Origin of the sequence: Natranaerovirga pectinivora (assembly GCF_004342165.1) — a bacterium.
Lineage (GTDB): Bacteria > Bacillota > Clostridia > Lachnospirales > DSM-24629 > Natranaerovirga > Natranaerovirga pectinivora.
In genome coordinates, this window is the sequence record NZ_SMAL01000005.1 from 1 (window position 1) to 204,166 (window position 204,166).

Here is a 204,166-nt window from a genome sequence, read left to right on the forward strand (position 1 = left end):
AAAATGCGTATTATATTATAGAATACAAAAATAGCTCTAAAGCCAAGAATGGAGGGGAATTGAAACCAATCCCCCCCAACTATTGACAAAGAGCCAAAAAAATCCCCCAAACGAGTTTGAGGGAAAGTATAACATACTTGCATATTTACTTAAAAACCTTCAAACCCTTTGATATCAACCTATTTCTTTTCTATCAACACGCACGTCTCAACGTGTGTGTTGACAAGAAGGTGATTATAATACGCAGAATATAGGGGTTTTGCGTACTATTACACTTTCTTAGAGAACTATTGCATCTTAGTATCTCTATCTAATCTTACTCAGGTGCTTTTGCTTGATAAATATTAAATCTGAACAAACTAAAAAAGTTACCTTAATCGTCCTATCCTTACCGGTATACTTATGGACATTTTATTCATAAACTTCATACGCATCTCGTATACTAGCCACATAATCTTTAAAAAATACATTCAGAAATTCTATATCAAACTTCCTATAATCCCATTCTACTTCCTTATCTCTTACATCATCATAGACCTTTGGTAAAACCCCTGTTGAATTAACCTCATCTATCATTTCAAGCAGTTCATAAGGAGAAACATCTTCAATAATTCCTTTACCCTTCCCATCAGTTACATATGGGTAATGAGTGCCACTTCCTCGTTTCATTTCTGTTATCACTATTAATTCAATAGAGAATTCCCAACCAGCACCGTAGTCATATTCCATAGTCAAGAGATCTCCAACCATAAGTTTCAATGCAGAAAGTTTGGTTTTTATAGGGTCAATAATTGGCTTATCAATAAAATCAAGTTCTTCAATCATTATTTCATATCTGTTACCGCCAAATCTAATACAAAACAGATGACTAGCTGTACTCTCAAATGCAGCCAACACAGAATATCCCAGTTTAGCAACGTTTGAAACAGAGGTTATTTCAATATCTCTCCAAATAATATCCTCAAGGTTTTTTAGTCTTACTTTAAATTTATATACATCAGCCATTTATCATTTTCCTCCTGACTTATTGAAATGATCCATTCAAAATAGACCAATCTTCTTGTTAACGCTATAATTCGTGACCAATGCTCATTGTTCTCTGTACTTCTGGATATAGGTGACAAGGGGACGGGGTTTTTGTCACATCCTTTATGTATAAATTCCACGTCCCATTGACTCTCTTAATCCTTCTCTTCATAGTCCGTCTTATAATCTTCCTTACTGAGGGAGTTCATAGCAGTAAGCAGATATATCCTTGATATCATAGCCATAACAACTCCTATAAATCCTGTTCCTTGGTGATTGATTGTTAAGGATATTGATAGCAGTACCATAGTTATTCCAGTTAGGATTATATAGGTCCTATCCTTACCGGTATACTTATTTGCAATCTCCTGTTGGTCCATTGCATTGAAATTATGAACTGATCCCTCCAGAATTTTGTGAAATACCACAAGCTCTATGGCTATTACAAACAGAGGGTAGAACAGCATAGGAAGGAAACTTTCAACATTACCACTTCCTAAAAGGGACAGGATTCCTCCCCCAAGACTTGCGACAACAAGTATCATGGCGCTTATCTTAGGTCTGGAGAAGTCTCCCCCAGAAGTTTTTTCTTCAAGTTCTGAAATGCCTGTTAGTACAACGATCCAGCCTACGAAAGCAGGAAGTATGGTTAATATTCCGATGGTTATGTTGAAGGTTGCAATAAAGATGCCCCAGAATATTCTCTTGTAGCCCACTGTCATCTAAATCGCCTCCCTTGCTTTGATGTATCTGTACAGGCCCATAAAGCTATAGTTGTGGTATAAGCTTTTTATATTGTAGACTCTCTCATAATAATGTATGCCATCATCATCAGTAATTGTCAACTTTGGATGTATATCAAATAGCGTGTATTGACTAACTATATCATCCCCAATGCCTACCTTTGTTGTCACATCCAAAAAGTTTCCTTTCTGTAATGTCATTCCCAATGAATCCTCAGGATTGCTACCGTTTATCTTCCACTGAACCCTATCTTTAAATTTTTCCATAAGAGGGCTATCAATAGCTGTAATTGTTAGATCTCCAAGAATTCTGTAGCTTGTTTTTCCAGTTCCGTTATTGGATCCTGATGAAGAAACATGCTCAAGGGGACTTTTTCCGAACCTGTGCTCGTAAAGATGGATTTCTCCAATATCAACTGTCATTTCACTGGAGTCGCTAAACAGAATCCTGGCTTGTGTAAGAACTATTCCGTCCAGGTCTTTTTCTTTCGGTAAATCAATGATCTTGCAGTTCACACTTCTTACGTTGTATCGACCGTAGATGTCACCGGGTGTTTTGTTCTGTTCGGAGCCCCAATTGAATGGATGGCTATATCCATACTCCGATGCCTGGATTGTAATCTCAGGGTACTCGGGAAACGCGATATCGATTACGACACTGTTGTCATAAGCATTAGTGATATAACCCAAGTTAAAGGAAATATCCTGATAATGCTCCCTGTCCACATAGACTCTCTGATCATAGTAATGTTGAAAGAATACAGGTTCATCCAACTTAAGGTAGAATACTAGACTATAGCCTGCTACTACAAGAACGGCAATCAGAGTTAGTATCCCCTTAAAAATTCTATTATTTATTTCCATATACCATCCCCCCTGAAGTATACCTCCCAGTACCTTTTTAAATACTTCTCTCTTATATTTATCTTGCTTTTTTACAACGCTCCATTAACTAAAGCTAGATGCTCTAAACCATAAGCCTTTCTTCTCTAATAAAACTCATCTTTTTTATATTTTTTCAACTCTATTTTTTTAAGCCTCTTAGCTTCTTTTTCCTTTTTAAGGTTTTCCCAATACTGTCTTTTCTTACTCATTTATAGTCCCTCCATATTCCCTTTATAATCCAATTATACCACAATTATCTATAACTTTATAAAAAAATACGAGTACGGTTTAGTCGTATCACAAACAATTGTTTTCTATACAATTTCACCCTTGGCATTCCAAGGGATAGACGTGAACAATCGCCCTTACAGTCAATGTGTGTTGTATCAATACCCCGTCCCCTTGTCACGTTTTAAATACCTCTTTATACTTAGTCTAATAAATTAACAAAATTCTTCATTAGAGCATTATACTCTTCAACATTTTTAAACCTTAAAAAGAATTCAATATCACTTTTGAATATTGAATTACCATCGAAATATGTTTTTCTTTTGCCTTTAACCATAAAAGAAAGTGAAGGATATACTATTCCGTGTTTAATAATTATTTCATTTTTATTCTTTTGAAAAATGATTTTCCCCGCACCCAATGACTTAAATTCAAGTTCTTTAAGGGTATATACCTTAGTTTCAAAAAGAGGTGGAACAAAGCATTCAAAGTTCATATTATAGTCAGAATCCATCAACGCATCTTCGGAAATTCGTTTTATGCCACTCCCTAAAAACTCAGATACAATTAAATCTCATTCTAATCGGTGTTTCTCAAAAGCTCATTTTGCGTAAAAGTAGACCTCCCGGGGGGTCAAAAAACCCACAAACTCTAGTCTGTGGGAACATAGAAAACACGCTTACATTTTTATGTAAACATTATGTTATATTATGGACCCTTACTGTAGGCCCACCATATCGTACTTCAGTATAGCTCGTATGAATATCAGCTAAATAAACCGGAACATTAACTGTAGACGTGTCTAGCTCTACATCGTCATCGACCAAATTCAGATTACCAGATATATATATCTCTAGAGCATACTTCTCACATTGTTCTCTATTTAAATTTATTCCTTTTCCACGAATATTCAGAATATATCCATCCGTAACAGAGCAAACAATTACTTCTCCACATGTCTCATTCTGAAAAAATGTAAAACTCACAATTTCATAAACGCCAATATCGCCTCTTGTTCTTCTTCCGATAATTCTCATAATTTTTTCTTGTATGATGTATTTAGTATCAAATACATCAATACGCTCCTTTCTTTTTAAGTTTGTTATAATCAATAGTAACACTGTGGACTTTATATAATTTTCTATAGCTTTCAATATTTGGAGGAGTGTATTGCCACAATTTTATCTGAATCATTTATAGTTGGATAAGTCTTTGAACTTTCATGTCACGAAAGCTTATTAGGACTTCCATAACGGTTTCCTCTTCCAACATATAAACTCAATCCTTTAAGGCAGAAAACACATATAAACCAAAATAAACCTATTTTACGGATTAAGCCGCCTCTTCTATAAAACTTTCAATCAACCTATTCACCACCATTATAAAGTTAACTCCTCTGTATTTTTTAACATCTGGTGAAACACTACCACTTTATAATATTAATATACTTTGCAAATATTATCAATAAATGATTATTTTATATTGTTATATGTTTTATAATCATCTGAATTCATAGTAGTCAGACTTTTATTCTTTATAAAAGTACGACCCCCTAAAACAAAAATCCCTCAAACCGTAGTCTGAGGGAACATATTTAATACCTATTCAATTACCTAAAACCCCATACCCCTTGATTCCAACCTATTCCTTCTCTATCAAGACGCACGTCTCAACGTGTGCTTTGGCTATAAAGTGATACTGATGCGCAGAAAAGAGGGGTTTTGCGTAGCTGTCCCCCCTTTTAAGTGTCAAATAAGGAAAACAAAAAATGTTTTTTATGCGTGATTTCACTTTAAACATTTCTCTTCACCATTCTCTAATATACTATAATATTTCCCTGTAACGTTATCAATCTTTAGAATTGGTATTCTATGACTTACCTCAATATCTCCATCAATGTAAAAGTGACTAGCATTATCAAAGAAGATATCATGAAAGTCTTTATTTCCTGCAATAGTAGCTGTTGAAATGTGACCTGCAATAATATCTTTATAGAACTTTCCGGTTGTAGCAGGAAATTTCCATAAAAAAGTTTCATCTGACGTACCAATCTTCCATAACTCTCCTGCTTCTTCATCCACTCCAGCATGTACAAAAATTCTATCTTTTGTTTCATAATAACAAGGCAATTGATTCAACCATTTTAAGAGAGTGGGGTGGTTATATTTAATTGATTCTTTGACTTTCCTACTTATTCCAATCTTATCACGCTTAAACATCATTTTTTTAACTTCATCTAATTGCTCTTTAGTTAAAAACGTTTTTGAAGTTTTAAGGTTTTTATCTTCTGACAACCAATCATTTCTGCCATTTTTCACAAACTCTATAAACATACCTTCATGATTACCTTTCAAAACAATTATATTTTTAGGATATTCCTTTTGTAAATTCATAATTCTATATAGCACTTTATAACTATCTGGTCCTAGATCTATATAATCGCCAAGCAAAATTAATTGATTATCTCCTGAAAGGTCTACTTTTTTTAATGCGTCTTCAAATTCATCTATAAAGCCGTGAATATCACTTATTACATAAGTAAATGCCATTTTATACAACACCTTCATTCTTTTTATCTTCATCGTTATTTGTGGCTACTGTTAAAAAAATGCATCAGTACTACTAGGTTATTTGATTTGTTGCTCTAATAATTTATACCAACTTATATCTTCTCCTAACGATAATAAATAATAAAGTTTCAAGGTGCTTCTTCATGTCTTTAACTTCCTGATATGTAACAGTTATGCTTTTGCTATATTTCCATTTTTTTTCTTCTTAAACTCTCCACATCTCTAAGAGTTAACTGCGTAGTAGGCTTCATATTAAACACCTCTTTCAGTTAAAATCTTATAAATCTTAATTAATTTGTCATCTGTACTGAGCTTCTTAAACTGTTCAAGATTCATATCTGGTACAGTTGCAATCGTATTAGGAACATTTTCTTCTGCTACTGCTGCTGTGCTCCCTGTTGTCATCTTAAAAAGCTGCTTACCTGAAAGATATTTATCTAAACAAGTCTCTTCTACTAAATATGAGCTCAAAATTCTAAGCGCCTTTGTTGGCATTGGAAGTTCAGCTTGGCTTTCAAGTTGAATTACTAAAGTCATATCATCCGGCGAAAAGCAATAGTCAACAATCTGCTTTGGATTTTTAGCAATTAAAGATTTAGTATTGTAAATTGTGACTCCTTCCTTTATTGCTTTCTTTGCTTTTTCGTCAAACTTTGCACCTGTATTCACAAACTGTGCACTAATTGTATAGTTGTTCTTCATCATTAATTCCTCCTTGGATATTAGATTATTAAATGAAACCATTTTAATCCGGAATTCAAATGGCATTCATCTGGTATTATAATATCATATACATATCCAGAAGTCAACAGGTAATCAAAGTTTTTCTTTATTTTTCTATTATCCCAGCACTTTCCTTATTAATTGTTGAAAGAAATTATATAAACCACCGTAATTTCTCACTCCAGCCTCCCTTAGGAAGTTAGAAAGGAACAAAGCCTTTCGGAAATGAAGGTGCTGCAGATGCAGTCACACATGAATGACAATAGCCAGTTTGATACTACTACTGAAGATGAATTAATCGATGTGCTTATCGCAATCCGTGTTGTAGCAAAAAGACTGGCAAACAAGCTCAGATAACAAATTGAGAAAAGGAGGAAAATCCAAGTGAGTAAGATGAGTGAATTATTAATGGTAATCGACGAGATGATTAATTGCGGAGAAGGAATGATCAAATCTGCTAAGCAACTAAAGGATATATTTTCTACAGAAGACCTTCCCGAATCAAAAGCTGTAGCCATAACTAAAACAAAAGCACTTCCTGTAATAGAGAAACAGTCTGAAATGAAGACTTACACTAAGGAGGAAGCACGCAGTATCTTATCTGTAAAATCTGCAAGTGGTTATGGTAAAGAAGTAAAATCCTTACTTTCAAAGTATGGAGCTGATAAGTTAAGTGCCTTAAAATCAGAAAATTATGCAGCTGTTGTAGCTGAAGGGGAGGTAATAGGAAATGGCTAAACATGCTTTCTTATCTGCTTCCGCTAGTCACAGATGACTTAACTGCCCGACTAGCGAAAAGTTATGTGAAGCACTTCCAGATCATAAGGTACCGAATGTCACGAATTTTCTCCCCCTTTGCATATTTAGGTTCCTTTTTTACAGTAACAGCATGTAAATTTAATTATTCATATATTTATGAGCTGTTGTTTTGTTTATTAATAACAATCTTTTTATTTAATTAAATTATACCAATAATTGTTTTATAATTCTATAAAAAAACAAAAAATCCGACCAAAGTTTTTTACACTTCGATCGGATTTTAAATAATTAATATTATTAAATTTTACATTCAACTTCTATACCATCAAACATACTAAACTCAATAGTTTTATTTTCAAAAACAACAATCTTCTCAACCATCTTTTCAAATAATGCTAAATCGAAATTCTCTAGCCGATTTGCTTTTTCAATAACCTTTATAAACTGCTTAGCCTTATACTTCTTTAGCAAATCATCACTATCCAAATGTTCTTCCCACTTCTTTCTAAAATAATCTTTAATCTCTAACATTATATTAAATGTATTTATAAACGCTTCATACAAAACCTTATCGTTTATAGTTCCCAATTTCATAATATAAATGTATTAATTATTTACTTTTAACTTTACTTATACTATTATTAACATAAAAGTACTGTTGGGGTGTTAGGGGTGTTAGTATGCCTTTTTTAATGAACAAAAATAGAATTGCATTGTGTTTTTCATTTAACAAATATGGTTCAATTGATTTCATTGAAATTAATAACAAAGATCTGTTACCAGAAATGCTTAAAGACGGTAATATTGTGTATCTACACAAATGGTTAAGGTCTAGATGTATAGATTTATCACGACGAAATGCTAGGATATTATTAGAACAACTAAAAATCAATAACAATTCAATTGACCCCGTTATGTATAATAAAGGAACCTCTTTAATCGATACTTTCTGGATTAAATATAATGAATCAGAAGCATTTAATGATAATAATTTATATATAAAAGCTTTTGATACTAAAATTTTTGATATAGCTCTTAATGGCGCTTTACAGAGCCTCCCTTTGGGTATTAATACAGAACTTACTAATATTGGTTCGTTCAATAAAGCTTGGAGTAAAAAGGGTAACAACTGGTGGTTATATAAATTAGGTTCAAAAAAACATATATACGCAGAACTGTTTACTTATTATTTAGGAAAATCGTTAGGTATGAATATGGCAGTATATAAACCACTTAGCGATCAAAACTTAATTACCTCTTTGAACTTTACTGATGAGTCAATTAGTCTAGAACATTATTTTTCATTCAAATATGCATTTAATGATACGTCTTACAATGAATCTACAGTTTATCATAATATGAAGTCTATCGGGCTACATCATTCTTACCTAGATATATTATTACTTGATGGTATTGTATGTAATCCTGATAGACATGAATTTAATCTTGGAGTCCTAAAAAATACAAACACAGGTAATTTAGTATCGTTAGCACCAAATTATGATAATAATCTAGCTTTAGGTGCTGAAAGTAACTTAACTCTTTATTTGTTAAGAGAATACTTAGATACATTTGGTCTTCCAGAACATCAAATTAAATACATTAATACTCTATCACAAGATTTGATGCTTTCTATAGATACTCAAGTAAAAACAGAAACTGGGTTTACTGATTTAGACACAACTGATATTTTTAATTACTTTAATCAAGTAATCATTGCATTAAAGTCTTATCAATCTTGCTAAAACCTACATAAGTATGAAAACAAATACTTGTCATCTATAAATAGATACTAATGTTAATTAATTATTTTACAAAGTATTGATTATCACATTGTGTTAAATAGAAATGATATCGTTATATAAAACATAATGTTTTTCATCTTGAAAATTTTTATCTATATGAAAATGTCCTGAATACCAATACTTATAATTCACATTATTTTCTATGTATTGTAGAAATTCTTCTGTAACACTTTCCTCGCAAACCTCATCTCTTAATCCATTTAGATAGTTCTCTCTAAACCCCTTGCTTACCGTATGAGTAATAACGTAATCAATAATGTTATCCTCTCTCTGCAGGTTTTCTTTTGCTTCTTTTATTTCTTCTATTGAAGCTTCTTCACTTGCCCACCATGATATATTTTCTCTTCTATCTTTTTTGTCCGTTGATAATGCACCACCAAAAGCAAAAAACTTTTTGCCTTCAATTGTAAATATTTGTCCACGCATTAAATGATAAACCGAAGGTCTAATTTTATGAACTTTTCCACCTTTCCATTGCTCAATTGGGTATTCATTTAACAAATTATGATTCTCATGGTTTCCATCTATAAATAAAGTTGTATAGTTTTTATTATTATGCCAATCTAACCAAAAACGATCCTTTTGTTCACCAAACCACACTCCCCCAAAGTCACCACATATTATTAGATAATCTTTCTTCGTAAGTTCCTTTTGTAATGAAAACCTTTTAGTAGTTAATTTTCCTACATCAATACTCCCGTGTATATCTCCCGTAATCAATATCACTGTTCTCACCTTCTTCTAATTATATTAATAATGCCTTAGTAAAATAGAATAAAACTATAGTACTAAGACATTATTAAAATTCTTGTTAAATACCTTTTTTTATATAATTTAAATTATATCATTATTTTTTATTTATAGAGATTAAAATTCTTTTTCACTGCAAATATAATAACTTGATTATCGATAATGTCAATGACTCTTCCTGGACCAACAACCAAAAACTCATCCTTACCTATTTTATCCAGGATTCCTATTGGGATATTTTTTTTAATATTGGTTTGAAGCTTATCTAATATTATACTATTGTTTGTTTGTTGATTAAAGTAAGTAAACTCAAAATAATTTTTATCATCTGATATTCCATACCCTGTTTGATACCCATTAATTTCTTTCTCATAATTGCTATGTTTATGATCAACTATTGTGTATATTATTGTTTTTTCATTTGCAGATGAGTGCAAACCTCTATGAATAGAATGAATCCTATTTTTTTGCTCTACACTAATCGAAACACCTTGTAATACTTCAAATAATTCTTCTACTTTTATAAATGCTGTTTTATCATTTTCTCCTAATAAATCTACTTCACTTCTTGTATATCTGTCGATAATACGATCAATTTCTTCGCTGCTAAGTTCTTTTTGTTTAAAACCAATTACTTCTAATAGTCTCTCATTTTTAATAATATTCTTTTCCATATTAATACCTTCCTTTTCTTTTTTTAAGTTAATTGTAAATTTGATAATACAGTTTTTAATAATGATCATCCTTTCTTTAATGTAATCTCATTTTTAAATAATGCTCTTGTTATATTTAATGTACTTTTATCCTTTACAGTCCTTATCACTTTTTTCAAAGTACACCCTTAAAATTTTTAAAGTACTAAGGATAATTTTAAAAAGTACATCTATTAATAAAAAAGTATATAAATTGCTTCTAGTACTAAATGATCTTTTTAGGCATACACCATTTTTATCAATGCATAAAAAAAAGACTTAAACATTATTAAAGTTTAGTCTTCTTTATAGTTCATTACAAATTTCTTTATATCTACTTTGGTCGCTCTTCCTTTTAGAATATGATTATTTTCTTTTACTTGTACTACGTTTATGAAATATTGATTTTTAAAGGTATTAAATTCTTCTTTTTCAATGTAAACATTGTGTTTATCATATGTAGAATATACTTGAAATTGCATAACACCATTATCATCAATATTAAAGTAGTACTTCTTTTCATATTTTGATTCTATATCTTCTATAATACTATCTAATTCCAATGAAGAGTCATATTTCTCTATAGCTTCAACAATACTAAAGAGGGGTTTTTCAATATATTCTGTACCACTATAATTTATTTCATAAAATATGCTTTTTCCATATCTATCAAATCCTATAATATCAACAAAACTACTATAAATGCTTTCTTTAATATATCTATACCTTTCATTAGTTAAATCATAATATAATTTGTAGTTATTAATTATTCCATCTGCTTCTTTAGTATGAACTTTTACCATTTCATTATACTCATTTATTCTATATACTTCTGTGTAGTCAGAAAAGGAATTGCCATACCCGTAAGTTACTATTAGTTCGGGCACGCCATTAAAATCTAAATCTATTAATCTAGCCTGACTTACGTTGGTATTTTTCCATTCATATACTAAATGATTGATATAAAGTTCCCGCCAATCTTTATTTTCTTTTAATATAATCATCCCCAAAAATAAAAACAATAAACTAAGTGTTATCCCCAAACTCATAATGGAACCTTTATTTCTCATACGATCTCCTAAAAAATTATCTAACCTAAGTTTTTTCAAATTAACTACTTAAAAACTCTTTAATTTTTTGTTCTAATGCATTGCATGAATCGATCAACTCTTTTTTAAAATTATTATATAATTTATCATCTGTACTTTCTGGAACATCTAACTTTAGAACCTTCAATGGAGTCTTTCTAATATCGCTATTTAATTTCCATTTAGATTCTTCTATACTTTCATTATCGTTGTTAGGACAAATTATTCCTGCTGCACTTGCGTCTTTTAAATGCACATAATTAATAATTTGTCTAATTGCTTCTGAATCATAATTACCTTTATTCCATCTAGTACTATATTTTGCATCAAAAATATACTTTTTGTCATTACATTCAACAAAAAAATCTATATAGTTTGGTAATATTTGCATACCATTTTCTTTCTTTAAAACATAAATCTTTTTTTGCTCTTTTGTATTAATTTTAGTTTTAGAAAACACTTCATTATACAAGAACTTTTCCCACAAATCAGGAACATACACTAAGATACCACTAACTTGATCTGTCTCATTCCCATAAACTGATAGCCCATTTCTTTTAATAATATCTAATGATATCTTTCTTAATTCTTCATATTCTTTATAATAAGGGTGATTAACCTTCTTATTCACCTCAGGATTATTAATCAAATTCATGGTTGAAGAGTATGATGGGGTATTTTCATTGATTACTCTAATTGCATCTTTTATTGTTACATCTCTTTCATATATAGATTTCCAAATTTGAGAATTCTGTGCATTTATGTAATTATGAGCTTTTAATACTAACCACATAATAGGGTTGTCATAACTATACTCTCTTTTATTATAAGCAACTTTTCCCATAAATGGTGTATTCACTTTCATATGTCTTGAAAAATCAATATTTCCTTTTAAATTATACTCATTATATCTTTTTGTTTGATATGTTTTTAAAAGACCTTTTCTATATGCTGATTTTAAATATGTAGCATAAATGTGCATTAATAATATATCTAAAATATTATTATCTTCCTTTGGAACTGATGGAGATTTTTGTATTCCACCTGAAAAATAACTTTCTAACATGGCTTGTAAAAAATTGTATTTATTCTCTTTATCAAATCTTGTACCAATTTCAATCAGTAATGTATTTTGATTTTCATCTCTTAATTTCATTACGCCTATAAAATTTCTAACCCAGAAAATACTATCACTTTCAAATTCAACAAGTTTTTCGCTTTTTTTATTTTTATCTACCTCAATAGCTTTATCATTATCTATCCAAACCAAATTGTAATCTTTTTTTAATGATTCGATATTATATAATGATAAATTTCTTATAAAATTTATATTCTCTTTAGATATTTTTTGAGAATACCCTATGTGCTTATCCTCTGAAATATTAAACGTATCCTCATTTTCATCTCTATGAATAACATATCTTGTATTTTCTTTCAACTTTATACTTAGCATTCTTATTTATCTTCCTTAATTAAGATATTCTTGCATTTTTCAACAAATTCCTCAGACTTTCCTGGATAACCTTTTACATATTCTGTTAATATTTGTTTAATATAATAATCCCATAGTTTTTGATAATTATTGCCACACTTATTAAATTTCCCAAAATAAGAAGGACCAATATGAAAATGTTCATTAAGACCGAAATCTTTCCCGTATTCAGTAATGCAATTATTAAGTTTTTTTGCTCTTTCTACTAAATCGTTTAATTTACTATTGTCACAACTCTTACTTAACATACTTTTTAAAACCGTTTCCATTACATCATTTGCCTTTATCTCATACCAAGCAAACCTTCTTCTCATAGCAAAATCAAAAACCTCTACACTTCTATCAATATCATTCATTGTTGCTATTATGTAAACATTCTCTGGTATTTTAAAAGTATCTTTGGAATATTGAAGATTAACACCTATAAATTGTTCTTTTTCTCTTTCCTTATCGAATTTTTCTCTGTAATCTGGCTCCAAAGCAAACATTAATTCCCCAAAAACTTTTGATATTTCCGCTCTATTGATTTCATCTATAATGAAAACGTACTTATTATTTTGATCATCTTTTGCATTGTTACAGAACTCTTTAAAAACTCCATCAATTAATTTAAATTTCAATTGATCACTTGATTGTTCTTCCTGTACTGGCTTATACCCTTCAACAAAATCTGTGTAATCATAAGATGGATGAAATTGAACTAACTTGATTTGTTTTTCAGGATCATTTTCTCCAATTAATTCAATTGCAACTTCTTTAGCAGTGTAAGTTTTGCCTGTTCCTGGTGCTCCATTTAGTATTAATTGTTTATCTAACTCTATTATTTCAATTAAATAATTCATCATATAACTACAATTAGGTTTTTTTTCTAATTTATTATTTTTTTTGTCCTCAAATGTAAAATTATCAAACCCTATTTTATTTATTTTTTTATTATTAATAAATAATTTTGTTATATCATCATTTGAATTTTTAGATCCAACCTGTGTGTATATCTTAAACTCTATACCATTAAAAACGAGCTTATTCTTATCATTACCATAGCATTTACTTTCATAATCTTTATCATTTTTAAATCTTTCACTTGAATGTATTTCCTCTATTGTAGAAAATTCACCATTTTTTTTATCTTTCAAGCCTTCTATGTTCCATATTTCCTCGAACATCTCTTTTAATTGTTCATAATTATTAACTTCATCTTTTTTTTCTTTATCGTTTATATATAGAGATACAACTTTAAAACATAATGCTCTTTTACTATCAGAACTTTCTTCTTTACCTTTATAAGTAAAATACACTTTATCAGCCATTAAATTCTCTCCTCATCATTCTTTAGACACAAACCACTAAATATTTACTTTATTGTATTTTTTTATTATAGTATAAATCTACTTATTATGCTATAATTTTTTGAAATTATTAACACTATATTTCTTTATATTTCTGTAATAATAATTCTTTCTAAATATTAACTAATTAATTATTAATAGTCTAATAAAAATATTTTTTTACATTTCTTTCTCCTTTAATATTCAGTTTTTGATGCCTTTATTATCCATACCTAGCTTTGACTATCTATAATAGCGTTTGCTATAGGTTATCTTATCTATTCGATTTTAATTACAAGACCAACTTGATTAGTTTATCCTACCTTATTTTTATATCACATTCTATTTCCATACCATCTATCAAAGATAGCATTATTTTTCCTCCATCAAATACAACCATCTTCTCAATAAATATATTAAACAAATCTGTATTAAACTTCTCTATCGACTCTACTTTTTCAATAACCTTTATAAACTGTTTTGCCTTATACTTCTTTAGCAAATCATCACTATCCAAATGCTCTTCCCACTTCTTTATAAAATAATCTTTATTCTCTAACATCATATTAAATGTATTTATAAATACTTCATACAAAACCTTATCGTCTATATGTTTATTCTCACAAATCTTTTTGCCCTTAATCTCATACTTCCTATTACATCTCCAAATATATCGCCTTAGCCTTTCATCTGTTGAGTTCCATACTTTTCTCCCAAAGATACTACCACAGCATCCACAAATAACTTTTCCCGAAAAAGGGTTCTCCTTACAAGAATAATCTATCTTGGTTAATCCGTACCTTTCTACATAGTTTTTTCTTCTCTCCATCTCTAGCTGTACTGCTTCCCACATTTCTTTATCTATAATGGCTGGATGGCTTTCTTCTACATAATACATTGGTACTTCACCTTTATTTTCTACCCTTTTCTTTGTAAGAAAATCTACTGTATAGGTTTTTTGAAGAATGGCATCTCCTTTATACTTTTCATTGGTTAACATTTTTCTTATACTGCTAACATACCATTTAGTTGTTCCATTCCAGTTTTGTATTCTTTCCTCTTCCAATTCTTTGGCTATTCTATTGGCACCTTTTCCATTTAGGAAATCTTTATAAATTCGTTTAACTATTTTAGCTTGTTTTTCATTAATAACAAGGTTTCCATCTTCATCTTTATCATACCCTAAGAATTTTTTATGGTTTACAATAACTTTACCTTGTTCAAACTTTCTCCTTATGCCCCAAGTGGAGTTTTCACTAATACTTCTTGACTCATCTTGGGCTAGTGAACTTAAGATGGTTAGTAGTACCTCACCTTTTGAATCTAGTGTATTGATGTTTTCCTTTTCAAATAATACCCCAATGCCCAGTTCCTTAAGTGTTCTTACATAATTTAGTGTATCTAAGGTATTCCTTGCAAATCTTGATATAGACTTTGTAATGATCATATCTATTTTTCCAGCCTTACAATCCCCTATCATCCTATTAAACTGTTCTCTCTTTTTTGTATTAGTGCCTGATATCCCTTCATCTGCATAAATACCAGCCAGTTCATAATCAGGGTGATTGTCTATATAGTTAGTGTAGTATGCTACCTGCGCCTCATAACTTGATAATTGTTCTAGTTGGTCTGTTGATACCCTGCAATAAGCTGCCATTCTCTTTTTCAATGGTTCTAGTTTCTCTGCTGTACTTTGATTGGTTGTTCTTGCTGGTATAACGGTAACTTTTTTTGCCATTCTTAATAACCTCCTCAACAATGGTTTCTTCTTTTATCTTAAGCCTGTTAACCTCTTCATCTTTAATAACCGTTCCATCACAGGCATTTTTTCCATTTTTGATATAATTCCTACATTGCCACACAATCTTTTTACTTGGTAGATTACTGTTCCAAGTTCTTCTTTGTAAGGTTGCCCCGCACTTGCTACAATATAACATTCCTGTAAGGGGATACCTTTTTAGATATTTCTTTGTATCCCTTTCAATGCTTTTTTCATTTGCTCTTCTTTCTATTTCTTCTTGTACCTTACCCCATATTTCTTTTGATACTATGGCAGGATGGTTATCTTCTATATAATAGCTTTCTAACTGACCTTTATTAAGATACGTTTTTTTCTTCTTATGCTTCGGCACATAATACTTTTGAAGTAAGGCGTCCCCTTTGTATTTTTCATTCTTAAGGATGTATAAGACTGTGTTTTCATACCACCTTGCCCCTGAAACTGTAGGTATACCCTCTGCATTTAATCCTTTGGCTATGGTAAATACCCCTTTGCCACTTAGGTACTCTGTGAAAATCCTTTGAATCACTTTTGCTTCTGCTTCATTAATTATCAGATTACCTTTTTTATCCTTATCATAACCAAGGAATCTATTTGTATTAATTATCAGTTCTCCATTTTGGAACTTCTTTTTAGCGCTCCATCTAAGATTTTCACTGACATTTCTACTTTCTTCTTCTGCAAAAGAAGAGAGGACCGTAAGCATAAACTCACCGTCCTCTGATAATGTATTGATATTCTCTTTTTCAAATCTTACTTCTATGCCTAAATCTTTTAATTCTCTTACCAGTTGTAACATCACTACTGTATTTCTAGCAAATCTTGAAATAGACTTTGTAATGATTACATCTATTTTTTTCTCTCTACAAAGGTCTAGCATTCTTTTAAATTCTGGTCTCTTCTCTGTTGTTCCAGTTATACCCTTATCTGCAAAGATACCGACAAACTCATACTTTGGGTTAGAGGTGATAATCCTTTCATAGTAAGTGATTTGATTTTCTAATGACTCACCTTGCTTAGTGTTATCTGTTGATACTCTTGCATAAGCACAGACTTTTAGTTTTTTATTTTCTACCTTTTTAGTTGGTTCAATAATTCGTACACGCATTGCCTTGCCCCCTTTCTATCATTTGGTTAGTACCATTAATCACTCTATTTTTGATAGAAGTCAAGTTTATCGGGGGTATTACTAACATTACCATTCTTTGATTGTTACTTGAATAGCGATATCATGTTCTGAATCATAAGGGTTACAAAAACGTATTCTAAAGCTTGTAGGTGCTTCCAAGCCATCAAAGGATGTTTTAATATGTTCCTTTTTTGAAGTGTTAATCCGTCCAGTTGGATCGTATATATCCTTTAACTCTTTTCTAAGCAATCTACATAGTTTTGGTGCATCTGTTATAAATTCCAACTGGAAAAGTTCTAAGTTCTTTACTTTATCATTACTAAAGATTACCTTTTTATCTTGTACATTTATCTCATAGGCCATATGATACCTCCTCTCCAACTATTTCTTTTACGCCTTGTAATGAGTACCTAGTTCTTATATCATCAAGCATTGCTTTAATACTAAGCAAATCATATTTTAAATCTTGATGTCTTTCAACAATCTCAAGCCTATCTTTTGTTCTCCAAACATAAATATCTACCTTTGAATAAGTGGTTCTTCCTCCTGATATTTCAATATCATATTCTCCCATATCTAAGTACACACAATCCTCTAAATCAATCTGCTTAATACAATAAGGTTGTCCTAGATAGTTTAACAATTGCTGCTTTCCTTTTGATAATTTCACCATTAATTCCCCCTAATCTCTAAATAACGGTTGCCATTCATCTGTAAATTTATAGCCTTTAATAACTCTTTGTTTTGTTTTTCCGTCTACTGTTCCTGTTTTACTCATTAGATTTTTACTTCTAAGTTCTGCATAAAAGTTCCCTCTGTTCTCACAACCATATCCACAAGCTCTACACCAATGTTCATAAACATTATAGGCACTACTGGCAGTGATATTTTCATTAGCTTCTTCTAAGCATTCAGTTACAAACTTTCCAAGTTTATCACTTTCTGATCTATACTCTGCTGTGGCATCAATGATTGCATTGGTAGGCGCTAGCCCGTCTATATAAAAGGCTTTTAGGCCTTCAAGACACCAATTCAATATGCCACTTAGATTTTCATTTTCTCTTAACCTATTTTTTAAGGTCTTATCTTGCTCCTTCTCTGAAAAATGCCTATCAAAGGTTATGACATTTATTCTTCCACTAGAAAACAGAGTATCGTCTTGGATAATAGGTAGATAGTTTGTATTCATAAATAGCTTGAATACCGGAATAAATTCAAACTCCCTTTCGTGTAAGTGCCTTGCTACAATACTATCTCTACCAAGTAAGGTTTTAAGCAGGGCAGCATCAAAGATCATTTTCTTAGGTGGCTCTGAGACATTTAAAAACCTTGCCCCAGAAAGTCTTGCTATATCACCACTGGCTTGTCTACTATCCACATTATGCTTTTGTGCAAGACTCTCTGGTTTCATTTGTAAGGCATAACCCCCACTGCCTCCTAATAAATGCATTATGGTTTCGACTAAGGTGCTCTTTCCATTCCTAGTTTGAGAACCGTAAAGAATAAAGCAAGTTTCTAGGGAAGTATCAGCTGTAAGACTATAGCCAATAGCCTTTTTAAGATATTCTATTTTAGCTTTATCTCCTAGCATAACTTCATTTATAAACCTATCCCAAAGTTCACTTTTTGCAGTAGGTTGATATTCTACATTTGTTATTCTACTCAGTAAGTCCTTTGAATGGTGTTCTCTAAATTCTAAGGTTTTAAGGTTCAGTGTACCATTTTGGCAGTTAAGAAGATCCGTATTCTTATCCAAGTCTTCATTGGATATATTATACTTATCTCTAGCATCCTTAAGCATTGTATCTCTAGCTGTTCTAGAGCCTAGCTTCATAATATGCTTTTGGTAAGCTGTCTTTTGACTTTCATTTTCAATGGATATGCTAAAGACCAATAGTTCATCCTTTAGCTGTTTTGCCAGTCTAGATACCATCATAGCACCTGTATCTCTTTGCCACAGCTTACCGTTATAAATATACCAATCATTTACCGTTGTATTAAACCTTGCTACATCTTTATAAATGTCTGCAAATAAATCTCCGTTTCCCCTATCGTCATAGCTGTATTTTATATGTGGTTGTAATTCTATAAGCCTTTCTTGTATATTTACAGTAGCTTTTGAATTCTGTACAATCCCATAGTCTTTCTTCTTCATCCACTTTTGATGATCTATTGCAGCTGTGGTTATTGGCATAGCTGCTTTTGCTGTTCTTAGAAGATAATCTTTTCTATCTAGCTTTTTTAAATGGCTCTTATCTTTTTGCTTTGTATATGGAGATGCCATAAAATATTTAATAGCTAGGTCCACATCTGCATTACACCAGTAAAGAAGTTTACCCATAAGGGCTAAATCATCTGCACTTTCATCCTTATTTGGTCTTGTCCCATACCAATAGGCATTAAAGACAGAATCAAGATTTAAAGCTTGTTTAATAGAAGTTTCCATTGGAATTACTGTGGGAGTACATATATCTACATCTCTAGGAGCAGAGATATTATATTTATTAATAATCTTTTTTAGTGCTTCACTTCTTTCATTGACTTGATTGTAATCCCCATAAACATTACCTGTTAAAACAAAGTATCTGCTCTTATTATAAATCTCTATTTCAGGGTGCTTGTATTTTGGATTGCCCTCTTTATCTAACTTTTGCTTGCCAGTTGTAGCATCTATATCTGGACGCATAATACCATTAGGTTTCATTTTCCTCTTATTAAAGGGCAACTTTACATCTTCTGCTTTTATAATGGTGTGAAGTCCCATACCACTCATAGAAATTTCAGTATAGCTATTTAATGTAGCAATAATTTCTTTTGCTTCTTCTGACACCTGACCATTTTTGCTATCAATACAAGTATCTATATCTACGCCCACATATCCTTCTCCTAGTACAAATCCAATACCCACTACACCAAATTTACTAACACCAGACTTTGCTTCTTCATAACTAGCCCAGGTATTACTATCTGTGACTTTAGCGTATTTTCCTGTTAATGGATTAATGGGCCTTTTAAATTCATCGTGACATACGAATCTTTTCTCTTTTTTTAATATTTCTGGTATATTCAGTTTCATCACCTCCTAGCACTTTAAGGCTGTATACCCTCTAGCTCCTATTTTCATTCTCTAAATCTTCTATGATTGATTTTATCTTTTCTTTTTCTTCACTTGATAACTCGTAACGCAGCATTCTACTAAAGCTACTATCTGTTATTCTAAGTCTTTCTGCTATCTTCCACAGTTTTACACCTTTCTCTTTTGCTACCTTTTTAATATCTTGGTTCATTGGTTTTCCCCTTTCATTAATAAAATTGTTGTTGTAGTTTTAAAAGATATCACTTATAATTGATTTATATTAATAATATCAATTATAATTATTATAACATTTTTCATTTTTTAGTTGAGCATAGCAACAAAAAATTATTTTAATTGATGTATTTACAATTTATAAATTAAAATTGATAAAGGAGTGTTCATTTTTATGTATAACAGAACGCATTGTGCTGAGATTTTAGGAGATCTACGAGATGAATTTAAATTAAAGTATGGAAAGAAACCTACCTTCAAAGAACTATCTAAGAACATTAAAGAGAAAACCGGTGTATACATTTCAGATACTTCTTTATGTGATTATGAGAATATAGATAAAGAAAAAGATATGAGTGTTAAAAACATGGTGGCACTAGCAGATTACTATGGTGTGTCTTATGATTATTTGCTTGGAAACAGTTCTTCTAGAGAGAGGGAAAACATTAATATTAATAAGAAATATGGATTATCTGATAGAGCACTTTTTACAATAGAAGTTATGAATAATACCCCTAAGAAAGAATTTGAAATGAGTTTAATCGATGCTTTAAATAGTCTTCTAGAGAGTGATGAATTCGGATGGTTAATAGATACCTTAGCAAAATGCTCCTATTCTAAAGAGATTATGGAAAAAGGATTGGCATCAAATGAAAATGCAATGAAGGAGGTTCGTTCTACTTTAACAGAAGAACAAATTAGATTATGTAAAGAGGGTAAAATGATACTGGTTCAGCCTATGAATTATTATGATGTTTTAGTGTCCACTCTTCAAAAAACCATAGTGGACATTGCTAATGGTATTTCAGAAAATTAATTTATTACACAAGCAGCTTTCAAAAATATTCTTAGGCGAAATAATAAAAAGGTACGATTACGCAAAATATTCTATTTGAATTGCGTAATTGTACCTTTTTTGTTTTTAGGAATTAGGTGGAAAATAGAAAAACTTCCTTTGTTTTTGATAAGGCTACTACCACTTCATTATTCACAATTTCTTAAAGTGGCTTAAACTCTAGCTTTTATAAGAAATGTTTCAAATGTTTCTTTTCTCTGGGTCTTATATATATAATTTTATACTTTTTTGCTCCCAGGAAAAAGAAACAAATGAAACATTTGTGTAATTTCTAAGGTTAGGGGGGTCTAAATCTGTACCCCCTTTGTCTACAGGACCGACGCCCCCAATTACACGAATTTTCGCAGAATTACGTAAGGGGGGTAGTAGGAATTCCTAGTATAAAAGAGTTGAAGCTAGTAGTTTGGGGGTTTGTGGGCAATTTAGTATTGCGTAATGGTTTATAGTTAGTTTTTTTAAAATTGTATTTATTTCTTTCTTTTATCTTGGGCCTCATCTTGGGCCTTATCCTGGGCCTTATTTTAATTTTCTTTTTATAAATTCAACTGGCCAGCCTAAAGCATCGCCAATAGCTCCACCTACCAAACAACCTTAAAAATACTCACTTTTTCTTTTCATAATGTCCCCTTTTTACTAATAGGCTTAGTTGCTAAATACAATTTGGGTTATATATTCTTGAAGTTTTGTCTTGTCATTTTTACGCAAACCCATCATTTGTGCCAATTCTACCATGTGTAAAGGTTGTAACATAACTTCAGCCAGCTTGTCTCCTGTTGCAGGATTATTGATATTAATCTTTTGGAGTTTTGCTCCCGAGGTCATAGAAGGATAAATAATCTTTGCAGTGCTGTTTCCAATACCACTTACTGCATAAATTGATAACTGATATAGCATTTCTCTCGGTAGCTTTGTTTCCCACAAGTCTCTATATTTTGCATCAAGCAAACGAATGACTTTAACACCGTTCATAACAGCAAAATCTGGTCTAGGTTTAGGGGCATACCTTCTCTGGGGATTAAATCCTGGGGTATATGCAAACATTTCTTGAAGGGTGAACTCATCACGAATTGTAAATCCAAGTAAATACTCTCCCATTAGCTTTGAAAGTAAGGATTGAAAAAACATATTCATATCAAAGAAAAATCCATTCAATTTCATATACGCTCTTCCATCCTCAAGTTGAATTCCTTGTGATTCATAGAGTATGTTGATTAGTTCTAATGCAGAATTATATCGGTCACTCAAGCGATCTACGCTTTTTAAAGTTTTAAGCAAAATCCCTCTATTGAGATCAATCTGCTTAACATTATCCTCTAATGTTTTACACAATCTACTCAATTGAATTCTCAGACTCAAATCTTCTGTTAAGTAAATAGCTAATTGCAAACCTGCTAAAAGGACTCTGTTGAACAAATTATCTTCACTTCTATCATAATAACTGCATGGCAATGTAGCAGAGGGTATGTGATTTCTAGTAGCCAGTTTTCCAATGTTAATTCTTCCTTTTGGTGTTCCTAAGTCCTCTTCTTGCCTTACATATTTTTTATTGAGCCCTCTGTATATTAGATCTTCAGCTTCTGCGTACAGCTGATAAATTAATAAATCTTGAAAAGGAAAAGAATCCACATCGTAAATAGCTTCATCAAAAATATTTAAGTCTCTAAGTCCGTAAGCATACTTTAGTAACTTGTAGAGTGGCATTCCCTCAATTTTGGGTCGAATATTAATTTGTATATCCCCAATTTTAATTTTACCAACATATGAATTTGAAGAAATCTTAATCCCTTCTTTGAGCTCAATTATATTCAATATTCCTTTTTCATTTAAAACAGAAACTATTTGTCTTGATGCCTCATCTTCCAGAAAATACTGATATAAAGAGCTTCCCTTAACAGGTAGTAATTCATCCCACTCTCTAATATTGATTGTTAAACCACTCATGATTTTTGTTCTCCAATGATATCTTCACTTTCAAGAAGTTGCTCTTCTTCAAGATCCTCCACCTGAACAGAGGATGATGTTGCAATCTCTGGATTTGGCTCAAGAAGTGCAGGTATCAAATCCGCCTTATTCACTGATTTAAACAAATCTTGATTTATTTCTTGTCTATTTGTATCAACAAAACTACTACCAATTATCTTTGATATTGTCATATAATCGCCATAGCAATATTCTTCAATTAATGGAATAACATCTTCCTGAACAATTTTTCTGAATTTGTCAAAGTCCTTAATTGCCACTCCCTTCTCCATAAAATAGGAATGTCCAATTTGGAGATTTCGAGCATCACGACCTACAAATTCAACAATTCTTTTATTTAACTCTTTTAGCCACAGGCCCACAGGCAAATCTTCTATTGTAATTCCAGTGAATATACTATAATCAGGCATTAGTTCGATAAAGCCAAATCGGCGTCGAAGCGCTATATCAAGTAAAGCAATAGATCTATCTGCAGTATTCATAGTTCCTATAATATATAAATTATCCGGAACACTAAATGAATCTCCCGATAAAGGTAGAATCGTTTCTTTCCCTCTTTTGCCTGCCTCTATTAGCATTATTAATTCTCCAAAGATCCTTGATATGTCACCTCTGTTAATCTCATCGATGATTAGATAGTAATTTTTTTCAGAGTTTGATTTCGCATCTTCGCACAACTTTTTAAAGATACCTGATTTCAAACTAAATACCGTCTGATCATTTATAATAGTTGGTTTAATTCCTTCTATAAAATCTTCATATCCGTATGATGGATGAAAGCAACAAAATCTGACTATATGGTTTGAATCATTGTTGGCTACCATATTAAACTTTTCTTCAATTGTGAGATCTTCATAAGTTTTCCTAAATGCTTTTCTCGAAGCTAATTCAAGACATGCTTTTTCAGCCCAGTATGTTTTTCCAGTACCTGGAGGTCCATATAGTATAATCTGTTTCTTCCGATTGAGAGTACTCTCAATTTGTGCAATTAATCCATTTAGACTATCTAATGTCTTTTGAGGCGACTTCACAGCTTCTACATTATCACTAGCTGGTAAGTCTATAAGTGCTTCAATCGCAATTAAATTATCTAGGTCTTTATATTGATTTACTGTTGTTCTTATTCCTTCAGCTGGATTTGGTAATTTCGTGTTCTCAAGTTGCTGCCATTTTACATTTATAATATGTGGAAAATCAAGTCCTTTTCGATATTCATATTCACCTATAACCCTACCAACACCTAATGCTTTATGCCCATCTGACGCTATCACTATATCATTTGGCTTTATATCTCTAAAAAAATAGTGCACTTGTGATGCTGCTCTGCCAATAGCTGAAGGTGTATTAGGATTTGTGTCTGAAAGTACTTTTTTAATATGATCCTTTGCTTCTTTTGAGCTTAAATTATCCAGCTGATGTAGATCTCCAAGATTGGGCCATCCGATGGACATATATCCACCTTCAAGCATTTCTGACCAATAACTTTTTTTCCCATCTGAAGTACCAATTCGCCAATAGTTATGAACTGACCCAAATATCTCAAAAAGAACTTCTGTAAAATTATTAATAGGTATACCAGCCTTCATTGATTGACGCAAAAATTGACCTGCTAATGCATATCTTCCGTCTGACTTTATTGGTTTCTCACGCATTTTTATTAAATAGAAGTTTTGATAATCAACTGAATGAAAATCATCTAGTTTATCAGGAAACATCATATGAAAATACTTATGCACCCAACCTAAATTTCCATAATTCTCAAGCTGTGTATCAATATCCGATTGCAATTTAAGATATGTTGAATCTTCAAAGTCATTCTTCATTCCTGAGAGTAAATCACAACCTTTTACTAGTAAGTCACGTTTTTCACGCACCATCTCAATGGCTTCATTTATACTTAATTCTCTACTGTCTTTCGGAGTTCCAGTTATCCATTTACCATCTTCTTTGCGCTTGTATATTCCGAATTTAAAAGCACTTCCACCACCTATACCACCAAATCGATTCGTCTGGAGCTCATCGTCATTTTTAAATTCTAACCAGTATACAAGGCTTCCCCTGTTCCCATGATTAAACATTGTTTCTAACAACAATTCTCCGTCAAGACTCTTTAACCTATCAGGATTAAAATTCTTTTGAAAAATTTCATAACTCTCTTTAAGCTTATCTGGGCCCATAATTTTATTTTCACTAAGAAGTTTCTTATATTTTTCAGTTACTAAAGTCAACAGATCCATCTTTTTCCTCCTCATAATCATTAAATACTTTAATTAATTGTTACAAATCTACCCTCATAAATTAAAATCCAATCTAAATATCGCTGTTTCTCCAGTTGCATGATATAAGCTTGGCATTTAAAATTTGTTAACTTTTTTCAATTTTATTTCATTTATATGTGCTTGTTTAAGCTTATCATCTGCCAGACAATACTTGCCTAGCTTCTCATATATACCATCAATCTGTTCTTCATTTAACACTTTTAGTGATTCTAACAAATCTTTCTTAATGTGCTTCAATAAACTATTTCTCTTAATGACTTTGACATTCTTAGATGTTACTTTAATATTCTTAAGTGTACATCTTTCGCTGAATATGATATAGGATTTATATAAGTCCGCATTATCATTTCCCACTACAGATTTCAAAGCACTGATATGTCCTTTGTTCTGCTATATAGGATTAAAAAATTTATTTTTCTGTCTATTTTGGAGCGTTTGAGTCCAGTTCTTTTGCATTTCATCTCCAAAGATCCATCCACTATAATTTTTTGATTCAAAGACATAAATTCCAGTTTCAGATATCATAATCAAATCTATTTCGGTAGTAGATCCATTTTCCTTTGGTATATATAGGTTAGTCATTAATTTAGGCTCGCCTTCTAATTTTTCAAGGTATGAAAATATTAAAAACTCTCCGTAATTACCTTTATCAAATACTGTTCTAAAAAAACTATTGCCACTAGCAACTTTATAATTTGAACCCTTATACTTAATATGAATAGCATACATAGGAACCAATATCATACCTACTAATAAACTAAACATAAAAAAATAAAATAAATCTAACATTGCAATTATCCCCCTTAAATAATAATTAAGATTAATTACATTGTACTTAATTAAGTGATCTAATACAATAAAAGACTTAAAATTTTGTTATTAACTTGTGTTAAATCTCACCTTGAGATTAATTTTATAAAACATCACTTCTGATAAAACTGTAACCGAGCATATATTTTCTTGAGTTTTCTTTTTAATTTTAATACACATTTAATGAATTAATTACCTTTAAGAAATAAATAATTTATAAGATTATGTATAAATGTACCACCATTTGGAGTAGGTATTACTATAATTACTAGCTGAAATTAAGATTATAAATAAAAAGGCCAAATTCAATGAAGAACTTGGCTTATTTGCTCAACTAAGAAAAATATTTAAACTGTATTTATTCTTCTTTTCTCTAAAATTTATAATCTCGATTTAGACGCTAAACTTGTTTTATTCTGAAATCCACACTTATTTTTTATATATTTTTCTTTGCTGATATGATTTATAAAGTGATCTGATATATAGTTTTCATTACATTGGTATGAGCGGCTTGACCACCATATGAAATTACACCATTCTCAAACGTTCTTCTGTCATATCTTTACCCTTATTCAGCTTGACCACCATATGAAATTACACCATTCTCAAACTATACCCCTAAAGATAAATAAGCTATAATTGCTTGACCACCATATGAAATTACACCATTCTCAAACTAGCACAAATAGTTATTGCAGCACGACCAGGCTTGACCACCATATGAAATTACACCATTCTCAAACGTTTCGTTATCTTTTCTTACTGATGGATTCGCTTGACCACCATATGAAATTACACCATTCTCAAACTCTGGTTTATGAATATCATATCCAAAAGGGGCTTGACCACCATATGAAATTACACCATTCTCAAACGACAAGTGTTTCTCCATTCTTCTATCTTTGCTTGACCACCATATGAAATTACACCATTCTCAAACAAACCAGATCTCAACAATCTGGATTCGTAGGCTTGACCACCATATGAAATTACACCATTCTCAAACGATTAACATATAGTTATAGATTGTGTCAAGAGCTTGACCACCATATGAAATTACACCATTCTCAAACCTGAAAGTGACGATAATGAAAGTACATTTTGCTTGACCACCATATGAAATTACACCATTCTCAAACGAGAGTGAATCAGTGGTGGAAATAGAGATTGCTTGACCACCATATGAAATTACACCATTCTCAAACGCTTGTTGCTCTGCTAAAAGCTCAGCAAACGCTTGACCACCATATGAAATTACACCATTCTCAAACAGTAGGTGATGTGATGGCGAAGGGATTAAAGCTTGACCACCATATGAAATTACACCATTCTCAAACTGAGTTATTGTGTCGATATTTGTTATTATAGCTTGACCACCATATGAAATTACACCATTCTCAAACGATGCAACTAACTTCAAAGAGGGCATAACCGCTTGACCACCATATGAAATTACACCATTCTCAAACACATCCATATCTTTCTCGGTGTCATAACTAGCTTGACCACCATATGAAATTACACCATTCTCAAACCTTCAATGCTTAGTTCCTTTAACAAACAATGCTTGACCACCATATGAAATTACACCATTCTCAAACAATATTAGTTTTTACTAATCCATCTGTATAGCTTGACCACCATATGAAATTACACCATTCTCAAACTGATCTTAAAAATTATATTAAAAATATGAAGCTTGACCACCATATGAAATTACACCATTCTCAAACTTCATAATCTTCTTGCAAGAAATCGTTCCAGCTTGACCACCATATGAAATTACACCATTCTCAAACCAACCACAGCCGGTCTATATATGGTCTACTGCTTGACCACCATATGAAATTACACCATTCTCAAACATATTTGAGTGGCATACTAGGTTTTTAGCAGCTTGACCACCATATGAAATTACACCATTCTCAAACGGTAAGGTACAAGAAAGTTATATATATTCCGCTTGACCACCATATGAAATTACACCATTCTCAAACATTAGAATTATATAGAATTTATAATCCTAAGCTTGACCACCATATGAAATTACACCATTCTCAAACCACTTTTTCTACACTATAATCTATTCCTTTGCTTGACCACCATATGAAATTACACCATTCTCAAACCTCTAACATCTTCTTCCCCAATATGAGAAAGCTTGACCACCATATGAAATTACACCATTCTCAAACCTACACATAATTTATTATCAAACTTACCAGGCTTGACCACCATATGAAATTACACCATTCTCAAACGATGAAATTTACAGATTAGTCAATTTATCAAGCTTGACCACCATATGAAATTACACCATTCTCAAACAATGAGGACAAAGTTAATAAAAACGATGTAAGCTTGACCACCATATGAAATTACACCATTCTCAAACCATTACATTATTTACTATATCTATCTCTTCGCTTGACCACCATATGAAATTACACCATTCTCAAACTGCATATAACAATGAAACATTAAATTCAAAGCTTGACCACCATATGAAATTACACCATTCTCAAACAATAAAGGTAGTGATCTTATAGTATCAGTAGCTTGACCACCATATGAAATTACACCATTCTCAAACGGTAGACCATACATATATAGGCTGCGGTTGGCTTGACCACCATATGAAATTACACCATTCTCAAACATGGATTAGAAGATTATGCCTGGTTTTTAAGCTTGACCACCATATGAAATTACACCATTCTCAAACCTTCATCATTAGGATATATTAGATTATAAGCTTGACCACCATATGAAATTACACCATTCTCAAACATAAACATACGTATTTTTTTAAAGAAAATCGCTTGACCACCATATGAAATTACACCATTCTCAAACACTATATGAGATTGAAAAGATTATTTCCAAGCTTGACCACCATATGAAATTACACCATTCTCAAACGTAAGTATTAATTTAGACGAAAGTACTTATGCTTGACCACCATATGAAATTACACCATTCTCAAACAACATTAACAGTTCCAAATGTATTGGCTGAGCTTGACCACCATATGAAATTACACCATTCTCAAACCGAGTTCCCCCTGGCTGAACTGAAAATTTAGCTTGACCACCATATGAAATTACACCATTCTCAAACCTCAAATGTTAGCGCCACCACAACGCCGTAATTTCATATAGTGGTATTATTATACTATATTTCACATAAATCTTCATCAATTATATAGGAAATTTCTCTGCAATCTATTGATTCCATTAATTTACTTTGTATTATTACAAATCTAGTTTTGTTAAGTAGAAGCTTATTATAGATTTGAATAACTTCATCATCCGCAAAAAACTCTCTTAAGTTAACAAATACAAATATCTTTGTATCCATAAATTTTTCTGATATAGTAATATACTCTAATAACCTTTCCGTGATATTCTTACTACTATCATCAATTTCAATAGATACTCCCTTAAAAATATCAACTGGATCAATATTGTCAATCTGAACCAAGTCAAGTTCCTCATCAAAAAGTAGCTCCTGAACATATTCTGTAATACACTCTGATATCCTGCAGTAACTATCATACTCTTCCAAAGACTTGCTTTTTAGAAGATTATATAACTTGTTTAATATTTTTTTATCATTCAGATTAATATTGATGTAATCATTAACAATATCAACGTGCTTTGAAAATTTTATCTCCTGATTATTATCTGAAAAAACCAAATCACCAGAATTACCTGCAATTTGCTCATATATATCTAAAACAACATTTCTATACATTGGCTTGTTCTCAATTACTATAACAGGAATTATATTTTCATCAAATTCAATTTGCCTAGCCCAATTTATACTAACTAGTTTTATAATACCACCAGCCTCTCATCCGTACTAAGTACCGTTGATTGTATTTCTCCAACCACAATTTCTATTTTTGAATATTGCTTTTCAGTGATTGCTAACATTTGTACTAATCCTACTTCTGGTTTATTTTTCCTCACATTCTCCATGATATTTCTACATACGGTCTGATTTAATGCCAATTTTGTATAAACAGATTCTTGCATCATCATAAAACCATTTTTAATTAAGAATTTACGAAATTGTGTATAAGCTCTAATTTCACTTGAACTTCCAACTGGAAGATCATATAATACCATAACCCTCATAAATCTATAACTCATTTCGGTAAAACCTGATCAAGGCAATATCATTATAGTTAAGGGCATCGAATATGCTTTTTGTGTATTGAGATATAGTATTTGCAACATTACTCCTTGCTTTATCAATAATAATACTCTTATTCAAAACATTAACTAGTTCCAATTTCTCTGATAATTCAAATTTGTTCAAATCCATATCTACCACCTTTCTATCAATTAGTATTCTAAAGGGTTCCATTAAATCAGATGCCAGATTAAATTGATTAAACATATTGTTATGAAATAGTCCTAGTTGTGTCATATATCCATTTGCTACTATTTCTCGTGCGAACGCAGAAAGTATAATACTATATCCATAATTCAATGCAGCATTTGTTGTATTCTCATCCGCCCTAGTGAACTTTTTACCAAATAAGGCATTAAAGTATACTTTTGCAGCATGCCCTTCCCTGTTGGTCTTATCATTCGTTTCAATATGCTCTACATACTCTTCTAGCAACAAATATTCCTCAAGTCCTCTTTCTCTAAGATGTTCTGATTGTTTTTTTACTTTTTCCCTGACAATTTGTGTCCAAACTTCCGATTTAATATCTATACTCCACTCTATTTGATTTCGATATTTCACACTAGTATCATGTGAGCCATAGTATGATACCAGCTCAGATGATGGGTTTCTTTTTTCATTGCAAAATATTACTTTTACCTTTTTCTTTGTTAATTCTGAGAGCAAAGCAACAGTTATAGAAACAGCTGTAGATTCAATAATGACCATATATATTTCATTTATAAATATTCTTGTTATTTCGTGGTCATTTCTTACTGTCATATAATTCATTTTGAAATCTAGCTTTGCTCTATTTGAAATAACAATTGTTCGCCAGCTCATAATTGAGAAAGCAGGTCTAAACTATTTTCAAATAGACCGGTAATGGATTGATTAATAAGTTTAAACTCCTTTACATCAGCTAGATTAAATCCTAGCTTTCTTCTTCCAATCCCAAATCCAAGAGGCTTAAAGTCATATGTTGAAGTTTTATTGGTTAACAAATTTAGTAGATTAAGCAACATCTTGATCTGTTCTTCAACTACAAGGTCGCAAAATTTATTTCGCATTTTAGCATCATTAAATACATCATATTTATTATTTGTTGATTGAACATAGATATTTGAATTTAATTTATTAACCAATGCATCATATAATTTATAATTATTTTCTTTCGTAATATCATCTGAGAATTTTTCAGCTTTAAGATCTTTATTTTCTTTTTGATTGTTTATAAATTTAAAGATTTCCTTTATATATCTTTCCTCATCTTCACCTAAAAGTAATTGGATTGCATTATCTGCACAAAAGTTTTCTCCTGTCCTTCCACCTACATAGTAATAAAATCCATTATATTTAATTAAAGAACCTATTCGCAGCTTAACATTAATGATTTTGAAGTTTTCAATTGTTTCACCTGATTTAGTAGGAACCTGACTGAAAATATATTCTGTAAATCCTTCTACCGATTTCACATTATTTGCCAAGTACACAGGAACTCCTGTAAGTCTACTAATACTTTTCCTTGCTCCTTTTTTATTTATAATATCACAGGAATATGGAATTAGGTAGGCTATCTTTATGGATGTATAACCCCCATATTTTGTCACATCAGCTAGTCGCAGATCCCCTGTCTTACTTCCCATATAAGAATGTGCTTTGGAATCTCCCTTTTTATGCAAAGTCAAATCAAATAATTGTCCCTTTTGCTCAGTAGGTCTTCTTGTTACTCGTACATCATTACTTTTCATTTGATAATCAACCATTTTCTTACTGTCACCATTTCTGCCATCCCATGCAATGTAACCATCTCTCTTTATTAAGAAATCATACATTCTGCTAAGATTGTATTCTCTGAATCCTGCTTCTTTAACAAAATTAGCTGGTGATCGAGTAAATTTAGTATCAAATACATTTCCTACAACTATATTTAAATAGGCATCTTTGGCATGATGAAGATCATTTATATCTCTTACTTTTATAAATTTCATATCATTTCTAAAAGCAGATACATTTTCTGCTTTAACATATATAATATGCGAATCCAAATATAACCTTTGCATTATTTCTGCAACAGCCTTTGTTGACTGACTTGTTTCTATAAGTTGCCTAGCTATAAAATCTGCAAGCTCATTTGTTCCAAACTCTTCTTTTCTTACTAATCGTTCATATTTTCTGGTTGATATGAAACCTTTTTGATATAAGTAATCCCAAGTCTTTTTCATTTTAGCTTGAATTGCAGGATTTATTGGATAGTTATCACTTTTTTCATTATTAATCACTCTCTTTACAAGTACTAGATTATCGAAGCTATCATCCTTTGTTTTTGATCTTGGATAAATATGATCTATGTCATAGTCCTCACCAGACATCAACTTATCAAGATTAATTTTCTCACCTGTATATAAACATTTACCCATTTGAAGATAATATAAATATAGTTTTTTACTTCTCAATTGACCATCACTCCGACCTTGTATTTCTTTCGGCCAATCTATTACTTCATCTTTACATGATGAATATAGCTCTAATAATTTTTTCTTTCTTGTATCTGTGCGCTTCTTATTAGCTTTATTGCTTCTAACTGTTTCTATGAATATTTTTTCAGGCTCTCTACTCATTATTTTTTTGATTTCTTCCATAATGAGAATTGACTGCCAAATCATTCTTTTTACTCCAGGTGAAACATAAAGTTCATCAAGCATTTCATGTGATATTTCTTCATTAGGATTTATTAATAAATCATTTATTTCCTTTATTTGTTTGATATAGTCATATTTATTACTTAATAATTGCATTAGATTATTTGTCGTGTTTCTCATAGCGTTAATAACATTTCCAACTTCACCAGTTGAGTAATCTGTAAACTCATCACATATAATTTCTGTAAGAAATTCTTTAGATAATCTTCCCCATTCCTTATATCTTAGCTTGCATATTTTATTAATCTGTGAGGAAGTCAGTTTGTCAGCATAGTTATCTTTTATCCTTTTTTTAATGGAATTGTGTTCGTTAGCATATAAAGTTATCCATTTAATAATATCTTCAACCATTTCATAGTTAAATTTTTCACCCAAAACAGATTTAAAATCTCTATATGATTTTAAATCTGCCTTAACTTCATCATCTATTCCTGTAATTGTTGCATTACCTTCGCACTCGCCTTCACATTTCAAAAATTCAAGAATTTTTTTTACTGTTACTTTTCCTTTTTTATCTGTATCCTTAAATAGACTATCAATCATTTTATTTCTTGTAGATACAGAAACCTTCTCTCCATTGCAGCGAATATTATTAAGTTCATTAAGCAAAGTATATTCGCTATAAAGCAAAGAACTCTTTGGAATTACATCTTTTCCCCTAAGATATGTACATTTGTTAGTCATCTTCCTTATAAAATTATCATGACTTGCCTCTAAATCAATTATATCATCAAAATTCCAAGGTGTAATTTTTTCATCACTATTTTTTACAGCCCATGCAAATCCATTTTTCTTTCCTGCATGATACGTGTTTATTGGCCCAACATAATACGGAATTCTAAATGTCATAATCTTCATAATTTTATCCTTTACACTTAACTTTCCATCTGTTTGATTTAAAAAATCTAAATAACCTGATGCATTATCTAAAATAAGTTTTAATTCTTCTTGATGTATTTGGTATGGAATTACTCCATTTTCTTTCACTCTCTGTAAAGGCAAGTATTTATCCAAACTAATTTCTTCAAGAATATATTCTTTTACTGGACTATCTTCTACTTTTTCTAATAGGGCTTTTAATGTTTTATAAAAGTCTTCACGACTACATTTTTTATCTCCATCCCCTATATAATTCTTATAATTTGTACTATTTGAATCTTTTTCTGAAAATAATCTTTTATATTCCTCTTGTGAATAAGCTTTTATTATTTTCTTTAGTGTGGTAAGTTCTTCTTTATGTTTTTGATATAATTCCACTTTTGATTCAGAAAGACTAAGCTCTGCTTTCTTTATGCCATTTAATAATACAGTGTCATATATTTTTTTAAGATTGTCTATAAGCACGATTCTATCTTCTAATACTTCTTCATATAAGTGTCTAACTTCATCATAGACTTTATCACTAAAAGAAATTTTAACAACATCATTTTCAAGTTCTTTATATTCAGGATTTCCAAATACCTTCTCTAAAGATTCTTTTGTACCTATTGCGAGTCCAAATATACTTTCTAGCTGTTTTGATTTTCCAAATAGATATTTTAACTTCTTTTTCTTATCCGTCTTTGTTAATCTTTCATTTAAGATAACATCCTTAATTTTACTTACTAGTTCCACTGTTACCTCAATTCCATTTGTATCGACATCATTATTATCAAAAACTTCATGTATACTTTCGTCTAAAGATGATGATGTATCAAACTTATCTCCTTGATATAGGAAATGACCTCTATTCTTTAGAATATGGTGGATAGCTAAATATATAAGACGAATATCATACTCTTTTTCCCCTTTTATCAACGCTGCTCTTAAATGAAATATTGTTGGGAATTCACTATAATAGTCTTTATCGTTATATTTATCTCCAATAAATAGCGTATGTTTTTCAACAACAGTCTTATCTTCCATATAAAATTTACTGTCTTCCAATCTTTGATAAAACCCTGGATCCACTTTGCAAATTTCTTCTGCCATTAACTCTTGAAACAAGTCTATTCTTGCATTTCTACGTTGCAACCTTCTTCTAGATGTTCTGCTCACCCTTCTGCTTTCAGCAGTCTCAGCCTCATCAAATAGCCTTACACCCCACATTTTATGACCATTACATTTATATAATTTATACTTATCATCTGTAACAGCCCAGCCTACTGAATTAGTTCCAATATCAAGTCCAACATAGTATCTCTCGTTTTTTTTCATCTTGACAAACTCCCCATCTTAGGTTATTATTACTTTATCTCAAAGGTTGACCACCATATGAGATTACACCATAAGTTCAAATAAAAATTTATTCAAATCGCCTCAAGGCCGCCCGATGTAGGGCATTTTTTTTACATTTTTTTATCACTCACAACCTTATTTTAAGTTTTTTTCATTTAGATAGTAGTTATTACCTAATTTCTGATTATACAATATAGCGATAGTTATATAAATTACTCCCATAACTCACATATAATTTTAATTAAGTGAAGTTTTTTTATTAAATATGTATACATTAAAAACTTAGATAATTCTATTGTAACAAATACTAGCAAATAAACAAGCAATTCTTTCTATTTTTATTATACAATCAATTAAATATAATTATATGTTATAACGATAATAATAGGAAAACAACCAAGATTTATCTTAGCTGTTTTCCTATTATTATTTTCATAGATTTCTTTTATATATCTACTAGCTTTTTGACCCCTTATTGCGTGATAGTAACTTTCACCTCTTTAAAGAACAATTTCACGAGAATTACCTAGTTTCATTTTTATTTTTATTTAAAATTTATAAAAATTATATTATTTAATTAGCATATCTTGCAGTATTTCTAAGTGTTATACTTTCTTAAGGTCTTAAACTTTCCAATATATGTATATACTTTTTATTGTTAAACCAGCAACACGCTGTTTTAACGTGCAAGTCCAGGGAAATATAATTTTTTTACTTACTCAATTCTGCCTAAAACTTACTACCCCCGGGGGTCTAACTTCATCAACTCTCCCATCATTTATTTAGGGTTGGGTGAATACCCTGTTCCCTTGTCACTAAGTTCTTTTTTATTGTTAATTTAATCACCTCTAATTTTTTTATACACCTCTGATAATTTTCCAACCACCTCACCTGTATTAACATTAACAAGCTCATTACCTATTTCCGTATATTCATTTGATTGATATTTTCTAGGTAACAATTTTATATTATCAACTAATTTTATAAAACACCAATGATATTTATTATTTTCTGTGGGATAGTCTGTAATCAATCGCAAAACACCGTATCTACATAAGTTTAATAAAAATTCACCTATAACATCCGTTAAGTCTGGAATACCCTCAAATTCTTTTTTATCTAAATATGTTAAATAAGTATTTATAGGTATCGTAACAAAATCCTTTTTTAGCCAACTTACTACTCCTTTAACCAGTATATAATCTGACTTCTGTCTCTTTATATACTTATTAATAAAGTTCGAAAATATATATGTTTGCCATATTCGTCTATCACAATTAAATACAATTTCCCCTTGTATTTTATAGTTAAGATAAGTAGGAATTTCATTAACTGTTAAATTAAGGTACTCATTAGCCTTCTTCCACAAGTGGGTATGTAATAATTTTTCTTCTCTTCCATACATTCTGGGGTTTTTTTCACGAAGTTCACTAATCAACTGACGTGTTTTTTCTTTTTGTTCTTCAATCCATTTGGCTTTTAATTCTTCTCTTAATTTCTGGTTCCGCATATTCTCTTTTTCCTCTATCAAGTACTCATCTTCTAACTCTATCTCTTTCTCTAAAACTTTCCTATTATAAATCCATCTTTTATAATCAGTAACATTTTCGATTATGATTGTTTCAATTCTTGAACGATCAAATTCCTTATTGAAGAAGAACCTTGATAGATCTATTTCAATAGTGGAGATATCTAGTCTTTCAATTTTTTTATGCTTTTCTAAGTCAATGCCATGTGTTACTTTAATTTCAACAAATAACTGAATATCCCCTTTAATTAGTATTATATCAGGGATAATGTCTTCTACTGTTTCTTCTAATAACACATGATCAAAATAAAAATAGATTGGTTTACTAATAGTACAAACCTTCGTTTTAAATGAAGCAATAACTTCAGGAATTTTTATGTAATTATATTTTGTTAATACTTCCTTTGCAAATAAATGTAAAGCAGATTCAAGAGAAAAATTACAGTCACAGTTATTGCTATGAGCAAAACACCAACTACGAACTTCTCCTAATCTTGCAATTAATATATCCCCACAACTTGGGCATGTACAATTACAATCCAAACCCCTTTGTTTAACTTCAGATATATGAATTAAACTTCCATTTCTTAGACCAAATGGATTCAGTATATCCATATTTACCCCTCTTTATAATTATTCTAATATAATTTTATAATAATCTAAAAAAATTTACTTCGTAATTAATATCATTTTTAAGGACTAAAAACATTTATCAAGATATGCTCCTTTTTTTGATAGATGTTGTTTATAATATTTAATTTTTATACTTGAGTTACTTCTTAGCCTTAGCTTTCTTAATTTCATATTCCATTATTCTTCCATACTTTTGTATCTTTTGAGCAAATTTAAGTTCATAGTTATAACACTCATATTCATCTTGATCAACTATACAGAAATATAGGATTTCTTGATGAATAACAATTAGCTGACTTACCGCACTGATGTCTCCTCGCACTAATGCTTGTTCTAAATAATCAATCGCATCATCATAATTACCCTTTTGAGCTTCTTCCATTGCCCAATATCTAAATGCTTCAACTGGAACATCTTCATTAGTATCATCTATTTCTATGTCATCTTCATTACGTCTGATATACTCATCAATAATGTTTTCGTTCTGCTGACGCACTTCTGTAAGAATACTGTCCATTTTAGACTCAAGTTGTGCAAAATAGTCCCTATCAATTTGTTCTTCTGTCTTATCAGCCAAATTTCCATGTAAAAGCTCATCAACTGTTATACTGAGTATTTCTGCTAAGTCAGAAAGTTTGTAAAGATCGGGAAGACTACTTCCACATTCCCATTTTGTTACTGCCTGTCTTGACACACCACACTTCTCAGCCAATGCCTCCTGTGTAATATTTTGGACCTTCCTTAATGTTGCTAAATTTCTAGAAAAATTCATTTTCATTTCATTACCTCCTGGTTAATTATTTGATAATATAATCATATATCTAATCTCCCTACTTAACCATTAACCAGGAAGAACATTCTGCTACACTTAGTTGCAAAAAAGTAAATTATTATTATTGTTAATACTTGTATTGATTTACCTTTTAATAAGAGCTGTATATCTTATTTCCCCTTACTAATATATCCCACTTTAATAGTATTACAATCTTAGAATATTTTCAATATTAGTTGATTATAATATCTTTAACATATTTTTTCTATGTATATTTGATTCTGCGTAATAGTTAGACCCCCGGGGGGTCAAAAAAATTCCCCAAACCGAAGTCTGAGGAAACATATATACGTTATCCATTTTTATTAAAAACCTTAAAACCCTTTGATATCAACCTATTTCTTCTCTATCAACACAACTGTCTCAACGTGTGTTGAGTGTTTGTCACAGATACTGTGCCCGAGGGGAATTTTAGGGCTTAAGATATGCGGGAACATATCTATAAGTTAACTACGTATTAGTTTCCACAAATTGTATCTTCATCCCATTTGGATCCTCGATAAAAAAATATTTAACCGATGGCTTGGGTTGAATAATATCTGATAGAATGGTAACATTCTGTTTTTTTACAAATTCATACACTTCTTCAACAGAATTCACAGTAAATCCCCAAGATATATCTGACCCAATGTTGATGATTTTTTTATTGCTATCCTGTATGAGTTCTATTTGCGCTTCATCATCTCCCATAAAAACAATGTTAAGATTAGGAGCAGGACTTAAACGGCTTTTTATTGGTATCCCTACAATCTCCTGATAAAATTGAACTGATTCTTCTATATCCTTAACAAATAATGTACTAAAAGAAAATTTCATGATATTCCTCCTAAATGAATTCTATTTTGATCCCTTTGATATTATCCGCTATTTAAAGTTTAGCCATTTCCTCACATTTATCGTTTTCGTCATCGTTTTCCATGATTCTATCAAGTAGCATTGTAATCATTTTAGGTAAAAATAATGAAATGGGAAATGCTGATTTCTTATTTTGCATTACTGATATTCCCAAGAATAATTTTTAATCCATTCAAAATTTGATAATATTCTTCTTCTGAAAGATTCTTTTTATATATTTCACTTAGTTCATCGAATATATCTTTTATACGTGGAGCGATTTCTTCGCCTTTTTCAGTTAAGTAAATTTGATAACAACGCTTATCTTCAAGACTTTTTTCTTTAATCACATAGCCACTTTTGACTAAACTATTCACTGCCTTTGTAACAGTAGACTTTCCAACATTTAGCAAGTCACACATCTCCGTTTGACTTATCCCTTGCTTTTTAATAATAACGTATAAAAAATCATGTTGACCACTTCTAATACCATAGTTTTCAAGTTTTTTATTTATAATACTTTGCGTACTACGGTAGATTGCTGCCGCATATCTACCAACAGATTCTTGCTTCACACTATCACCTCTTGAAATTGGTTTCTTTTGCAACCATTTTTAGTATAGCAAAAACTAGTTTGCTTTGCAACTAATTTTTATGCTCCCTAAACAATCTACTATCACTTGGTTTTTATTATATATCTCACAGCATATATTTGGAAAAAAGATATACATCTATCCTGTCTCCACAACCTAAACTTTACTTAATCTGTCAACTCAACCCCATCCAATTTGGGGCTCATTTTTTTCTCGACTTATACCCCCGATATGTTTCTATGAATACATATCGAGGGTATAAGTCGATAGACAAAATTACTTTTCTATTTTAGAAGCTTATAAACCTAGAATTTGCAAGGTCTTCTGGACTTTACCTTTTAGACATCAACGCTACACTCTCTACATGTGTTTCGGCATTGAATTGATAATACTACGCAAAGATATTATTTATAATAACCTATATCTTTTTAAAGCCATAGTGTTGATTAAATAAAACAATATCACGAAGAAAATTTGCATACTTATATAAAATAATATATCCCCTATTCCTTTACCGTAGAGTAATACCTGCTTAATTGCACTACAGCCATAATATATTGGAGTAATATAAGCTAACTTACCAAGATTATAGGGAATTGTGTCAATGGGTATTAGTCCAGAAAGGAAAACCTGCGGTAATATTACTACGGGAACAAATTGTATGATTTGAAATTCATTATTAGCGAATATTGATGCAAAAGCACCTATGGAAACAGCTGCTATTGCTAATAATATCATGATGATTGAGGTCAATGCTACAGACCCATTAAATTCTATCTTTAATACGTATTTTACGAACAGGGTAATCATTACACTCTGAAGGGCTGCAAAAATTCCAAACCCTATAGTATATCCGCCAATAACCTCTCTTCGTTTAATTGAGGTAATCATCAGCCTCTCTAGCGTACCTGTAGTTCTTTCTCTTACAAAGGATATTCCTGCTATTAGGAAAACAAAGAAGAATGAAAGTATTCCTAAAAAAATGTAGCCCATGCTATTGAAGCTTGATAAGCCTACTTTTCCTACAATAAACCCCACCTCCATTGGTGCCTTAGATTCTAAGCCTCCTAATGCCTCAGTAGTTACATTAACTACAAGCTCAGTTTTAACGCTACTGGGCTCATACATGAGAATTTGAATCCCCTCCTTATCTATTGTAAGTATAGCGTCTGCATTACCTTTTTTTAAAAATTCTTCCTTATTGATGTTTTCACCTATCACAGCAATATTGGTATCCTTCCCACTTAGCGCCTCAATTATTGCTGCTGGCCCTTCTACTATAGCTATTTTAGGGGTATAGCTAGTATCCCCTAATAATAGATTTATTAAGGTCAATATCATAAGGGGAGCAAAGAGCATTAGAGCTAAGGAGCGTTTATCATTTTTTACTTGCTTTATAATCCTTTTGATAAGACTAAACATAATTAAACACCTCCATTAGCCGTAAAGAATAATTCTTCAATTGAGCCAGATTGTGTTCTTGCAGCTAAGTCCTTCACTGCTCCATAAGCAATTAAGATACCGTTATATATAATGGCTGCATGTTCACACTTCTCCACCTCATCCATTACATGTGTTGAAACTATAATAGTTTTCCCATTTTCCTTTAACCTGTTAAACTCCTGCCATATTGATTTCCTCAATACAGGATCAATCCCTACTGTTGGCTCATCTAATATCAAAATATCAGGATCATGTAGGAGGGCTATAGCTAAGGATAGTCTTTTTTTCATACCTCCAGAGTAGTTATCAACGATCTTAGCTGCATCGTCCTCTAAATTAACTAGCTTTAATATCTCTTTTATTGAATTATGGAGTCCCTCACCCTTAAGCCCCATGAGACCACCAAAAAATCTCAAATTATCAAGACCCGATATATCGTTATATAATGCTTCATTCTGAGGCATAAAGCCAATATCCTTAAGAATTTCTAAATTAGGCATTTTATTACCTCTTATGTAGATTTCACCTTCGTCTCCATTTATAGCACCAATTATCAACCTAATCAATGTAGTTTTTCCAGCGCCACTGGGTCCCAATAGACAAATAAGATCTCCTTTTTCAACCCTTAAATTTATATTATTCAAAATCTGCTTTTTCCCAAAGGCCTTAGATATATTACGTATCTCTATCATTTATTTCAGCCCTTTCAGCTTACTTATTAAACTTCATACATATTATTATATATGTTTAAATATTAATTAGAACTAACTCTTTTCACAAAACCTATACCTTAACGCAAAAATCCCCCAAACTTATTAGTCTGAGGGAATATAAAACACACTTTAATACTTACCTAAAATCCTTCAAAGCCTTTGATACCCAGTCTATTTCTTCTCTATCAACACAACCGTTTCAACATGTGTGTTGGTTATAAGGTGATACTAATACGCATATTATGGAGTTTTGCATATTATTGTCCCCCTTTACTTAATATATTTATAGATAATAAGCGGCTATAATTATTACTTTTAGCCACTTAACTTAATATAAAGTAGCAAGTAGAAAAAGGCTTTGCACCAGCAAATTTCATTTGCTAATGACAAACTATTTCATCCATATATTACAGCTGGATAGTTTAGAATACCATGTATAATCTCAAATAATGTATCCGCATTATCACAATTTCCAACATCAACTGAAATTACTCCCTTCTCAGTAACTATATATGCATAGTGGTGATTACTATCCTCATTATATTGTAAATAAGCATCCATAACTCCATTATTCACGTTTATCAACTCATCAATTTTAGTATAGCTTCGTTTGAAACCATCCAACAATCTTTTATTAAGAAACTCTTTGACCTCTGCCTCTGTCAAATGATAATCTTTAATTCTATATTGAACTTGCATATCTTCTTCTTGATAAATAAAAATCATTGACTCTGAAGTAACATATTCTGTATCATAGATTTTATGTTCAACAGAAACTTCAAATCCTTCTGGTACTTTAACAGTATAGAAAAAATTAGAATTATGGACCATCTTTGTATTTTCTTTAAAATTTGTTATACAAGGATAATCAACCCAAATTTTAGGTTTTGTTAAATTATATATTTCTTCTTCTGTTTCGTCTAACTCAGTCTCTAAAGCTGCTTTAATATCCATCGCACCTTCAATAGTAGACCAACTAAAAGTGCTACTTCCATTATCTCCACTATACACAGCGATTTTTCCATATAGGTTATTATATTCATATCCTATATAATAGCCATTTCCACTAAACATGTTAAAATTAGGTGTCTTTGCAGGTTTAAGTACTTTAACTATTCCTTTTTGCAATCCAATTCCCATACCGTAGGCTTGACCTGAAACAATATAATAATCCCTATCCTCAAGTAAAATCTCACCAGTAATTAAATAAGAAGTTATACCACCCGCATTTTTATTAATCATATAATTTACATTAGCATGTGCTTCTTCTATCTCACTTTCTAAGAGTGTTTTCTGTTCATTCAACTCTAAAACACGCTGATTAATTGAATTTTGGTCGATTTCATAAGGAATATCAACCCATATTCTATCTATGTATGGTATTTCTTCTGGGCTTCTATAATGAACTCCTCCATTGCTATCCACCATGACTGTTTGAGCATTATTGTCCCAACCTACTTTAGCACCTAAAGCTTCTAATACGGCCCTTATTGGCAAATAAGTCTTTGAATCAATAATAACAGCTGCAGTATCATTTAAGACAACATTTCCATTTACTGTAATATAATTTTTATCAACAGGAACTTCAATGTATGTTTTTCCTTTACTTACACTAGCTGTTTTTGTTTCTTGATTCCAATCTACTGTAGCACCTATTGCTTCCATTGAAATTCGTAAAGGTACTTGTGTTCGACCGTTTATATCAACAAATGGAATTCCTGTTTTACTTGTAAAGTTTACTTCAGCGCCATCAATATTCACTTTAACATTACCTGATGAAGCGCTTATGTTAGGCATGTACGAAATTAATAATACAGTTAAAATAGCAATCATCTTAAAAATTATTCTTCTCATTTTTTATTCTCCCCTTAATTTATGTGAAATGTATTTATTGAAGATTTTTTTCTTCTTATTACTCAATAACTATAGTTAGTTCTTTATTTTTTCTACCTCAGAAATATCTACCCAAGTATTTGTATACATTGTAATACCTGCAGCCATAGAAGCAACATTGATTTGATATTCATCATAAATTTCTTCTCCTAATACATCCGTTATTAATTGCCAATATACTTTAGCTTGTCCATTTGATACATCTGTTACCGTCCCATAAAAATAGCAAAAATACCCTCGCATCCTAACTACATCATTTATATTTAAAAGTTGTGTGTTTGTATCGTTATATAAATAATCGTTTATACTTATCCCTTTATATAAGTTGCCCTCTGCATCATAAATATCTCCATAGTAATAACTATATACATCTGCTAGACCTTGCGAACCAAATGGTACAATAATGTTTCCATCATTTGTTATGACAAATTCATATTGGCCTTCAATATCATTAATTATAATTGAGCCATCAATAAAATCTGCTATCGCAAGACCGCCCATTGCATACCCATTATTAACTGCTCCAATAATTACTTCAAGATCATAATTAAAATCTAAATCTAAGACAGCAATTTCAACTGCATCAAATAGTGCATACCCATTTTCATCATAAAGATTTAGTGGAAAGAACTCTTCAACATAACCAATGTTGGTTGCCCCATCAATAAAAGTAATCCAAAAAGTATATTGTTCAAAATAAACCTCTACTATGTCATCTACGCCATCCCCATTAAAATCATACGTAAACTGCTCAATATTTCCAAATTCATACCGCCTCAATTCTGTTTGTAATGAAATTGTTAAAATATTACTTTTAGGTACATCACCCTCAGGCAAATCTTCTTCATATTCATCTTCGTTTGATGCATCTGAATTACCCGAATGTACATCATCGATTTTTAATACTTTAGACTCCGTAATTACTTCTTTTTCATCTTTAACATTTTCTCTTAAAAATCGAAAGAATTCAACAGTTTCAAGGTTATTTGCGGGTATATCATTATATACTAACGTATAAAATTCGTATTCTCCTTCTCCAATACTTTTATATTGGAGAGTAGCAACTACGTCTACACCTTTAAAATTTAAAACTCCTGAAATTGTAACGTACTTCTTGCCATCTTTTGCAGGATCATAGAGCTCATAAGTAGGTGATGATAAACTACTATCAATTAATTTTCCTAATGTATACCCACTTTCTTCATCGACTAACGACTTAATTTCTTTTACTTCTTGAGAATTTATTGTATTTAATATTGCACTTTTAGCATCCTGTTGGTTTATTTGTGAACATGCCGAAAAAGCCATTAATACAAGTAAGAATAAAACAATTAATAATTTCTTCATAAAATCCTCCTATCTTATTTTAATTTTAAAATTAACTTTTCAAATTTAATTCATTAAAATTATACTAAGTTGTTGTACTTAATTTCTTTAGTAACCCTTTCTACTGTTATTAATATCCTTGTTTTACTTTTTTTGAACCTTCTCAAAATGATTGTTTTGCGAAGTGTTCCCAAAACATCGCTTTTGCGACGTCCACACAAACATCCCTTTTTCGAACAAGTAAAAAAATACCTTTATGATTGTAGAATCATTAAATCAATTTTTTCATTTTTTCTTATCTCTTAGCAAAATGTTATTTACTAATTCAATAGAAGCGCAACATTTTTTACAAATCTCATTATGTCGTTTAAAATCGTCTAATTCTGTTTTTCTATTATTAACTTGCACTTCCATTTTTTTTAACTCTGATACCATCTTAGTTTCTAGCTCTTTTCTAAAGGTATCAAATAGCCCCTCTATTTTTTTTGTACCAACTTCCTCCGAAATCTTACTTTGCTGTTTTTTATCATATATAGCAATTAATAAAACAATGACTGAAGAAATACTAGTAAATACTTCAACAATGATTTTTATAGTGTAAGGTAAAAATGTAGTGAAATAGATATAGCTACTCTTTTCATAAGAGTAGAAACTATCTAAAACCTCACTAAGATTAATAGTATAATTTTTTAAAACTTCATTTCCAACTAGAAAAACCACTGCTAATATCAACAAACTCATGGATATATCAACCCCTAGATCCACATCTTCATACGTTAGATTTCTTTTCTTATTAGCTCTGACACTAATTGGGATCCTTATTAATGTTGATATTGAAATACAGATTATGGCAATCCAATATGTACCTATTTTAATCTTATTTTCAAGTTCTTGATATGTCAAGTCTGAGTAGTCAAAATATAAGTGAAAGTTCTTTAGCTTGATAATTTCATCTAAAAAAGTAATTTCTTGTTCTCCTAAGTGTTCCTTTATATTAACTATAAATTTTTCATCCCCTGGAGAATATTGCTTAAGTTCAAGACTACTTTTAATATTATCAAGACTAGCAGTATCATAAATTCCAATTTCCGAAAAGTAATTATAATCATTTATCAGCACTTTATTTAAAACACTACTTAAATATGTTAAATCACTTTTATGTTGAAAAAAGAGAAAACTAATAAACAAAATAGAAGCTAAAAAGCTAATAGCTATTCCGATAAAAAAGCCCTGTCTTAGATCTCTTATTGTAACAAATTTTTCGTTAGTTATTATCACAAACATCCCCCTTTTACTAATTCAAACTATAAAAATTGCCTATCGCTTAATAGTTCGCAAAATATCGCTTTAACGAATACTTCATAAAATAACTCTTTTGCGTAAAGTTGTACCCACTTGAATTCTTGTTTTTCTTGGACAGTTAAAAATTTTATTGATTAAAGTAGCTCTTATTAAAAACTTCACTGAGTACACTCTTCATAGCCCTATCAAGTTTTACCATATTATCTGTCATAAACCCAATCATTCTATCCCAGTTCTCTTCATCAAATAAATTAACATCATTTAAATAATAAGCAATTCTACTTGCCTTTTTTTCATCTAGCCTTTGCCAGTCTAGTTCATCTCCAAATGAACATTCTATCTTTTTTTTATAAGTAATTACTTTGTCAAAGATTTGTTTATTTTCTTCCTGAGTCAATTTACTTATCAATAAATTAACTCGTGCATAATTTGATGTTACTACAAATTCATATGCTAATCCACTATAGCCACATCCACAGCTTATCCAATTTTCTTTTGACGGACTGATATTTTTAAATAGATCAGACTTCTCATTCATAACATTTAATAACTGATTCCAAAATTTTAATCTAACCGTATGTCTGTTTTGTTTTTTTTCTTTGTTTACTAACTCTTCTTGTTTCTTATTTGCTATTTTAATTAAATAGTCTTCTGCATCTTTGATTGGAATTATTTGCTCTGTATCAATGAGTACCTGATTTCTTAATTCATAAGGTGTCACCTTGATGCACTTAATTTTGACATTATGCTCTAATAACCACATCACCGTAGATGTGACTTCTTTTCTAAAGTTGGCTGCTATTAAAATTATTCTCTGATCCTCACTGTTAATTTCAACTTCGCTAAAATCCTCTACTCCTAAAAATTCAGAAAGAACTTTCTCCGCAAGTTCACAACTTCCTTGCAACTCCAAATATTTCTGAAAAATATCCTTTATATCTGCTTTAGATAGTCCTGAGCAATAAGATGCATATTTAAGAGCTTGCCATACTACATCACGTCCACTATCATCTAGCTTATTCTCTATTATAACTAGGTTCCCATTTTCATCAACAGCCAGTAGATCCAATCTTTCCTTTGTATCATCAAACCCACTAAATTCTTTTTGAATAATCAATAGCCTTTCGCCAAGCATATCTGTATTTTTACAAATCCATTCTTGAAGATGCTTTCTCTCCTTAAAATCAAGCTCTTGGAATGTTTTCTTATTTATTGAAATCGCTTCATTCTTCTCTTTATCTATTAAAAACATTTTACACCTAGCCTTTCTTGCCATTGTATTAACTCATCAATGTATAGTAAGTTATTCCATTTTTCGATTATAACACATACCAAAGATTCCTCATTGCCACCTATTTAATTCTTTTCTTTCTACTATCCACTGGAGAAAAAATGTCTTCTTCTTTCCATCCAGCTTCAATCCTATAACGTAACGCTTTTGGTGAAATACCTATTTCATCTGCCCACTGTGATAGTGTCTGTGTTCTCCCTCTCATAGTTACCCTTCTATTCACTCTTGTATTATTTCCTTGTACTTTTGTAGATACCCATCTGCAATTAGAGGGCTCATAATTTCCATTTACATCAATGCGATCAAGCGTTAGTTTTTCTTGGTAACCATTCTTTGTAGCCCACTCCATAAAACTTTCAAATTTTAGCCACTTTTCATAAATAGTAATACCTCGTTGACCATAATTATGATAGTCTTTACTGTTAGAATTTAGACATCTTGCCTTCATTGAATCCCAAATATTATACAACCTACTTCCTGTCATTCTATGAGTAGATAATTCATATTTGTTTCTTCTAATTATTATTTCACTCGGTAAACAACCACAGCTTTTTACTTTGCCATTTTTCAATCTATTACCATATACAATAATTTCTTTTCCACAATCACACTTACAAATCCATTTGGCAATATTTTCATCTCTTTTTATAACTGTTAATTTTTCAAATCGTTTACCCGTATAATCAACTTTTCTCGCATCATCGTATTTCTTGCATCCGCAGCTGCTAGTATTGCCAGATTTTAACGCCCTTGCAGAAACATAAACAATCTTGTCACAATCACATTTACACTGCCAAAGATACCTACCATCTGTTTTTTTATCAGTTTTTCTTATAACTGTCAGTTTACCATATAGTTTACCTGTTATGTCATCTACAATAGACCTTTTGTATTTTAGGCAACCGCAACTCTTGGTACTACCGCTTTTAACATCACATGCTCGATAATAAACTGTATTGCCACAATCGCATTTAAACTCCCATAGATAACTTTTTCCCTTTTTCTTAACTGTTTTCCCTATAACAACTAAATTATTATATTTATCCCCATATTTCATATATATCCCTCGCCATTAACTAAATCACTTTTTTATTAAATAAAGTTTATAAGAGTCTTTTCCTAAAAAAATACAATGAAAGCTTTCTGTTCATAGCCGATTATTTGTATGGTTTTTACAATTAATAGGTCCTCAACAGAGTTTAAAAATATAGACAATTTTTTATCTTAATTAAATTATACCAATAATTATTTTATAATTCTATATAAAAACAAAAAATCCGACCAAAGTTATTTACACTTTAATCGGATTTTAAAATAATTAACTCTATATTAAATTTTACATTCAACGTCTATACCATCAAACATACTAAACTTAATTGTTTTATTTTCAAAAACAATTATCTTCTCAACCATCTTTTCAAATAATGCTAAATCAAAATTCTCTAGTGGCCTAGCTTTCTCTAAGACCTTTATAAACTGTTTTCCCTTATACTTCTTTAGCAAATCATCACATTCCAAATACTCTTTCCACTTCTGTTTAAAATAATCTTTATTCTCTAACATCATATTAAATGTATTTATAAACGCTTCATACAAAACCTTATCATCTATGTGCTTATTATCACAAATCTTTTTACCCTTTACCTCATACTTTCTATTACATCTCCAAATATATCGCCTTAGTCTTTCATCTGTTGAGTTCCAAACTTTCCTTCCAAAAACACTACCGCAGCATCCACAAATAACTTTTCCGGCAAAGGGGTTCTCTTTACAAGAATAATCTATCTTGGTTAGTCCATACCTTTCTACATAGTTTTTTCTTCTCTTCATCTCTAGCTGTACTGCTTCCCACATTTCTTTATCTATAATAGCTGGATGGCTTTCTTCTACATAATACATTGGTACTTCACCTTTATTTTCTACCCTTTTCTTTGTAAGAAAATCAACTGTATAGGTCTTTTGAAGAATGGCATCTCCTTTGTACTTTTCATTGGTTAGCATTTTTCTAATACTACTTACATACCATTTGGTTGTTCCATTCCAGTTTGGCACTCCCTCTTCTTCCAATTCTTTGGCTATTCTATTGGCACCTTTTCCATTTAGGAAATCTTTATAAATTCTTCTAACTATCTTGGCCTGTTTTTCATTTATAACAAGGTTTCCCTCTTCATCTTTATCATATCCTAAGAATTTTTTATGGTTTAAAATAACTTTCCCTTGTTCAAATTTCCTCCTTATGCCCCAAGTGGAGTTCTCACTGATACTTCTTGATTCATCTTGGGCCAGTGAACTTAAAATGGTAAGTAGTACTTCACCTTTTGAATCTAGTGTATTGATATTTTCCTTTTCAAATAATACCCCAATGCCCAGTTCCTTAAGTTTTCTTACATAATTTAGTGTATCTAATGTATTCCTTGCAAATCTTGAAATTGACTTTGTAATGATCATATCTATTTTTCCAGCCTTACAGTCCCCTATCATCCTATTAAACTGTTCTCTCTTTTTTGTATTAGTACCTGATATCCCTTCATCTGCATATATTCCAGCCAGTTCATAATCAGAGTGATTGTCTATATAGTTGGTGTAGTATGCTACCTGTGCTTCATAACTTGATAATTGTTCTAGTTGGTCTGTTGATACCCTGCAATAAGCTGCCATTCTCTTTTTCATTGGTTCTAATTTCTCTGCTGTACTTTGATTGGTTGTTCTTGCTGGTATAACGGTAACTTTTTTTGCCATTTTTAATAACCTCCTCAACAATGGTTTCTTCTTTTATCTTAAGCCTGCTTACAAACTCATCATCTATCTTTGTTCCTCGGCAGGCATTTTTTCCATTTTTGATATAATTACTACATTGCCACACAATCTTTTTACTTGGTAGATTGCTGTTCCAGGTTCTTCTTTGTAAGGTTGCCCCGCACTTGCTACAATATAACATTCCTGTAAGGGGATACCTTTTTAGGTATTTCTTTGTATCTCGCTCAATGCTTTTTTCATTTGCTCTTCTTTCTAGTTCTTCTTGTACCTTATGCCACATTTCTTTTGATACTATGGCAGGATGGTTATCTTCTATATAATAGCTTTCTAACCGACCTTTATTAAGGTACGTTTTTTTCTTCTTATGCTCAGGCACATAGTACTTTTGGAGTAAGGCATCTCCTTTGTATTTTTCATTCTTAAGGATATATAAGACTGTGTTTTCATACCATCTTGCCCCTGAAACTGTAGGTATGCCCTCTGCATTTAATCCTTTGGCTATGGTAAAGACCCCTTTACCACTTAGATACTCTGTAAAAATCCTTTGAATCACTTTGGCTTCTGCTTCATTAATTACCAGATTACCTTTTTCATCCTTATCATATCCAAGAAATCTATTTGTATTAATTATTAGTTCTCCCTTTTGAAACTTTTTCTTAGCACTCCATCTAAGGTTCTCACTGACATTTCTACTTTCTTCTTCTGCAAAAGAAGAGAGGACCGTAAGCATAAACTCACCGTCCTCTGATAATGTATTGATATTCTCTTTTTCAAATCTTACTTCTATCCCTAAGTCTTTTAATTCTCGTACCAGTTGTAGCATCACTACTGTATTTCTAGCAAATCTTGAAATAGATTTTGTAATGATTACATCTATCTTGTTCTCCCTACAAAGGTCTAGCATTCTTTTAAATTCTGGTCTGTTCTCTGTTGTTCCTGTTATACCCTTATCTGCAAAGATACCGACAAACACATACTCTGGGTTTGAAGTGATAAGCCTTTCATAGTAAGTGATTTGATTTTCTAAAGACTCACCTTGCTTAGTATTATCTGTTGATACCCTTGCATAAGCACAGACTCTTAGTTTTTTATTTTCTACCTTTTTAGTTGGTTCAATAATTCTTACACGCATTACCTTGCCCCCTTTCTATCATTTGGTTAGTACCATTAATCACTCTGTTTTTGATAGAAGTCAAGTTATATGTGCTACTTATGAAACTCTAGAATAGTGGCGTCAAAGCCCGCTTTTCTAAGGTTCTCTACTTGCTTATTTGCATTTTCTTTCACTAAAAAAGAACCTGCCATTACTCTATAAAAAGTTTGTTTGCCTTCTACAGTAGATGGTGATTCTTCTATATTAGATGGTACTTCATCAATCCCTAGTTGTTCTAAGATGGCTTTTGTAATACCTTTAATGATCTCGTTTCTTTTTGAATCAAATAATTTATTGTCTTTTGTACTGTCAATAAAACCTATTTCTATTAATACTGCTGGTGCTTTGGTTTCTTTTAATACGTGAAAGGTTGCTGTTTTTACGCCTCTATCTCTAAAACCTACTTTAACCAGAGCCATTTGAATTTTTTCACCTAAGCTTCTAGAGTTTGTCGTTGTATTAGTGTATATATAGGTTTCAGCACCATTGGCTATTTCAGGTACAAAAGCATTTCGATGAAAGGAAATAAAGTAATCATAGTCTTTTATATTGGCAAAGGCACTTCTTTGGTTTAGATTCATAGTCACATCACTGGTTCTTGTCTCATCTATTTCAATACCATATTGCCTTAATGCTTTTGCTACTTCTAAGCCAATAGACAAATTATCATCTGATTCTTTTCTTCCTTTATAAACTGCCCCTGGATCTCTTCCACCGTGTCCATAGTCAAAACATAATCGATACATTTTACTCATCCTCCTTCTTTAGTTCCTGAAACACTACTTTTAGTTTCTTAGGCACTGGCAAACCTACCTTTGTAGCATTTTCTAAAATACTTATGCCTTCATTAGATAAGTAGAAAAAAATAACAGCGGTGCGAATGGCACTGCCGTCTTTTATAATCTGGGAATCTATGATGAATCCAACCCCTACAAAGATAAATATAAGTACTTTTTTACATATCCCTCTAAAACCTATCTCACTGGATACCTTTTTCTCTAATATGGCTACCATTACCCCAGTGATATAATCAATCACTACAAATGTTATTAGTGCATACACCAACCCGTCCACTCCTCCTAAAAACCAACCTATACTAGCCCCTAAGACTGTAAATATAAATTGCAATGTGTTAATAATCTCTTTCATCTAAAAACCTCCTTAATATCTGTCGTTTAAATAATCTATTAAATCTATCTCAAACATATATTGTACCTTCATTGTATTGGCATCTGTTTTCTCTACAGGACTTGCAAGTTTTGTATGAGCCCCACAGGGTTTCGATAAGGCACTATAATGAAACCCTATCGTAGCAGTAGAACTATGAGTATATCGGTACATATATACCCACTTATCTGTGTTAATAAGATTATAAAATGGTCCAGTATCTACAATAGGCCTATAAGGCTCTACTATATTCCCCTCAGGGGTTATGACTTGAACAAAGCTGCTTCCTCCATTGACCCCATTGTATCTTAAGTAAATTCTAGTTTTAGTTCTATGAACAAAACCATTTAAGTGACATCTTCTTTCTATATTGCCACTATTCATACCGTTTTGCATAAACCACATAGATGTGCCTATTCTAGGTTTTACATCTACTTCACTGTGTACCGTGCCATCTAAGTTTAATCGAATCAATCTATTATTATAGATGATTTCATTGGTTGTTTGATCTGTTCTTGAATGGTTCCCATACAACTCAATAGGCTCTCCCCAAAAGGCTGGTACTAGGAATACATTTCGATAATTAAAGTTTGTGCTATATTCATCTTGGAATTCTGTGGCCATATTTTCAATGGTAGCATTACTAAGTAACACACCTACACTGCTCCATTTATATAGGGTTAATCTATTGCTACTTCTATAAAAGCCTACAATATAATCTATCTCTCCATTATCTTTAAGAACTGGTACTGCCCCTGAAATCATATGCCAAGGAAGAGGTTCTCCTAATTCATCTAATAAAGCAATGCCTTTGCTAAAATCTAAAAAACCTGTACTAAGCATATTGATGTCAAAAGGAAATATGATTTGATGGCCTTTTAAATGCTCTGGGAATTGAACAAAACTAGAGTTTGTAGCATTCGTATCTGAACCACTAAACAATACATAGCCTTTATGATAATCTGTAAAGATAACTCTAGTCATATTGTTGAAAACGTGGAGTATGCCCCAATAAATTGCTTTTATCTCATCCACTGTTGAAGTGTTGGTGGCATTTAAATATCCAGTAGCAGCTGTTCTAGATTTACCACATACCGGGGGTCCCATATAGTGATCGTGTAAACCATTTAAGCTATCACTCCAAAAAATGCTCTCAAAGGTCCCATTAGCAGCGTGAGTTGGAAAGTCAAATACATAATTCACTCTTACTTTGTTGTTTCTGATTTCCATACTTGTTTCTGATAAGTTAATTGTCCCCCTTTGAGGATCTACACCTGAATATGTTGAGCCTCTTTGAGCGTACCCAATTATGTTTCCAACCACTCTTTCTGTATTGGGAGATTCTGGTTTGGTTGAGTCTGTTAGGTATATATGGCTAAATAAGGTAGTGGTGTTATGATGATTTGTATTTCCTATCCCTAAGACATCTCCTGAGAAATACCTTAAGAAAATGTCTTTAAATATAAGATCTGGAATAATATTTTCTGTATAAGCTTCCTTTACTTTTTCTTTTGTCTTAGCATTAAAAAGTTCTATAAGGACTTTTCCTTTTATGCCTTTAGCTTCTTTGGTTTTTACTTCTTTATGAACTTCTCCTGTTATTAAATCTTTGTTATAACTAATGACTTCTTTTATTGCCATAAAAAAAGAACCCCCTTTCTTAAACCACTTTAGTGATAGGTTCTACATAATTAATTCTAATACTTATAAACTTACATTCATCTGTTGCCCCTACTTTATAAAATCGATAGGCCATATATAATGAATCTCCTTTTTGAAATAAAGCTTCATAGGCTTCCTTTTGTATCATTTGAAAATCGCTACTTCTTAAACCTTTAATAGCAAAATCCAACTCATTGCTTATATCTACAACTTCCCACTGTTCTAACTCTTGATCGTATACATACCAAGTTTCTTTGTCTTTGCTTAAGGCATAGTGTATTGTACTATTGTTACTGACAGTATCTTCAATCATAATGGACTCAATCTTTTCTTCTAAGGTTCTGCCTACATTTTCCCATACTACTTTAGGTAAACTGCTTACCATTTCTTTTAGTTTTAATCGGTAATTACTAGGGTTTTCTACTGCCTTTCCTTCATCTGTATAAAAATGTATTCTTGGCTGACTATCTACTAAACCTTCTTTCCTTGGAACAATTTCTTCCATTCCATAGTGTAGGAATACTTCTTCTGATAAATCATTCGCTGTTAAGGTTTTTGCCTCGTCATTTATTACAGGCATATACTTTTCTTGGGTTTCAGACCAAACTTTAAGAACATTTTCATCTTCTATAAAATATCTTTTCTCCCCTTCATTAATGAACAAATTGTCTATATAGGCCCTATCATCTCCACGACTTACTGAGCCATCTTTTACATAACGCCACCTAAAGGTATATGCTCTTCTAGGCAGATTTTCAGAGAACTTTGTCCAAGTATTCGATGTGCCTGAAGCTCTTATTTTGATTTCGCCATCTATATAAAACTCAAAAAAATCATAACCACCTTCAGAACTCACATACCAATAAAACTCAATATAGTCTGTATGGATGGTTAAGTAGGCATTGGTTTCTTGGCTATGACCAATACTTCTACTCCCATAAGAGAAACTGCCTTGATACGCTCTTTGTGTTGTTCTTAACCAATCTCCTGTAAAGTTATATATTAATTCTGGACTCTCAAAAGTTTCTATTTTCCCCACCGCCATCACCCCTTACTCTATTAATTCTACTGTATAACTTAATAACCCTTTATACTGTGTTGGATCAGAAAACTCTACCGAATAATAAGCACCATTCCCAAGAGGTACACCACTTTCTCCTACTGTAATAGGTTTTATTTCTTGTATTGTGATGTATTGAATGACCTGCCAGGTGTTGTTTATAAAGGTAAATTCATAAAACCAATATAACCACTCATCTTTAATCAAGTTTAAGTAAAAATTCTCATTTGCTCTTTGACTGATGCCTACTGTCTCCATTAGGATTGCACTGTTTGTTGCTATAGTGGTACCTTCTTTTATTAAAGCTTCTTCATAGGTAACCCTTTGAATTGAATTGGTTTTTTCATCTTCTATGGTACTTATAGTAATCTCCGTCTTAAGATTTTCTAGAGTGTTCCTTAGTTTGTTTAAATAGTAACTGTATAGTATGCCTTGAATAACTTCTGCCCTTGGCAAACTTGGGCTTAAGCCACTTTCTAAGAACCTACCTTCAATAAATACTTGTAAATTATTTTTATCTATTACAAAGACACCATTAGATGTTTTCATCTCTATCACAAATACATGTTGGCCTGCTGTAATTTGGGGCATTGGTAAGGTTAAACTGATAATATTCTCTCCTGTTGCTAGCTTTTGACTTGGCTGAAATTCATAGTAAGTGCCATCTAATAAAAACCTTAGATACAAGGTCAAATCTGTAGACGCAGATCCATTTATAATGATATTACAAGTAAGATTTGTATCTGCTACTGCTGATATACCAACTATGATGGCTTCATAAAATAGTGTAGAGGTTATATTTATAGAAGTAGGATTCTTCTTTAGAATCACTGCATTTTGTACCCCTTCTATTTTGTTTTCTAGCCTTTCTAGCATACTTGAAAAGTCTAATCGATTGATTATGGTATTTAAGGGATTACCTAGTTCAATTTTTGTATTTATGGGATTTAGTAAATCTGTAGTCTTTTTTATGACTCTTAGTTCTGATGCGATTCCTAGCTTTTCGTGTTCTACTTTTACCCTATCTCCTAAGTTCATCTGAAATAATGTTTCATAGTTCTTGTATTCATTGGTTTTACTAAGATCTAAAAAATTTACTGCAACATTTATAAATGGATTTGATGCTTTTTTGATGTAGTCCTTGGCTAGATTTCTTAAGGTATCTATGTCCTTACAGCCATTAAATTCTACTTTTCTTGTTATAGGGTAAGGCAGGATATTAGCAATATTCCCTTCAGCTTCAATGAATCTTTCTTGTAAAATTAAATTATTGTCTCCTATTGGATATATTCTTGTAGCAAATTCACTTGTATCTACTATAGCTCTTAGCCCTTTGATGTTCTTGCCATACTTAACCACTGTGTTTTTTTCTTCACCACGTTTTTCTATGATGGTGACTTTGAAATTGTCACGAAGCAACTCTCCACCGTATATTTCTAATAACTTAAATAACCCTTCAAGACCGTTTACATTTTTCATTTTTACAGGATATATATTTCGCTCTGGTCCATTCATTTCAAATATGCCTTGAGCTTCTGGTGGAATGGTTCCTTCTATTGCTTCTTTCATATTGGCGTTAAGTAGGTTGACTGCTTCTATATAATAAAAAGCAAGGTCATAGAATATATGCCTTGCCCATACCTTAATTTTTCTTATAAGTTCTTGTTCTCTTTCTACTTTATAAATTCTAAATAACTGACCACCCGCTTTTATGATATTAAACTCTATTAAATGTTTTGCCTTATTGGTATCAGTAGGATATTCAAGATACAAACTGTATTCTCCATTAAGTTCTTCTGTGATCTCTGCTTTAATACATTCATTAAGAACCCCTAAACCATTGTTATTAAAATTGTATTTATTGGTTTTCTTATCATAAACCGTTATCATTATAACCACCGCCAGTTAGGTAGTATTTCTATTTTATCCACATTTCCTGTGTAGCTTATGGTGTTTTGTCCACTTTTTAAGATAGGAAACTTCCCATTCATCTTGGTATCTAAACTGTTATGATTGTTGTCATAACAGGCTTCTATTTCAGAGTTTAATATGATTCTATTTGTGACCTCTGTTAGCTGTATTTCAGTATTATTGATATTTAGGTTGATATTGCCATTCCCGTATACTGTTAATAGTGGGAGACTTTCAAAGCTACCAGGATTATATAGAGTGGTTCCACTTTCTACTATAATTAAGGGATTATTTTGTACTGCATATTTAAAGGGTCTACAATTAAAGACGATAGGAAACTTAGACGCATATTTAAAGACCTGTGTAAAATCAATGGCATTTACCACTTGAGCCATATATTTTTTATCTGGTTGGAAACTAAAGATTAAATCACTTTCTCCAGTATTAAATAGCCAAGCCTTAACATCATCTATTTTCCTTATAAGATTTTCTTTTGATTTTATACTACACTCTACTAAAAGGGTTATATCTTCATAGGTTTTTTCATCGTATCTAAAACTTGAACTTTGTCCAGGTATATCTATATAAGTTACTCTTCTACTTGGTGATGGAAGAAGAGGTCTTTTTGCCATAGAAATACCAAAGTCTAAATAACTGTCTTTATTACCAAATTTAAAGCTAAGCATTAAGCACCACTCCTTCCTAATGTTATTCTTTGTCTGTAAAATTCTAATTCATATGCCAGTTGCTCTATGTCTTTATCGGTGTTATTAATAAAGTTTTCTATATGAAGATTAATACCACTTGAATTGCCTATGCCACCACTGACTTTTTGTATTGCCTTTGCCATTAACTCGTCTAGTCTGTCTATAGGTACAACGGCTTCTGTTCCCGCTTCACCAACACCAATAATGCTAGGTCTATTAAAGATACCACCCTTGGCATACCAGTTTACTTCTTTTATAGGGGATAGGTTAAAACCAAACTTTGACCCTCCAATGACTGGTACCCAGCTAGGGACGTCAAATCTCAACTTGTTCAGCGCATTGATCATTACATTAAGGCCTTTGATTACCCCATTGATAACACCTTGAATGGTTCTTCCAATACCATTCCATACATTAGTCGTGACATTTTTAATACCATCCCATATACCTGATACAATGGTAAAAATGGTTTCAAGGGGAATTTTTACTATACTAATTATTAGGTTTAGTGCTGCGCCTATAATATTTTCCATTCCATCAAGTAAGCCTATGGTAAAGTCTTTTATACCATTCCATACACCTTCCCAATCTCCTTTTATAAGACTGGTAAATATTTTTATGATATTTTGTATAGCAGTTAATACAGTATTTATAATCGTAGATATATAATTAAAGGCTGAACTAATAATGGCTACTAGATCTTCTCCGTATTGATTCCATATAAGAGAGGCAAATTCTATAAACACTTGAAAGATAACTTTTATAGCTTCTATTACTGTACCAATGATGTCTTTTATTTGATGCCATATTTCATTTACAGATTCTCTAAAAGCTTCATTGTTTTTATACAAAGTGACTATTATAGCAATTAAACCTGTAACTGCTGCAACTATTATGCCTACTGGTCCTGTTAGTGCTGTAAAAGCTGCTCCTAATGCACCACTTGCCCCTCCTGCTGCACCTAGAGCGGTTGCTACCGACCCTAGTGTTGAAAATAAAGCACCACCAATGGATACTACCTTTCCAATAACCATAAGCACTGGACCTATTGCTGCTGCTAACATTGCAAACTTAAGGATCATATCTTGAGTGTTAGGACTTAGAGACGTAAATGTTTCTATTATGTTTGTTATGCCTTGTATTAAGTTTTGTATTGCAGGCATAGCCCCTTCTATGGCATCTAATAGTTTTTTACCTAAAGGTTCTAATGCCACAGCCATTTGATTTTTAAGTTTAGCAAACTTATCTGTTATTTTTTCTGTGTCCTTTGCTGCTTGATTAATGGTTTCTGGACTTGTCTTTATACTTCCTATTAATTCATCAAGGTCAAACCGACCTTCTCTAATGGCAGCCGCCATATCTGGACCAGCTCTTGTTCCAAACATTTCTAATGCTATAGCATTGGCTTCCCCAGCTGTTCCTGCGTCTTTAATTCTTGTAATTAGTTCTTGTAGAGCCTCATTAGGTTCTTCAATGCCTTCTTTAGCCATCTTTCCAAGTGCTGTTCTTAAAGAACCTATAACTAGTTCTGTATTAACCCCTTCTTTTTCAAACTTACCAAGCATAGCTGCTGCTGTTTCCCAGTCAAATCCCATTTGTCTAAGTGGGGCACCAAATTGAGTCATCAGTTGTTGAAGCCTACCAACTCCTATTCCCGTACTTTGGCTTACTTTAAAGGTGTGATCTAGAGCCTCTGCATACTCTTCTGCACCAAGACCTGCATCTTGAAACATTCTAGTGGTTGCTGGTATTAAGGTATTTATATCTTCACCAGTAATTCTTGCTAGGTTCAACATTTGAGTCGATAGTTCTTGAAGTGGTTTTCCACTTAGTCCTGTTCTTGTGTTTAAGTCTGCTATGGCTTTACTTGCATTACCAACATTTGTATTAACTGAAGTGTATACAGCTTTGAAATCTTCATTGAGTTCTTGTAGGGCTTCCCCTGTTGCACCTGTTCCTATACGAATGGTATTATTGGCATCTTCAAAATCATTAGCAAGTTTTATTAGTCCCGTTCCAACTGCTGCTATAGGTGCTGTGACTGATAAAGATAACTTTTTCCCAACATTAGAAAAACCCTCTCCGACATTTTTCATTTTGCTTCCAATGTCATCAAAGGTTTTTCCCATCTTAGTCCAGTTGCTACTCTGGATTTCTATTTGTTTGTTTACATTTGCTAATTCTCTTTCTAACTTATTAAGATCTGCTGTTGCATAGTTAAGTTTGATTCTAAGGTTTTCAGTAGCCTTAGCATCTTCACCTTTTTTATCTACACTTTCTTGATAGCTTTTTGTTAGAGCTGCTACTTTTTGTTTTTGCAACTCCATTTCCTTGTTTAAGCTATCTGCTTTTAGTTTTAATCCGTCAGTAGATTTGCCAAAGTCTCCAAGCTTTGAGCTAGCAGCTGCAAACTCACTTTTTACGACTTTAAGACTTCTTTGTATTTGTGCAACCCCGTTTTGAAATCCTTTATCGTCTAGTCCAACTCTTGCAACAACCGTATTGTTACTTGTAGCCATTTTTAGTTCACCTCCTCCCTAAAACAAGACGTTATCTATGGTATCAAAGCTTTCTCTTTCTTCTATACCATTTACTTTTTTATAAACCTTAAATAGTGCATCTAGTTTCTTAGGTGTGCAATTCCAGAATTGTTCTTCTGTCATCTTTAGTAGATTGGTTCCTAAATAAAAAAGCCACTCCCAGTCCCAAGTTTCTGAACCAGTGTGGCTTTCTATTCCCCCAAGTTTTCTTCTGCTTCTGGCATTGAAGTGCTAAGGGCTTCATTTATGGCCTTACCTAATCTTTCAAGATCATTGATGCCTAACATTTCTCCTATTTCTTTTAAAGTAACTTCTTCTTTTTCTACTTTTACTGCTGCATAGATTAAGGCTCTAATGGCTTTAATTTTCATTGCTTGTAAATCGTCAAAGGCTTTATTTAAATCTCCGTAGACTTCTTCTAATTCACAGAAAGTGTTCATATTGAACTTAAGTTCGTATACTTCATTGCCTAGTGTGATTTTAATGCCTTTGTTTTTTAGTTCTGATGCTTTCATTTATCATCACCTCCAATAAAAAAAGACCTGGATTATCAGATCTATAATTTGTAATGTTCTTGTTATATTCTTTCCTTTCCCATTTAAACCACCAAAAATTTAATGCCTCTTATAATTAGGTTTGGGGGATTTTTTTGACCCCCAGGGATACACCTTTATACAAATTATTAGTATATGATTTATGATGGTAGTTTATACCATTTTTAATATTGAAAACTTAAAGGGGATGGGGTATACTGACAATAGTTAATATGATGGAGAGTACATAATAATTAAAATTAGGAGGTAACACTTATGATTAAAAAGATTTTATTAACTTTAACTATATTATTAACTTTAGGTTTAACAACTTATGCTAACACTAACAAAATTTCGGACTGGGCACAAGAAGAAGTTATACAAGCTATAACAGAAGGTTATGTGCCAGCAAGATTACAAAACAATTATCAAAAGACAATTACTCGTGAAGAGTTTGCTGAATTATTTGTAAATATGATTTTTGAACACCAATGGCAATTCGGTATTGAATACCCTAATTTAGGGATTCCAGAATATCGTGTCACAAAAGAAGAATTCTTAAATTCAATAGTAAAAAGTGATGTTAACTTCCAAGATACTGATGCAGAGCACGTTATGATAGCTTATTATATGGGTATGGTTAATGGTACATCAGCTACGACATTCCACCCTAATAATCCTATCACACGTCAAGAAGCAGCCGTAATGTTAATTAACTACTGGGGGACTAGATTATCACCTAACTATGTATCTGGTTTACAAGAACTAGGTGACTTAGATAAGACAGCTAGTTGGGCAAAAGACCACGTATTAATGGCTTATGGACACGGTTTCTTTAAAGGAACCAGAGAAGCAAAATTTAGTACAAATTATGACCGTGTTATTCAAAAAGCATTATTTAGTCCAACAGGTAACTTTACTAGAGAACAAGCTATTGTTATTGCACAAAGAATATTTAGTGATTGGAAATTTGGAAAAGGTCTTATGGTAAGGGGTTTTGTACCATACAACAAGTTAGTAGCTAGTTACCAATTTGAAATAACAAAAGATTCTGTAAGAGCTTTATATAATATAGATCATCCTAGCTTAGTTACTATGGTAGAAGAACTTAATCACTTAAGAGGTAAACAATACGGTATGATTACTTCAGAAAGAGCTTTTGCGATAGAACAAGGACAAGGGTTTTGGGGAAAAGGAATTTTCAAAGATATAGTATATAAACGTGCTCTAGAATCTCAACACACAATATTTGATGTAGGTTATATGGAAGTAGAAATATTTAATCCAGAATATTTATTCGAATACCGTTTTAATCCTAATAGAGGAGTTTTTAATGTTTCTCTATATGGTGGACGTGACTATAAATATTCAACATTCACATTGCTGGAATCAACATCATATAGACATTCTTTTATCTACTAGAATAAAGAAATTCCCTCAGACTCGGTTTGGGGGATTTTTTTGACCTTGGGGGTCTAACTTACGCAAATATTAAAGGTATTTCCTTGTACTTAGCTCCTTGCATTTTTGATATTTTTCTAGCTATTATATTATTAAAACTGTATTTATTCTTCAATTGGCTCTTCAGTTACTTCTGCAAACCATTCCTCAACTATAGTCTGATCAATCCCTGTTGCGTCTTCATCTGCAATAAATCTATAATTCCCATCATAATCTCTAGCAAAGAACGTCCCTTTTAGTTTTGCACTTTTAGGTTGAGGTTTTTCTCCTTCTGTATCGTATTCATCTTCTGCTAATTCAAATTTTCCTTTCAGTAACCATACATATCTATACTTCCCATTGTTCTTCTTTGACCTAAACCCAAGTGCAACTGTTGGGGGTATATCGTCTTTACTTTCTATAAGTACACCTTTTACAACTTTAGAACCTTGTAATTTTGCTCTACTTTCTAAAGATAATTGATTAACTTCTATTTCTACGTCTACCCCTTCAAATGCAGTAATGACGTCTTCTACTGTATCGTCTGAATAGATATTTTCTGAGTTAGACTTTGGTGTTAACTTTGCCGCAATTGCTCTTTCTAGTTTCATTGGTGTTTCATATGCTACCTCTGTTCTATCGTCTTTTGTAAGCTTTGCTATATGAATATCTCTTAAACCTATTTGTCTTGCCATTTAGTTTGCCTCCTTTTCTTCCAAATAAAAAAATCTCATACCTTTATGGTAGAGACCTGTGTCTTTTTCATATAAATCTACTTCATCTAATCTTTTAAATCCTGCATCCCTTAGAAGCGCTTTTGTCTTATTAACCAATTCTTCATAATCTTCCTTGGACCATATATCTACCTGAATATAGTGACCTGTGAAAATTTCTTCATCTTCTTCAAAGCCTTCACCTCTTTGGTTGTATTCATTAAAAGTAATATAAGTAGTTTTTTTCCCTGTGTACTTTTGAAAACCTATAGGAACATTGAGAGGCTTTAAAGTATTGATTATAAGCTCGTTAATCAAGTTCTTTAAGCCCCCTTTCTAGTTCACTTTTTATAATTGAGTTAATTTCTTTACTGTTTTCTAAGATGGATTTTGATGCCCAATGTTGTGCTGGTATTTTGGAGGTTCCCCACTCGGTAAACTTACTGTAGAAAAACTCTGAGTTGTCTCCTTTATTTGGGCCAATTCTTATAAAATCTACTCCATCTTGACTTTCTATATCTGATACTTTTATATGGTCTGCCATATGTTTTTTATTTTCTTTTGACCTTGGTGCCTTTTTCTCCATTGTGCTTTTTACAAGTTCTCCAGCTTTATTTAAGGCATTCTCTTTTATTACTTTGCCTTCTTTTCCTAGTTTGTTCACTTTATCGATTAATGCATCCATTCCTTCAAGGTCTATTTTAGCCATTATCATCTACCTCCAAGGCTTTGATTTCCATATACTTGTTTTCATATTTGATGTTATCAATAAAAGTAATGTTATAGGCTCTTCCTTGAAATATGATTCTCATTGTTTCATCTATTCCTGCAGTGGCTCTTATAATAAACTTAACTGTTTTTTCTTTTTGAATTGCTGCAGCTTCAAAGTATTCTTTACCGTGAAGATTTGTTACTTTAGCCCATAAGGTTTTATAGTCTTTATAGATTTCTGTTTCAAAACCATTTTTATTTGTTTCACTTTCTATGGTTTGAAATGTTATTCTATGTTTTAATGCTCCAATCTTCATTAGATCACCAACTTTCTTTTCTATATGAAGATAAGAGCCTTTTGATAACATCATACACTTCTTTTATACTTGCTCTTTCTCGTTCTTCATACATATTCCCTACAGCATAAAATATGGCTTGTTTGACTTGCTCTGGAAGGATTTGTAATTCCTCTAGTTTAAATCTTAAAATATCTTCACACATCTCTTGTGCTGTTAAAATAAAACTGGTGATGAGCGTATCTTCTTCATCACCTTCTACTCTTAAATACAATTTAATGTCTTCTAAAGATGTTAGCATACGCCCACCTCCTCTTAATTTTTATTTCATAAGGCCTGCATCTTTTAGTTTTTGAAGCAGATGATTATAATCATCTTTCAATGCTTCAACTGTAGATGCATTACTATCCTCTTGTCTTTCTGCTGGCTTTAATTCTTTACCATTAAAGATAAGTTTACCTTCTTCTGTTATTTCAAGCTCTCCTGAAATTACTGTTCTTTCTCCACCTTGTTCTCTATAATTTCTTATATTACTCATCACTATCTATCCTTTCTGCTTAAGAACTTTTATGGCTTCTGGTAATATCAATTTACCATCTACCCTTTGAGTGGCTCTAAAACCTACTTGACCTGTTACAGCAAATAGTTCATTCAGTCTTTGGAATGATCTACCTTGACGATCTGCTACCCAGTAGTAACCAAAGTCACCAAAGGCTATTGTTTTTTCACCTGATTTTGCAGAAGGGATATAGGCAGAGGTTTTTACTGGTCTATTAAGAATGGTATCTGGTTGACCTGCTTGCACAGATGGTTGCCATAGGTATTGTCCATTTCCATCTTTTAATTTCCTAATGAGTTTTACTGTTGCATCATTCATAGTAAACACAGCATTTTTTCTATATGGTGATTTTAGGCTATAAAACAGGTCCATAATTTCATCCATTGTTATAGCAGTACCACTTGCAGTTGTTACACCTACTTCTGCACCACCTGTTTCATTAAAAATTCCTGTTGGTTTTCCTACTCCATCACCAACAAAAAAAGCCTCTTCTTCCTTTGAGCCTATACGTCTTGCAAATTCCTTTGCAATATAGGATTCAAGGTTAAAGACGCTATCGTTTAATAATTCTTCACTGACCTTTATCATTGTAGCCAGTTTATAAGCACCTATAGAAACTTGCCCAAAGGTATCATCACTTTCTGGAATTATACCTTCTTCATCTACCCAAGAAGCTGTTCCTTTTGATGCTACTACTGGAATTTTTTTATCTCCACTTGAAGTCGTTACTACTTTTGCCAATTGTCTAAAGATGTTTTGTTCTTCTAATGCTTCTATTAATGTTCTTTCAAATTCATCAGGAACAAGATACCCACCCTCTGAATCAGTCCCGATCTTTAAGGCATTGTGTACTTCATAATTGTTTTTATTACGCATAGACTTCCAAAAAGCTTGTTTGTATTCATCAGTTGCTCTACCTGTTTTTGTTTCTCCTGTTGTGGTAGGTTTGCTTGTTAATGGTGTGTTAATGGCTTTTGAAAGTTCAAAGTCTATTGCTTGTTGTCTTTCTAAGCGATCTATTTCTTTTCCTAAATTCACGACATCTGCTTCCATTTTTTCATATGTTGCTGTATCTTCTGCTGAGATAAGCCCATCATTACCTCGTTTGCTATCTAGGAAAGCTTTTGCTACTTCCCACGCTTTTGCTCTTTTTTCTCTTAGTTCTAATATTTTATTCATGTTTTTTCCTCCTACACTTTTAATAGATTTAATCTTTTTTCTAGGTTTTCGATTGATACTTTATTTGTCTTCTCTTTACTGTTACTTTGAAGTTTATTAAGGATAGAATTTGTAACGGCCATCCTACTAAAAATAATACCTTCATTTGTAGGTACCTCTACTTTTTTATTTTCAAACAATATGCCATCTGCAAAACCAAGTTCTACTGCTTTATTGGCATTGAACCAACTCTCTGCGTCCATTAAGTTAGATAGTTTATTCCTTGATAGCCCTGTTTTTAATTCATAAGCATTAATGATGGCTTCTTTAACTTCATTAAGCATTCCTATTGCTTTCTTCATTTCTATGGTATCTCCAATAGCTACTGTCATTGGGTTATGGATCATAAAAAGGCCAGTTGGTGAAATATAAACTTCACTACCCGCCATTGCAATAACCGATGCAGCACTTGCTGCTACACCATCAATTTTTACGATAACATTGTTTTTATAATCCATAAGCATATTGTAGATTTGTGTGGCAGCAAAGACATCCCCTCCTGGAGAATTAATCCATATGGTTATATCTCCATCTTCACTCAATAATTCTTGTTTAAATATCTTTGGTGTTACTTCGTCTCCAAGCCAAGTTTCTTCTGCTATGGCGCCATTAAGGTAAAGGGTTCTACCTTCTTCATTCTTTACCCAGTTCCAAAACTTCCTCATTCACATCCTCCTCTCTTACATTTGCAAAGGCCCCTGCATCTTTTAACTTTGTCATATTGCCATTGATTAAATACAAGTCTCCACCTTGTTCTTCTGGTATACGATTTAAGTTTTCTAATTCTCTTATGTCATTTGCTGATAACCAGCCATTTTGCCTTCCTACGGCATAGCCATTCATCCTGCTTTGATAATCACCTCTAAGCAATCCATCTACGTTAAATTTTATAAAGTATTTATTTTTTTCTGATGGTAATAATAAAGCTTTTTGCATTGCTTGTTCCCATCTTATAACCCACGGGTCTAGGGTGTACTTTACAAACTCTAGGGATTGTTGCTCTATATTAGAAAAGCTCGACTTTTCAAGATCACCAATCATATGTGGTGGAATCCTAAAAATTCGAGCTATCTCATTAATTTGAAATTTCCTTGTTTGTAAAAACTGTGCTTGTTCTGGAGGGATACCTATGGGTTTAAAACTCATCCCTTCTTCTAGCACTGCTACTTTGTTGGCATTGTTACTTCCTTGGTACACACTGTTCCAACTATCCCTTACTCGTTTTGGGTCTTTAAGTATGCCAGGATGTTCTAATACCCCTCCTGGATTTGCTCCATTAGAGAAAAAAGAGGCACCATATTCTTCTGTTGCTATGGCCATACCGATTGCATTTTTAGCCATTGCTATTGGAGAATAGCCAACTAGCCCATCAAAACCAAGTCCTGGTATATGAATCACTTCTTCTTTTGTTAAGTAAGCTTGCTCACCATTCTCTTTAGAATAGTTATAGTAAATCTCACCACTACTTGTTCTATCTACCACCATCTTATTAGGAAGTAACGGGTAAAGGCATATGACCTTACCATTTCCATCTCTTATAATTTGTGCATAGGCATTTCCCCATAATAAAAGATGACTCATTAGTGTCTCTCTAAAGACAAAAGAAGTCATCTCTGGGTTTGGTTCATCGTGTAGCAACTGGTATAGGTGGTGGTTAATGGCTTTTTCTTTTCCTGCTTTTGTATATTCATAAGTATGCAGTGGTAAACTTGCTATTGTTTCAGCTAGTATTCTTACACAAGCATATACTGCTGTGGTTTGTAATGCAGTTTTTTCATTTACAGTTTTACCACTTGTTGTTGGTCCAAAGAAGAAGTTAAAAGGATTATTGAATAACGTGTTTTTTGGACCATCTCTTGGTTGAAAAAATTCTGATAATATAGGTATCTTCAAGGTTTCACCTCCTAAAACAGACAAAAAAAGCACCTGTAGTACAGATACTTTTAACTTAATTACTTACGTATATAGCATTTATCAGGACATTCATACTTAGTATGCGTACTTGTCCTTTCAAACGGTGGATAATCACACTCCTGTTCTATCTCATAGACAACAATAAACCCTTTACCACAACTACACGGTTTTCTTGATATTTCTGTATCACTTACATTTTTCCAACCATGTCCCATTAATACCCCTCCTTCACCATTTACTAAAATATTACCAAATAATTAAAATAGAATTAATACTTTCACTTGTCTTTAACGCTTCAGATATTAATTTATGTAATTCCATTTATTTTTACATATTATTTCTTATTAAGAAAAATATCTCTTATATTCCATTAATATTTCTTTTACATAATCCCAAATTATAACATTTCCATTTTTAACTTCAAATACCTTCCCATTAGATTTTGGTGTATCAATCTTCATTTGATTGAAATTTCCTTTAAAATCTCTAACATAAGTTGAAGGGTATTTTTCGCTATCACTACATCTACTTTCTAATTCTTTTAAAGGTACCTCTGCTAGTTCGCTTTCTACCTGAAAAAAGGCTCTTATAATTTTATGATTGTATTGTTCTGATTTTGTAGCCCATTTAGGAATTTTTATTATTGCCTTACCTGAGTTAGCATTTATCGGATCATTAGTTCCTGTAACATTTGATGCTGCAACTGGTTTATATACCTGTGATGCTTTAGAAAAACTACTTGATATATACTGCATCATAAATTTTTCAATTTCTTCATCTTGATTTCCCTTATTCAAGATCAATGCTAAATTAAACTTTTCTAGAACATCAACATCAATTTTAAATTCAATAGGTATTTTCATTTTATCACTCCAGTATTAATATAATATTATATTAACATATATTAATTAGTATTACAAGTAAATTATTACTAATTTTACTAATTAATATTATTTTATTAATTAGTAAAATTAGTTTCGTGTACTATAAAACGAATATACCTCTTTTATCATAAACACTTCCACCACTACCAATATTTCTTATTGCTCTATCTAGTGCCATAATTAATGCAACAGCACCGTCAATTCGCTCTGTGCTTTTTTCTTTATCTGGTTTTATATTCCCAGCAGGGTCAGTTTTTACATAAATATTATCCATCATCCATCTAAGCACTGGATTGCCTCCGTGAACGATTTTCTTTTCTAGAGTTAACTTCATCAATTCCTTAGAAGCAGGTGACATATCTTTATAACCTTGCCCAAAAGGTATTACTGTAAATCCCATTCCATCAAGGTTTTGTACCATCTGAACTGCACCCCAACGGTCAAATGCTATTTCTTTTATGTTGTAAGTCTTACCTAACTCTTCAATAAAACTTTCTATAAAACCATAGTGGACCACATTTCCTTCAGTCGTTTTGATATATCCTTGTGTTTCCCACACATCATATGGCACGTGGTCTCTCCTTACTCTTTGCTTTAAGTTTTCATCAGGAATCCAAAAGTAAGGTAATACGATATACTTTTCATCTTCTGTTCTTGGCGGGAATACTAATACAAAGGCTGTAATATCTGTTGTACTTGAAAGGTCTAACCCTCCATAACATTCTCTACCTTTTAATAAATTGAAATCTATATCAAAATCGCATTCATCCCATTTATCCATCTGCATCCATCTGGTTGATTGTTTTACCCATTGGTTAAGTCTTAACTGACGGAATAAATTTTCTTCTGCTGGATTTTCTTTAGCACTATTAAATGCATTTCTTACTTTCTCTATATCAATGGTATGCCCCAATGAGGGGTTAGCTTTATACCAGTTTTTTTCATCTGACCAATCATCATTATCTTCTATACCATATATAACGGGATAGAATGTAGGGTCAATTTTTCTACCTTCCAGAATATCCACTGCCTTTTGATGTTGCTCATAGCATATAGAATTTCTATCTGTTCCAGCTGTAGTTATAAGAAAAAATAGTGGTTGCAATCTTGCATCACCACTACCTTTTGTCATTACATCAAATAACTCTCTATTTGGTTGCGCATGAAGCTCGTCAAATATAACCGAATGAACATTTAAACCATGTTTTGTGTATGCCTCTGCTGATAAAACTTGATAGAAACTATTTGTCGGTTTATATACTAGCCTTTTCATTGACATTATCGGTTTAATTCTTTTTTTTAGGGCAGGACTTTGTTCCACCATTTCAACTGCTACATCAAAAACAATAGAGGCTTGTTGCCTATCAGAAGCACATCCATAAACCTCTGCTCCCCATTCATTATCTCCACAAGTCATTAACAGTGCTACTGCCGCTGCAAGTTCTGATTTTCCATTCTTCTTTGGTATCTCTATATAGGCTGTATTGTATTGCCTATATCCATTCTCTTTTACTGTTCCAAATATATCTCTTATTATCTTATCTTGCCAAGGTAATAGGTCAAAAGGAACACCACGCCATTGTCCTTTAGTATGTTTTAAACAGTTAATAAAATTTACAGCGTGTTGTGCTTTCTTTTCATCGAACATCTTTCTTCCCCCCATTTATGAGGAGTAATTCCATTGGATCATTACTATCTTTACTTCCTGTATCCGCAACAATTCTACTTCTTGATGAAGGTGTTAATCCAAATTGTTCACAGAACTTAATCATTAATTTCAAATAAGTTTGGGCAATAGATACCTGTGGCACTTGCTGCCAATAACCACTTGGTGTTTTTACAATTGTTCCGTGTTTAGATATAAATTCTTCTGCTTCTTTCCATCTTGCATAGGCTTCACAATACCCTGCAAAGGCAGCCATATCTACTTCTGTTAATACGCCTAATTCTTCTAATTGAGCTGCTATCCTTTTCCATTCTTTTTTAGCTTCTGGTTCTAACCAAGTAGGACACTTGGGTGCTTTCTTCTCAGGTTTGGGTTCAAATTCATTAAGAGCTCTTTTTCCTGGATTGCCTTCTAATTCTTTAATTGCTGTTGGTTTAGGTTTTCTTCCTCTTTGTGCCATAGGTTCACCCCCAATCTAAAAAGAGCCCACCAAATTTTGGTAGACTCTTGGTTATTTTTTAATCTCTAATGCCTTTATAATTGTAGTTTCCTTTTTTAACTTCATTATGTTCTGCTTCAACTGCTTTTTTATAATCTTTATCCTGTTTTTCTTTTCTAGAGCATTCCATACAAATGCACTCTGTATTAAACATAGACATTATTCTTCCTTTATCCAGAGAACCTCCACATCTATCGCAATATTTTTGAGTAAAGAACTTATTCATTCTATTCTTCGCCCCCTGCTTGTTTTCTAAATGCGCCATTCCCATCTAAATTCTTTAAAAGAAATTTTCTAGTTTCTTTATATTCTAAACCTACTAAGCCAAGTCTTACTAACCAGGTTCTAAAAGTAAATTTTTCATTATCTGTTTCCGTTTGCTTACCTGATGTTTGTTTAAGTTTCATTGCAGTTTTATTCAATACACTTATAAATTCTAATATCTCTTTTGTGCTGTCTATATTAGTTAAGAATCTAAAAGTTATAATTCTTTCTTCAAAGTCAAAGGCTATTCCAGGTATTTTATTTGTACCGATTTCTTCATACTTATCTTTAAAGACTTCTAAGGTTTCAAGCTTTACCTCATTAATTTTCTCAATGAATTCTTTTACAACAATATCTTCTTCAAGCTCCAGGGCCTTTTTGATAAGAACTTGTTTGCTATAAATCATATTTACTAAATTCCTTAATGTATTTCCTGTATGTTCTTCCATTGGCAACTGAATTTCTAAGGGTGTTTGCTCTTCTTCTCCTTTAAGCAAGTTTTCAATTTCTAGTTCTTTACCTTCTTTGTTTTTGATTCTACCTTCTTTGTCAATAATAAGTTCTTGATCCTTAGCTTGTACTTGATACGCAAAACTTGGTGCGCCTAGATATTTTGGTGTAGTACCAAAATGCTCTGCCAATGTTTTAATGAGTTGTTTCCTATCCATTGTAGATACCTCCTAATAATTTTGGTACTACATTAATCACTCAAAACAACATTTATATCAAGTGTTTATTTCATTATTTAAGAAACAATATCTTTATAAGGAATCTCTTCTCCACTCCTTAATAAAGAAACTTTTTCTTCATTTCCTACTTGCTCAATATACCTTTTTACAATCACATCTGCATACTTTTCATCAAGCTCTATGGTATAACAAATCCTATCTGTTTGTTCACAAGCTATAAGAGTTGAACCACTTCCTCCAAATGGATCTAATACAATAGAATTTGTTAAACTTGAATTTGTTATAGGATAAGCTACTAATGCTACTGGCTTCATTGTTGGATGGTGCTTTGATTTTGTCGGTCTATCAAAGTTCCAGGTAGTTCTTTGTTTTCTATCGCCATAGAATTTATGACTTGCAGTTGGTTTCCATCCGACAAGTACGGGCTCGTGGTTATATTGATAATCGCAACGTCCTAATACTGGTGAGTTCTTTATCCATATACAAGTTTGATGACAAAAGAATCCTGCATCTTTAAAAGCTAGTCTAAAATTCACCGTTTCTTTATCAGCATGGAATACATAAATTGAACCACCATCTGCAATACTTTTATACATCCCTTTATAAGCTTCTAATAGAAACTCATAGAATTTTTCATCTTCCATATTATCATTTTGTATTGTTCCAGCATTCCCTTCATAGGCTACATTATAAGGTGGATCTGTTACGACTAGATTTGCTTTATTGCCATCCATTAATTTTTCATAGGTTTCTAATTTTGTACTATCACCACATATTAATCTATGTCTTCCTAACAGCCAAATATCCCCTTTGTTCGTAATTGGTTCTTCTGGTAAGGGCTCATCAAAATCATCTTCCTTAACACCCTTTGGATATACTTCATTAAACAATGCATCTATTTCTGGCGGTTCAAATCCTGTGAACGATGTATCATAATCTAGAGATTGTAAATCCTTTACTAGCTCAGCAAGTAATTCCTTATTCCATTCACCACTTATTTTATTGAGAGCAATATTTAATGCTTTTTCTTTGGTTTTATCAACATCAATAACTACACAATCTATTTCTGTATAGCCTAAAGTTTTAAGGACAGAAATTCTTTGATGCCCTCCAATAACTGTTAAATCTTTATTTACTATTATAGGGTCCACATACCCAAATTCCGTAATACTATTTTTAATCTTTTCAAATTCACTATCACCAGGCTTTAGCTTTTTTCTTGGATTGTATTCAGCAGGTATTAGTGAATCTATTTGCAGTTTCTTGAATTCCATCTTCTTCCCTCCAAAATCTATCTCTAATGTAACAGTTATGGCTACAATATTTTCTTTTCTTATTCCCATAAATACTAAAATCCTGACCACAGTATGGACAGGTATATTTGTATGTTGCTGTTTCTTTTTTATTTCTTTTATCTTGATTGTTCTTCCACCATTGTCTCCTACATTCTTCAGAACAGAACTTCCTTGTTCTTCCCTGACCTTTTTGTTTAATTGGTTTTTCACAACAGACACAAAGTAAGTTTTGTTTTACTTTTTCTTCTACGTTAAGAGCAACAACACAAGAATCGCCATCTAATCCATTTCGCTTACAAAACCCTCTTACACTATCTCTACTTAGTCCTAGAAGAGCTGCAATCCCTTTATACCCCATCCCTTTTAATCTAAGTTCTCTAGTTTTTTCTTTTTCTTCCGCTAACATACGTTTGACCCCTTTCTATAAACTTTTACGCAATAAAAAAACAACCACAAAACCTTGTAGTTGCTTTATTCTATGTTTTTATTATGCGATTTTATAGTACCCCCCTTACCTAGTTCTGCGAAAATTCACGTTAAGGGGGGCGTCGGTCCTGGGTTTGAGGGGTTTTGAGATTAGACCCCCCCTACGACCTTAATTTCATAATGCAGATATCGCTGTACGATTTTCTAATTTTCTTTATATATATTTCATAATAATCTTTATCAATAAAAAGAACAGAACAAAGGAAACATTTTTTACCAATTTGAATACCATTCAAATTCTTTTTGTTTTTACTTGGTACAGTATATTGTGATAATTCTAATTTGCAAATAGGGCAAACCTTAAACTCTTTAATAGATTTCTGTCTTATTCTTAAATTTTCATTATCCATAAACTCTTTCTTTTTTTTTAGCCTAGAAGTTCTATCATCCATCTGGTTATTATAATCTAGTTTGTTATTATGAGCAGTCTCTTTTTTCACAGCCAATTTCTCTGAATAATAATTACAATGTGCTGAACCCCCACACTTTACCATAAAGTAACGTGATTTGTGTGTAATGCACTTTTTATTGCTGTTGTCATAATATACACACCTTGCTCTATGACGCCGTGGATCATCCTCTTCTTTTACAGCATAGCCAATATGCCAAGGGGTATCTGGCAGCTTTTTATTATTAATTCCCATAATTACACACCCCTATGAAATTTGATACATATATTATACCCCTATACAAGTTTATTTTCAATATTTATACTCTTCATATATATCTTCTGTCATCGTCTTTTTATCATGACACCTCTTACAAAGAGCCTGCCAATTACTCTCATCCCAAAATAATAGCTTATCTCCTCTATGTGGAATAATATGATCAACCACTGTAGCTTCAGTTAACTTGCCATCATCTTTACACTTTACACAAAATGGATTCACTTTTAAAAATCTACTTCTAGCTTTTCTCCATCTACTGTCATACCCTCGTTCACTAGCACTGGCCCTATTTTCATATAACCTTTTATGCTCATCGCAGTAATTTCCATCAGTAACCTTTGGACATCTAGGATGCTTACACGGTTTTTTGGGTTTCATCGGCATTTGGCATCACTCCATTTATATTAAAAAAAGCCCTTAGGAATTTTTTCCTTTAGGCTTTATTATTTTTTTATACACTTTTACATTTTATACTATATCACCTTCAAGAGTGGTTGGCAAGTGTTTTTTAGTGTCTTTTTTATTTTTTTTCATTATTTTTTCAATTTTTTTTAATGCGATGTCATGAAGCTTTAATGTGTATCTTTTATCGTATCCCATTACCACAGCAACCTCGTTCCAACTTTTACCATCAATATATCTCATAGCCAGTAGTAATTGATATTTAAGTTCATCTAACTGGTTTATGGTATCCATAATTTCTCTTTTCAAATCCACAAACCTATCCACTGTTTCATCAAGCTCATACTTTAAATCAATGAGTTTCACATTATGTTCTTCCCTAATATTTTTACGTTCACCACCAGTTACTTTTACCGGTGAATAGGAAGGTGTAGTTTTTTCTGCCAGGGCTTTTAACCTTTCTTGTTCTTCTAGTTTCTGATTGATGATTTTATCAAGCCACATTGCCTGTGATAAATATTCCCTTGCATTCATTCCTGATTCAGCTCCCTTCTTAGATCTTTTATCAGTTTTTCCCCATCAATACTTGTCAGGGCTTGAAACCACTGGGAACGGAAGAATCGTTCAATACTTCTCCTTATGGATGAGTGCTCTGCACTACGGTAGTCCTTTACTGCTTGTACCACAATGGCATTTGCCAATTTTTCATAACCATCCATCTTTTCCACCACCGTAGTAAGTTCTAATAATTAGGTCCTGTTTTTCTACATCCAAAGAGTGTATTCTCTCCATAACTTTTTCACGTCCTACTTCAAATTCCTCTTTGGTTTTATAAAAATTACATCCATCACATTTCTTATTAGTAAGGGCCACACACTTGGTAGGTTTATAGGCAAAGCAATCAGTTTTACCTGTTTTATTGGTTTTATTGGTTTTATCTGTTTTATTGGTTTTACCCGTTTTACCTGTTTTATTGGTTTTATTGGTTTTATTGGTTTTATCTGTTTTATTGGTTTTATTGGTTTTACCTGTTTTATTTAATTTGATCTGTTTTACTCGTCTACCCATTACTCCACCTCTTTTCTTGGTTTGCAGTGTATGGTGAAGTTTTTGATGGGAATCTTTAATGCTTTGGCTTTTGCAATCTCTACTGCCATACCTGATGAAACCCTTTCTCCAAATACCCACAGTTCATGGCAAAGGGATAACATTCGAATCCCCATACTGATTCCTAGGTTTCTCTCATCCATATCATTCTCATCTAACAGCTGCGGGTAGAGTAGATGAGGTATAAATGGAACTGTATTTTTTGTAATAGCAAATCTTCCATAACGTTTGGCTCTCTCAGTATTTAGCTCTATATCCCCTGCATAGGGTGAGCAGATAAATACCACTTTTTTCTTTTCCAGCTTTATTTCTTCCTCGATGTTTTTTATTGCTTCATATGCTGTCGGGTCTAGATACCCTTCAGAATTATATAAATTTACACCCATATTGGACTCCTCCTTATTTGCTAAAACCTTGTATTTACAAAGCTTTCAATGGTTTTTTAGTAGTGAGAGGGGGCATAGATGTCCTAATATAATCCTATATTATATATTTTTTTCTATATAATATATTTCTATATAATATCTCCTATATAAAAAGATAGAGTATGTTGGACATCTTTCACCCTGCTCTATTTACTGGCTTAAAACCTTGAACTCATATTGGACATAACCTTAACCCATATTGGACGGGTCATTCCCCTTAAATATCCTGTATTTCTTACCATTAATTTTCTTATCAATGATTCTATAATCAAATCTTCTATTAATCTGCCTGGAAAACTCAATGTGACTAAGTGGCTGGAAGTTATTGTGAATGCAATACTCCAGGTACTTTTTATACACCTCAGCTGTTTAATGTGTGGCTTAAAATCAGGACTATCTGGTGAGAATCTTGCATTAAAAGGAATAATTAAAAGTCTTCTTTGTACCGCACCGGTTTTATCCTTCACCCTTGGAATGTTGTTGGCTGAGAATAATAATTTAGCATAGTTATTAAAATCAAAGGGGTCTTTGCCTTTCTTTTCAGCATTTACTCTATCTCCCGTTACCAGTTTTTTAAATATAGATGGATCAGCAATGAACTCATCTCCAATGTCATCACCAATATTGGCCATTTTCCCAAAGAGTTCTGCAGTTTTAAATCTCTCTCCTAGGTCCTTTAAATCAAGAGCTGAGATATTATGTGAACCTATAAGCATCGTGATCATATCTAAAAACGTGGATTTTCCATTTAACTTCTCTCCTGTAAGTATAAATGCTTTTCCCATCTCACTCCTGCGATAGAAGGTATAGCCAATCAGTTCTTCTAAAAGCGACCGAATTTCTGTATCGTTACAACTAATGTTATTGAGAACCGTATCTGTTAACTCAAAATATGCTGCTGGGTTATAATCCCAGGGAATACAGTTAGTTATAATATGATCTGGAGAGTGATCATTAAAGGAATCATCTGTTAAGTTATACACTCCATTTTTAAAGGCCAGTAAACTAAAGTCCTCATAGCTTGGTCTGACTTCCTTAGCAATAAGTTCTAGATAATGCATTGTCTCATTTCTTTTTGATTTTGTTAGTTCAGGAAGATGTTTTATCATAGAGCCTTCAATGGCTAAGAGATTGCTGGTGTAGATGCCCTTTTGATAAATATGCAGTTGGCTATTTATTTTAATAATGTGCTCTTCACTTACTAGGAATTTGGCAAACCGATCGTGGAGAAACTTAGATTTAATATAAAAAGTCTGCTTTAAGAAGGCTTCATCTCTAAGGATGGTATCTACTTCTTTATCATCAAGTGGTGCCTTTAAGACATACTGATTAATAATATGGATGATGTCTTTAATACTCTCCTTGCTAAATCCCTCAGATTGGAGGGTAAGTATATAATTAAATAAGGTCTGATTCCTGCCATCTCCTTCTTCTAGGGACTTAAAATCTGGGATATTGTTTTTCTTTAGAGGCCTTAACCAATCCGGTAGGAAGTCCGTTTCCTCTACCGTTTCAATTTTATTTAGCCACCTTCTAGTTTTTCCAAATACTTTAATAGGTACTGGAGCATTTTGTTCACCTACCGCCACATCTACAATAACACCTATGGGAGTGATAAGTTTTGTTTGTTTTTTCTTTACTTCTGTATTTCTAAAATAGAAGTGGTTGCCTCTATCGGTTTTAAGGACTGGACACTTGATATCTAGCTCTGTAATTATCTGTTTTACAAGTTTTGCTTCCTCTTCATCATCTATATCTATTTGGACCATGCCGTCTTGTAGGATTCCTGCGAAGTCAGCATTCAATTTTCTAATGTGGTCATAACTATAAAATGAAGTTTTATTTCGATAAGGTTCAATGGGTTTTTTACCTTTTGTTTTAATATATCCCTTTAAAAATTCCAATTTTTACACCGCCTTTTTTCTAATTTTCAAACTGTAATTTGGTGATTTTTGGCCCAAAACAGAGGTGTTTTGAGTGTTTTTCACCAAATTATAAGTAAAAAAACCTTAATATACCCAAATTTGCATCAAATCTTAATGATTTTTTATTTAAATCCCTCTGTTTTAAGGCTGTTTTGGGGGTAATCACCAAGTTATTAACCAACAAAATCTTCTAATCTCTTCTTTGCAAGATTCACATACCAATCTCTATCTAATCTTCTTGGTATTCTTCTAGAGATAACATTGTCATTTACAATAAAACAACTCTCCGGTGTATTTGCTATTTTTTCAACTCTACTATTTCCTTTGACTTTAAACACTCCTGGGTCACTATTTCTTGATGCAAATACCCGAAGAGTTTTTTCTGATAGTGGTTTATTGCCATGTAATGCGTGAGAGTATTTACTAGATACCTTGACCACTTTTTGAAACTGCATCAGGTCTTTACAACTATAGATGGTATCCTCTACCGGAATTTTATTAATAAAATATTTCTTTAAAGCTTCATTCACAATGGGTAGATCATTATCAATAGCATTTAATTTTTTTACATAACCACCCTTGGATTTATAACTACCATCCTCTTTTATGATGATGTAGTTATTAACATCCTTTTGAAAAATTCGGTAGAAAAGCTCATAATCCAATTTCATACGAGTACGCTCTTCCCATTCCTTACAGATGGTTTTTATGGTGTCTAACTCTTCTTTCTGTTGTATCTTGCCAATTAACCCATCTGTATTGGATTGAATTAAGGTCCAATAAGGCTCTAATTGTTCTATTAAATCAAGCAGTAACAGCTGCCCACCCACACAGACATTATTGGCCTGCCTCGGATCATAGAGATTATTGTACTGATGTTTCATAGCCCCATAGGTGGCATTTAGAACAATTTTATATGGTTGCTGCATTGGGTCCTTTAAAGATTTAAGTCTTAATCGTTCATTGTAAATCTGCTGGTATAGGTTAGGGTCTTCTACATTCCTTGAAAGGAATCCATATTCCAGCATAATTGAAGGATAAAATGAATTTACATCCACACTCACTAATATCCCTTCATCCTGATACTTATCCCTTGCTCCATGAAGTCCTCCCCAAGCAAATGTATGTGGAACACCAGATACTACAGTTTCTAAAGATTTCTCATAACTATGGTTTATCGGGTTTTGATACCAGTCCACAACGTGGATATACTTTTTAATCTTTAATGTATCAGGAAGAATTAAATCAAACTCATCATCCCGATTCATTTTTCTAGCCTTTAAAATTAAAGCTGCCAGTTGTGCTTTTGTTTTTCCAATATATTTTAGTGGTAATTCAAACGCCTTTAGTAAAGCCATTTGAGTATCAAATTCTTCTTTTCTATGAAGAAAAATCTCCATGGTCTCTTCCACGTCATTGGTACAATAATGTACCACTTCTTCGATTTCTTTTTCTGTTAGTTTACGGTTTATATCAAAGCTAACAGTGGTTTCTCTAATATCGTGGCCCATAAATCCTTCTAGTTCTTTTAGGCCATGTAGGGTGGTCATCACATCAAACTGATACAGTGGAATTTTCATAAACAGCGAACTGTACTGCCATCCTTGTTTTTTATCTGCTATAATATACTTGGAGATACTATGGGGATTAAAACCACAAAGGATGCCCTTTAAGATGTACTGATCATAATGGCGACTGTTATAGCCCACCCAAATGTGATCCTTATGTTGTTCATAAAACGACGCTAATTTCTTAGCATCGTTTATGATCACATGTCTTTCTTTAGTGATAGGATTTACAATGACAAAGAGCCAATCTGCCAGGAAAACCTCTGCGTCATAAAACAGTAGCATCCTACTTCACCTCAAAGACATCAATAATTTTAAAGGTACTAAACCCTTTGTTGGTTTCTCCATACTCCACTCCATACTCAAAGTTGCCATCAACTTCTTCATGGATATTTAGGAGCAGATTGTGGTACTGGGTGAAATTATCAAAGGTAACGTCTAGTGTAGTTTCTAAAGAGCGTAAAAATTCATTGGCCATATGCAATCCAAAGGCTGTATGAATTACTTGATTCATAAAAAGCATAGAGTTTTTATACTCTCCCTCTAGAATCCTCATCCAGCAACTTACCATTGGTTTTCCAGCCTTTGACTCCACAAGTTCCAATTTTTCAATTGCTACTTCATAGGTTCCGTGGGGTACTTCCTTGTAGTCAGCACTGTTAGAACTAACATTTTTTAAATCCTCTTTTAAGCCCTTTACATCAAACTGTTTATCAAACTTTGTAAATACATTGCTCATAATAGTTATCCTCCTTTAAATTTAATTATTTGAAGAGCGTCTGCTCTTACGTGCTGTTTTTGATTCAGTTTGTTCTGTTGGTTCAGTTACATCAGGTTTTTCTTCGTTAGGTGTTTCTTCCTTAGGTGTTTCAACCTTGGAGTAGGTTTTAATTCCCTCTTGAGCAACTTTTAGTGCTTCTATAAAAGCTTCCTTTTGTAGTTTTACTTTGTCCACCTTGAAGTTAAAGCGACCACCACCAAATACATTCTCTTGCTTTTCTAGAAGCAGATATCTCTCTTCCCCATCCATATAAGCTCTTGCTGTGAGGTCTACAATTCCTGTTAGAACATTAGCCACTTTATCGTTGATATTAGGTTTAATGGTGGTAAGTTTATTTCCATTTTTTAGTGTTATCTCCGTATTTACTTCTTTTGAGATAAAAATGAGTTGATATCCCAAATTCTTTAGGCGTTTCATAGCGGATAAAAACTCGGTTCTCACCATATCCCAGCCTTTTCCAAATCCTGCATCCTGCTCGTGGTCTATACCTAATTTCTTATAGGTATAAAGCCTGCAATGCTCGTATAAATCTTCTACTAAATCCACTGCTATTCGCTTGAAGGTATTTTCTTTTTTCTCAAGCTCTGTAATAACTTCTAAAAACACCTCCCAGGCAAGCTTTTCTTTTCTAAGCCTTCCTTCATAGGTAACTTCATCGGTAATTCTAATAACTGGAGATGTAGTGTTATCTACATTGCCATCTGTATTAATAAATAATAGGTCCTCCAATGTATCTATAAAGGATGATTTTCCAACATAGGAATCTCCATAGACCCACTTGTCTGGGTTTAAATCCATTTTTCGCTCTCTTTTTTCATTTTTAGGTAGTAACATATAATCTAATTCCCCCTCACAATAGTTTTGAAATTCGCACCAGGCACATAATTTACTTGGTGCTTTTTCATAGTTTGTTACTGTCTCAATTTCCCTGCAGCTGTTAAAGAAATCTTCTACTTTTTGGTGGTCATATTCCACTTCAACGATTTTTACCTCCATTGTGGAGAGTGTTTCTTTAAGCCGCTTTCTAAATTGATACAGGTCTTCGGTTTTCTTCTGGCGAATTTGAGTTTTAGGGATAAATATATATCCAATCTTTGAAACCTTAAACCCTAACCCCTCTAAGAAATGCTTATAGAGGTGCAGTTGCTTTGACTTAAGATAATTCTCCACGTTATTGGAATACTTAAAGTCGTACACATCAATAGTTAAATCTTTGTTATAGAGAATTAAATCCACAAACCCTTTAAATGCAGGAAGATTGATTTCATATTCAAAGGTCACCTCTCTTCCCTCTACCAACTCCTCCATCATCATTTGGCCTTTCTCTACCAATGTCTTTAGTTTAATCATCTCGTTAATATGGGCATCTGTAATAAGTGGGTACTGGTGATAATAGTAGTCCTCCATAACATTAGTGCCTTTTTCTAATCCCAGATGCATAGCTGAACCAACTATGAGTGGATTATCGGCACTAGGTGGAATTATAGTGGTTAGTTCCTTGATGTATCTAAGGTGAAACTGGTATTTGCATTTTTCAAAGCACTCAACTCGGCTATGGGAATACTGCACAAATTCACCTCCCTTACTAAGTTTTTAAAATCACTAAACCCTGATGGATAAAGGATAATTCCAATCCCTCCTGCTGCATTAATCTCTTGGATGTTCATTTTCTGTAGTGCTGTTGGGTTTCCAGTATCAGACTTTAATTCTATAGCGACGAAAATTCCACTCACACAACAGATTAAATCAGGGATTCCTGACCTTTGAAATCCGCCTCCAAATACTTTAAAAAACCAAGTGTTTGGTTGGGATTTTAGGAATTTAATCACTTTACTTTGTAACTGTTTTTCTGTCATTTACGTGTCCTCCTTCTCAAATAACTCCAATGTATAATCCCTCCTCTCCTTTAAAACGGTTAGGATTTTTTCTTCCACTGACTTCTCCGTAATAAGGTAATAGTAGAAACAGCATCTACTCTGACCTATCCTATGGATTCGTTTCTTACTCTGCATCCATAACTCGCTTGATAGGGGTAAACTGTGGTAGATTATTTTATTGGCCCTTTGAAGGTTTACACCTGAAGCTCCTGCTTGGTATTGGACCAAAGTGACTGTGTTGGATATGGTTTCATAATTTTTTAGGTCAGTTCCGTCACCGTTGATATATGAAATTGGCTTTTCTAAGGTTTCACAGATGGCTTTAATCAGGTCAAATTCTAGTTTAAAATTATAGAAAATCACTACCCGGTCTTCTGTTGATTCTAGTAAATCTTTTAATGCCAGATGTTTATTTTTGTTATAGATGGAGGCCAGTTTTCTTAGATAAAGTAGCTTTGTAAGTGCTGTATCCCCTACAAATGTTTCACCACCTACGGTAATCAACCTGTCTTTCTTAAACTTTTTATAACTGGTTGTGTTTTTTATTTTGATGATATTTTCAATCTGATCCGGGAGATTAAAGACCTCCTCTGTCTTCATAAAAACCGCTCCATGGCTTTTTAATTTCTCCTTCAGCCGATCCACATTTTTATATCCTTTAACTACTGTGATTGGAAAACCACCTACATCTATCTTTTCTGTGATAGTATATTGCTTATAAAATAATTTTTTAGATATATTCCATCCTAGTAGTTTCAGTTGGGACCAAAGTTCTTCATACTTACCACCCGTTGGGGTTCCGCTTAATAGAATGACATTGGTAGGTTCTAAACTAAGGATAAACTTAGCCCTGTTGGATGTTTCGTTTTTGATGTATTGAGACTCGTCCAGCATAAGAGTAAAGTTCTGCAGTTGCTTTAACTGTGGTCTTCTCCATATGAGATCATAATTAATAATAATGACGCTGCTTGGCGGAATACTCTCTAGCGGCTGGTTCTTGTAAATCATCACTTCATAGTCATAGTAATTTTTAAAATGCTCTGCCCAATCGTTAACTTTGGATTTTTGGCAGATAAGTAGGTTATATGGTGTGTTTAGTTCTCTCATCTTCTCTGAGCCTAGAAATGTCTTGCCTAAACCCATATCCAAGTAGTACGCCACTCTTGCTTTATCTTTTGTTTCTGATAGAGCTTGTCTTTGATGTGGATATAATGTTATTCCATTGAATCACCTTCCTTGTTTATACATTTAGAGCAAACTCTTTTATAATACTATTCATTATAGTTAGGTCCTTACCAGAAAGACTTGTCCCAAGGCGTTCTAGCAATTCCTTTTGTTCAGGCTTCAGATACTTACGGTTCATATAGAAACCATCCATAACCCTGACACCACCACCATAACGCCCACGTATAGTTTCTAGAGGATAAGAAAGCGATAGATAGTCAATATCATTACGAATTGTTCTGATACTGACACCAAACTCAGTTGCTAGATTTTCCATTGTTTCTTGTCTTCTTTGACAAAGAACTTCCATTATTTCCATTCTTCTTTCATTTGGTCCCATCGCTTTCTCACCTCCTTCCCTTGCTCTGTAGTTAAAGAATAAAAGTTAAATAGGCAGGTTAATTTCCTATTTAGAAAAACTTTTATTTAAAACTCTAAAATAAACTGCAGAATTTTTACTGTCTGCTAACGTATACAACTTTAAGTCAATACGCCATTGAGAAATGGTACCTTTAATAAAACCTCTTATTGAATAAAAAAATGGCCAGAAAATCACCAATTTCTTGGTAATCATCTGGCCATCTAGTGGCTCTAATCTAAGTGAGAATTATTCAGTTATGTAAGCAATTTTATTTAAAGAGTAGAATTTAACTAATACTTTTTCCTTGCACCTACATTTGCAGGTTATAGGTCCTATTGTTTTTTCTGTCACATCAAATAAGCGTTTATTGCATTTTGGGCATCTTATTTCTACTAACACTATTTAACACTCCTTTTTTAGTTGTCTTGTAAGCTAAATAGCTTACATATAAGACAAAAAAAATATACTATCCTTGTTTATACTATGTCTTATATAAAACTGATACTAAGCCCCTATCTTGGGGCTATTTATCAAATTTAACCTATTACCTACAATACTCCTTGTGTATAATACCTAGTTCTTTTAACCGGTATTCAGCAGCTTGATAGGATACATTGAAAACATTTACCATTTCATTAGTATACGTTAAATTCCTCCAAAATACATCGCTACAATAGGTTAAAGATCTTATTAATTGTATTACCATTTTCTTAGGCATTAACATAGCTGACGAGAAATAATTTGCTTGCCATTCCATACTATCCTTATCATCCCATTTCCTTGTAGGTTTAGCTTTACCATTAGCTGCTACTGCTCTACATTGTATCATTGGTTCTACTTCGTTTTCAAAAAGTGATAACTGATTTGGGTCATAAGCAAAGTATTGACTATGAAAAATATCATGGCCACTTTCGTGACCCATCGTATATCTGTATCTAGGCTCTTGTCCATCATCTAACAGATTGTTATCAATAATAACAGTCCTTGCTTTCGCACTGATATATTCTGCACTATTAGTTTCTGGAACATACACTGGAACTTTGTTTGTATCATTAAATACTGTCATTCCCAAATACACTCCATTATGAGATAGATAGTGAAAGTCCTGCTTCAAACCCAGGTAATTCAGAACAAAGTCATCTATATCTATTTCCATTGGAGTTTTCATAGCCTCTGGCTTATAATCTAATATGAATTGCTCAGCTATGTAGTCAATTTCTGACTTACTTAAAATAGGTACACCATTTTTCTTTGTTCTATATGTTGGAGAATACATCTAAAACAATTACCCCTTTCTTTTTTTGAGTTCTTTTACAAACTCCAACCATTCTTCCTCCCCAGCATCTAAATCTCTAGCTGTACGAAGTGCGGCACTTACGTAATCCCTTTCCATAATATATTCTGGTAGGTCAGGAGCTACTTCGTTTCTTCTTTTACCAGCTAAATCTAGCATTGTTGTCTTTTCCTCTTCTGATAGCATTAAAATATTAGCGAGAAGCCCCAATTTTTCTAAGTCAAAGGGGTTACGTCTGTCTTTTTCAACGTCACTTAAGTATGGCGGAGTAATACCTAACAGTTTCGCCATCTCTCTAAGCGTTATTTTCTTTTCTTCACGCTTTTTGGTAATGAACTCACCAAAGTTTAATAATTTATTTTCCATTTTTTTCACCTTTCTATTTGTTTCTGCCTACTCTTCTTATTTTTACCTTATCACTTGGATAATAGGTCTTTTTACTTTGTAGGTCCTCATCTTTTATCGGTGATTTTTTATAGTGACTTTATAATTGTAAGCTAGTTAGCTTATAAATAAATTATATGTAATTGGTTTATAGTTGTCAATATTAAAATAAAGATTAGTTTATATTTTATATATGAATTTCTGTTCAACTTACATTCCCCAGTTAAGCAAGATAATTGGTTAATAAGGTCTGTTTAGCATTTTTATATGTAAGGTAGCTTATTATAATTTTACACCGAACATATGTTTGTATTAATAATTTTTAGTTTGTTGTTCTCTGTTACTCATTATACTAATTATTTATTCCAAGTTGATACTAACCCCTTTTTGTTCCTTGATACAATATTTTCACACTTTGAAAAATTGTTTTCAATTATATCAGTTGCATTTTCATATTTCAAGATTTTAAATAAGTAAATACAATACTCTTTCCTTCATACTTCTATATATCGAATGTGATTTATTAAGACAAATGTATTTAGTAGTATTAACACAAAATAGGTCATAACTAACAAGTAAATTTACCTGTTAACTATGACCATATTAATTTTATTTAATAACTGTATCAATTTCTTTACATAATTTTAAATATATATTTTGCATTTCATTTATTAAATCTTCAGTATTTTTTCCATTTTTTTGCCTAGCTAGCTTACCTAATTCACTCAATTTTCTGTGTGATTTATTTAATTCATCATATTTAGGAATTTTAATATTAAATCTTATACTATACGACCTATTACTATAGGTTGCTTTAAAATAATACTCAATGATAGGCGTATTTAAAATAGCGCAGATATAGTCAGCCTCGTTTATTGTAATAAAATTTCCTTCTTTATCTCTACTAATATAGGGTGCGTGTTTTGCACAAATTCCTTGAACATCCTTTTTATTCAGAAATTTTTCTGGAGTTACTACTGCAGCATTCATCTTTGTATTATCTCTAAATGTTACCATACAATTATTAAAAGTATATAACCCCACTTTTGACAGAGAATAAAATGCTTTACCCATTGAGATCAATTGACTTCTTTTGGATTGGCTACCAATAATATGTTTATGATTACGTAAGTAATTATAGGTATTATTACACTTCACCATTTCCGATACATCTACTGCATACCTGTCATTGTCTTGATAAGGGAAAATACATACTTCATTTGTTTCTTTAATATAAAACTTCTGTATGTTCGGTCCTGTTATCAAAGGTCTAATATATCTTTCTTCAATCTGAAAACTTTTCCCATTGACTAAACTTTTATACTTTGATGTTCGGCGTGGGACGCTCTTAACAAATAAATTATCCTCTGTTGTTTTTTCCCTATCTATTTCTAGCATAAAAACTTCTAAAGGCGTAAATTCAACACCACTTCTTGCTTTGTATGCACATTCGCCAATTATTAATTGTAGTTCATCTCTTGAAAACTCTTCTGAATTTACAAGTGAAAATCCAGTTCTATTCTCATCAGCTCTAACTAAAAGCAACTCATTATATTCAAAATCTTCTTTTACAGTATTATAGTGACTATTCATATTAATTAGTTCTATATTTTTACCTTTTTTCTTTTTAACAATTGTAACAGGTACTCCATCATTTTTATAATCAACTGGTTTAGATGTATACAAGAATTCACAAAAAGATTCTTGAGTTTGAATAAAAGGATGTCCTGCTTTTTCGTAATCTACAACCTGTTCTAAATACAATCTTTTACCAGTATTAAAGTCTAAATAGAACTCTCTAAACCCCTCGTATGAATCTTGTGTCAACATTGTTTTAGGCATTAAAAATGATAATTTACCATCTTCTTTTAACCATTTTTTTGCAGAGTCATTAGCTATTAAAGCACAAATATTTAAACTAATTGCCCCCATATAACTCTGTCCCGAGAATAAATGTTGCTCTAAACATCTTGTCTTGATATTCTTTGCATAATATTCTGGCAAATGTTCCCATTTTACCCATGGTGGATTTCCAACTATATAGTCACATCTTTCAATTGAACTTATCTGCAAACTATTTGCAATCAACCTTAATGCACCAAAAGAACGCCCATTATTCTTTAATTCTACTAATCTTTCTGTTAGACAGTAGGTTACATTGGCTAATTCCTTATTTCCAAATAGATCAGGAATCTTATTAACTACTATAGAATTAAATTCACTTACCACATTGATATCTTCTAGTACCCTATCTAAAATTCCCATGTTCTCAAGAAAATCAGGTTTGTTAATAACATCAATAGGAAAAACTGCTGTAATTGTTTCCCCATTTTCTATAAAAACTTGACTTTGTAAACATTCTATTCCATCAACATTAACCTTCATAACTGGAGCACTCGCATCACCCAAGTAAACAGGAATATTAGTTGGAAGTAATATCTCTTCACCTCCATCAAACAATCTAGAGATTGCAATTAGATAAGAAACCCTTGCCATTAATACAGATAAAGGATTTAAATCAATGCCTTTTACATTATTTAATAGTTTTTCTAATAATTGCATTCTTTCATTATAATTTCTATCAATATTCAAAAAATTATTGATTACATTGTTTATATAGGATGTTAAAAATACTGCTGATCCACAACATGGATCCAAGATTAGTTTATCAACTATCTTATAAAAGTCATCGTCACCAACTGCATCAATGATAGTTTTTTCAGCAAGCCACTCAGGGGTAAAATATTCTCCTAAAGAATGTCTAACTTCATTAGGAATTGTTTCCATATACAAGCGTCTAAACAAATCCGGAGAACTGCTGTAAACAAACCCTATATACTCATACTCATCAACAACTGTAATCACTTCTTTCAATATTTCATATAATTCATAATCCCAGACTTCATCCTCATAATACCATGAGAAAAAAATATCATCCAATAAACCGTTAATATTTGCTAAAGTTGAATCTGATTGCAGCTGTTGTAATTTATTTTTTAGTGTATTTTCATCTACATCTGTTATATTGTCAAAGTAAAAAGAATTTTCTTTAATAACCAATTTTGAGATAAACTTAAAAGCTATCATTTTTATATTTGTTGCATATGTAGTTTGCAATGCAAATAGAGCTCTATATTCGTTACTATTATTAGAAATATTACAATCTAATATTTCCCCTAAAGCTCTCCTTCTCTTGGCAATATCGTTGCTTTGACCACTGTCTGCCTCTGATAAATGAAATGCATTTTCCCATTGCTTTAATATCATATCTGTTTTTTTATTACTAGTTTCTGTTAAAACGTTGTATAATTTTTTTGCAAGCTTATTTGACGCATTTTCTTTACTTTTAGTTAAGGCAAAGTCAATTAAAATATTTTCGGTAGTAAATTGTTTTTGTGAATTAAGAAGTATTAGTTGACTAATTTTCTTAATGTCATTAAAATCTAATACTTTTAATACCGAGTGATTGATTCCATCTTCTTTTTTATTAAAGTACATTATATTTTTACCATCACATAATACTGCACAAGAAAATTTATTTTTTTCTTGATTAAAATAACTAACAGTTTGTTTTATAGCTTTTTTAAGTATTGTAGTACTAGATAGCGCATCATATTTTTTAAATTCTATAAAAAAGTAGTAATTATTATATACAGTATCCATTCTACCTTCAAAAGAATTTATTATCCCCTCATCTGTGCGCCCCACTTCAGACTTTGGAGAAATATCACCATCTGATAAACCAAAAAAGTTCCTTAGGTGATGATAAAGGCACCTGTTAAATGCATCTACAACATCAGCTTCTGAATTACTTTTTAAACAAGCTTCTAAAATTTCGTTAGTAATTTTTTGACAAAGTTTACTAAATTCTGGAGTATTAATACGTTCCTTTATATTTTCTTCATTTTTAATCATGATAAAACCTCCTTTTTTATGTCCACAAGGATTATATCACTACAATTTTATATTGTCCACACATATTCCAATTTCAATATTTAACATTTAATTTCCATCCCACCTCACTAAAATTTTTAATTTCATCCTTTGTTATAATTTTATATTTATTATAATATTGAATTTTTTGAGCTTTCAAATAATCCATTTTATTTGAAGCCTCAACCATACTTTCAAAACTCCCATATAGTACCCAGGATGTTTTATTATCTATTGTCATTAAGACTAATAGAAATACTTCCATGAATTTCACCTTCTTTCATCTATGCATCTTAACTCTATTAAGTGCATGTATCAAGTTATACTTAACAGTAATAAATAATACAGATGAAGGTATGTATATAGTAATAATATTTTTCTATGTCACTGCTAGTTTTACATCTTTAAAACAGCCTATTTCACTTGACTAACCATTTACGTGTATATGTATTTATATTCCGCCTAAAAGTTAGACCCCCGGGGGTCAAAAAAATCCCCCAAACCTAGTTTGAGGGAACATAAATACACATTTCAATATTCACTTAAAACCTTGAAACCCTTTGATATCAACCTATTTCTTCTCTATCAACACGACTGTTTCAACGTGAGGCGTCTGAGGAAACATATCCACACAAACAACCTTCTTAACCTCATACCCACTCTTAATCAATTCTTCCAAGTCCTTCACAAGTGAAGTCGGCTTACAAGACACATAAACAATCTGCTCCACCCCAAAGTCTATAATCTTCTTCAAGGCTTTTGGATGTATCCCTTCTCTTGGAGGATCTAGTACTATAATTTCTGGTTTATCAACCAATTCATCTATAACCTTTAATACATCTCCTGCTAAAAACTCACAGTTCTCTAATTGATTTAACCTAGCATTTTCTTTAGCTGCTTCTACCGCTTCTTCAACAATCTCAACACCTACCACTTTTTTAGCTACTGGGGCTAACATTTGAGCAATAGTTCCGGTACCACTGTATAAATCAAATATCACTTTGTCTTTTGTTTCTCCTACATAATCTCTAACAACTGAGTACAATACTTCTGCCCCTAAAGAGTTGGTTTGGAAAAATGAAAAAGGAGATATCTTAAACTTCAATCCTAACAACTCTTCATAGAAATAGTCTTGTCCATATAGTATTCTAGTTTCGTCACTTTGTACTGTATCTGCTACATTATCATTAAATGTGTGTAATACGCCCGCTATTTTACCATCTAAATCAAGGTTTACCAACTGATTAATTAACTCCGATAAATCTAGATCTAATTGGGTGCTAGTTACTAAATTAATCAATAACTCTTTAGTCTTCACACCTCTTCTAACGACCAAATGTCTAAGATACCCTACATGGTCTTTTTTCGTATAGTAAGTTATATTTCTTTCTGAAAAATAATTTAATACACATTCTAAGACTTTATTGTAATCGTTATCCACAATTAAGCAGTTGTTTGTTGTGACTATATCGTAAAAACTTCCTTTTTTATGTAAGCCTAATGCCAAAGGTCCGTCCTTATATTCATCTCCAAAGGAAAATTCCATTTTATTTCTGTAATGCCATTCACTTGGACTTCCTTTTATGCCTTCAAATTTATAATTTATTTTTAACTCATCTAATAAATCTATTACATGATTTTTTTTCACTTCTAATTGGTTTTCATAACTAAGTGTTTGATAAAAACAACCACCACAAGGCCCAAAGTGTATACAAGGGGCTTGTCTATTTTCTATATCTGCTTTTTCTATTGTTTCTAAAATGCGTCCTTCAAATTTACCTTTTCTAGCTTTTGTTACTGCAAATTTTACTTTTCGTCCTGCAATTGCTTGTTTGATACTTACTTTATTGCCTTCTATATTGATAATCCCCTTATTTGGGAAAGTTGTTTTTTCTATTATGCCTTCGTATATCTCTTTCTTTTTCATCCTATACTCCTTCATAACTATCCTATCATTATTGTAGCGGAGAATAAATTCTCCGCTACTTATAGTATCTTATAAAATTAAACTATTCTTTGATTTCATTCTCCATCATAGCTGTTTCAATTTCTTCTGCTAACTCGTCTAACTCTTCTTCATCTTCGTAGTCATCGTAATCATCATATTCTATGTCTTCAAAGTCTTCATCATCAAAGTCTAAATCAAAGTCATCATCAAAATCTTCTAGGTAGTTTGGTGTTAAATATCTATATATTGCATATGCCACACCTGCAATTGCTGCTACTGAAGCAACTACAACAGCAACCCATACCCATGTACGATCTTTTCTCTCTTCTTCTTGTTTTCTGCTGAATTTGTGTAAGAAATCATTAAATTGTCTCATGCTAAGAAAGTCCTCTCTGTTTCTAAACATAACATCCACATCCTTTCATTATTCTTCACAATTATAGTTCCCATTTTTTTGTAATATATTTCATTATAACATTAATTTATTCCAATGACCATATTATATGCTTTTTTTAATAAACTACTCTACTTTTTTTAATTTTGCTAATGAGGCAAATAATTTTTTTACGCCAACTTTTGTAAAGTTAACAGTTACTTGGTAATCCGCTCCACCTGGCTCTATTTCTATGATTTCACCTGGTCCAAATTTTAAATGTTTCACCACATCTCCCACTTGAAAATCAAGGGTTGCACTATTTGAAACTGGCATTTTTTTTGTTTCATAAGGTTTACTATTAAAGAATGTATTATTTCTTTTGCTATATTCTTTTACTTTTGCTAGTGGATCTGTCACTGCTGGTCCTGATGAACTTTCTTTTAATAATTCTTTTGGAATTTCTTTAATAAATCTTGATACAGAGTTATATTGGGTTTGTCCTCTAATCATTCTTGATTTTGCACATAGGATACACAATTTTTCTTCTGCTCTTGTAATCCCAACATAACACAATCTTCTTTCTTCTTCTAAATCTTCATCTAATCCAGAAGACAATGACATATAGCTTGGGAATAAACCTTCTTCCATTCCTGATAAGAATACATTAGGGAATTCCAATCCTTTTGCACTGTGTAATGTCATAAGTATAACGGAGTTGGCATTGGCATCCATACTGTCAATATCTGCTACTAATGAAACTTCTTCTAAGAATCCATTCAGTGTTGGTTCTTCATTCGATTCTTCGTATCCAGCTGCTTTAGAGATTAATTCATCGATATTTTCTATTCTTGCTTGAGCTTCTGGTGTGTTTTCTATTCTTAATTCTTTAATATACCCTGTTACATTTAAGACATCTTCTATTAATTCAACCAATGGTATATGGTTGGCTTTTGTTTTAAATGTTTCTATTAAATTAACAAAGTCCGTTATTTTTAATGCTGCTCTACTTAAACTTGGTATGGCTTTTGCATTTTTTAATGCAGCGTATAAATCTATTTCATTATCCATGGCAAAGTCATTGGCTTTATCAATGGACGTTTGTCCAATTCCTCTTTTTGGTACATTGATCACACGTTTTACAGCCAAGTCATCTTTTGAATTATTGATTGTTTTTAAGTAAGCTAGTACGTCTTTGATTTCTTTTCTTTGGTAGAAGTTTACCCCGCCTACAATTTTATAAGGGATGTTTTTACTTACAAAAGCCTCCTCAATAACACGTGATTGAGCATTTGTACGATACAGTATAGCAAATTGGTTGTACTCTTTGCCATGATTCATAATCTGGTCAATGATTCTACCGGCTATAAATTCTGCTTCTTCTCTTTCATTGTATAAGTTATGAAATTCTATCAACTCTCCATCGTCATTGGCTGTCCATAATGTTTTGTCTTTTCTGCCAAAGTTATTGCTTATGACTTCATTGGCTGCTTGAAGAATATTTTTTGTTGAACGATAGTTTTGCTCTAATTTAATAACCACTGCATCATTAAAGTCTTTTTCAAAGCCTAAGATATTTTGAATATTGGCCCCTCTAAATTTATAAATAGACTGGTCATCGTCTCCAACCACACATAAGTTACGGTATTTTTTAGCCAATAATCTTACCAATTCGTATTGGGCAATATTGGTATCTTGGTACTCATCAATCATTATGTATCTGAATCGGTCTTGATATTCTTCTAATACATCTGGTCTTACAGTAAATAACTCTACTGTTTTATTAATTAGATCATCAAAATCTAGTGCATTATTGCTTTGTAATTTATCTTGGTATAATTTATAAGCTTTTGCAATGGTTTCTTTTCTAAAGTCACCATAAGTTTCTCTAGCAAATTGTTCTGGTGACTTGATTTGATCTTTTGCAGATGAAATCTCTCCTAATACACTTCTTTCTGGATAAAGCTTTGTATCAAGATTCAGTTGTTTTAAGACTTCACGAATAACAACTTTTTGATCATCTCCATCATAGATTGTAAAGCTTTTATCGTAACCTAATTTATCTATATGTCTTCTAAGGATTCGTACACAAGTCGAGTGAAATGTACTCACCCATACTTCTTCTCCACCTTGTCCGATTAAATTGTCTACTCTTTCTCTCATTTCCTTTGCGGCTTTATTTGTAAAGGTAATAGCAAGTATATTCCACGGAAATACGCCTTTTTCTTCTATTAAATAAGAGATTCTATGTGTTAATACTCTTGTTTTACCCGATCCTGCTCCTGCTAATATTAGCAATGGCCCTTCTGTATGTAATACTGCTTCTTTTTGTTTAGGATTCAAACCATCATATCTACTCATTTTTTAACCCACCTATTTCTTTTTCTTATAATCCAAAGTTTTATTATCTATATATAATACCATAAATGAATTCTTTAATAAACTGTTAATAGATTGGAAATTCTGTTGGTGTAATTTTAAATGTACTTGTTATCTAGTTTTTAATACTATATAATGTATTTAGGATTATTTTCTAAGAGGTGAACAAAATGGATGAAATGATTAAATCAATACAAGATTTAATAGATAAAGTTGATTTTGATTACATAAATATTAATGACATACCTAATATTGACCTGTATATGGATCAAGTAACAACTTTTATGGATGAAAATCTTGAAAAAATGAAACGTAATAGTGAAGATAAAATACTAACAAAAACGATGATTAACAATTATACAAAAAATGATTTATTGCCTCCACCAAATAAAAAGAAGTATTCAAAAGAGCATATGTTGTTCTTAATCTTTACTTATTATTTTAAAAATGTTCTTTCTATAAATGATATTCAAAAACTTCTTGAACCTATATCAAAAACTTTCTATGGAAAGGAAGAAAAAAAAGGTCAATTTGAAGATTTGTATGAGAAGATTTTTAGTTTACAAAAACAACAGTTTAATGATATTGAAAAAGATATAGAAAATAAAATAGAAATGTCAAAAGAGGCCTTTAAAAATCTTAATGATGATTCTGAATTATTATTTTTATTCAGCTTTATCTCTTTATTAAGCTTTGAAGCTTTTATGAAAAAACATATTGTTGAAAAGTTAATTGATCAATATTTCTCTTCAAAGGAAGAAGATAAGAACATTTAAAAATAGCAATAACACTTGTGTGTTATTGCTATTTGTTTTCTTTCATACGTGCAAAAATCATATCGTATCCATCATTACCATAGTTTAGGGAACGATTCACTCTACTGATTGTAGCCGTTGATGCTCCTGTCTTATCAGCAATTTCAAGATATGTTTTTTGTTCTCTTAACATTTTAGCCACTTCAAATCTTTGAGACAAAGATAATATTTCATTTACTGTACAAATATCTTCAAAAAAATCATAACATTCTTTTACATCTTTCAAATGTAATACTGCATTAAATAGTTGATCGACTGCGTCTGTTCTTATATTTTTGCTCATATAATTCTCCTTTAGTAATACATCCACTCTATAATTAATAAGTATATAACATATTCTACTTAATGAGATTTTACCATTTTAACTTAATAAAGTAAAGCCTAATTATCTATGTTTATATATTTTTTTAGCTTATCAATAGAAGTATTCACTATTAAGTCTTCTGGAAAACCTACACGTTCTAAAACCATTTGAGCATTTGAAAAATTACCAACATCACAGGATATGTGAGAATCGCTTCCTATTATAATAGAAGCCTTATACTTCATACACAATTCTAACATCTTAGTACAATTATTCACTGAATTTAATCTAAAACTATTAGGATCTAAGGAGCTATTATTAACTTCTAATAATGTATTATGTTCTTTTGCCTCTTTTACAACTAATTCATAGTCTAAAGGAAACCTGGAGTCATCAGGGTGACCAATTACATTTATTCTTTGATTTCTAATCGCCCCTATAATGGTTTTTGTATTTTCTTCTATGGTACCAAAGTTAATACAAGGTGGGTGCAAACTGGCAATCACTATATCTAAAGATTTCAGCGTATAATCATCCAAATCTACAGAACCGTCCCTATCTATAATATTCACTTCTGCACCTTTTAATATTCTTACACCGTGCAATGTTTCTGGCACAACCTTTAAATTATGAAAATAAAATATATGTGGTGCCCCTGGCATTTTAGGTGCATGGTCTGTTAACCCAATTAATTTCAAACCTTTTTCTGAAGCACTTTTTGCATTTTCTTCTAATGTACTGTATGCGTGACCACTGGCTATTGTATGACAATGTAAATCTAATTCATATTTCATAATAAACTCCTTTACCAAATAATTGCTCCTGCCACTCCTGCAATAACTATATATACTATTGGATGCTTTTTAAATTTTAATATGCCTAAAATCATTATTAAAAATACAGCTATGGCTCTAAAATCAATATCTCTATAAAATCTTAATAAATTTCCTTGTTCAACTGTATATAATGATACCAATGCAACTTGCACAATTGCTGTACATACAAGGCCCAAAACAGCAGCTTTTAATGCTATAAAAGCAGACTTAACTAATGGATGCTCATTAAACCGTTGTAAAAATGTAGCAACAATTATTGCTAGAATAAATCCGGGTAAAATAACCGCTATGGAAGCAACTAAAGCACCAAAAACACCGCCTGAGCTAAAGCCAATGTATGTAGCCATATTAATGGCTATTGGTCCTGGTGTTGATTGTGATATTGCAATTAAATCTGCAAATTCCGTTACAGTGACCCAACCTTTATCCAAGGCTGTCTCTTGCAATAGTGGCAACATTGCTAATCCGCCACCATAAGAGAATATGCCAACCTTAAAAAACTCTATAAATAATATTAATATATTCATCCTTTTATCCTCCTATAATAAATCAGTATGCCTACTAAAGAGGCTGCTACTATGATTAGCATAGGAGAAACAAAAGACCCCATTACAAGAACAAATGATATTCCTGCAATGATAATAGTATAATAATCTACAATTGCATTTTTAATCATTCTATAAATGGCCGTCACCAAAAGTGCTAGTACTGCCGCTCTAATGCCTTTAAATGCGTTCTGTACGATTATGTAATCATTTAATCTTGTAAATACTGTTGCAACGATAAGAATAATTATAATTGATGGGGAAATAACCCCAAGGACTGCAAAGATAGAACCTAATATACCTTTTAATTTATGACCTACAAAAACCGCCGTATTAGATGCAATAACCCCAGGTAATGATTGGGCAACTGAATAAGATTCTAAAATTTCATCATCTGTACACCATTTCTTTTTTTCAATAAGTTCTTTTTCAATGATGGGTAGCATTGCAATCCCACCACCAATAGTTAATAACCCTACAATAAAAAATGATTTGTAAATTTCAAATAGTTTTTTTACATCATTATTAAAAAACCCTTTAAAGCTTTCTAGTAGCTTTTTCAATAATTGAATGGTCGCCACATAACCTTTCTTTAACTTGTTCATATTAATGTCTCCTTAAAAGTAAATGATTATGTCTTTATAAACATATTATATCATATTTTTAACATTTAGACTTATAAATAGATGATTCTTGCATTATTTTATTGCAATTATTATATTATAACATGTCATAAAAATAAGTACAGGATATATGAACTAAAGTTAGCACCTTATACAAGCCGTAGAGAATAGTATATATAGAAGCACCAACTTTTATATAGGAGGTATCTAAAGTGAAAAAAATATTAGTTGTTTTTGTACTTATATTTGTTGTCTTCGCTACAACCCTTACTGGGTGTAGTAAAAAGGATGACGATCTTATAACCGTTAGATTTAATGAAGTCGTTCATTCTGTTTTTTATGCACCACAATACGTAGCCATAGAAAAAGGGTTCTTTGAAGAAGAAGGTTTAAAAATTGATTTAAGCACAGGATGGGGCGCCGATAATAGCATGATTGCCGTTCTTTCTGGTAATGCTGATATTGGCTTTATGGGTTCTGAAGCATCCGTATACGTTTATAATGAAGGTCAAGAAGATTATGTTGTAAACTTCGCTTTACTATGTCAGCGCGCTGGCAATTTTATGCTGGGTAGAGAAGATGATCCTAACTTTACTTGGGATAAAGTAAAAGGTAAAACCATCGTTGGTGGACGTAGAGGTGGAATGCCTCAAATGGTATTAGAATATATCTTAAAACAAAATAATATAACGCCTTATACAGATGTAAATATCATAACAAATATTGACTTTACTGCCACTGCTGGTGCTTTCTCAGGCGGTACAGGTGATTATATTGTTGACTTTGAGCCAACAGCATCTGCTTTAGAAAATGAAGGTGTAGGAACAGTAGTAGCTTCTTTAGGTGTAGATAGTGGTTACGTTCCTTATACAGCATATATGGCTAGAAAAAGTTATATAGAAAAAAATCCAGAAATTATTCAAAAATTTACCAATGCTATTTATAAAGGTCAACAATGGGTTGATGCTCATACCCCAGAAGAAATTGCAAAAGCCATTAAGCCACAATTCCCAGATACTAACGTAGAAACCCTTACTCAAATAGTAACCCGTTACAAAGAACAAGATACTTGGAGACTTGATCCGCTATTCCCTGAAGAAGGATTTGATCTTCTACAAAATATCTTAGATGAAGCTGGTGAATTGAGCAAACGTGTACCTTTTGAAGTATTAGTTGATAATAGTTTTGCTAATAAAGCCATAGAATAATAAAGCTAATAACTTTTTTCATATAAATCTTCTCCCATAATATATCATTTTACAATAAGTCAAGATTTTCTTGGCTTATTGTATTTTTTTAGCTCTGACTCCTTTATTTAAGCACTTTTTTTGGAAAGTTCAATACTATATAGTATAGATAAAAGTTTAACTTCATCCCAAAGGAGGGATAAAGCAATGGCTCCTTTTGTAAATGTAGAAAATATTTCATATACCTACCATACTTTGTCTGGTGAAACAAAGGCTATAGATAATCTTTCTTTTGGTATAAATAAAGGAGAATTTATTAGTATTGTTGGTCCAAGCGGTTGTGGTAAATCTACTTTGCTATCCATAATTGCAGGTTTGTTAACGCCATCTTCTGGTGAAGTGTATATAAATAATAATAAAATTATAAAAACCTCTAATGATGTTGGTTATATGCTTCAAAAAGACCATCTCTTTGAGTGGAGAACTGTAATAAAAAACATCACTTTAGGTTTAGAAATCCAAAAAAAATTCAACACAGAAGAAAATCTTGACTATATTGATTCCTTATTGAAACTGTACGGTCTTTATGATTTTAAAAATTATCATCCTTCACAATTGTCAGGGGGCATGCGACAAAGAGTTGCTTTAATAAGAACCCTTGCTCTTAAACCTGATTTGTTATTATTAGATGAACCCTTCTCTGCTCTTGATTACCAAACACGACTATCTGTTGCTGATGATATTGGTAATATTATCAAGAAGGAGAAAAAAACAGCTATACTCGTTACTCATGATATTGCAGAAGCCATAAGTATGGCTGATCGTGTAATAGTTCTTTCAAAAAGACCAGCTACTATTAAAACAATTGTTCCAATAGAACTGTCTATTGACGATAGAACTCCTTTTAAATCTAGAAGCGCCAAAGAATTTGGTGATTATTTTAATTTAATATGGAAGGAGTTGGATATAGATGTCAACGAAGAATAAAATGTCAACAGCTCAAGAATCTTTTCTAAGAAAGCATAAAAGAGAAATATTATTGGTCAATATTTATAGATTAATTGTTTTTATTGCTTTTTTTGGACTATGGGAAGTGAGTTCAAGACTTAAACTTATTGATTCATTTATATTTAGTAGTCCAAGTCGAATAATAAAAACATTTTATAATATGTTAATGGACGGGTCTATTTTTTACCATACAGGTATTACCATATTTGAAACCCTTGTAAGTTTTTCTTTAGGAAGTATTTTGGGAATAATTATAGCCATTATACTATGGTGGAATAAAACCATTGCTAAAGTTTTAGAGCCTTATTTGGTCGTATTAAATAGTCTTCCTAAAACGGCATTAGCCCCTATTTTAATTGTATGGTTAGGTAATAATATGAAATCTATTATCTTCACAGCTTTAACTGTTTCCATTGTTGTAACTATACTAAATGTGTACAATGGATTTATAAATGTTGAAGAGGATATGATCAAATTAATTTATACTTTTAATGGAAAAAAACAAGATGTGTTAAAAAAAGTTATCCTACCTAGCAATATTCCTACGATTATTAGTACTATGAAAATCAACATTGGTTTATCATTAATTGGAGTTATTATTGGAGAGTTCCTAGCTGCAAAAGCAGGCCTTGGTTATTTAATCGTATATGGAAGTCAGGTATTTAGACTCGACTGGGTTATGATGAGTATTATTTTACTAGCTCTACTGGCAACAGCACTCTATCAAGGCATTGTCTTTATAGAAAAACGGATAAAACGGTACTAAAAAGCGGAGAATGAATTCTCCGCTTTTAATTATACTGCAACAACAATACCACCATCATACGCGTATGTTGTACTAATTCCTGCTGTACTAACAATTATAACATCTTTAAAAGAATATCTTTTTAATATCTCTTCTTTAAATTCTTTTGCTCTTTCTGGACAATTACACTGAGCAATGACACAGATTTTTTCACTTAATTGCTGTCCTTCTTCTCCAATGATTTCTGCCATTCTATTAAGAGCTTTCTTAATACCTCTTCCTTGGTCTAATTTTTTAATGGTACCATCTTTATTGGCACCCATTATAGGCTTTATATTAAGAACATTAGCAATTAATGCTTGCACATTATTTAATCGTCCATTTTTTCTTAAGTTATCTAAGCTTTCAAGTACAAAATAAGTATTCATTCCATCAATATATTCATTTACTTTTTTATCAATACTCTCAGTGCTTTCACCAGCTTTTGCTAACGCCTCTACTTTTAATGCAATAAGTACTTCAGCAGATGAAGCTGAGAAAGAATTAAATATTGTAATATGTTTGTTATTATTAGGGTTTTCATCATTGTATAAATTTTTAGCCAAAACAGCACTATTATAGGATCCACTTAACTGATCAGATAAAGTTACAATAAAAATATTCTCTTCATCACCATCAAAGTGTTTCATATAATCTTCTGGGGAAGGACATGCTGTTTGTGGAGCTTTAGGTGTTTCTTTCATTTTTCTAAGATATTCGGACACATCTAAATTTTCGTCATCAACGTAAGTCTTTCCACCTAAATCAATAGTAAGTGGTACTACTATAAAGTGTGGCTGTTTCCTGTATTCTTCAGGCAAATCACAACAACTATCTACTAATATTTTATAGTTCATTTTTCGTCCTCCTAGCATACTACTATAAGTAGTTTTCATTACTACTTTATATTACCATACTTGTATGATTTTTTAAAGTATTTTTTTATAAATTTACTCTAAACTGAAAAAAGTATTAAAAACTGAAATAACATTCTCACAATCACTAACACCCATTAACTCTCTAGCAGAATGCATCCCAAGCATAGGTGCACCAATATCTACTGTTTTAATGGGTACATAGGACGTTGTAATTGGACCAAGGGTTTTGCCACCTATCTCATCAGATCGATTAACAAATTTCTGATACTTTACACCTGCTGCTTCACAAATCTGTTGAAAAATCCCTATAGATTCACTATCTGTGGCATATTTTTGTTCCCCACTTATTTTAATAACAATACCTTTTCCTATTACTGGTCTATTGGTTGGATCGTGTTTATCCGGTCTATTAGGATGTACGGCATGGGCCATATCTGCTGATACATTAAAAGATTTAGAAAATATTCTGAGAAACTGATTTCTTTCTAGATACATACCACTAGCCATCTTTTCTAAAACCATATTAAAAAGTATTGAATCTGCTCCTTGTTTGGACTTGCTTCCTATTTCTTCATTATCAAATAAAGCTATGATATTCACACCTGTTTTAGGTTTAGATTCAATGATTGCTGTCGTAGCCCCATAAACCATGGCCAAATCATCTAACCTAGGTGCAGAGAGCAATTCATTGCTTAACCCTATTATCTCACCTTTTTCAGTGGCATATACAAACAAATCAAAATCAAGAATATCATCGGTTTTTACCCCTAATTCTTGAGCCAAATAATACATAAAAAACTGATTATTATTCAATTTCTCATCAATTAAACCTGCTAAAGGCAACATATCAACCTGTCGATTTAACTCAATACCTCTATTAACCTCTCTATTCATATGAATGGCTAAATTCGGTATAATAAAAATAGGCTTTCTAATATCAATAAACCTTACATCAGGCGCCATCACACACTCGCTTCTTAAAACAACTTTCCCTGAAACAGAAAGAGGTCTATCCATCCAAGTATTTAAAATAGGTCCACCATACACCTCAGTATTCACTTTCAAATACCCCTCTGAAGTCAACTCCGGAGAAGGCTTCACTCGAAAACAAGGCTGATCCGTATGGGCAGAAATAATCCTAAACCCTTGATTAAACTCTAACCTCTTAGGAATTGAAAAAGCAAACAAACAAGAAGGAAACGGAGAAACAAAATAACTCCCCCCAAAATCAAACTGCCACTCATCCTCAAAACAAATCTCCTTAAACCCATCCTCTAACAAACGCCTCTTCACCTCTAAAACCGTATGAAAAGGAGAAGTACAAACATCAATAAAATCAATCAAATCCCTAGCTCTATCCATTTCAAAAAACACCTCCAAATAATATAAAAACGCTCAACATAAACACAAGTTTTATTAACAATCTGAATAAATCGTCTTTCACAAAGTAGAAAGAGATCTACTATTAATCACATACGACCGACCCCAACAACAAAAAAACTCAACTAACAAATCTAAAGATAAAACCGCCACAAAAAATCCACAGCCTCCTCAGCATAATCAATATTAATCCTCTTACCAACTTTAACATCCAACTCTAAATCTATTATCTCCCTTGAATCACAAATATATAAATCATCCCCAAGTAAATCCAATCCATTTTCAGACTTAGTAATTCCCAAAGCCTTACACAACTTCCCCGGCCCATTAGAAAAATTCTTAATCTGATATTTACTCAATTCATCATATGCTTTACCATATCTTAAAAGTGACATTTTCCCAATATTAGATACAGGCTCAACACCTCTAATTAAAACGGCAGAAGGTTCACCCTCTCCCTCTGTAACCACATTTAAACAATAATACATCCCATAAATAAGATACACATAAGCATAACCTGGCAGACCAAACATCACCTTCGTCCGCTCTGTTAATCGATTCCCATACGCATGACAAGCTTTATCTATTCTACCAATGTAGGCCTCTACTTCAGTAATCTTACAAAGGACCTCTTCATCATCAATACGTCTTACAATATACTTTCCCAACAAATCTTTACTTACCTCTAGCGTATGCCTATTATAAAAATCTCTTTCCAATTTTTTCATACCATCACCTAATACTATTCTACCTTATTCATAAAAATTTTTCTAGAATACTTGCAAGTATAGTTTATATTATGTAATATGAAAGTATAATTTTAAAAACTTCCTTCCCATGATTTGAAAATTATTCTTTCAACAACCTTTAAAAATACAATTAAGAAATTGGAGAATGAATACATATGATTTCATTAAAGGCTATAGAAATTAAGACATTTATGGAAAAACTGTTTAAAAGCGATGCATTTGATGATTTTTATATATCCAGTGTAGATATATCTACCTTTACTGAATTTAAAATTACAGGAACCTTAAACAAAGACTACTACGATACCAATGAATTAGAAACCATAACCCATCAGAAACTAATAAAATGGTCTTCTATTAAGGATATTGTCTTTACAATAATTAAAGGAAATAAACCACCTTCCTCATTAAAGATAGTTTTTTCTTTTTCCCCAGAAAAAATACAGAAATTTATTGAACACCATCAGTTAAGTCTAGGTAACACTCAAATAAATGGGTTGTTTTTGAATTTAAAATACTGTGAAGGCCAACTGGTATGTACCACTGGTACTTCACTAAATGTCTTTACTGTAGACAAAACTGTGGATCAACTTTGGGATAACTACATAAAACAATTCTTTAAAAAGCATCAACTCCTTACGGAATAAATACAAATCATTTTTCCATACAAAAAGCAACCCAATATTAGGTTGCTTTTTGTAAATTAATCTATTTTAATCTCTAACCATTTTTGATTGTATACTTCTCTTGTTTCTCCTACATCTGTAAATACTTCACATCTATCTAAAAGATCATCTGATGGATAGGCTGCTGGGTCATTTCTTAACCCTTCATCTAATAATGATTTTGCTTCTATATGTGGTGTTGAATATCCAATATATTCTGTGTTCATTAAAGCAATATCTGTACGACATAAGAAATTAATAAACTTTTCTGCATTGTCTTTATTCTTAGATGTCTTAGGAATAACCACTAAGTCAATCCACATGTTACTACCTTCCTTTGGAACCACATATGCAAGATCTTCATTTTCTTCCATAGTATAGATAGCTTCTCCATTCCAAGTAACGGCTAATGCTGCTTCATTATTAATCATTTTATCTCTCATTTGATCTATAAAATACCCTTGAACCAAAGGTTTTTGCTCTATAAGTAATTGCTTTGCTTCTTCAAGTTCATTTTCATTAGTGGTATTAATAGAATACCCTAACATTTTTAAAGGTACCGCAAAAGCATCACGAATACTATTGGTCATTAGAATATTATTGGTATACTTATCGTTCCATAAAATATCCCAACTGTCTACCACATCATCTACCATTGTTGTATTGTATAAAATACCAAGGGTTCCCCACATATAAGGCACAGAATAGGTATTATTAGGATCAAAATCAAAGTTTTTAAATCTATTATTAATTAAATCAAAATTAGGTATGTTATCAAAATTCAAAGGATAAAGTAAATCTTCCTTAATCATTTGCTCAACCATATACTCAGATGGAAAAACAACATCATAAGGTACAATAGCATTTTTCACTTTCGGATACATAGACTCGTTGTCCTCGTATTCTTCATATATAATTTTAATACCTGTTTCTTCTTCAAAAATACTAATAACTTCTGGGTCTATATATTCTCCCCAATTAAAAACATACAACCTGTCTTCATCACTTTTACAACCTGTAAATATAAGAATAGATGTTAAAACTAAAATGACAACTAAAACTAACTTCTTCAATTTGAATACCTCCCATTTTTTAAATACTATTTATTGATATTTTGCTTGTTTTACTTTAGTACGTTTGTTCACAATAAGTAACAATAATAATACAGAAACCATCATAAGGGATGAAAGGGCATATATTTCTGGCTTAATGCCCAATCGAACTTGAGCGTAAATTTTAACAGCTAGCGTATCTACACCAGCACCCTTAACAAAATATGTAATAACAAAGTCATCTAATGATAGTGTGAAAGCAAGTAAAAATCCCGTTATAATCCCTGGAAGAATTTCTGGTACAATCACTTTAAAAAAAGCATGAATCGGCTTTGCACCTAAGTCTAATGCTGCTTCAAATGTGTGTTTGTTTAATTGTTTTAACTTAGGCAACACACTTAAAATAACATAAGGAATGCAAAATGTTATATGAGCAAGCAAAATGGTTAAAAAACCAAAATGCATTCCAATTAACAGGAAAAATAACATTAATGCAATACCTGTAACAATATCAGGGTTTAAGACAGGTATATAAGTAATATTCATCATTAGACTCTTAAAAGATTTCTTAGAATGATGAATGCCAAATGCAGCAAGGGTTCCAATGACAGTGGAAATAATTGCTGCCAAAGTTGCAATAATTAATGTGGTATACAAAGCACTCATTAAACTAGGGTCATTAAACAATGACTTATACCACTTTAGAGTAAAACCGCCCCATATTGCCCTTGATTTTGTATCATTAAATGAAAGAACAATTAGCGTCACAATAGGTGCATACAGAAAAATAAATATAATACCCATATAGAACTTTTCTATAAAAGAAAAACATTTTGACTTTAAGTTTTTTACCATAATCCTGCCCCCTCTGTATTCTTATCATATCGAGTAATTACAGCCATACTGATAAAAATAAAAATCATAAGAACCAAGGATAGACCTGATCCAACATGCCAATTGTTTGTATACTTAAATTGATTTTCAATAACATTACCGATTAATAGCACTTTTCCTCCACCTAATAAATTGGAAATAACAAATGTCGTTACAGAAGGCACAAAAACCATAGTAATACCACTAATCACACCTGGTAAGCTTAAAGGAAATATTACTTTAAAAAATGTCTGAAATTTGTTAGCACCAAGATCTTCTGCCGCTTCTATTAGAGAAGAATCAATTTTAACAAGGACATTATAAATAGGAAGAATCATAAAAGGCAGAAAATTGTATACCATACCTAATACAACGGCATTTTGAGTGTTAATAATATGTATCGTAGGAAGATGTAATGCTCTAAGGATAGAGTTAATGACCCCATTATTCTCAAGTAAGGTTAACCAAGCATATGTTCTTAATAAAAAATTCATCCACATAGGCAGAACAAAAATAAATAAAATAAAACTATTTCTTCCTACTTTATTTTTAGCTAAAATCAATGCCAACGGATAAGCAAGGAGTAAGCATAAGACCGTACTTAAAAAAGCAAGCCAACTTGCTAGTCTTAATGACTTCCAATTTACCTGTTCTGTAATTTTGAATATATTTTCAAAAGTAAAACTTAATCCTTCTGGCGTGTTTACTGTTAAACCATAGTAAAATATAGCACCAATAGGAACAATGGTAAAAACAATAATCCATAAAATATATGGAAAACTTAAAAGGCGTTTATTCACTTATTACACCGCCTTTTTTCATAATATGTATGTTAAAAGGTTTCACTTGAATACTCACTTCTGTATCCACAGCAAATAATTTTGTACTCTGTACAAGCCACTCAAAATCTATTGTTTGAACTGTCATTTCATAATGAACACCTTTAAATATTGTAGAAGTTACCCTTCCTTTTATTGGGCTCTCGTCCTTGTGTACTAACTTAACATCCTCTGGTCTTATAACCACATCCACTATTTCATTTGGCCCAAACCCTTTATCTACACAAGGAAGGTTAACATCAAATAACTCTACCAATTCATCTTTAATCATTTTACCTTCTAATATATTGCTTTCACCAATAAAGTCCGCTACAAAAGCATTCTTTGGCTCATTATAAATATCTTCTGGCGTGCCTATTTGTTGTATAACCCCTCCATTCATAACCACAATGGTATCTGACATCGTAAGGGCTTCTTCTTGGTCATGGGTCACATAAATAAATGTAATGCCTAACTCTCTTTGAAGCTTTTTAAGTTCTAATTGCATATCTTGCCTTAATTTTAAGTCTAGGGCCCCTAGTGGTTCATCTAATAGCAATACCTCTGGTTCATTTACAATGGCTCTGGCTATAGCAATTCTTTGTTGTTGACCACCACTTAATGAATTAATAGAACGTTTTTCAAATCCTTTTAGATTAACTAGATTAAGTACATATTCTACTTTTTCTTTTATCTCTTTTTGCCCCATCTTTTTTAACTTTAATCCAAATGCAATATTCTCTTCTATATTTAAATGTGGAAACAATGCATACTTTTGAAATACCGTATTCACTTTTCTCTCATAAGGAGGGGCTTTTGTTATATCTTTATTCTCAAAGATAACTTGACCACTATCAGGGCTTTCAAACCCACCTATAATGCGTAAAGTAGTGGTTTTACCACAGCCACTTGGTCCAAGTAATGTTAAAAATTCATTTCTTCTTATATAAAGGTTAAGATTCTCTAATACCTTCGTTCCGTCAAATGATTTAGCTATATTGACTAAATCTATAATTTTATCATTCAAAATAAATCCCCCTCTATTTTAAAAAATTTCTAGAAACTTGGTGGAGAACTTACCCAAATCAAACTTGCCACAATCTTACCTGTATTTTCTACAAAGTGGGTTTTATCAGGCACAAAATAAAAAGATTCCCCTTTTTTTGCTTTATATATCTCACTACCTATGTGTATGGCGATACTTCCATTTAATACATAACCAAACTCTTCTCCTTCATGTGGATAATCTGGTAATGTTGATCCCCCTGGCTCAAGATTCAAAAGGATTGGTTCCATACTGTTTTTTTGAGCATTTGGAATAATCCATTGTATTTCATTTTTTAGTTCAACATCATTTTTTATAAAGTAATCCGATTTTTTAAAAACTACCTGTTCGTCTTTTATATCATTAAAGAAATCTTTTAGATTAGAGCCAAGACATTGTAAAATATCAATAAGACTCGCAATAGAAGGAGATGTCAAATCCCTTTCTAATTGGGAAATAAAGCCTTTTGACAATTCCGAACGATCTGCAAGCTCTTCTTGGGTTAATCCTTTTTGCATTCTTAAACGTTTTATTTTTTGTCCTATCTTCATATTACACCTTTTTTCCTCATTTTCTCTATTAAAAACATTTCTAATTTACATTTAAAATACTACCACTAAACTTATAGTTTAGTTAAACTAAACTTTATTATACACCTTTTCAATTAGGTGTCAATATAATTTGATAAAAAATATAAGTTTTTTTCTATACAATTCTGTTAGCACTCTAATGAAATGAGTGCTAATTTTCTCTTGACACAGTAATTTAGTAATATTATTATATTAATGGAAGAAATTTTATTATATTAGGAGGGAACTTAATGATTAATGAAAATGGAAGTTTATCAATTCATAGCGAAAATATTTTTCCAATTATAAAGAAATGGTTGTACTCTGATCATGATATTTTTGTTAGAGAGCTTATTTCAAATGCTTGTGACGCAATTACAAAATTAAAAAAACTAGATATAATGGGTGAATACACAATACCTGATAACACCCACTTTAAAGTTGAAGTAAAGCTTAACGAAAATAACAAAACCATACAAATCATTGATAATGGTCTTGGTATGACTGCTGATGAAATCAAACAATATATCAATCAAATTGCTTTTTCAGGAGCAGAAGATTTCTTAAATAAATACAAAGACAAAGCAAATCAAGAACAAATCATTGGACATTTTGGATTAGGTTTTTATTCAGCATTTATGGTTGCTGACACTGTTACAATTGACACTCTATCATATGTAGATGGTGCAACACCTGTTAAATGGGAATGTGATGGGGGTACAGAATTCACTTTAAGTGAAGGCACACGTACTGAAAGAGGTACAACAATTACCTTACATATAGGTGATGAAGGAAAAGAATTCCTTAGAGAGTACCCACTAAAATCAACCATAGAAAAATACTGTTCTTTTATGCCTTATGATATTTTCTTTATTAATGAAAATGAAGAGGAAACTAAAAAAGAAACAGATACTAAAGAAGAAACAGAAGAACCACAACCTTTAAATGATACAAACCCATTATGGTTAAAGCATCCAAATGATTGTACTGAAGAAGAATACAAAGCATTTTACAGAAAAGTATTTATGGACTTTAAAGAGCCTTTATTCTGGATTCACCTTAATATGGATTATCCATTTAACCTTAAAGGTATTCTATTCTTCCCAAAAATCAATAATGAATATGAGAATATGGAAGGAAGAATCAAACTCTTTAACAACCAAGTTTTCGTAGCAGATAATATTAAAGAAGTCATTCCTGAGTTTTTACTTCTATTAAAAGGAGTAATTGATTGTCCTGACTTACCACTTAATGTATCAAGAAGCTTTTTACAAAATGATGGTTTTGTAAGAAAAATATCTGATTACATTACTAAAAAAGTAGCAGACAAATTAACTGGATTGTATAAAACTGAGAATGAAAGCTTTATAAAATACTGGGATGATATTCACCCATTTGTAAAGTTCGGTTCATTAAAAGACGATAAATTCTACTCTAAAGTAAAAGATATTCTAATTTACAAAAGTATTTATGGTGAATATATCTCTATTAAAGACTATATTGAGAAAAACAAAGAAAAGAATAAAGACAAAGTATTCTATGTAACAGACGAACAACAACAATCTCAATATATAGAATTGTTTAAGCAAAATGAAATGGATGCTATAATTCTTAGCCATTCCATTGACCAACCATTTATCAGTCATATAGAGTCACAAGAAAAAGATGTGAAATTTGCACGTATTGACTCTGATTTATCCGATTCCTTAAAAGAAGACTCTAATGAAGAAGAATTAAAACCTGCAACAGAAACATTGGAGAATTTATTTAGAAAAGCATTGGCAAATGAAAATCTGAAAGTTAAAGTAGAATCCTTGAAAAACATAGACCTTTCTTCAATGATCATCTTATCTGAAGAATCAAGACGTATGCAAGAAATGAGTAAGATGTATGGCTTTGCTGGTTTGGGTGGCAATATGCCAAGTGATGAAACATTGGTTTTAAATAAAAAGAATTCACTAGTACAATATTTACTAGATAACAACACTAACGAAACAAAGCTAGAAGATATTACTATGATTTGTGAGCAATTATACGATCTAGCACTTCTTAGCCATAAGCCTTTACAACCAGAAGCGATGACTAAGTTTATAAAAAGAAGCAATGCGTTATTGTCTAGATTAGCATTATAATTAAGTGAGGGCCCTTTATTATAAGGGCCCTTCTTTGTACTTATTCTTATAATGTTTTCTTGTAAGCGATATAACTAAAAACAACTGTAATAATGGTTGCTAATATTAAACAACCAAGAGAAAAGATGACACTTCCAAAACCACTAAAGAAAAATACATTTCCTATTATAATAATGATTCCAAATAAGAATAGCACAATTCCTCCAAATCGCTGACTTAGAAACCAGGCTTTTTCATTGGCCATACTCCATTTTGTTCTTATACCAATTAATGTGTTTAATTTTCCTTTTGGCATAATATTACCAATAACAATTAATGCTACCCCAAAGAAAATAAACATTAATCTCTGAATGTCCATATCAGGTAGATTCTCATTGGCATAATTAAATGCTCTATATAAAAAAGATATGATCATCCCATTAAACCAAATCATTATACCAATGCCAGTAATAATAGATACTTTCTCATTAGAGAACTCTTCCTTCTTAGCTGCATTTTTCCCTGTAAATTTTAGAAAAACACCCATTGCCATTGTTATTCCAACCAATATAAATGATTCATACTTACTACCTATCCGAGTTATTTCACCTGATAAATTAAAATGCATCGGCACTTGATCTGGTAAAAAAGGTATCGCAACAAGGATTAGGATTAAAGGTAAAAAAACTAAAAAATCCAATATTCTATATTTCTTTTTCAATATAACTACCCCCTAAATTGTTCAAACCAAAGTAACATCTCTTCAAATACAGATGTATTCAGTTCATAATAAATATAATTCTTATACTTTGTTTCATAAACCAAATCTGCTTTCTTTAATTGATTCATATGGTAAGATATGGCTGCCCCTGTCACTTCAAAATGCTGTCCTATTTCACCTGCAGATAACTTCCCTTTTCTTAGCAAAAGTAAAATCTCTCTTCTAATGGGATCTGATAACGCTTTAAATGTTTCTGGAAATCCCAATATCACACCTCCGCTCATATCTATTTAAATATTTCTTTAAATATATTATATCAAAATAATTACAAAAAGATACACCTATTTAAAAATTATTTTAAATAGGTGTATCTTTAGCTATCAATCTTCTTTAAATTTTTAACGACTCTTACTAACTGACTTATACGAAATTGATAGCAGTAACAAAGCCCCTGTTATCATTATAATTGCCGATTCATCTATTTCTATTATCGCTACTGCTATAGCACCTATTAATAAAGCAACACTTGAAATTATCGCAAGTATGTCTATAATGTTATTCTCACCTTTTAATTTTAATATAATTGTACAAATTTGGAGTAGTATAGAAGCAGTTAATGCAAGTACCAATAACTCGTCACTAATTTTCACATCTATCACACTCAATAAAATACCTAACAATGCTGTATATATTCCAATACAATAATATGCAATGTTCAACTTTTTAAGCTCAATCGAATACCACTTCATTTTAGGCAATATCGCAATCCATATTCCTGAAAAAACCAACATTATATTCATATTTAACCCACTTTCATATTTATTAATATTTTCAAACAACTTGCTGCTAAATATCCTACCCATCCGGCAGCAAAAATAGATGTTAAATTTTGTCATTAAGTTTCTTTTTTCGCATCTATATAAAGGAACCCTTTGCAAAATCAAGACTAGGGATATTAAGTAATGACATCATTTCTCTCTGCAAATGAGAATGACCTATGACACTTTATCAACCAAATTCTTATACGAATTCTCAAAAATAAAAACTCTTTCTTTTCTACCATTATTTTTTAGTTTTATCTTTATATTATATTTATCTAAAAATAAATTTTTCCTGCATTTTATAATTTCAATTTCTTTAACACTTACAATCACACCATATAGGAGAACCTTATCTTCTTCAATAGAAAAAACAGATGCTACAAGGCTATCATAAATACTGCTCATAAAAATACCAGCTACAAATCCAAATACCCATCCACCGTATTCTCCATAATAAAAATAAATCCCTTGTACAATAAAAAAAATAAAAGCAACTACAATTGAAACTGATACTAACTGCTTTTCAACTTTCGTTAATTCTACCAGACTACCTGTGCTTTTTATATACTTTTTAAAGTGTAATAATAAAACAAAATAAAAGATACCCATAATAAATAAAATAATACCTACCCAAAATTGCATATAATTTCAACATCCTTTCATTTTTTAAAGTTACAACAATAACTTGTTTACTCCTTTAGAAGTTTATTAAGTACTTGCTTAGTGCCCACAACTTCTACTTCTTCATCTCCTATATATACTCTGATGCTCCCTGTAAAAAATCTATAGGTTAAATTCCCTTGATATGATATAACATTATTTTCATCTTTTACTATTCTGAAACTACTTGATTCTAATTTTTCAGAAAAGTTCTCCAAATCAAAATACTCTTTCGTAATAGAATATGATTTTATCCGAAATATAATAGTAAATGTTAGTGCTAGCAATACAGCTATTATAATTGTTGTTAGTATTTGTATTTGTGATAATTCAAATGATTTGTTATTAATAAAGTCAAATACTAAACAAGGTATTAATGATACTAATAAAAACTTTAAGAATATATATACATTGTTTGTTTTTATATTCATAAACATCACCTTTCTTTAACCTTATATGCTTATTAGTGCTATAAATGATCCGGTAATTACACTTTTACAATCAGTATCCTTGTTGTTATATTAGACTACAACACATAAAAGTATTTAATTATTTATAATATTATATCTTGTTCTTCATTTTATAACAATATTAATTTGAATTTACTTTAATATTTGACTTAATTGTTTTTTCATATTGACTTTTATTTCATAATTTGTTAAACTCATACTCGTTGTTTCTAAATTAGAATTATCAAATTATTAGGAGGGGTTATATGAAAAAAAGTTCTAAATTTATTCTTGCATTGGTTTTATGTACAACTTTACTCTTCACACCTATCATTAGTGGTAATGAAGTACAAGAAGTTAATCTTCTTGTTAATCATATTGAAGTGGAATTTGATCAATCTGCTTTATGGGTTGAAGACACTCTTTATGTGCCATTTCGTCCACTTTTTGATACATTAGGTGGTGAGGTGATTTGGGATGAGGCATCTAGAACTGCTACTGGTATTTTTGAAGAATACACAGTCTCAATTCAAATCGATACTCAAATGATTTCAACTAACGATGAAACTTTTATCAATGAAGACATTCTTATTTTAAATGGAAGGTTATTAATTCCTGCTAAAATGGCTACAGAACTATTACCTGTATATGCATATTGGTTTGAAGAATACAACGCTGTTCTTTTGGCTATCCCTTCTCAAGGTTTTTTATGGGAAGTAAACCATAATGATGTAAAAGTATATATGCTAGGTTCAATACATTTTGGAAGAGAAAATATGTACCCATTAAGAAATGAGATTACCAATGCATTCTTAACATCCGATTACTTAGCACTTGAAGCAGATGGTATGAATATTTCTAATGAGACCGTTGAATATATAACATCTAAAATGATGTATACGGATGGCACAACAATAAAAGATCATATTTCTGAAGAAACCTATGATGAATTAGTATCCTATTTAACAAACCTTGGTGTTGATATTGAATTGGTAATTACTCATAAACCTTGGCAATTGGCTATGGAACTTTCTGGTTTATTCTATAATTTCGCAGAAGCCTATGCTGAATTAGGTATAGAAACATACTTTTTAAATATGAAACCAGAAGAAATGCCTATTATTGAATTAGAAGGTTTAATTTCTCAAATTGATATGTTAGATGGTTTTTCTAAGGATTTACAAGAAATAAATCTATTGTCTTCTTTAGTTGATTTAGAAGAGACTGTAATGGGAATTGATTCATTATATGAGACTTGGATGAAAGGGGATCTTGCTACTTTAGAAAGTCTTGTATTCCCTGAGTTAGATGAAGAAATGACAGAAAAAGAATTAGAACTATTTAATGAATACAATAATGCTATGCATACTGTTAGAAACCATGGAATGGCTGATTCCATTGAAGAATTCTTATTAAGTGATGAAGCTGCTACTTATTTTGTAATTATTGGCGCTGCTCATTTTGTAGGTGAAGATAGCATTATTAATATTTTAATTGATAAAGGGTTTGAAGTTATTTCTTATAACTAAAAAGGTCAATCTAAAAGGGGTGAATACCAAAACGTATTCACCCCTTTATTTTTATCCAAATATTACATTGTTCATATCATACATACCTTTAGTTTTAGTACTTAAATACTTAGCCGCTTTAATTGCTCCATTGGCAAAAATAGCTTTTGACTGTGCAGTATGCTTAAATTCTATTACTTCATCTTGACCTGCAAATAGTATAGAATGCTCTCCTACAATTGTTCCACCTCTTACAGTATGCATTCCTATTTCATTTTTCGGTCTTGGTACAGATGCATCATGTCTATCATAATTATAAGCGTAAGGATCTTTTAATACGCTATTAATGGCTTCTGAAAACATTAGAGCTGTTCCACTTGGTGCATCTACTTTTAGATTATGATGCTTTTCAATTATTTCAATATCATAATTGTTATTAGCAAGCATTTCTGTTGCTGCTTTTACTAAGCTTACTAATGCATTTACACCTAATGACATATTAGATGATCTAAGAATTGGTATAAATGTGCTGGCTTCCTGAACATTTTTTAATTGAGCTTCTGATAATCCCGTTGTACATAGAACCAGTGGTAATTCTCTTTCTTTTGCAAATTCAATTAAAGGATCTACTGCTTTTGCAATTGAAAAATCAATGATAACATCTGCTTCTACATTACATTCAAATATATTTGTAAAAACTGGAAATCCATTATCAAATTTATCTGTTGCATCTAATCCTGCTACTATTTCTACTTCTGGATCTTGTTTTACAAGGTCTGATATTACCTGACCCATTTTTCCATTGCAACCGTGCATTATAATTTTAATCATTGGTATAACTCCTTTTTATATATTGCTTAAACCATAACTTTTTATTGTATTTACTAAGTTTTCCCTGCTTTGAGCATCCATACTCGTTAATGGCTTTCTACAAGCCCCTACTTCAAATCCAATTATATTTAATGCTTCTTTTACTGGAATTGGATTCACATCAGAAAACATGGCATTAATGATTGGAAGCATTGTTAATTGTAGGTCAGCACTTCCTTTTATATCCCCATTCATAAATTTGGCTACGATGTCATGAGTTTCTCTTGGCATAATATTCGCCACTACTGAGATAACCCCTTTTCCACCAAGAGATAATAAAGGTACAATTATATCATCATTTCCTGAATACAAGTCTAATCTTCCCGCACAATAATGCATTAATTCAACAACTTGAGAAATATCTCCTGTAGCTTCTTTTATAGCCACGATGTTTTCAATTTTTGAAAGTTCATATGCTGTTTTTGGTTGGATATTAAGTCCTGTTCTACTTGGCACATTGTATAGAATAATTGGGCTATCAACAGACTTAGCAATATCCGTATAATGCTCTATTAATCCTTTTTGACTTGTTTTATTGTAGTATGGTGTTACAACTAATAATCCATCTACACCTAATTTATTCGCTTCTTTTGCTAAATATATACCATGGCTGGTATCATTACTTCCTGTACCAGCAATCACTGGCACACGACCTTTAACTTTTTCAACTGCAAACCTTATACACTCTAGTTGTTCATCATCTGTTAAAGTGGATGCTTCTCCTGTCGTCCCACAAACAACGATTGAATCCGTTCCATTATCAATTTGATAATCGATTATTTCCTCAAATTTTTCATAATTTACTTCCAAATTTTCATTAAAAGGTGTTACTATTGCTACGCCCGATCCGGTAAATAAAGACATAAAAATCCTCCTATAAATTCTCTTATTATATTATACTCAATATACGAACTCTGAGTTTTGCTATTTTACTTATTTCATTGCATTAATTAATACTTCTGCTATTTGAATTGTATTAGATGCTGCACCTTTTCTAATGTTGTCAGCAACTACCCACATATTAACTCCATTATCAACGCTTTCATCTCTACGGATTCTTCCTACATATACTTCGTCATGATCATCCGCTACTGTTGGAAGTGGGTATTCATTATTTGCAAGGTTGTCTTGAAGAATAACCCCTGGTGCATTTTTTAATACTTCTTTTAATTCTTCTAATTCAAATGATTTTTCAAATTCTAAATTAACAGATTCACTATGGCAGTTAAAAACAGGTACTCTTACTGCTGTAGCTGTGATTTTCATTTCATCGTCATGAAGAATTTTTCTTGTTTCTTTAATCATTTTCATTTCTTCTTTTGTGTATCCATTTTCTAAAAACACATCAATATGAGGCAAACAGTTGTTAAATATTGGATGTGGGAATTTAGCAGGTGCATTACCTTTAATACCTTCTTCTAAATCAGTCCATCCAGCCATACCTGCTCCTGAAACCGCTTGATACGTTGAATATACAATACGTTTTACTTTATATTTTTCATGTAAAGGCTTAATTGCTACTACAGCTTGAATTGTAGAACAGTTAGGATTAGCAATAATGCCTTTATGTTTGAATATATCTTCTGGATTAACTTCTGGTACTACAAGAGGTACTTCAGGATCCATTCTCCAAGCTGAACTGTTGTCAATTACAACACAACCTTTGCTTGCCGCTATTGGTGCAAATTTAAGACTTATATCTCCACCAGCTGAGAATAAGGCAATATCAATTCCTCTATCAAATGAGTTCTCTGTTAATTCTTCAATCACATAGTCATTCCCTTTAAATGTAATTGTTTGTCCTGCTGAACGCTTTGAAGCAAATACATAAAAATTCTCTATTGGTAGATTTTTTTCTTCTAGAACTTTTAAGAACGTTCTTCCTACCATACCTGATGCGCCAACAATTGCTAAGTTAATTTTTTTCATTTTCTTCCTCCCAGTATTAAAAAGCCGGCATTATAAAAAGGCCGGCTAAAGATTACAATAATTATGTTCGTATTGTTTTTATCTTTAGTAGCACACCATCTTTTATAAGATGACAGTTACATAGTTATTCACTATGTACCCAGAAAAGAATTCTACAGGTATATCCTTTTCTTCGGCATTTTTTCCTTTCAACAGCTTTCACTTGTACCTGAATACATCTAGCCATTTACTAATAAAAAACGCACCTCTACTTTAAATTATTTATTACATGATACCACTATGTGTTAAAGTTGTCAACTTCTCTAATACTCAATTCCTTTTCTAGCAGCAACACCTTTATAAAAAGGATGGGCTGTTTCCTCAACAGTTGATATATAATCCACTAAAGGCTTTATGCTTTCAGGTAGTACTCTTCCTGTAAGTATGAGCTCTATATGCTCTGATTTATTATTTATAATAGTAATCAAATCTTCTTCTGACAAAAGTTCATTTTCTACAACACCTAAAATTTCATCTAATATTAAAACGTCACACTCTCTTGTATCCAATACTTTTTTAGCAAAATTAAGTGCGTTTTTAATATCACTTTGCAGATCCTTTTTTTGTTCTTCATCCATTTCAAAGATGAATTTGGTTTGTTTTTCAAATTTGAAAACTTTAAATTCTGGCTCTAACCTTTTTAATGTTTCTAATTCTCCAGTTGCCCTGCCTTTTAAAAATTGAATCATTATAACTTTATAACCATGCCCAGTTGCACGAATACCCTGACCAATTGCCGCAGTGGTTTTTCCTTTACCATTGCCACAATAAACTTGTATTAAACCTTTTTTCATTTCATCAGCTCCTACCTAGAATCTGCTCATCATTAGATATTGTAGAGCTTCATATCTATTTGCTATTATATTACAGTATATCATAATAATCAAGGTAGTTCTTAATGAATACCCATTTTTTTCCTAGTCTACATACTCTTCTTGGCAATCTTCATTTTCTTCAGTTACCAATTCAATTTTTGAAATAGATACCTCATAAGCTACTCTTGTAATAATATTATCTTCATTAAATTTTTTCTGATATTCTCTGCTTTGAATTCTGCCCCACACTCTTATATGTTGACCGATTTTAAAATCATCTGCATATCTTGCATTTCTTCCCCAACTAATACAAGGTATGTAATCTGATTTATTATAGGGTCTATTAACGGCCAATAAGATATCCGTTATTTCTCTACCAAAAGGCGTTGTTCTATAAACTGGATCTTTACAGATGTACCCATCAAGATATATGTAATTAGGATTTCTACTGATTTTTTCTTCTTCTAACATAGATATTTCTCTAACAAATACAGTAAGTAATAATCTGTTTCTTCCACCTTCTTGTCTATTATAGGATCTAAACTGTCCTTTAACATCAACAAATTCCCCTTCAATACTATTGTCTATATCAACTAATCTTTCTGAAATTAATACTGGGATTAAATCTACTGCATCGCTTAATCTTGGTACCTCCATATCGAAAGTATAAAACCCTTCCCCAAACACTTCATGACTAAACTTAAAGCCGGATACCACCTTACCTATTAAACTTACCTGGTTATTTCTAATAATTTTGTCCGTCATTACTCATTCTCCCTTCCTTTTTCAAACATGTTTTTTCTTTATATCTCTATAAAGTTTGTCTATAATTATTGATATTCGCCTTATAACATATTTAGAAGTATAAATTAATAAAATCACTAATTAACCATTTTTTCCTTTTTCCAATCATTTATTCATTAGTGAGTTAATCCTTAATCATTCTGGTCCATTTTAATCTTAAAAAATCCTTGATTTTACTTTACTGCTATGATATGTTAAATTCATATGTATACAAATATTATTGAGGTGAAAAAAATGGATACAAGAGAAAAAGCCCTTGCCCTACATAGAGAATGGAAAGGTAAAATAGAAACAACATCTAAATGCGCTGTATGTACTAGAGAAGATTTAGCCCTTGCTTATACCCCTGGGGTAGCTGAGCCTTGTAAAGAAATTGCCCTAAATCAAGCTGAAGTATACAACTATACTTTAAAAGGCAATACCGTTGCTGTCGTATCTGATGGTAGTGCTGTACTTGGACTTGGGAACATTGGACCTTATGCTGCAATGCCTGTTATGGAAGGAAAAGCTGTTTTATTCAAAGAATTTGCTGGAATTAACGCATTCCCTATTTGTCTTGATACCCAAGATACAGAGGAAATTATCAAAGCTGTAAAATTATTAGCCCCTACTTTTGGTGGTATTAACTTAGAAGATATAGCAGCGCCAAGATGTTTTGAAATTGAAAACGCCTTAAAAGAAGCCTTAGACATTCCTGTTTTTCATGACGACCAACATGGTACGGCTATCGTTGTTTTAGCTGGTATTATTAATGCCTTAAAAATAGTCCATAAAAAAGAAGATGATTGTAGAGTTGTTGTTAATGGCGCTGGATCTGCAGGTATTGCCATTGCAAAACTTCTCTTATTATATGGTGTAAAAAATATTATTATGTGCGATAAAGAAGGTATCCTTAGAGCTGATGCCCCTTGGTTAAACTGGGCTCAAAAAGAAATGGCAAGTATTACAAACAACAATAATGAAGAAGGTAACTTAGCTAAAGCCTTAGAAAATGCTGATATTTTTATTGGTGTTTCTGCCCCTGGCATCTTATCCAAAGATATGGTTCGCTCAATGGCAAAAGACCCTATCGTCTTTGCAATGGCTAACCCAACCCCTGAAATTATGCCAGATGAAGCAAAAGAGGCTGGTGCAAAAGTGATAGGCACTGGTCGTTCAGACTTCCCTAATCAAGTGAATAATGTTTTGGCTTTCCCTGGAATCTTCAAAGGTGCATTAGAAGGCAATGCAAAGCAAATTACTGAAGAAATGAAGTTAGCTGCTGCAAAAGCAATTGCTGAGTTAATCACTGAAGAAGAATTACATGAAGACAATATTATTCCTCAAGCATTTGATACTAGAGTTGTTGATGCTGTCGCTAATGCTGTGAAGTCTTTGATTTAACATATAATGAATTCATACAAAACCCTATTCTCTGCATTTTAACAGCTTTGAAATAGGGTTTTTTTATTTTATTTTAAAAAATATGTTGACACTTATAATATAATGGAATATACTGTTATTAGATATTTAGATATTTATCTAATTATATAAAAATCTAACGAGGTGATTTTATGAATGATGTTTTTAAAGCATTATCAGATCCCACTCGGCGTAAGATTTTAGAGCTTTTGTATGAAAAAGATTTAACTGCTGGAGATATTGCAGAGGAATTTGATATTAGCAAACCTTCAATCAGCCATCATCTTACAATTCTTAAAAATGCTGAGTTGGTGTTTACAGAAAGACAAGGACAGAATATTATCTACACTCTTAATACAACTGTCTTTCAAAGTATTATCAAATGGTTTTTTGACTTAACTGGAAAGGATGATAATAATGAAGAAGAATAAATTAATCTTACTATTATCAGTATTAACTTTAATAGGCACTGTAATCTCTTACTTTTATTTGCCTGAAAGAATTCCTATGCATTGGAACCATAGATGGGAAGTTACTAGGTACGACCATAAAGCTACTATTTTTATAACAGGCTCTATGCCACTACTATCTTATATACTCTTTAATGTGCTACCAAAAATAGACCCTAAAAGAGACAACTATAAAAAACATCAAAGTGCTTATTGGGCCACTAGGAATGCTTTTATCTTATTAATGATTGTTACCCACTGGGTTTTAATTGCCATTGGCTTAGGAAGCAATCTTGAAATCAATATATTTGTTCCTGTAGGTATAGGCTTGCTCTTTATGATTATTGGTAACTATATGCCTCAGTTTAGACATAATTATTTTATTGGTATTAGAACACCTTGGACATTGATGAACGAACATGTATGGAAGAAAACCCATCAGCTTGGTGGCTATCTATTTATGTTAGTAGGTATTTACTTTATTATTACAGCTATTATAAACTTTGATTTGTTTATTTATATTTCTTTAGGGTTTGTTTTGTTGGTTATTATTGTCTTAACAGTGTATTCTTATATACAGTTTAAAAACGCTAAAAAGGTTGGCACGAAATGATTTAGAGTACTTTTTTACTCTATTTAATTTATAAATATATTTAGGGAGGTATTTTTATGACAGATTTAAATTTAATAGGTGTGGAGAATATTAGACTTTTGTTGATGGTCTTAATTCCTGTTGTAATTATTCAACTGGGATTACAGATCTATGCAATCGTTCATTTAGCAAAAAGAGAAAGGGTTAAATTTGATAAGAAATGGATATGGGCTCTTATTATCTTATTATTAAATATTCTTGGTCCAATTATCTACTTCATATTCAGTGAGGAGGACTAATTATGTACGTTATTGAGACCAATAATCTTACTAAACAATTTAAAAACTTTACAGCGGTTAATAACCTTGACTTAAAAATTGAAGAAGGTACTATCTATGGATTTCTAGGACCTAACGGGGCTGGTAAGACCACTACAATTAATATGCTCACTGGACTGTTCAAACCTACTTCTGGAAATATCAAAATCTGTGGTGAAGAAGTAAAGTTTGGTGAGGTAAAAGCTTTAAAAAGTATTGGCTTTTTGCCAGACGTACCTGAGTTTTATCCTTGGATGAATGCCTATGACTTTTTAAAATTATCTGGTGAACTGTTAGGCCTTACTGGCAAGGGATTAAATGAAAAAATTGAAGCCTTATTAGAACTCGTAGGCCTTAAGGGCAATAAAAAGAAAATAAAAGGTTACTCAAGGGGTATGAAACAAAGACTTGGTATTGCCCAAGCCCTTATTAATGAACCAAAAATTATCTTTTTAGATGAACCCACTTCTGCTCTAGATCCTATTGGTAGAAGAGAAGTTTTAGATATTATTTATAAATTACGAGGGAAAGTCACTGTTTTCTTCTCTACTCATATACTTACTGATGTGGAACGTATATGCGATAAAGTATTGATTCTTGATAAAGGCAATAAAATCATTGAAAGTACTATACAAGAATTGAAAAACACATATGAAGCCAATAAAATTAATATTACTTTATCTACTAAGGATGAAATGAATACTTTATATCAATCTATCAAAGAGAAAGATTGGTTTGTAGAAAGTGAATTGGTTGAACATAAAATGACAATTACAACTTCTGATATTAATAAAGCACAGATAGAGATTCCAAAAATTATTTATAATGAAAATCTTCATCTTCAACAGTTTGTAACTCAGGAGCCAACTCTTGAAGAATTATTTATGCAGGTGGTGAATACTATATGATATCCTTTCCATTTTTAAAAAAAGAATTAAAAGAACTTGTCAAAACAAATAAATTAATTATATTTGGTGCATTATTTATATTTTTTGCCATACTAAGTCCTTTAACCGCTAGATTTATGACTGAAATTTTTAATAGCATCGGTGGCATGGATGGTTTTGTATTTCCTCCTGCTGTATTTACTGATTCCTATTTACAATTTTTCAGCAATCATTCTTTAAATGTATTAGTTCTTGCGCTAATCATCAGTGGTACCATTGTTAGCGAGAAAAACAAAGGCTCACTTTCATTGGTTTTGTCTAAAGGACTAGAAAGAAGAAAGTTGGTATTAACAAAATTATTTTCTTACTCATTATTCTTTTCTTTCCTTTATTGGATCAGTGTTGCAATTACCTATCTATATACTTATTTATTATTTGAAGAAGCTTATATTGAAAAGTTATTTGTAGCATTTTTTACAACTTGGTTATATGGCATATTTTTGATTGTCCTTGCAATCTTTATAAGTACCATTAGTGTTTCATTTGGTATGGCAGCTGGCATAACCTTTGGAGCTTATACACTTGTTAGTATTATAGGTAGTATTCCTATTTTCAATATTAACAGATTATCTCCTTCTTATTTAAATTCTATCACTTCAGGAATAATTTATTCTGGTGATTCTAGTCATTTATTAATAACAACCCTTTCTACAATTGCTATCATTTTAATTTTAATTTATTTAAGTGTTGAGATCTTTAAAAACAAAGAAATCTAATTTTACTAGCCTATTACTTGATTTGAAGTAATAGGTTATTTTTGTTTGTTTAACTTTATCTGTGAGTGCACATATTAATCTTATATCCTTTACACAAAAAATTTCAGAAAGAAGGTCATAAAATGCATACGACAACAGAAATATTAAGTGAAAAGGAACTAGAATATAAGTTAAATGAGTTTAGACATGTACTTCTTGATTATGATTACTCTGATGTTGAAAATGTGGTTTTTATGAATATAGATGCTTTAAATTCTTATATACAAAAATATCAAGATAATCCTTTTGAACGCCAATATCAAGATTTAGAACAAATTTTTAATAGTATTATTCCCTTTATTCCTTCTAGTATTCCTGATGAAGCCGTAGAAGCTATTACGAATATATTAGAGACTAAGTATGAAGACAGAGATGTTATCAAGAAGAATATTCAATTTAATGTTAAGATGGATTTTATAGAAATGGTGAAGGGTTTGTCTTCTGAGAGGGAATGGAAGGAGCTTCTTGAGCTATGTAAGGATATACGGAATGCTAAGGAAATTATGACTACGGAAAGTGTGTTGCATTAGTGGTCGTATAGTGATGAGATTTTTTAAATTGGGCCGTATAAGCAAGGGCTATATTATAATATTGGCTGCCTTTCCTTTCAGCCGGTCGACGCCAATATTATAATATAGCCCTTGCTTATACTAGTGGCTTACATATGATGAGCCCTTAGGTATTTACATGCAAACAACTCTAATTATTTTATATGTGTATGTCTAACCTTCTAACCCTTTTCTTTGTTTATCTTGGTAAATGTGATAAAATAACTTTAGAGGTGTTTTTTTACATTTATAAGGAGGTTTTTTATGGAATTTAGACAGTTGGGCAATACGGATCTTAATGTTACGGCTCTTGGTTATGGTGCTATGGAGCTTAGGGAGTTGGATGCATCTGATGTTAGACAAGCAGAGTTTCTTCTTAATGAGTCTTTAGATAGAGGGATAAATTTTATTGATACTTCTCCTTGTTATAAGGGTAGTGAGGCTTTTATTGGAAAGACAATTGCTCATAGACGTAGTGAGTATATTTTGGCTACTAAATGTTGTTGTAATCTTACAGGTGATGGTCCTGGACATATTTTTAATCGTGATACGGTTTTGTCTAATATTGAAAATAGTTTAAAGTTAATGAAAACGGATTATCTTGATTTGGTTCAAATTCATACACCACTTCCAGGGGATCTTGGTCATGAAGATAGAGATGAGACCATTCAAACCCTTTTATCTCTTAAAGATAAAGGTATTATTCGTTATATGGGCATTAGTTTTAAAAATGGTCGTAGTGATGAAGCTGGATATCCTGCTGAGTATAGCTACATAAGTTTTAAGGAATATATTAAATACAATGTTTTTGATACAATGCAATTGGTATATGGGGCACTTACACCAATGAATGAATTGGCAATTACTAAAGCTGCTCATAAAGGTATTGGTACCATTGTTCGAGGTGTTGTTAAAAAATATTATGATTATTATGATGAACTTTTTATTAAAGCAAAGTTAGATGAGTTAATTGAAAATGGCGATAATAGACATAGTTTTCTTATTCGATTTGCCCTTAACCATTCTGATTTGGATACCATGATTATTGGTACAAAAAGTCTCGATCATCTTAAACAAAATATTGTAGCAACTGAACGTGGGAAATTACCGGATGACATTTATATAGAATCTAAAAAACGTCTTAATGATATAGGGGTTACGAGTAAAGACTTATAATTAAGAAATCCATTTGTTGGAGGCATAAAATGAACTGGGATTCAAAACCTTATTATTCTCTTAGCACTTATTATAAAGCACTGTATCATGATAAAGTATATAAAATCTCTTTAAACGGTGGTTTTACTTGTCCTAATCGTGATGGCACCATTGATTCTAGAGGTTGTATTTTTTGTAGCGAGGGAGGTTCTGGTGATTTTGCATCTTCTGATTATTTATCTATTACGGATCAAATAGAGGAAGGAAAAAAACGATTAGCCAATAAAAAAATAGGTAAAGGTTTTATTGCTTATTTCCAAGCATTTACAAACACCTATGGTTCTATTGATAAACTTCGTAATATTTACTTTGAAGCCATTCACCACCCAGATATCGTTGGCATATCAATTGCAACACGTCCTGATTGCCTAAGTGATGATGTATTAGATTTGCTATCTGAATTAAATACCATAAAAAAAGTTTGGCTTGAATTAGGTTTGCAAACCATACATAATGAAACAGCTAAAGTAATTAGACGGGGCTATAGCCTGCATTGTTTTGATGAGGCTGTAAAAAAACTATATGCCTTGAATTTAGACATTGTTGTTCATTTAATTATCGGTCTTCCTAATGAGAGCCGAGAAGATATTCTAGAATCCATTAAATATATAGCTCATTTACCTATTTCTGGTGTAAAGCTTCAATTGCTTCATGTTTTGAAATACACTGATTTAGCTAAACTATACTATGATGAACAGTTAAAAGTTCTTGAAAAAGATGAATATATAGATTTAATAATTGATTGCATTGAACACTTACCTCCTGATATGGTTATTCATCGTATTACAGGCGACGGTCCTAAGAGTATTTTAATTGCGCCTTTTTGGAGTGGCAACAAGAAAGATGTTCTTAATTCTATTCTAAAAAGATTCAAAGAACGAAATACTTATCAAGGAAAACTTTTTAATGACCTAGATTAGTTTATTATTTTAAACTATTTTACTAAATACTTCTTGTCAAATTTATTAATTTTATATAAAATTGTATTATATAATTACAGTAGTAACAATTTACTTTAAGTTTAAAAAGGAGGGTATTTCTATGATGAATAGTTCCGATTTTGAGTTGAATCTTAATAAATTAATTATACTTTTTATGCTAGATACAATAAACCTTCCTATGACTAACTCTCAAATCTCAGACATCCTGTTAGAGAAATCTTATACCAATTATTTCTCTCTCCAACAATCTATATCAGAACTTGTAGATACTGGTTTATTACATACAGGTGAAATTAACCACAATACCAGATATTCAATAACTGAAAATGGGAAACAAACTTTGTTTTATTTTTCAAATCGCATACCTGAAAGTATTAAAGAAGAAATTCTTGGGTTTTTAAAAGAAAACAAATACAAACTGAGAAATGAAGTGGAAGTAACAGCTGAATACATTCCTGAAAAGAATAATGATTGGACAATACATTGTGTTGCCAAGGAAAATGAAACAACTTTAATAGAATTTAAACTTAATGTTGTATCAAAGCAGCAAGCTATAGAAATGTGTGAGAACTGGAAGAATAATTCTCATGCTATTTACTCTAGTATTCTTGGTGAGTTACTCAAAAATAGGAACGAAGATTAATCGTTCCTATTTTTTATAAAGTTACTTCAAGACATCTATCAATATGCTCCCATAGTTCATCTTTTCCTTTTTTTGTTTGAGATGAAAAAGGAATAATAATAGAATCACTAGTTAATCCTAACTCTTCTTTTATTACTTTTACGTGTTTTTGAACTTGACTTCTATTTATTTTATCCATTTTGGTAGCCACAATTAATGGTGTATAGCCTTGATAAACAATCCAATTGTACATAACCTTATCAAGCTCTGATGGTTTATGTCTTATATCAATTAATTGTATAATTAACTTCAACTGTTTGCTACTCTTTAAATAAGACTCAATAAACTTACCCCATCTTTCACGATCTGCTTTCGATACTTTAGCATACCCATACCCTGGCAAGTCAACAAAATACAATTTTTCCTCAATGTTATAAAAATTGATGGTTTGTGTTTTTCCAGGTTGCCCTGATGTTCTAGCCAATGCTTTTCTATTAATCATGGTATTGATTAATGATGATTTACCTACATTTGATTTACCTGCAAAAGCAATTTCCACCAGTTCATTGGTTGGCAATTGATCAATTCTTCCTACTACTCTATCCAAATAGACATTATGAACGTCCATCATTATTGCCCCCTTTCTTATCCTATTGCATGTTTTAATACTTCATCCATGTTTTCTACAAAGACAATCTCTATGCCTTTTTTTATTTCTTTGGAGATTTCTGATACCACTTTTTCATTTTTCTTTGGAAGAAGTACTTTTTCTATCCCTGCTCTTTTAGCTGCTAATATTTTTTCTTTTAACCCTCCAACAGGTAATACTCTACCTCTTAAAGTTATTTCACCTGTCATAGCCATATTGGCTTTTACAGGTTTTTCAGTTAATGCAGATATTAATGCAGTAGCCATAGTGATGCCTGCTGATGGTCCATCTTTTGGAACAGCGCCTTCTGGTATGTGAATGTGAATATCCATTTCTTTATAGAAATTTTCATTTATATTTAATTCCTTTGACTTTGAACGAATAAAACTTATACCTGCTTTAGCAGATTCTTTCATAACGTCTCCTAATTTACCTGTCAAATCTATTTTACCATTTCCTGGCATAATATTAACTTCTATAGAAAGTGTGTCTCCGCCAAACTGAGTCCAAGCAAGTCCTCTAGCAATACCGATATCATCTGCATCTAATTTAGATTCATAGGTATACAGTGGTATACCTAAATACTTTTCAAGATTTTGCTCTGTTACCTTAATATTCCCTTTATCTGATGTTAAAATCTCTTTAGCTATTTTTCTACACAATTGACCGATTTTTCTTTCTAAAGTTCTAACGCCAGATTCTCGTGTGTATTCCCTAATAACTTTTGATAAAGCATTTTTACTGATGGTAATATCTCTATTTTCTAAACCATGCTTTTTAAGCTGCTTTGGTATAAGATGTTTTTTTGCTATATGTTCTTTTTCATTTTCAGTATAACTATTTACTTCTATTATTTCTACCCTATCTAATAAAGGTCTTGGAATGGTTTGTACTGTATTGGCTGTAGCAATAAACAATACATTTGATAAATCCACTGGGACTTCTAAATAGTGATCTCTAAATTTATTGTTTTGTTCTTCGTCTAACACTTCCAGTAATGCCGCTGAAGGATCTCCTCTAAAGTCATTGCTCATTTTATCAATTTCATCTAATAACATAAGTGGATTCTTACTACCAGCCTGTTTTAAGCCTGTTATTAATCTTCCAGGTAATGCACCTACATAAGTGCGTCTATGCCCTCTTATTTCAGCTTCGTCTCTTACACCACCTAGTGATATCCTTACATATTTACGGTTCAATGCCCTCGCCACAGATCTTGCAATGGATGTTTTTCCTGTTCCAGGTGGCCCCACAAGACAAAGAATTGGCGAACTGGTTTCTGATGACAAGTTTCTGACAGATAAAAATTCTAGTACTCTTTCTTTTACACTCTCTAACCCATAATGGTCTTCATCTAGAATTTCTTCTGCTTTTAGAATATCCTTCATTTCCTTTGTGGTCTTGTCCCAAGGTAATTCTAATAATGTTTCAATATAATTTCTTATTACCACACTCTCTGACGAACCACTTGGCATTTTATTTAATCTGGAGATCTCTTTGTTTATTTTTTCTTTAACTTCTTTTGGCGCTTTAAGTTGATCTAGCGCTTCTTTGTATTTTATAATTTCTTCTTCAAGACCTTGCCTATCTCCTAGTTCATCTTGAATGACTTTTAATTGCTCTCTTAAATAATACTCTTTTTGATTTTTATCAATTTTTTCCTTTACTTGACTTTGAATATTGTTTTTAATCTTATTAATTTCTATTTCGTTATCTAAGATTGCCATTGCTACTTTCAATCTGTCTTTTGGTTCTAATTCATCTAATATTCTTTGTTTGTTTTCCGATGTACTAAAAATATTTATGGCTATTTGGTCTGCTAATTTCCCAATCTCTTTAGTGCCTAGTAGTTGAAGTAATGTATCCTGACCTATTTTTGTGTTAATTTGTGAATAACCTTCAATTAATTCATGGGCAGTTCTAATTAGGGCTTCTTCTTCAATATTATTTTCCATACTATCATTTTCTGTACCTTGATTTACTTCTACTAGAAAGTATGGGTCTTCTTGAATCAAGTCACTAATAGTTCCTCTCTCTATGCCTTCTACTAAAACCCTTACGATGTTTTTAGGTAATTTAATTAATTGTTTTATTCGAGCGATGGTTCCTACATTATATAAATCTTCAGGATTTGGTTCATCAACTTGTGCTTCCTTTTGTGCAATTAAAAAAATCAATTGGTCTTCAACCATGGATTTTTCTAATGCATTAATAGACTTTGTTCTATTTACATCAAAATGAATAATCATATCTGGGAAAATAGTTAGGCCCCTTAAAGCAAGCAAAGGTAATTGTATTTTTTTAGTATCCATACTTTAAACCTCACTATCTATTAATTTACTCGTTAAATAAACACTTCATCACATTTATTCAAGTAATATATAATTGAATTGTCATAAATACAGTATCAATACAATTATATATTTCTTGAATATACTATTATAGGGTCAACTAGGAAAAACCCCCTACTATTTAGGCAGGGGGATTTTTATTTAAGCAGTTTCATCTTCATTACTTGATTTTGTTCTTTTCTTAGTAGTAGATGTTTTTTTTACCGGAATATCGCTAGTAACCAGTATTGGCTTATCTTTACCTTCAACTGCATCTTTTGTTATTAAACATTTTACAATGCTATCGCTTGAAGGTATTTCATACATAATTTCTAACATAATATTTTCCATAATTGCTCTTAAACCTCTAGCGCCAGTGTTTCTTTCTAGTGATTGTCTTGCAATTAGTTGTAACGCTTCTTCTTCAAAATCTAACTCTACATTATCCATTTCAAAAATACTCTTATATTGTTTTACTAAAGCATTTTTAGGTTTTGTAAGAATCTCAATAAGAGCTTCTTCTGTAAGGTTATTAAGACTAACGCTAACTGGCATTCTACCTACTAACTCAGGTATCAAACCAAACTTCAACAAATCTTGTGGGAGAAGATGAGAAAGAATTTCTCCTACTTCTCTTTCTTTTTTTGTTTCTATTTTGGCACCGAATCCCATTGTTTTTCTACCAATTCTTTGTTCGATGATTTTATCCAATCCATCAAAAGCACCACCACAAATAAATAAAATATTTGTCGTATCAATTTGGATAAATTCTTGGTGTGGATGTTTTCTGCCACCTTGTGGTGGAACAGATGCAACTGTTCCTTCTAAGATTTTAAGCAATGCTTGCTGAACACCTTCTCCAGAAACATCTCTTGTAATAGAAGGATTATCTGATTTTCTAGCAATTTTATCTATCTCATCGATATAGATGATCCCTTGCTCAGCTTTCTCAATATCAAAATCAGCTGCTTGTATTAACTTTAATAGTATGTTCTCAACATCTTCACCAACATAACCAGCTTCTGTTAATGAGGTTGCATCGGCAATGGCAAAAGGAACATTTATCATTCTTGCTAAAGTTTGTGCAAGTAATGTTTTCCCTGAACCTGTAGGTCCAACCATTATTATATTACTTTTTTGCAACTCAACATCGTTATGTTTATAATCTGAATTAATTCTTTTATAATGATTATAAACGGCTACGGAAAGGGTTTTCTTTGCGTCATCTTGACCAATTACATACTCGTCTAAGAAACCTTTAATCTCTTTTGGCTTAGGTAAGCTTGATAAATCTTGCTCTTCTTTAAACTCTTGAAATTCCTCTTCAATTATTTCAGAACAAAGTTCAATACATTCATCACATATATAAACATTTGGGCCTGCAATTAATTTTCTTACTTGATCTTGTGCTTTATTACAAAATGAACACCTAAGCTGCTTCTTTTCATCAAAACGCCCTGCCATAATTTTCACCTCATTTCATATAACTATCTATGCTCAATTACCTTATCAATTATTCCATATTTTTGTGCTTGATCAGGATTCATAAAATTATCTCTCTCAGTATCTTTAGCGATTACTTCAAGAGGCTGACCAGTATTCTCACTTAACATTTGATTCAGTCTTTCTCTCATAGCAATGATTCTATCGGCATGAATTTTTATATCCGTCGCTTGACCTCTAGTGCCTCCTAAAGGTTGATGAATCATTATCTCTGCATTTGGTAATGCAAATCTTTTTCCTTTTTTACCACCTGCTAATAAGAATGCACCCATACTTGCAGCCATTCCAATACAGATTGTTGATACATCAGGCTTAATATATTGCATTGTATCATATATAGCCATACCAGAAGTAATAGACCCTCCTGGACTATTGATATATAGATGGATGTCTTTATCTGGATCTTCTGCTTCTAAGAATAATAATTGAGCTACTACTAAACTTGCCGTAACATCATTTACTTCTTCTCCTAAGAAAATAATTCTTTCTTTTAATAGTCTTGAGTATATGTCATATGATCTTTCACCACGACTTGTTTGTTCAACAACAACAGGTACTAAACTCATATAAAAACCTCCTTTTAAATAAATTTATTTACTCAGCCTATGTCTCTTTCTCAAGAGACACAAGCTTCGTTGAAAGCATGATTTCTAAAGCCTTACTAGCAAGTTTGCAAATTATACTTTCACATTAAACTCTTATACTTCCTTAGATGCTTCTACAATGAGGTCAAGTGCTTTTTGTACCGCCATATCTTCTTTCATATGTTCAACTTCATGGCCTGTTATCATTTCTTTTAATTTGTCTACTTCCATTTTGTACATTTCAGCCATTTTTCCAATTTCATTCGTTACTTCTTCATCAGAAATTTGAATGTTTTCAACTTTAGCAACAGCTTCTAATACAAGACGAGTTTTTACTCTTTTTTCAGCCTCTGTTCTAAATTGAGCCCCAAAAGATACTCTGTTTTGTCCAACCATTTGTAAATATTGGTCTAACTCTAAACCTTGATATCTCAATCTTTGCTCGAAATCTTGAATCATTTGCTCAACTTGCATCTCTACCATTGGCTCAGGTACTTCCATGTTTGAGTTTTCAATTACTTTTGTTATAACTGCTTCTTGTTTTTTAATTTTTGCTTCGTTTTCTTTTTGCTCTTTAAGTTTTGCCTTTATATCTTCTTTGTATTCATTTAATGTATCAAATTCAGATACATCCTTAGCAAACTCATCATCTACTACTGGAAGTTCTTTTTCTTTGATTTCATTTATTTGAACTTTGAACATAGCTGGTTTACCTTGTAATTCTTCTTTTTGATAGCTTTCTGGGAATGTAACATTTACTTCGATATCATCACCAATGTTTTTACCAACTAATTGGTCTTCGAAAGTATCAATAAAGCTATGTGAACCTATTACTAATGGATAATCTTCAGCTTTTCCACCTTCAAAAGGTACCCCATCTACAAAACCTTCAAAATTAATAACAACTTGATCATTCACTTTAACTGGACGATCAGTAATAGAGATTAATCTTGAATTTTGCTCTCTTACTTTTTCAATTTCTTCTGTAATTGCTTCATCTTGTATATCGATTTCTTCTTTTTCTACTTCGAGACCTTTGTACTCACCAAGTTCTACTTCTGGCTTAACAGCCACAGTAGCAGTAAAAATAAAAGGTTTTCCTTTTTCAATTTGTACTACATCTATTTCTGGTCTTGAAACAATATCTAAACCACTTTCTGCAATAGCTTTATCATAAGCGTCTGGTATTAAATAGTTTGCAGCATCTTCATAAAAAACACCTGAGCCATATGTTTTTTCAATAAGGGCACGAGGTACTTTACCTTTTCTAAAACCTGGAACTGCCATTTTGCTTTTATTTTTTTTAAATGCTTCATTTAAACCTTCTTCAAAACGATTTGCATCAACCTCAATCGTTAACTTTACCATGCTTTTTTCTAAATTTTCAACTTTTGAATTCATTCCTTTTGTTCCTCCTTAAAGACATTTATATGTAGCTATAAAGGGTCACTACTACCCAATTCATCTATTACCCCTTTTAAACATTAGTATATTATACCATATGATAATTATTATTTCCATATTTTTTTGAAAATGTAATTTGAAAACTTGCTTGCAAGGATTTGGAAATTACATTTTCACCGAAGATTATGTCTATTACGTTAGTAAGAGGCATAAGTTGAGGTAATATGAAAACTTGCTTGCAAGGATTTGGAAATATTTTCACAGGGTATAACTTTACTCTCTCATTATACTAACCAATTATTAACAAATTATAATAACAACTTATGATTTTGTTTAAATATGTATTACAGTAATATTACTATCTATTAATAATACTTATTTTAGGATAGAATAAATAAGACTAATAAAATCCCAAATAAAGTTTAAAATCACCCTTGCCTTTTAGACAGAAAAAAAGAAGTGTTTCTATGTACACTTCCCTTTTTCATCTATTCTTGAGTTATTGTGGTTGTTGGCCTGACATAGCTTGTTCTTGACTTGCTATCATTCTTTTAACCATTTCTCCACCAATTGAACCAGCTTGGGCAGATGTTAAATCACCATTATAACCTTGTTTTAAGTTAACACCTAACTCAGAAGCTACTTCGTATTTAAATTTGTTTAATGCTTCTTTCGCTTGTGGTACTACACTTCTGTTTGAACTACTATTGTTGTTTGTCATTGTCTTTCACCTCCGTGATATTATTATGAGCAGATTTTTTTTAAATATTAATCTTTTTAACTGGTAATTAAATCCATCATTTTTTATATATTATTGACTCCCAATTTAATTATCTTCTAAAAACCAATTTATATTCCTTTTATAATAATATTATTATCCTCTAAAATAGATACCCATTTATTGCATATGATTTATCCTATGTTATCCGTTATAATATAGAGAGTATCACATTGATTAGGAGGTATAAAATTGGATACTTTTTTAGATTATTATAAAAACAATATTTCCCCCACTCTTGAAAAAATTGATCTATTTTTCAAAACAGAGGAAGACAAAGGCAATACCATTTCTCTAGATATCCTATCAGAACTGCTGGATATTAGTATTACAGAAGTTGAAGAAATACTAGATCGTTATGAAATTAAAAACGTTAATAAAAGTTCTTTTTTTATTGTTATGAAAGAAGGGAGTAGTGAGATCTGCAAATACTTTAAGAGGCAATTAGAAACTGGATTACTAAATCAATATACACCTAAGAATATTGCTTACATATATCAAATACCTCAGCAAATTATTGAAAAGGCTATGGTTGAATCAAACTTACAATCTATTACACCAAAAAACTTAAATACTCTTTTTTCATATATATATATAGAATGTTAATCATCTATACTATATAGGATATAACTTACATATACATCACAACTCTATACCACACAAAAACACCGCAATAGAAGATTTCGGTGTTTTTGTGTGGTGTAATTTTTATCAGCTTACAGGAGTTCACTAATGCTATAATTATTTTCTTTATGTTTCAAATCATAATACCTATCTCTTACTTTTACTATTGGATACATAATATTATCTGGAGGTATAAACACTATTTCACCTATATCCCCATTGTTCATTTTTACTTTTTCTCCTACATAAATGGTAGCTATATTATATAAAAACCTGTTCATTATATTCACATCAAACTTGCTATAACCAAAACTTAAAATTTCTTGAAAGGTTTCGAAAGGTGTTTGTCTTTTTTTATATATTCTCTCAGATGTAATGGCATCATAAACATCCGCAATGGCAACTATTTTAGCATAAAGACTAATATTTTCTCCACTTAATCCTAAAGGATATCCGCTACCATCTTGCCTTTCATGATGCAATAAAACCGCTTTGCCAACTTCATCATCTAACCAGTCATATTCATTGCAAATGCTATACCCTAAACTTACATGTTTTTTAATTCTTTTGTATTCCTCATCTGTTAGGCTTTCTTTTTTATTTAATATAGTCAATGGAATCTTTATTTTACCAATATCGTGTAGCAAACCAGCTTTTATAATTAATTTGATTTCTCTTTCTTCTAAACCAATCCATTTTCCAATTAACATTGAATACATAGCTACATTTACTGAATGACTATATGTATATTCATCAACTCTCTTAATAATATTCATAGAATGTATTAGTTTATAGATACATTCTGAATTGTTAAATATAAAGTTAGATACCTTAAGTATATCATCTAATTCCATTTTTTGTCCTTTTGCAATATTGGCAAAATTATGTTTTATAACTGCTATACTATCATTGTAATTTTCAACAATGGTACTATCTTTGGTTTCTTCATCGTTTTTTTTATCTAGCACACATATTCTATCTATATTATTGATTATAATCTTATTTCTCATATATTCATTTAATATACTGTCTTTCATAACAAGGGGTATGGTACAACCATTTACCATTAAATCCTCAGCAATGATATCTCCATCTTTACTTTCTTTAACATGTATGTATTTTTTCATATTTCCACTCCTGACCGACATATAACTCATGCTTTTTAAAAACAAAGTGACTTGGTCACTACAAAATTAATTGCTTATCTGAAGTCACCTATTTTCTTGCCCATTAAGCTTTTTCTAACTTTCTTAGAAATGTACCCCATTTAATGAACTTTTTACTTTATAGCAATTAGAAAATTTTCCTACAAAAAAAAAGCAACCCTAAGGTTACCTATTATGTATTAGTAATTGTAAATATAACTAACAAGGTAACCCGACTATCCTATCATAACGACTTAGACTCGTAGCTTTGCGTCACCATTTTTCAATGGTTTTGCCTTTATCACTCATTTTATTCAATTGCATTGTTTTTTTAAGACCATAACACTATACTTTTCTTATAATAACATATTAACTGTCATATCTCAATACATTTATGTGTCTTTTCTAATTATTATAAATTGTATAAAAACAAAAAAACATGGTGCTGAATTAACCCACCATGTTCTAAAAACTTATTTACAAAAGTACAAATCCTAATACCAACCCAGCAAGAATTCCTATATTACCTAAATGACTATTCATTGCATTGGCCTGAGGGATTAGTTCATCATTTACAATATAAACCATAGCTCCAGCTGCAAATGCAAGAGAACCTCCAACAAAAAGAGGTGAAATACTAAAAAACACAAGACCGATGGCTGTACCAACAGGAGTCATTAATCCTGCAATTAAGGTAAATATAAATATTTTACCTGATGTTAAACCACCTGCTTTTAAAGGTCCTGCCATTGCCAATCCCTCTGGAATATTATGTAAAGCTATGGCAATTGCGATAAATATTCCCAACTCTTGACTTGACTCCAAACCTGCACCTATGGCTAATCCTTCTGGGAGATTATGCAATGCAATTCCAAAAAGTATTAAGTAGCCAGTTCTTAACATAGGGTTAATCTTTGGCTTAAAGTTTTCTCCATTCTCCACTACAAGATCATCAGGCTCTGATAAATGTGAGTGAGGTACAACTTTATCTAATAGGAACATCATTCCAGCTCCTAACAAAAATCCAATAACAGCTGTGGACATAGATCCAAGTTCAACAGATTCAGGCATAAGCTCAAATAGGGAAATTGCAAGCATTATTCCTCCAGCAAAACCTAATAGTATTGAGAGTACTTTTTCATTTGGCTTGCCAAAAATAATTAACAAAATAACACCTAAAGATGTTGAAATTCCAGCAAAAAAACTATAAATTAAACTTTCCATAAATGCCCTCCTTTTATATATATTTTCTACTATTATTATAACACAAAACCATATAATATGTAATAATTTTTCCCTCAAAAGAATTGATATCATTAAATAAAAATTGTCAATTAGTCCTGCTTCTAGTTGTTGATTTTAATAGTTAATTTTACGTACTATAACACATTATTTGTAAATATTCTTTTTTTAGTATAGACTATAATTAAATAGTTTGTTTAAATCAATAATTCACAAGGAGGTTTTCATATGACTGCAGATTCAATAGGTTTTAGCCTGCTTTTATTAGGCTTATTTCTTGTTATAGGTAAATGGATTAGAATAGGAACGCCTTTACTACAAGACTTATTTTTACCAAGTTCTTTAGTAGCAGGGTTAATTGCATTATTTTTAGGACCAGAAATTTTTGGCAAGCTAATTGGCGTAAATGTATTTCCTGATTTTGTTTTAGATACTTGGAGCTTTTTGCCTGGACTTATGATTAATATTGTTTTTGCTGCTCTTTTTATAGGCAAAAAAATTCCAAATATAAAAAGCGTCTGGGAACTAGCAGGTCCACAAGTAATTTTAGGATATATTATTTCTTTTGGACAATATGCCATTGGCTTACTGTTATCAATATTCATACTCTCACCTATATTTGGAACAAACCCAATGGCAGGTGCATTGATTGAAATTGGATTCGTTGGTGGCCACGGCACTGCTGCAGGACTAAGAGACACCTTTGATGAAGTAGGCTTTGCCGAAGGTGCAGATTTAGCAATTGGACTGGCAACAGTAGGCGTATTAGGAGGCGTTTTAATAGGAATTGCTTTAATTAATTGGGGCATTAGGAAAAAGAAATTAACAAATGTTATTAAAACCCTAGATAGAAGCGCACTAGAGAAGAAAGGCTTAATAGAATTGGATACAAGAGAGCCTGCAGGTTTTATAAGTACAAGAACAGAATCCATAGAACCTTTATCATTACACTTAGGCTATATTTGTATAGCCGTATTAATGGGTTATGGTTTATTACAAGGGTTAATTTGGATAGAACATATCACTTGGGGCACTATGACAGGTGTTTATTTATTAAAGTATGTACCTCTTTTCCCCTTAGCAATGGTTGGAGGTATTATCATTCAGTTGGTCTTAGAAAAATCAGATCGGTACAGCACAGTTGATAGAGACATTATTAATAGAATTCAAGGATTAGCTTTGGATATCCTTATTGTTAGTGCTTTAGCTACTCTTTCTTTAACGGTAATAGGAGAAAACTTTTATTCCTTTTTAATACTTTCACTAGGTGGTATTTTATGGACTTTATTTGCTTTTATATACCTAGCACCAAAATTAATACCTGATTACTGGTTTGAGCGAGGCATCGGTGATTTCGGCCAATCTATGGGCGTCACGGCAACTGGTTTATTATTAATGCGTGTTACTGACCCAGATAATAAAACCCCTGCCTTAGAAAGCTTTGGATACAAACAACTTCTTTTTGAACTTTTTGTAGGTGGAGGCCTTTTCACAGCCGCATCAATTCCACTCATTTTTCAATTTGGCCCTATGACCGTTTTTATAATTACTTTAGTTATTACACTCATTTCTATTTTATGTGGTTTTAAACTGTATGGCAAAAAATAAATAAAATAAAATGCCGCTAGTATTCATCTAGTGGCATTTTATTATTATATCCGTATAACAGGCTAGGTCTATGGATTCATTAATCCACTATTACATCAACTGGCAAACTAATATAAAAAGTTGTTCCTTTTCCTAGTTCAGTATTAAACCATATACTTCCTCTATGTAGTTTAGTAATAACATGATACACAATAAACAGACCTAATCCTGTACCACCTTTGCGTCGATAGACATATGATTGGAATAAACTTTTCTGAAGATCATCTGGTATCCCTGGACCTGAATCTTTAATGGAAATCAAAACATTACTTCCTTGTTCTGTTACTTTTATATCGATATTCCCATTATTAGGTGTCATTTTTATTGCATTATCAATTAAATTGCTAATAGCACGACTGAATTGATTTTTATGCAAGCTTAAAATTCTCTCTTCGTCTAAGTTAAAGAAATTCATCCTTATATTTTTTTCAAAACACAAAGTTTCCATTCCTCTAACGATTTTATCCATCACTTTATTTAAACTATATCTTGATAATTCTTGTGGCTTAAATATATTTAATAGACCGTCTACAGTGTTATTTAAATCATCGGCTTGGTCAATTATTCTTTCATAATATGTACTTTTATTGCTAGAACTCCCTAATTGAGCAAGACTTCGTATTATTGCTATTGGATTTCTTAAATCATGTACCACCGTTGCTATAAGATCAGAAATATTTAATATGCTTTTTTCCCACTCTAGCTCTTCTTGATTTTTCTCTATTAAGGTTCCAATTTCTTTTTCTATAGAGTTAACGCAAGCTTTTGCTATAAACATTCTAGATGGATCACCATATTCAGCCATTACAGATACACCTAATGCACCAATAACTTCACCATTATTAGTAATAGGGACACCTAAACAAGACCAATCTTGGTATTTTGTCACGTAATGTTCCTTTCCATGTATATAAACAGGTTCTTTTAATTCCAGGCAAGTCCCAATTCCATTATTACCAATATACTTCTCACTCCAATTAACACCTACACTAAAACCACCATATTTGCTTAATTCTTCATCTGATCCATAAAGACCAATAAGCCATCCATCTTTGTCTGCTAAACTAACCGTATGTGGAATTTCTTGTATACTTCCTGATAAGTATTTCATATAAGGATCTGCTGCTTTGATTAAATAATCAAATTCTAGAAGCTTTTTTTTTAATTCTAAATCTGATAAAACCACATAATTAATATTGCATTTATGAATTTTATTGATTTCACACCTTTTCCAAGCTTCTACTGTTACATTTCTTATTGCTGTTTTTTCATTTACAGCCATTTTAAAACTCTCCCAGTTATCCATAGGACTTATTTCAGGCTCTAACCCTCTTATCAATTGCATATAAACACCCTCTCTTATGTTGTTTTATTATGTATATTCACTGTCATTATACTAACAAAACCTAAACATATCGCCCTATATACATCTATATATTATACATATTTCTATTGATCCCTTTATTTATATTATACACTTTTATTACCATATTGTATATTTTTTTCTAGTTATCTTAAGAATACACATTAATACACATATTCTTTGTACTATATACCAACAAAAAATTATTATTATATAGGATACTTTAATTAAGCTTTGAGCTATTCAACTGATTTCTAAAGCAGAATATAAAAGAGCATTACACATGTTAAATCTAATGTTGAATCCTATTTAAGATTGTCTATAATTCTTGAAAACATTTTTAGCATTAAAACTTTTAAAAATACCCGCCTCCCTATTTTGTGTCTATAGGGGACGGGCTTATTATTTTTTATTTTTTAGTTGGACAATTTTCTTTTAAATATTTTAACCAAGCTACATCTTTTGACTAACATCTTTATTTTTTTACTCTACTGTAACAGATTTAGCTAAATTCCTTGGCTTATCTACATCATGACCTAACCCTACAGCGATGTAATATGCGAATATTTGTTGAGGAATGTTTTCTAATATAGATGTTAAATACCAATGAGTCCTTGGCACATAGATTACTTCATCTGCTGTTTTTTCTATTTCTGTATTCCCTTCTAATGCAATAGCCAAAACTTTTGCACCTCTTGCTTTTACTTCTTTTATATTACTAACTGTTTTATCGAACAATTCTTCTTGAGCCAATAACCCAACTACTAAGGAACCATCTTCTATTAAAGCAATTGGTCCATGTTTTAATTCTCCTGCTGCATATGGCTCAGCGTGTAAATACGCAATTTCTTTTAGTTTTAGAGCACCTTCCATTGATACTGCAAAATCTAATCCACGACCAATGTAAAATACATTTTTAGAGTCTTTATATTTGTATGCCAGTTCCTTTATTTTATCAGATTGCTCTAATATAGTCTCAATCTTTTTAGGGATTGCATATAATTCATCTCTTAATTCTCTAAATTCCTCAACACTTATTTTACCTAACTCCATTGCAATTTTTATAGAGATTAGATACATAGCACATAATTGAGCCGAATAGGCTTTTGTTGAAGCAACTGCTATTTCTGGTCCTGCCCAAGTGTATAATACATCATCTGCTTCTCTAGCAATGGTGGAACCTACTGCGTTGACTATACCGATAACATGAGCTCCAGATTTTTTAGCCATTCTAAGGGCTGCTAATGTATCTGCTGTTTCACCTGATTGTGATACTACAATCATTAAAGTGTTTTCATCTAAGATTGGATCACGGTATCTAAATTCAGATGCTATTTCAGAAATAACAGGAATTCTAGAAATACGTTCTACTAAATATTTTCCAACTAATCCAGTATAGGAAGCTGTTCCACAAGCTACGATATATATTTGATTAATCTTTTCTATGTCTTCTTTTGATAAACTGATACCATCTAATAAGATTTCATCTTGATCCAATGGCAATCTTGGAAGCAACGTATCTTTTACAACTCTTGGTTGTTCAAAAATCTCTTTTAACATGAAGTGATCATAGCCGCCTTTTTCTGCAGCTTCTATATCCCAGTCTACATGGTAGATGTCTCTTTCTAATGGTTCTTTGTCAATATTTAATATTGTCACAGCATCTTCTGTAACAATGGCAATTTCCTTATCTTCTAACAAATAAATATCTCTCGTGTATTTTAATATAGCTGGAATATCCGATGCGATATAATTCTCTTCATTGCCTAATCCAATAATTAATGGACTGTCTTTTCTAACGGCAATGACTTTATCAGGTTCATTTACGGCTAAAATAGCAAATGCATATGATCCTTCTATTTCATCAATGGCACTAATGACAGCATCTAATAAATTATTGCATTTTTTATAATAAAAATCTATTAATTGAACTGCAACTTCTGTATCTGTTTCAGATTTGAAGGTATAACCTTCTCCTTCTAATCTTTCTTTTAATCTTAGGTAATTCTCTATAATACCATTATGAACCAATGAAATGGTTTCATCTTCATTATAATGAGGATGTGCATTTTCATCAGATGGGGCACCATGAGTTGCCCATCTTGTATGACCAATTCCAATACAACCATTTATAGTAGATTCATTTACTTTTTCTTCTAATATCTTAAGTCTTCCCTTTGATTTGATTAAATTAAGGGCGTTATTATAAATACATACACCAGCTGAATCATACCCTCTATATTCTAACTTACTTAATCCATCTATTAATATAGGTGCTGCTTGAGACTTACCTATATAACCAACAATACCACACATATCCTTATCTCTCCTCTGATTTTCTAATTTAATCTTGACTCTATTAAATTTGCTAATGTTTCTGCCTCTTTTTGTAACACGTCTTTGTCTTTGCCTTCAATCATTACTCGAACTAAAGGCTCCGTTCCTGAAGGACGAATCAATACTCTTCCTTCTCCAGCGAATTTTTCTTCTAATCCTTCAATTGCTTTTTTAATAACTTCATCTTTTATGTAGTCATTTATTTTACTACTATTTACTTTTGCATTCACCAATACTTGAGGCAATACAGTCATTACCTTAGCAAGCTCAGATGCTTTTTGTCCTTTTCTTTTTAACACTTCTAATAAGTGAAGTGCTGCTATTAGACCATCTCCTGTTGTATTGTAATCCAAGCATATTATGTGACCTGATTGTTCTCCACCAAGGTTATATCCTTTTTCTACCATTTCTTCAAGAACATATCTATCTCCAACTTTTGTTTGTTCGATATTTATACCATTTTCTTTACCCATTAGACCTAGACCAATATTACTCATAACAGTAGCAACAATTGTATCTTTCTTTAGCTTCTTTTGCTCTTTCATGTGAAGCCCACAAATAGCCATAATCTGATCACCGTCAATGATCTTACCTTCTTCATCTACTGCTAGACATCGGTCAGCATCTCCATCAAAGGCAATCCCAATATCTGCACCTAATTGCTTCACATAATTTTGCAAATCTTCCATATGGGTAGAACCACAGTTTTTATTAATGTTTTTTCCATCTGGTTCATTATGGATGATATATACTTCTGCGCCTAATTGAGTTAATGTTTCTGGTGCCGAAACATAAGATGCCCCATTGGCACAATCTATAGCTACTTTTATTCCAGATAAATCTATATCAATTAAACCTTTTACATAGTTTATATAGTCTTCTATACTTTCTCTTCTATGTTTTACTCTTCCTACACCTGTACCAGTAGGAAGCTCTATGGTCTCTTTATTATCAAGTATAATGCCTTCTATCTCTTCTTCTAAAGCATCAGATAACTTATACCCTTTATCATTAAAAAATTTAATACCATTATATTCAACAGGATTATGTGATGCTGAAATCACAACGCCTGCATCTGCTTTATATTGTCTTGTTAAGTAGGCAACAGCTGGCGTTGGCACTACCCCTATGGATATTGCATCTGCTCCTACAGAACATATTCCTGCTATTAAAGCTGATGTAAGCATTTCTCCTGAAATTCTAGTATCCCTTCCAACTATAATTGTAGGTTTATGCTTCTTTTCTTTTGTAAGTACATATGCTCCTGCCTGACCAAGCTTAAAAGCCAACTCTACAGTAAGGTCTTGGTTTGCAATGCCACGTACACCATCAGTTCCAAATAATCTCCCCATTATGTCACCATCCTAATTTTTTAATCTTATTCATCCTTTTTCTATATGTAAACAAATTGATTATAACACCCAAAATTAGGTTTTTCAATCAATTGGATGCATTTAACTATACAACTTTGTGCATTGGTATATACAACTTATGAACTTGTATGTATCTAGTATCATTTTATGCCATTGCCTACCTTTTGGTAGCTTGTAATATAGTTGAAAAATTTCTGTTTATGCATAATTAAAGCCTTATACAAGTGTATAAGGCTTTAATTTAGGTATTATTATCTGTTCTTATTGACTCATCACCAATACCTTCTTCATTCTCTATTTCTAATTCAATGTCCACCATAGGCATTGGACCAATTATAGTCACACCCCTTGGAAGTACTACTTCAACAGGTATGGTATGTCTCCCTGGCTCTAAATCTCTAAGATCAATCCTTGTAATAATATTTTCTTTGGTAATTGTCCTTACTAAAGATTCTCTTCCAGCAATTCTTATATTAATATTTTCTTGTGTTAAATATCTAAATCTTAATTCTCTTGGCAATGATTTAACATCTAAGTTATTAATATCAATAGAGATATCTTTTTCAATAGAGCTTTCAATTCCAACTCTAACCGTTATCTCATCAGGTGAAGCATGTAATCTAATATTTTCAGGTAAATATTCTTTAATACTAATAGTAAATTCTGTGTCTTCTGTATAATCACTTATATCTATTGGTGGTATTACAATACTACTGATAGCATCTACTTGAGCTTCTCTACCAGCTATTCTTATACTTGTTGGACTATAATTAAACCCAGTTAGAACATAGCCTTCTGGCGGTTCTCCAACTGTTTCCATTCTTATTGGCACCGTTCTTTCCTTGTCAATATTAACAGTCACTTTTACAGTTGTGTTTAGGGTAACTTTTGAGACTTCATTTCCATGACTATCTAGTATGTAAGGCGTCGCATCTAAGATTATATCCCTTACATTGTTAGCATCAATTTCAACAGGGACAACAACGGATTTTATTCTATTGATTTGAGATTCAGGTCCTGTTATTTGTACAATATTCGGTTCTACTGTTACATTTCCAATAACATAAGGTGCATTTGGTGTTCCAATTATCTGATATTGTACACCCGCCTGAATAGGTCGTATATCTTCCACATTAACCAAAAGATTTTGCGGTTCCCATCTTACAACTTCAACTGGCTTAGTTCGATTAACCTCCACTTCTATAGGCACACTATTAGTAATAGATAACATTCTCATATCCGCTACAGCTCTTATATCTTCAGGTCTTAAGTTATCTATTACTGATCTTTTACCTTCAACCCTTACTGTAATGGTTTCACCTTTTATAACTTCATAGGCTTTATTATTAGCAGTTATAGATTCATCAAATCTTAACTGAACAGTAATATCCCGTATTTCATCTGTTGTCCAAGGGTCTTCCACATTAATTACTACTAACCATAGTAAAATTGCCAAAACCACTGATACAATTTTCCACATAAGATTTCTAGTTAGTACTCTTTTCATTTTTCTGTCTACCCTTCCATAACTTAAATTTCTTAACATCTATGGATTTCTTTTGAATGTATTGTAGCTTATTTTTCAGATATTCTCCATTTACATTTCTAATTAAGTTACCACCAATAGAAATAGAAACTTTTCCTGTTTCTTCAGATACAATAATTGTTATTGAGTCAGACACTTCACTAATACCCAAAGCAGCACGATGTCGAGTACCTAATTCTTTACTTAGTTTCATATTATCTGATAAAGGCAAATAACAAGTAGCGGCAACAATTCTATTGTTTCTTATAATAATAGCACCATCATGTAAAGGTGTATTATGCTCAAATATATTCATAAGTATTTGGCTGGTTACAACTGCGTCAACTGGGATGCCTGTTCTTTCGTATTCTGTTAATTTAATATCTTGTTCTACTACAATTAAAGCACCTGTTTTCGTCCCTGCTAATTCATAAACTGCTTTTATTAATTCATCTATTGTAAAGTTAGAAAATCTTTCACCTTTGTCTTTTTGATCTTCGAATTGAACGATTGATGCTAGAAAATTCCTCTGCCCTAATTGTTCTAAAGCTCTTCTCAGCTCTGGTTGAAATACAATCAAAATAGCTATAATCCCTACATTAATGGTATTTGCAAATATCCAAAGTATGGTATTAAGTCTAAAAACTGATGCTATAGTTGCTACAAGAAATAAAACAATAATACCTTTGAATAACATCCAAGCTCTAGTATCTTTTATTAATTTAATTAAATGATAAATAATAAATGAAATTATAATAATTTCAATTATATCAGTCATATTAACTTTTGGTATGGTAAAAAGTCTTGAGAGCCTATCACCGTCTAAAAATCTAGTAAACTGATTCAATAAAATACACCTCATTTAGCAACTATATTATAAAAACATAAGTTATTATTCTTATTATCCTATGTAAATTTTATTCTAACTATAATAAATTTAAAGTTTATCTTTACTTTAGTGCTTTTTTCTACTCCATTTTTACTAATGTTTATTATTATAATTTTATTATACCATTTTTTTGAGAAATGAGAATACATTTTAATAAAAACCTTAATACTTTTTATAAATTTTAGTCCTTTTGTACTATTTGAAAAATTTGTAGAAAAAGCAATTATTAAGTCACGTATGATTTCCCTAATAATTGCTTAGATTTTTTATTTTATTCTTTTAATTTTTCTTTCAGGTGTTGAAATTTTTATCTTTGGAATAGCTTTTACATAGTAATAGTAATCATCATCTTCATACTGAATTTTTTCTGTTCTATTGTAGTCAATTATACATTTAAAGAATTGTATTATAACTAATATAAAAGCAGCTAAAATACTTCTCCAAATGATTCCACCTACACTTAAGTTCAGGTTTAGTGTTAAATTACCAATTATGAATAGTATTATATTTAATAATGATACTGCCCCAATGGTAATATACCAAACATAATTTATTGAAAGTCTACTTATAATATATGTAGCTACTACAATTATAGCAAAAACAATAATAGTAAATAACATCTCTCGATCTGAAAAAACAGTATTTACAATTTCTTTGTACATAGCCATTATAACACTTGGCATCTCAACCCAATCATCAGAATGCAATCTTATTATGCTGTCTATGGATAATGCAAAATAATGCATTATTATTCCAAATGTGATTGGAATAATGGTAATTGGTGTAAAGAATAATCCAGCGAATATTGGTACTCCATATATTAAGTTAGAAGAAAACAACAAAGGAACCGCTAATATAAAATACCCCATTTTAGGAAATAAACTTATATACATAAAGTATAATGCAATTAGCAAAACACCTACTATTAGTGCTGCTTCTATAGAGGCAAAAGCAATGTGAGTTGTCACTAATAATCCCAATATAAATATTACCCACTTACCTGGTAACAACGTTAATACAATACTTAATGCAATATTTACTAATCCTCTATTTAAAACTGTTGCATATCCAAGAGCTTCATTCATTTTAGTAAGTATCATTAGAATTAATATAAATTTTAAAAATGTAAGTATTTGCTTCTCGAATCTTTTAAAATATATAATAAGTATTTCCCTAATCTCCAAAAGTTTAGTTAGCATTTGCTAAGTCCCTCCTAATAGTTGTTACTCATCCTTTATTTTATTTATTTTCTCAATAAGTTTTTTGTATCCAGATAATCTAGCCTGAGCCTCTTTGTATCTTTGAGAATAAATCCTAGTAGATAATACTGAATATACAAGTATTAACACCAAATATAAAACCCCATAAGTAATACCTAACTTAATAAAATCAATATTTGTTCTTTCCTCAACAAATACAAAAAGTTCTAATACAGCATGCCCACCAAAAAGCATCATAAGCGCAATTGTTATGCCGATTCTAGTTTTCATATTGTTAATTAATATATAATCGTGTTTAAAATAATCATTAATACGAAAATCTTCTTTGCCTATATTCTTCTCATATATTGCTAATTTAGTCATTATCTTAATTTTTTCTTCACTTAGCATATATTTCACCTCGAAGTATTTAATATGAAAGTTTAATCTGCAAACTTGCTTGCAAGGATTTGGAGATTAAACTTTCATTGAAACCTTGTGCCTGAAGCAAAGCGGAAGGCATGTTGCAAGGTTAATATGAAAATGTAATCTGCAAATTTGCTTGCAAGGATTTGGAGATTAAACTTTCAACGAAACTTGTGGCTCTTGGGAAGTAAGAGTCATAAGTTGAGTTAATTTCCATTAGGTAGTAGTCCATCCCTAACTGCATCATAGTTACTTCTTGCATTCCAAAGTAACCACTCTTCCAAACCAGCATCATATACCCCTTGAATTTGCTCTCTTAATTCTGGTCCTCTATAAACTCTAAAATGAGGCGCTCTTAAATAAGTTGCTGTAAATGCTTGTAGCCATGGACGAACAATGGGCCTTGGATCACCTTCATCCATAGTATCTAATACTTGATTGGAATTCATCATCGATCCATAAAGAATTTCATATGGGAACCAGTCAGGATGAATATCTCTAGGCGTTCCATAATACCCTCCAAAACCATAATGGGATGGGTATACCATAGGGGATATTACATCTAATCTTTTGCTCATTTCAATATAATCTTGACCTAATGTATTGGCATCCCTTTGACTATGAAATACAATACCAAATACATCAGCAGATATAATTACATTATACGATTCTAGTTCTTCTCTTGCATAGTCTAAAAATTCTGCAATGACTTCCGTTCTCTTTACCTCTTCTGAATCATACCCTAAATCAGCATTAAGCAATGTACTAGTTGCTTCAAAACGAATATAATCAAACTGTATTTCTTTGAATCCAACTTTTGCAGCTTCCTTACAAATATCTATAATATACTCCCATGAATCCCTATTGTAAGGATTTACCCAAGCTACATTTTTGTAGTACCATAAACTTCCATCTGGATTTTTGATTGCAAAGTCTTTCATGTTATGGGCTAAGTAATTGTCTTTAAAAACTACAATACGGGCTATTGGAAATATGTTATTATCATATAATTGATCCATTACACTATTTATGTTTCTAATTATATTTCTATCTGTATTTAATTCATTTACCAAAGGCACATCTACTTTGAAAGTAACAAATCCATCATCATTTTTAACATCAATAACAAAAGAGTTGATTTCAGTTTCATTTGCTAATTGTATTAAATTATCCAATGATTGTTGACTTCCAGCAGTATGACCACTAACATAAATACCTTTTACTTTAACTGGTTCAAAGTATTGATTATGATTAACATTTGGCACCTCTTCATAATAAGAAAAGTCAACTATGTACTCATAATCTATCTTTTCTTTTCCCTTATCTTCATTTGGTAATTGTGAATCATCCCCCTTAGCATCACATGCTACTAAAATTATAGTAACTAATACTAATACCAATAAAAACAATTTGTTTTTCATGTTATTATTTTTCCCCATTTTAAACACCTTCTAGTATAATTTTTTTTAGTCTTAAATATTATAGCATAGATGTTAATAATTTTCGACAGTTTTTTCCTGATTATTTATGACCAAATAGGTAATAATGAACTCAAATTAAAATTATATTGATTTTTTATTTTATATTACTCCCTAATGCTAGATAATACTTTCAATATATTATTATTATGGTTATATGTATAAACATTACCCAAGTAATTCTTTCAAAAAATCACATAGGTTTACTATATATGTATATTTTACAAATACGCAAAAAAACCCGACTAATGTCGGGTCATTATTATTCTTTATTTTTCATAGTTGGGAATAGCAATACGTCTCTTATTGCATAAGAATTTGTAAGCAACATTACTAATCTGTCAATACCAATTCCCAATCCACCAGTTGGCGGCATTCCATATTCTAGTGAAGTTATAAAATCGTGATCGATAACATTTGCTTCTTCGTCACCAAATGCTCTTAAAGACTCTTGATGTTCAAATCTTTGTTTTTGATCAATAGGATCATTTAATTCAGAGAAAGCGTTTGCGAATTCTCTTTTAGTTATAAACAACTCGAATCGCTCTGTATATTCAGGATCATTTGGTTTTCTTTTAGCCAATGGCGAAATTTCAACTGGATGATCAGTAATAAAAGTTGGTTGTACTAAATTTTCTTCAACATATGCTTCAAAGAATAAATTAAGTATTTCCCCTCTTTTTTGATGCTCTTCATATTTAATATGATGTTTCTTAGCAAGTTCTTTTGCTTCCACATCCGTTAATACTTCTCTAAAATCCACGTTAGCGTATTTTTTAACAGCGTCAATCATAGTCAACCTCTCAAATGGTTTACCTAAATCTATTTCTATACCATCATATACGATTTGACTTGTGCCTAAAACATTTTTTGCAACTGTTTGTATTAATTCTTCTGTTAAATCCATCATACCTTCATAATCAGTATACGCTTGATATAATTCAATTAAAGTGAATTCTGGATTATGTCTAATTGATAAACCTTCATTTCTAAAAACTCTACCTATTTCATAAACTCTTTCAAATCCACCGACTATAAGCCTTTTCAAATGAAGTTCTAATGCTATTCTAAGATACAATTCCATATCTAGTGCATTATGATGCGTAATAAAAGGTCTAGCCGCTGCTCCACCAGCAAGAGTATGTAATACAGGTGTCTCAACTTCTAAGAAATCCTTATTATCTAGATACTTTCTTATTTCTTTAATAATCTGTGATCTTTTTACAAAAGTATCTTTTACATCTGGATTAACAATTAAATCAATATATCTCTGTCTATATCTTGTATCAGTGTCTTTTAATCCATGGTATTTTTCAGGTAATATTTGAAGACTTTTGCTTAGCAAAACAACTTCTTTTGCTTTAACAGAGATTTCACCCTTTTGAGTTTTAAAGACTTCACCTTTAATCCCAATGATATCACCAATATCATAGTGCTTAAAGTCATCATAATCTTCTTCTTCAATAGCATCTTTTCTAACATAAACCTGAATTTGTCCATATCTATCTTGCATATGGCAAAAAGAAGCTTTTCCCATTATTCTTTTTGTCATAATACGCCCAGCTATCTGAACTTCTTTACCTTCTAACAAATCAAAGTTGTTATTAATTTCATTGCTATTGCTTGTTACGTCATATTTTGTTAATTTAAAAGGATCTTTCCCTTTTTCTTGTAACTCAGCAAGTTTTTGTCTCCTGATTTTCAGTAATTCATTTAAGTCTTGTTCCTGCTCTTGTACTTCATTATTTTTTTCCAACGTAATTTCCTCCTTTTAATACTTAGAAGGATACTTGCATAAATTATAATGCCTAATCCTAATGTTACACTACCATTTAACCATTTTTATCTAAATATATCAAGTACTTTAAACTCAATTGTTCCTTCTGGTGTATCTACCGCTGCAGTTTCACCAACTTTTTTACCTAATAAGGCTTTCCCTACTGGAGATTCGTTGGATAATTTATGGTTCATTGGGTCTGCTTCCATAGAACCTACGATAGCATATTCAACTTCTTCATCAAACTCTATATCCATCAACTTTACTTTACATCCAATATTAATTACATCTGTACTTACTTCATCTTCATCAATAACTTCAGCATTTTTTAATATTTTCTCTACTTCAACTATTCTTGATTCAATTTCTGCTTGCTCATCTTTTGCCGCATCATATTCCGCATTCTCTGATAAATCCCCTTGAGCACGTGCTTCCTTAATCTTTTCAGCTACTTCTTTTCTTTTCACAACTTTTAATCCTTCAAGCTCATCCTCTAATTCTTTTAATCCTGCATATGTCAGTATTATTTTTTTGTCTGCCATCTTGCTACACCCTTCCTCTACAATTTTTTTAATTTTCTATCGGTTGTATAATATTTAACGTATTATAACTTAATATTTTTCTATTGTCAAGATAAGGAAACCTCATGGAATCTTATTCTAAATCTAAGTGTATTTAGAAAAAATTTTTTAGATTATAATAAATTAAAATATTATTTTTTTACCATATTGATATAAGTCTTTTACTTCTAAGTTAAATTGACTTAAAACTTTTTCAATTCTATCTATCATATCTTTTTTATAACCATACATTAACCAACTTCTAAAAATACGATTTTGAGAAAAAATTGCTGCTTGTAGTAATTTTGTATCATATTCTATTTTATTTATTTTTAACGATATATCATCAACAACTTGTAAATCTTTTCTTTTTAAAAGTACATTTTTAATTTCACTTTTGTCTGACACAAAATCTATTAAAAAAGCTTTTTTATTATAGAAGTAAAATGCTTTATTTTTTTCTTTTCTACAATTAATTACTATATCACTTTCAATGTAATTATTTAGAGGATCTTCCAACACTTCAACTGCTAATCCTGTTTCTTCAAATATAAATTCTTTTGTCTCTTCAAAGTAAACAGGCCTTTTAGTTACAATGGTTAAATAATTCACTTTATCGTATAAATAATCAATGCAAAAATCTGACAAACTATCTTGTCCGTCTATAATAACAAAATTCAATTCTTTTAATTTTTTCTCAGATAAGTTAATACATTTCTCTATTACCTTGTCTAAAAGCAAGAATTGAAGACCTTTTCCATTAGAGATCACAATTTCTTTATCCTCTACATAAGGCATTATCTCTTCAGGAAATACGAAAGAGTGACATTCTTCATCAATCATTTGATTAATGCTGTCATCAATTATTGTTCTTATATAATTTTCATCTTTTTCTTTTAGTATACTAGCAGTAATTGGTATTTGAACTTCATAACCTTCAATACCAGCAATATTTATTTCACTGATTTCAATTGGTACTTTCAATAATATTTTTTTCAGTTTTGTTTTTTCAATATAGGAATCAGAAAGCAACTTACCAAATGGTATTTTAATTTTTATGTCATCTAGTGTATTGGCTAACTTAAAAGCAGCAAACCCCTTTGCCATATAACTCACCTCTACAAAGCAAAAGATTAAGGGATAATCTTCGCTTAAATATAATTATTACTAATGTATTAGAAAGTTATACAATTTATGAGTTAAAATAACTAAATATGGGAAATATGCCATTTTTATATTTTACTTTAAAGTATCCCTATAAGCCGATAATAAATTTAATACTTCTTCAAAAGTTTCTGTCTCATTGATTTCTTTTCTTAACTGAGCCGTTTTTGGTAAGCCTTTCGTATACCAAGAAACATGCTTTCTCATTTCTCTAATTCCTGTATACTCTCCTTTAAACTCAATAAGCATTTTACTATGTTTTATGATCATATCAATGACTTCATCAAAAGATGGTCCTTCTAATAAAATCCCTGAATTAAGATATTCATTGATTCGTTTAAACAACCAAGGGTTCCCTTGAGCTCCCCTTCCAATCATTATGGCATCACATTTTGTCTCTTCAATAAGAGCTTTTGCATCTTCAGGAGTAAATACATCACCATTTCCTATGACTGGTATGTTTACTGCTTCTTTTACCTTTTGAATAATAGACCAATCTGCTTTGCCACTATAATATTGTTCTCTTGTTCTACCATGTACAGCGATTGCTGCCACGCCGTTCTCTTCAGCAATTTTTGCTATTTCTACAGCATTTACCATTTCCTCAGAAAACCCCTTCCTAATCTTTATGGTGAGAGGTTTTGATATAGCTGATGAAACTTTCTTAACGATTTCTCCTATTAACTTGGGATCTTTCATAAGGGCTGAACCTTCTCTATTATTTACAACTTTAGGAACAGGGCATCCCATATTAATGTCTATAATATCAATGGGATAAGAATCCAACCTCATTGCCATTTGGCTTAGAACATCTGGATCTGAACCAAATAACTGGACAGCAACAGGTCTTTCTTTTGCTTCTGTTGCTAGTAAGATTTCTGTATTTTTATTATTAAAATAAAGTGCTTTTGCACTAACCATTTCAGTATATACCAAACCACAACCTTGTTCTTTACAAAGGATTCTATAAGGCAAATCTGTTATGCCTGCCATTGGTGCTAAAAAAACATTATTAGGTATATTTATATTTCCTATTTTCATTTGATTCACCTACTTAAAAAAGAATAAATTTAAAACTGTAGACAATACTACTATAAATCAATAGCTTTGTCCACAGTCTCTTATTGTTTAAATACATTTATTCACAATCCTACAAAGTTTTACACATCTATAATAACCTCTAGGTATTTTTCTCGTAAATAATCCTTAGTCCTTCAAGGGTAAGCATAGGATTATTAATCTCAATAGAATCTGTTTCATCAAAAATAATCTTTGCCAACCCACCAGTAGAAATAACTTTTATACCTGGTAAATCTAATTCTTCTTTTATCTTTTTGATAATATATTCTACTTGTCCAATATACCCATAAACCAATCCTGCTTGCATACTGGTTATTGTGTCTCTAGCAAGTATGGACTGTGGTTTTTTTATTTCAATCTCTGGCAACTTGGCAGCTCCTTGCCAAAGTGCATTAGCAGATATTTTTATTCCAGGGGATGTGATTGCTGCAATAAAACTACCATCTTCAGTTACCACATCATAGGTTGTAGCCGTACCAAAATCTATTACAATTGCAGGTCCACCATATAATTCATAAGCTGCTACAATATCAACAATTCTATCTGCTCCAACTTCCTTAGGATTCTCAGTATTAATTTTTATACCTGTTTTTATGCCAGGACCAATAATCAAAGGCTCCGTTTTAAAATACTTCTTAATAGCATTTACAAAAGAATACATTATGTTAGGCACTACAGAAGAAATAATAACATCCTTTATATCGCTTATTTCAATATCTCTATGTTTTAATAAATTACAAATAAACAAACCATACTCATCAGATGTTCTTTGTAATTTTGTGGTCATTCTCCAGCTTCCAATTAACTCTTTACCTTTGTATGTTCCTATTGTAATATTGGTATTTCCAATATCCATTACAAGTAACATTTTAATCCCCTACTTTCTTTAGCACCACAGCTATAGGTGTTGCAATTATTGCAGCCGCAATAACCTCTACAACAATATTAACAGAAATAGCTCCTATAATTATATTCCTTACCAATACATCAACACCATTAATATCAATGATTCTTTGAGCATACAGAAAAAAAAGCATGCTTAAAACACCCACTGTATTCGTTAGTGTTCCAACTATAGCGCCAAATGTAATAGATAACTTTTCACTTTTTGTGAGTTTACGAATTAATATATAACCATAATAGGTTGTAATAGGAATAAGCACTCTAGGTATAATAGAAACTCTTGGGTCGATAAAAAGCACATCAAATCCAGCTGCTCCAATTGCTCTTACAAAAGAAATAAAACCCATTCCAAAACCTACTACAATACCGCTAACAGGTCCTAATAAGACTGCTGCAATAATAGTAGGAATATGCAATAAAGTAATACTAACAGGTGGTATCTGTATAAATCCTATAGGGGTGAACCCCAAAATCGCCGTAATACCAAGTAACATACCTAAAGTAACCATTTTTTTAGTTTTCATATAAAATCCTCCGTTCTCGTTCCTCAGGATACAAGACAAATCATTTACTTACAGTTACAAACTATTTACTTTTCATAGTCAATACAAGCTCTACCTTCTACAACACCTCTTATAAAAGTAACAACCTCTTGATGATCTTCATGGACTTGATAAGCATTAAGATCTTCCATACTCTCAAACTCAGAATCCAAAATCAAATCAAAATTGTTCTCATCTGCCAATTGAGAATTAAACTTCACCTCAATAAACTTAATTACATCAATCCTATCTTTAAGTGCCTCAAGCATCTCCTTAGCCTTAATCAAATGCTCAACCTTATCCTCTTCCTTAAACTTAAACATTACAATATGTTTGATCATAATAAAAAACTCCTTTCGAATAAATATTTTAAATTAAATTTTCTCAAAGCCTGACTTTGTTTGTTAGCATTATTTTACGACTTTTAAACATCTCAAAAGAAACCTTATTCTGGCTATCAAAAATCCTTAAATATCACAACAGAGACTAGCAAGTGATGTATATAAGATTATACAGCGGAGCCACAGATGGCGTAGCTCGACCCTCTTCTCCAAGGATGGAGAAGGGTCGATAAATCTTATATCCATCACTTGCTAGTCGACAATCTCCATGTACCCAATCTACATAAAAAAAGTCCGAAAATAACTCTCCAATGCCTCCAACAATTCCTGCTTCTCCTTCTGAATCTGCTTAATCTTCAAATGACTCCCTATTTCATCATAAAGAATATCTCCTTCATCAGCCTGAACCTCAAAAAACAATTCACCATCTTCATTAAACCCAATAACAAAAATACCACCAACATCTTCAGTAAACAAAACAGAAAACGCCTTAAGTTCAGCCTTCACCAACTCTGGCAAACTCTCAAAATCCTCATTCAAAAAATACCTCTTCTCATAAGAATTTGAAACACATAAGATTACTCTATCCTCTTCATACATCTAATAATCACCTCTTTGCTTACTATACATAACCATTTAGTCCTCTAACAGAGACTTCACCAGAATTAAGAATCATCTCTTCTCCTGATGCTTGTACAAATCTTAATTCACCCATCTTTGTTATACCTATAGCCTTACCAATTTTTTCTTGTCCATCCAGAATAACTCTAACGGTTTTATCAACATTAATACAATTATCTTCATACTCATTAATAAGATGACTTAAATCCTTGTCCACCATAAACTGATCATAAAACTTTTCAAAAGACTCTAAAATCCCCTTTACCAATAAAGCTCTTTCAAAACTCTTACCTTCTTCATTGGCCAAAGACGTTGCAATCTCTTTAATCTCATCATCAAAGTCAGTGGTATTAACATTGACCCCAATGCCCACAACAACATAATTAATGACATCTAATTCTGAGCTCATTTCTGTTAAAGTACCAGATACTTTTTTCTCATTTATAATAATATCATTAGGCCATTTTATAAAAGCTTGATTTTTAGTATATCTATTTATGGTATGAACCACGGCTAATCCTGCGATTAATGTAAGCATAGATGCTTTACTAGGGTGCAAATCCGGTCTCAAAATTATAGAGAGCCATATCCCCTTGTTAGGAGGTGATTTCCACAGCCTTCCTCTTCTACCCTTACCTTCCAATTGCTCCTCAGCTAAAATCACTGTTCCGTGTTTTTCGCCATCAATAGCTAACTTTTTTGCTTGTTTGTTTGTTGAATCAACTTGATTATATACAATAATCTCTTTACCTAAAACTGTTGTTTTTAAGTCATACTGGATTTCTGCCTTGGATAAAATATCAGGGGAATCTATTAGTCGATATCCTTTATTGGAAACAGATTCAATTCCATAGCCTTCTGCCTTCAATTGATTAATAACTTTCCATATGGATGTTCTAGACACACCTAATATATCACTTAATTCTTGCCCTGATATGTATCCTTCATTGGTTTTTAAAAATTCAAGGATTTTACTCTTCATTATATCCCTCTTTTAGTCTTTAGTAAAATTATCCTTTTATTTTATTACTTTTCTCCTGCTGTTGCAACCATAACTGCTTTTATTGTATGCATTCTATTTTCTGCTTCATCAAAGACAACGGAATTTTTACCTTCAAAAACCTCTTCTGTTACTTCATACCCTTTTACAGCTGGCAAGCAATGCATAAAAATAGAATTGTCTTTACCTGTTTTACCCATTATTTCAGAGTTCACTTGGTATGGTTTTAACATCTCAATTCTTTCTTTCGCTTTATCTTCTTCACCCATAGAAATCCATACATCTGTATAAATGGCATCTGCACCATTCACTTCATCTACATTATCACTTACCACAATTTTACAACCTGTTTCTTTACCATAAACTTCACATTGATCAACAAGTTCTTTTTCTGGCCATAAAGATTCTGGAGCAATTATTGTAAAGTTAATCCCTAGTTTTGCTGCACCAATCATAAGACTATTGGCCATATTATTTCTTCCATCGCCTATATAAACTAATTTTAATCCTTCTAATGTATTAAAATTCTCTTTAAGAGTCATTAAGTCCGCTAATACTTGAGTTGGATGGTATAAATCTGTTAAACCATTCCACACAGGCACACCGCTGTACTGGGCTAATTTTGCTACTGTATCTTGAGAAAAACCTCTAAACTGAATGCCATCAAACAATCTACCTAATACTCTTGCCGTATCTTCAACACTTTCTTTATGACCTAATTGAATATCATTTTTTCCTAAATATTCAGGGTGTCCACCTTCATCAACGCAAGCAACAGTGAATGCGCAACGTGTTCTTGTAGATGGTTTTTCAAAAATCAAAGCGATGTTTTTGTTTTTTAGACGATCTCCTAATATCCCTTTTTTCTTATTCTCTTTTAATTCAATTGCCAGATCTATTAAGTATTCTATTTCCTCTTTTGTATAATCTTTCAGTGTCAATAAACTTCTTCCTTTTAAATCCATTTAAAATCCGCTCCCTTTTTCTAAATACAAAAATTTGTGTGTTTTTTTATTAGTTTTAATTGTATATTTATACTATTATATGTTTATTTATGTGTCAATAGTTTTTAATGATCCAACTCAATTTCTTCCTTTTATTTTGGATGAATTGGTATAAAAACAGATTTTTCCCTTTCTTTTACATAATTATCTTTTCTTTTCACTGCTAATTCACAAAAATAATCTTGAGCATTAATGACATCATTATTTTTTATGTCTATTTTTTGGTATTTGCCATCTGATTTCTTAATTTTAGCTTTTTTATTATCTTTTAATAATATTTCTAAAATTTTTATCACGCGTTTTTTGTTTTCTTTGTCACTTATAGGAAATAACAATTCTACTCTTCTATTAAGGTTTCTTGGCATTAAGTCCGCACTGGACAAAAATAACTGTTCATTTCCATCATCATAAAAGTAAAATATTCTGCTGTGTTCTAAATACTTCCCAACAATGCTTCTCACTGTAATTCTATCGCTAATCCCCTTAATACCAGGAATTAAACTACATATTCCCCTGATAATGAGTTCCACTTCAACACCATTATGAGATGCTACATATAATTTTCTTATAATATCATAATCACATAATGAATTCATTTTTATAATAATTTTTCCTTTTTTCCCAGACTTTACATGTTCTATTTCTTTATCAATTAGTTTAATAAATTTTTCTCTTAAACCATTAGGTGCCATAACCATTTTTTTAAAGCTAGGGGGTTCAGAATAACCTGATAGCGCATTAAACACTACAGATGCATCAGCACCAATTTCATCGTTACATGTTAATATTCCCAAATCTGTATAAAGTTTAGCTGTAATATCATTATAATTTCCCGTCCCTAGGTGGACATATCTTTTTATTCCCTTTGATTCAAGTCTTACCACCAAAGTAATTTTGCAGTGGGTTTTCAGACCAACAAGTCCATAAATAACATGACAACCCGATTGTTCTAATTTTTTTGCCCACTGTATATTATTTTCTTCATCAAACCTAGCCTTTAATTCAACAAGTACTGTCACTTGCTTGCCTGCTTCTGCTGCTCTTGCCAATGCTTTAATAATAGGTGAATCTCCACTTACTCTGTATAAAGTTTGTTTTATCGCAAGAACATTAGGGTCTTTAGCTGCTGTTTTAATAAAATCAATAATTGGTTCAAAGCTTTCATAAGGATGGTGAAATAAAATATCTTTTTCTTTTATGGCCTCAAAAATATCTTCTTTTCCAAATAAGGACTTAGGTTTTTGGGGCTTATATTCTTCGTATTTTAAGTGTTCATAACCATTTAATCCAAAGACCTTTATCAAAAATGTTAAATCCAAGGGCCCATCAATTAAGAATATATCTTTATTATGAATATCTAATGATTCTAAGAGTATATCGATTAATCTATTATCCATATCTGAAGAAACTTCTAATCTTAATGCATCTCCAAACTTTCTTTTCTTCACAGACTCTTCAATTTCTCTTAGTAAGTCTTGGGCCTCTTCCTCATCTATTGATAAGTCACTATTTCTTGTAATTCTATAGGTAGTGGCACTAATGACATTGTGACCTAAAAATAGTTTGTTTATATTATGTTTAATAATTTCTTCTAACAGGATAAATTGTTTTGATTTGTTTTCAGATGGTATTTCAACAAACCTTGGCAAAACAGATGGCACTTGAACCGTTGCAAACATTTCTTCATTTTCTTTTTTAATAAGGGCTGCTATATTTAAACTTTTATTATTAATTAAAGGAAATGGTCTACTAGAATCCACTGCCATTGGTGTCAAAACAGGGTATAATATCTCTTCAAAGTACTCTTGTACAAATTCTTGTTGGTTTTTAGACAATTTATGCATATTCAAAAACACAATGCCTTCTTTTTCCAGTATTGGTATGATGTTTTTGTTATACTCTTCATATTGACTGTCAACCAATGTATGTACCCGTTGTGATATTTTTTTCAATTGCATCTTAGATGTTAATCCTGAAAAATCAGCCTTAATATACCCTGCTTTAACTTGTTCTTTTAAGGATGCAACTCTAATCATAAAAAATTCATCTAAATTAGAGGATACAATTGCTAAAAATTTTATTCTTTCAAAAATCGGATTTTCGTGATTTTTAGCTTCATCTAATACTCTTTGATTAAATTCTATCCAACTTAACTCTCTATTTTCATAGTTTAATGTATTGTCAAAGTTAATCCTTTCCATAGAATCACCTTCCCATAACCGTAATAGTAAATACAAAATTATTATTGAGTTAGTATTATTATAACATAGTACTTTTATTTTTACCCTCTTTGATTAATTATCAATAAAAAAAATGTGGCATCATATCAATCCACATTTTTTTATATTTCTTTTATAACTTCCAACAATAAAATTCTTAGGCTATTATCATTCCCATTCTCTATTTTCAACTCGTACTCTTCTATTTTTTCTTTAAGTATAAGAATGAGTTCTTGATCTGTATACTCATTAAACCTTTCAATCTTAAACTTTGATGCAATAAACTCTAATAAGTAAACAAAAAAATCTTTATAATTCCAATTCTCTACTTTTACAATTCTCTTTGCTATATTTGGAATCACATCTTCAAATAACCCTCGACAATTGGATTTTTTAGAGTTAAATATCTTTAATAATTTATTTTTCAATTCCTCGGATAAGTTACATATTCTTTCAATATAATAACTTTCACTATTTAATACATTAATGTAATACTTATCTCCTTCTAATCCTTTAAATGTCCTAAGGGCATCGTAATAACCTAATGTCATATTGTACTTACATTTTGTGTCTTGAAAGTCTAAAATACTTCCTATATCTTCTCTCGGACTAATCTCTACAAGATTAATGTCACTACCTATTTTAACTCTCTTTTCTACTCCAACTCCAAATATCCTAATAACAATAATGTTTTTATATTCATTTTCTATTAACATATTGATAGGTACTTTGTTATGAAATCCTCCATCAAGATATCGCTTGCCGTTAATTTTTTCCTTTTTAAAAATAGGCAGATAAGCGCTAGCAATCAAGTAATCTATTAACTCACCATTAGGAATATCTTTTAAAAAGACTTCTATTGGTTTAAGCTCTGATAAGCAAACTGTCACCAATCCAAATTCCTTTTTACACCCACGTATTTTTTCTTCATCTAATATTTCTGATATTAGGGTCCTTAAAGGTGTAATATCTAGACCTTTATTGATCATTATTTTTTTTAAATCTTTAAAAACTTCAGAGAAGTCGATTGTTTTAAAATCAAATTTTTTTATATTTTCTATTATATCATCTCTAACATCCATTACTTGAGAAAATGATATATTTTCCCATATATGAACAGCTTCATTAAAATGATCCATACAAATAAGAGCCCCATTCAGAGCGCCTACAGATGTTCCTACAACACCCTTTATATTAATATTAAACTCTCTAAGTGCTTTCCACACACCTATCTGATAAGCCCCTCTAGCGCCTCCTCCTTCTAATGCTAACCCGTACTCCTGACTAGGATCGATTTTCAAATCCATATAGTCCTCCCTCAATTATTTAAAGGAATTTATTAAGCTTTCCTATCAATTTTTTATTTTTGTTTTAAAAGAAATAGAGTCTAAAAACACGACAACACCACTTATTAATAGCACACCATAGTACACAATAATTCTCCATAAAATCATTGCATATAATAGTACATCTCTAGAAAAAAATATACTAAACAACACATAAAAACCACTTTCTGAAGCACCTATTCCCCCCGGTGTTGGAATAAAACTTACAACAACATACAAAACAGTTTGTATGGCCAATATATCCGTAATAGTTGCTTCATTAAATCCTAATGATAGATATATAAAATAAGTAATTGAAAAATAGCAGGTTATTTGAAGGAATGTTAGTAAAAATACTTTTATCATCATCCATTTATTATTCTTAAAATCCCCAATGTTTTCAACATAATCATCAATACATCTATAGACTTTTTCTTTATTGTATTTTTTAAAAAACCTAAATTTTTGTAGAAAACCTATAATAATGTCTACTATTTTTTTTATTACTTTATCATTAAAAGATAATGTAATAATAAGAATACATCCAAGTATATTAATAAATAAACCTATCATTATAAATATAATGATTTCTCTTTTTTTCATAAATATTAGATTGTATTTCATTGCAAACATTGTAAGGGCATATAAAGATATTATCACCTGAAACACAATAAATTTTTTTATGGTTAATGTTGTTCCTTTTGTATAGGATACGCCATATTTACTTTTCATTAAATAGACTTGTGCTGGTTGACCTCCACTTGCAAAAGGGGTTATTAAACTATAATACTGTCCTACAAATGCAAGAAATAATGATTTTCTAAATGTAAATTGTGTACTAATATTTTTCCCAATGGTTTGTATAATTAAAGCATTAAAAATAACATAAGCAGTCATTAATAGTATTGCTATACTTAAACAAAATCTATCTGTTCTTCTAAGAAGTTCAGGAATTTCTGCTAATTCTTTACTTGTTATAATGATATATCCTGTAATCATAGTAAAAAGTATTAATATCATTAAATTTATTATTTTTTTATTCATGTTCATTTACCATGCCTTTCATTCTATTTAAGGCACTTTGGATTGGAAAGATTATTTTCTCCCTTATGTCACACTCTTCCATATGAATCATCCTCTAATTTTTCAAGTTAATTTTTATTAGACCTGTCTTTGAAATCCAAATTTCTTTTGGATCTCTTAGTTTTATTTTTCCTTCTTTTTGTTCAAAGGCATATTTAATTAAATTGTCCCATATCTTTAAAAATCCAAACATATATGTCCCTTTAATTTCTTGAGTTTCAAAACCTCTTTTTTCCGTAATTGGGTATAGAACTGTCCTAGCCCATAAACCTTTTACATTTTTATATTTTTCATTTTCCTCTAGTGCTATAGCGAGTAATCTTAATTCTTCATCCAATGCTTTAAATATCTCTTTAAGACGACTTCCTAATTCTTCCATTTTTGAATTATTAACATGCATTTCTATTACTTCGTCACCCTTTTTTATAATTGAACCATCTTCTAAAATTTTATCTTTTCCTTTATATCTATGTTTGCTTAAATAAAAGTATTCTAATCTAGTATTGGGAATTAGCTCCCATTTTCCTAGCTTTCTTACTATATTATCTAGAATCACGAAAACCTTTCTAAGGAATTTTCTCATATATATCAGCCCTTTATCTTTTACTTATCAACTGAAACAAATTTATAACCCTTTTCTAATAAAATAGGAATAACCCTTTTTAAAGCGCCTATGGTGTTATAAGGGGCTAATTTTGCACCGCCACTATCATGGAGTACTATTATGGATTGCTTTTCTATTCTATCAAGTAATGTCTTACTTATTTTATCAGGACTATTGTTTTTTCTCCAATCATAGGCATTAACAGACCATAAAATAGTTTTTAACTTATTTTTTGAAGCACTAATAAGTGTAAATAAGTTAAAGGTCCCCCACGGAGGTCTATAGTATTTTAATTCAATGCCTTCATTTTCTAATATTATTTTTGCCTCTTTTATTTCTTTTAATGTTTTCACAGGCCCCATTAACCAAGCACTTTTGTGATTTAAGGTGTGGAGTCCAATTTCATGTTCTTCAGCTTTCATTCTATGTATTATATCTTTATTTTTCTCCACTTTTCTTGCAACCACAAAGAAAGTAGCTTTTACATTATGCTCTTTTAAAATATCTAATACTTCATTGGTGTATCTTTCATCAGGTCCATCATCAAAAGTTAATGCAATCAACTTTTCTGGGGCATCCAATTTATGTTTTATACTTTTTGATATATTCCTCACATAAAAATTAGGTGCAACGGTGTAACCCATGATAATAATTCCTAAGAAAAGTATTCCATACACCCACCATTCCATCTTCATCACCAAATTTCTATATTCTCATTTTTAACTAAATAAAATATCCTTAATATTTTCTAAGAATGGGTTAATATCAATCTCATTTTTTATTAGGGCTAAACGTTCTTTATACCTTTCAATATAGCCTTCGTCATCTAATAACTCTTTTACTTTATTTTTCAACTCAAGTTCATTATTAACTATTATGCCTATGTTATTTTCTCTTATGAACTTACAATTTTCTTTTTCTTGACCTAAATCCGGCTTTAAAATTACAAATGGCACCTTAGAGATAATAGATTCAAATAAAGTTATTCCCCCTGGTTTACCAACTAGAAAATCACTTCCCTTAATGATTTCATCAATCTTATTTGTGAAACCGACAATAGTAATATTGTCTAAACTAAGATTTTCTAATTTCTTGTATAATTTTTCATTTTTCCCAGTGCTAATAATAAAATGAGCCTTTTCTAAATTATTTAACCATAAATAGAAGTCTTCATTTTTAGGTAACAAACCAAAACCTCCACCTAAAATTGTGACAACCTTCTTATGGATTGGTATATTATTTATTATTTCTAGCTGACATATTTCATCTTTTTTATAAAAACTTTCCCTAATTGGTATCCCTGTAACAGCGATCTTGCTTTCCTCTACTCCTTTTTTAATTAACATTGTCTTTATACTATTTGTAGCAACACAGTATAAATCTGTATGTGGATAAATCCATTCATTCGTTGCCACAATATCTGTTATAAATGTTATTAAGGGAATTTTTATATTGTTTTTTTCTTTATAGTTAGAAACATATCCAGAACAAACAGGGAATGTTGATATTATTACTTTAGGTTTTAACCTATCTAATTCATTTTTAGTTCTTTTTTCTATTATGAAAGAAGCTGTATCAAATTTTTTTATTTTTGGAAACATTTCTTTACAATAATAATAATTGTTGTAAAGCCAGCTCCCTCTTTTAACTAATAGTTCATAGCTTTTATATATTTTTTTATAACTTTTGGGTTTGGTCATTTTATAAAAGTCTTGAACCCTAATATTTACATCTATAAAATTAGACTTTATCATTTCCATTATTGCTTTTGAAACAGACAGATGTCCATTCCCAAATTGAGCTGTTAGAATTAAAACATCTATTTTATCCTCCATATTTAATTCTCCGCTCTGCTATTTCTTCGTACTCATTCATCAAATTTACTGCTAAATCCACTGTACTATCTAATGAATGGGTTTTTGTAATTTCTAATATGTTTTGCTTCATTTTTTGAAGCATCACAGGGTTCTCAATTAATTCAGTTATGATCTGACTTAACTCTTTTACTTCAGATTTTTTCGCAACCCCTGCATTAACCAAAACATCTGTATTTTCTTTTTCTTGACCAGGGATATAGTAAGGTATTATCATAGGTATATTTTTTATTAAGGATTCAGAGACTGTTAATCCACCAGGTTTTGAAATAATAACATCTGATATATCCATATATTCAGGCACATTACTTGTGAATCCTATAATCTCAATAATTTTATTGCCTAATCCTGATCCATATTTATTCTCTAGGGATTTTTTAAGGGTCTCATTATTCCCACAAATTACTATCATTCTTAAAGGGTAATCTACTTTTAACAGATTTTTTAATGATTTTTTTATTGCATTTACACCCATACTTCCACCCATTAGTAGAATTGTAAACTCTGATTTACTCTCATTTTTTTCTTTTTTGGTATGAAACTCTCTTCTTACAGGTATGCCATAGGCATAGACTCTATTCCCATCTACACCCTTTTTTATTAAGCTATCTTTTGTATAAATACTTCCAGCTATATAAGCATCAACATTTTTATTCACATAACTTTTATGGGCTTGATAATCTGTTACAACAGAAATAAATGGTACTTCAATCCCTTTTTCATCTTTGATATTTGATATAACATTGACGAACATTGGATGGGTACATATAATTAGTCTTGGTTTGTGTTCTAAAATTATATTGTATATTTTTTCTTCTAAAGTTCTAATGCATAATTTGGTTAATCTATTGTTTAATACTTGATAATTGCTGATTTTATAAAGGGTTCCATACATTTTGGGTAGTTTTGTTGCCAACACTTTATAACCATCAGATATTATTGTATCAAGAGATTTGCTAATTTCTTTAGTCGGTTCAATTGTTAATACCTCGTAGGCTTGAGCTTCTAATTCTTTCTTCAGTGAATTCGCAGCTGAATTATGACCATGCCCTGCAGAAACTGTAAAAATCAAAACTTTTTTCATTTTAGTCCCCCTAACTTATGATCCTAATATAATGTATTACTTATTCATTGCTTGCATATTGCTGATTGTATATCTCAATAATATTGTTGTCTAAGACATATTTAGATTCCGTTACCAAAGTGATGGCTCTCTTAGAGTATTTCTCCAATCCTTCAAGTGATACAATTTCTTTTGTATCTAAGTCCCTTGCAATAGAATTCTCAAATATGCCATCCCTTGACATTTCAAATATTACATTATCTTTGATAAAGGATCCTTCTAACATATAGGTGATTGATGCTACAAACCCTTCCTTTGCATTTACTAAGTCCCTACCGAATATAAAAGGATGTTTTATTTCTAACCCCATTATATTAGCCACTGTAGGAAATAAATCAACTTGACCGCCAACTGTACTAATTGTTTTAGTTTTGTCCATTCCTGGTATATGGATAATCAATGGCACTCTTAACATTTCATCGTAGTTATAGTCATAACCTAAGAATTCACTCATTTGTTTATTAATCTGAACATCCTTACAATTTAAACCATGGTGATCTCCATAAATAACTATAATGGAATCATCATATAAATCTTTTTCTTTTAAGTCGTTAATAAATTCTTCAATTGCTTCATCTACATATCTTACTGATTGAAGATAATTCCCAAAAATAGTACCTATATCTTCTTCTTTCAATTCTAATGTGGCTAAGCCTTCAGGCAGTACAAATGGATGATGTGAAGACAAAGCTACAATTAAAGAATAAAAAGGGTTATCTATATTCTGTAGGTATTCAGCCGTTTGTCTAAACAACTCTTTATCCGATAACCCCAGTGAAATCTTATCTGTCATTTCTAATTCATCTTGACTTATAAATGTATCTATTCCTTGATAGGGATACGCTCTATCTCTATTCCAAAAATTACCTCTAAATCCATGAAATGCAAATGTACTATACCCTTCACGTTTTAATAACCAAGGCAATCCCTCGAAGTAATTGTCTTCATATAATCTGTATGCTTCTCCTTGAATCACAGGATATATACTGTTATTTATAGTAAATTCAGCATCAGATGTATTACCTCTTCCAATGTTTTGAAAAAAATGATCAAAATAGATAGTGTCATTATTTAATAATTCATTTATTGTAGGCGTTATTATTTGTTCATTATACTCTCTATTAATAACAAAGTTTTGAATTGATTCTAATTGAATGATTATCAAATTCCTGTTTTTTCCTATCCCATAATAATTATCCTTTTTAATAGATTTAACATTTTCGCTTATAACAGCAACTATATCCTCCATAGGTTTTTCTTCCGTAACCACTCTATCATAAGTATTCATAATTAAATCTTTTACGTGATACGTGAAAAACTCTGTATGATTCACTTTCTTTATTGCATCTGCTTTTAATGGATTAATAGCAAATACCACTATCAATAATGTAAATACTGTAATCAACCCTGTATTTTTAACATTTAGATACTTCATAGGAGTACTATTGTTTTTTAGTTTAGACTTCTTAAAATATTTTATTACTATTGGTATGTCTAAAAATAAAATAATACTAATAGGTGGCATAGCAAATTTTACACTTTCATCCACTACAAACAAACTATTAATTTGCCATATTTGATTAATAGATGTCAGTTGATTGAAGTAACTAAAATACACTGTATTAGCAAACATCAACATAGTAATAACTATATAAATTAAAGTAAAAATAGAACCACTATATTTGGCATTGCTTGTAAAACAACAATAAAAAATAAACATTAAATAAATCAGTGTAATCCCACCAACAAAACCATTTATTGGGGATAAATCTATTAATGTATAATATAGTACAATTTTAAATGAAAAAAGTACAATTAACCAATAATGGTCAGCTATTAAATCTTTTATATTCTTCATATTGCACCTCTATGATTACATTTTTTAGGTCAGGCATTTAACCTGACCTAATCTTCTTTATGCTTACTAACTTCATAATTACTATTCTTAAGGTATTTTTTAAAACTTATGCTTCTTTTGAAACTTCTATAAGTGATTTTGCTAAACCTGCTAAGCCTTGAATTTCAGAAGGTATTATAATCTTAGTTGCTTTACCATCTGCTGCTTTAGCAAATGCCTCTAAACTCTTAAGGGAGATAACTTCATTAGAAGGTGCTGCTTCTTTAAGTCGTTTTAAACCTTCTGCTGTTGCAGTTTGAACTTTAAGAATTGCTTCTGCTTCCCCTTCTGCTTCTCTAATTTGTGCTTCTTTTTTTGCTTCAGCTCTTAAGATTGCCGATTGCTTTTCAGCTTCTGCATCTAGAATCACAGACTCTTTTCTACCTTCAGCTACTAAAATGGCAGATCTTTTTTCCCCTTCTGCTCGAAGAATAGCCTCTCTTCTTTCTCTTTCTGCTTTCATCTGTCTTTCCATGGAATCTTGAATAGCAGTAGGCGGTATAATATTCTTAAGCTCTACGCGGTTAATTTTGATTCCCCAAGGATCTGTAGCTTCATCTAAAATACTTCTCATTTTTACATTTATGGTATCTCTTGAAGTTAATGTTTCATCTAACTCAAGATCCCCTATTATATTTCTAAGAGTAGTTGCTGTAAGATTCTCTATAGCCATTAGTGGGTTCTCAACCCCATAGGCAAATGCTTTAGGATCTGTAATTTGAAAATAGATAACATTGTCTATTCTCATTGTTACATTATCTTTTGTAATAACAGGTTGTGGCGGAAAGTCTACCACTTGCTCTTTTAAATTAACTCTTCTAGAAATTCTATCTATTAGTGGTATCTTAATATGTATACCAACACTCCATGTATCTTGGTACGCACCTAATCTTTCAAGAACATATGCATGTGCCTGTGGAACAACCTTAATGCTTGATACAATAACAATTAAAGCAATAATAGCAACTATAATAATGGCTTCTGTCATAATAAAAACCTCCTACTAATAATTTTTTTATTTTATACATTGTATTCTTTTAACTATTGTATTTTTTCTACAATTAATTTTACACCTATAACTTCTGCAACCTTTATAACTGAGTCTCTTTCAATTATTTCATTGGTTTTACCTCTAGCTGTCCAGGTATTCCCATCTACCTTAACAACACCAACACCTTTTAAATTATTAATTTCCTCAGTTACCACACCTTCTTTGCCAATAATGCTCTCATAGTTGGTTTTTGTTTTTCCAATTTTAAGAACTTTAATTGCCACAGGTCTTGTATAATATAACATTACAAAGGATATAACAAAAAACACTGTAACCTGTACTGCCATATGGATTCCAAACAATGATAAAACCCATGCTGCCAACGCACCGAATGCAAACCATATTGTTGCTAAACCTAATGTTAGTGCTTCAATAAGTAATGATAACACAAGTATTATTAACCATAACATATCAATCATAATAATATATCCTCCCTCCACATGCATACGATACATTATATAACTATTCTACAAAAAAGTTCCATGTTTTTCAACTGTTTCTTTAATATATCTAAATTCTTAATCTTTTTTTAATTTTTGGTTAATTATAACTTAATGTACTATATGCTTAATTTAACTTTACCATATTTTTAATAATCTATCCATTAGATTTGGTTATTTTTTTAACAAAATTATTATAACTCAGCTTATGCATCTTACTTCGTAGAGACACAATCTTTGTTGAAGCATGATTTTAAAATCCTTGCAAGCAAGTTTGAAAATCACACTTTCAAATAATACTTGTGATTACACCTGCCTTCATGCTAATATATTCTGAGGAGGGATATTATTATGTTGAAACTTAAAAAACTTTGGAGAATCATCAGTTTGTTTTTTTACATTGGTGTATTGGCATATGTTATTTATTACAATGTACCTATCAAAACGCTATTAGTCCTATATATATCTTTTTTTGTAATCACTAAAATTATCTTTATAGGTGATACAATAGGTTCCATTGGTATTTTCTCTCATATTGTTAATAGAAATGAAGAAAAAGCCAATAAGTATTATAAATTAGCATATAAACACAATACAACAAACTTTAATGTATTAGCGAGTATGAGTTTAATAATGTTAAAAGAAGGTCAAATTGAAGAAGCAAAAAAAATGTACGAAGAACTCTTAAGAAGACCAAGATTAAGAACATCCTATAAAAAAATATTTACTGCTAATTTAGGTATTTGTTATTGGAAATTAGGTGACTTGGAAAAAGCATTAGAATATTACCAATGTATTTTAGATACTGAAGAATTTTCTAATTTACTTCTATCAGACGATTACACTACTTTAGGGTATATTTGCCTTGAACTAGGAGATTTTAAAAATGCTGAATACTATACAGACATTGCCTTAAGGTTAGATGATGAAAATGTATCTGCTATTGATAATATGGGACAACTTTATTATAGAAAAGAAGACTTTTCTGAGGCAAAAAAATACTTTGAAAAAGCTTGTAAAATCAAACCAAACACTGTTGATAGTAACTACTGGTTAGGAAAAATATACAAAGAAGAAGAAAAAAATAGTCTTGCAAAAACCCATTTTAAGAATGCATTAGATGGCAATATAACAGCTCTTAATACGGTAACAAAAGAAGAAATTGAAAATGAACTTAGAATGATATAATTGTAAAAACACAAGAACCGCCCTATTGGAGGTTTTTGTGTTTTTATTTGTTTCTCTTTTGTCTCTCTACTTCATACATTAATAAACTTGCTGCTATAGAAGCATTTAAAGATTCTACATTGCCATGTAGTGGTATTTTAATTAACCCATCTGATAAATTTGTAATTGCATTTGTTAAACCTTTACTTTCATTTCCAATCAAAAAAGCAACCCCTGATTGACTATAATCCACTTCATAATGATAACAACTTCCTTGTAAATGGGCTGCATAAATCTTAACACCATAATCTTTTAATTCTTTGATAGTATCTTCAAGATGATCTGCTATAAAAAGAGGCATTCTCAATAAAGAACCCATAGTGGCTCTGACTACTTTAGGATTATAAAGGTCAACACATTGTTTTGATAAAATAACCCCTGTAAAACCTGCACCTTCAGCCGTTCTAATAATTGTTCCAACATTGCCAGGATCTTGTAAGTCTTCTAATACCATCACCGAAGGTTCTCTATTGGCTAAAAGATCCTTAAGACAATATTCTCTTTGTCTTACAATAGCTAATATACCTTGAGGTGTATTGGTATCTGCAATTTGATCAAAAACAGAGTCTTTTATTATGTCATACTCATAGTCCAGATGTTTATTCATTGTTTTATTAAAATAACTCTCAGAAAAATATACTTTAACCAGATCAGAAGGGGGTATTTCTCCTACCATCTTCTCCCCTTCTACTATATAAACTTTTTGATTGTTACGTTCTTTATTCTTTTTTATTAAAGCCATTAAATTTTTAATTTGCTGGTTTTTACCACTTGTAATCATAAAAACTCCTATTTTAATTAATTAAACTTATTTTCGTTAGGTCACTATTAGAACCTATAACCACTAAGATATCACCATCTTCTAAAACAATATCTGGTCCTGGGGTTATATTCACGTCATTGCCTTTTTTTATTGCCATAACATTAATGCCATATTTAGCTCGCATATTAATTTCTTTTAAACTTTTACCCATCCATTCCCTTAAGACAGAAACCTCCACAAGACTATAATCAGGAGATAACTCTATTAAATCCAAAAAGTTTTCTGACACCAAACTATTGGCTATTCTTATGCCCATTTCTCGCTCTGGAAAAATAACTCTATCCGCTCCAATTTTTTCTAATACCTTTTTATGAATTTCATTTTGTGCCTTAGCAAGTACATAAGGCACTCCTAACTCTTTAGCAAGAATTGTTGCCATTATACTAGATTGCATATCTTGAGATATAGCTATGATAGCCACATCAAAATTTCTAATCCCTAAAGCATTTAAAGCATCAACATCTGTTACATCTGCTTGAACAGCGTGGGTCACAATATCTGAAACTTCCTGAATAATATCATCATTCTTATCTATTACCAATACATCACAATCACTATTCACTAAAGCTTCAGCAATACTTCTACCGAATTTTCCCATTCCAAACACTACAAAATCTTTTTTATTTTTCATTTAGAATACCTCCCTCGTTCTAACCAACCATTACTCTTTCTTCTGGTTTTTTGACTTGTCCTTTATTTTTATTGCTTCTTAAAGAGAAAGCAAGGGCCATTGTTACAGGACCTAGTCTTCCTATAAACATGGTTATGGCTATAATAATTCTACCAAAATAAGTTAAAGTAGATGTAAACCCTAGACTTAATCCAACTGTGGCAAAGGCAGATGTGGACTCAAAGAATATATCCATAAAATCTCCTGTTTCTGATAAAGATAATAACATGGTCACACTAATAACAACACCTAAACTTATAACAATAACAGCTAATGCTCTACGTAAAACATCTCTTGGTATTGTTCTATTGAATACTTCTGTTCTTTCCTTACCCTTTATAACCGATAAGACTGATAGAACAATAACACCTATTGTTACTGTTTTTACACCACCAGCTGTACCTGCTGGTGATCCTCCAATGAACATTAAAATAATGGTCATAAATTTTGAAGCATCGTTCATTAAACTTAAATCAAATGTATTAAACCCAGCTGTTCTCGGTGTTACACCTTGGAACAAGGCAGCTAATATCTTATTAGGCAAACTCATTTGACCTAAGGTATTTGGATTATTAAATTCTACAAGGAAAAAGAAAACAAATCCTAACATAATTAAAAAAGAACTAATAACCAATACTAATTTTGTGTGGAGCGTAAGTTTTTGGAAAAACCTTTTAAAAGAATGGTTTTTTGCAACTTTTTCTTTTCCTACTCTTATAATATCCCACCAAACAGTAAATCCAAGGCCACCTAACACAATCAACAGTATGATAATAACATTAACCAATAAATCCCCTGCAAATGGTGTTAAACTATTCCCTCCAATAATATCAAATCCAGCATTACAGAAGGCTGAAACAGAATGAAATATGGACATAAAGATGCCTCTACTCAACCCATACATTGGTACAAATCTTATTGATAGCAATATTGCACCCATGCCTTCAATAATAAATGTTCCCAATAGTATTTTTCTAATTAATCTTACCATTCCTGAAAGGGTGTATTCATTTAAAGCCTCTTGAATGATTAATCGCTCTTTTAAAGTAATCTTTCTTCCTATAAGTATAAAAATTGCCGTGGTCATAGTCATAAAACCAAGTCCACCTATTTGAATCAAAACCAAAATAACAATTTGTCCAAACAATGTCCAATGGGCAAGAGTATTAACCACTACTAACCCCGTAACACAAACTGCCGATGTTGCTGTAAATATTGCATTAATAAAGCCAACACTATCTCCATCCCTACTTGCTATAGGAAGATTTAATAAAAATCCACCCAAAAAAATAACAAATAGAAAACCCAAAACCAAAATTTGGGCTGGTGATAGATCTATAGTAAACCGTTTTTTCTTTTTTATAATCAAAACCTGAACACCTCTTATATTTCCTAGATTAAAAAACACTGTAAAATATCTCCAGTATTTTGTTATGGGATATATTATATCATATTAATCTAAGATTACAATAATAGAATCCTATTTTATCAATCACCTCTATTATTCCCATTTTATAAAACTTTTTAACTTGACATGAATATCTATTTGGTCTAGTATTTAAATAGTTTTAATTTTGTTTAACAATTTACATAATATATGCGCAATGTCTTTATAAATAATAATAAGGGTGGGTTATATATGTTAAAAACAGAAAATTTGACAAAAGGCTTCTTAAATAAAAAAGCCTTGAAAAATGTCAGTATCGAAATTCCCCAAGGGGTCATTTGTGGTATTCTTGGACCAAATGGAAGTGGAAAAACAACTCTAATGAAAATAGCTGCTGGTCTCGTTAACCCAACATCAGGTTCTATCTTTTTTAAGAATATCAACATAGGATCAAAAACAAAGTCAAGAATCGCTTACATGCCTACAGAACAATTTCTTTATGGTTTTATGACGATTAAAACTGTAGGACAGTATTTTAATGACTTTTACGATGATTTTAATATGGAAAAGTACAAGAGATTGATTGAGTTTATGAAACTAGAGATGACAACTAAAGTAAGTAGTCTATCAACAGGAATGGGTGCAAAACTTAAAATAGCCGCCACCTTATCTAGAAATGCAGACCTATTTATGTTAGACGAACCCCTAAATGGTATTGATCTCGTCACAAGAGAAAAAATTATTCAAACTATAGTAGAAACAGCTAATGAAAACAATACCATCTTAATATCAAGTCATCTAGTAGATGAAATGGAGAAAATTCTTAGTAGTGTTCTTTATCTTAGAGATGGTGAAATCATTATTCAAGGTGATGCCAATGTCATACGATCTGAACATGGTAAGTCTATTGTAGATTTATATAAGGAGGTATTTGCCTAATGATTCAATTACTTAAATATGAAGCAATGAAAAAATGGAGACTCTTTTTAATTGCTATCACTGTTATATTCTTAGCAGAAGGGTTTATCCTCTTTCAATTAAAAGTAAAGAATAATTTGGCATTTGGTATTGGTTTGTTTTTGTTTATATCCTATATAGGCATCTTTGTCATTTTTATTGATAGCATTCAATCTTACTCAAGAGAGTTGAAAAACAAAACAGGTTATAGCCTCTTTTTAGTTCCTAGAAACGCCTACGAAATTCTTGGTGCAAAAATTCTTATAGCATTTATTGAAATTATACTTGCTTTTATATTGTTTATTATTGCCTTTGGTATTAACTATGACATTATTGCTACTGCTATAAATAGTAATATGGACTTTGTATATTTTATATTTACCCTTATTGAAGATCATATATCATTTAGAGTGATTTTCGCCAATACATTTGAATTGTTAATGTCTTGGTTTAACTTTATTATTATTGCTTATTTAGCCATTACCTTAAGCAGCACTTTGCTTTCTCAAAACAAATTTAAAGGGTTTATTTCCTTTATTTTATTTATTCTAATTAATATAGTCGTTCATTCATTCATATTGGATAACCTTTTCAAAATTATAAATGCTCTCACTAACTTAACAAGCATTAGTATGTCAATTGTTTCTAGTTTTATTATATTTATTGTTTCTCTGCTAATCTACTTCCTAACAGCTGCATTATTAGAAAAACATATTGATCTATAATGCATACAAAAAAACTGTCCCCTAATTAAACTGGACAGTTTTTTTATACATACTTATCTAATTCTCACTAAGGGGACTTGAATACACTTCTAGGTCCACTTCATTCATTACTTTTCCTGATACCAATCCTGAAACCATAGCACCACTTACATTCAAAGCTGTTCTTCCCATATCAATCAGTGGCTCTATAGCAATTAAAAGCCCTACTAAACCAACAGGTAATCCCATAGCTGATAAAACTGTTAATGCTGCAAATGTAGCGCCACCACCAACACCTGCGATTCCAAAGGAAGCCAAAGTTGTAATAACAATAAGTTGAATTAAAAATACAGGATTTAAAGGATTAATCCCTACTGTAGGTGCTATCATAACAGCTAACATGGCTGGATAAATACCTGCACAACCATTTTGCCCTATACTAAGACCTAATGATGCTGAAAGGTTGGCATGCCCTTCTGAAACCCCTAATTTATCTACTTGTGTTTCTACATTAAGTGGTAATGCACCAGCACTAGTTCTTGATGTAAATGCAAATGATAAAACAGGTGCAGATTTTTTTAGGAATGTAAAAGGATTTAATTTGAATAAAGCTAAAATGATTAAGTGAATCACAAGCATTACGATCATTGCTACATAATTGGCAACAACAAATGTAATTAATCTTGTAATTTCATTGAAATCACTTGTAGAAACCACTCTTGTCATTAATGCCAAAACACCATAAGGTGTTAATCTTAAGACCAATGTCACTAGTCGCATAATGACATCATGTAATGACTTCACCATTTTACTAATAAACTCTGCTGATTCAGGCTGCTTTCTTCTAAGTCCTAAAGTTGCAATAGCCAGTAATACTGCAAATAGTACCACTGATAATGTTGCATTGCTTCCTTGACCTGTCATAGCATAAAAAGGATTCAAAGGAATAATCTCAACAAATTGCTGTTGGAATGGTTTAGATTGAAAATCAACCAACCTATTCTCTAATCTCTCTGTAGCAAGAATTTCACTTTCTCCTACATGTAACCCTTCAGATGATAAATTAAAGATGCTGGCTGTTCCAGCCCCTACAAAAGCTGAAATAGCCGTTGTAATTAATAATACCCCAATAATCCATCCTGCCATTTTACCAAGGTTTTTATTGTTTTGATTGATGATAGCACTGGTAATAGATACAAAAATTAGAGGAATAACAATCATTCTTAATAATCTTACATATCCTGTTCCAATCAGAGAAAACCAGGTGTTAGATTCCCTAACCACCTCAGAAGATGAACCATAAATCAATTGCAATATAGCGCCAAAAAGGATACCTATACCCAAACCAAGAAGTACTCTTTTAGTAAATGAAACATGTTTCTTCTGTAACACAAACAAACCACAAACGATCCCTACCATAACAATAATATTAATTAATACAGATAAAAACGTACTCATAGAGAATCCTCCTTCATTATATTTAAAATAATTTTTCTTCTATAACCTATTAATCATATATGTATACTATGTTTAATCTAATGTAATGGTACCAAATTTTTATAAATCTGTCAATTTTTTTGAGATTTTACATAACCTCCTTTACTGCTATGTATTATTTATATTTTTTTATTTTAAAAATTATAACCCTTAATTTTGATAATCAAAGTTTATACTTGCCTAATTCTAAGCATAAAAAAACTGCCCTATGAAAATTTCACGGACAGTTTTTATAATTAATCAACTTTTTCAAAATCATCTTTACCTACTCCACAAAGTGGACAAACCCAATCATCTGGAATATCTTCAAAAGCTGTTCCTGGAGCTACTCCACTATCTGGATCTCCTACTTCTGGATCATATTCATATCCGCATACAACACATACCCATTTTTGCATAGTAATTTTCCCCTTTCAACTTTGTATTATGTTCTTGATATTATACTTTTGGATGGATAAACTTATACTTATACAGTTGTATTTTCTTTTGTACAAATTGGATTATCTATCAAACAAAAGTGTTATTTATATAATAACAATAATTACCATTATTTGTATAGTCCTTTTTTTATAAAGTATATTTATCTAATATTTGACTAACTTGGAATTTTCTATCATCAATTACTTTAATCATATTTCTACCTTCTTCAATATCAAAGTCAACATACTTACCATCTTTGTAAGCAACCACTCTATTGCTTTTGCCTTCACATAAAAGATCAACAGCATAGGCGCCCATCATTGAAGCATGCATTCTGTCCACAGCTGATGGACTTCCGCCTCTTTGTAAATGTCCAAGTATTGTTGCTCGAGTTTCTATTCCAGTTTTTTCTTCAATCTCTCTTGCTAATTTTTCTGTGCCACCTACACCTTCAGCAACAATAATAAGGTGATGTTTTTTACCTTTTTTTCTATTGGCAATAATATTATTAATAATTTGTTTTGTAGATATCTTCCCTTTTTCAGGTAATAAAACATCTTCTGAACCATTACAAATACCACACCACAGTGCGATATATCCTGCATGTCTACCCATTACTTCTACAACACTACATCTTTCGTGAGACGTGGATGTGTCTCTGATTTTATCTATTGCTTCCATTGCCGTATTCACTGCTGTATCAAACCCAATAGTGTAATCAGTACAGTTAATATCCAAATCTATGGTTCCTGGAACCCCTATGGTATTAATCCCTAGTTCACTTAAGGCTGCTGCTCCTTTAAAAGAACCATCACCACCAATAATAACCAATCCATCAATGCCATATTTTCTACATATATTTGCCCCTTTTGTTTGACCCTCTATTGTGAAAAAATCTTGGCAACGGGCTGTATATAATATGGTTCCACCTCTTTGAATAATGTCTGAAACACTTCTTGCATTCATATCTATAATATCTTCATTGATCAAACCATTATAACCCTTTCGAATGCCCATTACTCTTTTTCCTTTAGCCAATCCCATTCTGACAACAGCTCTTATGGCTGCATTCATGCCAGGAGCATCGCCACCACTTGTTAAAACACCAATTGTATTAATTTCTTTCATTTTTCTTCACCATCTTTTTAAGAATTTTTAACGGATTCTTCTACTTGAACTTAAAGACTTTATCTATTGTTTTTTTGTTTACTTTTACATTTTCACTACCCATTAATTCATTAAGGGCAAGAATCAATCCATGACCTATGGCTGCTTTTTCTTTTATTTTCTTAACCGCTTTTTGGTCACTAAGATATATGTATACCTCATTAGTTCCTTCATATTGTTTCAAAATCACATCCAGATTATTCTTTAAACCTTGGTAGGCATTTAAGTCATCAAATTTCAACCACAATTCAGTAGGTATTTTCTCAAATTGAATGATTTTCTCACATACCAGTTTTGTTTCTTCATTCACACTAACTCTACCTTGCACATAAATTTTTTCATCTTCATTTAACCAATCTTTATAAGCTTCGTAATCCCTTGAAAAAATAATAACTTCCACTGTGCCAAACAAATCCTCTACTGTAACAAATGCCATAAGTTGATTGGTTCTTGTGGTTTTGATGACCTTATTGGTAATAATCCCACCAATAATCACTTTTTGTCCATCTATCAACTTAGGTTCTTCATTATCCTCTTCCTCGTTATTAATAAATTCAAGGCTGGTGGCTGAGATATTTCTTCGCCACTCTTTTTCATACTCTCCAAGGGGATGACCACTAATGTATATACCAAGGACTTCTTTTTCATAGGCAAGCAAAGCTTCTTGTGGGTATTCATCAACATTGGGAAGACTTTCTTCTAGTTTTTCTAAACCTTTTTCTTCACCAAGATCAAATAAGTTCATTTGACCTTCTATGGTTCTTTTTCTACCTTGAACCACACTATCTAGTATGGTTTTATAAGCAATCATAAACTGTTTTCTATTGCCACCAAGGGAATCAAAGGCCCCTGCTTTTATAAGACTTTCTATGGTTCTCTTATTAAGGTCTTTATTGCTTAATCTTTCAATAAAATTGGTGATACTGGTATATAAGCCACCTTCTTCTCTTTCTTGGACTAACCCTTGTATGGCTGTCTTACCAACATTTTTAATGGCTGCTAACCCATATCTTATGGCACTCCCTGAAACTGAAAAATGTCCATAGCCATCATTAATATCCGGTGGTAATAACTGGATATTCATTTGCTTACAGTTTGCAATATACTCAGATACCTTGGTTGAGTTATCCATAACTGAAGTCATTAAAGCTGCCATAAATTCAAGAGGATAATAGTATTTTAACCACGCTGTTTGATAAGCTACTATGGCATAAGCTGCTGCATGGGATTTATTAAAAGCGTATTTGGCAAAATCCGTCATTTCATCAAAAATCATATTAGCCACTTCTTCACTAATACCATTGTTGACACAGCCTTTTACCCCTTCTTTTTCATTCCCATATATAAAATTCTTTCTTTCTTCTTCCATTACATCGGTTTTTTTCTTTGACATAGCACGTCGTACCAAGTCACTTCTACCAAGGGTATATCCTGCTAAATCCCTTACAATTTGCATAACTTGCTCTTGATAAACGATACAACCATAAGTAGGTTTTAGTATAGGTTCTAACTCTTTACATAAGTATGTGATTGAATCTTTATTATTCTTGCCCTTTAAATACTTAGGAATAAAATCCATTGGTCCTGGACGATACAAAGAAATTCCTGCTATGATATCTTCTAAGTTCCTAGGCTTTAACTCTTTCATAAAGCTTTTCATGCCAGCACTTTCTAATTGAAAAACACCTTCTGTTTTTGCTGCACCTATAAGATCATATACCCCTTCATCACTTTCATGAATTGTATCTATATCTATTTCAATACCCCTTGTATGGTACACTTGCTTCACTGCATTTTGAATAACCGTTAAAGTTCTAAGACCTAAAAAGTCCATTTTCAAAAGACCAAGTTCCTCTAATGTTGTCATAGTGAACTGAGTTGTAATGGCATCATCTGAGTTTGACCTTGATAAAGGGACATACTCTACAACCTCTTTTTGACTAATAACAACCCCTGCTGCATGAACAGATGAATGTCTTGGTATGCCCTCTAACCTTTTAGACATATCAATAAGATACTTCACTTCTTCATCGGCTTTATACAAATCTGCCAATTCTTTGCTAATCTCTAATGCTCTATCTATGGTAATGCCTAATTCTGTTGGTATAATTTTTGCAATTCTATCCACTGCTGCATAAGGCATATTAAGGGCTCTACCAACATCTCTAATAACAGCTCTAGCTGACATTGTTCCAAATGTTATGATTTGAACAACTCTATCATCCCCATACTTGCCTACAACATAATCAATGACTTCTTGTCTTCTTTCATAACAAAAGTCAATATCAATATCTGGCATACTAATTCTCTCAGGATTAAGAAATCTTTCAAAAAGCAATTGGTATCTAATGGGATCAATATTAGTAATTTGTAATGTATAAGACACCAAACTACCTGCTGCAGACCCTCTACCTGGTCCTACAATAATATCATTGTCTTTGGCATATTTTATAAAATCCCATACAATTAGGAAGTAATCCACATAGCCCATTTGCTCTATAATGGATAACTCAAAGTCTAATCTTTCCTTTAACTCTTCTGTTATTTCCTTGTATTTATTGTTCAAACCTTCATAACAAATCTTTCTTAAATAACCACTTGCTGTATACCCCTCCGGTACATCATATTTTGGAAGTTTTGTCACTCCAAATTCAAATTCTACCTGGCATCTCTGTGCAATTTCGTATGTATTTTCTAATGCTTTCTTTGCATATGGAAATATCTTATACATTTCTTCTGGGGATTTACAATAAAATTGTCCACCACTGTAACGCATTCTATCTTCGTCATCCACTTTTTTATTGGTTTGTATACACAAAAGAATATCGTGGGCTTCCACATCTTCTTTATAGGTATAGTGAATGTCATTGGTGGCTACAAGGGGAATGCCTGTGTCTTCACTTAATCGAATCAATTGTTGATTCACTGTTTTTTGCTCTTTGTACCCATGGTCTTGTAATTCTAAAAAGAAATTATTCTTCCCTAGAATTTCTTGATAAGTTAATGCTGCTTCCTTAGCTAAATCATAGGAATAATTCAGCATCTTATTAGACACTTCTCCACCAAGACAAGCACTTAAGCCAATTAAACCTTCACTATTCTCTCTTAGAATATCGTAATCTATTCTAGGACGATAATAAAACCCATCAATAAACCCTCTTGAAACCAATTTCATTAAGTTCTCATAACCTTTTTGATTCTCAGCTAATAAAACCAAGTGATAATTCTTATCATCCACCTTTGGTTCTTTATCAAAGCGGGTTCTAGGTGCCACATAGACTTCACAGCCAATAATCGGCTTAATTCCTTGTTTTTTAGCTTCTTTATAAAAATCTATTACACCAAACATAACGCCATGGTCTGTAATAGCTATACTGTCCATACCTTGTTCTTTAACAACACTTAATAATTCTTTAATTTTACTTGACCCATCTAACAAACTGTACTCTGTATGTACATGGAGATGGGTAAACTTTAGTTGTTCCATATGACCCCAACCTTTTCTTTTCTGACAAATGACTACATAGATAGTTTTATTTTATCATAAGGATTGTTTCTTTACTAGTAGGTGGATTGACTAGAATCCATAGCATTTTCTAGGAAATAAAAAATAATTCATCTTAGTCCCCTAAAATGAATTATTTATGTTTTTTAATATTCTACTCTGTAGTGATTATGATTGTCACAGATTTCATTTATTTTATGCTGTATGATGGCATCTGATATGATGCTTAGTCTAAAAATAGAAAGTATAAGAAGCAATACTGAATCATCGTTAGCATACATATTGGCTTTAACTTGGGCATTGTAGACTCTTTTACCCATTTTATAATACCAATAGTAGAAATAAAGTCCACAAGTTAAAAATCCAAGTAAAATTTCTAAACCTGCACTACTTTCACTTTCCCCATTATAACGAATTAAATCATCAGCCATTCCATAGATCCAGAATATATTATATATTCCACAAGTCAAAAATGTTAAAAGAATTGACACACCAATACTTCTTTTTTGCATATAAATGTCCCCCTAAAATGTACTTAGATTGATTTTACCATAAAATGTTATATTTTACACATAACATTTCCAAGTTATTATTCTGCTAAGTGAAATTAAACCTTTTTATAAAGTATAATGAGCATTTCTTCCTTTTCCTTGTATTCTTATAACCTTTTTATTCTGTCATAGTATTCAGGATTTTCCTTGCTCTTCTATCTAATAAATAAAATTCATACTCTCTGTTCTAACGACAACACGACCGTCCCTCTGTGTCTCTCATAAATTGATTCATTCTATTTTTAATAATTTTATTGAACCATCTTTCATGGTCATTATAATTCTATCTTCATAAGTAAAAATGTCTTCCACTTGATCTGTAATGGCTAGATTTATATTTCCTTCATCATCAAATATCTTCAACCCATAATCTTTTCCTTCTGCCAATTTGCAAACCAATTTATTGTTTACTACTTTGATTCTTTCAATGGACTCCTTTAGAACAAGTGTGTCTTCACCACATTCCTCCACCTTGTAAAGATAAAATTGTTTTTCTTCATCTTCCACCAAATAAAAGGGGTTATGATTAATTATATCAAACCATTCTATAGTTGTTGGCAACTCTATATCTATTATTTTTTGTTCATTCGTTCCATCTAAGTTTGCTACATACAAATCCTCATCGAAATCTTTTATATAATAAATCTTGCCCTCAATAATTTTGAACCAATTTACACTTGAATCTACTACTCTAGCTATTTCATTCGTAATTAGATTTATGTTATATATTTTATTTAAGTCTCCATTTTCTAATGGATAAGAAGATGCCATTATATAAACATTCTCTTCAATTACCGTAGTCATATTATTACCATTGAAACCACTTGTTTGTTCATCAATTTCTATATGCCATCCATAGATTAGGTTTGAATCTCCAAGTCTTCTACTCTCTTGATTCTTATCTGATGGTAAAAATTCAAGATTATTACCATCAGGCGGGACGGATTGATTAATAATTAAGGTACCATTAGAAACCTTTTTAAGATCAAGGTATCCCCTGTACTCTACAGTAGCTCTTCCATCATCATTTACTTTGCAGTATACATCATATCCCATTACAGCACCGCCATAATGATAAGAAAACCAAAGTTCATTGTCTCTTATATCGAAGGACACACGATTATTAAATCCATATGAATCATTCAAATCATAGGAATATACCAATTCTTTTTCTAAGATATTATTTTTAGGTACCCTATAGATTTCATTTGTAGCTTCTACTGTTTCTACAAAATAATAATACCCCTCAAAAAGCATAATACCATTTTCACTAACATCTCTTGAAAGATTTAAAGTTTCTAACTGTGGATTTTTAGAATTGATCATAAGTCCTTCTGCATTATCCCACTTATAATCCCAATTAAATTCATCATGTGCAATCTTCCATGTTAACGGAAAATACGTTACATCTCTAAAAACTAAAAATGGATATTCTTCCTTAGCATTATTTATTGATTTTCCGTTTATTTTAATCTTGAATTCAGGTATAGTTGCATTATAAGCATCTTGGTTTTTCAACTGTGTTTTATATGACACATAAGAAGATGTGACTTTACTTTCATAGATTTCAAAACCTTCGTTTTGAGACCATTTAGTTTCAAGCCCTAAAAGCCTACAATCATACCACGTCATTGGAAAATATGTAATATTTTTGTATACTAGCAGTGGATATTCTCGATACTCATTTTCAACCACATTTCCATTTAATGTAACTGTGAACTTTGGCAACTGAACCTTCACATTTTTTTCTGCTGCAATACTTTGTGTAGGTATTAAATTTAATGATAGAATAAATAATAATACCAATACATATAACTTTTTACCCATATATAATCTCCCCTATATTTCTGATATTTTTAATATCCTTTTAAACTTATCACTATATTTCATTTTTGTAAATATTTTTCTGTATTAAGTGACAGTTACTTGAGAGTTTTCTTATTATCTGACCTATATCCAATCCTAACTTCAATTGTTGCATATACATAGATAAATTATTTTACAAAATCATTCCACCAACAAAAATAGCAATAATATAAAGAAATACAGAAATTATATAAAACTTATACAACCAATAATAATGGCTTATAATCCCATAATTTTTAGTAATTGCATTTCTCTATAGCCTATGGCTTTCATTAAACCAAATTCACCTAACAATTGAGCAGGTGATTTTCTTGCAGTTTTTTCCATTTATTTATTTGTACAAAAAATCTCTCTTTATACAAAGAGAGATTTTTTTATCCATACCATCTATTCAATTGACTTACCAATATCACTTCTATAATATTTATTATCAAAGCTTACATTTTCAACTGCTTTATAAGCATTTTTTCTTGCTGTTTTTAGGTCTTCCCCTTTTGCTACTACGCCTAATACTCTTCCACCGTTTGTTACTATTTTTCCGTCTTTATTGGCTGTTCCTGCGTGGAAGCAGTGGTAGTTTTCTTGAGTGTCAAACCAATCTAATCCTTTGATTTCAAAGCCTTTGTCGTAGTTTAGTGGGTAACCATCTGATGCTAGTACCACACATACGGCTGCGTCATCTGTGAATTTTAATTCTATTTCATTTAGTCTACCTTCTATACATGCTTCTACCACATCTACTAAGTCATTTTCCATTCTTGGAAGAACTACTTGTGCTTCTGGATCACCGAATCTTGCATTGTATTCTAATACTTTTGGTCCTTCTGGTGTTAGCATTAGGCCAACGAATAGAATACCCGTAAAAGGTCTGCCTTCACTTTTCATTGCATCGATACTTGCTTGATAAATATGTTTCTCACAAAATTCATGAACTTTATCTGTGTAAAATGGACTTGGTGAGAATGTGCCCATTCCTCCAGTGTTTAAGCCTTCATCATTGTCTTTTGCTCTTTTATGATCTTGTGCACTTGTCATTGGAATGATATGGTCCCCATCACAAAAAGCCAGTACAGACACTTCTCTTCCTGTCATAAATTCTTCTATAACAAGCTTGTCTCCAGCGTCTCCAAACTTTTTATCTACCATAATGGTATTGATACCTTCTAAGGCTTCTTCATAACTTTCACAAATCAATACCCCTTTACCTAATGCCAAACCATCTGCTTTTAATACCACTGGATAGGTACTAGACTTTAAGTATTCTATGGCCTCATCTGCATCTGTGAACACTTCATAGCCTGCTGTTGGAATATTGTATTTTTTCATTAAGTCTTTTGAAAAGGCTTTTGATCCTTCAATGATTGCCGCTTCTTTTGTTGGGCCAAATACTTTTAACCCTTCTTTTTCGAAAACATTTACAACGCCTAACATTAAAGGATCGTCCATCCCAATAATGGTTAGGTCTATGCTGTTTTCTTTTGCAAAGGCTACCAATCCTTCAATGTCCGTTGCTTTTATATCAACGCATTCTGCTAATGATTGTATGCCTGCATTACCTGGCGCACAGAAGATTTGATCTACTCTAGTACTTTGAGATAACTTCCATACTATTGTATGCTCTCTTCCACCACTACCAACGACTAATACTTTCATTTAGCTTCCTCCTTTGTATTACCTTTAGTAATCACTCTATTACCTTCTATGATAATCTCATTGTTTGCGATCATTTGTATGGCTTGGGGCATTATTTCCCATTCTGCTTCTTCCATTACTCTTTTTTGTAATGTGCTCGGTGTGTCTTCTTGTAATACTTTTACCACCTTTTGCATGATGATAGGTCCTGTATCTGTCCCCTCATCTACAAAATGCACCGTTGCACCTGTGTACTGAACACCACGTTCAAGAGCTGCTTCATGTACTTTTAATCCGTAAAATCCTTTTCCGCTAAATGCAGGAATTAAAGATGGGTGTACATTGATGATACGGTTTTCAAAAGTTTGTATAACCTCTTTATCTAGAACAACTAAAAAGCCTGCAAGTACTACTAAATCAATACTTGCATCTTTTAAAGTCTTTATTAATTCTTGATTAAATGCTTCTTTGTTTTCAAAGGTTTTAGGGGCTAGGCACTTTGTAGGAATATTGTACTTACTGGCTCTCTCTAATGCATAAGCATCTTCTTTATTGCTAATAACCAATCCTATTTCTACATTTTTTAATTGTCCATTCTCTACTCGATCTATTATGGCTTGTAGATTTGTTCCACCACCAGAAACAAGTACACCAATTCTTAACATATTGTAACTCCCGCTTCGCCTTTTTTGATTTCTCCAATAATATAAGCCTCTTCATTTAATTCATTTTTAAGTATTTCTTTTGCCTTTTGGGCTTCTTCTTTTGTCATTACAATAGCCATTCCAATACCCATATTGAAAGTATTGTACATTGCTTTTTCTTCAATTTGTCCTTTTTCCATAAGAAGCTTAAAGATCGCTGGTACTTCATAACTGTTTTTATTGATAACCGCTTCAAAGCCTTCATTTAACATTCTTGGAATGTTTTCATAGAAACCACCACCTGTGATATGGCTAATAGCTTTTAATTTTAACCCTGTGTCTTTTAAAGCTTTTATGGCTTTTACATAGATTTTTGTAGGTTTTAATAATTCTTCACCTAAAGTACAGCCTAATTCTTTATATTCAGTGTTTAAATTTTCTTTAGTCATTTCAAATACTTTTCTTACTAATGAGTAGCCATTACTATGAATGCCTGAAGATGTAATACCAAGAAGCACATCTCCTTCTTCTACATCTTTTCCATTAATAAGGTCTTTTTTATCCACTATACCTACTGAGAATCCTGCTAAGTCATATTCTTTTTCATCGTAAAACCCTGGCATTTCAGCCGTTTCTCCACCTACTAAGGCAGCGCCTGCTTCTTTACATCCTTCTGCAATACCTTTTACAATGGTTGCAATGGCTTCTGGATGGTTTTTGCCACAAGCGATATAATCTAAAAAGAATAATGGTTCAGCACCACAACAAGCAATATCATTAACACACATAGCAACACAATCTATACCAATTGTATCATGTTTTTCTAATATAAATGCTAATTTTAACTTTGTTCCAACACCGTCTGTTCCTGATACTAAAATAGGATGTTCGAATTTATGGTTGGCTAAAGAGAATAACCCTGAGAACCCTCCTATATCTGTTAATACTTCTGGTCTCATTGTTCCTTTGATATGCTCTTTCATAAGGCTAACTGCCTTATAACCTGCTTCTATATCTACACCTGCTTTTTTATAATCCATAATCTAAATCCTCCTTATTTTACAGGATAATCTCCACTAAAACATGCTGTACAGAAATTAAAATTACCCTTTACTGATTCTAATAATCCGTCTTCACTAATATATCCTAAACTGTCTGCGCCTATCATATCTCCAATTTCTTGGATGCTCATATAGTTGGCAACAAGATGCTTTCTTTCTGCTGTGTCTACACCATAGTAACAAGAGTATTTTACCGGTGGTGATGAAATTCTTACATGAACTTCTAATGCCCCTGCGTCTTTTAACAATTGTACGATTCTACGGCTTGTTGTTCCTCTAACGATAGAGTCATCAATCATTACAACCCTTTTACCTTCTATCTGACTTCTAATAGGATTAAGTTTCATATTAACACCTAATTCTCTTAACTCTTGAGAAGGTTGTATGAAAGTTCTTCCTGTATATCTATTTTTCATAAAGCCACCAACAATTGGAATGCCTGCTTCTACTGAGTATCCTTGTGCTGCAGCAAGTCCAGAGTCTGGTACTCCTACCACAACATCTGCTTCAATTGGGTGTTCTTGAGCTAAAATTCTTCCTGCTTTAAATCTTGCTTCGTATACTTCTAAACCTTCCATAACACTATCTGGTCTTGCGAAGTACACAAATTCAAAAGCACATAGTGCTGATTTTTTCTCTGTGTTGGTTTGAATAGAACGTAACCCATTATGGTCAATAACTACAATTTCTCCTGGTTCTACGTCTCTGACAAATGATATGCCTAATCCATCAAATGCAGCTGATTCAGAAGATACAAAGAAGGAATCTTCTTTTTTACCAATACATAATGGACGAATACCTAATGGATCTCTTGCTGCGATTAATTTATGTGGTGTTAATACCAATAGGGAATATGCCCCTTTTATAATTTTCATTACTTCTTTTAGTGCGTCCTCAATGGCATTTACTTTTATTCTTTCTTTTGATAATAATGCTGCAATCACTTCTGAATCTGTAGTGGTTTGGAATATTGTGCCTTGTGCCTCTAATTCTTCTCTTAGTTTTTCTGCATTGGTTAAGTTACCATTATGTGCAATTGCCATATGGCCTTTTGTGTACTTTACTACTAATGGTTGGGCATTTTCTCTTAAACTGTCTCCACAAGTTGAATATCTAACATGTCCAATGGCTGAATGACCTTTTAAAGAGTCAAGAACCACATCGTCAAATACTTCTGATACCATTCCCATTTCTTTTCTATAAAGAATTGTCCCTTGGTTGTTTACTGCAATACCGGCACTTTCTTGTCCTCTATGTTGAAGGGCAAATATTCCGTAATATGTCATTCTAGCCGTATCAAATTCATCGTTATTATATACACCAAAAACGCCGCACTCTTCTTTTAATTTGTCACTAAACATGGCCTTATCCTCCATAATTCTATCAAAACAGTTGTTGTGTTACATTATGCAAAAATTCTATTGTAAACTTCAAGGTAAGCTTCTTCCACATTACCCATATCTCTTCTAAATCTATCTTTATCTAATTTTTCTCCTGTTGTAGCATCCCAATAACGACAAGTATCTGGTGATATTTCATCTGCTAAAATCACTTGTCCATCTGGTGTACGTCCAAATTCTATTTTAAAGTCGATTAAATCTATATTAATATTTTTAAAATACCCTACTAACAATTCATTAATTTTTCTAGCCATTTTCTGTATTATTTCAATCTCTTCTTCTGTGGCTAATTCAGCAGCTAGTATATGATCCACATTTATAAATGGATCTCCTAATTCATCTTTTTTGTAACAGAATTCTAAAATAGGTCTTTTTAATATGGTACCTTCTTCTAATCCAAGTTTTTTTGCCAAACTTCCTGCTACTTTATTTCTTACAATAACTTCTAAAGGAATAATCTCTACCTTCTTAACTAGGGTTTCTCTTTCATTAATTTGTTTCACTAAGTGGGTTGGTATGGCATTTTCCTCTAAGTACATCATTACTTTGTTACTGACTTCGTTATTGACTTTGCCTTTATCGTGAATGGTTCCTTTTTTAATACCATTAAAGGCTGTTGCATCATCTTTATAGCTTACCATTACAATATCTTTATCATCTGTTGTATAGACTCTTTTTGCCTTACCTTCGTATAATAAATCTCTTTTTTCCATGGCACACCTCTTATCTTTCTTCTAGATACTTCTCATAACCAAGGTCTTCAAGTTTATCTGCTTTATCTAAAACCATTTTTTCCATAGTGTTTTTGTACTCTACTAATTTTTCACTGACTTCCTTATTATAAACACCAATAATTTGTGCTGCTAATAACCCCGCATTTAAACTGCCATTAATAGCAACTGTTGCCACTGGTACACCAGGAGGCATTTGTACAATTGAGTATAAAGAGTCTAACCCGCTCATTGTACTGCTTTTTACAGGGACACCTATAACAGGTAACGTTGTTAATGAGGCAACCATACCTGGTAAATGAGCTGCACCGCCTGCTCCTGCAATAATCACTTCTAGTCCTCTATCTTTGGCACTTTGTGAATACTCATAAAGTTTTTTTGGGGTACGATGTGCTGATACAATGGTTAATTCATATTCAACACCTAAATCATCTAGTACCTTTCCTGCATTTTGCATTACTGGCAGATCTGAATCACTACCCATAATTATGCCTACTTTTACACTCATTGGAAACTCCTTTCTAGTATAAACAATCCTATACAAACTTAATTTTTGCGTGAGCATTTCTTACTTTTTCTAATGCACCTTCAATGGTTGTATCACAAGCTGTAATATGTCCCATTTTTCTTCCTATACTAACACTTGTTTTTTCATATAAGTGGATTTTTACTTGCCCACCTGTTAGTGCTTCGTATAAGCCTTCTACTTCTACATCTTTATCTATATTGATCTGTCCGATTATATTCTTCATTACTGTTGGTTTTATTAATTCTGTATTTCCAAAAGGCAATCCTACAATTGCTCTTATATGCTGTTCGAATTGGGATGTATAACATCCCTCTATGGTATAATGTCCCGAGTTATGTGGTCTTGGTGCAATTTCATTTACCACTACATTACCGTCTTTTGTAATAAACATTTCTATACATAGCATACCACAACTAGACACTTGATGGGCTACATCATCTGCAACTTTTAATGCTTTTGCAGCCATACTTTCTTTAATTCTAGCTGGTACAATAGTTTCATCTAATATGCTGTTCACATGGATATTTTCTGCAATAGGAAATAGGATACTTTTTCTGTTTTGATCATTACATGCTAACACGGATATTTCCATTTCAAAAGGTATAAACTCCTCTAACATAAGAGGTACTTTTCCTTCTCCTAATGTCTTGTAGGCATTTTCTATATCCTCTGGTGATTTGATAACATAATTCCCTTTTCCATCATAACCACCTGTACAAGTTTTTAATACCACTGGAAAGGAAAAAGGTAATTTTTCTGGTTCTAAGTCATTTATTGAATTGATGGCTATAAAATTAGGTACTGGGATACCTGCTTCTTTTAACCATTTTTTTTGTATATATTTATTTTGTATAAGGGATAATGTATTAGATGTTGGGTAAACACTATGCCCCTTTTCTTCAAGACTTTTTAGTGCATCCACATTAATATGTTCAAACTCATAAGTAATTACATCTACTTTACTTGCTAATTCAAAGAAAGCATTTATATTATCAAATTCTGCTACGATATGTTCATCTGCTATACTATGAGCAGGACAATGATTGTTTGGATCCAATATCACTACATAGTAGCCTAGTCTTTTTGCATCTAGTATCATCATTTTACCAAGTTGTCCACCGCCGATAATACCTATTCTAGTCATTCTCATAGTAAATACTCCTTTTTTATTTATAACAAATTTATTCTTACACTTTCATTTAACTCAACTTTTGCCTGTTCTCGAGACATAAGTTTCGTTGAAAGTATGATTTTCAAATCCTTGCAAGCAAGTTTGAAAATCATACTTTCACAATCACAATGGCTTTATATTCAATTAGTGTTTCCTATATTCATTGTACTAATCTACAAATACAAAGTCAATACAAAATCCGAATATTATTATCATTTTACATTTATATGTTCGATTAATCCTTGGTATTCATTGGTTTAATATATATATTTTTATTACTAATATATATATTAAAATGGCTTATCTTAGTTGTTTTACCCTATTTCTCACCATACGCCGGATTAAATAAACAAAAAAAAGAAAGTTCGCCTTATGAGAGGAACTTTCCTTAATCTAAAAAAAGAAGAAATCCAAAAATGGTGGAGGATGGATTCCTTCGTAAATAACTTATTTTTAAAACACACTTGCATCTCTAAAACACAAGTGTGTTCTTATTATTCAATTAGACTCTAAATAACAAATCTGTATAACTTGGGAATGGCCAGTATTCTTCACTTGATAATTTTTCTAATTCATCACAAGGTATTCTTAACTCTTCCATAGCTACAAATACTTTATTTCTAAAAGCAATTGCTTGTTCTTCAATTTCTTCTAACTCTTTAGCTTTTACAACTTCACTTTCAAGTGCTTCTAACTTGTCATATGCTAACTCAAGTAAATTAGATAGTTTTTCTATTAATTTTTCTTGAACTTTAACAGTTACTGAACTTGTTGCAGCTTTAATTGTATTTATTGAATCAGCTAAGCTTGTTATATAATCGATAACAGATGGTAATATCTCTTTTTTAGCCATTTCAATCATTGTAAGGGCTTCTATATTAATGATTTTTGCATATTCTTCATACATAATTTCTTGTCTAGAAACAATTTCACCTTTTGTGAAAACACAATGTCTTTCAAACATTTCAATACTTTCTGGTTTTGCAAAATATTCTAAAGCATCTACAGTAGATTTAATATTTGGTAATCCACGTTTTTCTGCTTCTTCAACCCATGCATCTGAATACCCATCACCATTGAAAACAACTTTTTTATGGTCACTAATTAGTTTTTTAACTAATGCTGTTACTGCACCATTAAAATCATCTGCATTTTCTAATTCATCCGCTACTCTACTTAAAACATCAGCTACTATTGTATTTAATACAATATTTGGTCCAGCAATTGATCCAGATGATGGCACCATTCTAAATTCAAATTTATTACCTGTGAAGGCAAATGGTGAAGTTCTATTTCTATCTGTAACGTCTTTTGGAAGATTTGGCATTGTTGTTACACCAAGTTTTAACTCTTCTGCTTGTTTACTTGTTGCCAATCTATCTTCTTGGATTTGCTCTATAATATCCGTTAATTGCTCTCCTAAGAATATAGAAATAATAGCTGGTGGTGCTTCATTTGCTCCTAATCTATGATCATTACCTGCATTAGCTGCTGACAATCTAAGCAATGGTGCATACTCATCAACTGCAGCAATTACTGATGCTAAGAAAACAAGGAATTGAGCATTTTCATGTGGTGTTGTTCCTGGATCTAACAAGTTAATGCCGTCATCTGTTGATAAAGACCAGTTATTGTGTTTTCCTGAACCATTAACACCTGCAAATGGTTTTTCGTGTAATAAACATACTAAATCATGTCTGGTTGCAACTTTTTGTAATGTTTCCATTACCAATTGATTATGATCCGTTGCAATATTTGTTGTTGAGAAAATTGGTGCTAACTCATGTTGAGCTGGTGCAACTTCATTATGTTTTGTTTTTGCTGATACACCTAATTTCCATAATTCTATATCAATTTCTTTCATAAATTTAGCTATACGTTCTTTAATGCTTCCAAAGTAATGGTCTTCCATCTCTTGACCTTTTGGAGGTAATGCGCCGAATAAAGTTCTACCAGTGAAAATTAAATCTTTTCTTAATTGGTAGAATTTCTTATCTACTAAAAAGTATTCTTGTTCTGCTCCCACAGTTGTTAATACTCTTTTTGATGTTGTATTACCGAACAATTTCAAAATTCTCATTGCTTGATTATGGATTGCTTCCATAGAACGAAGTAATGGTGTTTTTTTATCTAAAGCTTCTCCAGTATATGAGCAGAAAGCCGTTGGAATACATAAAGTAACACCTGCTGTATCTTCTTTTAAGAACGCTGGCGACGTACAATCCCAAGCCGTATAACCTCTCGCTTCAAAAGTAGCTCTTAATCCACCATTAGGGAAAGAAGAAGCGTCTGGTTCACCTTTTATAAGCTCTTTACCAGAGAATTCCATAATTGCTTTTCCATCTGGAGATACAGATATGAACGCATCATGTTTCTCTCCTGTTTTACCTGTCATTGGTTGGAACCAATGAGTAAAATGAGTTGCGCCTAATTCGATAGCCCAATCTTTCATTGCATTTGCAACGACCTCAGCAACACTTGGTTCTAAAGCTTCACCTAATTCCATAGATTTTTTTAAGCTTTTATAAGTATTCTTTGGTAATCTTTCTTTCATTACTGCATCGTTAAAAACATGTGATCCAAAAATTTCATTTACTTTCATACTTATTTCCTCCTTTAATCTTATTCTATATCTTTTCAAGAAATAAAATTCCTTGTATATTTTTAATACCTAAACATAACAAAAGGAAGTGTCACTAAAATTTTATACATAATGTATTATTAGTAAAATCCGTTATATTATGTTCATCCAGAAAAAGTGTTCGGTAACCTTTCAGATTAGTAGAATTCACATCTCTCTTTATATACTAGAAATTAGTATATAAAAAAAGCGTACTCAAGAAAACCTTGAGAACGCCATTGTTCTACTCATCTAAGGACTTTGTCGTCCTTCTGTTACTACTAATATATCATAGGCCTTTATGATTTGCAACCTTTTTTTTATAATAAATCATATTTCAGAATTTCATACTACTAAATTTTTTTATTCTCATAAAAGTTTATGCACTTTTACTAATCCCAATTCTAATCATACATTAAAATGATTGCTTCTGCAATTTTAATCTTTTGAATACCTTTTTCCATACTTTGTTTTTGTATTCTTCGATGGGCTTCATCTTCTGTCAAACACATATGTTCAATAAGTAATTTTTTGGCTTTTGCAATTAGTTGTTGTTCCTTTTTAGAGTCTTTTAATGTCACTACTTCTTTTTCTAATTTTTTTATACTTCTATTTGTTTTAAGTAATATCTGTATAGTATTCAATAACATATTTTTATTGATTGGCTTTATAATTGGCACAAAAGAAGATTCTTGATTAAGTTGTGCATAATTTTGCACTTCAAATTCATTTAACATCACTAAAACCGGAGCTATTTTTTCATAAACGATTACTTCTGTAAGCTCTAAGCTACTTAAGCCTTTCATATAACCATCAAGAATACAGATGTCTGGGTATATCGAATGTACTTTCCTTAAGTAATCATATCCATCATCTACTTCTCCAGCGACAATAAAGCCATTGTTTGATAAAAAATTCGATAATTGTTTTAAATTTTTCTCTTTTCCTGCTCCAACCAATATCCTTATTGCCATTTCACCACCTACTAATATTTCGATATATACTTGTTAAGTTCCCACTCATGAACTATAGAACTATATTCGTTCCACTCAATGCTTTTTGCTTTAATAAATGTATCATAACATTGACCTAATGCTTCTTTTATAACTTCATCTTTAGATAGTGCAATTAATGCATCTTTTAAATTTACTGGCAAACGGTTTTCTTCTTCTAATATAGAAAAATTCTTAGTAGCCAATTCTTCATAACTCATTACTTTAGGGGGTACAATCTTATTTTTTATACCATCAAGTCCAGCTTTTAAAATACCCGCAATTGCCAAATATGGGTTTATAGAAGGATCTGGACTTCTTAGTTCTATTGATGCATTATTACCTCTAGCTGCAGGTATTCTAATTAATTGGCTACTATTGCTTGTAGAATAACCAATTAATGTGGGTGCCTCATGACCTGGAACCAAACGTTTATATGAGTTAATAGTAGGATTAGTCACGGCTGTTAATCCTTTTGCGTGTTTTAATAAACCGCCAATAAAATAATAAGCTTCTTTTGATAAACCTAGCGCATCTTCTTTGTTGCTGAATACATTTTCTCCATTAGAATTATACAGGGTTAAACTAGAATGCATGCCTGCACCATTTTCACCGAAGATTGGCTTTGGCATAAAGGTAGCATGAAGCCCATGTCTTTGAGCCACTACCTTTAAAACAAGTTTGAACGTAATAATATTGTCTGCTGCATCTAAGGCATTGGTTGCCTTTAAATCAATTTCGTGTTGCCCAGGGGCCACTTCATGATGTGAGGCTTCCACTTCAAGACCTAAGTTATCCAATGTTAATACCATATCACGCCTTACATTTTCTCCTAAATCTAAAGGGCCTAAGTCAAAATACCCTGCCTTATCGTGAGTTATGGTTGTTGCATTACCATTTTCATCTGTATGGAATAAGAAAAATTCAAACTCTGTTCCAAGATGCATTTCATAACCCATTTCTTTTGCTTCATTTATCACATTTTTTAATACCAATCTAGGATCCCCTCCAAAAGGAGTTCCATCTGCCTTATAAATATCACAAATTAGTCTTGCAACTTTCCCTTGTTGTGGTCTCCAAGGAAAAATTTCAAAAGTATTAAGATCAGGCTTTAAATACATATCTGCTTCTTCACTTCGTATAAACCCTTCAATAGAAGAACCATCAAAAATAATATCATTATTCAAAGCTTTCTCTAACTGATCTACTGTCACAGCAACATTCTTTAAAGTTCCTAGAATATCCACAAATTGTAATCGAATAAACTTCACATCATTTTCTTCTACTAATCTTTTTATGTCCTCTTTGCTATAGTTTTTCTGAATCATTTATATCCTCCTTTACATATTCCTCCAGTACCAGAGGCTTAGAATACTAGATTCAAATCACTTAAGCGTCTATAAATCTCATCAATTACTTTCTTTTCTTCCTCTTCTCCATCGGCTAAGAAAGTTACTGAAAAACGCACATAAGCACCAGCATCATCCCAAGGCACTGTAGATATTAATTTTTCTTTGATTAAAAACTGAGAGAAATCTTCTGCACTGTCAAATGTAACACCATCTTTTGTTCCTTTTGGAATGGCAACATATAAATAGAATGATCCTTTTGGTTTTTTTGCTTTAAATCCGATCTTATTTAAAACATCCACTAACATAGTATGTCTTCTTGAATATTTTAATGCTGTTTTTTCTGTTATTTCTGGGTTCTCTAATGCATACATAGAAGCTTTTTGTATGGCTTTAAACTGCCCTGAATCATTATTGTCTTTTACAGCAGCAAAAGCTTTTACTACAAGCTCATTACCTACTACAAAAGCCATACGCCATCCAGTCATATTGAACGCTTTTGATAAAGAATGAATCTCAACACCTACTTCTTTAGCCCCTTCAATTGACAGAAAACTAAAAGGTTTGTTTCCTTCAAAAGCTAAAGCAGCATATGCAGCATCATGTACTACTATAATATCATTTTCTTTTGCAAATTTCACAACTTTTTCAAAAAATTCTTTTGTAGCAGATGCCCCTGTTGGATTATTAGGGTAATTTAAGTATAATAACTTTGCTCTTTTTAGTACATCTTCAGGTATGCTATCAATGTCTGGCAAGAAATTATTCTCCCCTAAAAGCTCTAGGTTATAAACTTCTCCACCTAACCAAGATGTCATGGTTCCCATAATAGGATAACCAGGAACAGTCATAATGGTTACATCTCCTGGATTTATAAACGCCTGGGCCATCATTGCTAAAGCTGGTTTTGAACCTATGGCATGAACAACTTCTGAAGCACCATCAATCCCACTAACATTAAAAACTTTCTCCATATAGTTTGCCGCAACTTCTTTAAATTCATCTATGCCATTATCTGCATAATTTCTATTTTCCCATTTCCTTGCTTCTATATTAAGGGTTTCTACAACACCATTATCAGCCATTGCATCAGGTTCACCTACACCCATATCAATAATTTCCATATCTGGAAACTTTTTAATCGCTTCATTTTTAGCTCTTTTTATTTTTTCAAATTTATACAATACTGTACTTTTTCCAAATTGATTTCCACCTATACGTTCTGCTATTAATTCTTGAATATAACTATCTGCCATTTTTAATTCCTCCTAAATTTTATTTATTATTATGAATGTCTAATTTTAAACTTGCTCCTAAAGATTTGTATATTAACCTTGTAACTCAGCCTACGACTCTTAAACTATCTCTCCCAAATCCCTTGAAATGATACTGTTGCTGGTCCTGTCATATAAATATGATTATCATTCTCATTCCATTCAATTAATAAATCCCCACCTAATAACTTTACAATAGCTTTTCGATTTACTTTATTATTCAGTACAGAAGCAACTAAAGTTGCACAAGCTCCTGTGCCACAAGCCATTGTTTCTCCTGCGCCTCTTTCCCACACTCTCATATTAAGGGTGTTGTCATCTACAACTTCTACAAATTCCACATTAATTTTCCTTGGGAATTTAGGGTCTACTTCTACAACCTTCCCTATTTTATCTACTGGAAAATCTTTTACTTCATCAACATAGGTAATTGCATGAGGATTCCCCATTGATACACAAGTAAATTTGTACTCTTTCCCATCAACTTCTATGATTTCGTCTATCACAGGCATTTTCTCTGAAATTACAGGTATAAGGCTTGCTTCAAGAATAGGTTCACCCATATCCACTTTTACTGTTGTTACTTTATTGTTTTCTAATGCCATATCTAATACTTTAATTCCTGCTAATGTTTCAACACTTATTGTTGTCTTATCAGTAAGCTTATAATCATACACATATTTACCAACACAACGTATGGCATTCCCACACATCTCTGCTTCTGACCCATCTGAGTTAAACATTCGCATTCTAAAATCTGCTATTTCAGATGGCATAATTAACACTAAGCCATCAGACCCTACACCAAAATTTCTATTACTCATCTCTACAGAAAGAGAATTTGGATTTTCAACAGTTTCTTCAAAACAATTAATATAAATATAATCGTTACCTAAGCCATTCATTTTTGTAAACTTCATATACCCATTCCTTTCTTTTTGCTACACTCTATTCTAAACAACTTTTACTGCTTTATTTTTTTTATTATAGCATGCGGGTGTGTATTTTTGCAAGTTTTAATATTAAAAACTTCATTTTTTTCACAATGCACACAAAAACTCATTATATGCATAATTAGCAGTACTTTTGTATTCTCTTTTTAAACTTCGTCCTTTTATTCTTAATGCCCTTTTATTTTTTATTTACCTAAAATTACGAATGGAATGCTTTGTACTAAATTCTTGCATTTTTAGAAATTTCTGCAACTAAAGTTTCGTCACAAACAAAAAAAGGGATTCTTCACGTCCATTTGACAACTCTATTGTCTTATGATGTTGTGAAGAATCACCTATTTTTATTTATTTCCTAAATATATCTGGCGCTACATCAAGGACATTATTACCTGGAACATTAATATAATTAGGAGGCACTGTGCCACTAATCACATTATCTACTAAAGTGAACTCTTGGCTAATGGTGATTTTTTCTGTAGCCAAAGGTACTACTACTTGTAATGTCGTATCTATATTAAACCAGATTCTGTGATTCACTTGGTTAATCCCCGTTGATCTGAATTCTCTATCGTAGTTAATGGAGGTATTCCCAATAGGTAATATTTCTATTGCAATTCGCGGCCCCACATTTGCAAATACATTACTGTTCATAACACTTCCAAGAGGTATGTATACCTTTTCTAGCCCCAATGCTTCTATATTCTTACTTATATTATCTACTACCTCTGACCCTAGCCTGTTAATCAACATTGTATTAATTCCTGTTGAAATTATTTCCCCTTTATCATTGTAATAATATGTAACTAAATCATTGGTATCTATTTTATTTTCTACTATAACTTGTTTTATTGCTTCATTTACCATTGTTGAAGCATGTGCGTGAACTCTCATTTCTGCAATCTCTAATAATGTTGGTAGTACTTGTTTATCAATGTATTCATATACATATGTAGTAATAATAATAAATAGGACAAGAAACACACTAAGCTTTAAGTATAATTTTCTTTTTCTATTTCTATTTCGGGGCTTTTTTCCTTTTAAATTTCGCCTTATCATCATAGTCTCACATCCTCAAATTAGGGCTATAGTTCTGCTTAGGTTTCAATCACATAAACAGGTATAATTTGGTGTTATTATATAATATATGTTTGCATTACACCTTTGTGAAGCTTTTTTCATTTATTCCCAATGTTATTAATACTTCATTAAATATTGCTGATTTTCCAACGAAAATATTATCTATTTGTTAACCATTTATATAATGAATATTTAAGTCTTACTTTTCAAAAAACTGAGTATTATTCTAAATTCTTGGCTAAACTCCTAGGTGATAGTTTTTTATAATATGAAAGTCTAATCTGCAAATTTGCTAGCAAGGATTTGGAGATTAGACTTTCAACGAAGCTTGTGACTCTTGCGAAGTAAGAGTCATAGGCTGAATTATTATGCTACTATACTTTTCTTTATGACTTATAAACATTACTTCGATATATATGTTCACCTAGTGCCTCTCCTTCATAAGTGGCACTAGGTTCTTTGAAAGTAACATTATCAAGCCCTTGCAAGCAAGCTTTAAATTGTTACTCACCTAGTGCCTCTTCCTTCATAAGTGGCACTAGGTTCTTTGAAAGTAACAATTTCAAGCCCTTGCAAGCAAGCTTTAAATTGTTACTCACCTAGTGCCTCTTCCTTCATAAGTGGCACTAGGTTCTTTGAAAGTAACAATTTCAAGCCCTTGCAAGCAAGCTTTAAATTGTTACTTGTTACTCACCTAGTGCCTCTTCCTTCATAAGTGGCACTAGGTTCTTTGAAAGTAACAATTTCAAGCCCTTGCAAGCAAGCTTTAAATTGTTACTTTCATATTAAATCTTTTTTAACAAATACGATTTTTCTTTTAACTTGAGTCAGTTTTTGTTATAATTAGTTCGTTAAAGGAGGCATTCATATGAATTTTAGTAAAGAAAACAATGCTAAGAAGCAAAAAAAATTACAAGATAAAAAGAAGAAAATTGAAAATAAATTTAACATCTCTTTTTTTAGAATTATAATCTTAGTAGTGGTCCTTGTTTTTATAGTAGGCGTAGGCGCTGCTTTAGGGGCTGTAAAAGGCATTATTGACGGTGCTCCAAGCATTGATCAAATCGATGTTTCACCACAAGGATATGCATCTGTTATCTACGACCAATTTGGTAATGAAATTGTTCAATTAACAGGGGTTGATGCTAACAGAATTTATGTAGACTTAGATATGATTCCAAAACATGTTCAAAATGCTGTTATAGCCATTGAAGATGAAAGATTCTGGACTCATAATGGTATTGACCTTAAAGGGATTATGCGTGCTGTTTTTGTTAACTTAAGAGACGGAAGTCTTAGTGAAGGGGCAAGTACTCTTACCCAACAATTACTTAAAACCAATGTATTTCAAACCAACGCAAAGTCTTTTGATAGAAAAATACAAGAACAATATTTGGCCATACAAATAGAACAACGTTTAAGCAAAGACCAAATTTTAGAGTATTATCTTAATACTGTCCTTTTTGGTAGTGGTAGATATGGTGTACAATCAGCATCTAATTTCTATTTTGACAAAGATATATGGGAGCTCTCAATTGCTGAAGCAGCTGTTTTAGCCGCAACAATTCAAAGCCCAACACGTTTACAACCTGCTCATCATCCTGAAAGAAATAGAGAACGACAAAAAATTGTTTTAGCTAAAATGCTAGAACAAGAATACATTACACAAAAAGAATATGAAGAAGCACTTGAAGAAGATGTTCACTCTAATATTCAAAGTGTAAGGGAAGAACGACCTCAAAGCTCTTCTTATTCCTATTTTGTAGATGAAGTTATAAAAAGAGTTATTCAAGATTTAGTAAATAAAAATGGCTACACTGAGACTCAAGCCAATAATTTAGTTTATCGTGGCGGTCTAAGTATTTATGTTACACAAGACCTTGAAATGCAAGCTATCGTAGATGAAGTATTACTGGATGATTCATTTTTCCCTCCAGAGAATGTAGATTATGGCGTAACTTTAACATATTATGTTTCAATATTACACGCTGATGAAACAACAAAACATTATTCACATGTCACTCTTGAAAATTATTTCAGATCCAAAAATAGCAATTTTAATTTGTTATTTAGAAATCAAGAAGCGGCGCAAAGGCATGTTGATGAATACCTAGATATGCTCATGGATGAAGGGGACAGAATTCTTCTTGAAACCATTAGTTTTACACCACAACCTCAAGCATCAATGGTTATTATGGATTACCATACTGGTCATGTCAAAGCCATTAGTGGGGGGAGAGGTGAAAAAATTGGAGATAGAACCCTTAACCGTGCCACTGAAACCACAAGACAGCCTGGATCTACATTTAAAGTTCTAGCTGCATTTTTACCTGCTCTTGATACAGCTGGAATGACTTTAGCAACTGTATATGACGATGTACCTCATACTTATCCAAATGGTAGATTTATTAGAAATTGGTACGATACCTCAAGATACGCATATAATTACAAGGGTTTATCTACAATTCGACAAGGGATTTCATATTCTCTGAATATTGTGGCCGTTAAAACCCTAGAAGATATTACACCTAAATTAGGTTATGACTATTTAATAAACCTTGGGTTTACAACTGTATATGATGAAATTTATATAAACAATCAGAAATTCTCTGACATTTCACTTCCATTAGCATTAGGTGGTTTGACAAGAGGTGTTACTAACCTTGAACTTACTGCGGCTTATGGGGCTATTGCAAATAATGGGGTTTATGTTGAACCAATATTCTATACTAGAGTATTAGACCATGATGGCAAACTTATATTAGATAATGCACCAGATACTAGAAGAGTAATGAAAGAAACAACATCTTTCTTATTAACAAAGGCTATGGAAGATACATTAAGACCAGTAGTAGGTACTGCAACTACTGCAGCACTTAGAAACACCTCAATGCCTACAGCAGGAAAAACTGGTACGACAAGTAGTGCCAATGATATATGGTTTTCTGGTTATACCCCTTACTATGTAGGATCTATATGGATGGGATATGACATTAATACCTCAATGGTTAATGATCGAAGTTATCATAATATGATTTGGAGAGAGATTATGGAGAAAATTCATAAAGATCTTCCTAATAAAAACTTCGAAACCCCTTCAGGTATTGTAACAGCTCAAATATGTACTGAATCTGGAAAACTTGCTGTTGAAGGATTATGTGACCATGATCCAAGAGGCAGTACCATACGAACTGAGTTCTTTGCTCGTGGTACCGAACCAACTGAAGTGTGTGATGTGCATTATAAAGCAACAATATGTACTGTATCTAATAAATTAGCAACAGAATATTGTCCTGAAAGTACAAAGGAAGAAAGAGTCTTCATAGTACGTCCAACACCTTTAGATCCTTCAACTTGGGATTCAAGTATAACGACTCCTCGTATTGAAGATCGAAAATATGAGTTGCCATCATCAATGCTAGGTGAGTACTGTGATATGCATGGTCCAAATTCAAATAATACAATACCAGATTTCCCTGATTTTGAATTCTCGGAATTCTATCCACCAAGTATAATAGAAACACCATCAACAGATGATAACGAAGATGATCCAGATAGTGGAACAAATAACAACAATAATCGCAACAACAATAACAATAATAGTAATAACAACAACAATAATAATAATAGGCTCTTTGTCAATAGTTGGGGGGGATTGGTTTCAATTCCCCTCCATTCTTGGCTTTAGAGCTATTTTTGTATTCTATAATATAATACGCAT

Annotated in this window: 191 protein-coding genes, 2 pseudogenes, 1 CRISPR repeat array and 2 riboswitches; of the genes and pseudogenes, 27 read left to right on the plus strand and 166 right to left on the minus strand. The window is 31.6% G+C overall.

The window, feature by feature from the left end; all coding sequences use genetic code 11:
- Window positions 1-411: 411 nt before the first annotated feature.
- The 7 genes from EDC18_RS08155 to EDC18_RS08185 form a co-directional block, all read right to left on the minus strand.
- Window positions 412-1,005, minus strand: coding sequence for a plasmid pRiA4b ORF-3 family protein (locus tag EDC18_RS08155; protein ID WP_132252078.1), 594 nt, complete (start codon window positions 1,003-1,005; stop codon window positions 412-414).
- A 176-nt stretch (window positions 1,006-1,181) separates the two neighbouring features.
- Window positions 1,182-1,748, minus strand: coding sequence for a hypothetical protein (locus EDC18_RS08160; protein WP_132252080.1), 567 nt, complete (start codon window positions 1,746-1,748; stop codon window positions 1,182-1,184).
- A complete protein-coding gene (locus EDC18_RS08165; protein ID WP_132252082.1) occupies window positions 1,749-2,633 on the minus strand; it encodes a hypothetical protein in 885 nt (294 codons plus the stop codon).
- A 451-nt stretch (window positions 2,634-3,084) separates the two neighbouring features.
- Window positions 3,085-3,396 carry a hypothetical protein gene (locus EDC18_RS08170; RefSeq protein ID WP_132252083.1) on the minus strand — a complete coding sequence of 104 codons (312 nt, stop codon included), beginning with the start codon at window positions 3,394-3,396 and terminating at the stop codon, window positions 3,085-3,087.
- A gap of 184 nt (window positions 3,397-3,580) precedes the next feature.
- Window positions 3,581-3,994 carry a hypothetical protein gene (locus EDC18_RS08175; protein ID WP_165878520.1) on the minus strand — a complete coding sequence of 138 codons (414 nt, stop codon included), beginning with the start codon at window positions 3,992-3,994 and terminating at the stop codon, window positions 3,581-3,583.
- 675 nt (window positions 3,995-4,669) lie between these two features.
- A complete protein-coding gene (locus tag EDC18_RS08180) occupies window positions 4,670-5,431 on the minus strand; it encodes a metallophosphoesterase (RefSeq protein ID WP_165878521.1) in 762 nt (253 codons plus the stop codon).
- A gap of 273 nt (window positions 5,432-5,704) precedes the next feature.
- Window positions 5,705-6,157, minus strand: coding sequence for a hypothetical protein (locus EDC18_RS08185; RefSeq protein ID WP_132252088.1), 453 nt, complete (start codon window positions 6,155-6,157; stop codon window positions 5,705-5,707).
- 402 nt (window positions 6,158-6,559) lie between these two features.
- On the opposite strand from EDC18_RS08185, the gene EDC18_RS08190 reads away from it, so the two are divergent.
- Window positions 6,560-6,913 (plus strand): hypothetical protein, encoded by a 354-nt coding sequence (locus EDC18_RS08190; protein ID WP_132252090.1) that lies wholly within the window; start codon window positions 6,560-6,562, stop codon window positions 6,911-6,913.
- A gap of 318 nt (window positions 6,914-7,231) precedes the next feature.
- Here the strand turns inward: EDC18_RS08190 and EDC18_RS08195 are convergent, their stop codons facing one another.
- Entirely contained in the window at window positions 7,232-7,498 is a 267-nt protein-coding gene (locus EDC18_RS08195; protein ID WP_243115094.1) for a recombinase, read from the minus strand.
- A 116-nt stretch (window positions 7,499-7,614) separates the two neighbouring features.
- On the opposite strand from EDC18_RS08195, the gene EDC18_RS08200 reads away from it, so the two are divergent.
- The gene (locus EDC18_RS08200) at window positions 7,615-8,679 is read left to right on the plus strand and encodes a hypothetical protein (RefSeq protein WP_132252093.1); all 1,065 of its coding nucleotides are present in this window, start codon (window positions 7,615-7,617) and stop codon (window positions 8,677-8,679) included.
- A 93-nt stretch (window positions 8,680-8,772) separates the two neighbouring features.
- On the opposite strand, the gene EDC18_RS08205 is transcribed toward EDC18_RS08200, so the two are convergent.
- The 11 genes from EDC18_RS08205 to EDC18_RS08255 form a co-directional block, all read right to left on the minus strand.
- The gene (locus tag EDC18_RS08205; protein ID WP_132252095.1) at window positions 8,773-9,465 is read right to left on the minus strand and encodes a metallophosphoesterase family protein; all 693 of its coding nucleotides are present in this window, start codon (window positions 9,463-9,465) and stop codon (window positions 8,773-8,775) included.
- 128 nt (window positions 9,466-9,593) lie between these two features.
- Window positions 9,594-10,163 carry a hypothetical protein gene (locus EDC18_RS08210; RefSeq protein WP_132252097.1) on the minus strand — a complete coding sequence of 190 codons (570 nt, stop codon included), beginning with the start codon at window positions 10,161-10,163 and terminating at the stop codon, window positions 9,594-9,596.
- A 314-nt stretch (window positions 10,164-10,477) separates the two neighbouring features.
- On the minus strand, window positions 10,478-11,251 hold the full coding sequence (locus EDC18_RS08215; RefSeq protein ID WP_132252099.1) for a hypothetical protein: 774 nt from the start codon (window positions 11,249-11,251) through the stop codon (window positions 10,478-10,480).
- Between the two features lie 40 nt (window positions 11,252-11,291).
- Window positions 11,292-12,722, minus strand: a complete 1,431-nt coding sequence (locus tag EDC18_RS08220) for a 5-methylcytosine restriction system specificity protein McrC (RefSeq protein WP_132252101.1) — start codon at window positions 12,720-12,722, stop codon at window positions 11,292-11,294.
- 2 nt (window positions 12,723-12,724) lie between these two features.
- On the minus strand, window positions 12,725-14,071 hold the full coding sequence (locus EDC18_RS08225; protein WP_132252103.1) for an McrB family protein: 1,347 nt from the start codon (window positions 14,069-14,071) through the stop codon (window positions 12,725-12,727).
- 337 nt (window positions 14,072-14,408) lie between these two features.
- Window positions 14,409-15,746 (minus strand): recombinase family protein, encoded by a 1,338-nt coding sequence (locus EDC18_RS08230; protein WP_132252403.1) that lies wholly within the window; start codon window positions 15,744-15,746, stop codon window positions 14,409-14,411.
- A complete protein-coding gene (locus tag EDC18_RS08235) occupies window positions 15,691-16,977 on the minus strand; it encodes a recombinase family protein (RefSeq protein ID WP_132252105.1) in 1,287 nt (428 codons plus the stop codon). The genes EDC18_RS08230 and EDC18_RS08235 overlap by 56 nt, the downstream gene beginning before the upstream one ends.
- Window positions 16,978-17,064: 87 nt before the next feature.
- Window positions 17,065-17,361: a hypothetical protein gene (locus EDC18_RS08240; protein ID WP_132252107.1), complete on the minus strand. Its 297-nt coding sequence runs from the start codon at window positions 17,359-17,361 to the stop codon at window positions 17,065-17,067.
- Window positions 17,351-17,671 (minus strand): hypothetical protein, encoded by a 321-nt coding sequence (locus EDC18_RS08245; protein WP_132252109.1) that lies wholly within the window; start codon window positions 17,669-17,671, stop codon window positions 17,351-17,353. The genes EDC18_RS08240 and EDC18_RS08245 overlap by 11 nt, the downstream gene beginning before the upstream one ends.
- Window positions 17,672-17,680: 9 nt before the next feature.
- A complete protein-coding gene (locus EDC18_RS14790) occupies window positions 17,681-20,074 on the minus strand; it encodes a phage/plasmid primase, P4 family (RefSeq protein WP_243115095.1) in 2,394 nt (797 codons plus the stop codon).
- Between the two features lie 31 nt (window positions 20,075-20,105).
- A complete protein-coding gene (locus EDC18_RS08255; protein ID WP_132252111.1) occupies window positions 20,106-20,285 on the minus strand; it encodes a hypothetical protein in 180 nt (59 codons plus the stop codon).
- A 195-nt stretch (window positions 20,286-20,480) separates the two neighbouring features.
- On the opposite strand from EDC18_RS08255, the gene EDC18_RS08260 reads away from it, so the two are divergent.
- Window positions 20,481-21,122 (plus strand): hypothetical protein, encoded by a 642-nt coding sequence (locus tag EDC18_RS08260; protein WP_132252113.1) that lies wholly within the window; start codon window positions 20,481-20,483, stop codon window positions 21,120-21,122.
- A 555-nt stretch (window positions 21,123-21,677) separates the two neighbouring features.
- Here EDC18_RS08260 and EDC18_RS14945 read toward each other — a convergent pair.
- From EDC18_RS14945 to EDC18_RS08405, 31 genes and pseudogenes are all read right to left on the minus strand, one after another.
- Window positions 21,678-21,749 (minus strand): annotated as a pseudogene (locus EDC18_RS14945) (ADP-ribosylglycohydrolase family protein); the annotation flags it as partial.
- A 54-nt stretch (window positions 21,750-21,803) separates the two neighbouring features.
- On the minus strand, window positions 21,804-23,102 hold the full coding sequence (locus EDC18_RS08270; protein ID WP_132252114.1) for an McrC family protein: 1,299 nt from the start codon (window positions 23,100-23,102) through the stop codon (window positions 21,804-21,806).
- The gene (locus EDC18_RS08275) at window positions 23,099-25,378 is read right to left on the minus strand and encodes an McrB family protein (RefSeq protein WP_243115096.1); all 2,280 of its coding nucleotides are present in this window, start codon (window positions 25,376-25,378) and stop codon (window positions 23,099-23,101) included. Before EDC18_RS08275 ends, EDC18_RS08270 begins: the two co-directional genes overlap by 4 nt.
- A 117-nt stretch (window positions 25,379-25,495) precedes the next feature.
- Window positions 25,496-25,786 (minus strand): hypothetical protein, encoded by a 291-nt coding sequence (locus tag EDC18_RS14795; protein WP_243115097.1) that lies wholly within the window; start codon window positions 25,784-25,786, stop codon window positions 25,496-25,498.
- A gap of 24 nt (window positions 25,787-25,810) precedes the next feature.
- Window positions 25,811-26,209, minus strand: coding sequence for a nuclease-related domain-containing protein (locus EDC18_RS14800; RefSeq protein WP_243115098.1), 399 nt, complete (start codon window positions 26,207-26,209; stop codon window positions 25,811-25,813).
- Between the two features lie 530 nt (window positions 26,210-26,739).
- A CRISPR array of direct repeats spans window positions 26,740-29,350; the repeat unit is 36 nt; unit sequence GCTTGACCACCATATGAAATTACACCATTCTCAAAC.
- A 54-nt stretch (window positions 29,351-29,404) separates the two neighbouring features.
- Window positions 29,405-30,073 carry a type II-A CRISPR-associated protein Csn2 gene (gene csn2, locus EDC18_RS08285; RefSeq protein WP_132252118.1) on the minus strand — a complete coding sequence of 223 codons (669 nt, stop codon included), beginning with the start codon at window positions 30,071-30,073 and terminating at the stop codon, window positions 29,405-29,407.
- Entirely contained in the window at window positions 30,067-30,387 is a 321-nt protein-coding gene (gene cas2 / locus EDC18_RS08290; protein WP_243115099.1) for a CRISPR-associated endonuclease Cas2, read from the minus strand. Before cas2 ends, csn2 begins: the two co-directional genes overlap by 7 nt.
- Window positions 30,377-31,252: a type II CRISPR-associated endonuclease Cas1 gene (cas1, locus tag EDC18_RS08295; protein ID WP_132252120.1), complete on the minus strand. Its 876-nt coding sequence runs from the start codon at window positions 31,250-31,252 to the stop codon at window positions 30,377-30,379. Before cas1 ends, cas2 begins: the two co-directional genes overlap by 11 nt.
- A complete protein-coding gene (gene cas9 / locus EDC18_RS08300; RefSeq protein WP_132252121.1) occupies window positions 31,249-35,307 on the minus strand; it encodes a type II CRISPR RNA-guided endonuclease Cas9 in 4,059 nt (1,352 codons plus the stop codon). Before cas9 ends, cas1 begins: the two co-directional genes overlap by 4 nt.
- Window positions 35,308-36,166: 859 nt before the next feature.
- The gene (locus tag EDC18_RS08305; protein ID WP_132252123.1) at window positions 36,167-37,471 is read right to left on the minus strand and encodes a competence protein CoiA family protein; all 1,305 of its coding nucleotides are present in this window, start codon (window positions 37,469-37,471) and stop codon (window positions 36,167-36,169) included.
- 157 nt (window positions 37,472-37,628) lie between these two features.
- The gene (locus tag EDC18_RS08310; RefSeq protein ID WP_165878523.1) at window positions 37,629-38,261 is read right to left on the minus strand and encodes a helix-turn-helix domain-containing protein; all 633 of its coding nucleotides are present in this window, start codon (window positions 38,259-38,261) and stop codon (window positions 37,629-37,631) included.
- Between the two features lie 510 nt (window positions 38,262-38,771).
- On the minus strand, window positions 38,772-39,137 hold the full coding sequence (locus EDC18_RS08315) for a VOC family protein (RefSeq protein ID WP_132252126.1): 366 nt from the start codon (window positions 39,135-39,137) through the stop codon (window positions 38,772-38,774).
- A 167-nt stretch (window positions 39,138-39,304) separates the two neighbouring features.
- On the minus strand, window positions 39,305-39,730 hold the full coding sequence (locus tag EDC18_RS08320) for a MarR family winged helix-turn-helix transcriptional regulator (RefSeq protein ID WP_132252408.1): 426 nt from the start codon (window positions 39,728-39,730) through the stop codon (window positions 39,305-39,307).
- Window positions 39,731-40,156: 426 nt separating this feature from the next.
- Window positions 40,157-41,170: an ABC transporter permease gene (locus tag EDC18_RS08325; RefSeq protein WP_132252128.1), complete on the minus strand. Its 1,014-nt coding sequence runs from the start codon at window positions 41,168-41,170 to the stop codon at window positions 40,157-40,159.
- 2 nt (window positions 41,171-41,172) lie between these two features.
- On the minus strand, window positions 41,173-41,883 hold the full coding sequence (locus EDC18_RS08330) for an ABC transporter ATP-binding protein (RefSeq protein ID WP_132252130.1): 711 nt from the start codon (window positions 41,881-41,883) through the stop codon (window positions 41,173-41,175).
- 417 nt (window positions 41,884-42,300) lie between these two features.
- Window positions 42,301-43,758 (minus strand): copper amine oxidase N-terminal domain-containing protein, encoded by a 1,458-nt coding sequence (locus tag EDC18_RS08335; protein WP_132252132.1) that lies wholly within the window; start codon window positions 43,756-43,758, stop codon window positions 42,301-42,303.
- A gap of 75 nt (window positions 43,759-43,833) precedes the next feature.
- Window positions 43,834-45,144 carry a hypothetical protein gene (locus EDC18_RS08340; protein WP_132252133.1) on the minus strand — a complete coding sequence of 437 codons (1,311 nt, stop codon included), beginning with the start codon at window positions 45,142-45,144 and terminating at the stop codon, window positions 43,834-43,836.
- 264 nt (window positions 45,145-45,408) lie between these two features.
- A complete protein-coding gene (locus EDC18_RS08345; protein WP_132252135.1) occupies window positions 45,409-46,401 on the minus strand; it encodes a hypothetical protein in 993 nt (330 codons plus the stop codon).
- Between the two features lie 151 nt (window positions 46,402-46,552).
- Window positions 46,553-47,701: a DUF4268 domain-containing protein gene (locus EDC18_RS08350; RefSeq protein WP_207669184.1), complete on the minus strand. Its 1,149-nt coding sequence runs from the start codon at window positions 47,699-47,701 to the stop codon at window positions 46,553-46,555.
- A gap of 76 nt (window positions 47,702-47,777) precedes the next feature.
- Window positions 47,778-48,773 (minus strand): hypothetical protein, encoded by a 996-nt coding sequence (locus EDC18_RS08355; protein ID WP_132252137.1) that lies wholly within the window; start codon window positions 48,771-48,773, stop codon window positions 47,778-47,780.
- Window positions 48,774-49,045: 272 nt separating this feature from the next.
- Window positions 49,046-50,386, minus strand: a complete 1,341-nt coding sequence (locus EDC18_RS08360) for a recombinase family protein (RefSeq protein WP_341472723.1) — start codon at window positions 50,384-50,386, stop codon at window positions 49,046-49,048.
- The gene (locus EDC18_RS08365) at window positions 50,319-51,605 is read right to left on the minus strand and encodes a recombinase family protein (RefSeq protein WP_132252139.1); all 1,287 of its coding nucleotides are present in this window, start codon (window positions 51,603-51,605) and stop codon (window positions 50,319-50,321) included. Before EDC18_RS08365 ends, EDC18_RS08360 begins: the two co-directional genes overlap by 68 nt.
- Window positions 51,606-51,679: 74 nt before the next feature.
- Window positions 51,680-52,372, minus strand: coding sequence for an N-acetylmuramoyl-L-alanine amidase (locus EDC18_RS08370; protein ID WP_132252140.1), 693 nt, complete (start codon window positions 52,370-52,372; stop codon window positions 51,680-51,682).
- A gap of 1 nt (window position 52,373) precedes the next feature.
- Window positions 52,374-52,775, minus strand: a complete 402-nt coding sequence (locus EDC18_RS08375; protein ID WP_132252142.1) for a phage holin family protein — start codon at window positions 52,773-52,775, stop codon at window positions 52,374-52,376.
- Window positions 52,776-52,787: 12 nt separating this feature from the next.
- Entirely contained in the window at window positions 52,788-54,434 is a 1,647-nt protein-coding gene (locus EDC18_RS08380) for a hypothetical protein (protein WP_132252144.1), read from the minus strand.
- A 19-nt stretch (window positions 54,435-54,453) separates the two neighbouring features.
- Window positions 54,454-55,494, minus strand: a complete 1,041-nt coding sequence (locus EDC18_RS08385) for a hypothetical protein (RefSeq protein WP_132252145.1) — start codon at window positions 55,492-55,494, stop codon at window positions 54,454-54,456.
- 12 nt (window positions 55,495-55,506) lie between these two features.
- Entirely contained in the window at window positions 55,507-57,405 is a 1,899-nt protein-coding gene (locus tag EDC18_RS08390; RefSeq protein WP_132252147.1) for a phage tail spike protein, read from the minus strand.
- Window positions 57,405-58,112, minus strand: coding sequence for a distal tail protein Dit (locus EDC18_RS08395; protein ID WP_132252149.1), 708 nt, complete (start codon window positions 58,110-58,112; stop codon window positions 57,405-57,407). The genes EDC18_RS08390 and EDC18_RS08395 overlap by 1 nt, the downstream gene beginning before the upstream one ends.
- Window positions 58,112-60,652: a phage tail tape measure protein gene (locus tag EDC18_RS08400; RefSeq protein WP_132252151.1), complete on the minus strand. Its 2,541-nt coding sequence runs from the start codon at window positions 60,650-60,652 to the stop codon at window positions 58,112-58,114. The genes EDC18_RS08395 and EDC18_RS08400 overlap by 1 nt, the downstream gene beginning before the upstream one ends.
- Window positions 60,653-60,670: 18 nt before the next feature.
- On the minus strand, window positions 60,671-60,796 hold the full coding sequence (locus EDC18_RS14875) for a hypothetical protein (protein WP_279230921.1): 126 nt from the start codon (window positions 60,794-60,796) through the stop codon (window positions 60,671-60,673).
- A 68-nt stretch (window positions 60,797-60,864) separates the two neighbouring features.
- Window positions 60,865-61,188, minus strand: coding sequence for a tail assembly chaperone (locus tag EDC18_RS08405; protein WP_132252153.1), 324 nt, complete (start codon window positions 61,186-61,188; stop codon window positions 60,865-60,867).
- Between the two features lie 294 nt (window positions 61,189-61,482).
- Between EDC18_RS08405 and EDC18_RS08410 the strand changes: the two genes are divergently transcribed.
- A complete protein-coding gene (locus EDC18_RS08410; RefSeq protein ID WP_132252154.1) occupies window positions 61,483-62,628 on the plus strand; it encodes an S-layer homology domain-containing protein in 1,146 nt (381 codons plus the stop codon).
- Between the two features lie 143 nt (window positions 62,629-62,771).
- On the opposite strand, the gene EDC18_RS08415 is transcribed toward EDC18_RS08410, so the two are convergent.
- The 37 genes from EDC18_RS08415 to pcrA form a co-directional block, all read right to left on the minus strand.
- Window positions 62,772-63,341 carry a major tail protein gene (locus tag EDC18_RS08415; protein ID WP_132252156.1) on the minus strand — a complete coding sequence of 190 codons (570 nt, stop codon included), beginning with the start codon at window positions 63,339-63,341 and terminating at the stop codon, window positions 62,772-62,774.
- Window positions 63,342-63,677, minus strand: a complete 336-nt coding sequence (locus EDC18_RS08420) for a hypothetical protein (protein WP_132252158.1) — start codon at window positions 63,675-63,677, stop codon at window positions 63,342-63,344.
- The gene (locus EDC18_RS08425; RefSeq protein ID WP_132252160.1) at window positions 63,670-64,068 is read right to left on the minus strand and encodes an HK97-gp10 family putative phage morphogenesis protein; all 399 of its coding nucleotides are present in this window, start codon (window positions 64,066-64,068) and stop codon (window positions 63,670-63,672) included. Before EDC18_RS08425 ends, EDC18_RS08420 begins: the two co-directional genes overlap by 8 nt.
- Complete coding sequence (locus EDC18_RS08430) at window positions 64,061-64,387, minus strand: phage head closure protein (RefSeq protein WP_132252161.1); 327 nt, start codon at window positions 64,385-64,387, stop codon at window positions 64,061-64,063. Before EDC18_RS08430 ends, EDC18_RS08425 begins: the two co-directional genes overlap by 8 nt.
- Before the next feature lie 4 nt (window positions 64,388-64,391).
- Complete coding sequence (locus EDC18_RS08435) at window positions 64,392-64,667, minus strand: head-tail connector protein (RefSeq protein ID WP_132252163.1); 276 nt, start codon at window positions 64,665-64,667, stop codon at window positions 64,392-64,394.
- A gap of 21 nt (window positions 64,668-64,688) precedes the next feature.
- On the minus strand, window positions 64,689-64,904 hold the full coding sequence (locus EDC18_RS08440) for a Head fiber protein (RefSeq protein WP_341472722.1): 216 nt from the start codon (window positions 64,902-64,904) through the stop codon (window positions 64,689-64,691).
- A gap of 6 nt (window positions 64,905-64,910) precedes the next feature.
- Window positions 64,911-66,104: a phage major capsid protein gene (locus EDC18_RS08445; RefSeq protein WP_132252166.1), complete on the minus strand. Its 1,194-nt coding sequence runs from the start codon at window positions 66,102-66,104 to the stop codon at window positions 64,911-64,913.
- 11 nt (window positions 66,105-66,115) lie between these two features.
- Entirely contained in the window at window positions 66,116-66,808 is a 693-nt protein-coding gene (locus EDC18_RS08450; RefSeq protein WP_132252168.1) for a head maturation protease, ClpP-related, read from the minus strand.
- Window positions 66,777-68,036 (minus strand): phage portal protein, encoded by a 1,260-nt coding sequence (locus tag EDC18_RS08455; RefSeq protein WP_442929354.1) that lies wholly within the window; start codon window positions 68,034-68,036, stop codon window positions 66,777-66,779. Before EDC18_RS08455 ends, EDC18_RS08450 begins: the two co-directional genes overlap by 32 nt.
- Before the next feature lie 59 nt (window positions 68,037-68,095).
- Complete coding sequence (locus EDC18_RS14560) at window positions 68,096-68,272, minus strand: hypothetical protein (RefSeq protein WP_165878525.1); 177 nt, start codon at window positions 68,270-68,272, stop codon at window positions 68,096-68,098.
- Window positions 68,273-68,401: 129 nt separating this feature from the next.
- Window positions 68,402-68,920 carry a hypothetical protein gene (locus EDC18_RS08460; RefSeq protein ID WP_132252170.1) on the minus strand — a complete coding sequence of 173 codons (519 nt, stop codon included), beginning with the start codon at window positions 68,918-68,920 and terminating at the stop codon, window positions 68,402-68,404.
- 121 nt (window positions 68,921-69,041) lie between these two features.
- Window positions 69,042-70,589 carry a terminase large subunit gene (locus tag EDC18_RS08465; protein ID WP_132252172.1) on the minus strand — a complete coding sequence of 516 codons (1,548 nt, stop codon included), beginning with the start codon at window positions 70,587-70,589 and terminating at the stop codon, window positions 69,042-69,044.
- A complete protein-coding gene (locus tag EDC18_RS08470; RefSeq protein WP_132252174.1) occupies window positions 70,579-71,067 on the minus strand; it encodes a phage terminase small subunit P27 family in 489 nt (162 codons plus the stop codon). The genes EDC18_RS08465 and EDC18_RS08470 overlap by 11 nt, the downstream gene beginning before the upstream one ends.
- Window positions 71,068-71,125: 58 nt before the next feature.
- On the minus strand, window positions 71,126-71,332 hold the full coding sequence (locus EDC18_RS08475; protein ID WP_132252176.1) for a gamma-glutamylcyclotransferase: 207 nt from the start codon (window positions 71,330-71,332) through the stop codon (window positions 71,126-71,128).
- A gap of 1 nt (window position 71,333) precedes the next feature.
- Window positions 71,334-72,038: a virulence-related protein gene (locus EDC18_RS08480; protein ID WP_132252178.1), complete on the minus strand. Its 705-nt coding sequence runs from the start codon at window positions 72,036-72,038 to the stop codon at window positions 71,334-71,336.
- Window positions 72,039-72,115: 77 nt separating this feature from the next.
- Complete coding sequence (locus tag EDC18_RS08485; protein ID WP_132252180.1) at window positions 72,116-73,333, minus strand: site-specific DNA-methyltransferase; 1,218 nt, start codon at window positions 73,331-73,333, stop codon at window positions 72,116-72,118.
- Complete coding sequence (locus EDC18_RS08490; protein WP_132252182.1) at window positions 73,290-73,760, minus strand: RNA polymerase subunit sigma-70; 471 nt, start codon at window positions 73,758-73,760, stop codon at window positions 73,290-73,292. The genes EDC18_RS08485 and EDC18_RS08490 overlap by 44 nt, the downstream gene beginning before the upstream one ends.
- A 181-nt stretch (window positions 73,761-73,941) precedes the next feature.
- Window positions 73,942-74,484 (minus strand): hypothetical protein, encoded by a 543-nt coding sequence (locus EDC18_RS08495; protein WP_132252184.1) that lies wholly within the window; start codon window positions 74,482-74,484, stop codon window positions 73,942-73,944.
- A 57-nt stretch (window positions 74,485-74,541) separates the two neighbouring features.
- Window positions 74,542-74,892 carry an HNH endonuclease gene (locus tag EDC18_RS08500; RefSeq protein WP_132252186.1) on the minus strand — a complete coding sequence of 117 codons (351 nt, stop codon included), beginning with the start codon at window positions 74,890-74,892 and terminating at the stop codon, window positions 74,542-74,544.
- 84 nt (window positions 74,893-74,976) lie between these two features.
- Window positions 74,977-75,444: a DUF1492 domain-containing protein gene (locus EDC18_RS08505; RefSeq protein ID WP_132252188.1), complete on the minus strand. Its 468-nt coding sequence runs from the start codon at window positions 75,442-75,444 to the stop codon at window positions 74,977-74,979.
- Window positions 75,441-75,629: a hypothetical protein gene (locus tag EDC18_RS08510; RefSeq protein ID WP_132252190.1), complete on the minus strand. Its 189-nt coding sequence runs from the start codon at window positions 75,627-75,629 to the stop codon at window positions 75,441-75,443. The genes EDC18_RS08505 and EDC18_RS08510 overlap by 4 nt, the downstream gene beginning before the upstream one ends.
- On the minus strand, window positions 75,616-75,978 hold the full coding sequence (locus EDC18_RS14565) for a hypothetical protein (protein WP_165878519.1): 363 nt from the start codon (window positions 75,976-75,978) through the stop codon (window positions 75,616-75,618). The genes EDC18_RS08510 and EDC18_RS14565 overlap by 14 nt, the downstream gene beginning before the upstream one ends.
- The gene (locus EDC18_RS08520; protein ID WP_132252191.1) at window positions 75,978-76,403 is read right to left on the minus strand and encodes a DUF7768 domain-containing protein; all 426 of its coding nucleotides are present in this window, start codon (window positions 76,401-76,403) and stop codon (window positions 75,978-75,980) included. The genes EDC18_RS14565 and EDC18_RS08520 overlap by 1 nt, the downstream gene beginning before the upstream one ends.
- A gap of 197 nt (window positions 76,404-76,600) precedes the next feature.
- The gene (locus EDC18_RS08525) at window positions 76,601-78,346 is read right to left on the minus strand and encodes a phage/plasmid primase, P4 family (RefSeq protein WP_243115100.1); all 1,746 of its coding nucleotides are present in this window, start codon (window positions 78,344-78,346) and stop codon (window positions 76,601-76,603) included.
- 194 nt (window positions 78,347-78,540) lie between these two features.
- Window positions 78,541-80,220 carry a hypothetical protein gene (locus EDC18_RS08530; protein WP_132252193.1) on the minus strand — a complete coding sequence of 560 codons (1,680 nt, stop codon included), beginning with the start codon at window positions 80,218-80,220 and terminating at the stop codon, window positions 78,541-78,543.
- A gap of 1 nt (window position 80,221) precedes the next feature.
- Window positions 80,222-80,674 (minus strand): DUF669 domain-containing protein, encoded by a 453-nt coding sequence (locus tag EDC18_RS08535; RefSeq protein ID WP_132252195.1) that lies wholly within the window; start codon window positions 80,672-80,674, stop codon window positions 80,222-80,224.
- 21 nt (window positions 80,675-80,695) lie between these two features.
- On the minus strand, window positions 80,696-82,285 hold the full coding sequence (locus tag EDC18_RS08540; protein WP_132252197.1) for an AAA family ATPase: 1,590 nt from the start codon (window positions 82,283-82,285) through the stop codon (window positions 80,696-80,698).
- Window positions 82,207-82,572 (minus strand): VRR-NUC domain-containing protein, encoded by a 366-nt coding sequence (locus EDC18_RS08545; protein WP_132252199.1) that lies wholly within the window; start codon window positions 82,570-82,572, stop codon window positions 82,207-82,209. Before EDC18_RS08545 ends, EDC18_RS08540 begins: the two co-directional genes overlap by 79 nt.
- Window positions 82,573-83,736 (minus strand): SNF2-related protein, encoded by a 1,164-nt coding sequence (locus EDC18_RS08550; RefSeq protein ID WP_207669187.1) that lies wholly within the window; start codon window positions 83,734-83,736, stop codon window positions 82,573-82,575.
- A 97-nt stretch (window positions 83,737-83,833) separates the two neighbouring features.
- Window positions 83,834-84,157, minus strand: a complete 324-nt coding sequence (locus EDC18_RS08555; protein WP_132252203.1) for an HTH domain-containing protein — start codon at window positions 84,155-84,157, stop codon at window positions 83,834-83,836.
- A 565-nt stretch (window positions 84,158-84,722) separates the two neighbouring features.
- Window positions 84,723-85,454, minus strand: a complete 732-nt coding sequence (locus tag EDC18_RS08560; protein ID WP_132252205.1) for an ImmA/IrrE family metallo-endopeptidase — start codon at window positions 85,452-85,454, stop codon at window positions 84,723-84,725.
- A gap of 9 nt (window positions 85,455-85,463) precedes the next feature.
- Window positions 85,464-85,838 carry a helix-turn-helix domain-containing protein gene (locus tag EDC18_RS08565; protein ID WP_132252207.1) on the minus strand — a complete coding sequence of 125 codons (375 nt, stop codon included), beginning with the start codon at window positions 85,836-85,838 and terminating at the stop codon, window positions 85,464-85,466.
- 627 nt (window positions 85,839-86,465) lie between these two features.
- Window positions 86,466-89,771: an Eco57I restriction-modification methylase domain-containing protein gene (locus tag EDC18_RS08570; protein WP_132252209.1), complete on the minus strand. Its 3,306-nt coding sequence runs from the start codon at window positions 89,769-89,771 to the stop codon at window positions 86,466-86,468.
- Window positions 89,772-89,844: 73 nt separating this feature from the next.
- Window positions 89,845-90,054: a hypothetical protein gene (locus EDC18_RS08575; RefSeq protein ID WP_165878526.1), complete on the minus strand. Its 210-nt coding sequence runs from the start codon at window positions 90,052-90,054 to the stop codon at window positions 89,845-89,847.
- 306 nt (window positions 90,055-90,360) lie between these two features.
- A complete protein-coding gene (gene rlmD, locus EDC18_RS08580) occupies window positions 90,361-91,716 on the minus strand; it encodes a 23S rRNA (uracil(1939)-C(5))-methyltransferase RlmD (protein WP_132252213.1) in 1,356 nt (451 codons plus the stop codon).
- A gap of 82 nt (window positions 91,717-91,798) precedes the next feature.
- A complete protein-coding gene (locus EDC18_RS08585) occupies window positions 91,799-92,143 on the minus strand; it encodes a hypothetical protein (RefSeq protein WP_132252215.1) in 345 nt (114 codons plus the stop codon).
- Window positions 92,144-92,257: 114 nt separating this feature from the next.
- Complete coding sequence (gene pcrA, locus EDC18_RS08590; protein ID WP_132252217.1) at window positions 92,258-94,471, minus strand: DNA helicase PcrA; 2,214 nt, start codon at window positions 94,469-94,471, stop codon at window positions 92,258-92,260.
- Between the two features lie 188 nt (window positions 94,472-94,659).
- Between pcrA and EDC18_RS08595 the strand changes: the two genes are divergently transcribed.
- Complete coding sequence (locus EDC18_RS08595) at window positions 94,660-95,265, plus strand: DUF1836 domain-containing protein (protein WP_132252219.1); 606 nt, start codon at window positions 94,660-94,662, stop codon at window positions 95,263-95,265.
- A gap of 28 nt (window positions 95,266-95,293) precedes the next feature.
- Here the strand turns inward: EDC18_RS08595 and EDC18_RS08600 are convergent, their stop codons facing one another.
- The 4 genes from EDC18_RS08600 to EDC18_RS08615 form a co-directional block, all read right to left on the minus strand.
- Window positions 95,294-95,587, minus strand: coding sequence for a YerC/YecD family TrpR-related protein (locus tag EDC18_RS08600; protein WP_132252221.1), 294 nt, complete (start codon window positions 95,585-95,587; stop codon window positions 95,294-95,296).
- A gap of 98 nt (window positions 95,588-95,685) precedes the next feature.
- Window positions 95,686-96,402, minus strand: coding sequence for a phosphatase (locus tag EDC18_RS08605; RefSeq protein WP_132252223.1), 717 nt, complete (start codon window positions 96,400-96,402; stop codon window positions 95,686-95,688).
- 11 nt (window positions 96,403-96,413) lie between these two features.
- Window positions 96,414-96,971 carry a chromate transporter gene (locus EDC18_RS08610; protein WP_132252224.1) on the minus strand — a complete coding sequence of 186 codons (558 nt, stop codon included), beginning with the start codon at window positions 96,969-96,971 and terminating at the stop codon, window positions 96,414-96,416.
- Window positions 96,968-97,594, minus strand: coding sequence for a chromate transporter (locus EDC18_RS08615; RefSeq protein WP_132252226.1), 627 nt, complete (start codon window positions 97,592-97,594; stop codon window positions 96,968-96,970). The genes EDC18_RS08610 and EDC18_RS08615 overlap by 4 nt, the downstream gene beginning before the upstream one ends.
- A 230-nt stretch (window positions 97,595-97,824) precedes the next feature.
- On the opposite strand from EDC18_RS08615, the gene EDC18_RS08620 reads away from it, so the two are divergent.
- The 3 genes from EDC18_RS08620 to EDC18_RS08630 all read left to right on the plus strand — a co-directional run bounded on the left by EDC18_RS08620 (window position 97,825) and on the right by EDC18_RS08630 (window position 100,573).
- Window positions 97,825-98,820, plus strand: coding sequence for an ABC transporter substrate-binding protein (locus EDC18_RS08620; RefSeq protein WP_132252228.1), 996 nt, complete (start codon window positions 97,825-97,827; stop codon window positions 98,818-98,820).
- A gap of 186 nt (window positions 98,821-99,006) precedes the next feature.
- Entirely contained in the window at window positions 99,007-99,786 is a 780-nt protein-coding gene (locus EDC18_RS08625; RefSeq protein ID WP_132252230.1) for an ABC transporter ATP-binding protein, read from the plus strand.
- Window positions 99,770-100,573: an ABC transporter permease gene (locus EDC18_RS08630; RefSeq protein ID WP_132252231.1), complete on the plus strand. Its 804-nt coding sequence runs from the start codon at window positions 99,770-99,772 to the stop codon at window positions 100,571-100,573. The genes EDC18_RS08625 and EDC18_RS08630 overlap by 17 nt, the downstream gene beginning before the upstream one ends.
- A 29-nt stretch (window positions 100,574-100,602) precedes the next feature.
- Here EDC18_RS08630 and EDC18_RS08635 read toward each other — a convergent pair whose 3' ends face one another.
- From EDC18_RS08635 to EDC18_RS08645, 3 genes are all read right to left on the minus strand, one after another.
- Window positions 100,603-101,448 (minus strand): DegV family protein, encoded by an 846-nt coding sequence (locus EDC18_RS08635; RefSeq protein ID WP_132252233.1) that lies wholly within the window; start codon window positions 101,446-101,448, stop codon window positions 100,603-100,605.
- A 93-nt stretch (window positions 101,449-101,541) separates the two neighbouring features.
- Window positions 101,542-102,831 carry a M18 family aminopeptidase gene (locus EDC18_RS08640; protein WP_243115101.1) on the minus strand — a complete coding sequence of 430 codons (1,290 nt, stop codon included), beginning with the start codon at window positions 102,829-102,831 and terminating at the stop codon, window positions 101,542-101,544.
- Between the two features lie 152 nt (window positions 102,832-102,983).
- Window positions 102,984-103,577: a DNA-3-methyladenine glycosylase gene (locus tag EDC18_RS08645; RefSeq protein WP_132252237.1), complete on the minus strand. Its 594-nt coding sequence runs from the start codon at window positions 103,575-103,577 to the stop codon at window positions 102,984-102,986.
- Between the two features lie 176 nt (window positions 103,578-103,753).
- Here EDC18_RS08645 and EDC18_RS08650 point away from each other — a divergent pair, with 176 nt between their 5' ends.
- Window positions 103,754-104,245, plus strand: coding sequence for a DUF5721 family protein (locus EDC18_RS08650; RefSeq protein ID WP_132252239.1), 492 nt, complete (start codon window positions 103,754-103,756; stop codon window positions 104,243-104,245).
- Window positions 104,246-104,301: 56 nt separating this feature from the next.
- On the opposite strand, the pseudogene EDC18_RS14990 reads toward EDC18_RS08650, so the two are convergent.
- From EDC18_RS14990 to EDC18_RS08675, 4 genes and pseudogenes are all read right to left on the minus strand, one after another.
- A pseudogene (locus EDC18_RS14990) lies at window positions 104,302-106,170 on the minus strand (extracellular solute-binding protein).
- Entirely contained in the window at window positions 106,164-106,988 is an 825-nt protein-coding gene (locus EDC18_RS08665; protein WP_132252245.1) for an ABC transporter permease, read from the minus strand. The pseudogene EDC18_RS14990 and the gene EDC18_RS08665 overlap by 7 nt, the downstream one beginning before the upstream one ends.
- Entirely contained in the window at window positions 106,981-108,033 is a 1,053-nt protein-coding gene (gene potA, locus EDC18_RS08670; protein WP_132252247.1) for a spermidine/putrescine ABC transporter ATP-binding protein, read from the minus strand. The genes EDC18_RS08665 and potA overlap by 8 nt, the downstream gene beginning before the upstream one ends.
- Before the next feature lie 29 nt (window positions 108,034-108,062).
- Window positions 108,063-108,602 carry a helix-turn-helix domain-containing protein gene (locus tag EDC18_RS08675; protein WP_132252249.1) on the minus strand — a complete coding sequence of 180 codons (540 nt, stop codon included), beginning with the start codon at window positions 108,600-108,602 and terminating at the stop codon, window positions 108,063-108,065.
- Between the two features lie 269 nt (window positions 108,603-108,871).
- On the opposite strand from EDC18_RS08675, the gene htpG reads away from it, so the two are divergent.
- Window positions 108,872-110,752, plus strand: coding sequence for a molecular chaperone HtpG (htpG, locus tag EDC18_RS08680; RefSeq protein ID WP_132252251.1), 1,881 nt, complete (start codon window positions 108,872-108,874; stop codon window positions 110,750-110,752).
- 46 nt (window positions 110,753-110,798) lie between these two features.
- Here the strand turns inward: htpG and EDC18_RS08685 are convergent, their stop codons facing one another.
- From EDC18_RS08685 to EDC18_RS08705, 5 genes are all read right to left on the minus strand, one after another.
- Complete coding sequence (locus tag EDC18_RS08685) at window positions 110,799-111,452, minus strand: DUF1648 domain-containing protein (RefSeq protein ID WP_132252253.1); 654 nt, start codon at window positions 111,450-111,452, stop codon at window positions 110,799-110,801.
- 5 nt (window positions 111,453-111,457) lie between these two features.
- Entirely contained in the window at window positions 111,458-111,718 is a 261-nt protein-coding gene (locus EDC18_RS08690; protein WP_132252255.1) for an autorepressor SdpR family transcription factor, read from the minus strand.
- A 132-nt stretch (window positions 111,719-111,850) separates the two neighbouring features.
- Complete coding sequence (locus EDC18_RS08695; RefSeq protein WP_165878527.1) at window positions 111,851-112,252, minus strand: hypothetical protein; 402 nt, start codon at window positions 112,250-112,252, stop codon at window positions 111,851-111,853.
- Window positions 112,253-112,447: 195 nt separating this feature from the next.
- Window positions 112,448-112,915, minus strand: coding sequence for a hypothetical protein (locus EDC18_RS08700; RefSeq protein WP_132252259.1), 468 nt, complete (start codon window positions 112,913-112,915; stop codon window positions 112,448-112,450).
- 47 nt (window positions 112,916-112,962) lie between these two features.
- The gene (locus tag EDC18_RS08705; protein ID WP_132252261.1) at window positions 112,963-113,364 is read right to left on the minus strand and encodes a hypothetical protein; all 402 of its coding nucleotides are present in this window, start codon (window positions 113,362-113,364) and stop codon (window positions 112,963-112,965) included.
- A 284-nt stretch (window positions 113,365-113,648) separates the two neighbouring features.
- Here EDC18_RS08705 and EDC18_RS08710 point away from each other — a divergent pair, with 284 nt between their 5' ends.
- Complete coding sequence (locus EDC18_RS08710; protein WP_132252263.1) at window positions 113,649-114,911, plus strand: TraB/GumN family protein; 1,263 nt, start codon at window positions 113,649-113,651, stop codon at window positions 114,909-114,911.
- A gap of 51 nt (window positions 114,912-114,962) precedes the next feature.
- Here the strand turns inward: EDC18_RS08710 and dapB are convergent, their stop codons facing one another.
- The 5 genes from dapB to EDC18_RS08735 form a co-directional block, all read right to left on the minus strand.
- The gene (dapB, locus tag EDC18_RS08715) at window positions 114,963-115,721 is read right to left on the minus strand and encodes a 4-hydroxy-tetrahydrodipicolinate reductase (RefSeq protein ID WP_132252264.1); all 759 of its coding nucleotides are present in this window, start codon (window positions 115,719-115,721) and stop codon (window positions 114,963-114,965) included.
- A gap of 15 nt (window positions 115,722-115,736) precedes the next feature.
- On the minus strand, window positions 115,737-116,624 hold the full coding sequence (dapA, locus tag EDC18_RS08720) for a 4-hydroxy-tetrahydrodipicolinate synthase (protein WP_132252266.1): 888 nt from the start codon (window positions 116,622-116,624) through the stop codon (window positions 115,737-115,739).
- Between the two features lie 69 nt (window positions 116,625-116,693).
- Window positions 116,694-117,689 (minus strand): aspartate-semialdehyde dehydrogenase, encoded by a 996-nt coding sequence (locus EDC18_RS08725; protein WP_132252268.1) that lies wholly within the window; start codon window positions 117,687-117,689, stop codon window positions 116,694-116,696.
- A gap of 80 nt (window positions 117,690-117,769) precedes the next feature.
- Window positions 117,770-117,947, minus strand: a riboswitch (Lysine riboswitch).
- 44 nt (window positions 117,948-117,991) lie between these two features.
- Complete coding sequence (locus tag EDC18_RS08730; RefSeq protein WP_132252270.1) at window positions 117,992-118,522, minus strand: cob(I)yrinic acid a,c-diamide adenosyltransferase; 531 nt, start codon at window positions 118,520-118,522, stop codon at window positions 117,992-117,994.
- 123 nt (window positions 118,523-118,645) lie between these two features.
- Window positions 118,646-119,308: a single-stranded DNA-binding protein gene (locus EDC18_RS08735; RefSeq protein ID WP_132252272.1), complete on the minus strand. Its 663-nt coding sequence runs from the start codon at window positions 119,306-119,308 to the stop codon at window positions 118,646-118,648.
- Between the two features lie 273 nt (window positions 119,309-119,581).
- Here EDC18_RS08735 and EDC18_RS08740 point away from each other — a divergent pair, with 273 nt between their 5' ends.
- From EDC18_RS08740 to EDC18_RS08785, 10 genes are all read left to right on the plus strand, one after another.
- Window positions 119,582-120,730: an NAD(P)-dependent malic enzyme gene (locus tag EDC18_RS08740; RefSeq protein ID WP_132252274.1), complete on the plus strand. Its 1,149-nt coding sequence runs from the start codon at window positions 119,582-119,584 to the stop codon at window positions 120,728-120,730.
- A 170-nt stretch (window positions 120,731-120,900) separates the two neighbouring features.
- Complete coding sequence (locus EDC18_RS08745; RefSeq protein ID WP_132252276.1) at window positions 120,901-121,179, plus strand: autorepressor SdpR family transcription factor; 279 nt, start codon at window positions 120,901-120,903, stop codon at window positions 121,177-121,179.
- Entirely contained in the window at window positions 121,166-121,810 is a 645-nt protein-coding gene (locus tag EDC18_RS08750; RefSeq protein ID WP_165878528.1) for an SdpI family protein, read from the plus strand. Before EDC18_RS08745 ends, EDC18_RS08750 begins: the two co-directional genes overlap by 14 nt.
- Before the next feature lie 56 nt (window positions 121,811-121,866).
- Complete coding sequence (locus EDC18_RS08755; protein WP_132252280.1) at window positions 121,867-122,088, plus strand: PLDc N-terminal domain-containing protein; 222 nt, start codon at window positions 121,867-121,869, stop codon at window positions 122,086-122,088.
- A 2-nt stretch (window positions 122,089-122,090) separates the two neighbouring features.
- Window positions 122,091-123,014 carry an ABC transporter ATP-binding protein gene (locus tag EDC18_RS08760; RefSeq protein WP_132252282.1) on the plus strand — a complete coding sequence of 308 codons (924 nt, stop codon included), beginning with the start codon at window positions 122,091-122,093 and terminating at the stop codon, window positions 123,012-123,014.
- The gene (locus tag EDC18_RS08765; protein ID WP_132252284.1) at window positions 123,011-123,769 is read left to right on the plus strand and encodes an ABC transporter permease; all 759 of its coding nucleotides are present in this window, start codon (window positions 123,011-123,013) and stop codon (window positions 123,767-123,769) included. Before EDC18_RS08760 ends, EDC18_RS08765 begins: the two co-directional genes overlap by 4 nt.
- A 122-nt stretch (window positions 123,770-123,891) precedes the next feature.
- Window positions 123,892-124,338: a hypothetical protein gene (locus tag EDC18_RS08770; protein WP_132252286.1), complete on the plus strand. Its 447-nt coding sequence runs from the start codon at window positions 123,892-123,894 to the stop codon at window positions 124,336-124,338.
- 282 nt (window positions 124,339-124,620) lie between these two features.
- A complete protein-coding gene (locus EDC18_RS08775; RefSeq protein WP_132252287.1) occupies window positions 124,621-125,532 on the plus strand; it encodes an aldo/keto reductase in 912 nt (303 codons plus the stop codon).
- 29 nt (window positions 125,533-125,561) lie between these two features.
- Window positions 125,562-126,491, plus strand: a complete 930-nt coding sequence (mnmL, locus tag EDC18_RS08780) for a tRNA modification radical SAM protein MnmL/YtqA (protein WP_132252289.1) — start codon at window positions 125,562-125,564, stop codon at window positions 126,489-126,491.
- A gap of 121 nt (window positions 126,492-126,612) precedes the next feature.
- On the plus strand, window positions 126,613-127,155 hold the full coding sequence (locus EDC18_RS08785; protein WP_132252291.1) for a DUF4364 family protein: 543 nt from the start codon (window positions 126,613-126,615) through the stop codon (window positions 127,153-127,155).
- A gap of 13 nt (window positions 127,156-127,168) precedes the next feature.
- On the opposite strand, the gene yihA is transcribed toward EDC18_RS08785, so the two are convergent.
- From yihA to EDC18_RS08815, 6 genes are all read right to left on the minus strand, one after another.
- Window positions 127,169-127,762, minus strand: coding sequence for a ribosome biogenesis GTP-binding protein YihA/YsxC (yihA, locus tag EDC18_RS08790; protein ID WP_132252415.1), 594 nt, complete (start codon window positions 127,760-127,762; stop codon window positions 127,169-127,171).
- A 17-nt stretch (window positions 127,763-127,779) separates the two neighbouring features.
- On the minus strand, window positions 127,780-130,095 hold the full coding sequence (lon, locus tag EDC18_RS08795; RefSeq protein ID WP_132252293.1) for an endopeptidase La: 2,316 nt from the start codon (window positions 130,093-130,095) through the stop codon (window positions 127,780-127,782).
- A 180-nt stretch (window positions 130,096-130,275) separates the two neighbouring features.
- A complete protein-coding gene (gene clpX, locus EDC18_RS08800; RefSeq protein WP_132252294.1) occupies window positions 130,276-131,577 on the minus strand; it encodes an ATP-dependent Clp protease ATP-binding subunit ClpX in 1,302 nt (433 codons plus the stop codon).
- 23 nt (window positions 131,578-131,600) lie between these two features.
- Entirely contained in the window at window positions 131,601-132,182 is a 582-nt protein-coding gene (clpP, locus tag EDC18_RS08805) for an ATP-dependent Clp endopeptidase proteolytic subunit ClpP (protein ID WP_132252295.1), read from the minus strand.
- Window positions 132,183-132,314: 132 nt separating this feature from the next.
- Window positions 132,315-133,601 (minus strand): trigger factor, encoded by a 1,287-nt coding sequence (gene tig / locus EDC18_RS08810; RefSeq protein ID WP_132252297.1) that lies wholly within the window; start codon window positions 133,599-133,601, stop codon window positions 132,315-132,317.
- 502 nt (window positions 133,602-134,103) lie between these two features.
- Window positions 134,104-134,325, minus strand: a complete 222-nt coding sequence (locus tag EDC18_RS08815; protein WP_132252299.1) for an alpha/beta-type small acid-soluble spore protein — start codon at window positions 134,323-134,325, stop codon at window positions 134,104-134,106.
- Window positions 134,326-134,574: 249 nt separating this feature from the next.
- On the opposite strand from EDC18_RS08815, the gene EDC18_RS08820 reads away from it, so the two are divergent.
- A complete protein-coding gene (locus EDC18_RS08820; RefSeq protein ID WP_132252300.1) occupies window positions 134,575-134,988 on the plus strand; it encodes a hypothetical protein in 414 nt (137 codons plus the stop codon).
- 110 nt (window positions 134,989-135,098) lie between these two features.
- Here EDC18_RS08820 and EDC18_RS08825 read toward each other — a convergent pair whose 3' ends face one another.
- Both EDC18_RS08825 and EDC18_RS08830 read right to left on the minus strand, forming a co-directional pair.
- The gene (locus tag EDC18_RS08825) at window positions 135,099-136,133 is read right to left on the minus strand and encodes an HD-GYP domain-containing protein (protein ID WP_165878529.1); all 1,035 of its coding nucleotides are present in this window, start codon (window positions 136,131-136,133) and stop codon (window positions 135,099-135,101) included.
- Window positions 136,134-136,374: 241 nt separating this feature from the next.
- Window positions 136,375-136,458, minus strand: a riboswitch (cyclic di-GMP riboswitch).
- A gap of 170 nt (window positions 136,459-136,628) precedes the next feature.
- Complete coding sequence (locus tag EDC18_RS08830) at window positions 136,629-137,375, minus strand: ZIP family metal transporter (RefSeq protein ID WP_132252304.1); 747 nt, start codon at window positions 137,373-137,375, stop codon at window positions 136,629-136,631.
- Window positions 137,376-137,621: 246 nt separating this feature from the next.
- Between EDC18_RS08830 and EDC18_RS08835 the strand changes: the two genes are divergently transcribed.
- Window positions 137,622-139,001 (plus strand): sodium/glutamate symporter, encoded by a 1,380-nt coding sequence (locus tag EDC18_RS08835; RefSeq protein ID WP_132252306.1) that lies wholly within the window; start codon window positions 137,622-137,624, stop codon window positions 138,999-139,001.
- Window positions 139,002-139,080: 79 nt separating this feature from the next.
- Here EDC18_RS08835 and EDC18_RS08840 read toward each other — a convergent pair whose 3' ends face one another.
- The 28 genes from EDC18_RS08840 to EDC18_RS08975 form a co-directional block, all read right to left on the minus strand.
- Complete coding sequence (locus tag EDC18_RS08840) at window positions 139,081-140,385, minus strand: ATP-binding protein (RefSeq protein WP_132252307.1); 1,305 nt, start codon at window positions 140,383-140,385, stop codon at window positions 139,081-139,083.
- 501 nt (window positions 140,386-140,886) lie between these two features.
- Window positions 140,887-142,719: a glutamine--fructose-6-phosphate transaminase (isomerizing) gene (gene glmS, locus EDC18_RS08845; protein ID WP_132252309.1), complete on the minus strand. Its 1,833-nt coding sequence runs from the start codon at window positions 142,717-142,719 to the stop codon at window positions 140,887-140,889.
- Between the two features lie 23 nt (window positions 142,720-142,742).
- Entirely contained in the window at window positions 142,743-144,092 is a 1,350-nt protein-coding gene (glmM, locus tag EDC18_RS08850) for a phosphoglucosamine mutase (protein WP_132252311.1), read from the minus strand.
- Window positions 144,093-144,354: 262 nt separating this feature from the next.
- Window positions 144,355-145,620, minus strand: coding sequence for a CdaR family protein (locus tag EDC18_RS08855; protein WP_165878530.1), 1,266 nt, complete (start codon window positions 145,618-145,620; stop codon window positions 144,355-144,357).
- Window positions 145,601-146,485 (minus strand): diadenylate cyclase CdaA, encoded by an 885-nt coding sequence (cdaA, locus tag EDC18_RS08860; protein WP_243115102.1) that lies wholly within the window; start codon window positions 146,483-146,485, stop codon window positions 145,601-145,603. Before cdaA ends, EDC18_RS08855 begins: the two co-directional genes overlap by 20 nt.
- Window positions 146,486-146,793: 308 nt before the next feature.
- A complete protein-coding gene (locus EDC18_RS08865) occupies window positions 146,794-147,726 on the minus strand; it encodes a hypothetical protein (RefSeq protein ID WP_132252317.1) in 933 nt (310 codons plus the stop codon).
- Between the two features lie 24 nt (window positions 147,727-147,750).
- On the minus strand, window positions 147,751-148,137 hold the full coding sequence (locus tag EDC18_RS08870) for a hypothetical protein (protein ID WP_132252319.1): 387 nt from the start codon (window positions 148,135-148,137) through the stop codon (window positions 147,751-147,753).
- Between the two features lie 221 nt (window positions 148,138-148,358).
- On the minus strand, window positions 148,359-149,591 hold the full coding sequence (locus EDC18_RS08875) for a putative glycoside hydrolase (RefSeq protein WP_132252320.1): 1,233 nt from the start codon (window positions 149,589-149,591) through the stop codon (window positions 148,359-148,361).
- Between the two features lie 301 nt (window positions 149,592-149,892).
- Window positions 149,893-151,386, minus strand: coding sequence for a lysine--tRNA ligase (gene lysS, locus EDC18_RS08880; RefSeq protein WP_132252322.1), 1,494 nt, complete (start codon window positions 151,384-151,386; stop codon window positions 149,893-149,895).
- Between the two features lie 86 nt (window positions 151,387-151,472).
- Window positions 151,473-151,949, minus strand: a complete 477-nt coding sequence (gene greA / locus EDC18_RS08885) for a transcription elongation factor GreA (protein WP_132252324.1) — start codon at window positions 151,947-151,949, stop codon at window positions 151,473-151,475.
- A gap of 162 nt (window positions 151,950-152,111) precedes the next feature.
- The gene (locus tag EDC18_RS08890) at window positions 152,112-153,074 is read right to left on the minus strand and encodes a hypothetical protein (protein ID WP_132252326.1); all 963 of its coding nucleotides are present in this window, start codon (window positions 153,072-153,074) and stop codon (window positions 152,112-152,114) included.
- Between the two features lie 132 nt (window positions 153,075-153,206).
- Entirely contained in the window at window positions 153,207-154,172 is a 966-nt protein-coding gene (dusB, locus tag EDC18_RS08895) for a tRNA dihydrouridine synthase DusB (protein ID WP_132252328.1), read from the minus strand.
- A 139-nt stretch (window positions 154,173-154,311) separates the two neighbouring features.
- Complete coding sequence (locus EDC18_RS08900) at window positions 154,312-155,079, minus strand: type III pantothenate kinase (protein ID WP_132252330.1); 768 nt, start codon at window positions 155,077-155,079, stop codon at window positions 154,312-154,314.
- A gap of 1 nt (window position 155,080) precedes the next feature.
- Window positions 155,081-155,638: an ECF transporter S component gene (locus tag EDC18_RS08905; protein ID WP_132252332.1), complete on the minus strand. Its 558-nt coding sequence runs from the start codon at window positions 155,636-155,638 to the stop codon at window positions 155,081-155,083.
- Window positions 155,639-155,703: 65 nt separating this feature from the next.
- Window positions 155,704-155,997, minus strand: a complete 294-nt coding sequence (locus EDC18_RS08910; RefSeq protein ID WP_132252334.1) for a Dabb family protein — start codon at window positions 155,995-155,997, stop codon at window positions 155,704-155,706.
- A gap of 279 nt (window positions 155,998-156,276) precedes the next feature.
- Complete coding sequence (locus tag EDC18_RS08915) at window positions 156,277-156,597, minus strand: DUF6145 family protein (protein ID WP_132252336.1); 321 nt, start codon at window positions 156,595-156,597, stop codon at window positions 156,277-156,279.
- 22 nt (window positions 156,598-156,619) lie between these two features.
- On the minus strand, window positions 156,620-157,600 hold the full coding sequence (locus EDC18_RS08920) for a biotin--[acetyl-CoA-carboxylase] ligase (protein ID WP_132252338.1): 981 nt from the start codon (window positions 157,598-157,600) through the stop codon (window positions 156,620-156,622).
- A 44-nt stretch (window positions 157,601-157,644) separates the two neighbouring features.
- On the minus strand, window positions 157,645-158,583 hold the full coding sequence (gene argF, locus EDC18_RS08925) for an ornithine carbamoyltransferase (protein ID WP_132252340.1): 939 nt from the start codon (window positions 158,581-158,583) through the stop codon (window positions 157,645-157,647).
- A gap of 131 nt (window positions 158,584-158,714) precedes the next feature.
- Complete coding sequence (locus tag EDC18_RS08930; protein ID WP_132252342.1) at window positions 158,715-160,823, minus strand: RNA degradosome polyphosphate kinase; 2,109 nt, start codon at window positions 160,821-160,823, stop codon at window positions 158,715-158,717.
- A 140-nt stretch (window positions 160,824-160,963) separates the two neighbouring features.
- Window positions 160,964-162,148 (minus strand): patatin-like phospholipase family protein, encoded by a 1,185-nt coding sequence (locus EDC18_RS08935; protein ID WP_132252343.1) that lies wholly within the window; start codon window positions 162,146-162,148, stop codon window positions 160,964-160,966.
- Window positions 162,149-162,193: 45 nt separating this feature from the next.
- A complete protein-coding gene (locus EDC18_RS08940; RefSeq protein ID WP_165878531.1) occupies window positions 162,194-163,210 on the minus strand; it encodes a lysylphosphatidylglycerol synthase transmembrane domain-containing protein in 1,017 nt (338 codons plus the stop codon).
- A gap of 94 nt (window positions 163,211-163,304) precedes the next feature.
- Window positions 163,305-163,832 carry a YkoP family protein gene (locus EDC18_RS08945; protein WP_132252347.1) on the minus strand — a complete coding sequence of 176 codons (528 nt, stop codon included), beginning with the start codon at window positions 163,830-163,832 and terminating at the stop codon, window positions 163,305-163,307.
- 20 nt (window positions 163,833-163,852) lie between these two features.
- Entirely contained in the window at window positions 163,853-164,542 is a 690-nt protein-coding gene (locus EDC18_RS08950) for a polysaccharide deacetylase family protein (RefSeq protein WP_165878532.1), read from the minus strand.
- Between the two features lie 30 nt (window positions 164,543-164,572).
- Window positions 164,573-165,688, minus strand: coding sequence for an MGDG synthase family glycosyltransferase (locus tag EDC18_RS08955; RefSeq protein ID WP_132252350.1), 1,116 nt, complete (start codon window positions 165,686-165,688; stop codon window positions 164,573-164,575).
- Complete coding sequence (locus EDC18_RS08960) at window positions 165,678-166,811, minus strand: MGDG synthase family glycosyltransferase (protein WP_132252352.1); 1,134 nt, start codon at window positions 166,809-166,811, stop codon at window positions 165,678-165,680. The genes EDC18_RS08955 and EDC18_RS08960 overlap by 11 nt, the downstream gene beginning before the upstream one ends.
- Window positions 166,812-166,851: 40 nt before the next feature.
- Window positions 166,852-168,708: an LTA synthase family protein gene (locus tag EDC18_RS08965; protein ID WP_132252354.1), complete on the minus strand. Its 1,857-nt coding sequence runs from the start codon at window positions 168,706-168,708 to the stop codon at window positions 166,852-166,854.
- A gap of 106 nt (window positions 168,709-168,814) precedes the next feature.
- On the minus strand, window positions 168,815-169,735 hold the full coding sequence (locus tag EDC18_RS08970) for an SPFH domain-containing protein (protein WP_132252356.1): 921 nt from the start codon (window positions 169,733-169,735) through the stop codon (window positions 168,815-168,817).
- A 53-nt stretch (window positions 169,736-169,788) separates the two neighbouring features.
- Window positions 169,789-170,217, minus strand: a complete 429-nt coding sequence (locus EDC18_RS08975) for an NfeD family protein (RefSeq protein ID WP_165878533.1) — start codon at window positions 170,215-170,217, stop codon at window positions 169,789-169,791.
- Between the two features lie 372 nt (window positions 170,218-170,589).
- Between EDC18_RS08975 and EDC18_RS08980 the strand changes: the two genes are divergently transcribed.
- Window positions 170,590-171,426 carry a tetratricopeptide repeat protein gene (locus EDC18_RS08980; protein WP_132252359.1) on the plus strand — a complete coding sequence of 279 codons (837 nt, stop codon included), beginning with the start codon at window positions 170,590-170,592 and terminating at the stop codon, window positions 171,424-171,426.
- 43 nt (window positions 171,427-171,469) lie between these two features.
- Here the strand turns inward: EDC18_RS08980 and EDC18_RS08985 are convergent, their stop codons facing one another.
- Genes EDC18_RS08985 through EDC18_RS08995 form a run of 3 tightly spaced genes read right to left on the minus strand, consistent with a single transcriptional unit; the run spans window position 171,470 to window position 174,327 of the window.
- Window positions 171,470-172,246: a TrmH family RNA methyltransferase gene (locus EDC18_RS08985; protein WP_132252361.1), complete on the minus strand. Its 777-nt coding sequence runs from the start codon at window positions 172,244-172,246 to the stop codon at window positions 171,470-171,472.
- A gap of 13 nt (window positions 172,247-172,259) precedes the next feature.
- Complete coding sequence (locus EDC18_RS08990) at window positions 172,260-172,919, minus strand: potassium channel family protein (RefSeq protein ID WP_132252362.1); 660 nt, start codon at window positions 172,917-172,919, stop codon at window positions 172,260-172,262.
- A 19-nt stretch (window positions 172,920-172,938) separates the two neighbouring features.
- Complete coding sequence (locus EDC18_RS08995) at window positions 172,939-174,327, minus strand: TrkH family potassium uptake protein (protein WP_279230926.1); 1,389 nt, start codon at window positions 174,325-174,327, stop codon at window positions 172,939-172,941.
- A gap of 270 nt (window positions 174,328-174,597) precedes the next feature.
- Here EDC18_RS08995 and EDC18_RS09000 point away from each other — a divergent pair, with 270 nt between their 5' ends.
- Together EDC18_RS09000 and EDC18_RS09005 are read left to right on the plus strand one after the other, a co-directional pair.
- Window positions 174,598-175,284, plus strand: a complete 687-nt coding sequence (locus EDC18_RS09000; protein ID WP_132252364.1) for an ABC transporter ATP-binding protein — start codon at window positions 174,598-174,600, stop codon at window positions 175,282-175,284.
- Window positions 175,284-176,027: a hypothetical protein gene (locus EDC18_RS09005; protein WP_132252366.1), complete on the plus strand. Its 744-nt coding sequence runs from the start codon at window positions 175,284-175,286 to the stop codon at window positions 176,025-176,027. Before EDC18_RS09000 ends, EDC18_RS09005 begins: the two co-directional genes overlap by 1 nt.
- Window positions 176,028-176,084: 57 nt before the next feature.
- Here EDC18_RS09005 and EDC18_RS09010 read toward each other — a convergent pair whose 3' ends face one another.
- From EDC18_RS09010 to yunB, 19 genes are all read right to left on the minus strand, one after another.
- Window positions 176,085-177,464 carry an L-cystine transporter gene (locus EDC18_RS09010; RefSeq protein ID WP_132252367.1) on the minus strand — a complete coding sequence of 460 codons (1,380 nt, stop codon included), beginning with the start codon at window positions 177,462-177,464 and terminating at the stop codon, window positions 176,085-176,087.
- A gap of 275 nt (window positions 177,465-177,739) precedes the next feature.
- Window positions 177,740-177,901: a rubredoxin gene (gene rd / locus EDC18_RS09015; protein ID WP_132252369.1), complete on the minus strand. Its 162-nt coding sequence runs from the start codon at window positions 177,899-177,901 to the stop codon at window positions 177,740-177,742.
- Between the two features lie 169 nt (window positions 177,902-178,070).
- Complete coding sequence (gene pfkA, locus EDC18_RS09020) at window positions 178,071-179,051, minus strand: 6-phosphofructokinase (protein ID WP_132252371.1); 981 nt, start codon at window positions 179,049-179,051, stop codon at window positions 178,071-178,073.
- A gap of 40 nt (window positions 179,052-179,091) precedes the next feature.
- The gene (locus EDC18_RS09025) at window positions 179,092-182,577 is read right to left on the minus strand and encodes a DNA polymerase III subunit alpha (RefSeq protein ID WP_132252373.1); all 3,486 of its coding nucleotides are present in this window, start codon (window positions 182,575-182,577) and stop codon (window positions 179,092-179,094) included.
- A 164-nt stretch (window positions 182,578-182,741) separates the two neighbouring features.
- On the minus strand, window positions 182,742-183,107 hold the full coding sequence (locus EDC18_RS09030) for a DUF4234 domain-containing protein (protein WP_132252375.1): 366 nt from the start codon (window positions 183,105-183,107) through the stop codon (window positions 182,742-182,744).
- Window positions 183,108-183,377: 270 nt separating this feature from the next.
- Window positions 183,378-184,973 (minus strand): DUF5050 domain-containing protein, encoded by a 1,596-nt coding sequence (locus EDC18_RS09035; RefSeq protein ID WP_132252377.1) that lies wholly within the window; start codon window positions 184,971-184,973, stop codon window positions 183,378-183,380.
- A gap of 426 nt (window positions 184,974-185,399) precedes the next feature.
- Entirely contained in the window at window positions 185,400-186,665 is a 1,266-nt protein-coding gene (purD, locus tag EDC18_RS09040) for a phosphoribosylamine--glycine ligase (protein ID WP_132252379.1), read from the minus strand.
- The gene (purN, locus tag EDC18_RS09045) at window positions 186,662-187,309 is read right to left on the minus strand and encodes a phosphoribosylglycinamide formyltransferase (RefSeq protein WP_132252380.1); all 648 of its coding nucleotides are present in this window, start codon (window positions 187,307-187,309) and stop codon (window positions 186,662-186,664) included. The genes purD and purN overlap by 4 nt, the downstream gene beginning before the upstream one ends.
- Window positions 187,303-188,328, minus strand: a complete 1,026-nt coding sequence (gene purM / locus EDC18_RS09050) for a phosphoribosylformylglycinamidine cyclo-ligase (protein ID WP_132252382.1) — start codon at window positions 188,326-188,328, stop codon at window positions 187,303-187,305. Before purM ends, purN begins: the two co-directional genes overlap by 7 nt.
- A 14-nt stretch (window positions 188,329-188,342) precedes the next feature.
- Window positions 188,343-189,710, minus strand: coding sequence for an amidophosphoribosyltransferase (purF, locus tag EDC18_RS09055; RefSeq protein ID WP_132252384.1), 1,368 nt, complete (start codon window positions 189,708-189,710; stop codon window positions 188,343-188,345).
- A gap of 44 nt (window positions 189,711-189,754) precedes the next feature.
- Entirely contained in the window at window positions 189,755-190,462 is a 708-nt protein-coding gene (gene purC, locus EDC18_RS09060) for a phosphoribosylaminoimidazolesuccinocarboxamide synthase (protein WP_132252386.1), read from the minus strand.
- Between the two features lie 10 nt (window positions 190,463-190,472).
- Window positions 190,473-190,988 (minus strand): 5-(carboxyamino)imidazole ribonucleotide mutase, encoded by a 516-nt coding sequence (purE, locus tag EDC18_RS09065; RefSeq protein WP_132252388.1) that lies wholly within the window; start codon window positions 190,986-190,988, stop codon window positions 190,473-190,475.
- A 28-nt stretch (window positions 190,989-191,016) separates the two neighbouring features.
- Complete coding sequence (locus EDC18_RS09070) at window positions 191,017-192,159, minus strand: 5-(carboxyamino)imidazole ribonucleotide synthase (protein ID WP_243115103.1); 1,143 nt, start codon at window positions 192,157-192,159, stop codon at window positions 191,017-191,019.
- Window positions 192,160-192,682: 523 nt separating this feature from the next.
- Window positions 192,683-194,782 carry a glutamine synthetase III family protein gene (locus EDC18_RS09075; protein WP_132252390.1) on the minus strand — a complete coding sequence of 700 codons (2,100 nt, stop codon included), beginning with the start codon at window positions 194,780-194,782 and terminating at the stop codon, window positions 192,683-192,685.
- A 422-nt stretch (window positions 194,783-195,204) separates the two neighbouring features.
- The gene (locus EDC18_RS09080; RefSeq protein ID WP_132252391.1) at window positions 195,205-195,774 is read right to left on the minus strand and encodes an ANTAR domain-containing response regulator; all 570 of its coding nucleotides are present in this window, start codon (window positions 195,772-195,774) and stop codon (window positions 195,205-195,207) included.
- 11 nt (window positions 195,775-195,785) lie between these two features.
- Window positions 195,786-197,120: a type I glutamate--ammonia ligase gene (glnA, locus tag EDC18_RS09085; protein ID WP_132252393.1), complete on the minus strand. Its 1,335-nt coding sequence runs from the start codon at window positions 197,118-197,120 to the stop codon at window positions 195,786-195,788.
- Window positions 197,121-197,158: 38 nt separating this feature from the next.
- The gene (locus EDC18_RS09090) at window positions 197,159-198,397 is read right to left on the minus strand and encodes an LL-diaminopimelate aminotransferase (protein WP_132252395.1); all 1,239 of its coding nucleotides are present in this window, start codon (window positions 198,395-198,397) and stop codon (window positions 197,159-197,161) included.
- Between the two features lie 104 nt (window positions 198,398-198,501).
- Entirely contained in the window at window positions 198,502-199,335 is an 834-nt protein-coding gene (dapF, locus tag EDC18_RS09095) for a diaminopimelate epimerase (RefSeq protein WP_132252397.1), read from the minus strand.
- Between the two features lie 378 nt (window positions 199,336-199,713).
- Window positions 199,714-200,427, minus strand: a complete 714-nt coding sequence (gene yunB, locus EDC18_RS09100) for a sporulation protein YunB (protein WP_132252399.1) — start codon at window positions 200,425-200,427, stop codon at window positions 199,714-199,716.
- An 886-nt stretch (window positions 200,428-201,313) separates the two neighbouring features.
- On the opposite strand from yunB, the gene EDC18_RS09105 reads away from it, so the two are divergent.
- Complete coding sequence (locus tag EDC18_RS09105; protein ID WP_132252401.1) at window positions 201,314-204,133, plus strand: transglycosylase domain-containing protein; 2,820 nt, start codon at window positions 201,314-201,316, stop codon at window positions 204,131-204,133.
- Window positions 204,134-204,166: the final 33 nt, after the last annotated feature.

Excerpts from the sequence above, each read along its gene's own strand:
- EDC18_RS08155 (WP_132252078.1), bottom strand. The coding sequence starts at position 1,005 with ATGGCTGATGTATATAAATTTAAAGTAAGACTAAAAAACCTTGAGGAT.
- EDC18_RS08160 (WP_132252080.1), bottom strand. The coding sequence starts at position 1,748 with ATGACAGTGGGCTACAAGAGAATATTCTGGGGCATCTTTATTGCAACC.
- EDC18_RS08165 (WP_132252082.1), bottom strand. The coding sequence starts at position 2,633 with ATGGAAATAAATAATAGAATTTTTAAGGGGATACTAACTCTGATTGCC.
- EDC18_RS08170 (WP_132252083.1), bottom strand. The coding sequence starts at position 3,396 with ATGGATTCTGACTATAATATGAACTTTGAATGCTTTGTTCCACCTCTT.
- EDC18_RS08180 (WP_165878521.1), bottom strand. The coding sequence starts at position 5,431 with ATGGCATTTACTTATGTAATAAGTGATATTCACGGCTTTATAGATGAA.
- EDC18_RS08185 (WP_132252088.1), bottom strand. The coding sequence starts at position 6,157 with ATGATGAAGAACAACTATACAATTAGTGCACAGTTTGTGAATACAGGT.
- EDC18_RS08200 (WP_132252093.1), top strand. The coding sequence starts at position 7,615 with ATGCCTTTTTTAATGAACAAAAATAGAATTGCATTGTGTTTTTCATTT.
- EDC18_RS08210 (WP_132252097.1), bottom strand. The coding sequence starts at position 10,163 with ATGGAAAAGAATATTATTAAAAATGAGAGACTATTAGAAGTAATTGGT.
- EDC18_RS08215 (WP_132252099.1), bottom strand. The coding sequence starts at position 11,251 with ATGAGAAATAAAGGTTCCATTATGAGTTTGGGGATAACACTTAGTTTA.
- EDC18_RS08220 (WP_132252101.1), bottom strand. The coding sequence starts at position 12,722 with ATGCTAAGTATAAAGTTGAAAGAAAATACAAGATATGTTATTCATAGA.
- EDC18_RS08225 (WP_132252103.1), bottom strand. The coding sequence starts at position 14,071 with ATGGCTGATAAAGTGTATTTTACTTATAAAGGTAAAGAAGAAAGTTCT.
- EDC18_RS08230 (WP_132252403.1), bottom strand. The coding sequence starts at position 15,746 with ATGGCAGCTTATTGCAGGGTATCAACAGACCAACTAGAACAATTATCA.
- EDC18_RS08235 (WP_132252105.1), bottom strand. The coding sequence starts at position 16,977 with ATGCGTGTACGAATTATTGAACCAACTAAAAAGGTAGAAAATAAAAAA.
- EDC18_RS08240 (WP_132252107.1), bottom strand. The coding sequence starts at position 17,361 with ATGGCCTATGAGATAAATGTACAAGATAAAAAGGTAATCTTTAGTAAT.
- EDC18_RS08245 (WP_132252109.1), bottom strand. The coding sequence starts at position 17,671 with ATGGTGAAATTATCAAAAGGAAAGCAGCAATTGTTAAACTATCTAGGA.
- EDC18_RS14790 (WP_243115095.1), bottom strand. The coding sequence starts at position 20,074 with ATGAAACTGAATATACCAGAAATATTAAAAAAAGAGAAAAGATTCGTA.
- EDC18_RS08255 (WP_132252111.1), bottom strand. The coding sequence starts at position 20,285 with ATGAACCAAGATATTAAAAAGGTAGCAAAAGAGAAAGGTGTAAAACTG.
- EDC18_RS08260 (WP_132252113.1), top strand. The coding sequence starts at position 20,481 with ATGTATAACAGAACGCATTGTGCTGAGATTTTAGGAGATCTACGAGAT.
- EDC18_RS08270 (WP_132252114.1), bottom strand. The coding sequence starts at position 23,102 with ATGAGTGGTTTAACAATCAATATTAGAGAGTGGGATGAATTACTACCT.
- EDC18_RS08275 (WP_243115096.1), bottom strand. The coding sequence starts at position 25,378 with ATGGATCTGTTGACTTTAGTAACTGAAAAATATAAGAAACTTCTTAGT.
- EDC18_RS14800 (WP_243115098.1), bottom strand. The coding sequence starts at position 26,209 with ATGTTAGATTTATTTTATTTTTTTATGTTTAGTTTATTAGTAGGTATG.
- cas2 (WP_243115099.1), bottom strand. The coding sequence starts at position 30,387 with ATGAGTTATAGATTTATGAGGGTTATGGTATTATATGATCTTCCAGTT.
- cas1 (WP_132252120.1), bottom strand. The coding sequence starts at position 31,252 with ATGAGCTGGCGAACAATTGTTATTTCAAATAGAGCAAAGCTAGATTTC.
- cas9 (WP_132252121.1), bottom strand. The coding sequence starts at position 35,307 with ATGAAAAAAAACGAGAGATACTATGTTGGACTTGATATTGGAACTAAT.
- EDC18_RS08305 (WP_132252123.1), bottom strand. The coding sequence starts at position 37,471 with ATGGATATACTGAATCCATTTGGTCTAAGAAATGGAAGTTTAATTCAT.
- EDC18_RS08310 (WP_165878523.1), bottom strand. The coding sequence starts at position 38,261 with ATGAATTTTTCTAGAAATTTAGCAACATTAAGGAAGGTCCAAAATATT.
- EDC18_RS08315 (WP_132252126.1), bottom strand. The coding sequence starts at position 39,137 with ATGAAATTTTCTTTTAGTACATTATTTGTTAAGGATATAGAAGAATCA.
- EDC18_RS08325 (WP_132252128.1), bottom strand. The coding sequence starts at position 41,170 with ATGTTTAGTCTTATCAAAAGGATTATAAAGCAAGTAAAAAATGATAAA.
- EDC18_RS08330 (WP_132252130.1), bottom strand. The coding sequence starts at position 41,883 with ATGATAGAGATACGTAATATATCTAAGGCCTTTGGGAAAAAGCAGATT.
- EDC18_RS08335 (WP_132252132.1), bottom strand. The coding sequence starts at position 43,758 with ATGAGAAGAATAATTTTTAAGATGATTGCTATTTTAACTGTATTATTA.
- EDC18_RS08340 (WP_132252133.1), bottom strand. The coding sequence starts at position 45,144 with ATGAAGAAATTATTAATTGTTTTATTCTTACTTGTATTAATGGCTTTT.
- EDC18_RS08350 (WP_207669184.1), bottom strand. The coding sequence starts at position 47,701 with ATGGCAAGAAAGGCTAGGTGTAAAATGTTTTTAATAGATAAAGAGAAG.
- EDC18_RS08355 (WP_132252137.1), bottom strand. The coding sequence starts at position 48,773 with ATGAAATATGGGGATAAATATAATAATTTAGTTGTTATAGGGAAAACA.
- EDC18_RS08360 (WP_341472723.1), bottom strand. The coding sequence starts at position 50,386 with ATGAAAAAGAGAATGGCAGCTTATTGCAGGGTATCAACAGACCAACTA.
- EDC18_RS08365 (WP_132252139.1), bottom strand. The coding sequence starts at position 51,605 with ATGCGTGTAAGAATTATTGAACCAACTAAAAAGGTAGAAAATAAAAAA.
- EDC18_RS08370 (WP_132252140.1), bottom strand. The coding sequence starts at position 52,372 with ATGTATCGATTATGTTTTGACTATGGACACGGTGGAAGAGATCCAGGG.
- EDC18_RS08375 (WP_132252142.1), bottom strand. The coding sequence starts at position 52,775 with ATGAAAGAGATTATTAACACATTGCAATTTATATTTACAGTCTTAGGG.
- EDC18_RS08380 (WP_132252144.1), bottom strand. The coding sequence starts at position 54,434 with ATGGCAATAAAAGAAGTCATTAGTTATAACAAAGATTTAATAACAGGA.
- EDC18_RS08390 (WP_132252147.1), bottom strand. The coding sequence starts at position 57,405 with ATGATAACGGTTTATGATAAGAAAACCAATAAATACAATTTTAATAAC.
- EDC18_RS08395 (WP_132252149.1), bottom strand. The coding sequence starts at position 58,112 with ATGCTTAGCTTTAAATTTGGTAATAAAGACAGTTATTTAGACTTTGGT.
- EDC18_RS08400 (WP_132252151.1), bottom strand. The coding sequence starts at position 60,652 with ATGGCTACAAGTAACAATACGGTTGTTGCAAGAGTTGGACTAGACGAT.
- EDC18_RS14875 (WP_279230921.1), bottom strand. The coding sequence starts at position 60,796 with ATGACAGAAGAACAATTCTGGAATTGCACACCTAAGAAACTAGATGCA.
- EDC18_RS08405 (WP_132252153.1), bottom strand. The coding sequence starts at position 61,188 with ATGAAAGCATCAGAACTAAAAAACAAAGGCATTAAAATCACACTAGGC.
- EDC18_RS08410 (WP_132252154.1), top strand. The coding sequence starts at position 61,483 with ATGATTAAAAAGATTTTATTAACTTTAACTATATTATTAACTTTAGGT.
- EDC18_RS08415 (WP_132252156.1), bottom strand. The coding sequence starts at position 63,341 with ATGGCAAGACAAATAGGTTTAAGAGATATTCATATAGCAAAGCTTACA.
- EDC18_RS08425 (WP_132252160.1), bottom strand. The coding sequence starts at position 64,068 with ATGGCTAAAATAGACCTTGAAGGAATGGATGCATTAATCGATAAAGTG.
- EDC18_RS08430 (WP_132252161.1), bottom strand. The coding sequence starts at position 64,387 with ATGAAGATTGGAGCATTAAAACATAGAATAACATTTCAAACCATAGAA.
- EDC18_RS08435 (WP_132252163.1), bottom strand. The coding sequence starts at position 64,667 with ATGCTAACATCTTTAGAAGACATTAAATTGTATTTAAGAGTAGAAGGT.
- EDC18_RS08440 (WP_341472722.1), bottom strand. The coding sequence starts at position 64,904 with ATGAGTAATATAAGAAATTATAGAGAACAAGGTGGAGAAAGAACAGTA.
- EDC18_RS08445 (WP_132252166.1), bottom strand. The coding sequence starts at position 66,104 with ATGAATAAAATATTAGAACTAAGAGAAAAAAGAGCAAAAGCGTGGGAA.
- EDC18_RS08450 (WP_132252168.1), bottom strand. The coding sequence starts at position 66,808 with ATGAGGAAGTTTTGGAACTGGGTAAAGAATGAAGAAGGTAGAACCCTT.
- EDC18_RS14560 (WP_165878525.1), bottom strand. The coding sequence starts at position 68,272 with ATGGGACATGGTTGGAAAAATGTAAGTGATACAGAAATATCAAGAAAA.
- EDC18_RS08460 (WP_132252170.1), bottom strand. The coding sequence starts at position 68,920 with ATGAAAATACCTATTGAATTTAAAATTGATGTTGATGTTCTAGAAAAG.
- EDC18_RS08465 (WP_132252172.1), bottom strand. The coding sequence starts at position 70,589 with ATGTTCGATGAAAAGAAAGCACAACACGCTGTAAATTTTATTAACTGT.
- EDC18_RS08470 (WP_132252174.1), bottom strand. The coding sequence starts at position 71,067 with ATGGCACAAAGAGGAAGAAAACCTAAACCAACAGCAATTAAAGAATTA.
- EDC18_RS08475 (WP_132252176.1), bottom strand. The coding sequence starts at position 71,332 with ATGAATAAGTTCTTTACTCAAAAATATTGCGATAGATGTGGAGGTTCT.
- EDC18_RS08480 (WP_132252178.1), bottom strand. The coding sequence starts at position 72,038 with ATGGATAGGAAACAACTCATTAAAACATTGGCAGAGCATTTTGGTACT.
- EDC18_RS08485 (WP_132252180.1), bottom strand. The coding sequence starts at position 73,333 with ATGGAATTCAAGAAACTGCAAATAGATTCACTAATACCTGCTGAATAC.
- EDC18_RS08490 (WP_132252182.1), bottom strand. The coding sequence starts at position 73,760 with ATGTTAGCGGAAGAAAAAGAAAAAACTAGAGAACTTAGATTAAAAGGG.
- EDC18_RS08495 (WP_132252184.1), bottom strand. The coding sequence starts at position 74,484 with ATGGGAATTAATAATAAAAAGCTGCCAGATACCCCTTGGCATATTGGC.
- EDC18_RS08500 (WP_132252186.1), bottom strand. The coding sequence starts at position 74,892 with ATGCCGATGAAACCCAAAAAACCGTGTAAGCATCCTAGATGTCCAAAG.
- EDC18_RS08505 (WP_132252188.1), bottom strand. The coding sequence starts at position 75,444 with ATGAATGCAAGGGAATATTTATCACAGGCAATGTGGCTTGATAAAATC.
- EDC18_RS08510 (WP_132252190.1), bottom strand. The coding sequence starts at position 75,629 with ATGGATGGTTATGAAAAATTGGCAAATGCCATTGTGGTACAAGCAGTA.
- EDC18_RS14565 (WP_165878519.1), bottom strand. The coding sequence starts at position 75,978 with ATGGGTAGACGAGTAAAACAGATCAAATTAAATAAAACAGGTAAAACC.
- EDC18_RS08520 (WP_132252191.1), bottom strand. The coding sequence starts at position 76,403 with ATGGGTGTAAATTTATATAATTCTGAAGGGTATCTAGACCCGACAGCA.
- EDC18_RS08530 (WP_132252193.1), bottom strand. The coding sequence starts at position 80,220 with ATGCTACTGTTTTATGACGCAGAGGTTTTCCTGGCAGATTGGCTCTTT.
- EDC18_RS08535 (WP_132252195.1), bottom strand. The coding sequence starts at position 80,674 with ATGAGCAATGTATTTACAAAGTTTGATAAACAGTTTGATGTAAAGGGC.
- EDC18_RS08545 (WP_132252199.1), bottom strand. The coding sequence starts at position 82,572 with ATGACAGAAAAACAGTTACAAAGTAAAGTGATTAAATTCCTAAAATCC.
- EDC18_RS08550 (WP_207669187.1), bottom strand. The coding sequence starts at position 83,736 with ATGGGTTTAGGCAAGACATTTCTAGGCTCAGAGAAGATGAGAGAACTA.
- EDC18_RS08555 (WP_132252203.1), bottom strand. The coding sequence starts at position 84,157 with ATGGGACCAAATGAAAGAAGAATGGAAATAATGGAAGTTCTTTGTCAA.
- EDC18_RS08560 (WP_132252205.1), bottom strand. The coding sequence starts at position 85,454 with ATGTATTCTCCAACATATAGAACAAAGAAAAATGGTGTACCTATTTTA.
- EDC18_RS08565 (WP_132252207.1), bottom strand. The coding sequence starts at position 85,838 with ATGGAAAATAAATTATTAAACTTTGGTGAGTTCATTACCAAAAAGCGT.
- EDC18_RS08570 (WP_132252209.1), bottom strand. The coding sequence starts at position 89,771 with ATGATTAAAAATGAAGAAAATATAAAGGAACGTATTAATACTCCAGAA.
- EDC18_RS08575 (WP_165878526.1), bottom strand. The coding sequence starts at position 90,054 with ATGGAAGTATTTCTATTAGTCTTAATGACAATAGATAATAAAACATCC.
- rlmD (WP_132252213.1), bottom strand. The coding sequence starts at position 91,716 with ATGAAAAAGAAAGAGATATACGAAGGCATAATAGAAAAAACAACTTTC.
- EDC18_RS08585 (WP_132252215.1), bottom strand. The coding sequence starts at position 92,143 with ATGTTTAGAAACAGAGAGGACTTTCTTAGCATGAGACAATTTAATGAT.
- pcrA (WP_132252217.1), bottom strand. The coding sequence starts at position 94,471 with ATGAGTAGATATGATGGTTTGAATCCTAAACAAAAAGAAGCAGTATTA.
- EDC18_RS08595 (WP_132252219.1), top strand. The coding sequence starts at position 94,660 with ATGGATGAAATGATTAAATCAATACAAGATTTAATAGATAAAGTTGAT.
- EDC18_RS08600 (WP_132252221.1), bottom strand. The coding sequence starts at position 95,587 with ATGAGCAAAAATATAAGAACAGACGCAGTCGATCAACTATTTAATGCA.
- EDC18_RS08605 (WP_132252223.1), bottom strand. The coding sequence starts at position 96,402 with ATGAAATATGAATTAGATTTACATTGTCATACAATAGCCAGTGGTCAC.
- EDC18_RS08610 (WP_132252224.1), bottom strand. The coding sequence starts at position 96,971 with ATGAATATATTAATATTATTTATAGAGTTTTTTAAGGTTGGCATATTC.
- EDC18_RS08615 (WP_132252226.1), bottom strand. The coding sequence starts at position 97,594 with ATGAACAAGTTAAAGAAAGGTTATGTGGCGACCATTCAATTATTGAAA.
- EDC18_RS08625 (WP_132252230.1), top strand. The coding sequence starts at position 99,007 with ATGGCTCCTTTTGTAAATGTAGAAAATATTTCATATACCTACCATACT.
- EDC18_RS08630 (WP_132252231.1), top strand. The coding sequence starts at position 99,770 with ATGTCAACGAAGAATAAAATGTCAACAGCTCAAGAATCTTTTCTAAGA.
- EDC18_RS08635 (WP_132252233.1), bottom strand. The coding sequence starts at position 101,448 with ATGAACTATAAAATATTAGTAGATAGTTGTTGTGATTTGCCTGAAGAA.
- EDC18_RS08640 (WP_243115101.1), bottom strand. The coding sequence starts at position 102,831 with ATGGATAGAGCTAGGGATTTGATTGATTTTATTGATGTTTGTACTTCT.
- EDC18_RS08645 (WP_132252237.1), bottom strand. The coding sequence starts at position 103,577 with ATGAAAAAATTGGAAAGAGATTTTTATAATAGGCATACGCTAGAGGTA.
- EDC18_RS08650 (WP_132252239.1), top strand. The coding sequence starts at position 103,754 with ATGATTTCATTAAAGGCTATAGAAATTAAGACATTTATGGAAAAACTG.
- EDC18_RS08675 (WP_132252249.1), bottom strand. The coding sequence starts at position 108,602 with ATGAAGATAGGACAAAAAATAAAACGTTTAAGAATGCAAAAAGGATTA.
- htpG (WP_132252251.1), top strand. The coding sequence starts at position 108,872 with ATGATTAATGAAAATGGAAGTTTATCAATTCATAGCGAAAATATTTTT.
- EDC18_RS08695 (WP_165878527.1), bottom strand. The coding sequence starts at position 112,252 with ATGAATATAATGTTGGTTTTTTCAGGAATATGGATTGCGATATTGCCT.
- EDC18_RS08700 (WP_132252259.1), bottom strand. The coding sequence starts at position 112,915 with ATGCAATTTTGGGTAGGTATTATTTTATTTATTATGGGTATCTTTTAT.
- EDC18_RS08705 (WP_132252261.1), bottom strand. The coding sequence starts at position 113,364 with ATGAATATAAAAACAAACAATGTATATATATTCTTAAAGTTTTTATTA.
- EDC18_RS08710 (WP_132252263.1), top strand. The coding sequence starts at position 113,649 with ATGAAAAAAAGTTCTAAATTTATTCTTGCATTGGTTTTATGTACAACT.
- dapB (WP_132252264.1), bottom strand. The coding sequence starts at position 115,721 with ATGATTAAAATTATAATGCACGGTTGCAATGGAAAAATGGGTCAGGTA.
- dapA (WP_132252266.1), bottom strand. The coding sequence starts at position 116,624 with ATGTCTTTATTTACCGGATCGGGCGTAGCAATAGTAACACCTTTTAAT.
- EDC18_RS08725 (WP_132252268.1), bottom strand. The coding sequence starts at position 117,689 with ATGAAAAAAATTAACTTAGCAATTGTTGGCGCATCAGGTATGGTAGGA.
- EDC18_RS08730 (WP_132252270.1), bottom strand. The coding sequence starts at position 118,522 with ATGAAAAAAGGTTTAATACAAGTTTATTGTGGCAATGGTAAAGGAAAA.
- EDC18_RS08735 (WP_132252272.1), bottom strand. The coding sequence starts at position 119,308 with ATGACGGACAAAATTATTAGAAATAACCAGGTAAGTTTAATAGGTAAG.
- EDC18_RS08740 (WP_132252274.1), top strand. The coding sequence starts at position 119,582 with ATGGATACAAGAGAAAAAGCCCTTGCCCTACATAGAGAATGGAAAGGT.
- EDC18_RS08745 (WP_132252276.1), top strand. The coding sequence starts at position 120,901 with ATGAATGATGTTTTTAAAGCATTATCAGATCCCACTCGGCGTAAGATT.
- EDC18_RS08750 (WP_165878528.1), top strand. The coding sequence starts at position 121,166 with ATGAAGAAGAATAAATTAATCTTACTATTATCAGTATTAACTTTAATA.
- EDC18_RS08755 (WP_132252280.1), top strand. The coding sequence starts at position 121,867 with ATGACAGATTTAAATTTAATAGGTGTGGAGAATATTAGACTTTTGTTG.
- EDC18_RS08760 (WP_132252282.1), top strand. The coding sequence starts at position 122,091 with ATGTACGTTATTGAGACCAATAATCTTACTAAACAATTTAAAAACTTT.
- EDC18_RS08765 (WP_132252284.1), top strand. The coding sequence starts at position 123,011 with ATGATATCCTTTCCATTTTTAAAAAAAGAATTAAAAGAACTTGTCAAA.
- EDC18_RS08770 (WP_132252286.1), top strand. The coding sequence starts at position 123,892 with ATGCATACGACAACAGAAATATTAAGTGAAAAGGAACTAGAATATAAG.
- EDC18_RS08775 (WP_132252287.1), top strand. The coding sequence starts at position 124,621 with ATGGAATTTAGACAGTTGGGCAATACGGATCTTAATGTTACGGCTCTT.
- mnmL (WP_132252289.1), top strand. The coding sequence starts at position 125,562 with ATGAACTGGGATTCAAAACCTTATTATTCTCTTAGCACTTATTATAAA.
- EDC18_RS08785 (WP_132252291.1), top strand. The coding sequence starts at position 126,613 with ATGATGAATAGTTCCGATTTTGAGTTGAATCTTAATAAATTAATTATA.
- yihA (WP_132252415.1), bottom strand. The coding sequence starts at position 127,762 with ATGGACGTTCATAATGTCTATTTGGATAGAGTAGTAGGAAGAATTGAT.
- lon (WP_132252293.1), bottom strand. The coding sequence starts at position 130,095 with ATGGATACTAAAAAAATACAATTACCTTTGCTTGCTTTAAGGGGCCTA.
- clpX (WP_132252294.1), bottom strand. The coding sequence starts at position 131,577 with ATGGCAGGGCGTTTTGATGAAAAGAAGCAGCTTAGGTGTTCATTTTGT.
- clpP (WP_132252295.1), bottom strand. The coding sequence starts at position 132,182 with ATGAGTTTAGTACCTGTTGTTGTTGAACAAACAAGTCGTGGTGAAAGA.
- tig (WP_132252297.1), bottom strand. The coding sequence starts at position 133,601 with ATGAATTCAAAAGTTGAAAATTTAGAAAAAAGCATGGTAAAGTTAACG.
- EDC18_RS08815 (WP_132252299.1), bottom strand. The coding sequence starts at position 134,325 with ATGACAAACAACAATAGTAGTTCAAACAGAAGTGTAGTACCACAAGCG.
- EDC18_RS08825 (WP_165878529.1), bottom strand. The coding sequence starts at position 136,133 with ATGAAAAAATACATACATGTTAAAGAAAGTAAAGATGGAGATATCATT.
- EDC18_RS08830 (WP_132252304.1), bottom strand. The coding sequence starts at position 137,375 with ATGGAAAGTTTAATTTATAGTTTTTTTGCTGGAATTTCAACATCTTTA.
- EDC18_RS08835 (WP_132252306.1), top strand. The coding sequence starts at position 137,622 with ATGACTGCAGATTCAATAGGTTTTAGCCTGCTTTTATTAGGCTTATTT.
- EDC18_RS08840 (WP_132252307.1), bottom strand. The coding sequence starts at position 140,385 with ATGCAATTGATAAGAGGGTTAGAGCCTGAAATAAGTCCTATGGATAAC.
- glmS (WP_132252309.1), bottom strand. The coding sequence starts at position 142,719 with ATGTGTGGTATTGTTGGTTATATAGGTAAGTCTCAAGCAGCACCTATA.
- glmM (WP_132252311.1), bottom strand. The coding sequence starts at position 144,092 with ATGGGGAGATTATTTGGAACTGATGGTGTACGTGGCATTGCAAACCAA.
- EDC18_RS08855 (WP_165878530.1), bottom strand. The coding sequence starts at position 145,620 with ATGAAAAGAGTACTAACTAGAAATCTTATGTGGAAAATTGTATCAGTG.
- EDC18_RS08865 (WP_132252317.1), bottom strand. The coding sequence starts at position 147,726 with ATGCTAACTAAACTTTTGGAGATTAGGGAAATACTTATTATATATTTT.
- EDC18_RS08870 (WP_132252319.1), bottom strand. The coding sequence starts at position 148,137 with ATGCTAAGTGAAGAAAAAATTAAGATAATGACTAAATTAGCAATATAT.
- EDC18_RS08875 (WP_132252320.1), bottom strand. The coding sequence starts at position 149,591 with ATGGGGAAAAATAATAACATGAAAAACAAATTGTTTTTATTGGTATTA.
- greA (WP_132252324.1), bottom strand. The coding sequence starts at position 151,949 with ATGGCAGACAAAAAAATAATACTGACATATGCAGGATTAAAAGAATTA.
- EDC18_RS08890 (WP_132252326.1), bottom strand. The coding sequence starts at position 153,074 with ATGGCAAAGGGGTTTGCTGCTTTTAAGTTAGCCAATACACTAGATGAC.
- dusB (WP_132252328.1), bottom strand. The coding sequence starts at position 154,172 with ATGAAAATAGGAAATATAAATATACCTAATAATGTTTTTTTAGCACCA.
- EDC18_RS08900 (WP_132252330.1), bottom strand. The coding sequence starts at position 155,079 with ATGTTACTTGTAATGGATATTGGAAATACCAATATTACAATAGGAACA.
- EDC18_RS08905 (WP_132252332.1), bottom strand. The coding sequence starts at position 155,638 with ATGAAAACTAAAAAAATGGTTACTTTAGGTATGTTACTTGGTATTACG.
- EDC18_RS08910 (WP_132252334.1), bottom strand. The coding sequence starts at position 155,997 with ATGATCAAACATATTGTAATGTTTAAGTTTAAGGAAGAGGATAAGGTT.
- EDC18_RS08915 (WP_132252336.1), bottom strand. The coding sequence starts at position 156,597 with ATGTATGAAGAGGATAGAGTAATCTTATGTGTTTCAAATTCTTATGAG.
- EDC18_RS08920 (WP_132252338.1), bottom strand. The coding sequence starts at position 157,600 with ATGAAGAGTAAAATCCTTGAATTTTTAAAAACCAATGAAGGATACATA.
- argF (WP_132252340.1), bottom strand. The coding sequence starts at position 158,583 with ATGGATTTAAAAGGAAGAAGTTTATTGACACTGAAAGATTATACAAAA.
- EDC18_RS08930 (WP_132252342.1), bottom strand. The coding sequence starts at position 160,823 with ATGGAAAGGATTAACTTTGACAATACATTAAACTATGAAAATAGAGAG.
- EDC18_RS08935 (WP_132252343.1), bottom strand. The coding sequence starts at position 162,148 with ATGGATTTGAAAATCGATCCTAGTCAGGAGTACGGGTTAGCATTAGAA.
- EDC18_RS08940 (WP_165878531.1), bottom strand. The coding sequence starts at position 163,210 with ATGAATAAAAAAATAATAAATTTAATGATATTAATACTTTTTACTATG.
- EDC18_RS08945 (WP_132252347.1), bottom strand. The coding sequence starts at position 163,832 with ATGAGAAAATTCCTTAGAAAGGTTTTCGTGATTCTAGATAATATAGTA.
- EDC18_RS08950 (WP_165878532.1), bottom strand. The coding sequence starts at position 164,542 with ATGGAATGGTGGGTGTATGGAATACTTTTCTTAGGAATTATTATCATG.
- EDC18_RS08955 (WP_132252350.1), bottom strand. The coding sequence starts at position 165,688 with ATGGAGGATAAAATAGATGTTTTAATTCTAACAGCTCAATTTGGGAAT.
- EDC18_RS08960 (WP_132252352.1), bottom strand. The coding sequence starts at position 166,811 with ATGAAAAAAGTTTTGATTTTTACAGTTTCTGCAGGGCATGGTCATAAT.
- EDC18_RS08965 (WP_132252354.1), bottom strand. The coding sequence starts at position 168,708 with ATGAAGAATATAAAAGATTTAATAGCTGACCATTATTGGTTAATTGTA.
- EDC18_RS08970 (WP_132252356.1), bottom strand. The coding sequence starts at position 169,735 with ATGACAGAAGCCATTATTATAGTTGCTATTATTGCTTTAATTGTTATT.
- EDC18_RS08975 (WP_165878533.1), bottom strand. The coding sequence starts at position 170,217 with ATGATTGATATGTTATGGTTAATAATACTTGTGTTATCATTACTTATT.
- EDC18_RS08980 (WP_132252359.1), top strand. The coding sequence starts at position 170,590 with ATGTTGAAACTTAAAAAACTTTGGAGAATCATCAGTTTGTTTTTTTAC.
- EDC18_RS08985 (WP_132252361.1), bottom strand. The coding sequence starts at position 172,246 with ATGATTACAAGTGGTAAAAACCAGCAAATTAAAAATTTAATGGCTTTA.
- EDC18_RS08990 (WP_132252362.1), bottom strand. The coding sequence starts at position 172,919 with ATGAAAAATAAAAAAGATTTTGTAGTGTTTGGAATGGGAAAATTCGGT.
- EDC18_RS09000 (WP_132252364.1), top strand. The coding sequence starts at position 174,598 with ATGTTAAAAACAGAAAATTTGACAAAAGGCTTCTTAAATAAAAAAGCC.
- EDC18_RS09005 (WP_132252366.1), top strand. The coding sequence starts at position 175,284 with ATGATTCAATTACTTAAATATGAAGCAATGAAAAAATGGAGACTCTTT.
- EDC18_RS09010 (WP_132252367.1), bottom strand. The coding sequence starts at position 177,464 with ATGAGTACGTTTTTATCTGTATTAATTAATATTATTGTTATGGTAGGG.
- rd (WP_132252369.1), bottom strand. The coding sequence starts at position 177,901 with ATGCAAAAATGGGTATGTGTTGTATGCGGATATGAATATGATCCAGAA.
- pfkA (WP_132252371.1), bottom strand. The coding sequence starts at position 179,051 with ATGAAAGAAATTAATACAATTGGTGTTTTAACAAGTGGTGGCGATGCT.
- EDC18_RS09025 (WP_132252373.1), bottom strand. The coding sequence starts at position 182,577 with ATGGAACAACTAAAGTTTACCCATCTCCATGTACATACAGAGTACAGT.
- EDC18_RS09030 (WP_132252375.1), bottom strand. The coding sequence starts at position 183,107 with ATGCAAAAAAGAAGTATTGGTGTGTCAATTCTTTTAACATTTTTGACT.
- EDC18_RS09035 (WP_132252377.1), bottom strand. The coding sequence starts at position 184,973 with ATGGGTAAAAAGTTATATGTATTGGTATTATTATTTATTCTATCATTA.
- purD (WP_132252379.1), bottom strand. The coding sequence starts at position 186,665 with ATGAAAGTATTAGTCGTTGGTAGTGGTGGAAGAGAGCATACAATAGTA.
- purN (WP_132252380.1), bottom strand. The coding sequence starts at position 187,309 with ATGTTAAGAATTGGTGTACTTGTTTCTGGTGGTGGAACAAATCTACAA.
- purM (WP_132252382.1), bottom strand. The coding sequence starts at position 188,328 with ATGGATTATAAAAAAGCAGGTGTAGATATAGAAGCAGGTTATAAGGCA.
- purF (WP_132252384.1), bottom strand. The coding sequence starts at position 189,710 with ATGTTTAGTGACAAATTAAAAGAAGAGTGCGGCGTTTTTGGTGTATAT.
- purC (WP_132252386.1), bottom strand. The coding sequence starts at position 190,462 with ATGGAAAAAAGAGATTTATTATACGAAGGTAAGGCAAAAAGAGTCTAT.
- purE (WP_132252388.1), bottom strand. The coding sequence starts at position 190,988 with ATGAGTGTAAAAGTAGGCATAATTATGGGTAGTGATTCAGATCTGCCA.
- EDC18_RS09070 (WP_243115103.1), bottom strand. The coding sequence starts at position 192,159 with ATGAGAATGACTAGAATAGGTATTATCGGCGGTGGACAACTTGGTAAA.
- EDC18_RS09075 (WP_132252390.1), bottom strand. The coding sequence starts at position 194,782 with ATGAAAGTAAATGAAATTTTTGGATCACATGTTTTTAACGATGCAGTA.
- EDC18_RS09080 (WP_132252391.1), bottom strand. The coding sequence starts at position 195,774 with ATGGCAATAAGGATATTGGTTGGAGCAGGAAAAGAGAAAAATTTAAAA.
- glnA (WP_132252393.1), bottom strand. The coding sequence starts at position 197,120 with ATGATTCAGAAAAACTATAGCAAAGAGGACATAAAAAGATTAGTAGAA.
- EDC18_RS09090 (WP_132252395.1), bottom strand. The coding sequence starts at position 198,397 with ATGGCAGATAGTTATATTCAAGAATTAATAGCAGAACGTATAGGTGGA.
- dapF (WP_132252397.1), bottom strand. The coding sequence starts at position 199,335 with ATGAAGTTTACAAAAATGAATGGCTTAGGTAACGATTATATTTATATT.
- yunB (WP_132252399.1), bottom strand. The coding sequence starts at position 200,427 with ATGATGATAAGGCGAAATTTAAAAGGAAAAAAGCCCCGAAATAGAAAT.
- EDC18_RS09105 (WP_132252401.1), top strand. The coding sequence starts at position 201,314 with ATGAATTTTAGTAAAGAAAACAATGCTAAGAAGCAAAAAAAATTACAA.